This window comes from Pseudomonas sp. DY-1, assembly GCF_003626975.1.
Taxonomy (GTDB): domain Bacteria; phylum Pseudomonadota; class Gammaproteobacteria; order Pseudomonadales; family Pseudomonadaceae; genus Metapseudomonas.
Map to the genome: position 1 here is coordinate 339020 of NZ_CP032616.1, position 223040 is coordinate 562059.

Below are 223040 nucleotides of genomic sequence, written 5' to 3' on the forward strand. Positions count from 1 at the left end.
TGCGTGCGGCCAAGCTGAAGGGCATCGACATTCCCGAAGACCTGGTGCCACTGGCCATTGACGAGTTCCCGGTACTCTTCGTCGCCGCCGCCTGTGCCGAAGGCCGCACCGTGCTGCGTGGCGCGGAAGAGCTGCGCGTGAAGGAATCCGACCGCATCCAGGTCATGGCCGATGGCCTGCTGGCGCTGGGCGTGAAAGCCGAGCCGACTCCGGACGGCATCGTCATCGAAGGCGGCCCCATTGGCGGCGGCGAAGTCTGGAGCCATGGCGACCACCGTATCGCCATGTCCTTCAGCGTGGCTTCGCTGCGCGCCAGCGCGCCGATTCGCATCCATGACTGCGCCAACGTCGCCACCTCCTTCCCGAACTTCCTCGGCCTCGCGGCCCAGTCCGGCATCCGCGTAGCGGAAGAGGGCAAGGCATGAACGCCAACGTGCCCGTGATCGCCATCGACGGACCCAGCGGCTCCGGCAAGGGCACTGTCGCCGGCCTGCTGGCCAAGCGCCTGGGCTGGCGCCTGCTGGACTCCGGCGCGCTGTACCGTCTGCTGGCCTTCGCCGCGCGCAACCATGGCGTCGACCTGACCAACGAGGAATCCCTCAAGGTCCTGGCTGCGCACCTGGATGTGCAGTTCAATGCCAAGGCCGGTGGTGGCCAGAGCATCGTGCTGGAGGGTGAAGACGTCACCGACGTGATCCGCTCCGAGCAGGTCGGCGCTGGCGCCTCCCAGGTCGCCGCGTTGCCCGCCGTGCGCGAAGCCCTGCTGCAACGTCAGCGCGCCTTCCTCGAGGCGCCGGGCCTCGTGGCCGATGGTCGCGACATGGGCACCGTGGTGTTTCCGCAGGCACAGCTGAAGATATTCCTCACCGCCAGCGCCGAGGAGCGTGCCCGTCGCCGCTACCTGCAACTCAAGGGCAAAGGCATGGAGGCCGACCAGGTCGCCTTGCTGAAGGAAATCCAGGACCGCGACGAGCGCGACAGCCAGCGTTCCGTGGCGCCGCTGAAACCGGCCGTGGATGCGATCATCCTCGACTCCACCAGCCTCAGCATCGACGAAGTCCAGAACAAGATTCTCGAAGCCTTCTCCGCCCTCGGCCTGGACGACTGAGTCCCGACCGATACAGAAAAGCCGCAGTCACAGACTGCGGCTTTTTCGTTTGCGCGCCAGGGCGCGCCCTCACGTGTGACGAATGTCCCGGTCCTTGGTCTCGGGCAGGAACAGCGTGCCGAGAATGGCCGTCATCAGCGCGATGACGATGGGGTACCAGAGTCCGAAGTAGATATCCCCTGTGGCCGCCACCATGGCGAACGACACCGTGGGGAGGAATCCGCCGAACCAGCCGTTGCCAATGTGGTAGGGCAGCGACATCGAGGTGTAGCGGATGCGCGCCGGGAACAGCTCTACCAGCCAGGCGGCGATTGGGCCGTAAACCATGGTCACGTAGATCACCAGGATGGTCAGGAGCAGCAGTACCATCGCGTAGTTGGTCTTGGCAGGGTCGGCCTTCTCCGGGTAGCCGGCGTCTTTCAGGGCCGCGCCCATGGTGGCGGTGAAGGCGTCGTTTTGGGCCTTGAAATCGGCTGCTGGCATTCCGGTGCCTTCGAAGCTCGGAAGCACCTTGTCGCCGATGCGGATTTGCGCAACGGCGCCCGGCTCGGCCTTCTCGTTCTGGTAGGGGATGGCTTTCTTCGCCAGCAGGCTCTTGGCGATGTCGCAGGAGCTGGTGAATTTGGCCTTGCCTACCGGATCGAACTGGAAGGAGCACTGGTCGGGATCGGCGACCACGGTGACCGGGTTCTTCGCCTGCGCCGCGAACACGTCGGGGTTACCGTACTGGGTCAGCGCATGGAAGATCGGGAAGTAGGTCAGAGCCGCTATGACGCAACCCGCCATGATGATCTTCTTGCGGCCGATGCGATCCGACAGGCTGCCGAACAGGATGAAGAACGGCGTGCCGATGAGCAGCGATCCGGCGATCAGCAGGTTCGCCGTCTGCGGATCGATCTTCAGCATCTGCAGTAGGAAGAACAGCGCGTAGAACTGCCCTGTGTACCAGACAACGGCCTGCCCGGCGGTGCCGCCGAACAGTGACATGATCACCACCTTCAGGTTGTCCCAGCGAGCGAAGGACTCGGTCAGCGGTGCTTTGCAGGCCTTACCTTCAGCCTTCATCTTCATGAATATCGGCGACTCGCTGAGCTGCAGGCGGATGTACACCGAGATGATCAGCAGCAGGATCGACAGCAGGAACGGAATCCTCCAGCCCCAGGCCTCGAAGGCTTCGGTGCCGAGGATAGTGCGGCATGCGAGGATCACCAGCAGCGACAGGAACAGGCCCAGCGTCGCGGTGGTCTGGATCCAGGACGTGAAGAAGCCGCGCTTGCCCGGCGGCGCATGCTCCGCCACGTAGGTCGCCGCGCCACCGTACTCGCCACCCAGCGCCAGGCCCTGCAGCAGACGCAGCGTGATCAGGATGATCGGCGCCGCCACGCCGATGGTGGCGTAACCGGGCAAGAGGCCCACCACGGCAGTGGAGATGCCCATGATCACAATGGTGATGAGGAAGGTGTATTTGCGCCCGATCATGTCGCCCAATCGGCCAAACACTATGGCGCCGAAGGGGCGCACAGCGAAGCCCGCGGCGAAGGCGAGCAGGGCGAAGATGAAGGCTGTGGTTTCGTTCACGCCAGCGAAGAAGTGCTTCGCGATGATCGCGGCGAGCGAACCGTAGAGGTAGAAGTCGTACCACTCGAACACGGTACCCAGGGACGAGGCGAAGATGACCTTGCGCTCCTCCTTGGTTATCCCGCGGTTGGGCGTGCTGCCCGTGGATGTTTCGCCTATTGTCGCCATGAGTCTTCTCCGTCTTGTTCTTTTTGTAGGCCGGAGTATCCAAAACCGTTACCGCACTCAGGCCTTAGGACTGATGCCATCGGATTACGGATTGCGCAAAGCATGGAAACAGACTGACAACCTCACAGGACATGCGAGGTTCATGAGAAGAATAATCACCATCTCGCAGATATCCACTCGCAACCCTATCGAACTCGGGCACGAAACCGGTGCATCGCCAGAAGGACCTGCGCATTGCCAGCCGAAATACCGAATCCAGCTGGCACAGGGCTCATTGCAGATGACCCTTGAGGTTCGCTCGGTGTTCCCACAATTTTCGGACTTGATGCGACGCTGCGGCAGCGGCTCAGCCCAGGCCGGCGATGGCCAGGGCCAATTGCATGTCGCTCAGTGTGGATTGCGGATGCGTGTGCCGATAATGACGCAGCGCCTGCTCCAGCCGCGTGCCATGGATTCGCCTGCGGAAGCGACGTAAGCCAGGGCGTCGTCACGGGCTGCCTGGCAGGTACGCATGGGATGGCTGGTGGATTCACTGATGGCTACGGAGCCAACGCTGGAGGCAATGGTGAAGTGGTCGAACGAATTGCCTTGCCCGTCCATGGCCCACGCCTGGCCTGCGGCCAGGAGCGTGGTTATCGTCCGCGTGCATGCTCGCTTCAGGTAATGATCCTATACCTGTGCGGTTTGCCGGGAGCCTGATGGAGGCGGCGCCTTATCCTTTAAATCCTTTCGCCACCAGATATACCTCCCGCGATCGCGGCCGCGACGCCTCTGGCTTGCGTATCACCACCTTCTCGAATGAAGTGCGAACGTCCTTCAGGAAAACGTCAGAGCCTTCACCCTGGAAGACCTTGACCACATAGTTTCCATTGAGCTTGAGCACCTGCCGGACCATGTCGAGGGTGAGTTCGACCAGGTACATCGAGGAGGCCTGGTCGGCGGCAGCGACGCCGCTGATATTGGGGGCTATGTCGGAGACGATCAGATCAGGCTGCCTGCCGCCGAGCTTGTCGAGAATCTGCTGGAACACGGCGTCGTCGGTAAAGTCGCCCTGTATGAAATCGACGTTCTCCAGCCCGTCCATCGGCAGAATGTCCGTGGCCAGTACCCGTCCCTTTTCGCCCACCAGACCCCCGGCCACCTGTGACCAGCCGCCGGGGGCGGAGCCAAGATCCATGACCAGCATGCCGGGGCGTATCAGCTTGTCCTTCTCGTTCAGCTCAATCAGCTTGTAGCTGGAGCGGGAGCGCAAACCATCCTTCTGGGCCTGTTTGACGTAGGGATCGTTGACGTGTTCATCCAGCCAGCGACGGCTGCTTTTGGATCGTTTCATTTAAGGGCCAACCACGGAAAATCAATGTGAGGAGCGGACCAATGCATGGGGCAGGGGGAGCTGTTGGTCGCAGAGCGGCGGCAATTATAAGCCGATAAAACTGCGCAGGTTTTATCCGCAGGGCGGGGGTGGGGCAGGGGCGATCAGTGCGGGCGCCTTCCGGAGCTTCATCAGGCCAAGCCTGACAGGGGAGGGTGGCGGCGGGTACAATTCGCCTCCTACTTCACCCCTCTTTTGCTTCCTTTGCCGGATTCACCGGCCAGGATTACCGCCATGATTCGCATCACCGAACTGTCTCTGCCCCTCGATCACTCCGCCGATGAGTTGCGCAAGGCCATCGTCAATCGCCTGAGTATCAGCGACGCCGACCTGCTGAACTTCACCGTATTCAAGCGCAGCTACGATGCCCGCAAGAAAAACAGCGTCATTCTGTTCATCTACATCATCGACCTGGAGGTTCGCGACGAGGCGGCGATTCTGGCGCGCCTGGCGGATGACCACAACGTACGCCCAGCCCCGGACACCCACTACTATCCAGTAGGGCAAGCACCGGCCAGCCTGAGCGAGCGGCCGCTGGTCGTGGGCTTTGGCCCCTGTGGGTTGTTCGCGGCGCTGTTGCTCGCGCAGATGGGGTTCAAACCCATTGTGCTGGAGCGCGGAAAGGACGTGCGACGCCGCACGAAGGATACCTGGGCACTGTGGCGCAAAAAGGTCCTGACCCCGGAATCCAACGTGCAATTCGGCGAGGGCGGCGCCGGCCTTTTCTCGGACGGCAAACTCTACAGCCAGATCAAGGACCCCAAGTTCTACGCCCGCAAGGTGATGTCCGAGTTCGTCCGCGCCGGTGCTCCGGACGAGATCATGTACGTGAGCAAGCCGCATATCGGCACCTTCCGTCTTACCGGCGTGGTATCTGCCATGCGCGAGGAGATCATCGCCCTCGGCGGCGAGGTGCGATTTGAAAGCAAAGTGACCGACCTGCTGATCAACGACGGCCAGCTCGAGGGCGTTGTTTTGGCCAGTGGTGAAACACTCCACAGCCGCCATGTTGTACTGGCGCTAGGTCATAGTTCCCGCGATACCTTCCGTATGTTGCACCGGCAGGGCGTGTTCATGGAGGCCAAGCCCTTCGCCGTGGGTTTCCGCATCGAACACCCGCAAGGCATGATCGACCAGGCCCGCCTGGGGAAATATGCCGGCCATCCGGAGCTCGGCGCCGCCGACTACAAGCTGGTGCATCACGCCAGGAATGGCCGTGCCGTCTACAGCTTCTGCATGTGCCCCGGCGGTACTGTGGTAGCGGCCACTTCCGAGCCGGAACGAGTCGTGACCAATGGTATGAGCCAGTACTCTCGCAACGAACGCAATGCGAATGCCGGCATAGTCGTCGGCATCAATCCGGAGCAGGATTTCCCAGGCGGTCCGCTGGCCGGAGTGGAGTTCCAGGAGCGCCTGGAATCCCGCGCCTATGAATTGGGTGGCAGCGATTACTGTGCGCCCGCGCAATTGGTGGGGGACTTCATTCGCGGAGTGCCGTCGGCCGAGTTTGGCGAGGTGGAGCCTTCCTACAAACCCGGCGTACGGCTGGGCGATCTTGCGCCCTCGCTGCCGGACTATGCGATCGAGGCCATCCGTGAGGCGCTACCAGCATTTGGCAAGCAGATTCGCGGCTTTGATCGCGATGACGCGGTGCTCACCGGTATCGAGACCCGCACCTCATCCCCGGTCCGTATCACCCGCGACAACGAGACATTGCAGAGCCTCAACCTGCGAGGCCTGTATCCGGCCGGTGAAGGCGCCGGTTATGCCGGTGGCATTTTGTCGGCGGGCGTGGATGGCATCAAAGTCGCCGAAGCGGTGGCCAAATCGCTTCTGTCTCAGACCGAAGCGCAGAGCGACTGAGCAACGGATAGATGAAACTCGACGACATCAAGAAACTCCACCAGAAAAAATACCGGGCCGAGTTCGGTTATTTTCTGGTGGAGGGCGAACACCTGTTGCTGGAGTTACAAAAAGCGGCCTTGCAGAACCCGCTGCTACAGCGCAGTCAGCTGTATGTAACTGGCGCCTACGAGCACTGGCAAAGCCCGTTTGAAACCCATGTGATCAACGACCGCCAGATGGCTCAGATCGCCGATACCCAGACACCGCAGGGAATAATTGCGCTGGTGCCAATGCCGGCGAAAGCCGCGCCGGTTTCTGCTCCCAGTCAGAACGAACGCGCCATTTACCTGCATGAAATTCAGGACCCGGGCAATCTCGGCACCATCCTGCGTACGCTGGCGTGGTTCGGTAATTTTCGCTGCCTGCTCAGTCCCGGTAGCGTCGATCCGTACAATCCCAAAGTCGTCCGCTCCAGCATGGGCGCCATTTTTCATGCGCCCATGGAACTGGATGTGGAACTGGACTCCTTGCGTACGCGCTTCGAGCGCATTGCCTGCCTGGATATGAATGGCGACAGCTTGCAATCCGCCAGTTTCAAGACGTTCGATTGTTATCTGTTCGGCAACGAAGCACGTGGCGTGCCCCGCGAGCAACTGATCGCGCTCAACGCCCAGCCTTTTACGATTCCCGGCTGTGGCGCCATCGAATCGCTGAACCTGGCCGCAACGGTCAATATGTGTGCGTACGAGTTGAACAGATAGCGGATCAAGGAACCGTTCTCTCGAAGCGCTTCGTGAAGCAGTGACGAGGGATACAGTTTCCGCAAAAGGACGGGCCCCTTGGGCCCGTTCTTGTTTGTCGTGATTGTGTGATTGGCCGGTCGACTAAATCGACTGCGCCGCTCGCGCATTCACCTCGACCGCCGGCTCCACATCGATCGCCTCCATGCTCAGATGCGCTGTCTCCCGGAGCAGGAACGAGCACACCGCCACCATCGTCAGCCCCATAAGCCGCCACCCCGAACGGGCTGCCCGTTGCAATCAGGATGGCCGTCGCGAGGCTGGACGCCGTGCCACCGCCGAAGGCCGCGCCGATCTGGTAGGCGGCGGACATGCCGGGCCCAGAAGAAGCGCGCCTTCGAGGACGAGATCGATCGCGAACCTGGCGTGACGCCGCTCAAGCAGTGGAAGCTCTAGCTGGCAGGTGCGGCTCGTCGGGGCGCAGGGAGAGTCGCCTGTCGCGCTCTAGGCCCGGAGCTTCATCCGAGGCTGGGTCCAGCCGCGCGGGTTCGCAGTGCGTGGTGAGTGCGGCGTGCAACCTGCATAATCCGCGCATCGCCCGAGCTGGCTGCGGCATGCAGTCAGCGCTTCCCGAACGAGGTTTATCCATGAATGAGCACATCGCGCCGGTGGCGCTGGACTGCGCCTATCGCGTGCTGAATCACGGCCCGACCGTGCTGGTTTCCGCCAGTCATGGCGGCGTCGAGAATGTCATGGCCGCCGCCTGGTCCTGTGCCCTGGACTTCTCGCCGCCGAAGGTGACCGTGGTGCTGGACAAGGCCACCCGCACTCGCTCACTGGTGGAGAGCAGCGGCCTCTTTGCCCTGCAGGTACCCAACCTCAGCCAGCTCGAACTGACCTACAAGGTAGGAACCCGCAGCCTCGACGAGGCACCGGACAAGCTCGCGCAGTGCGACGTGGAGCTGTTCCGCATGGACGGTTTCGATGTGCCGCTGGTAGCCGGCAGCTCCGCCTGGCTGATCTGCAAGCTGATTCCCGAACCCCACAACCAGCAGACCTACGACCTGTTCATCGGCGAGGTGGTGGGCGCCTGGGCCGACACCCGTGTATTCAGGGATGGTCATTGGCAGTTCGAGACGGCCGCGCCCCACTGGCGCAGTCTGCACTACATCGCCGGCGGTCACTTCTATGCCATAGGCGAGGCGGCGGTGGTGAAGGACGTCTGAACGGCCCCTTGTGGGGAGGCGTCAATCACAAGTAAACGGGCGAGCTCGGCGCAAGCTGGCAAATCGTGGCCCGGATGAACATGTAGGAGCGAGCTTGCTCGCGAACAGTCCGAGCACGATCTTTCGCGAGCAAGAACTCGGCGTCCCCCTCGCTCCTGCAGAAAGTAAATTTCGAGTTATCACCGGCAGCGCCGACGACGCATGGCCACGCCCTACCTGGCAAAGAGCTGGCCGATATCCTTGAAGGCCTTGAACTCCAGGGCATTGCCGCACGGGTCGAAGAGAAACATGGTGGCCTGCTCGCCCACCTGACCCTTGAAGCGGATGTAGGGCTCGATGACGAAGCTTGTGCCGAGGGATTCCAGGCGCTCGGCCAAGGCTTCCCACTGTGACCATTCCAGCACCACGCCGAAATGCGGCACGGGCACGTCGTGGCCGTCCACCGCGTTGGTGTGGGCGTGGTGCTGCGAATCGGTCTTCGGATGCTCGTGGATCACCAGTTGGTGACCGAAGAAGTTGAAGTCCACCCATTGGCTGCTGGAGCGGCCTTCTTCAAGGCCGAACACCTCGCCATAGAAGGCACGGGCTGCGGCAAGGTCGTATACGGGAATGGCCAGGTGGAAAGGAGAAAGGCTCATCGAAGGCTCCGGCGGCTCGTCATTGGAGGCTTCAATGTTCGATTCGAATCTGCTGGGGCGAAAGCGAATTGCTCCTTCGCTCAGCCAAAAGGATTCTTATGCTCGCAGCTTGCTCTTGAGATTGTTGGCCATTTCTTCCACGTAACTGTGGGCTGATGGATGGATGACCTTGCGGAACAGCTCGACCTGCGGCAGCGCCTTGTTGGCGTAGCGGCACACCAGCACGATTTCCCGTGTGAAGGCCAGTTCGCCGAGGGGATGCACCCGCGCTGTGGTACCGCCGCGGGACCAGATGCCGGCGAAGGGAATGATGGCCACGCCCAGCCCGGTTTCCACCATGCGTACGATGGCGTCCAGGTCATCCAGTTCCATCACCTGGTTCACCTGCAGCTTGCGGTCCTTGAGGAACCTGCCCACCAGGCGCCCGCCGAACGACTTGCTGTCGTAGCGAATGAAGGGGTGGCGTACGAGCGTCTGGGCGATGCAGTCGACCTGGGTGCCCGGCGGGTGGATCAGTACGAAGGGCTCCTCCAGCACGCTTTCCATGTGCATTTCCTTGGCGAGCGGGAAGGGCGGCTTGATGATCAGTGCCAGGTCCAGGTCGCCGGCCTCGACCTGGCCTACCAGGTCGAGTGAAACGCCGGGAATCAGCCTGGCCTCCATCAGCGGTGCGGCTTCCTTGAGGCGTCTGAGCGTCTCCGGCAGGACGCCGGTCTGCACCGTGCCGATCGCGCCGATGTTCAGCGCACCTCGATAACCCTCCAGGGTTTCCGGCAGGCACATTCGCGCATACAGCTCCAGCATTTCCTCTGCCAGCGGCAGCACTCGCTGCCCATTGGCGTTGAGGCTGACCGACTTGGCTGTGCGATCGAACAGTTGCATGCCGAGCGCATCTTCCAGGCTCTTCATCTGCGCACTGACCGCCGCCTGGGTCAGGCTGACCTGCCGCGCCGCGGCAGAAAAACTGCCAAGCCCGGCCACCGCCACGAATGTCCTGAGTTCTCTGATCACCGCAGGCTACCTACCCTGGAACTGGTGCGGTCATGCTACCGAAGATGCAGGCGTGTGCAGGGTGGAAAGCGTTTTTCTTTCCGCCATTTTCGAGTGGGAGCGACCTCGATCGCGAACGAATTCGCTCCCACGAAGCAGGTGGTGATCGTTGGGCTTCGCTGCGCTCTGACCAACCTACGGAGTGTCATGAGTTTTTTGCGCCAGGCGCTCACGGCAGAAGTCGACGAATAGCTGCGCCGGCTTGGTCAATTGGCCGCGCTTGAGGCGGGCGGCTACCAGGCCGGAGGTGGCGACGGGTTCGGTGATATCGACAGTGACCACCTTCTTGCCGTCGTAGGTGCATTCCGAATGGGGGCGGGTGACCAGCAGGGAGAAGCCGAAGCCCTGGCCGACCATGCCGCGCACCATCTCGATCGACGGCGAGCTGAAGACGATGTTGGGTGTCAGGCCCAGCTCGTGGAACAGGCTGACGAAGTAGGTTCGGCTCGGCTGCACGTCCAGCAGGATCATCGGCTCCAGGCAGAGGTCGCGCAGAGAGACTTGGGCTTGCTTGGCGAAGCGGTGGTTCTCTGGCAGCAGGGCATACGGCTTCTGCGGCGGCATCAGCGGTTCGGTGGCGATGGTGCTGTCCAGATCGTGTTCGTAGAGGAAGGCAAGGTCGAAGGTGCCGGCAGTCAGGCCTTGCACCAGTTCCTGCTGCTCCCCGTCGCGGATGCGGATGTCGACGCCGGGATACTGCTCACGAAACCCGGCGATGAGCTGGGGCAGGTAGAGCGGGGCGACGGTCTCGAAACAGCCGATGTCGATCTGTCCGGCGACGATGTCGTTGTCGGCCAGGGCGTTCTGTTCGAACTCGCGAGCCACACGCAGCAGCTCCTGGGCCTTTTCGTAGAAACGCGTGCCGCTTGGCGTCAGGGACACGCCTTGGGCGTGATGGCGGATGAACAGCTGTACGCCGAAGCTTTCTTCCAGGCCCTTGATGGCGGTGGAGATGGACGGCTGGGCGATGTACAGCTTGCGCGAAGCTTCGGCCACGCTGCCAGCTTCCACGGTCGTCACGAAATACTTGAGTTGTCGCAAGGTATAGGTAGCCACGGGCACCTCTGCTTGTTGGCCGCCTGCGCGCGTGCGGGTGGCTCTTTGTGCTTGTCGTTGTGGGGTGAACATTACCCCAGGCAGCACCTGCGAGGCCGCATGGGCTGCCGAGTTTTTTCATATGACTCGAGCATATTTTTAATAATTTTCCTCTGCCGGAAGCTGGCGCAACATCTGCCTCGACCCGAAAAACAACATGACCGCGAAGACGGTCGATCTGGGAGTGCAGCGTGTTCGATCTCGGCTATTGGCAGCAAAAGGCTGCCCGGCAAGCATTCAACGACAGGGCGCTGATCGGTGGCCGGCAGGTGGCCGCTGCTTCCGGTGCCACCTTCGACTCGATCAACCCGGCCACCAACCAACTGCTGGCCCGTGTCGCCGCCTGTGGCGAGGCCGAGGTGGACCTGGCGGTCAGCACTGCACGCCGCGCCTTCAACGAAGGCGCCTGGGCGCGCATGGCCCCGGCAGAACGCAAGAAGGTGCTGCTGCGTCTCTCCGAGCTGATGCTGAACCACCGTGAAGAACTGGCCCTGCTGGATTCCCTGAACATGGGCAAGCCGGTGATGGACGCCTACAACATCGACGTACCGGGCGCCGCGCACGTGTTTGCCTGGTACGGCGAGGCCCTGGACAAGCTCTACGACCAGGTCGCGCCTACCGCGCCGAATGCCCTGGCCACCATCACCCGCGAAGCGCTGGGCGTGGTCGCCGCCGTGGTGCCCTGGAACTTCCCCCTCGACATGGCTGCCTGGAAGCTGGCCCCGGCCCTGGCCGCCGGTAACAGCGTGGTACTGAAACCCGCCGAGCAGTCGCCGTTCTCCGCCCTGCGCCTGGCTGAGCTGGCGCTGGAGGCCGGACTGCCGGAAGGCGTGCTGAACGTGGTGCCGGGTCTGGGCGAGAGCGCCGGCAAGGCCCTTGGCCTGCACCCGGATGTGGATTGCCTGGTGTTCACCGGCTCCACCCAGGTGGGCAAGTACTTCATGCAGTACTCGGCCCAGTCCAACCTCAAGCAGGTCTGGCTGGAATGCGGCGGCAAGAGCCCGAACCTGATCTTCGAGGATTGCCGCGACCTGGACCTGGCCGCCGAGAAGGCCGCCTTCGGCATCTTCTTCAACCAGGGCGAGGTCTGCTCGGCCAACTCGCGGCTCTACGTGCAACGTTCCATTCGCGACGAGTTCATCGAGCGCCTTTTGGCCAAGGCCCGCGACTGGATGCCCGGCGATCCGCTGGACCCGGCCAGCCGTGCCGGCGCTATCGTCGATGCCGGGCAGACCGCGCGCATCATGGCCTTCATCGAAGGGGCGCAAGGGGAGGGGGCACAACTGCTCGCCGGTGGCCGTCGCCTGACTTTCAACGGCTCCAGCAACTTCGTCGAACCGACCGTCTTCGCCGACGTGCACAGCGACATGCAGCTGGCCCGGGAAGAAGTGTTCGGCCCGGTGCTGGCCGTCAGTACCTTCGATACCGAGGACGAGGCACTGCGCCTGGCCAATGACAGCATCTACGGCCTGGCTGCTTCGGTGTGGAGCGATGACTTGCATCGCGCTCACAGAGTCGCCCGCGCACTCAAGGCGGGAACGGTGTCGGTGAACACGGTGGACGCTCTGGACGTCACCGTACCCTTCGGCGGCGGCAAGCAGTCCGGTTTCGGCCGCGACCTTTCGCTGCATTCCTTCGACAAGTACAGCCAACTGAAGACCACCTGGTTCCAGCTGCGCTGAGGTCGCCCTGACGACCCGGCCGCGTGCTCCTGCGGTGCGCGGCCGTCCACAACAAGAAATCCAATCCCGTGCGTGGTGCACGCATGGGCTCTGGCCTCCTGGCCACGACTGCCTCAGCAACTGACCACAACTTACAAGTAGTGAGGGAGTTTCCATGCTCAAGTCCTTCCCGTGCATCCGTGCCACCCTCGGTTTCGCCCTGCTGGCCACTGCCAGCGTGCCGGCCCTGGCCCAATCCTCCAGCCTTACCGTGATTTCCTTCGGTGGCGCCACCAAGGCCGCTCAGGATGCGGCCTATTTCAAACCCTTCGAACAGAGCGGCGCCGGCAAGGTGGTGGCCGGTGAGTACAACGGCGAGCTGTCCAAGGTGAAGGCCATGGTGGACATCGGCCAGGTCACCTGGGACGTGGTGGAAGTGGAAAGCCCCGAACTGCTGCGCGGTTGCGAAGAGGGCTTGTTCGAACGCATGGACCCGGCCGTGCTCGGCGAATCCGCCAGCTACATGCCCGGCACTGTCAGCGAGTGCGGGGTGGCCAGCTACGTCTGGTCCATGGTGCTGGCCTACAACTCCGACAAGCTGGCCAGTGCACCCAGCTCCTGGGCGGACTTCTGGGACACCCAGCGCTTCCCCGGCAAGCGTGGCCTGCGCAAGGGCGCCAAGTACACCCTGGAAGCGGCGCTGCTGGCCGACGGGGTGAAGCGCGAAGACCTCTACAAGGTGCTGGAAACCCCGGACGGGGTCGCGCGTGCCTTCCGCAAACTGGATGAAATCAAGCCGCACATCCAGTGGTGGGAAGCCGGTGCCCAGCCGCCGCAATGGCTGGTGGCTGGCGATGTGGTGATGTCCGCTGCCTACAACGGCCGCATCGCCGCCGCCCAGAAAGAAGGCTCGAAGCTCGCCATTGTCTGGAACGGCAACCTCTACGACCCGGACCACTGGGCCATCGTACGCGGCAGCCCGAACAAGGCGCTTGCCGAACGCTTCATCGCCTTCGCCAGCCAGGCGCAGACGCAGCAGGTCTTCTCCAGCCAGATCCCCTACGGCCCGGTCCACAAGGACGCCCTGGCCGCCTTGCCCGCCGCCACCCAGGCGCAGTTGCCCACCGCGCCGGCCAACCTGGCCGAGGCGCAATTGGTCAGCGCGGAGTTCTGGGTCAACCACGGCGAGGAGCTGGAGGAGCGCTTCAACGCCTGGGCGGCACGTTGAACATTGCGCCCCGCAGACGCCGGAAGTGCGGCGAGCGGGCGGGGCGTGACTGGCGGGGCCGGACCTTACCGCGCCCTGCACTACCAGCGCTCGTCGGTGGTTACGGCCGGGCGGGCCAATAACAAGTACAAGATCGGGAGAATGTCATGAGTGCAAGTGTGTCCGTTCCTGCCCATGGGCAGGTCGAAGAGGGTGGATTCCGCCGCGTGCTAGGCCTTGGCGCGCTATTGGCGGTGGCCATCGGCCTGGTGGTGTCCCAGGGTGTGATGGTGCTGATGCTGCAGGGCGCCGGTTTCTCCGGGTTGGGCTTCATCGTCCCGCTGGGGCTGGCCTACCTTCTGGCCCTGAGCTACGCGTTTTCCTTCTCAGAGCTGTCGCTGATGATTCCCCGTGCCGGCGGCCTTTCCAGCTACACCGAGGTTGCCCTCGGGCATTTCCCGGCCATCCTGGCGACTTTCTCCGGCTATGTGGTGGTGGCGATGTTCGCCTTGTCGGCCGAACTGCTGCTGCTCGACCTGATCGTCGGCAAGGTCTATCCGGGTGTGTTCCCGCCCTTCAGCGTGGCCTTCGGCGTGCTCGGCCTGTTCACCGTGCTCAACCTGATGGGCATCGACATCTTCGCCAAGCTGCAAACCGCCCTGGCGGTGGTGATGGTGATCGTGTTGCTGGTGCTGGGCCTGGCCGCCGTCGTTGAAGGCGCGCCCACCGAAACCGCCAGCACCGTGCTGCACGGCGACTGGAACCCCATGGGAGCGGGTGTGCTGACCCTTACCGCACTGGCCGTGTGGGGCTTCGTCGGCGCAGAGTTCGTCTGCCCGCTGGTGGAGGAAACCAAGCGTCCAGAGCGCAACATCCCGCGTTCGATGATCATCGGCCTGACCGTCATCTTCATCACCATTGCGCTCTACTGCCTGGGTGCACTGTTCATGGTGCCCACCGAGGCCCTGACCACCGACGCGCTGCCGCATTACCTGTTCGCCACCACGGTGTTCGGCAAGGCGGGTGAAGTGTTCCTGGTGATCGCCGCGGTCACCGCCACCTGCAGCACCCTGAACACCTCGCTGGCGGCCATCCCGCGCATGCTCTATGGCATGGCGCAGAACGGCCAGGCTTTCCCGCAGTTCAAGCTGCTCAGCCCGCGCGCCCGCACGCCTTGGGTGGCAGTACTGTTCGTGGCCGCCATTACCGGCCTGCCGATTCTGGTCATGGGCCAGGATGCCGCCTCCATCAACCTGCTGCTGCTCGCCGCGGCCCTGGCCTGGCTGCTGGCCTACATCATCGTGCACCTGGATGTGATCGCCCTGCGTCGCCGTTACCCGGCTATCGCCCGCCCCTTCAGCACGCCGTTTTACCCGCTGCCGCAGCTGTTCGGCATCGTGGGCATGCTTTACGCCATCTGGTATGCCTCGCCAAGCCCGGACATGACCGGCAAGATTTTCGGCATTGCCGGTGTGGTGCTGGCGCTGGTGTCGCTGATTGCCGTGGTCTGGATCAAGGTCGTGATGCGCAAGGACCTGTTCCGCCCTGAACCGCTGGAGCAGACCCAGTGATACGTCGCGACTGAACGCAGGGTCGGGCGACATGCAGTTCGTCGCCCGGATACCTGTCCGCCTGCCCGGCACCCGGCCGGGCATCGGGCGCCTGGGCGCTCGGCGGGCAGGGCAGCTTTTTCATATAGCGCGAAGACAAATTTAGTATTTTCGCTGCCCATCGGCTTCGGCCAGCATCGGTATCACTGAATACCGGGACGAGGAGACCCTTGACAATGAACGCTCAATTCCAGGCCCAACGCGAAACCCGTGACTACCAGGCAGCAGATGCGGCCCACCACATCCATGCCTTCCTCGACCAGAAGGCGCTGAACGCCGAAGGGCCGCGGGTGATCGTTGGCGGTGAGCGCCTCCACCTCTGGGACAACGACGGCAAGCGTTACCTCGACGGCATGTCCGGCTTGTGGTGCACCAACCTCGGCTACGGCCGCAAGGATCTCACCGCAGCCGCTACCCGCCAGCTGGAGCAGTTGCCGTACTACAACATGTTCTTCCACACCACCCACCCGGCGGTGGTGGAACTGTCCGAGCTGCTCTTCAGCCTGCTGCCGGGCCACTACAGTCACGCCATATACACCAACTCCGGTTCGGAAGCGAACGAGGTGCTGATCCGCACCGTGCGCCGCTACTGGCAGATCCTCGGCAAGCCCGAGAAGAAGATCATGATCGGCCGCTGGAACGGCTACCACGGCTCCACCCTGGGCGCCACGGCCCTGGGCGGGATGAAGTTCATGCACGAAATGGGCGGCATGCTGCCGGACATCGCGCACATCGACGAGCCTTACTACTTCGCCAACGGCGGCGACCTGACGCCGGAAGAGTTCGGCCTGCGTGCCGCGCGTCAGCTGGAGGAGAAAATCCTCGAGCTGGGCGCCGACAAGGTGGCCGCTTTCGTCGCCGAACCCTTCCAGGGTGCGGGTGGCATGATCTTCCCGCCGGAAACCTACTGGCCGGAAATCCAGCGCATCTGCCGCAAGTACGACGTGCTGCTGTGCGCCGATGAAGTGATCGGTGGCTTTGGCCGCACCGGCGAGTGGTTCGCCCACCAGCACTTCGGCTTCGAGCCGGACACCCTGTCCATCGCCAAGGGCCTGACCTCCGGCTACATCCCCATGGGCGGCCTGATCCTCAGCAAACGCATGGCCGAGGTCCTGGTGGAGCAGGGCGGTGTGTTCGCCCACGGCCTGACCTACTCAGGGCATCCGGTGGCGGCGGCGGTGGCCATCGCCAACCTCAAGGCGCTGCGTGATGAAGGCGTGGTCGCCCAGGTGAAGGCTGACACCGGCCCGTACCTGCAACAGTGCCTGCGCGAAGTGTTCGGCAACCACCCGCTGGTGGGGGATATCCAGGGCGCCGGTCTGGTTGCTGCCCTGCAGTTCGCCGAAGACAAGGCCACTCGCAAGCGCTTCGCCAATGAGAACGACATCGCCTGGCGCTGCCGCACCATTGGCTTCGAGGAAGGGCTGATCATCCGCTCCACCCTCGGCCGCATGATTATGGCGCCGGCCCTCGTGGCCACTCGCAGCGAGATCGACGAGCTGGTGAGCAAGACGAAAATCGCGGTGGATCGCACCGCGCAGGAGCTGGGACGTCTCTGACGCCCACTAAGGAGCGCCGGCGACCAGGGCCGGCGGTCCTCTACCACAGCTGCTAGGCAGTGTTACGGCGCTCGGGATTGCTGCCCGCGCGCCGTTTTTTTTGGAGCAGGGCCACTCCGTAGCGGCGAAATCATTTAGGCCGTGGTCATGCGTCACCCGCTCAACCAGTGAAGACCCTGCGAGGTGCGGAAGTCGCCAGGGAGGGTGGGCGTTGCGGGTAGGTTGCGCTGTGCCCACCAGCGATGTCGTGCCGAATCTTTCGCCAGTTCTCTCGTTGCCTTCCTGCGGCCTGCCTGGAGATTCAAATCCCCGTACAAGCCTGACTCGATGCAAAACCGGTTCGATCATCGACCGCCTCATCACCTGCCACCAACCTGGCCGGACCGCTCCAATTCCCCCGCCATCCCCATCCCAGAAGCCCTGCGCGCCCGGGTTGTCGTACCGGTGCCCATTGTTCGCGAACCGCGAACACTCATATCGCTGAAAGCGGCATTGTTGGTGCGCCGAGCCTTTTGTAGCTTGACCTTGCCGTACGAGCCGCGCCGCATTGCGGGGTGGCTTCGGCAGGACATGCTGGGCTGCCTCCCATTGCATGTCGCTGCCGACGGACACAGGCAAACGTATAACAACAAGGTCAATGCCATGCGTGCCCACTCACCTCGCGTCCAATCGATTCCGTATGAAGCCCATCTCCCTGCCGCCTCCCTGCGAGCGCGACACGGGGTTCCATTGCGTGTCCATCTGGCCGCACACCTGCGCGGCGCCTAGCTGATGGCCGGCCCAGGCGGAGTTTCATCGCCCACCGGCTGACGCCGTTTCCACAGCCCGATCCACAGCAGATGCCCCATCGAGCGACCCACGAGGTTGCGCGAGCGGGAGACGTTTGTCCCAAAAACAAGAACTCCAGCAGGAACGTCCAGAATGCGCGTCAACAACAGCCGGGTTACTCCCGTGGCGCTGAGCACGCTGGTGCTCGGTAGCGGTCTCCTCTCCACTTGGTATGCCCAGGCATCGGGCATCCCCTTTGCGGGCAACCGGCCGCAGAGTTTCCAGTTCAGCTCCGACTTTACCGAACCCTACGATTCCTTCGGCCAGTACGTGCAGTGGAACGACGACAGCAAGCGCTTCGACGAGCACGGCGACAAGGTCAAGGGCAGCGGCACCGATACCTATGTCGGCCTCTCCTCGCTGCTGCACTACTGGAAGGTCGATGGGTTGCCGAACAACGGCTTCATCGCCAGCGTCACCGTGCCGGAAGTGGCGGTACGCGGTAATGGCGTACGTGTCAGCGGCCTGGGCGATCCCCTGGTCGGTGGGCTGGTCTGGTACAACCCGACGCCCCTGCGCACCCTGGGCGCCCAGGCCTATGTGCAGTTGCCTGTCGGCGCTGACTCGGTCAGCAGCGACACGTATTCCTTCTGGCCCTCGCTGTTCTACAACGAGTGGTTTGGCAAGGTGAACATCGACCTTCTGGTCGGCGGAATCCTCCGTGGCGATGGCCCCCATGGCACCGAACCGGGCGACACCTTCCACGCCAACCTGCGCCTTGGCTACAACGTGATCGACCGGCCCACGTACCAGGTCACGCCCTTCTTCAGCTATGACCACCAGAAGACCTGGGAATCCGACGACCGCTCCGGACAGGCTATTCCCTACTCGGAATCCGATGAGACCGCCCTGGGCGCCGGCGTGCTGTTCCAGCTCAAGCCCGGCATCCAGAGCCTCTACGCGCAGAAGATGTGGGACCAGGTGTCCCTGCATTACTCCAGGGGCGTAGAGGGCAAGAACACCGCCGTCACCGACGGCCTGTTCCTGCAGCTCTGGCACTACTGGTAACCCGCCCGTACCCATCCCCTCCGTTCACCCCGGCGTCCCCGATGGATCGCCGGGGCCTTCAATCCACCTGGAGAGTCGACCATGAACGACGAACAACAGAAGCTCGCCACGTCGCGACGCAACTTCATCAAGGCCGCTGGTGCCGGTACTGCCGCCATGGCACTGGGTGGCCTGGTGGCCGGCAAGGCCGGTGCCGCCGAACAGCCGTTCGACAGCGAACACGACATCGTGGTCTGTGGCGGGGGAGGCGGCGGCCTGCCCACCGCACTGTTCGCCCGCTGGCTGGGCAATGACGTGGTCATCCTGGAAAAGGCCGCGAGTCCGGGTGGAACCGCCGCCAAGGCCGCGTTCTGGTATTGGGTGCCGAACAACAAGGCCATGCGCGACGCCGGCATGAGCGATCCCAAGCCTGATTTCCTCCGTTACGTGGCGCGTCTGACCCGGCCGCAGTCCTACGACCCCGCGTTGCCCAAGCTGGGCTTGAGTGACTGGGAATACGAAATGTGCGAGGCAATCTACGACAGCGCTTCGCCCGCTGCCGAATTGCTGGCAGAGAAGGATGCGTTGCCGTATCGCCACTGCGCCGACGTGCCGGACTACTGGTGCGAAATTCCCGAGGACAAGGCGCCCAAGGGCCGCGTGCTGGTGCCGCGTGATGCGCGCCCGAGCATGTCCGACGGTGGTCGCGTGGCGATTCGCACGCTGACCGCCGCCGCCCGCCGCGATGGTGTGGCGATTCGCACCGGGCAGCGCGTGGTGAAGGTCATCACCAACGACCAGGGCGCCGCCATTGGCGTGGAAGTGGAGACCGAGGAAGGCACTCGACTGCGGGTGCGTGCCCGCAAGGCCGTGATCTTTGCCAGTGGCGGCTTCACCCACGATCCGGAAATGCGCCGCAACTTCCTCTACGCCCCGGTATACGGCGGTTGCGCCACCCTGACCAACGAAGGTGACTTCATCCGTATCGCCAGTGATCTGGGTGTGCAGCTGCGCAACATGAATTACGCCTGGCACTGCCCGATTCTGCTGGAGAAGGCCGTGGCCAAGGATGGCTCCATGTCCGGCATCTTCACCATGACCGGTGATTCCATGCTGATGGTGAACAAGTACGGCAAGCGCGTGGTGAACGAGAAGACCGTTTACAACGAACTGGTGCCGAGCTTCTTCCAATGGGATGGGAACAAGGCCGAGTACCCCAACCTGGTCATGCTCTCCATCTGGGACCAACGCGCCCAGACCTACTGCGCCAGCGACGAATACGGCTCACCGATCGTGCCGGCAGGGGGCAACGACCGCCACGTGATCAAGGGGGACACCCTGGAAGGGCTGGCTCGCGCCATCAGTGAACGCCTGGAGAAATACCACTCCGAAACCGGTGGGATGAAGCTCTCGGCAGACTTCCTCGACAACCTGAAGGCCAGCATTGCGCGCTTCAACGACCTGGCCAGCAGCGGCAAGGACACCGACTTCCAGCGTGGCGAGCTGGCGGTAGAGCAGCTCTTCAACGGCAGCGTGAAACCGGGCGAGACCCGCAGCAACCCCACGATGCACCCGCTGGCGGGGGAGGGCCCTTACTACGCAGCCCTCATTACCGGCGGCAACCTGGATACCAAGGGCGGCCCCAAGACCAACTCCCACGGCCAGGTGCTGGACAGCGCCAACCAGCCCATCCCCGGGCTCTACGGCGTTGGTAACTGCGTGGCATCGGCATCCGGACGGGCCTACTGGGCAGGCGGCGCGACCCTCGGACCGATCCTGGCCTTCGCCTACCGGGCCGCGAACCAGGCTCACCTCGAACCCCGCAAGGCATGACCGGCCTGATCCATCACTCGCGAGGCAAAGACGATGCGAAACCTTCTTGAAACCGGACTGACCTTGGCCCTTCTGCTCGCCGCAAGTGGTGCGGCGCAGGCCGACGACCAGGCGATCGCCGAAAAACTGGCCACCAATCATTGTGCGGTTTGCCACACCTTCAAGCAGGGTGAACCCCATGGGCAGGGACCGAACCTGTACGGCCTGCTCGGCCGCAAGGCCGCCAGCGCCCCCGGCTTCACCTATTCGGACGGCTTCCGCCAGGCCATGGCGGACAAGACCTGGGACGACCAACTGCTCGACGCCTGGCTGACCGATACCCAGACGGTCGCGCCGGGCAACGCCATGACCTATTTCCAGGACGATCCTGCCAAGCGCGCCCGGATCATCCAGTACGTCCAGTCCCTGCACTGATCCCATTACCCAACCGGAAGAGATTCATGCTCAGCACACAGACCATGACTGACGAGCAGCGCAAATCGGTTGCGCTGGAATACCTGAAGGCTTTCGACAACGGCGGCATCACGTCCACTGGCGGCAGCATCCTCGACCTGTTCGCCGAGGATGCCCAGGTGCTGTTCCCCAAGTGGGGGCTGGCCACCGGCCGCGACCAGATCGGCAAGATGTTCGGTGACCTCGGTAGCCGTCTGAAGTCCATTACCCATGACTACTCGCACTTCAACTGGATCTTCTCCGGCAGCGACCTGGTGGTCTGCGAAGGCACCAGCTACGGCGAGCACGTCGATGGCCCCTGGAGAGCCGGCGTGCCCAGCTGGGGTGCCGGGTACTGGTGCGACGTGTTCGAGATCCGCGACTGGAAGATCCAGCGCTGCTTCATCTATCTCGACCCGGACTACGGCGGCCGCGATGCCGCGCGTTATCCCTGGCTGAACCAGTGACGAAAAGGGTGGGCTTCTTCCTTGAAGCCCGCCCCCTGGAACCACTGACCCCCTTTTGAGGAGCCACCCCATGGGCATCACCGACTGGAAGCATTGGCTGGTCATCATCATCGTCGCCGTACTGCTGTTCGGCACCAAACGCCTCAAGACCCTCGGCCCGGACCTGGGAGAGACCATCAAGGGCTTTCGCCGCGCCATGGCGCCCACAGAAAGGGATGCTTCGTCCATCGACCAGGAATCGGCACAGCCATCAGCGCCAGTGGTTGCAAGTGCTCCAGAGGTTTCAGCGACTACACGAAACCTTTGAAACCTCCCGGAAGGACCGGGTGACGAACGGTGGGAAAGCTCATATTGCGCATGTAATATTATGAGTGTAATTTAAGTTCACCGCTCGATCACGAGCACCTTTCCCGGAGACAGAACCATGAGCGAACAGAAGCACCAAGGCGTTGCCCTGATCACAGGCGCGTCCACTGGCATCGGCGCCACCTATGCCAAGCGCCTGGCCGAACGGGGCCATGACCTGCTGCTGGTCGCCCGTGACCAGGGTCGCCTGGAAGAGCTGGCCGCCAAGCTGCGCGAAACCGCTGGAGTGAAGGTGGAAGTGCTGAAGGCCGACCTGACCGACAGGTCCGACCTGACCCGCGTAGCGCATCGCCTTCGCAGCGATGTCGCCATCAGCGTGCTGGTGAACAACGCCGGCGTGGCCGTCAGTGGCAGCCTGCTGGACACCGACCTCGACCGCTTCGACGCCATGATCCAGCTCAACGTGGTAGCCGTGACCCACCTGGCCGCCGCCGCTGCCGCCAACTTCGTCGCCCAGGGGCGCGGCACCATCATCAACATCGCCTCGGTACTGGCGCTGGCACCGGAAATGTTCAATGGCACCTACAGCGGCACCAAGGCATTCGTGCTCAACCTCAGCCAGTCTCTGAATACGGAAGTCAAAGACAAGGGCGTTCGCGTGCAGGTGGTGCTGCCGGGTGCGACTCGTACCGAGATATGGGAGCGTTCGGGCACCGGTATCGAGAACATCCCGCAGGAAATCCTCATGGACGTGGGCGAAATGGTCGACGCCGCGCTGGCAGGCCTGGAACAGGGCGAGCTGGTAACCATTCCCTCGCTGCCGGACAAGGAGGACTGGGACCGCTTCACTGCAGCCCGCTTCCACATGGCACCGAATCTGTCGCGGTCGAAGGCAGCTGATCGCTACAAGGCCTGATCGGCTCAAGACGGCAAAAGGCCGGGCACATGCCCGGCCTTTTGTTTCGCGAATGAATTCGCTCCTGCATATCAGGCAAATACGAAGTACTTGCGCACCGTTTCCACCACTTCCCAGGTGCCCTTCATGCCCGGCTCGATCACGAATACGTCGCCGGCTTTCAGGTGCTTTGGTTCCTCGCCTTCGGGGGTGATGATGCAGTAGCCGTCCAGGAAGTGGCAGTACTCCCATTTCTCGTAGTTCACCTCGAACTTGCCGGGGGTGCAGATCCAGGTGCCCATGATCTTGCTGCCGTCCTGGGAGAGGTAGGCGTTGAGGTTCACGGTGTGCGGGTCGCCGCCGATACGCTTCCATTTGGTCGCGTCGAGGACGGGGGTAGGGCAGGTTTCGCGCAGAACGGTGATGAAGTCGGACATTTCAGTTCCAAACGATCTGATGAAAGGCCCGTCACCATAGGTCTAACGCCTTATCGGGAGTTGTCTGGATTCGACCTCGAAGTGCCTGTGAACGCGCCGGCAGAACACGCAAAAGGACGCTAACTTGAATCCAGGGGTCGATGTTCCGGCCTCAGGCGGCGGCCCGTGTCGGGTTGCCTTGGCAGTAGCCCGTGGGGCCAGTGCGCTCCATGAGGAGGTGCTCTCATGAACACCCAGTGGTTCAGGCATGACAACGGCGACGCGGAAGGCAGTTTCGACAAGTGGTGGGATACCTACGGCGAGTGGTTCGATTCCCAGGATCAGTTGCTCAGTGGCGAAAGCGGTATCCAACGGCTGCACGCACCGGACGGCCAGGTGCTTTACAGCAAACGCCAGATCAATCACTTCCACCGCGATCTGACCCATCCCTTCGGTGAACCCACCATCCTGCACGAGGCGAAGGCCCTGCAGGCACTGAATCAACTCGGTATCCGCGTACCCCGGGTGGTGTTCAGCGGTGCACGCAAGACGGAAACCGAGTCCCAGGCGCTGCTGGTCACTGAGAGCCTGAACGATTTCATCGGCCTGGATGAGTGGTATGCCCAGCCGGTTTCCACCGGGCTTCGCCAGCAGATGATCCAGCAACTGGCCAATACCGTCGCGCGCATGCACCGAGCTGGCTGGGAGCATGGCCGCCTGTACCCGAAGAACATCTTCGTGAAGGTCACCGGCGAGCAGGAGAAGAAGGTGGAAGTGGCCTTGCTCGGACTGGCCCGAAGCAACCATCGCCTGACTGCCTACAGTGCCGCGAAGCACGACTACGAACTGTTCAAGGAACACCACAAGCCGATGCCGGACGAAGACTGGAAAGCCTTCGCTACGGCTTATCGGGATGTGATGGAAAGCGACTACGTGCCCTAGCGGGCGTGGTTCAGAGGCGGATATCCAGGGCGTGGGGCCCGTGGGCGAGTTGTTCCTGGAGGAAGTCGATGCACAGTTTCACCTTTGCCGAGCCCGAGGCCCGGGCTGCGGTCACCGCCCAGACATCCGCTTTCTGCCAATAGGTCGGTAGCACCTGTACCAGCTTGCCTGCACGTATGCTCGGTGCGGCATCCCATACCGAGGCCATGATCACTCCATGCCCCTCGTGGGCCCATTGGCGCACCACATCGCTGTGGTTGGAGGCCATGGGGCCGGTGACCTTCACGGTTTCCTCTCCATTGGGGCCGGACAGGCGCCACACGCCAAAGCCCAATTCGCGTTCGCGGAACAGCAGGCACTCATGCTGCGCGAGGTCCGCCAGGGTGCGCGGCTGGCCACGTCGCGCCAGGTAGGTGGGGGCGGCGCAGAGCATGCGGTAGCTATCGGCGATCTTGTGGGCGATCAGGTGTGGCTCATGCACCTCGCCCACGCGCAGGTCGATGTCGAAGTTCTCGCCGATCAGGTCAACCCGCCTGTCCAGCAACTCCAGCCAGACTTCCAGGCCTGGATGGCGCTGGCGCAGCAAGGACAGCACCGGCGATACATAGTCCCGCCCCAGACGCAGGCTGGTGGCGATGCGCAACACCCCACGGGGTTCGCCCTTCAGGCCGGACAAGGCCTCCACCATGCCTTCCACGTCCTCGAGGATTTTCTGCGCCCAGGCGAATGCGGCCTCACCGTCAGCGGTGATGTTCACCCGCCGTGTGGTGCGGTTGAACAGCTTGACTCCTAGGGACTCTTCCAGCATCGCGATGCGTTTGCTGACATGGGCAGGAGAGATGCCCAGCTCAGTTGCGCCAGCCACGAAACTGGAGCGCCGTGCCACGGTGCAGAACAGCAACAGGTCGCGGAGGAAGGGATCATTATTCGCTAAAAGCGCATTCTGATTTTTCATGGCGGCTGATTATAGTTCGAATCGTGAATATTAGTCTTTCGATCGACCCTTCCCCACCGGAACAGATCGAACGACATGAACACCTTGCGTATCGCCATTGCCGGCGCCGGCCTGATCGGCCAGCGCCACCTCGAACTCATCCTGGCCAGCCCCACATGCGAACTGGTCGCGCTCGTCGACCCGGCGCCCGCTGCCAGGGATGTCGCCCAGCGTGCCGGCGTGCCGCTGTACCCCTCGCTGGAGGCTTTGTTCGAAACGGAGCGTCCTGACGGCATCATCCTCGCGACCCCCAATCAGTTGCATGTCGAGCAAGCGCTGGTCTGTCTGCAGGCGGGCGTGCCCGCGCTGATCGAGAAGCCCGTGGCCCATACGCTGGAGGAGGGCGAGCGACTACTGGCCGCTTCTGCTGATTCGAAGGTGCCGCTGCTGGTCGGTCATCACCGAGCCCACAGTCCGATCCTCGACCAGGCGCGCGAACTCATCCGCCAGGGCCGCCTTGGCCAACTGGTGGCGGTGATGGGTAGCGCGCTCTTCTACAAGCCGGACGATTACTTCGATGCCGCACCCTGGCGACGCAAGGCCGGCGGCGGACCGGTGCTGATCAACCTGATCCATGAGATCGGCAACCTGCGCTCGTTGTGTGGCGAGATCGTCGCCGTGCAGGCCCTGGCCTCCAGCGCCATCCGTGGTTTTCCGGTGGAAGACACAGTGGCCATCAACCTGCGCTTCGCCAGCGGTGCCCTGGGCAGCTTCCTGCTTTCCGACACCGCGGCGTCGGCGCGTAGCTGGGAGCAGACGTCTCGGGAAAACCGCGACTATCCCAGCTACGATGACGAAGACTGCTACTTGATCGCCGGCACCGTCGGCTCACTGGCGGTGCCTACCATGCGTCTGAAGTGCTATGCGCAGCCGGAAGACCGGTCCTGGTTGAAGCCCTTTACCTGCGAGGTGGCCGAATTGCACCGCGAAGATCCGCTGGCACGGCAACTGGAGCATTTCTGCCAGGTTATTCGCGGCGAGGCGGAGCCCCTGGTGAGTGTGCGTGACGGTTTGCAGAACCTGCGGGTGGTCGAGGCCATCGCCCAGGCGGCGCGAGAGGGCGGGACGGTGATGGTAGCGCCCTAGGGGACCGCTTGCTTGTGGGGGCGATTTCAATCACCAAGGGCGGCGCAGTTGCCCCTTTGGGGGGGGCCGGGTTATCCCTTCGGGCTGCTTGGTGAATGAATTCGCCCCCGACAAGCTCTTCCACTCCCGGTAGGCCTCCTTCATGCACCGGGCACAAGGCCGATACCCCGCCGCCTGCGCCGTCGCTTCATCAAGAAAGAACACCCGCTCCTTCACGTAGCCGCCGCGCGCGATGGTGCGCAGTGCGGTGGGGCAGTCAAGGCGACCGTAGATGCGCGTCCTGCGGTGCCCTCCCAGCGCGCCAGGGGCAGGGCTGGCGTATGGTCGGCCGTCCGCATCCAGCAGGGTCCAGCCGTTCACCTTTCTGCCTCGCGCTCCAGCAAACGGCGCTTGCGCTCCACGCCCCAGCGGTAGCCGGAGAGATTGCCGTCGCTGCGCACCACGCGGTGGCAGGGGATGGCCACCGCCAGGCTATTGGCCGCGCAGGCCTGGGCCACGGCGCGCACGGCGCGGGGCGAGCCGATGCGCACAGCGATATCCGCGTAGCTGGCGGTGCTGCCTGGCGGAATCTCCCGCAGCGCCTGCCAGACCCGCTCCTGGAAGGCCGTGCCGCGTACATCCAGCGGTAGGTCAAGACCCAGTTGCGGAGCCTCGATGAAGCCGATGACCTTGGCCACCAGTTGCTCGAAGTCGCTGTCGCCGCCGATCAGCTGCGCGCGGGGGAATTTGTCCTGCAGGTCGCGCAGCAGGGTATCGGGGTCGTCGCCCAGGAGGATGGCGCAGACGCCGATGTCGCTTTGTGCCACCAGGAAGTGGCCCAGTGAACACTCCCCCAGGGCGAAGCGAATGGCGTTGTTGGCGCCTCCGGCACGGTAGTCGGCCGGCTTCATGCCCAGCACCAGGGTGGAGTCGGCGTAGAAGCGGCTGTTGGAGTTGAAACCGGCGTCGTAGATCACCTCGGTCACCGATGTGTCGGGACCGAGCTGGTCGCGCACCTTGCGCGCACGCCGGGCACGGGCGTAAGCCTTGGGCGTCAGGCCGGTGACTGCCTTGAACACCCGGTGGAAGTGCGAGGCGCTCATGCCCACCGATTCGGCCAGGGCTTCGAGCCCTGGTGCTTCCTCGGCGGTTTCGATCTGCCGGCAGGCGGCCGACACCAGTACCGCATGCTGTGCGGCCAGTTGCGTCATGTCGGCCGCGGCACGGCGGCTGGGTCGGTATCCGGCGGCTTCAGCAGCCTGGGCGCTGTCGAAGAACTCCACGTTCTCCGGGCGCGGAAGTCGCGTGGGGCTGCTGGGACGGCAGTAGATGCCGGTGGTCTTCACCGCGTAAACGAACTGCCGGTCGGCGGCCGGATCGCGGGCCTGCACGGCGGCCCAGCGAGGGTCCTGTTCGATGGCGGTCCTGGCAGAGGGCTTCATGGCGCTATCCGCTTGTGATTCGTTCATGGCAGAGAGTATGCGGGCTGCGTGCCGCCCGCATCCCGGCTCTTGCTATCGAATTCGAGAGCCAGCTCTCAAGGGCGCGAATACACCTTGAACAGCGTTTGGTCCAACTCGCTCGGCGGGCCGAAGTACTTGCTGTAGAGCGGCGTGATGGCACCGGATCGGTAGATCTGGCTCAGCGCCGTATCCACTTGCAGGCGGAAATCCTCGTCGTCCCGGGCCAGCGCCAGGGACACCGGCTCGAACTCGAAACGCCGGTCGAGCACCGTCAGGTTGGTGTTGGCGGTATCCCGCGCCACCAGGCTGCGCAGGATCATTTGGCTGGCGAAGAAGGCGTCCACCTTGCCGTTGGCTACCTGCTCCACGCCCTCGGCGGGGCTGGCCACGGTCTCCAGGTTGACCAGCACTTTAAGCAGGCGCAGCTTCTCCCGCGCCCAGGTCTCCACCAGCGAGCCGCCCTGAACCGCGAAGGTGTGGGCAGACAGACCGCGATTGAGGGTGGCGCGCCAGGTGGGGCCGGTCTGCTCCACTTCGCCATTGAGCACTTTCACCAGCGACAGCGGTGCATCCTTGCGCAGCACGACACCGATCCCGGCGGTGTACACAGGCAGAGAGAAGGCGACCGTCTGGCGGCGCTTCAGGGTTTCCACCATGGGGCTGCAGAGCAGGTCCACGCCGCCGCTTTGCACCACGTCCAGAGCCTTGTCCGGCGCGAGGGGCACGAAGCGTACCTTCATCGCCGCGAGGCCGGGCTGGGTGCGTAATTGGTCGGCCACTTTCTGGCACAGGTCGATGGTGTAGCCAGAGGCCCCTTCTCCCTCGGCGGAGGAGAACGGTGGTTGGTCCGGCAAGTAGCCGAGGGTCAGCGTGCTGCTGGCGCGGATACGGTCGAGCGTCTGGGCCGGGGCCAGCGATGGCAGCAGCAGCGTTAGCAGCAGGGACAGCCAGGAGAGATGCTTGGCGTTCATGCTTTGTCCTCCAGGCCAAGGGCACGCGTGCGCGCGGCGCGCTCTTCAAGGAAACGGTCAGCGATGTAGCCGAACATCAGGTATCCAACTGCGGTAACGATCATGCCGCCGAATACCGCCTCCATGCCTGAGGCGTAGAGCGCATAGAGGCTGTAGGCCATCGCGATGATCAGTACGCCGACGTTGCGATGATGCGGGAAACCCGTTACTCCGGCCTTCTGCATGATCACCAGCAGCGCCGAGAGTGAGGTGATGTAGGGAATGATGTTGGTCACGGCAGCCAGGTTCACCAGTTTGCCGAATTGCTCCGAGGCATTGGGCGAAATGGTCGACACCGCCATGGCGCTTTGCAGGATGGCATTGGCCACCAGCCCGGCAATGGGCGCGCCCAGCAGGGTGACCTTGGCGAACAGCGTCGGGAACATGTGTTGGTCGGCGGTGACCTTGGCCGTCTGTGCCAGGGTGAATTGCCAGCCCAGCAGCGATCCGACGCAGGCCATTACCGCCAGGCCCATGATCACGTCACCCACCAGTGGGTTGAACATCTTCGCGTAGACGAAGGCGAAGGGTGCGCTGGAGTTGGCCAGTTCGGGGTTGGGCACGATGCCCATGATCACCGACGTGGACAGCACGTAGATCACCGCAGCCCCCAGGGTGCCCAGCAGGCAGGCCAGCGGCACGTTGCGCTTGGGGTTCTCCACGGCATCTGAGTTCTGCGCAGCGGATTCCATGCCGAGGAAGGCCCAAAGGGTGAGGGGAATGCTTTGGGTAATGGCGTCGTTGGTGGCGATTCCGTTCGGGTTCCAGGCAGCGCGGAAGATATCGGCGTCGAACCAGAACCAGCCGATCACCGATAGCCCCGCCACCGGGATGATCACGCCCCACACGGTGATCGAGCCGATATGCCCGGTAATCTTCGGCCCGCCGAAGTTGGCCAGGGTGGTCAGCCAGATCAGCCCCACCGCACCGATAAACAACGGGATCGCGCCGCTGCCCAGCCAGGGGAAGAAGGGCGTGAGATAGCCGACGGCGGATATCGCGATGGCCACATTGCCAATGGCCAGTGAGAGGAAATAGAGATAGGAGCAGAGGAAGAAGGCTGACTTGCCGTGGGCTTCTTCGGTATAGGCCGACATCCCGCCCGAGCGGGCACAGAAGATGCCGCACTGGGCGAAGCAGTAGGCGATGGCCATGGAACCCACTGCGGTGATGATCCAGGACAGTAGGGAGATCGCGCCCAACTGCGCCATGCTGGAAGGCAGCATGATGATGCCTGACCCCATCATGTTCACCGCCACCAGGGTGGTAAGCGCGGTCAGGCTCATTTTCTTGCCGGAAGCTGCCATGCTGGAAACCTTTTGAGGGAGATGTCTCCAGAAAGATAGGTGGCGCAGGACGATGCTGCCGCTCGGCCGGGAGTAGAATTCACTTCCCTGCAACGTACCGCCGCGAGCCACTCATGCCCTTGCAACCCGACGACCTGGCCAGCATCACCGCCACGACCCTCGACGACTACAACCGCAATGCCGAAGATTTTCGCGAAGGTACCCGTGATCATGACGTTCGCCAGAACATAGAGGCGCTGCTGCGGCATATCAGGGGCGGCGCGCCGTTCACCATTCTCGATTTCGGCTGCGGTCCCGGCCGCGACTTGCAGGCTTTCACCCGTCTCGGCCATCAGGCAATCGGCCTGGATGGTGCGGAGAGCTTCGTCGCCATGGCCCGCGCCGATTCCGGCTGTGAGGTCTGGCACCAGGATTTTCTCGCCCTGGACCTGCCGGCCGAACGTTTTGACGGCATCTTCGCCAACGCCAGCCTATTCCACGTACCACGCCAGGAACTGCCCCGCGTCCTGCGCCAGCTACATGGCGCGCTGAAACCTGGCGGCGTGCTTTTCAGCTCTAACCCGCGCGGGAAGAACGACGAAGGCTGGAGCGGCAGTCGCTACGGCTCCTGGCACGACTACGACAGCTGGAAAATCCTGCTGGAAGCGGCGGGCTTCGAGGAACTGGAGCACTACTACCGTCCAGCGGGCCTGCCGCGGGAGCAGCAGCCGTGGCTGGCGAGCGTGTGGCGCAAAAGCGTTCGGTAGGGGCTAACACTCGTAGGTTGCGACTGAGCTCCGCGAAGCCCAACGTTCAAGGTCACGTCCGCGCGTTGGGCTTCGTTCCTCTGCCCAACCTACGGCAGGCCTGGGGCCTGCTTGGCGAATGAATTCGCCCCTACAGTGGGCCCTGTCAGGCTTGGATAGAGACTTCATCCCTTGCGCGGCATTTCCTTCGGCAGGTCTTTCCCCGCTTCGGGCACCTTGGGGTGGGTGAGGGCCTGGCGCACCTTTTCGTAGTCGTCGTAGGGCAGGCCGGCGCGGCTGAGCATTTCCAGGGCGAACTGTTTCACCTCGGCGTCGGTGTAGGGGCGTGGCTCGGGTTCGGCCTGGCTGGCACAGCCGGTGATGATCAGTGCCGTTACGGCCAGCGCAAGGATGTGGGCGTGCTTCATGGGGGCGTTCCCGAGCGGTGCTTGTGAGTGCGTGCAGGCTACCAACGGCGGGAGGGGGCGAAAAATCATCCCTGTAGATAATGACTATTGCCTCAAGCGCAAGGATGCCGCGGTTGCGAGACGATAGTGAGCAGGCTAACCTTTGCCATCTCAAATTCATCGGATGATTGGATGTTTGCCATGTCCGCACTCGCCCTCAAGCGCTCCCTGGTGGATATCGCCCTGGAGCAGATTCGCCAACGCATCGACGACGGCACCTGGCCCCTGGGCCAGCGTCTGCCGCCGGAGCCCGAACTCGCCGAGATCATCGGCATCAGCCGCAATACCGTGCGCGAGGCCGTGCGCGTGCTGACCTTTTCCGGCGTGCTGGAAGTGCGTCAGGGCGACGGCACCTATGTGCGCGCCTGCGCCGACCCGCTCAGCACGATGCAGGCGCTGGCCCGCAGTTCGGTGGAGCAGGCGCTGGAGGCGAGGGGAATGATCGAGGTCGAGGCGTCGCGGCTGGCGGCCCTGCGTCGCACAGAAGACGACCTTGCCGCACTGCGCGTGGCCCTGGCCGCGTCCGCCGCACGTTCCGGCTATGAGGATATCGACGACTACATCGTCCATGACCTGGCCTTCCACCAGCGGGTGGTGGATAGCGCCCACAATCCGGTGCTGAGCCAGCTGTATCGCTATTTCTCCCAGGTCATCCGCGTTGGCCTGGAACGCACCATTTCCGATCCCGAGCGTGAGCAGCCGAGTTTCGAGCTGCATCGCGATCTGCTCGACGCCATCGAACGCCAAGACGCGGACGCCGCCGCAGCGGCCAACCGCGCATTGCTGATCTGACCTTGCCCCATTTCTGGAGCTGCCTTGCATGAATGCCCCGAATCCTGTGGATGACCCCAAGCCGGCCTGCTCGCCGGAGGAACTGCTGATCGACGCCGAGGCCGACGACGAACCCCAGCCCCAGGCGCTACGCGGTAGCACCGTGCTGCTTCTGGTCGGGTTGGTGATGGTGGCGCTGAACCTGCGCCCTGCGCTGTCCAGCCTGGCGCCGATGCTCAACATGGTGCGCGAGGCGACGGGACTGTCGGCTACCGGCGCGGGCCTGCTGACCACCTTGCCGGTGCTCTGCCTCGGCCTGTTCGCGCCCCTGGCGCCGATGCTGGCGCGGCGTCTGGGCAGTGAGCGCACGGTGCTACTGATCCTCCTGACGCTGGCCGGCGGCATCGTGCTGCGCAGCCTGTTCCCGGTAGCGGGGCTGTTCGTGGGCAGCCTGGTGGCCGGTGCGAGCATCGGCATCATCGGCGTATTGCTGCCGGGAATCGTCAAGCGTGATTTCCCCCATATCGCCGGCCTGATGACCGGCGTCTACACCATGGCGCTGTGCCTGGGCGCGGCGTTGGCTGCCGGCGCTACGGTGCCGCTGGCTGAGTTGATGGATGATGCCTGGCAGCCGGCCCTGGCCTTCTGGGCGCTGCCGGCGATCATCGCGGCGCTGATCTGGCTGCCCCAGGCTCGCCAGAGCCAGCATGCCCATCGCCAGGCCTACAAGGTGACCGGCCTGTGGCGCGACCCGCTGGCCTGGCAGGTGACCCTCTACATGGGCCTGCAATCTTCCCTGGCCTACATCGTGTTCGGCTGGTTGCCGTCGATTCTGATCGACCGGGGCCTGAGTGCTGTCCAGGCGGGCCTGGTGCTTTCCGGATCGGTGATGGTGCAGCTGATCAGCGCCCTTGGTGCGCCCTGGCTGGCCACTCGTGGCCGCGATCAGCGACTGGCCGTGGTACTGGTGATGGGCCTGACCCTCGTCGGCCTGCTGGGCATGCTCTATGCGCCGCTGTCCGGCATCTGGGGCTGGGCCGTGGTGCTCGGACTGGGGCAGGGCGGCACCTTCAGCATCGCCCTGGCGCTGATCGTGTTGCGTTCGAAAGACGCCCATGTGGCTGCCAACCTTTCCGGCATGGCCCAGGGCGTGGGGTACACCCTGGCGGCCATGGGGCCGTTGATGGTGGGCGTGGTGCATGACCTGACCGAGGGTTGGAGTGCGGTGGGGATCATCTTCGTGGTGATCAGCCTGGCCGCCACCGCGTTTGGCCTGGGGGCCGGGCGCAACCTGCATGTGGCCGCCCGCAGCGAGCATCTCTGAAGGTCGGCCCAAGTGTCTTCCCACAGTTGGTTTCTGGCGCCAAACCTGGCTCTGGCTCAGAGCCGTAGGCTGGTCTGAGGCCACGAAGCCCAACGATCCAGCACGCCACGTTGGGCTTCGCAGGGGCAGCGCGAACCTACAGGGTCATTGCGTGCCAGGCCGCCAGTTGGCGTTGAACTGTTCCGCCATCTTCTGCTGGCGGAAGCGCTCGACGATGAAATCGATGAACACGCGGGTCTTGGCCGGCAGCAGTTTCTGCGCGCTGAAGTAGAGCGACAGGCTGCCAGTGTCCACGTACCAGTCCGGCAGCACGCGCTCCAACGCGCCGCTCTTCAGGTGGGGCAGGGCGTGGACTGTGCTCACCAGGGTCACACCGAGCCCTTGCATGGCCGCATGGCAGGCTGCTTCCGGGTCGGTCATGGCCATGCGCAGCTTCAGCTCGAAGGTCGCCTGGCGATCATCGCGGGTGCGCAACGGCCAGGCACGAACGCGCCCGGTCTGGGGGGAGCGGATGAGGATGCCATCGTGCCGGGCGAGGTCTTCCGGGGAGACGATGGCAGGGCTGCGCGCCAGATACTCCCTGGATGCCAGCAGCACCCGATGTGCCGGTCCCAATTGGCGTGCGATCACTCCGGGCGGCAGTTCGAAGCCACCGCCGATGGCAGCGTCGAAGCCTTCGCCAATCAGGTCTACGGGACGGTTGTCGAAGTGCCAGTCAGGGATGATCGCCGGGTAGCGGGCAAGGAACTCACCGAGGTGCGGCAGGATGTAATCCCGGCCGAACGACACGCCCATGCTCACCTTCAGGGTGCCCGCCGGTTGGCCCTGGCTGCTGGCGAGGTTCGCCACCGCACCCTGGATGCTCGCCAGCCCTCCACTCACCTCCGCGAGGAAGCGCTCGCCGGCCTCGGTCAGTGTCAGGCGGCGTGTGCTGCGCAGGAATAGGCGCACGCCGAGGTTGGACTCCAGTCGTGCCACATTCTTGCCTACCGCGGCGGGTGTCAGGCCCAGGCGCCTTGCGGCTTCGGCAAAGCTGCCGGCCTCGGCGGCGCGCACGAAGCACTCGATGCTGCTGAGGGTTTCCATGGGTTCTCCATATACCACTGGTATCGACTGAATATAGCGATTACTGGCTTATCGGTTGCGAATAAGGGGTGAATACTGGGGCCGTCTTCCACACAAAACCCCAGTATCAGGAGATACCCAATGAGCACTCTGAAAACTCTCGAAGGCAAAGTCGCATTCATCCAGGGCGGTTCCCGCGGTATCGGCGCCGCCATCGCCAGACGCCTGGCCAATGATGGCGCCGCAGTCGCGCTGACCTACGCCGCGTCCGCCAGCAGCGCCCTTGAAGTGGTCCAGGCAATCGAAGCCGCCGGCGGCCGCGCTATCGCGATCAAGGCCGATAGCCGAGACGAAAAGGCCATTCGCGCCGCCATCCGCCACACCGTGGAGACTTTCGGCCGACTCGACATCCTGGTGAACAATGCCGGCGTGCTGGCCGTGGCGCCCATCGAAGAATTCAGCATCGACGACCTCGATCGCACCCTGGACGTCAACGTCCGCAGCGTAGTGATCGCCAGCCAGGAAGCAGCGCGTGTCATGGGTGACGGCGGCCGCATCATCACCATTGGCAGCACCAACGCCGAGCGCATGCCCTTTGCCGGAGGTTCGGTCTACGCACTGAGCAAGGCGGCCGTGGCCGGTTTCACCAAGGGCCTGGCCCGTGACCTGGGGCCGCGCGGCATCACCGTCAACAACGTGCAGCCGGGGCCAGTGGATACCGAGATGAACCCCGATAACGGCGAGTTCGCCACGTCCCTCAAGCAGTTGATGGCCCTGCCGCGCTACGGTCAGGCTGAGGAAATCGCCAGCTTCGTGGCTTACCTCGCAGGCCCTGAAGCCGGCTATATCACCGGTGCGAACCTGATGATCGATGGTGGGTTCTCGGCCTGAGGACGGGCTGACCAGGTTGTAGGAGCGAACTCTGCTCGCGAACGGTCCGTGCAAGGTTTCGCGAGCAGAGCTCGCTCCTACGAAATGCTGGATCACGCTTCATCGCTCCACCAGCGGAGTCCGGCCTGGCACCGATGATGGAAATGAGGAGTGATTTGTACCCTACAAGAGCTGGATCAGCTTCTTGCGTAGCGCCTGGTCCGGCTCCTTCCCCCGTCCGGCCTGGAGGTTGTCCAGCATGTGGCGGGGGTTTCCCGTTCCGGGGATTACGCAGGTCACTGCCGGGTGGCTGAGGCAGAACTTCAGCAAGAGTTGCGACCAGCTCGTGCAGTCGTAGTCGGCGGCCCATTCCGGTAGTGGTTGCTGCAACAGGTTGCGCAGCAGGTTGCCGCCGCCGAAAGGGCGATTGACCAGCACCGCCACGCCGCGCTCCTGCGCCAGCGGCAGGATGCGCGCTTCGGCGTCGCGGTCGTTGAGGGCGTAGTTGACCTGCAGGAAGTCCAGCTTCTCGGCGCGCAGCACCTTTTCCAGTTCGCCGTACGCGCTGGAGGTGTAGTGAGTAACGCCCAGGTAGCGGATTCGGCCTTCCTCCGTCCATTGACGCAGCGTTGTCAGGTGCTCCTCCCAGTCCACCAGGTTGTGTACCTGCATCAGGTCGATGCGCTGGCGCTGTAGCAGGCGCACGGAGTGTTGCATCTGCTTCACGCCGCCCTGGCGCCCCTGGGTCCAGACCTTGGTGGCGACGAACGCATGCTCATGGGCCTTCAGCTCGTTCAGCAAGCCGCCGATCACTTCTTCCGCCTGGCCGTACATGGGCGAGCTGTCGATCACCGAGCCGCCGGCCGCGAAGAGCGCTTCCAGTACCTTGCGGCAGTCGGCCCAGGCTTCGCTGGCATTTCGGGAGATGTCGAATCCCCGGTAGGTGCCGATGCCGATCACCGGCAACTGCTCGCCGCTGGAGGGGATGGCACGGCGGCGCAGGGGCTGCTGGCCCATGTTCGCGCCCAGGCTGAATGGGCTCATGGCCAGTAGCGCGGTGCCGGCGCTGAGGCGTAGGAATTCGGCGCGGGTGATGCCGGTTCTCATGGCTTGGCCTCCTGTGAGGTTGCCGGGGATTCAGTGTGCTCATGTCGCAAGCCGAGACGCCAGCCCAGCGCGGCCCATGCCAGGGCTACACCGGCGCCGACCAGCGCCACCATGGCCGCCGTAAGGCCGATGCCATTGAGCAGCGTGGCGAGCCAGGCGCTCAGGGCGTCGCCTCCGCGATAGACCACGGTGTCGATGAAGTTCTTCGCCCGGTACTTCTGTTGGGCGCCTAGCGGCACGAAGAGCATTTCCCGTCCCGGTCGCACGAAGGCGTATTCGCCCACCCGGCGCAGCACCATCACCGCAGCCAGTACGGCGAACTGCGGCAGCAGCGCGAGGGCGAGGAAACCCAGGGCCACCAGCAGCGGCACCACCGCCAGCAGCGCACCGACGCCGAAGCGCTGGGCAACGCGCCCGGCGATGAACAACTGACAGGCCAGGGATAGGGCTTGCACGGTGAAGTCGATCAGGGCGAAGACGCGTACCTGCTGCTGGCTGTCGGGGAACAGCGCGGCCACCAGGCGGGCCTGTTCGAAGTAGAGGAAGGTGCTGGTGCAGGAGAGCAGCAGGACGAACGCGCAGATCCCAAGCAGATAGGGCGAACCCAGCACCAGGCTGATTCCGGCGAAGGGATTGCCGGGCACCGGGCGTTCCGGGGGTTCGCTTTCCGCACCTGGCCGTCCGGCACCGCCACTGGCGCGCCACGTCATCAGATAGCGGCGCAGGGCCAATGTGGGCAGCAGGAAGATCGCGGCCAGTACCAGCAATCCGGCAGTACCAGCGTCACTTACCAGCAGCCCTCCCAGCAGCGGACCTATCAGGCCGCCCAGGCTGGCGCCGGCGGCAATGGAGGGGAACAGTCGTTTCGATTGCCGACGGTCGAAAACGTCAGCCAGCAGGCTCCAGGCCAGCGACACCACGAACAGGTTGTAGACCGATAGCCAGACGTAGAAAGCTCGCGCCGCCCATAGCGGGTCCGGCGTGCGCCACAGGAGCCAGGCGAAGCCCAGCAGGTTGCTGGCGAAGAACAGGTAGACACAGTCGACGAAGATCCGTCGCGGGACTCGCGCACTGAGCCAACCATAGGCCGGTACCGCCAGCAGCATGGCAATGAAAGTCGCGCTGAACAGCCATTGCAGGTTTTCCACGCCGCCGGCGATTCCCATGGTCTCGCGCACCGGCCGCAGCATGAAGTAGCCGCAAAACAGACACAGCAGCAGGGCGAAGGCGGCCAGGGCCGGAGCCAGTTCACCGGCCCTGGCATGGATGGCGCGGTGGAGCGGGGACATGGCGTTGGTTCGTGTGGGGTGGTCTGGTGGTTTTAGACCATGCTGGAGCGGGGTGCCGGCGTGCGTCACCCCTCTACCTCTGGGAGAGGGGCCGGGGGTGATGGAAGACCCAGGCTGGCAGGGCGCTTGATAGGCAGACCGTCGGCCTGCTTGGCGAATGAATTCGCCCCTACAGGGTTGTTCGCGCCGTCCTACAGCCCGTACTTCTTCACCTTGTCGAACAGCGTGGTCTTGGCCATACCGAGGGCGATGCAGGCCTGGCTGAGGTTGCCGCCGTGGCGTTCCAGGGCGGCGCTGAGCAGGGACTTCTCGAAGGCTTCCACCGCTTCGGCGAAGCGCGGTTCGTTGCCGTCCGGTGTCTGGCCACTTTTCTTGAACACCGGCAATCCGAGGGCGAAGCGTTCGGCGACGTTGCGCAGTTCGCGCACGTTGCCGGGCCAGTCGTGGGCCATCAGCGCGGAGACGGTGGCGTTGTCCAGCTCTGGGGCTGCGCGGTCGAAGCGCAAGGTGGAGAGCTGCAGGAAGTGCTCGAACAGCAGCAGGATGTCTTCGCGGCGATCGCGTAGCGGCGGCAGCTCCAGGGTCACTACGTTGAGCCGATAGTAGAGGTCGCTGCGGAAACGCCCGGCGCGGCCTTCCTCGTCCAGATCGAACTTGGTGGCGGCGATCACGCGGCAGTCCACTGGAACCGATTGGTTGGAACCGAGACGCTCCAGGGTCTGCTCCTGCAGCACACGGAGGAACTTGATCTGCAGGTTGAGCGGCATGCTCTCGATTTCGTCGAGGAACAAGGTGCCCTGGTGGGCATGCTCGATCTTGCCGATACGACGCTTGCCGGCGCCGGTGAATGCGTGGGCCTCGTGGCCGAAGATTTCGCTGTCGAACAGGTTCTCTGGCAGGCCGCCGCAGTTGAGCGCGACGAACTGCTTCGACTGGCGCCGGCTGAAGTCGTGCAGGCAACGGGCAACCAGTTCCTTGCCGGTACCGGTCTCACCTTCGATCAGCACGTTGGCTGAGGTGTCGGCGACATTGGCGATCAGTTCCCGCAGGGCCTGGATGGCCGGCGAGCGACCGATGATGCGCTGCTCCAGAGACTGCCGCCCGGCCAGTTGCCGGCGCAGGCTCGACACTTCGCGGGCCAGCGCGCGTTGCTCCAGGGCGCGGCGCGCGACGTCCACCAGGCGCTCGGGGGAAAAGGGTTTCTCCATGAAGTCGTAGGCGCCGTCGCGCATGGCCTGCACCGCCATGGTGATGTCGCCGTGGCCGGTGATCAGCACCACCGGCAGGCTGCGGTCGCGGGACTTCAGGCGTTCCAGCAACGTCAGGCCATCCATGCCGGGCAGGCGGATATCGCTGATGACGATGCCGGCGAAATCCTCGCCCACCCGGGCCAGGGCTTCTTCGGCGCTGCCGACCCCGATGCTGGGGATGTCTTCCAGGGCCAGCGCCTGCTGGCAACCCATCAGGACGTGGGGGTCGTCTTCGACGATGAGGACGCTGAGGGGTTCTGTCATGGGGCTGGGCTCACGGATTCGTCGGGGCTTTCCAGCAGCGGCAGGCAGAGTTCGAAGGCGGTGCCGCCGCTTTCCGGGTGATGGGCCGCCAGACTCCCGCCAGCGGCCGTGGCCAGGCTGGCGGAGAGGGTCAGGCCAAGGCCCAGGCCGTGTTCGCCGGGCTTGGTGGTGAAGAAGGGCTCGAACAGGTGCACGCGGTTGACCGGGTCGATGCCGGGACCGTTGTCGCGCACCTGCAGACGATAGGTACTGCCATCGGACACGCCGCTTAGCCACAGCTGGCAGTCGGTCTGGCCGGACATGGCGTCCAGCGCGTTGGCGATGAGGTTGACCAGAATCTGCTCCAGTCGGGTCTGGTCGATGGCCAGCAGCACGTCGGCGAAGTCGCGGTGCAGTGTGAGCGGTGTGCGCTCCAGGCGGGTATGCAGGAGGAAGAGGGCGGCATCCACCGCCTTGCCCAGGTGTGCCACGCCGTGGTCGTCGGAGCGCCGGGCGAAGGCGCGCAGGCTGGCGGTGATGCGGCCCATGCGGTCGACCAGTTCGTTGATTGCCGCGAGATTGGTGCTGGCGGTTTCCAGGGCGCCTCGGGCCAGGAAGCGCACGGTATTGCCGGAGAGGGTACGCAGCGCAGCGAGGGGCTGGTTGAGTTCGTGGGCGATGCTGGTGGACATCTGCCCGATCACTGCCAGCTTGCCGGCCTGCACCAGCCCATCCTGGGCCTTGCGCAGGTTGTCTTCGGTCTGCTTGCGTTCGCGGATTTCCGCCAGCAGGCGGCTGTTGCTGGCACGCAGGTCCTGGGTACGTTCGGCGATCTTGCGTTCCAGTTCGTTGTTGGCCGCCAGCAGCGCCTCGCGGGCCGCGAGGCGGGTGGCGATGACCTTGCGTCGTTCGTTCCAGGCAATCAGCAGGAATGCCAGCAGAGCAAAGCCGACGGCGGCGAGCATGCCCTGGATCACCGCTTCGCGGCGCAGGTCGGCTAGCGGGGAGAGCAGGGTGAAATGCCAGGGTGTGTCGTTGAGGGTGCGGGTCTGTGCCAGATAGGCGACTTCGCCTTCCTGTTCGCCCTGGGGGCCACTGGCGGCAAAGCTGATGGCCTCCAGCCCTTCGCCCAAAACCTCGCGAGAGCGCGGCTCCCATTCGTTCAGCGCCCACCAGTAGTACTGCAGGCTACGGGCCAGGCGTTCCTTGTCCTCGGCCGAGAGCGGACGCACGGCCTTCATGCGCAGGGCAGGATCGCTGGACAGGATGATGATGCCGTTCTCGTCGCTGACGAAGGCTTGCAGGCGGGCCTTTTCCCAGCGTTCCTGCAGGGCTTCGAGCTTCACCTTGACCACCGCCACGCCGATGATCCGGCCCTGGTAGCGCAAGCCGTGGGCGAGGTAGTAACCGGCCTCCCCCGTGGTGCTGCCGATGCCATAGAAACGGCCGGGTCGGCCTTGCACCGCTACCTGGAAGTAGGCGCGGAACGAGAGGTCCTCTCCCAGGTAGCTGTCGGAGTCGCGCCAGTTGCTGGTGGCCAGCACGCGGCCGTTGGTGTCCAGCAGGTAGATGGCGCGGGCGCCGCTGCGGCGGTTCAGGCCTTCGAGGTAGTCGTTGACCAGATTGCGTCGGTACGGGGTGGGGTTCAGCAGCAGGTGACTGACGCTGGACTCCAGCTCCAGCAGGCTGGGCAGGTAGGTGTAGCGGTTGATTTCGCTTTCCACGGCACGGGCGTGGAGTTCCAGCTGGCGCTCGCCGTTATCCCGCAGGTGGCGGATGCCCGACACTTCGCTGAGGTGATAGCCGATATAGCCGAAGCCCAGCATGCACAGGAGCAATAGCAGGAACAGCAGCAGATGGCGGAACAGGCGCGGTTTCACGGTCAATGCGGGCGGCACGGCGCGGAGGCTGGCGGTAGGGCATTGCATCATAGACATCCGGGCCGTTCCAGTCGCCGCCACGGACGGGCGCCGAGTGGTGGAGTGGGACCGTAGGAGCCAGCTCGCTGGCGAAGTGCTCGGGGCCATTCGCGAGCAAGCTCGCTCCTACAGGTGCATCAGTGCTGGAGGATCTTCGCGAGGAACTGCTGGGCGCGATCGGAACGGGCGTTGACGTCACCGAAGAACTCGTCCTTGGCACAGTCTTCGACGATCTGTCCGCGATCCATGAAGATCACCCGGTCGGCCACCTTGCGTGCGAAGCCCATCTCGTGGGTCACGCACATCATGGTCATGCCTTCCTGGGCGAGCTCGACCATCACGTCCAGCACTTCGTTGACCATTTCCGGGTCCAGCGCCGATGTGGGTTCGTCGAACAGCATCACCACCGGGTCCATGGCCAGGGCGCGGGCGATGGCGACGCGTTGCTGCTGGCCGCCGGAGAGTTGGCCAGGGTGCTTGTGGGCATGGGCCTTGAGGCCGACGCGGTCGAGCAGCTTGAGGCCTTTCTCCAGGGCCTCGTCCTTGTTGCGGCCGAGCACCTTGGTCTGGGCGATGGTCAGGTTCTCGGTGATGGACAGGTGCGGGAACAGCTCGAAGTGCTGGAACACCATGCCGACGCGGGAGCGCAGCTTGGGCAGGTTGGTGGCCTTGTCGGCGATGGAGGTTCCGTCGACCACGATGTCGCCTTTCTGGAAGGGCTCCAGCGCGTTCACACACTTGATCAGGGTGGATTTGCCCGAGCCCGAGGGGCCGCACACCACCACCACTTCACCTTTCTTCACGTTGGTGCTGCAGTCGGTCAGCACCTGGAAGTCCCCGTACCACTTGTTGACGTTCTTGATGGAAATCATACGGCTAACCTTTTCTGCAGGAGTTTGACCAACTGGGAAGCGATGAAGCTGACGCTGAAGTAGACCAGGCCGGCGAAGATGAGGAACTCGTGCGGTTGGCCGATGATGTCGCCACGGGAACGGGCGGCATTGAGGAAGTCCATCAGGCCCACGGTGTAAACCAGCGAGGTGTCCTGGAACAGGATGATGCTTTGCTGCAGGAGCAGCGGGGTCATCTTGCGGAAGGCCTGGGGCAGGATGATCAGTCGCATGCTCTGGCCATAGGTCATGCCGAGCGCCGAGGCCGCACCCATCTGGCCCTTCGGGATGGCCTGGATGCCGGCGCGGACGATTTCGCAGAAATACGCCGCCTCGAACATCATGAAGGCCACCAGGCACGAGGTGAACGCACCGATGGGCGTGTCTTCACCGGTGATCGCGCGCAGCAGGAAAGGCACTGCGAAGTAGAACCAGGTGATCACCAGCAGCAGTGGGATGGAGCGGAAGTAGTTGACGTAAAGCCCGGCAATCTTCGACAGCAGCGGGTTGTGCGACAGGCGCATGAGGGCCAGGACGGTACCCAGCGCAACGCCACCGACGACGCCAAGCACCATCAGCTTGAGGGTCATCAGCAGGCCGTCGGCGAGGCCCGGCAGCGCAGGGATGATCGCGGAGAAATCCATCATTTACCCCCTACGGAGATCAGGCCGGGCACCGCCACTTTTCGCTCCACCGTGCGCATGATCAGCATCAGGCTCATGTTCAGGGTGAAGTAGATCAGGGTGGCCAGGGTGAAGGCTTCGAACAGGTTCGCGGAGAACTCGGCGGTCTGTTTGGTCTGCGCGAGCAGCTCCATCAGGCCGATCAGCGACGCCACCGAGGAGTTCTTGAAGATGTTGAGGAACTCGCTGGTGAGCGGCGGAATGATGATGCGGAAGGCCTGCGGCAGCAGCACGTAGCGGTAGATCTGCGGCAGGCGGAAGCCCATGGCGCGGGCGGCGCCGAGCTGGCCTTTGGGCAGTGCCTGGATACCGGTGCGCACCTGCTCGCAGACGCGGGCGGCAGTGAACAGGCCGAGGCAGACCACGACGCTGAGGTAGGCCGAGGTGGCCGGGTTTAGGTCCTGCTTGAACCAGATTTCCAGCGGCTCGGGCAGCAGGTCCGGCACCAGGAAGTACCAGAGGAACAGCTGCACCAGCAGCGGCACGTTGCGGAAGGTTTCCACGTAGACGGTGGCGATGCCGGAAACCCAGCGGCTCGGCACGGTGCGCATCACGCCGAGCAACGCGCCCAGCAGCAAGGCGATGATCCAGCCCGCCAGGGCGATGGCGATGGTCCAGCCCAGGCCGGTGACGAACCAGTCCAGGTAGATTTCGCTGCCGATCCCGGTGGACTTGAAGAACACGCCCCAGTCCCAGTTGTAATTCATCAGGGTTGTCCCCTATCAGGTCGATCTGTCTGCGGTTGAAGGCAGTGGAAGGCGGGGATGGCGTTCAGGCGCGCGGCGAGTTTTCCGCCGACTCCAGACAGCCCCCTCTCCCCCGGGGAGAGGGTTGGGGTGAGGGCTGCATGACATTGCACGGAGCCCACCATCCCTCACCCCCGGCCCCTCTCCCGGAGGGAGAGGGGAGCAAGGCGTCAGATTTCTTCAGCCGACTTGTCGGAGGGGTTGGCGACCAGCTTCTTCAGCTCTTCGCTCATGGGGAAGTTCAGGTTCAGGCCCTTCGGCGGGATGGGCTGGGTGAACCACTTGTCGTAGATGCCGTTGATCTCGCCGGAGGCGAAGGTATCGGCGATGGCCTTGTCGACCACTTTCTTGAAGGCTTCGTCGTCCTTGCGAACCATGCAGCCGTAGATTTCGAAGGACTGCGGCTTGCCGGTCACGACCCAGTCATCGGGCTTCTTGGCCTTGGCCATTTCGCCGTAGAGCAGGGCGTCGTCCATCATGAAGGCCACTGCGCGGCCGGATTCGAGCATCAGGAAGGACTCGCCGTGGTCCTTGGCAGAGATGATGTTCATGCCCATCTGCTTTTCGGCGTTCATGGACTTGAGCAGACGCTCGGACGTGGTGCCGGCGGTGGTCACGACGTTCTTGCCTTTAAGGTCTTCGAACTCGTTGATGCTGGCGCTCTTCTTGGACAGCAGGCGGGTGCCCACTTCGAAGATGCCCACGGAGAAACCGACTTGCTTCTGGCGCTCCAGGTTGTTGGTGGTGGAGCCGCACTCGATATCGACGGTGCCGTTCTGCACCAGCGGGATACGGGTCTGGGAGGTCACCAGGTTGTAGCGGACCTTCAGCTCCGGCATGCCCAGTTCCTGCTTGATGGCCTCGACCACTTTCAGTTGGAGGTCATGGGAGTAGCCAATGGGCTTGCCCGGCTCGGTGCCGAGGTAGGAGAAGGGGATGGAAGCGTCACGGTGACCGAGGGTGATGGTGCCGGTCTCCTTGATCTTCTTCAGGGTACCGGTCAGCTCGGCGGCGAAGGCCGGAGCACTGATCAGGGTTGCTGCGATAGCGGTGGCCAGAACCTTTGGGAGCATACGCATGAACGACAGTCCTCGATTTAGTTTGTTCTTATCGGCGCGGTAGGAATTCGCGTCCGTCGGGGATCTGTATTGGCAGAATGCGTGCCAGCTGTATGGTCCTTCGAATTTATAGTTAAGTATTTGAAATAAAAGGATTTTAAGTTAATAGGTGGCTAACGGGATTTTCGCTTTGTCCGGGCTTCCGAATATACGCTCCGAATGTCGTTCGGATATCCGAACGAGTGACTTTGCGGTCACCTCTGGAGGGGGCTGTGCCGGGGCAAAGCAGCCCCCTCTGCCTCTAGGGGGAATCGGCATGCTTTCGGAAGCCCTGCCTCCGTTACCGAGCAACGCCTGAGCGCGAAGCGCCCAGGCTGGGGGGCAGGGCAGGGCAGGGCAGGGCAGGACGGGGATGGGGTGAGGGGCGGTCCAGGGCAGCCCTTCGGCTTGCATCGCGATTGAAATCGCCAAGGGCTGCGCAGCCGCCTCTCAGGTCACTCCACTGCCTTGGATACCTCACTCGCCCTTGGCTTCGGCGCGAACTTCGCGGCCAGGCGCATGGAGGTGGTGACCAGGCGTTGGTAGAGGGTCGGCAGCAATCGCTGCATACCGTCCAGGGCCCAGGCATCGGCACCGATGAGGATGCGTCGGCTGTCGCGCAGTACGCCACGCAGGATCACTTCCGCTGCCTTGTCCGGGCTGGTGCGTAGCAACTGGTCGTTGAACTGCTGGCGAGCGCGGCTGGATTCCTGGCCGGTGACCTTGGCCAGGCTGTCATTCATGCGCGCGGTCTTGGCAATGTTGGTGCGGATGCCGCCGGGGTGCACACAGCTGGCCGATACCCCGCAGCCTTCCATGTCCAGTTCCTGGCGTAGCGATTCGGTGAAGCCGCGCACGGCGAACTTGGTGGCGTTATAGGCGCTCATGCCCGGCTGGGCGAACAGGCCGAACACGCTGGAAACGTTGACCACATGGCCTTCGCCACCGGCCTTGATGTGCGGCAGGAAGGCCTTGGTGCCGTACACCACGCCCCAGAAGTTGATGTTCATGATCCACTCGTATTCCGAGTAATCGCTGCCGTCCACGGTGCCGGCGTGGGCGACACCGGCGTTGTTGAAGATCAGGTTGACGCGACCATGGTCCAGCACCACCTGTTCGGCCCAGGCGTGCACGGCATCGCGGTTGGCGACATCAACGCGTGTCTCGGTGACCTGCACGCCCAGCTTGCGCGCCATGGCGGCGGTGTCCGCCAGGCCTTCGGCGTTCACGTCGGCGAGCGCCAGGTGGCAGCCCTGACGGGCGAGGGCGCAGGCGAGGGCGCGGCCGATGCCGGAACCGGCACCGGTGACAGCGGCGACTTTGTTCTCGAAGGATTTCATGCTGGTACCTCTTGATTAGCCATCAGCAGCGGGCCCTGGGCGGCATGCACCGGCGCGCTGCGGCTGAAATGGTAGGCCGCGGGGTCGAAGTTGCGGGTCAGCAGGCGGTAGCGCCAGGTGAAGCCGGGCCAGACGGTGCAGTTGCGACCGGTGACCGGGTGCAGGTACCAGCTCTTGCAGCCGCCGGCATTCCATACGGTGTTGCCCAGGCTGCCCTGGAGCTTGCCGTTGAACCTGTCCTGCACGTCGCGTTTGACTTCCAGGCTGCGCAGGCGGCGTTCGTCGAGCAGCTTGAGGGCGCCGAGCACGTAATGGATCTGCGATTCGATCATGTAGACCATCGAGTTGTGGCCCAGGCCCGTGTTCGGTCCCATGAGGAAGAACAAGTTCGGGAAGCCGGCGGTGAGAGTGCCCTTGTAGGCCTCGGGACCCTGCGACCAGGTGTCCAGCAGGTCGACACCGTTGCGGCCGAAGACCACGCCGCGGGGCAGGGGATCGCTGGGGGTGAAGCCGGTGCCGAAGATGATGGCGTCGATCTCGCGTTCCGTGCCGTCGGCGGTGACGATGCTGTTCGCGCGGATTTCGCGGATGCCGTCGGTGATCACGTCGACGTTGGGCTGGGTCAGGGCCGGGTAGTAGTCGTTGGAGATCAGCACCCGCTTGCAACCCATGGTGTAGTCCGGAGTGACCTTGGCGCGCAGCACCGGGTTCTTGATCTTGCGCTTGATGTGGCCCTTGGCGACCAGTTCGGCGAGCTTCATCACCTTCGGCGTCAGGGCGAAGCCCACCACGCGGCTTTCGAGGATGGCATAGATGCCGCCGCGCCAGAGTTTCTGCAGTAAGGGGAAGCGCTTGAAGCGGGAGCGCTCACCTTCGCTGATGGCGCGATCGGGCTTGGGCATGATCCAGGGCGCGGTGCGTTGGTAAAGGTCGAGCTGGGCGACCTGCTTCTGGATCTGCGGCACGAACTGGATGCTGGAGGCGCCGGTGCCGACTACCGCCACACGCTTGCCGGCAAGATCGAAGTCATGGTTCCACTGCTGGGAGTGGAAGCTCGTGCCCTTGAACTTCTCCAGACCTTTCAGTGCCGGGATCGCTGGGGTGGACAGGGCGCCCATGCCGGACACCACGAACTGCGCGCTGTAGTGATTGCCGGCGGCGTCCTCGATCTGCCACAGCTCGTCCACGTCGTTCCAGGCCAGACGGGTGATCTCGGTGCCGAGCAGGGTCTTGTCCTGCAGCCGGTACTTTTCCCAGCAGCCTTCCAGGTAGGACTTGATCTCTTCCTGCTTGGCGAACATCCGCGTCCAGTCCGGGTTCGGCTCGAAGGAGAAGGAGTACAGGTGCGATTGCACGTCGCAGCCGCAGCCCGGGTAGTTGTTCACTCGCCAGGTGCCGCCGATGCCGGGCTCTTTTTCGAATACGAGGAAATCGTTCTCGCCTTTCTGCTTCAGGCGGATCGCCATGCCCAGGCCGGAAAATCCGGAACCTATGATGGCGATCTTGCAATGGCGGGCAGAGGGTCGGGGTGACGCAGTCATTGGCTGGGCTCCTGTTCTTATTAATTGCGGCGTATACAGCTGTATACCAAGGTAGACATCTGTATACTCGCCGGCAATCCAACGCCGTCACAACCAACCTTAGGTAGGGCCCGAGATGAATTCCGCCAGCGGTGACGAGCCCCAGTCGCCAGAACGAACGCCCGATGCCCCCGGTAAGCGCCTGCTCATGGAAGCGGCGTTGCGCCTGGGTTCCCAGAGTCGCAGCCTGGGCAACCTGGGGCTTCGCGAGCTGGCGCGGGAGGCCGGGCTGAACCCCAATACCTTCTACCGCCACTTCAAGGATGTGGAGGACCTGGGGCTGGCCATCATCCGCAACATCGCTACCCAGCTGCGCCAGCCGCTGCGTGATCTGCGACGCGAGGCGGCGGCCCGCGCCGTGAAGGGTGATGGCGGACTGCTGCCGAAATTGATGGGTATCGACCTGGGCCGCGGACGGCGCGTCTGTCATGAGACGGTGCACTTGTTCTTCGATTTCGTCGACGAGAATGCCGAGGCGTTCGTCATCGGCGTGCGCGAGCTGCATGGCGCTTCCCCGGTTCTGCGGGAGGCTTTGCGCGAAGTGATGGAAGACTTCGCCGCCGACATGGCCGAAGACGTCCGCGAGTACAAACTGCTGCCGACTATGGTGGCCGAGCCGGTGGTGCGACGAGTGTCGCGGCTGGTCAGCCGCAACCTGTTCCAGATGTCGCTGGACTACATCAGTGAACCGGAGCGTCGCGAGGCGATTCGTGAGGAGGCAGTGGAACAAGTGCTGTTCCTCTTCACTGGTGCCAGTGTGTTGCAGGCGGTAGGCGCGTTGTAGGTGTTTTTCTGGGGTGGCGAGCTCATTCGCGAATGAATGCACCTTTAGGTTGCTTGCTGCCCTGTCCGGGTGGAAAGCCTGGGTCCCGATGAGGGGGTTAGGCTTTCTATTTGCTGGCGCACATCCCTGCCCACGGCCTTCAGACGTCTGTCGGAAGCTCCTCTCCAGCGTCTACCTCTCTCCCTGCACGAAGAAGCTCTTTTTCCAGTGTTCATTCTGAACTGGCCTGATAGCGGTAATACGACGGCTCGCGGCAGTCTCCTGCGTTCTGTATTTACGCAGGGAAGTATCTCCGCATGCTTGACGGACTCCACCCCATCTTCGACCCACGCTGCCACAAGCCCCGCGTTTGCACCTTTGATGCACTGCTTCACGTGCTCGCCTTCCGGGGCAAGACGGCCAGCTTCAGATTCCTCCCACTACCCGCACCGAAGTTCTTAGTTCGCCCGCGCGTGCCACCGGCCCAGTCATTGCGGCCCCGGCACGGGGTGATCAGTAGCTTCAATGACGAAGTGCACACCGTACATCGCCGCTGGTACGCCGAGCTGCTCACCAAGCGCCTGGGCCAGAAAGGAGATGCCCCATGAGACCCGCCAACGCCAGGCACCCCGAAATCGTCGTGCCCATCGCCCTCCAGCGCACCCACGAAGCGGTCTGCAGCGCGCCCTGGTTCGTCTGCGATACCGAGTACCGGCCCTGGCCGGCCAGCTACAAGCCCCTGATCAATGGCGAGGAGGCCTTTCGTGCGGTGCACCAGGCCATCGCCAATGCCGAGCGCTCGGTCGACATCATCTGCTGGGGCTTCCAGCCCTCGATGCACTTCATCCGCGACGGCAGCGACGACCGCTGCATCGGCGTACTGCTGGAAGAGAAGGCCCGGCAAGGCGTGCAGGTGCGCATCCTGGGGTGGGAGATGCCGCTCAATGCAGCCGGGGTGGTGGGTGAAGCCAACTTGCCCGGTAAGGGCGGCCTCGCCGACCGGGCAGGGCAGACCTCCAGCGATGAGCAGTACGCCTACGACCGCCAGTGGTTCAAGCAATACGCGGTCGCCGATAACAAGGCCGCCGGGTTGGCGGATGCCCATATCCCGCTGTTCGTCAGCCGTGACTTCAGCTGGTCCGAACGCGCGGAAATCGCCTATCAGCTCAAGCTCAAGCGCCTTGACCCGGAGCTGGCCAAACGCTCCGCCCTGACCATGCGCCACACGGTGACCCACCACCAGAAGTCCGTGCTGGTCGACTTCGAATTGCCGGAGCGGGCCATCGGTTTCGTCATGGGCCACAACATGCTCGACGAGTACTGGGACACCGACCACCACTCGGCCCTCTGGCGGCCGGATCCCAAACGGCCCGACGCGAAGACCCACGCCCCCAATCGCGGCCCTCGCGGCGCCTTGCCGCGCCAGGACATTTCCTGCCAGATCACCGGCCGGATCCTCAGGGACCTGCACCACAACTTCGCCACCGCCTGGGCCAAGGAAACCGGTGAGGACCTGCTGCATGCGCGCAATGCCAATGAACTGGCCAAGCAGTTACAACCGCGCCCGGAGCACGGCAACACGCTGATGGCCCAGCTCCTGCGCACCCAGGCGCAAGAAACGGAGGCCGTGCGCGACATCCAGGCCGGCTACCTGAAGGCCATCAACAACGCCACCCAGTTCATCTACATCGAGAACCAGTACTTCCGCTGGCCGCCACTGGCCGAGGCGATCAAACAGGCGGCCCAGGACCAGACCCGCGCCGGGCGGGACCCGGGCAAACACGGCGCCCTGCACCTGTTCGTGATCACCAATGTCACGAAGGAGGGCCTCGGCGCCGGCACCGTCAACACCCAGCGCATGCTGGAAAGCCTGGGCCGGGCCGACACCATTCCAGCGGTCACCAAGCTGTTGCGCATCGAGAAGGTCAAACGGGACATGCCGCCCCAACCCAAGCCCAATGGCGCCAATGACCGACACGGGCACCGAGAACTAGCCCAATGGCAAGCCGAGCTCGACCGGCAGGTCAAGGACATCAAGAAAGGTGCCGTAGTCCCTGAAGAGCGCCCCGGCCTGAAAGTGCACGTCTGCTCCCTGGTCGCACCCGACTCGCCGGCCGGCCAACCCTGGGTGCCGGTATACATCCACTCCAAGCTGATGATCGTCAACGACGTACTCACCACCCACGGCTCGGCCAACATCAATACCCGCAGCATGCAGGTGGACAGCGAACTGAACATCCTCCACGAGTGGCACAGCGTGACCCAGGCCATGCGCCGGCGGCTGTGGGATCTGCATACGGATGGAAAGGGGGTGCAGGATGATCCGGGAGATGCCTTCGACGCTTGGCAGGAGCTCATCAACGAGAACAAGGAACGTCAATCGAGCAAATCGACACCCGATACCCCTCTGGTGGAGTTCCTGTATGACAAGGCCATCCTGAGGAACCTCGACTGATGCGTTTCCTGCTCCTGCTCACGACCCTGCTGCTGGCCGCCTGCGGCAGCCATGGACTCAAACTGAAAAAGGACCCCACCGTGGACCCGCTATCCCAGATCAAGGCCGACCTGGCCTTCACCTGCCAGCATGAACGCATCCCCGAACCCTCGGCCGACAGCGACCGGCTGTTCCAGTACGCCCGCTGGCTGCAGAAGAACAACCAGCTCAAGGAAGACCCGGCCGTGGGTGCCGAGGTCGAGCGCCTCTACCGCATCGCCGCTGCGCACCAGCACTACAAGGCCAACATCAACCTGCAAAACGGCAGCATGCGTGGCCACTTCAAGCTGCGCGGCGACGAACACCTGCGCTTGAGCCAGGAACTGATCGAGGCCGGCGTGGCCACCGGCTACTACTTCGTCGGTATCTTTCTGCAACAGGGTGCGGCCGGCCTGCGGGAGGACCCGGCCATGGCCCTACGGTACTACCGCAAGGCCGCCGACGAGGGCAGCGCCCTGGGGCAGGCGCTTGTGGCCGACAAGCTGGCGCCCATCGATATCGCCCCGGACATCGCTCGGCAGATGCGCCGTTGCGCGGCCGAACAGGGACATGGGGAGGCGGCTACAGACCTGGGCGTCAACTTGAAAAACAGAGGGGATTTCCAAGGGGCGCTTGAAGCTTTTCAGCTGGGGGTGGCGGCAGGTTACAGCACCTCGGCTTCTTTCCTGAGTAATGGCTTTCGCGGTCCAAAGCCAGATAATCGGCTGCATTACCTTGCTCAACAGGAAGACCTAGAGCGCGCTGAGCGCTACAACAAGATCCGGCGTGTTCTGGGGAACTACTCCTACGCCCAACCCTCGATCCCCGAAATCAACGACATCGTCCCGCTGCCACCGGCCAAGCTGCCGCCCTGGGACGGCACGCTCAAATGGCTGGAAGCGCGCGAAGCCAACATTCCACCGCCCAAACCCAGCGAGGCGCTGACCCAACAACTGGCCAAGGCCCGGCAACTCGACCCCGCCACCGGTCGGCCGCTGCCGGGGTCACCCCACTTCATCACGGTCGATGCACCCGCGCCGGTCTGCGACAGCGGCCAACCCTGCCTCCACGCCGGCTACTGGCAAGCCGTGGCGCTGACCCAGAATCGTCTGGCCCATCTCCACGACGGCGCCATTCGCCGCTTCGAACAGGGCGAAATCCTGCCCACGCTGCTGGTGCGGCAGAGCCATCGCCGCCTCTGGCCGCTGCCCGACAGGGTCACAGTGGGCGAGGAACTGGTTGAGTGGAGAATGCTCGGTGAAGCCTAGGGCTTGGGTGCTGGCTGTTTTGTTTTTGCTCCTGGCCGCCTGCGGCGGCCATGGACTCAAACTGAAAAAGGATTCCGCCCTGGACCCGGAACCGAGCATTTCCATCAGCCAGTCTTCGTTGATCGCCAGGCCGAGTTGACTAACATCTTGACCAGGTTGGCGTAGCGGTGAAGTCCAACCAGAGCGTCCGGGAGGCGCGACTTTCTGGCCGGCAGTTACTCCCTCCACCCATGTGTACAAGAACATTGCAGGTATCGGTTGGCCATCGGTAGGCGAATCAAGCAACTGCATTGCCCGTAGGAGCTGGCTTGCCAGCGAATGGCCCGTTTCGCTGGCAAGCCAGCTCCTACAAGGCTCTTGGCCTGCTGGTAAATTTCTCGCATCCGCTAACGCAGATATAGCGAATTCATTCGCCCAAGAGATGGGTTATCACAGTCATTCCCCGTCTTCTCCAACCGTCGCGTTCTCTTCCTTGGCCTTGGCCATGCTGTGGTGGAGGAAGGCCTGGGCGATCACTGCGCGGAGCTGGTCGTCGTCCCAGGGTTTGGTGAGGAACTTGTAGATGGCCCCCTGGTTGATGGCGTCGGTAACGGACTTCAGGTCGGTGTAGCCGGACAGCACGATGCGAATGGTGTCGGGATAGAGGTCCTTGACCCGGCTGAGGAACTCGGTGCCGTTCATTTCCGGCATGCGCTGGTCGGAAAGGATGACCTGGATGTCGTGCTTGGCCAGTTGCGCGAAAGCGTCCTGGGCGCGGGTAGCGGTGAGAATCTGGTAGCCGTCGCGGCGCAGTACGCGGGTCAGCGCGCGGAGGATGTTTTCCTCATCGTCCAGCAGCAGCAGGGTCTGGGTGTTGCTGGTGCCGGAGCGCGTGTCCAGGTAGGACGCCGGGCTCTTGTGATGTTCGTGGAGGAACTGGTCGAGCTGCTCGAAGGGCATGGGGCGGGCGAAGTAGTACCCCTGGAACTCGTCACAATGGCTCTTCTTCAGGAAGGCGAACTGGGATTCGCTTTCCACCCCTTCGGCGATCACGCGCAGTCGCAGGTGGTGGGCCATGGAGATGATGCCCTGGGTAATCGCCGCATCGTGCCGGTCGCTAATGATCTCCTGGACGAAGGCACGGTCGATCTTCACCTTGTCGATGGGCAGCCGCTTTAGATAGTTGAGGCTGGAGAAACCGGTGCCGAAGTCGTCGATCGACAGACGCACGCCCAGGGTCTTGAGTGCCTGCAAGGTGGCGATGGCGCGCTCGGCGTTGTCCAGCAGCACGGTTTCGGTGATCTCCAGTTCCAGCAACTCGGCCGGCAATCGCGTTTCTTCGAGGACGCGCCGCACGCTGTCGACGAAGATGTTGCGCTGGAAGTGCACTGCCGAGATGTTCACCGCCACCACCGTGCCGGTCATGCCCCGATCCAGCAGTTCACGGCAGTCGCGACAGGCGGTGGCGAGAACCCATTCGCTCAGGGGGATGATCTGCCCGGTGTCTTCGGCTACCGGTACGAACTGCGCCGGCGAAATGAAGCCAAGCAGCGGGTGCTGCCAGCGCAGCAGGGCTTCGAAGCCGGTGACGCGACCGTTGCGGCCGTCGATCTGCGGCTGGTAGTAGAGCATGAAGGCGTTGGCTTCCAGGGCCTTCTGCAGCTCATTGCGCAGGGTCACCCGTTCGCTGACTTTCTGTTCCAGGTCGGTGGTGTACCACTGGTAGCAGTTGCGTCCCTGTTGCTTGGCCTTGTACATCGCCAGGTCAGCCTGCTGGATCAGCTGCATGGGCTGCTGCATGCCTTTCTCGCTCACGGCGATGCCCAGACTGGCGGTGATGTGTATTTCGCTGCCGGCTATGGGATAGGGGCGGGCGATGCAGTCGATGACCCGCTCGGCCACCTGCAGCACGTCTTCCTCACGGGCCAGGTCCGGCAGGATCAGGATGAACTCGTCGCCGCCCAGGCGCGCCACGGTATCGCCGGGGCGAACCTGCTGGGTCAGCCGCCGCGCCACTTCCACCAGTATCTGGTCGCCGATGCCATGGCCCATGGAGTCGTTGATCGGCTTGAAACCGTCCAGGTCGATGAACATGACCGCCAGCTTGCGCTGGTAGCGCTGGCTGATCTGGCAGCCCTGGCGCAGGCGGTCTTCCAGCAGCGAGCGGTTGGGCAAACCGGTGAGTACGTCGTGGCTGGCGTTGTAGGCCAGCTCGGACTCCACTCGCTTCTGCTCGGAAATGTCGTTCTGTACACCGATGAAGTGCGTGATCTCGCCATGCTCGTTGGGGACCGGGGCGATGTAGAGGTCGTTCCAGAATGGCGTGCCGTCCTTGCGGAAGTTACGCAGCACGACGTGGACCTCACGCTTCTCCGCCAGCGCATGGCGGATCTCGGCTATGCCGGCCTGCTCGTGGTCCGCGCCCTGGAGGAAGCGGCAGTTTCGCCCCATGGCCTCGGCTGCGGTGTAGCCGGTGATGCGCTCGAAGGCCGGGTTGACGTAGACCACCGGCAGGTCGCTGGCGGTGGCATCGCAGATCATCGCGCCGTTGTAGCTGGCCTCGATGCTGCGCTGGAGGATGCGCAGCTGTTTCTCCGACTCCTTGGCGCGGCTGATGTCGCGGAACGCAATGACCCAGCCGCCGAGGGTCTGTGCGTGCAGGAGCGGCGCGCAGTCGTAGGCTATATGGCGCTCGCCGTCCAGGCTGACTTCACCATGGCGACCCGTGGTGGCGGGAGTGCTGTAGAGGTCCAGTGGCAGGTGATCGATCAGGGCCTGGCCAAGCAGGGCCTCGGGGCTCTGGCCGAGCAGTTCGGCGGCAGCCGGGTTGACGAAGTTCAGCCGTCCCTGGCGATCCACCGCGAGCAGTCCCTCGCCGACGCTGTTGGTGATGGCCGAGGTGAAGTCCAGTTGCTCCTGCAGGCGCTGTTCGCCGGAAAGCACCTGTTGCACCAGACGGATGTTTTCCAGCGCCGCCACGGCCATCTGCGCGAACTGCTGGGCAATCGCCAGGTCGTCCTGGTTGAAGTCGCCGTCGTACTTGTCGGAGAGCTGGATCAGGCCTAGATGGCGCCCGCCGTGGTCGATCAGCGGCACCGCCAGCCAGCCCTGCAGCGGTAGCTGGCCGCTGCCCGCGTCGCCTGCCGCATCCAGTTCGGCACGAGTCAGCAGCACCGGCTGGTTGCCGACGCAGGTCCGGGCATAGAGCGCGACACCTTCAGCAGGCAACTGCGGTGTCTGCCAGTCCTGGTACTTGGGTGATAGCGAGAAGGCGCCCGGACCCTGGCCATCGCCGAGGTCGATCAATGACTGATGGGAGCCCACCAGCAGGCGCAGTTGCTCGCAAATGAAGTCCAGCAGGGTGCGGGTGTCGAGAATGCCGCCAATACGCAGTGCAGTGTCGCTGAGACCGTGCAGGAGCAACGCCTTGCGCTCCGACTGGACGAGCGTGTCCTGCAGGGCGCGGGTCATGCGGTTGCGTTCGCCGATGTTCTTGGCGATGCCGAAAACCCCGACTATCTGCCCTTCGACGACGATGGGCAGGTGGGTGATGTCCAGCTCCAGCGAGCCGCCAGCCCGGTCGTGGCAGCGCACTTCGAAGCGCTGCGCCTTGCCCTTGAGGGCGCTGCGGAAATGCTCGCGGACGTGTTCGATTTCGGCGTCGAGCACCAGCCGGGAAAACGATTCGCCGAGCAGGTCTTCGGCGTTGAAGCCGATCAGCTCGCAGCCGGCCTGATTGAGACTGAGGAAGCGACCATTGCGGTCCAGGGAGAACACCGGGTCAGGGTTGAAGATGAACAGGGAACGGTAGCGCTGCTCGCTTTCCAGGAGCCGCAGGCGATCGTTCTGGCGTTCGATGGCGATGGCCGCGAGCTGGCCGGCGGTGCCGATCAATTGCAGGGACTCGTCGTCCGGGGAGCAGGGCTGGTGCAGGTAGACGGCGAATGTGCCGAGTACGTCGCCGTGGTGGGAGATCAGCGGGATCGCCCAGCAGGCGCGCAGGCCGTGGCGCATGGCCTGGTCACGGTGTTCGTGCCAGAGGGGGTCTTCGCTGATGTCTTCGCTGACCACCATCTGCCTGCGGAATACCGCGGTTCCGCAGGCGCCGGCCAGGGGGCCCATGGACTGGCCGTCCAGCGCCTGGTTGAAGGCGTCCGGCAGACTTGGCGCGGCGCCCAGGTGCAGGTGCTTGTGATCGCCGCTAACCAGGAGGACCGAGCACAGGGCTGAGGGGTCGAGGGTTTCGCTCATCAGGCAGATGGCCTTGAGGATCTCCGCTAGCGGCTGGTCGGTGGAGATCATGCTGAGGATGTCGCGCTGGTCCTCGGCATAGGCTTCATGACGCACCAGGTTGGTGATGTCGTGGGCGACGGCGAACAGGGTGCGCTCGCTCTCCGACCAGCCGGCGGACCAGAGGAGGTGGACGACGCTGCCATCCTTGCGCTGGCAGCGGTTGCGCACGGCATCCCATGACTCTCCCTGGATGATGGCTTCGATATCGCCGCGTGTGCGCTCGCGGTCCTCGTTGAGGACGAAGTCGGTGTAGGGGCGGCCGATCATCTCCTCCGGCCGATAACCGAGCACGCTGTGGCTGGAGGGGCTGACCTGGGTGAAGCGCTCGGAAGCGTCGATGGCGCAGAGCACATCCATGGAGTGGTCCATGATCCGCTGGTTCTGCGCCTGCAGGCGAGCCTGGTGCTGCAGGCTCAGTTCCAGTTCGCGGTTGCTTTCGCGAAGGCGCTGGCTGCGTTCGAGGGCGAGCCGGGAGAAGCTCTGGCTGACCATCAGGAGGAAGGTGAAACCCAGGCCGAACAGCATGAACAGCGGTGGTAGATAGACCGAGGCGTAATCGCTGCGCGGCAGGGCCTGGTAGGTGCGCATGCGCCAGCGGCCCTCCGGGCCCAGGTCGGTGAACTGCATGTCCACCGGGAACAGGCTGCGGCCATCTCTGCCCGTGCCGGACTCATAGATGCGCCGCTGGCCTTCGAAGACCTCCAGTACGAATCCATCCAGGTTCCTTCCCAGTTGGCGATCCAGGGTGGCGCTGATGTCCAGGCTGGCCACCAGCAGCGCCTTGGGTTGGCCGTCGATGTGCAGAGGTGTAGCGACCAGCGTGCTGTTGTCGGTGGCGCTGAAGCTCTGCGCCGGGCTCATCTGTGCAGCAGTACCCTGACGCACCTGTTGAAGCCAGTCGCGCAGCTCGGACTGGGCGAGGAAGCGCGCCAGCCAGTCGTCTGCCACGCGGTTGCGTCCTTGCTGCAGGAGTGGCTTGAGATCGGCGTCGAGTACGGCGATCAGGTTGAGGTTGGGGAAGTCCCGCAGGTAGCTGTCCGCTTCCTGTTGCCAGAGTCGCTCCGGCGGCATTCCTTCCAGGGTCTGCCAGCGCTCGGCCATGCGCTGGACGAGCTGCCGGCGCACGGTAACGGTATTTTCGATGGTGGATTGGGCGCGCAGCAGAAGCTGGTGGCTGTGGGCATTGAGGGTGGAAATCTCATTCAGGCTGAGGAGGAACCAGCCGATGCAGGTGGTCAGCGTGCCCAGAATGCCGGTGGCCATGGCACGCCGGTTCAGCAGGCTGCGCTGGTCCTGCGGCAGCGCACAGAGCATCAGCACGGCGGTGCCGAGCAGGGCGATGAAAAGGTGGGTGACGTGCCCGGCTTCCGGCCGGAAGGCGAAGCGAGGCAAGCCGTGGCCGGCGCCCAGCAGCGACAGTTCCGAAAGCAGTGCCAGACCGATCAGTGTGATACCACAGAGCTGGCTGAGCCAGCGGCCACCCTGGCGGGTGACGGCCAGGAGCATTGCCAGGCCGAAGAGGCAGGCGACGATCGCCAGTTCACTGCGAATGCGCCAATACCCACTGATTAGCGAGCGGCCATGGTCACTGCCGCCGGACAGCACGTTGTGTCCGAGGCTGTAAGCGGCCAGGGCGACCAGGGCCAGTCCCGCCAGCCACGAGGCGCGGCGCCAGGCGCGGGTAGCGCTCAGCAGGGCGCTGCCGGCGAAGATGGTGATCATCGCGCTGTCGGGCAGCAGTACCAGTTCGTAGCGCGCCGGATTGGTCATGACCGCGAAGGCGACCATGCTGGTGACGCCCAGCGCGATCAGGGCAAAAGCCAGGCAGTGCAGGTAAGCCTGGTAGCCGAGGTTGCGGTTGTGCTTGGCCATGGGGGCGTGCCGTTCCGGTGGCGGGGGTGGTACTGGCTGACCGGACTCAGTCATCCAGGTCGCAGTCCTCGAGCAGCACGGCGCCATCGGCGTCGCGGCGCACACGAGTCAGCCCCGGGTGCTCGCTTTCCAGGCGCAACAGTTCACGGTGCTGGCGCTCCAGGGTGTCCTGCTGGCCACGAACCTGTTCCAGTAGGCGACGGTTTTCGTCGCGCAGCAGGAAGAGGTCGACGGCGGCCTGCAGGGCGCTTTCGATGTCGTAGTTCTCCCAGGGTTTGGAGAGGAAGCGATAGACCTCGGCACGGTTGATCGCCTGCATCAGCGTGGCGCGGTCGCCATGGGCGCTGAGCAGCATGCGCAGGGCATCGGGCTGTCGCTGACGAGCGAACTGCAGATAGGTCAGGCCGTCCAGTTGCGGCATGTTGAGGTCGCAGATGATGGCGGCGTACTGGTGTTCGGCCAGCGCAGCCAATGCCGTTTCGGGGTTGTCGAAGGGGTGCAGGACCCAGCCCTGCGGTCGCAACAGGCGTTGCAGGGCGCTGAGGATATGGGGTTCGTCGTCCACCAGCTGGATCTTGATCATCGTGGCTGCTCCTTTGCCGTGCTCCCGGCTGCCTCCGGCAGGCGGACGTGAAGGGTATAGCGCGCGCCTTCGCTGGCCTCGAAGGCAATGAGCTTGTCGATCAGGGTGCGGCTGAGCTGTTTGCCTGCATTGAGCAGGAGCATGCCGCTGTCGGCCCGGAGATTTCGGGTCAGGACCATGCCCGGTTCCAGGCGACGGGTGTCGACGGCGAGGATGCCGGGATCAGCCTCAAGCAGGTCCGGCGCATGGCGGGTGCATAGATCGATGAATTGCCGGCAGAGCGCCGGATCGTAGAGGCGTCCTGCGTAACGGGCGAGAAGTTGCAGGGCTTCCGGTCGGGGCACCGGACGCTGCAGTACCAGCCCGCACTGCAGCTCGACGAAGTCCACTGCCAGTTTGAGCAGGCGTGCGCCGTAGGGAATGACTTCGCCGTGCAGTTGATCCGGGAAGCCGGTGCCATTCCAGCGTTCCTGGTGGTGGCGGATAAGCCGCCCAGCGTCGTGGAGCGGCTCCAGTGCCATGAGCAGACTTTCGCCCAGCTGCGGATAGCGGCAGTAGCGCTCCCGCTCCTCGCGGTGCAACAGGTCGCTGGGCCGGTTGAGCAGGTGGTCGTCCCAGGTCAGCTTGCCGAGGTTGTAGAGGGCTGCTGCCATGGCCAGGTCGCGGGTATCCGCCTCCGGCAACTGATGTTCGTTGGCAAAGGCCCGCACCAGGGCGATGACCTGGGCATTACCCTGCTTGTCGCCTGGAAGGCGCTGGGAGAGTAGGGAGGAGAACACTTCTGTGGCGGTCACGTAGCTGTGCCGCAGTTCGTCGTAAGCCAGGTCGAGCATGTCGGCGGTCTGTTGCAGCTCGGCGGTACGGTCGCGGACCCGCTGCTCCAGGCTGGCGTTGAGTTCCTGCAGGCGCTGGTTCTGTTCCAGGGTGAGGCGCTCGAGCCGCTGGTGCTCGCGCTCGGCATGCTGATGGGCGAGGGCCTGGCGCAGGGTGAAACGCAGCTCGTCGTCATTCCAGGGTTTGCCCAGATAGCGGTAGATCTGTCCCTGGTTGATGGCGCGGATGCTGGTGTCCAGATCGGTGGCGCCGGTGAGCATCAGCCGCAGTGTGCCGGGCCAGCGCTGTTGTACTTCGGCAAGCAGGGCGGGGCCATCGAGCCCGGGCATGCGGGCGTCGGAAACCACCAGGTCGACCTCGTTCGCGGCCAGCAGGCCGAGTGCCTCAGTGCCTCCGTTGGCGGTGAGCAGTTCGTAGGGTTCGCCTCGCAGGACACGTCGAAGGGCGCTCAGGATGTGTTCCTCGTCATCCACCAGCAGCAGGGTGGGGCGGTACTGGGCTTCACTCATGCCTGCGTCCCGCCGGGCAGGGGTTGCTTGCGGGGCAACCAGACGCGGAAGCGCGTGCCATGGCCGGGCTGGCTCACCACTTCGATGCGGCCGTTGTGTTTCTGCACGATGTTGTAGGAGAGCGCGAGACCCAGCCCCGTGCCTTTACCCACCGGTTTGGTGGTGAAGAAGGGCTCGTAGATACGATTGAGAATGGCCGGGTCGATGCCCTTGCCGTTGTCTTCTACCTCCAACCAGACCCAATCGCCTTGTTGGCCGCTGCGCAGGCAAATGCGGCCGAAACTCTCGATGGCATGGGCAGCATTGATCAGCAGGTTCATCACCACCTGGTTGATCTGCGATGGGATGCACTCCACCAGCGGCAGCTCGCCGTAATCGCGCACCACTTCGGCCTTGTACTTGAGTTCGTTGTTGACCAGATTGAGGGTACTGTCGAAACCCTTGTGCAGGTCGGCGGCGCGGAACTCCTCTTCTTCGATGTGGGAGAAGTCCTTGAGGGCGGTAATGATTTTCTTGACCCGTTCGATGCCATCCTCGGACTCGTGGATCAGGGCCTCGACGTCGTTGCGGATGTAGTCGTACTCCAGGCTGCGCTTGAGCTGCTGGAGTTCTTCCAGGCTCCCGACGCCGTCTACCGCGTCGACGATGCGCAGCAGGTCGTTGACGTAGCCGGTGAGGGTCTTGAGGTTGGAGAACACGTAGCCGATGGGGTTGTTGATCTCATGGGCCACGCCGGCGGCCAACTGGCCGATTGCTGCGAGCTTTTCCGACTGCAGCAGCTGGGCGTTGGCTTTCTCCAGCTTGTGTACCAGTTGTTCCTGTTCCAGCTGCTTGCTGCCCAGGGCGTTGAGAGCGGCGGCCAATTGCTCGTTGGAACGGGCGAATTCGGTGGTGTCGTAGAGCAATAGCCCCAGGCAGCGTTCACCGCCGCAATCGAAGGGAAACAGCAGGGTGCTCTGCAGGCGCAGGGGGGTCACCTGACCTTCGGGGCTGTAGGGGAGCTGGATCAGGTAGGGATCTTCCCGCCAGTGGGTGTAGGCGTGCAGACCCTGGTCGCGAGCCCTGGCCACCATCTTGCCGAGGCGTGGCGTGTCCGTTTCCGGGAAGACAGCGGTCAGGGGTTGTCGCAGGGCCGGGCCCAGGACTTTTCCGCTGCGCTGGCTGACGAATTCGTTCCAGTGAAGGATGCGCAGCTCCTGGTCGAGGATGATGACGCCCACCTCGATCTGTTCTACCAGGGCTCCGGCAAGGTCCAAAGGGCTGCTTTCCATGATGTCGCCCGCTTTTTTCGCTGTGGAACGGTTGGCAGGGTTGAATTCTGGCGCTTGTCCGACTTTGTTGTACGAAGTGTATGACAGATTTCAGGCGTCTGAATCCTGTCGAAGATTGCGCCTGATGGCGCCTGGGAATCCCTTCAACTGGAATGCAAGGTTAGACCATGGGGCTGGAGCCAAGGGCTGAGGCACAGGTTCGCTACGAATTCGGGTTTCCCGACGGCCGCCTATGGGTGCATGAGGTGGACCTGGCGGGGCAGAGCGAAAGCTCGGATAACGCGCCTGAATGGGCCCGGCTGGGCTTCGGGCAGTGCACCCATTGCCCGCTGAAGGCGACGGAGGTGCGCGATTGCCCCTTCGCGCGGGTGCTGGCGCGGCCGGTGGCGGTGCTGGCGCGTTCACCGTCTTACGAGGAAGTACGGGTGGCCGTGTTCTGGCGGGGCCGGGAAATTCGCCAGCAGACCACCTTGCAACGTGCGCTCGGCTCGCTGCTGGGACTGCTCGGGGCGACCAGCGGTTGCCCGCATACCCGGATGTTAAGGGCGATGGCCTGGTTCCATTGGCCATTCAGCAGCTCGGCGGAAACGCTTTATCGTGCCCTGGGCACCTACCTGCTTGGGCAGCACCTGCGCAGGCAGCGCGGGCTGGAACCGGACTGGGACATGGATGGCTTGCGCGAGCAGTACCGTAACCTGCGGCTGGTCAATCTGGGGATGGCCGGACGCCTGCGCGCTGCCGCGGAGGAGGATTCCAGCCTCAACGGACTGATCCTGCTGGACCTGCTGGCGGCCGACACCCTGTATTCGCTGGACAGCTACGAAGGGGAGCTGGATGGGTTCTTCGCGGAGTTTTTCGAGGACAGTTGAAGCGAGCTCTGTTGTGGGGGCGAATTTGTTCGCCAAGGGCAGCGACGTTGCCCCCTCGAACGCATCAGGGCGGACCTGTGGCCCGCTTGGCGATTGAAATCGCCCCTACAGAAGCACTCCAGCCGAGCGGTCAGCCGTTGAAACCCAGGCGTTCCTTCCAGCGCTTTTCCAGCGCCTTGGTTTCGTGGTCGAGCGGGTGGAATCCGGGGCGGTAGTAATCCAGATAGGGCTTGATCATCTTCGGGAAGTAACCGTTGCGCGGGCCGAGAAGCGTCTTCAGGCCACGGGCCCAGCTGCGCCAGTTGAACAGCTGGCCATCCTTGCGCATCAGGTGGACCTGGAAGGTCATGATCACGCCGAAGAACAGAAGCGTGGTCAGCACCATTGTGCCGGTGCGGATCAGGTAGCCGCCGCCAATTGCGTTGTAGGCGTCGTAGCAGACCGCCTTGTGTTCGTTTTCCTCGATCGCGTGCCACATCCACAGCTTGTACATCTTCGGGTCGTCCATCTGGGTGTTGATGTCTTCCCGGCGCAGCAGTTGCTCGGCCATGGTGGCGGTGAAGTGTTCCAGCGCGCATGTGGCGGCCAGGCGCTGCTTCCTGGTGGTGATGCGAGTGACCCACTCCAGCAGTACCTTGATGCGAAGTTCCAGGCGCTCCAGATCGATGCCGTGCTCGGCGGCGTAGTCGTTGTAGGTCGCGTGCTCCTTGGAGTGCATGGCTTCCTGGCCGATGAAGGCGCTGATGTCCTTCTGCAGCTGGGGGTCACTGACCTGGTCGCGCACGGCGCGGACGCTGTCGACGAAGAATTTTTCGCCGTACGGGAAGAGCGAGGAGAGGTTGTTCATGAAGTGCGTCATGAAGGGATCGCCACTCCACCAGTACTTCTGGGTCGACGCAAAGCTGAAGTCCATGCGGCGGACAGGAAAGTTGGCCTTGGGCAGGGGGGCGCTGGCGCTGGCTGTCATGCGGGAATCCTCTCGGGCTCGGCGAGCCGTCCATTCGTTGTTATCGGCGGGCACGTCAACCGTGCCATCAGTCGATGTAACTATTGAGGATCGAGCGAGGAGGCGCGAGGGGCTGGGCGCCAACTTTCGGCGGGTGATTGCGGCGTGGCGTGGGGTGAGGAGTAACGCCAGCCGGAAGCGATGTAACCCGCAGCGGCTGGCTGTGCTTCGGTTGGGGCCCGCTGGCGCAGGCCCGCAAGTCCGATCAGCGTTCGTCGAGGGCGAAGGCGGTTAGGGCGAAGGTGGGGATGCCGGCGTCGGCGAGGCGTTCGGAGCCTCCCAGCTCGGGCAGGTCGATGATGGCAGCGGCCTCGAACACGCTGGCGCCCATGCGCCGTACCAGGCGGGTGGCGGCCAGCAGGGTACCGCCGGTGGCGATCAGGTCATCGAAAATCAGTACCCTGTCGCCGTCGCACAGGCTGTCGCTATGCACTTCGAGGAAGGCTTCGCCGTATTCGGTCTGGTAGGGCTCGGAAAGCACGTCGGCCGGAAGTTTGCCTTGCTTGCGGAAGAGCACCAGGGGCTTATTGAGTTCGTAGGCGATGATCGAGCCGATCAGGAAACCACGAGCGTCCATCGCACCGATGTGGCTGAAGTCGGCTTCGACGTAGCGCTGGATGAAGCTGTCGGCCACCAGGCGCAGGGCGCGGGGGGACTGGAACAGCGGTGTGATGTCGCGGAACACGACGCCGGGCTTGGGGAAGTCCGCAACAGGGCGGATCAGTGTCTTGATGGAGAAGTCGTCGAAGATCATCGTGGATGCCTGATGGGAAGGGCGGGTGGAACAGGCGGGGCCGTCAGATTGGCGGGCCCGCAACAATCAGCTTTCGATGGTCCCGCCAGCCATGGCGCAGAGTTCGATTGGGTCGAGGATATGCACTTCCTTGCCCTCGGCAGCGATCAGGTTGGCCTGCTGGAATCGGGTGAAGACCCGGGAAACGGTTTCGACCGCCAGCCCCAGGTAGTTGCCGATTTCGTTGCGCGACATGGCCAGGCGGAACTGATTGGCGGAGAAACCACGGGCGCGGAAGCGGGCCGAAAGGTTGACCAGGAAGGTGGCGATGCGCTCATCGGCTGTCTTCTTGGAAAGCAGCAGCATCATCTGTTGGTCGTCGCGGATTTCACGGCTCATCACACGCATCAATTGGCGGCGCAACTGCGGCAACTGGACCGAGAGCTCATCGAGGCGCTCGAAGGGAATTTCGCACACGGAGGTGGTTTCCAGTGCCTGGGCGGAAACCGGGTAAAGCTCGGTATCCATGCCAGAGAGGCCAACCAGTTCGCTGGGCAGGTGGAAACCGGTGATCTGTTCTTCGCCGGTGTCGGTCACGGTGAAGGTCTTGAGCGCACCGGAGCGCACGGCGAAGACTGAACCGAAGGCATCGCCTTGGCGGAAAAGGAGCTCACCTTTCTTCAGGGGACGGCCGCGCTTGACGATTTCGTCCAGCGAATCCATGTCCTCCATGTTGAGCGACAGCGGCAGGCAGAGTGCGGCCAAGCTGCAATCCTTGCAATGGGCCTGGGGGAGGTTGCGCACCTTGATGATCTCGGACATGAGCTATTCCTTGCAGAGCAAACACACATAGCGCGTAAGGTTAACGCAGGGTCCTGGCAACGGCCAGAAAAAGCCTGCCTGACTCTCAGTTCAAGATTGATCGATAACGGCCGATATCTGGGCTGAGTTTCAGGCAAGGAGCGGCCTTATGTTGCGCTTTGATACCAATGGCCCGGTGTATCGGGTAGCTGACGCAGTGCGGCGACAGGTCGCACGTGAGGACGACGCCCCCGTTGACCAGAATGCCGTGCGCCAGGGGATCCGCGTCAGTCTTTCCGATCTGGGCAAGACGCGTGCGGCACAGAAAAACGACGACATCGATCAGAGCAGTCTGCCCGATGGCATCAAGGAGCTGTTGAAGTTGATCCGCGCGCTAAAGGCGCAGATTGCGGAGCGGCAGGCTGAACTGGAGGCAATAGCAGCCGACCAGAGCCTGGACGAGGAAGCCCGTTTGCAGCGCCTGGAAGCGTTGCGCGGCGAACTGGCTTCACTGCAAGGCGCGCTCAGCAGTGCCAACCTCAATCTCGCCAAAGCGATTCGCGAAGCCGGGCTCAGCGATGAGCAATCGCTCGAAGTCGGCAAGCTGCTGAGCGCATGAGTCGGCTCAGATCACCCGTGAGAAACGCTGCTGGTTGTGGTCGGCCAGGTAGTGGTCGAAGAGCATGCACAGGGAACGTACCAGGAGACGACCGGCAGGCAGTACGTCGATTCGGCTGTCAGTGAGGTCGATCAGACGATCCTGGTGCATTTGCTGAAGTTGCGGCCAGATATTGGCGAAATAGCCGCGGAACTCAATATTGAAACGGGTTTCGATGCTGGCGAAATCCAGTTCGAATTCACAGATCAGTTGTTGAATCACCGCCCGTCGGATGCGGTCATCCTCGTCGCACAGCAAACCGCGATTGGTTGCGAGCAGATTCCGCTCCAGTTCGCCCTGGTACTCGTTGAGTTGCACCGCGTTCTGGCAGTAGAGGTCGCCAATCTGGCTGATGGCGGAAACGCCGAGACCAATCAGGTCGCAATGACCGTGGGTGGTATAGCCTTGGAAATTTCGCTGCAGGCGGCCGTCTTCCTGGGCGATGGCCAGTTCATCGTCAGGCAGGGCGAAGTGGTCCATGCCGATGTAACGATACCCGGCGGCGCTCAGTTGCTCGACGCTACGCTGGAGCATTTCCAGCTTCTGTCCGGGGCTGGGAAGGTCTTCACCGCGAATCCGCCGCTGCGGCATGAAGCGATCTGGCAAGTGGGCGTAATTGAACACCGAGAGCCGGTCCGGTTGCAGGGCGATCACTTCGTTCACGGTGCGGGCAAAGCTCTCCGGGGTCTGCTTGGGTAGGCCATAGATCAGGTCCAGATTCAGCGAACGGTACTGCAAGGTGCGCGCGGCTTCGACTATGGCACGGGTCTCATCGAGGCTTTGCAGGCGGTTGACAGCGCGTTGCACTGCTGGCTCGAGGTCCTGTACGCCGAGGCTGACGCGGTTGAACCCCAAGTCGCGGAGAAGGCCCATGGTGGACCAGTCGGCCTCGCGAGGGTCGATCTCGATGCCGTAGTCGCCGGAGTCGTCGTCCAGCAGATTGAAGTGCTTGTGTAGATGGCCCATGAGCCGTCGCAGTTCATCATGACTCAGGAAGGTGGGGGTGCCGCCACCAAAGTGCAGCTGCTCGACTTTCTGTTGCGGATCGAGGTGGCAGGCGATGAGTTCGATTTCCCGCTCCAGGTGCTCCAGGTAGGGCAGGGCGCGGCCGCGGTCCTTGGTGATGACCTTGTTGCAGGCGCAGTAGTAGCAGATGTTCGCGCAGAACGGCACGTGTACGTACAGCGATAGCGGACGGCGGGCTTTGCGGCTATCGCGCAGGGCGTGGAGCAGGTCGAATGACCCCACCTTGTGGTTGAACTGAACGGCGGTGGGGTAGGAGGTGTAGCGGGGGCCTGGAGTGTCGTAGCGGCGGATCAGGTCCGCGTCCCAGCGAATATTGTCGAGCATACGGGAATCCCCGGTTCGGCTGTCTGTGCCAGGGAGTCTATGGGGCCGCCATCAGGGCGACCTTGATTTGCATCAAGCCGTCTAAGGGCTGTGGGTGCCGTGCTGGTGCTCGTTGCTGCCGGCGCTGCTGTCATGGGCTCCGTGTCCCATCAGCCAGGCCTGGTGCGGGCCGGGGAGGGTCCAGAGGCCGAAGAGGATCACCAGCACGCCGCCGGCGACGCGAACCCCACGCTTGCGCAGCAGGGTCGTCACGCGTTCGGCGGCAAGACCGGTGGCGATCAGCACCGGAAGGGTACCGACCCCGAAAGCGAGCATCAGCAAGGTGCTGTCCACAGCAGACCCCTGGCTGGCGGACCAGAGCAGGGTGCTGTAGACAAGGCCGCACGGCAGCCAGCCCCAGAGTCCGCCCAGCAGCAGGGCGCGAGGCAGGCTGGACACCGGCAGCAGCTTGCGCGCCACAGGCTGGATATGGCGCCAGAGCCCTTGCCCCAAGGCCTCGATGCGGGTCAGGCCGCTCCACCAACCGGCCAGGTAGAGCCCCATGCAGATCAGCAGCAGCGCGGCCACGACTCGCAGGGCCATGGCTGCCGGACTGCTGGCGACGGCCCAGCCGGCCAAGCCGATGAGCAAACCGGCAAAGGCGTAGCTGAGGATGCGCCCAAGGTTGTAGGCCAGCAGCAGGCGCAGTCGGCGGGCGCGCTGTTCAGGAGGAATGGCCAGTGTCAGCGCGCCCATCAGGCCGCCGCACATGCCGAGGCAATGGCCGCCGCCGAGCAGACCGAGTATGAGCGCGGAAAGCAGCAGGGGAGCGAGTTCAGCCACGGGGATTGTCCTGCTCGTCCTCTTTGTCTTTCTCGCTGCCCTCGGCTTCGGCAACGCCGGCCTTGTGCTTGGGGTCCTCGTCATCGAAGAGGATGCTGTGGGCCGGGCCGTCGAGGTCGTCGTACTGGCCACTGTCCACGGCCCAGAAGAACAGCCAGATGGCGAAACCGACCAGGCCGATGGCGACCGGGATCAGTATGTAAAGCGCTGGCATCAGGGGCTCCGATTGAAGATTCGTGGGTCAGGTGCGGGCCAGGCGCAGGGCGTTGACCACCACCAGCAGCGAGCTGACCGACATGCCGAAGGCAGCCCAGAGAGGGGTGATCCAGCCGAGGGCGGCGAAGGGCAGCACCAGACCATTGTACAAGGTCGCCCAGGCCAGGTTTTCAATGATGATGCGGCGTGTCCGCCGAGCCAGGGTGAACGCCTGGACAAGACTGTCTAGTCGGTTGGAAAGCAGCACGGCATCCGCGCTGGTCTTGGCCAGGTCGGTAGCGCTGCCCATGGCGACGCTGATATCCGCTCCAGCCAGGACCGGTACGTCGTTGACTCCGTCACCCAGCATCAGCACCTTGTGGCCGTGTTCATGGAGTTGGCGCAGCACTTCAAGCTTGGCATCCGGAGTCAGGCCGCCACGGGCATCTTCGATGCCCAGCTGGCGAGCGATGCCGTGCACCATGGGTGAACTGTCGCCGGACAGCAGCAGGAGTTTCCAGCCACGTTCGCGGCAGGCATCCAGCAGGGCAGGGGCGTCTTCCCGCAGACGATCGTCAAGGACGAACCAGGCCAGCGGCCCCTGTTCATCACCCAGCAATAGCCACTGCCCCTGGTTGCCGGGAATGTCGGGTGCCGCCGTGCGGCTGAGCTCAGCGACGAAACCGGGCTGACCGATGCGCAGTTGTCTATCGCCGACACGACCTTCCAGCCCGCGACCGGGCACGCTTTCTACTTGAGCGGCTGCTTGCGGAGCACGGCCGAAAGCACGGGCAATGGGGTGTTCTGAACGGTTCTCGAGGGCCGCGGCCAGACTCAGGCAGGCATCGCGATCCAGGTCTCCCAGAGGGTGGATGGCGCTCAGGGTCAGGCGGCCTTCGGTCAGGGTGCCGGTCTTGTCGAATATCACCGTGTCGATCTGGTTCAGCCCCTCCAGCACGTGGCCACGGGTCAGAAGCAGGCCGAGCTTGTGCAGGCTGCCTGTCGCGGTAGTCAGAGCGGTCGGGGTGGCCAGGGCCAAGGCGCAGGGGCAGGTGGCTACCAGCAGGGAAAGCACAACCCAGAAGGCGCGATCCGGATCGATCTCCCACCATACGATACCGACAATAGCGGCAGCTGCGAGCACGATCAGCAGGAACCACTGGGCAACCTTGTCGGCTACTTCGGCCAGGCGCGGCTTGTCCGCCTGGGCGCGTTCCAGCAGACGGACTATGGCTGAGAGACGGGTATCGTCGCCCAGCGCTTGGACTTCGATGGTGAGCGGACCTTCGACGTTCAGGGTGCCGGCGGTTACCGCATCGCCTTCGCCGCGTGGATGGGGCAGGTATTCACCAGTTAGCAGGGACTCGTCGACGCTCGACTGACCGGACAGGATCTGGCCATCGGCTGGCAGCAGGGCGCCCGGGGGGACCAGCACGCGATCACCGGTCTTCAGTTCGCTGAGCAGGATGCGCTCGCTATGTCCTGTCTCGTCCAGACGCAGGCAGGAGGCTGGCAACAGGTTGACCAGTTGCGCGGTGGCCGCAGCGGTGCGCTCCCGAGCGCGGCGCTCCAGGTAGCGGCCTGCCAGCAGGAACAGGGCGAACATTCCCACGGCATCGAAGTACAACTCTCCGATGCCGGTCACCGTGGACCAGATGCCCGCAACGTAGGCACCGCCGATGGCCAGTGAGACGGAAACGTCCATGGTCAGGTGGCGAGTGCGCAGATCGCGCAGGGCTCCGCGGAAGAACTGGCCGCAGCAATAGAAGACGATTGGCGTGGTCAGGAACAGGCTGACCCAGCGCAGGATGGTATCCAGCTCGGGTGAGAGGTCGATATTGAATTCCGGCCAGGTCGCCATAGCGGCCATCATCACCTGCATCCAGAGCAGGCCGGCGACACCGAGCTGGCGCATGGCGCGCCGGTTCTCGCTGGCGAGGTGTACGGCGGCTTCGTCGGCCTTGTAGGGGTGACCGGCGTAACCGATCTTGCGCAGCTCTTTCAGCAACTGGCTCAGTGGCAGTTGGCTGTCGGACCAACGCACTTGCAGGCGATGGTTGGACAGGTTGAGGTTGGCCTCGGCAACACCCGGTAGAGCCTTCAGGTGTTTTTCGATCAACCAGCCACAGGCGGCGCAACTGATACCTTCGATCAACAGGCAGGTCTCGCTCAGTTCGCCCTGGTGCTGCACGAAGGGCTGTTGCACTTCGGCACGGTCGTAGAGGGCCAGCTCGTCAGGTAGCTCGCGGGGCAGGGCGTCGGGATTGGGGGCAGTGTCGCTGCGGTGGTGGTAGTAGTTCTCCAGGCCGCCGGCGACGATGGCTTCGGCCACGGCCTGGCATCCCGGGCAACACATGGCCCGCGTCTCTCCCAGCACGCGGGCCTCGAAACGGCTGCCGGCCGGAACCGGCAAACCACAGTGGTAGCAGGGAAGCGGTGCGCTCATGCGCTTATTCGCCGAGGCGGATAACGCTGCCCTTGTCGAGGGTTTCTTCCTCGAACAGACGCCAGTCCTGGCCCTGCTCCTGGCCGATCAGTTCGACGAAGCGACGGCCGTTGACCGGATCCTGAAGATGGCCGCGGTATTGGCCGTCGGCCTGGGGCTGTAGCACGACGCGGCGATCTTTCTCCGGCTGGGTAGGGGAGAGCAGGCTCAGTACCAGTTGTTGCGGACGGCTTTCGCCCACGAGTTGCAGCGCGACTTCGCCGCTGCCTTCGTCGATTTTCAGGCTGGCTTGCATGCCAAGCTGCGTGGCCAGGTTCTCACGCTCCAGCGAGGTGTTGATACCCTTGCCGACTTCGTAATAGTTGTCAGCGACCAGGCTCGGCGGGTTACGTGTGGCAATCACCAGCATGGTGGTGCCTAGGACCACCGATGTGCCGAGGATGGCGAGGATGAACCACGGCCAAGGCTGTTTGTACCAGGGGCTGGGAGTGTCGGACTGCATGGGTCTTCCGTTTGCTAGCGGACGCTTGGGCCGATGAAGCGGCTGTCTGCGTCGGTCTTGATACTGGGGTCATCCGCGCTGTGGACGCGGAAGAGGATCTTGTTGGTGCTGGACGGCAGCTGGTCGGGCTCGATGGACAGTTCCACCGGTACCGAGAGCACTTCGCCGGCGTCGGCGCGGACTTCGCGCTTGCCTTCGTAAACCAGTCCATCGAGGCCTTCGGCATCAATGACGAAGGTCTGATCGACCTGTGCCTTGTTCATGATCTTCAGGGTGTAGACGTTCTCGATGCGCCCCTGCTCGTTCTCGCGGAACAACACGCGGTCCTTGATTACGTCCAGTTCAACCAGGGAGCGGATGGCTACGGCGTAGGCAAAAAGGCCGATCATGGCAACGAGGGCGATAGCGTAACCGATCAGACGTGGGCGCATCAGATGGGTTTTCTGGCCATTCAGGTTGTGCTCAGTCGTGTAGCTGATCAGCCCTTTCGGGTAGTTCATCTTTTCCATGATGCTGTCACAGGCGTCGATGCAGGCGGCACAGCCGATGCACTCGATCTGCAGTCCATCACGGATGTCGATACCAGTGGGGCAGACCTGAACGCACATGGTGCAGTCGATGCAGTCACCCAGGCCCTGGGCCTTGTAGTCGAGGCCCTTCTTGCGTGGGCCACGAGACTCGCCACGGCGCGGATCGTAGGAAACGATCAGGGTGTCCTTGTCGAACATCACGCTCTGGAAGCGTGCGTAGGGGCACATGTAGATGCACACCTGTTCGCGCAGCCAGCCAGCGTTGCCGTAGGTGGCGAAGGTGAAGAACGCGATCCAGAAGTAGGCCCAGCCGCTGGCAGAGCCGGTGAAGAAGTCGATAACCAGGTCGCGGATGGGGGTGAAGTAGCCGACGAAGGTCAAGCCGGTGGCGAAGCCGATCAGCAACCAGAGGCCGTGCTTGGCTGACTTGCGCAGAAGCTTCTGGCCGCTCATGGAGGCCTTGTCGAGCCTCATGCGCTGGTTACGGTCACCCTCGGTGACTTTCTCGCACCACATGAAGATCCACGTCCAGACACTCTGGGGGCAGGTGTAGCCGCACCAGACGCGTCCAGCGAAGACGGTAATGAAGAACAGGCCGAAGGCACAGATGATCAACAGCCAGGAGAGAAGGACGAAGTCCTGTGGCCAGAAAGTGGCGCCGAAGATGTAGAACTTGCGCTCTGGCAGGTTCCACCAGACAGCCTGGCGGTCGTTCCAGCTGAGCCAGACGGTACCGAAGTAGAGCAGGAAGAGGAAGGCTCCGCCGGTCATCCGAAGGTTGCGGAACAGGCCAGTGAAGGCTCGGGTGTAGATCTTTTCGCGGCTGGCGTACAGGTCGGTGGTTTCACCGCCCTTGGCCGGGGGAGGGGTGACGTTCTTGACGGGAATCTGTTCGCTCATCGTTCTCATACCACGGCGGTTGTCGGCGCCCTGACCAGTACATGGCCGGTCGGAGTCTTTCTGCCCGCTATATATGGTACGCCTGATAGCGGCCTGCCATGTGCGACAGTGCGTCGCGCATGGCAGGCGAGGGTATTACTTGGTTTCAGCTTCTGCAGCAGGTTTCTGCGACAGGCTGTACACGTAGGCAGCCAGCAGGTGCACCTTGTCGTTACCGAGGATTTGCTCCTGGGCCGGCATGGTGCCTTGGCGACCATAGCGGATGGTCTGTTGCAGCTGGGCGTAGCTGCTGCCGTAGATGAAGGCGCTCGGGTGGGTCAGGTTCGGAGCGCCCATCGCCGGGGTGCCTTTGCCTTCCGGACCGTGGCAGGCCACACAGTTGGCAGCGTAGATGGCTTTACCGGCTTCCGGATCAGCCTTCACGTCCTTCGGCAGATCGCGACCGTGCAGGGTCACGCGCAGGAAGGCAGCAACGTCGCGTACGCCCTGGTCGCCGACGACTTCACCCCAGGCTGGCATCACGCCGTGGCGGCCACCCATGATGGTGGTCTTGATGGTGGCGGCTTCGCCACCCCAGCGCCAGTCTTGGTCGGTGAGGTTCGGGAAACCGTAGGCGCCCTTGGCGTCGGAGCCATGGCACACGGAGCAGTAGGACGCGAACATGCGGCCGCCCATTTTCAGGGCTTTCGGGTCCTGGGCCACTTCCTCGATCGGCATGGCAGCGTACTTGGCGAAGATCGGACCGTATTCCTTATCGGCCTTGTCCATCTCCTTTTCCCACTGGTGAACGCCAGTCCAGCCGGTCTGGCCGTTGGCGAAAGGCTTGCCGTCGGTTACTTCGTTGTAACCGGGGAAGATGCCTTTCCAGTTGCCCATGCCCGGGTACATGATCAGGTAGCCGACGGCGAAGATCAGGGTGCCGACGAACAGCATGAACCACCACTTGGGCAGCGGGTTGTCATATTCCTCGATGCCGTCGAAAGCATGGCCGACGGTTTCTTCGGTGCTTTCCTGGCGCTGGCCACGACGGGTGGCGAAGATCAGCCAGGTCAGCGCTACCAGCGTGGCGCTGGTGAGCAGGGTTACATACCAACTCCAGAACGAAGTCATTCTTTGTTACTCCTAGAATCTTGCTCGTCGCGCTCGGAGGATTTGGGCGGCTCATCCGCGAAGGGCAGGTTGGCAGCTTCGTCGAAGCTGCTTTTGCGCTTGCTGCTGTAGGCCCAGAGCACGACGCCGATGAAGGCGACGAAGACAACGAAGGTACCTATGCCGCGGAGAGTCCCGATATCCATCTTGCGTTACCGTTTGTTCTTGATAGAGGTGCCCAGGCCTTGCAGGAACGCGACCAGCGCGTCCATCTCGGTCTTGCCTTTGACTGCCGCCTTGGCGCCGGCGATGTCTTCGTCGGTGTAGGGCACGCCCAGCTTGCGCAGAGCTTCCATCTTGTCAGCGGTGTGCTTGCCGTCGAGCTTGTTCTCAACCAGCCAGGGGTAGGCGGGCATCTTCGATTCCGGCACTACGTTGCGCGGGTTGTACAGGTGCGCACGTTGCCAGTCATCGGAGTAGCGGCCGCCAACGCGTGCCAGGTCCGGGCCGGTACGCTTGGAGCCCCACAGGAAGGGGTGATCCCAGACGCTTTCGCCAGCGACGGAGTAGTGGCCGTACCGCTCGGTTTCGGCACGGAACGGACGGACCATCTGCGAGTGGCAGCCAACGCAACCTTCGCGGATGTAGATGTCACGGCCTTCAAGTTCCAGCGCTGTGCGCGGCTTCATGCCTTCCACAGGAGTGTTGGTGACGTCCTGGAAGAACAGCGGCACGATCTGCACGAGGCCGCCAATGCTCACGGCAATGACCATGAACAGGGCCAGCAGGCCGATGTTCTTCTCAACTAATTCGTGTTGCTTCATTAGTGAGCTCCTTGCGGGATCTGCGCAGCGGCGTCGTATTCAGCCGGCTTCGCAGCACGTACGGTGCGATAGGTGTTGTAGGCCATCAGCAGCATGCCGGCTACGAAGAAGGCGCCGCCGATCATGCGCACCAGGTAACCCGGGTGGCTGGCTTCCAGCGCTTCGACGAAGGAGTAGGTGAGGGTGCCGTCTTCGTTGACCGCACGCCACATCAGACCCTGGGTGATGCCGTTGACCCACATGGAGGCGATGTACAGAACGGTACCGATGGTAGCCAGCCAGAAGTGGGCGTTGATCAGGCCAACACTGTGCATCTGCTCGCGGGCGAACACCTTCGGAATCAGGTGGTACAGCGAACCGATGGAGATCATCGCTACCCAGCCGAGGGCGCCGGCGTGTACGTGGCCGATGGTCCAGTCGGTGTAGTGGGAAAGGGCGTTGACGGTCTTGATGGCCATCATCGGGCCTTCGAAGGTGGACATGCCGTAGAAGGCCAGGGATACCACCAGGAAGCGCAGGATGGGGTCGGAACGCAGCTTATGCCAGGCGCCGGACAGGCTCATCATGCCGTTGATCATGCCACCCCAGCTCGGGGCCAGCAGGATCAGGGACATGGCCATGCCCAGGGACTGGGCCCAGTCCGGCAGGGCGGTGTAGTGCAGGTGGTGCGGACCAGCCCAGATGTACAGGGTGATCAGCGCCCAGAAGTGCACGATGGACAGGCGGTAGGAGTAGATCGGACGCTCCGCCTGCTTCGGTACGAAGTAATACATCATCCCCAGGAAGCCGGTGGTGAGGAAGAAGCCCACGGCGTTATGGCCGTACCACCACTGGATCATGGCGTCGGTCGCGCCGGCGTACATGGAGTACGACTTGAAGGCGTAGACCGGCATTTCCATGCTGTTGACGATGTGCAGCATGGCGGTAACCAGGATGAAAGCGCCGAAGAACCAGTTGCCCACGTAGATGTGCTTGGTCTTGCGCTTGATGATGGTTCCGAAGAAGACGACGCAGTAGGTGATCCAGACGATACCCAGGAGGATGTCGATCGGCCACTCCAGTTCAGCGTATTCCTTGGAGGAGGTGTAACCCAGCGGCAGGGTGATGACTGCCAGCACAATCACGGCTTGCCAGCCCCAGAAGGTGAAGGCGGCCAGACTATCGGATACCAGACGGGTCTGGCAGGTGCGCTGCACCACATAGTAGGAAGTGGCGAAGAGTGCGCATCCGCCGAAGGCGAAGATCACCGCGTTGGTATGCAGGGGACGCAGGCGGCCGAACGAAGTCCAGGGAAGGTTCAGGTTGAGTTCCGGCCACACGAGTTGTGCGGCGATGAACACGCCTAGACCCATCCCTATGACCCCCCAGATCACCGTCATAATGGCGAACTGGCGGACCACCTTATAGTTATAAGCAGTCTGACTGATTGCTGTGCTCATGCTAGGGGTTCCACGGTTAATGGAGTTTTTTGGGGACAAAAAATCGGCGGCAAGTATGGAGAAAGAGGGTAGCCATTGCAACGACACAAGCCGACACAATCCGGGCTGAGAGGCCCACTGGACAAGGATTTGCGGCTGTGCTGGCGACTCTTTTCGACTTGCCGTCGACGCCAGGGGTGTTGCGTGGCTGGAGGGATCGCCTTGGAGTTGTGACAAGTAGCGACTGAAAAGCAGCTTAGTCGATGTCAAATGGGCGAGGGTGCTACTGGTCGGAGAGGTGCGACACTGGGTCGCACTATATAAAGGAAGGGGTGGACACTTCCCTGTGTCCCAGGTACCCGGCTCAGGGTGCCTTTTTGCGCGGCATGCAGTTCGGCCTTGCGGCCTGGCTGCCAGGTTGGAGCGGCGCTTCCTTGCACCACCCCAGCTTTCCTATTACTTGATCGCTAACTCTTGGTCCTTTCGGGACAGGCTGTAGATGTAAGCAGCGAGTACATGGACCTTGTCCTGGCCCAGGTACTCTTGCTGTGCGGGCATCTGGCCATTGCGGCCGTGGCGAATGGTCTGTTGCAGTTGGGCGAGGCTCGAGCCGTAGATCCAGCCGGCCGGGTGAGTCAGGTCAGGCGCCCCCATGGCTTCAGTGCCCTTGCCTTCGGCGCCATGACAGGCAACGCAGGTACTCGCGAAGAGTGCCTTGCCGGCTTCCGGGTCAGCCTTGGTGCCTTCCGGCAGATTCAAGCCTGCCAAGTCCTGTCGCACATAGGCAGCGACGTTCTTCACGCCTTCGTCACCCAGCACTTCGCCCCAGGCCGGCATGGCAGCGATGCGACCATGGAGAATGGTCGTTTTGATGGTTTCCGCTTCGCCTCCCCAGCGCCAGTTGTTGTCGGCGAGGTTCGGGAAACCCATGGCGCCTTTGGCATCCGAGCCATGGCAGATCGAGCAATAGGTGGCGAACAGGCGTCCGCCCATCTTCATCGCCTGCGGGTCCTGGGCTACTTCTTCGATGGACATGGCCGAGTAGCGGGCGAAGATCGGTCCGTACTGTTGTTCGGCCTTGTTCACTTCGCGCTGCCATTGGCCCTCCTGGGTCCAGCCTTCGGCGTAACCGGGGAACAGGCCTTTCCAGTTCCCCAGGCCCGGGTACATGACCAGGTAGCCGACGGCGAAGATCAGGGTGCCGACGAACAGCAGGAACCACCACTTGGGTAGAGGGTTGTCATATTCCTCGATGCCGTCGAAGGCGTGTCCCATGGTCTTATCGGTGGTGCCCTTGGACTCGCCCCTGCGGGTGGCGAAGATCAGCCAGAGCAGTGCCAGCAAGGTGAATATGGTGAGCAGGGAGATGTACCAGCTCCAGAAAGTGGTCATGCGCGATTGCTCCTAGAATCGTTCCGGTCATCGTCGGCGAAGGGCAGATTGGCAGCCTCGTCGAAGCTGGCCTTGCGTTTCCCGCTGTAGGCCCAGCAGATCACTCCGAGGGTGGCGATCAGCACCAGCAGGGTGCCAAGGCCACGCAGGGTTCCGATGTCCATGGACTTACCTCTTGCTTTTCAGGCTGGTCCCCAGTACCTGCAGGTAGGCGACCAGGGCGTCCATTTCGGTCTTGCCCTTGACCGCAGCCTGGGCGCCCGCGACGTCTTCGTCGCTGTAGGGCACGCCGAGGGTCTGCATGGCGCGGACCTTGGCGGCCGTGTCTTTGCCGTCCAGGGTGTTCTCCACGAGCCAAGGGTAGGCGGGCATCTTCGATTCCGGCACTACGTTGCGCGGGTTGTACAGGTGGGCACGGTGCCAGTCGTCCGAGTAGCGGGCACCAACACGGGCCAGGTCCGGGCCGGTACGCTTGGAGCCCCACAGGAAGGGGTGATCCCAGACACTTTCGCCTGCAACGGAGTAGTGGCCGTACCGCTCGGTTTCGGCACGGAACGGACGGATCATCTGCGAGTGGCAGCCAACGCAGCCTTCGCGGATGTAGATGTCACGGCCTTCCAGTTGCAGGGCGGTGTAGGGCTTCATGCCTTCCACTGGTGTGTTGGTCACGTCCTGGAAGAACAGCGGCACGATCTGCACCAGGCCGCCGATGCTGACCGCCAGGATCATGAACAGCGCCAGGAGACCGACGTTCTTTTCGAGTTTCTCGTGCTGTTTCATCAATGGGCTCCTTGCGGGATCTGCGCAGCAGCGTCGTATTCGGCGGGCTCGGAGGCCTTCACGGTGCGCCAGGTGTTCCAGGCCATGAGGAACATGCCGCTAAAGAAGATGGCGCCGCCGATCACTCGTACCACGAAGCCGGGGTGGCTGGCTTCCAGCGCTTCGACGAAGGAGTAGGTGAGGGTGCCGTCTTCGTTGACCGCGCGCCACATCAAGCCCTGGGTGATGCCGTTCACCCACATGGAGGCGATGTACAGAACGGTACCGATGGTGGCCAACCAGAAATGGGCGTTGATCAGGCCGGTGCTGTACATCTGCTCGCGACCGAACACCTTCGGAATCAGGTGGTACAGCGAGCCGATGGACACCATTGCGACCCAGCCGAGGGCGCCGGCGTGTACGTGGCCGATGGTCCAGTCGGTGTAGTGGGACAGCGCGTTGACGGTCTTGATGGCCATCATCGGGCCTTCGAAGGTGGACATGCCGTAGAAGGCCAGGGATACCACCAGGAAGCGCAGGATGGGGTCGGAACGCAGCTTATGCCAGGCCCCGGAGAGGGTCATCATGCCGTTGATCATGCCGCCCCAGCTCGGGGCCAGCAGCACCAGGGACATCACCATGCCAAGGGACTGGGCCCAGTCCGGCAGGGCGGTGTAGTGCAGGTGGTGCGGACCAGCCCAGATGTAAACCGCGATCAGTGCCCAGAAGTGCACGATGGACAGGCGGTAGGAGTACACCGGGCGCTCGGCTTGCTTGGGCACGAAGTAATACATCATCCCCAGGAAGCCAGCGGTGAGGAAGAAGCCCACGGCGTTGTGGCCGTACCACCACTGGATCATGGCGTCGGTGGCTCCCGAGTAAAGCGAGTAGGACTTGGTCAGGGTGACCGGGATTTCGAGGTTGTTCACCAGGTGGAGGATGGCGACGGTGAGGATGAAGCCACCGAAGAACCAGTTGCCCACGTAGATGTGTTTGGTCTTGCGCTTCACCACGGTCCCGAAGAAGACGATGGCGTAGCTGACCCAGACAATGGTGATCAGAATGTCGATCGGCCATTCCAGCTCGGCGTATTCTTTCGAGCTGGTCCAGCCCATCGGCAGGCTGATCGCGGCCAGCACGATCACCAGTTGCCAGCCCCAGAAGGTGAAAGCGGCAAGCTTGTCGGAAATCAGGCGGGTCTGGCTGGTACGCTGAACGGCGTAGTAGCTGGTGGCGAATAGAGCGCATCCGCCAAATGCGAAGATCACTGCGTTGGTGTGCAGTGGGCGCAATCGGCCGAAGCTCGTCCAGGGAAGGTTGAAGTTTAGTTCCGGCCAGGCCAATTGTGCGGCAATGAGAACGCCGAGCCCCATCCCGACTATTCCCCAAACCACCGTCATGATGGCGAATTGGCGGACCACCTTGTAGTTATAGGCGGTACTGCTTGCTGTGCTCATTTTATGGGCTTCCGTCCACGGTTTTTGGATTGCGCGGCAAGCATGGTGAAAGCCCATTTGGAGGCTATTGATCTGGATCAATCGCCCATATTCGACGGAGAAGTCTGAATGCTTTTGTGGAACAGGCCTGAAGGCCCGGCTTCGCACACCTTGATCCTGGCCCATGGCGCCGGGGCCCCCATGGATAGCCCGTTCATGGATGACATGGCGCAAAGGCTTGCCGCGCGCGGTGTTGCAGTGGCCCGCTTCGAGTTTCCCTACATGGCCGCACGACGCGAAGATGGCCGTCGCCGACCACCGAATCCCCAGCCCCAGCTACTGAACTGCTGGCGGGAGGTTCACGCCCTCGTGCGACAGCAAGTCACAGGGCCCCTGGCCATAGGCGGCAAGTCCATGGGAGGGCGGATGGCCAGCCTGCTGGCCGATGAGCTGGGCGCTCCCGCGCTGGTCTGCCTGGGATATCCATTCCATGCCGTAGGCAAGGCGGACAAACCCCGTGTGGCCCATCTGGCTGACCTGAAAACTTCGACGCTGATCCTCCAGGGTGAGCGTGACCCCATGGGCGATCGTCTGACAGTGGCGGGGTACGGCCTGTCGGATGCCATTGGCATGCACTGGCTGGCAGCAGCGGACCACGACTTGAAGCCCCTCAAGGCGTCGGGCCTGACCCATGAGCAGCACCTGGACACGGCTGCAGATGCGGTCGCGGCCTTCCTGTCCGGGGTGTGCAAGCCCTGAAATGAAGAGGGGCGCCATCTGGCGCCCTTCCTGGTTGCTTCAACGATTGAACCTGTCCACCAGGGAGTACTGACCCTGTGCCGTGTGGGTGAGTTCCTCGCTGAGCAACGCCGTGCGTTGAGCCTCTCCAGAGGTTTGGTCGGCCAGTTGGGCGATGCTGCTGATGCTCTGGTTGATCTGCTCGGCCACTGCGCTCTGTTCTTCCGTTGCTGCAGCGATCTGGTCAGCCATGTCCGCGATGTTTGCCACCGCCTCGCTGATGCCCACCAGCGCCTGGTCGGCCTGGAGCACGCGCTCAACGCCTTCGTCTGCCTGGCGACGACCGTTTTCCATGGTATGCACGGCCTCCTCGGCGGTCTTCTGCAGTTGGGCGATCAATTGATGGATCTGCCCCGTGGATTCCGCAGTGCGCTGGGCCAGTTGGCGTACCTCGTCGGCGACGACTGCAAAGCCGCGGCCCATTTCACCTGCCCGCGCGGCCTCGATTGCGGCGTTCAGTGCCAGCAGGTTGGTTTGGTCGGCGATGCCTTTGATCACATCCACGACACCACCGATCTCGTTGCTGTCCTGGGCCAGGCGCGTGACGGTTTCGCCGGTCTCGCCCACAGATTGTGAGAGGCGCTGGATGGCCTCGCGGGTTTCAGCGGCGATGTTGCGGCCCTGGCTGGTCAGGCGGTTGGCCTCCTGGGTGGCATCGGCGGTGCGCTGCACATTGTTGGCCACTTCCTGGGTGGTGGCGGCCATCTGGTTCACCGCGGTGGCCACCTGTTCGGTTTCCACGCGTTGGCGCTCCAGCCCTTCGGAGCTGTTGTGGGCCAGGGTGTCGGCCTCTCGAGCCTGCTGGGTCAGGTGTTCCGCGGTGTCCTGTAGACGCGTCAGGCAGGTCTTAAGGCGTGCTTCCTGGCTGAGCATGGCCATTTCCAGGCGCGCCTGGACGCCTCGGCTGTCGGTATACATCTGAGCGATCAGCGGGTCCGAGGTGGTTTGCTCGGCCAGGTGCAACAGGCGCTTGATTCCGCGGTTCTGCCAGGCGAGTCCAGTCAGGCCCAGCGGTACAGAAAGCAGTGCGGCGAGGAGGAAGCCCCAGTGGGAGTTCAGCCAGGCGCCGATCAGGAAACCGACCTGGCTGATGAGGATGAAGGGCAGCCAGTCCTGGAGTACTGGCAACCACTTGTCACGGCTGGGGATGGCCGCCTTGCCGGTGTTCAGGCGCTGGTAGAGGGCTTCGGCGCGACGCACTTGTTCAGCTGTGGGTCTGATCCGTACGGACTCGTAGCCAGTGACTTGGTTGCCTTCGAATATGGGTGTGACGTAAGCATTCACCCAGTAGTGGTCGCCATTCTTGCAGCGATTCTTCACGACTCCCATCCATGGGCGACCCTTCTTCAGGGTGGTCCACATATGGGCGAACACGGCGGGCGGTACGTCAGGGTGACGCACCAGGTTGTGTGGGGAGCGAAGCAGTTCGTCGCGGCTGTATCCGCTGATCTCGACGAACGCCTCGTTGACATAGGTGATGACGCCCTTGCTGTCCGTAGTGGAAATCAGGCGCTGTTCGACTGGGAAACTGCGTTCCCGCTGGGTGATGGGCTGATTGTTTCTCATGGTTTCCTTCCGCAAGGCTTACAGCTTCTATCGGCATCTGCGCCCTAAGGTTGAGCCTTTTATTTTGGGCGCCAGTCTACCCGGATTGCGGATCCGACTGCCCGATTGCCTTGCGGGAGCGGTTCGATTACCCCGCTCGCCCAGGCACTGGGGCAGGGGCCAAGGCCCCGGAGAGCAAGGTGCTCAGCTTCCGGGGCTTTGTGCAGACGCGTTGGGCGTGTCAGCCGGCGAGCATCTGTCGCAGCACGTAGTGAAGGATGCCGCCGGCCTTGAAGTACTCCACTTCATTCAGGGTATCGATGCGGCAGAGCAGTTCGGTTCGGTCCTTCGAACCGTCCTCGCGGGTGACTTCCAGGATGAGGTCCATGTGCGGGCGCAGGCTGGCGCTATCCAGGCCACTGATGGCCAGGGTTTCCTTGCCGGTAAGGTTGAGCGTCTTGCGATCCTGGCCGTTCTTGAATTGCAGCGGCAGCACGCCCATGCCCACGAGGTTGGAGCGGTGGATGCGCTCGAAACTCTCGGCGATGACTGCCTTGATCCCCAGTAGGTTGGTGCCCTTGGCGGCCCAGTCGCGGGAGGAGCCGGTGCCGTATTCCTTGCCGGCGACTATCACCAGCGGCGTGCCTTCGGACTGGTAGCGCATGGCGGCGTCGTAGATGGCCAACTTCTCGCCACTGGGCACGTGCAGGGTGTTGCCGCCTTCCTCGCCGCCGAGCATCTCGTTGCGGATGCGGATATTGGCGAAGGTCCCGCGCATCATCACTTCATGATTTCCGCGCCGTGAACCGTAGGAGTTGAAGTCCGCCGGAGCCACACCATGCTCGCGCAGGTAACGCCCGGCCGGACTGTCGGCCTTGATATTGCCGGCGGGCGAGATGTGGTCGGTGGTCACCGAGTCGCCCAGCAGGGCGAGGATGCGTGCCTGGCGAACGTCCTCCACCTTCGGCGGTGCGCCGGTAATATCAGCGAAGAAGGGTGGGTGCTGTATGTAGGTTGAGTCGGCCTGCCAGGCATAGGTGTCGGACTCCGGTACCGCTATCGATTGCCACTTCTCGTCGCCGGTGAAGACTGCGGCGTACTCCTTGCGGAACATCGCGGTATCCACCTTCTGGATAGCTGCGGCGATTTCCTGCTGGCTCGGCCAGATGTCCTTGAGGTAGACCGGTTGACCATCCCCGCCCACGCCAAGGGGCTGGCTGGCGAGGTCCAGGCGCACGCTGCCGGCCAGAGCGTAGGCAACCACGAGGGGCGGAGAGGCGAGCCAGTTGGCTTTTACCAAGGGGTGCACCCGGCCCTCGAAGTTGCGGTTGCCGGACAGCACCGAGGCGACGGTGAGGTCCGCTTGCTGGATGGCTTGCTCGATGGGCTCCAGCAGGGGGCCGGAGTTGCCGATGCAGGTGGTGCAGCCGTAACCCACCAGGTTGAAGCCGAGCTGGTCCAGGTAGGGCGTGAGGCCGGCAGCACGAAAATACTCGGTCACCACCTTGGAGCCGGGTGCAAGTGAGGATTTGACCCAGGGCTTTCGGCTCAGGCCCTTTTCCACCGCCTTTTTCGCGACCAGACCGGCGGCCATCATCACGCTGGGGTTGGAGGTGTTGGTGCAGGAGGTGATGGCGGCGATGACCACGGCGCCGTCTTCCAGGTCGAATCGCTCGCCGTCATCCAGCGTCACGCTGACGCTTCCAGCGACTGTGGTGCCGGCCGGCTTGAGCTGTAGGTCCAGCAATTCGCTGAACGCCGCGGGCACATTGGGTAGAGGCACGCGGTCCTGCGGGCGTCGGGGACCGGCCAGGCTGGCCTCGACGCTGCCGAGATCCAGCGACAGCGAATCGGTGAATACCGGTTGATGGCCCGGTTCCCGCCACAGACCCTGGACCTTGCTGTAGGCCTCCACCAATTGCACGGTTTCCTCCGGCCGGCCGGACAGGCGGAGGTAACCCAGGGTGATGTCGTCCACCGGGAAGAAGCCGCAGGTGGCGCCGTACTCCGGGGCCATGTTGGCGATGGTGGCGCGATCGGCCAGGGGGAGGTCGGCCAGGCCGTCACCATGGAATTCGACGAATTTTCCCACGACGCCTTTCTTGCGGAGCATCTGCGTGACGGTGAGCACCAGGTCGGTTGCGGTAATGCCTTCACGCAGCTTGCCGGTGAGTTTGAATCCGATCACCTCGGGAATCAGCATCGACACCGGCTGGCCGAGCATGGCTGCCTCCGCTTCGATGCCACCAACCCCCCAGCCGAGCACGCCCAGGCCGTTGATCATGGTGGTGTGGGAGTCGGTGCCGACCAGAGTGTCCGGGAAGGCATAGGTGAGCCCGTCTTCTTCACGGGTCCAGACCGTGCGGGCAAGGTATTCGAGGTTGACCTGATGGCAGATGCCAGTGCCCGGAGGCACCACGCTGAAGTTGTCGAAGGCTCGCTGACCCCAGCGGAGGAAGGCATAGCGTTCGCCGTTGCGCTGCATCTCGATCTCGACGTTCTGCTCGAAGGCCATCTGGGAGGCGAAGCGGTCCACCATCACCGAGTGGTCGATCACCAGATCCACCGGCGAAAGCGGGTTGATCCGCTGTGGGTCGCCACCTGCTGCGGCCACGGCGGCGCGCATGGCGGCGAGGTCGACAACTGCGGGAACCCCGGTGAAGTCCTGCATCAGCACGCGCGCGGGGCGGTACTGGATTTCGCGATCCGAGCTGCGCGGACCCAGCCAGTCCGCCATTGCCTTGAGATCGGCGGCACTGACCGTTTCGTCGTCCTCCCAGCGCAAAAGGTTTTCCAGCAGCACCTTCATCGACATGGGCAGTCTGTCGATCGCGCCTAGGCGCTTGGCTGCCTCGGGCAGGCTGAAGTAGTGGTAGGTCTTGCCGGCGATTTCCAGGCTGCGGCGGCAGTTCAGGCTATCCAGGGAAGGCATCGGGATTACTCCTTGAGGCCCACACGGCATGGGCCGGCTGCTCGTACGGAAGCTAAAACCCTAGCTCTGCTTGGCGGGTCTTGCCATTTCAGCCGACCGTCAGGTGGAAATAGGGTTCCCCTGTGGCTGTATCCGGCTGTAGGAAATTACTTCCTGGGCTGTGTGAAAACGGATGGTGCGCAACTATAGTGCGCGCCCAGGAGGAAACCCGATGAACACCTTGCTGTTGCACTGCCGCCCCGGTTTCGAGGGCGAGGTCTGCGCCGAAATGACCGATCACGCCGCCCGCCTCGATGTGGCCGGTTACTCCCGGGCCAAGCCGCAGAGCGCCTGCGCCGAATTCGTCTGCAGCGAGCCCGGTGGCGCCGAACGGCTGATGCGCAAAGTGCGCTTCAGTCAGTTGATCTTCCCGCGTCAGTGGGCGCGTGGTGAGTACGTCGACCTACCGGAAACCGACCGCATCGGCGTGCTGCTGGAGGCGCTGGCCGCTTACCCGGTGTGCGGCAGTCTCTGGCTGGAGGTGCTGGACACCAACGACGGCAAGGAGCTGTCGACTTTCTGCCGCAAGTTCGAGAAACCCTTGCGTGCCGCACTGACCAAGGCCGGCAAACTCAAGGACGATCCGCAGCTGCCACGACTGCTGCTGACTTTCCGCAGCGGCCGTCAGGCTTTCGTCGGCCTGGCCGAGTCGAACAACTCGGCGCTCTGGCCGATGGGTATCCCGCGCCTGAAATTTCCCAGAGAGGCCCCGAGCCGCTCCACCCTCAAGCTGGAGGAAGCCTGGCACCAGTTCATCCCGCGTAACCAGTGGGATGCACGCCTGGCGCCGGGAATGACGGCCGTCGACCTGGGCGCCGCGCCGGGTGGCTGGACCTGGCAACTGGTGCAGCGGGAAATCAAGGTCACCGCCGTCGACAACGGTCCTATGGCGGAAAGCCTTATGTACTCCGGCTTCGTCGAGCATCAACGCGCCGATGGTTTCACCTTCAAGCCGCGCCGGCCGGTTAACTGGATGGTGTGTGACATCGTTGAAAAACCCGCCCGCACCGCCGCGATGATCGAGACCTGGCTCGGCGAGGGCTGGTGCCAGGAGGCCGTGGTCAACCTCAAGCTGCCGATGAAGCAGCGCTATGCCGAAGTGCAGAAGTTGCTGGCGCGTATCGAGGCGGGCATGAAGGGCAGGGGCCTGAAGGTGTCCATCGACTGCAAGCAGCTCTATCACGACCGCGAGGAAGTGACGTGCCATCTGCGCAGGCTGTAGGGCCAGTTCCAGATTCGGGCGTCCTCTTGTAGGGGGGAGTGAATTCACCCCTACAGTTCCATCCGCTCCACCCAGTAACTCTGCTTGTGCCCTCGCGCCTGATACTCCGCCATCAGCTGTTCGGCTTCATCGCGGCGCAGCCCGGCACGCAAAACGAATACGTTGCCGTTTTCATCCAGCCGCTTGACGCACCAGTTGCGTTCAGGGGATTCAGGCATGGCGAGCTCCCGCAAAGCTCCATGCTGCACCGCCTTTCACTGGCTGGCGAGCGGTGCATCCAGGGGTAATAGCGGCGGCAGGCTGACGAGGCCTTTTAACGTCGTCACGCGCAGACTCCAGGAACTGTTGAACAGGTACTGGCCGCTGAAACCACTGACCTGCAGGCCCAGTTCATCGCCGGGCTGGAGCAGGGCGCTGGAGGCAGCGAGGTCCACCTGGCGAGCATTGATCGGAGTGCTCTGTTCGCTGAGTGCTTCTAGCTTTCCGCCGACACGTCTTACCGCCAGCGAAGCGAACAGCAGTGGCGCATCGGCTTTGCGATCCAACTCCAGGTGCACGCTGCCCACCAATCCGCTGGCTACGTCGACTTTGCGCAGGGGAATGAAGCTGGATGGTCTGAGCCAGCCGCTGGTCAGCGGTCGGATTCGAGTTTCCGGCAGGGGCTGCGGCGCTCCAGCCTGGGGAAGCTGATTCAGCGCCAGTCCATGGTCAAGGTCGAGACTGAGACAGAGATTCGGCACGCTGTCAGCGGCCCCTGGCCGCCCACGCAGCTTGTCCTCGTACCAGGCGACCACCGCCTGATAGAGGTTGATGGCGCGATCGCCACAATGCAGGACCGGCTCGTTGTTGAACGGCGGCAGGCCGCTCCAGCGCTGAAGCGGGGGTGGCAGGATGTGCCCACCCTGCATCCCCAGCAGGCGCACATCGGCCTCACCTTTGTGCAGGCATTCGCGGATGGCCAGGCCCTGGTCGAGCGGGAAAAGCGTGTCCCGCATTCCCTGAATCAGCAGCGCGTCGGCATGGGGGCGCTGGCCGCGCTGGCAATAGCTCGCGAGGCTGTGTGCCTTGAGCTCGGCCTGTACCTGGGGCGTCATCTCACCGCTTGCGCTTCTCAAGTAAGGGGCCTGGGTGAACTTGCCCAGGTCGTAGCCAGTGGCAAGGCCGAGGCCTAGCAATACGCCGGTCCAACCCACTTTCATGTGTCCGCCTGGTGCCAGGGCCTCGGACAAGTCGTACCAGGTGGCGATGGGGACGATGGCGTTGATGCGCGGATCTTCCGCCGAGGCCAGCAATTGCACGGCGCCGCCATAGCTTTCGCCCAGCATGCCGACACGTGGGTCACCAGGGCCGTCCATGCTCAGGCGCGGCAGATGGCTGACGGCCCAGTCGATGACGGCAAGTGCATCCTGTACCTCGTAGCGCGGGTCCATCATCTGGATGTTGCCGTCACTGCCGCCCCAGCCGCGCTGGTCGTAGCTGATCACCCAGAAACCCGCGCGCCAGGCCTTGAGCGCGGCACGTCCGGACATCATCTGCTGACCATAAAAACCCTCCGGCCCGGTCACCCTCCATCCACCCCAGCCGTGGGTGTGCACCACCAACGGGGCCTGTTCACCCGGTTTGAGGGCGGGTTGAAATACGGTGGCGGAAAGCCGCGTGCCGTCGCGGGCGGTGATGACGGTCTCGAAGTGCGTGGCGGGCAGCTCGCGGTCGGCAAGGGCGCTGAAGTCGGGGAGCTGTTCGCGGGCGGCGCAGCCGCCGAGTAGGAGGAGGGCGAGTAGCAGGTTGGCGAGGCGCATCGGAGGACCGCTGGCAGGAATTATCGCCTCAGCTTGCCCGAGTGGCCGGTGTGGAGGAGCCTATCCAAGGTTGTGCAACGCTGTGGCCGGACGTCGCAGCAAGGGCCTCAAGGCTGGGCGGGAAACCGGCTTTGCGCCACAATAGCCGCCAGTTTTCGGAGTGCCCCATGTCCCAACAGCCTGATGCCATTCTTGATGCCACCGGCCTGAACTGCCCAGAGCCAGTGATGATGCTGCACAACAAAGTGCGCGATCTGCCGGCTGGCGGCCTGCTCAAGGTCATCGCCACCGACCCGTCCACGCGCCGTGACATCCCGAAGTTCTGCGTCTTCCTCGGTCATGAGCTGCTGGACCAGTCGGAAGAAGCCGGTACCTACTTCTACTGGATTCGCAAGAAGTCCGACTGATGTCTTTCTACTTCGCCTACGGTTCGAACATGAATCTGGCGCGCATGCGCAGTCGTGGCCTCGCATTCAGCGAAGCTCTCGCCGGGCGCCTGGAGGGCTATGCCCTGTGCTTCAACAAGCGCGACCATGACCGTCCCGGTCGTTCCTACGCCAACATTCGCTACCAGCGGGGCGGGGTGGTAGAGGGTGTGCTCTACCGTCTGGAGCACGAGGATGAGATCTGGAAGATGGACCCCTTCGAGGGCACGCCGATCTTCTATAGTCGCGAACGCATGCCAGTGGTCACCGCCGGGGGCGTGCAGCCTGCCTGGGTCTATGTGGCCAATCCGTCGATGCGCGAGGACGGTCTGTGGCCGACCCGCAGCTACCTGGAGCACCTGCTTGCCGGCCGCGAATTCCTGACCCCTGCATACTGGGAAGACCTGGCCGCCGTCCCGGCTCATCCAGACGAGTGAAAGTTCCGCTGCAAGGAAAAGGGCCGCTTGAAGCGGCCCTTTATCATCTGCTGCGAATCCTCGCGCGCGCACTGCGCGCCAGTCGCAGGCTGAGCAGCAGAGCCGCGCAGGTCAGACCTACGACCAGGCCCTGCCAGAGCCCTTTGGGGCCGCTGGGCTGGCCCAGCCAGTTGGATAGCCCGAGCGCATAGCCCACGGGTAGGCCGATTCCCCAGTAGGCGAACAGCGTGATGATCATGGTCGCGCGGGTGTCCTGATAGCCGCGCAGGGCGCCGGCCGCGGCAACCTGGATGGCATCGGAGAACTGGAACAGCGCCGAGTAGACGATCAGCATTGCGGCCACGGCGATCACCTGCGGGTCGGGGGAGTACATCTTCGCGATCAGCTCACGGCACAGCAGCATCAAGCTGGCCGAGATACAGGCGTAGGCCAGCGCAGTACCGATGCCAATACCTGCCGCGAAGCGTGCCGCCCGCGGATCGCCACGGCCCAGGGCCTGGCCGACGCGCACGGTGACGGCCATCGCCAGCGCATAAGGGATCATGAAGATCAGCGCACTGAAATTCAGAGCGATCTGGTGACCGGCGACCACGGTGGCGCCCAGTCCTCCGATCAGAAGGGCGATCACGGCGAAGATGCTCGACTCGGCGAAGACGGCGATGCCGATGGGAACGCCCACCGATAGCAGGCGTTTGATCAGCGACAGTTGCGGCTTGTCGAAGCGCTCGAACAGCTTGCTCGGTTTGTACGTCGGGGCGCGGGTCACCCAGGTCAGCATGCCCAGCAGCATGAACCACATCACCATGCCGCTGGCCCAGCCGCAGCCGACCCCGCCCAGTGCGGGCATGCCGAAATGGCCATAGATCAGGATGTAGTTCAGCGGAATGTTCAGCAGCAGTCCGCAGATGCCCAGCACCATGCTTGGACGAGTGCGGCCAAGGCCATCGCTGAAGCAGCGCAGTACGTAGTAGAGCGCCACGGCGGGGAAGCCGAAGGCGATACCGTGCAGGTAGCCCATGGCAGGATCGATCAGTTCCTGGTCCACGCCCATCAGCTCGAGCACCGGGCGCGCATTGACCAGCAACAGGGCGCCGCTGAGACCCACTGCCAAGGCCAGCCAGAGGCCCTGGCGCACCAGTGGGCCGATCTCTTCCTGCTTGCCGGCGCCAAAACGCTCGGCAACCTTGGCGGTGGTGGCAAGGAGGATGCCGGTCATCAGGAGGAAGACCGGGATCCAGATGGAGTTGCCGAGTGCCACGGCGGCGAGGTCGCGAGGGCTGACGCGACCGGCCATGACGGCATCGACGAAGCCCATGGCGGTGTTAGAGAGCTGGGCGATCATGATTGGCGCCGCCAGCTTGAGCAGCGCGCGCAGTTCCGTGCTGGCGCGGCTGAAACGGGTTTCTGCGTTGTTCACTGAGAGTTCCATATCGATAAGGCGTCCTCCGGGCGTGCCGGTGGTGTCCATGCTGAGAGTGGCTGAAAGGGATCTGGACATTGCCTGGTCGCGACGGGCTCGCGACGGTTCACTATCCCAGCCTTTGCAGGAGAGGCTGCCGGCGGAACGGGACGTGGAGGCTGAGGGGGCCTTAGTCTACGCCCTGACGCAACGGTCAGAAAAGAGGGACAGCGGATTGCCGTTTGGGCGTAGGACTGGGTGATTGCGTAGAATAGCGGTCTCTCTGCAGGAGCCTGCCATGCGAATTGTTGCCGACGAAAACATCCCCCTGGTCGACGCCTTCTTCGGCGCCCTGGGTGAAATCCGCCGCCTGCCGGGTCGCGCCATCGATGCGGCCGCCCTTGCCGACACCGATCTTCTGCTGGTGCGCTCGGTGACCCGCGTCGATCGCGCGCTCCTGGCCGGCAGTCCGGTGCGATTCGTCGGCACCTGCACCATCGGTACCGACCATCTCGACCTTGAGTATTTCGCTGAAGCGGGCATCGCCTGGTCCAGCGCGCCCGGCTGCAATGCCCGCGGCGTGGTCGACTATGTGCTGGGCAGTTTGCTGCTACTGGCCGAGGACGAAGGCGTTCGACTCGCCTCGCGTACCTTTGGCGTCGTGGGGGCCGGCCAGGTGGGTGGGCGCCTGGTGGAGGTATTGCGCGGCCTCGGTTGGCGGGTGCTGGTTTGCGATCCGCCTCGCCAGACGGCTGAGAGCGGCGACTTCGTCGATCTGGAGACCATCCTCCGCGAGTGCGATGCGATCAGCCTGCACACACCGCTGGACAATGGTGGTGATCACCCGACCCATCATTTACTGGACGCTGAGCGGCTGGAGCGTCTGCGGCCAGGCGCGTGGCTGGTCAATGCCAGCCGGGGTGCGGTGGTCGACAACCGCGCATTGCGTGGCCTGCTGGGGCGTCGCCAGGATCTGCGGGCGGTCCTGGACGTCTGGGAAGGCGAGCCTCTGGCTGATATGGAACTGGCACACCTGTGTCGTATCGCCACGCCCCACATTGCCGGCTACAGCCTCGACGGCAAGCTGCGTGGTACCGCGCAGATCTATCAGGCGTGGTGCCGCTTCAGCGGCCAGGCGGAAAGTGTGCGACTGGACGAGCTGCTGCCGACGCCCTGGCTGGGGGAGCTGACCCTGGACGCCAGCAGCGACCTCGACTGGGCCCTGGCGACCCTGTGCCGGGCCGTGTACGACCCGCGCCGCGACGACGCGGACTTCCGACGTAGCCTCGTAGGTGACGAGCACCAGCGCCGAGCCGCCTTCGATGCGCTGCGCAAGCACTATCCGGTGCGACGGGAAATCGACGGGTTACGGGTACGTTTGACGGGAGAAGCGCCGCGGTTGGCGGAAATCGTCCGGGCGCTGGGGGCCGAGCTGGTTTAGATGACGGGCCCGGGATTGCCCCGGGCCCAGGCGCTTCAGGCCTGTCTCCGCTCGGATGCCAGCTGCTTGTGAAGCTCCTGGCAGGCACGCTGGATCATGATTTCGGTAATCGGAATCTCACGGCCTTCGGCGTCGATTATCGCGCCGCCGACGGGACGACGCGGTTGCAGCGGGATCACGCGGCTATCGGAAGTGCTGTCGTGCAAGCTCATGGCCTGTCTCCTCATTCAGGTGTTGCGCGCAGTCTAGGTAGAGCATATGAACGCGCGGTGACAGTCGGCGCGAAGGGTGCGCCGGAAAAACGAAAGACCAGAAAACACTAGCAGCGAATATGCCAACTGCGAGCGTCCTGGTCCTGGTGGATGGACCCCCTGCGTGGGGCGAGAGTTCAGTACGAGGTAAGCATGTCCCTGTTCCACATGGGTCTGATCATCAACCCGCTGGCCGGCCTGGGTGGCCCAGCGGCGCTCAAGGGTAGCGACGGGGTCGCCGCCGAAGCCCTGGCCAGAGGCGCCGAGCCCCGGGCGGCGGCGCGTACGCGTCTCGCGCTGGAGTGCCTGTTGCCGCTTGTCGGGCGCATTCAGTTCATTACGTTCCCCGGCCCGATGGGCGCCGACCTGCTGGCCGAGATGGGCTTTTCCCACCGCGTGCTTGGGCATCTAGATGGCCCGATGACTTGCGCCGATGACACGCGCCACGCCGTCGAGGCCCTGCAGGCGGCCGGCGTGGCCGTGATTCTTTTCGCGGGCGGTGACGGTACCGCGCGTGATGTCAGCGCGGCGGTTCGTGACGATCAACCTGTGCTGGGCATTCCCGCTGGGGTGAAGATCCACTCCGGCGTCTATGCCATCAGCCCGCGTGCCGCCGGGGAATTGGCGCGGCGATTGGTGGAAGGTGGCCTCGTTCGTCTGGCCAGTGGCGAGGTGCGTGACCTGGACGAGACAGCGCTGCGCGACGGCAAGGTGGCGGCGCGCTGGTACGGCGAATTGATGGTGCCGGTGGAAGGGCACTACATGCAGCACGTCAAGCAAGGCGGCATGGAGTCGGAAGAGCTGGTGCTGGTGGAGCTCGCCGACTGGCTGAATGACAGCTGGGAAGAGGGCGTGCGCTACGTGTTCGGGCCGGGCTCGACGCTCCATGGCCTGGCCGACAACCTGGGCCTGGAGACGACTCTGCTGGGCGTCGATGTGATCGAGAGCGGCGTGGTAATCGCCCGTGACGTGACCGAAGCGCAACTGTTCGAATTGGTGGACGGGCATCCCACGCGGCTGCTGGTCACCGCCATCGGCGGCCAGGGCCATATCATCGGCCGCGGCAACCAGCAGATCAGCCCGAGGGTTCTGCGTGCCATTGGCCTTGAGCACCTCCGGGTAGTAGCCACCAAGCGCAAGCTCGGCACCTTGGAAGGCCGCCCATTGCTTGTGGACAGCGGCGATCCAGCACTGGACGACGCTTTCCCAGATGTGGTTCGTGTCTGGGCCGGTTACAAGGAAGAATTGCTCTACCCACTCGGTTGGGGCGACGAGGGCTGACGCCGCTCACCGGTTTCCCGGGGGATCGGATACTATCGACGACACTTTCCCGTAGATGCAGGAGCATCGCGATGGATGCCGAGCAGTACCCGCCCTACGTTCGATCCGGTGAGCGCGTCGTGCTTTTCGACGGGGTCTGCAAGCTCTGCAATGGCTGGGCGAAGTTCCTGATTCGCTATGACCGCGCGCGCGTGTTCAAGCTCGCCTCGGTGCAATCTGCGGAAGGGCAGGCGATTCTCCGCTGGTTCGGCCTGCCTACTGACAGCTATGCAACCATGCTCTATGTCGAAGGCCGCGAGCTGTTCGTCCGCTCCGAGGCCATCGCAAGGATCATCCGCCAGTTGCCGGCGCCCTGGCCGCTGCTGGGGGTATTCCGCATCCTGCCCCTGGGCTTGCGGGACTGGTGTTATGACCGTATTGCCCTGAATCGCTACCGTCTTTTCGGCCGACACGACGTCTGCCTGCTACCGTCGCCCGACCACGAGGGGCGCTTCCTGAATGCCGATCGTTGATCTGCGGCGCTTTGCAATGCTGGCCCGTTGTGGGCTGGCGTTCCTGTTTCTCTACCACGGCCTGGTGCCGAAGCTGCTCTGGCTTAGCACTGACGAGAGATTGATGATCGCCGCTCATGGCCTGACCCACGTCGAGCGTGTGGCGACCCTGGCTGGGCTGGCCGAAATCATCCTTGCGCTGCTCCTGCTGGGTGTGCGCCAGTCGCGTTGGCCCCTCGTACTCGCGGCGTTCCTGCTGGCAGGGCTGTTGCTGGACGTAGCGTTGTTCACTCCAGGCCTGCTGATCCAGGCCTTCAACCCGCTTTCTACCAATCTGGTCGCGTTGTGCCTCTGCCTGGTGGGTTGGTGGGCGGAAGCGCCCGCACGCAGCGAACATTCCCTTGAACAACCCGACTGAGCCCCCGATGACATCCCTCCTTTCCGCTAGGCAGCGTAATGCGTTGCGCATGGCTGGGCGCTTCGTTGCGCCCTATCGCTGGCGGGTGATCGGCGCCTTGCTGGCGCTGCTGTTCACCGCCGGGATCACCCTGTCCATGGGGCAAGGCATTCGCCTCCTGGTCGACCAGGGACTGGCCACGCAGTCCGAGGCGTCGTTGCGACATTCGATCATGCTGTTCTTCGGCCTTGTGCTGGCTCTGGCACTGGGTACCTTCACTCGCTTCTACCTGGTTTCCTGGGTCGGTGAGCGTTTCGTCGCAGACATCCGCAAGCGCGTGTTCGACCATCTGATCCAGCTGCACCCCGGTTTCTACGAGAGCAATCGCGCGTCGGAAATCCAGTCACGGCTGACGGCGGACACCACCTTGTTGCAATCGGTGATCGGCTCCTCCCTGTCCATGGCATTACGCAACGGGATCATGCTGGTCGGGGGCATCGGCCTGTTGTTCGTCACCAACCCCAAGCTCACCGGCATCGTGCTGCTGGCGCTGCCGCTGGTGCTGGCGCCGATCCTCATCTTCGGTCGGCGCGTGCGGAAATTGTCGCGTCAGAGCCAGGACCGAATCGCCGACGTCGGCAGCTACGTGGGCGAGACCCTTGGACAGATCAAGACGGTGCAGGCGTACAACCACCAGGCTCAGGACCGCCAGCGATTCGCCGGCACCGTGGAAGGCGCCTTCGATACCGCGCGCCGCCGGATTACCCAGCGCGCCTGGCTGATCACCCTGGTGATCCTGCTGGTGCTGGGGGCCGTGGGTGTGATGCTCTGGGTGGGAGGCACGGATGTGATCGCCGGGCGCATCTCTCCCGGTGACTTGGCGGCTTTCGTGTTCTACAGCCTGATTGTGGGAGCCGCTTTCGGTGCCATCAGCGAGGTGATCGGTGAGCTGCAGAGTGCCGCGGGTGCAGCAGAACGTATCGCCGAACTGCTGCAGGCGCGCAATGCCATTCATGCACCGCTTGAGGGGCGGATGACGCTGCCAGAGCGGGTCAGTGGGCAAATCGAGCTGGAGGAGGTGCGCTTTGCCTATCCGGGGCGACCTGATGTGAACGCCCTGGACGGCGTCAGCCTGGCGGTTCGCCCTGGAGAAACCCTGGCTTTGGTGGGACCGTCCGGTGCAGGCAAGTCGACCGTGTTCGAGCTGCTGTTGCGCTTCTTCGATCCCCAGGCCGGCAGCATCCGTGTGGAGGGCGTCGAGTTGCGTGAGCTTGACCCTGCCGATTTGCGTCGCTGCTTCGCCCTGGTGTCCCAGGGTCCGGCCCTGTTCTACGGCAGTGTCGAAGACAACATCCGCTATGGTCGCCCCGAGGCCAGCGATGCCGAGGTCGAGGCCGCTGCCCGTGCCGCCCACGCGCACGAATTCATCGCCCGCCTGCCGCAGGGTTACCAGACCCATCTGGGGGAGGGCGGTATCGGTCTCTCAGGTGGACAGCGCCAGCGCCTGGCAATTGCCCGTGCGCTGCTGGTGGATGCCCCCATCCTGCTGTTGGACGAGGCCACCAGCGCCCTGGATGCGGAGAGCGAACACCTGATCCAGCAAGCGTTGCCGGCGCTGTTGAGCGGGCGGACCACCCTGGTGATCGCACACCGCCTGGCTACGGTACAGAATGCCGATCGCATCGCGGTGATGGAGCGGGGCAAGGTGGTGGCAATTGGTCGTCACGCGCAACTTGTGGCCGGTAGCCCGCTCTATGCACGGCTGGCTGAGCTGCAGTTTGGTATCCAGACGGAGAATGAGGTCGAGTAGCGGTACCGCGAGTCCAAAAAAAGGGATGCCAATGGCATCCCTTTTTTCATTCAGGAAAGCTTCAGACGACCGGTTTGGTCTCGTCCTTGGCTTCTTCCTTCTCTTCTTCGGTCTTGGTCTCGGCTTGCGCCGGAACTTCGGCCTCAGTCACTACCGCGACCTGCTCAGGTTGTTCGACCGGGGCCTCAACGGCTTGCTCGACGGTGTCTTCAACCTTCTGCTCGGCAGCGACCACTTCTTCTTCTACGCCAGCGACAGCGTGAACAACAGCGGAAACCGGTTCGGCAGCAGCAGTAGCTTCGACAACCTTGGCGGCAGCCTCTTCGGCTTCCTTGGCCAGGCGCTCGGCTTCGCGCTGACGACGGCGCACTTCGCGCGGATCGTTGGGCGCACGGCCAGTGCTGGCCGGAGCCGGGGCAGGTGCTTCAGTCTGCGCTGCAACTGCCGGAGCTTCTTCGATCACGGCTGGCGCTTCGACCACGGCTTCAGCAGGAGCTGCTTCGAACGTGGTCGCTTCGACGATGGCCGGAGCTTCTTCTACCACCGGGGCCTGCTCGACAACCGGAGCAGCTTCTTCGACCTGGGCGACCACGGCTTCTGTAGCTTCGGCTTCAACGGCCGGTGTTTCTACCTGTACCGGTGCATCGGTAGCGGCTTCGGCGGCCACTTCAGCGGAAACCAATTCAGCGGCAACTACACCGGTCGCGACGACGGCAGCAGCCTGGACGACTTCACCGTCATCCTGACCTTCCACCAGCTCTTCGCCGTTGGCTTCACGCTGACGCTCGCGGCGGTTGCTGCGGCGGCGCTGGCCACGGGAGCGGCGACGAGGACGCTCGTCATCGGAGCCTTCCTGATCGTCGTCCTGCAGCAGCTCCTCGTTGTTCAGCAGTTCCTCGTCGACCGCTTCGGTCTGGGCCAGTTCAGCGCGCGGCTGGCGCTCTTCGCGAGGTTGGCGTTCTTCACGCGGTTGGCGCTCTTCACGGGCGGGACGCTCGGCGCGTTCGCCACGCTCGCGGCGACCTTCCTGGCCTTCACGCGGTTCACGCGGCTCACGGGCTTCGCGCGGCTGACGCTCCTCGCGGGGCTCACGAGGCTGGCGCTCTTCGCGAGGCTGGCGCTCTTCACGCGGTTGACGCTCTTCGCGGGGCTCACGGGCCTGACGCTCTTCGCGAGGCTGACGCTCCTCGCGCGGTTGGCGTTCTTCACGCGGCTGGCGCTCTTCGCGGGCAGGGCGCTCGCGGCGGGTTTCCTGGCCTTCACGAGCTTCGCGGGGCTGGCGTTCTTCGCGTGGCTTGCGGTCTTCCTCGCGGCGGCTTTCACGACCCTCACGACCTTCGCGGCCCTCACGGCCATCGCGGCGACGGTTCTGCTGACGGCCGTTGCGACGCTCTTCACTGCGCGGCTGGCGTTCGGTGGTCGGCTTCTCGGCTTCGACCTTGGGCTCTTCCTTGCCAGCGAACAGGCCTACCAGGGACTTCACCAGACCCTTGAACAGGCTGGGCTCCGGAGTGGGTGCCGGCTGGGCTTGCGGAGCGGCTGCAATCGGTGCCGGTACGGGGCGCTCGGGGGAAACGGTCTTCACCGCTGCTTCCTGGCGAACCAGGGTGCGGGTGGAGCTGACCGGTTGGGCTTCTTCCACCTCAGCCGGGGTCATTTCGTAGCTGGACTGGTTGTTCAGCACTTCCGGACTGTCGTCGCGCAGGCGCTGGACTTCGAAGTGTGGGGTTTCCAGGTGGTCGTTCGGCAGGATGACGATGCGTGAACGGCTGCGCAGCTCGATCTTGGTGATGCTGTTGCGCTTCTCGTTGAGCAGGAAGGCGGCAACCGGAATCGGCACTTGGGCGCGGACCTCGGCAGTACGGTCCTTGAGAGCCTCTTCCTCGATCAGACGCAGGATGGCCAACGACAGGGATTCGACGTCACGGATGATGCCTTGGCCGTCGCAACGGGGGCAGACGATGCCGCTGGTCTCGCCCAGGGACGGACGCAGACGTTGACGGGACATTTCCAGCAGGCCGAAGCGCGAGATGCGACCGATCTGCACGCGTGCGCGGTCGGCTTCCAGGGCCTCGCGGACCTTCTCTTCCACGGCGCGCTGGTTCTTGGCCGGCGTCATGTCGATGAAGTCGATGACGATCAGACCGCCGATGTCACGCAGGCGCAACTGACGGGCGATTTCCTCGGCCGCTTCCAGGTTGGTCTGCAGGGCGGTTTCTTCGATGTCGCCACCCTTGGTGGCACGGGCCGAGTTGATGTCGATGGACACCAGGGCCTCGGTCGGATCGATGACGATGGAGCCGCCAGACGGCAGCTTCACTTCGCGCTGGAAGGCGGTTTCGATCTGGCTTTCGATCTGGAAACGATTGAACAGCGGAACGCTGTCCTGATAGAGCTTGATCTTGCTCTGGTACTGCGGCATCACCTGGCGGATGAAGCTGAGGGCTTCCTCGTGTGCTTCGACGCTGTCGACCAGCACTTCGCCGATGTCCTGGCGCAGGTAGTCGCGGATAGCGCGGATGATGACGTTGCTTTCCTGATAGATCAGGAAGGGGGCGCCACGCTCGCCAGAAGCTTCCTTGATGGCGCTCCAGAGTTGCAGCAGATAATCCAGGTCCCACTGCAGCTCTTCGCTGGAGCGGCCCAGACCCGCGGTGCGAACGATCAGGCCCATGTCGGCTGGAGCGTTGAGGCCGTTCAGCGCTTCACGCAGTTCATTGCGCTCTTCGCCTTCGATGCGGCGGGAGATGCCACCGGCGCGGGGGTTGTTCGGCATCAGCACCAGGTAACGCCCAGCAAGGCTGATGAAGGTGGTCAGGGCTGCGCCCTTGTTGCCGCGCTCTTCTTTCTCGACCTGGACGATGACTTCCTGGCCTTCGCTGAGCACTTCCTTGATGTTGATGCGGCCTTCGGGGGACTTCTTGAAGTACTCGCGGGAAATTTCTTTCAGGGGCAGGAAGCCGTGGCGCTCGGCGCCGAAGTCGACGAAAGCGGCTTCAAGGCTGGGCTCGATACGAGTGATTCGGCCTTTGTAGATGTTGGCCTTCTTCTGCTCGCGGGCACCCGATTCAATGTCCAGGTCGTACAGGCGTTGGCCGTCGACCAGAGCAACACGCAACTCTTCGGGCTGAGTCGCGTTAATCAGCATTCTTTTCATGTGGTACCAATGGGTTTCCGGGCTACCGGAAACGGCGATTGGCGCACACGACTCTCGCGGTCGGTGTCAGGTGCGTGTCAGGAGCGGCGGGCCACTCCAGTGTCCAGCGAACTCCAGTCAATGGGACCGGAATCGCGACTACGTCTCCTGCTTGCTGTGTCGTGACAGAAGCACTTGTTCAGGAGGAGGAATCAACGGTCGGAAGCGGACGAAATGAAGCGTCTTGAAACTACGCAGTCCGACGGTTATGCATCTCCACCCTACACTTATCCCTTGAAAATCGGGTGCCGCTCGCTGAATCCGTAGCGGGTTGCATTTACCGTGATCTCCCATAGGAAAGGGGTGATCACGCGTCATGGCTCAAGGCTTGATTTCTGAAAATTCGCAGTCATTGCAGCGAATTTTCTGTCGGACGGCCTTACGTCCTGAAAAGGTTGCAACGGTTAGGGTGGCAGTTTTGGCGAACACCCTGAAACCAGGCCGCTTTTGGCGGCGTTCGCGACTATAGCAGTAATCATTAAGTGCTTCAAATCCATAAAAAATTGTTATGATGCGCAAATGAACACTCCTGCCTCTCCAACCTCCGGCGTCCAGCTGCTTGAGGTTGCGCCGGAATATGCCGGCCAACGCATTGACAATTTCCTACGCACTCAGTTGAAGGGTGCGCCCAAGACGTTGATTTATCGCATCCTTCGCAAGGGCGAAGTCCGCGTGAACAAGGGACGGATCAAGCCGGAGTACAAGCTCCAGGCGGGCGACATCGTCCGCGTTCCGCCTTTGCGTCTGTCCGAGCCGGATGAGCCGGCCCCAGTGGCCCAAAGTCTGCTGGAGCGGCTGGAGAGTGCGATCGTCTACGAAGACAAGGCGCTGATCGTGCTGAACAAGCCGGCTGGCATTGCAGTGCATGGAGGAAGTGGTCTCAGCTTCGGCGTGATCGAAGCCTTCCGTCAGTTGCGCCCAGAAACCAAGGATCTGGAGCTGGTGCATCGCCTTGATCGCGATACCTCCGGACTTCTGATGATCGCCAAGAAGCGCAGCATGCTACGCCACCTTCACGAGGCATTGCGTGGCGACGGTGTCGATAAGCGTTACCTGGCGCTGGTACGCGGAAGCTGGCCAACCTCGAAGAAGAAGGTCAGTGCGCCGTTGCTGAAGAATAATCTGCGTTCCGGCGAGCGCATGGTCGAGGTGAATCCGGAGGGCAAGGACGCGCTTACCGAGTTTCGCGTCGTGCGCCGTTTCGGGGAGTTCGCCACTCTGGTGGAAGCCAGTCCGATTACCGGGCGTACTCACCAGATTCGAGTGCACGCCAAGCACGCTGGCCATTCCATCGCCGGTGATCCGAAGTACGGCGATGAGGATTTCACGCGTGAAATTCGCGAACTGGGCGGCAAGCGCCTGTTCCTGCACGCGCACTCCCTGGCTATAAGCCTCCCTGATGGGGGCGAGCTTAAGCTGGAGGCTCCGGTCGATGAGATGTGGCAGAAAACCCTGGAGCGTCTAGGTGTCTGATTACCAGTTGCTGATCTTCGACTGGGACGGCACGTTGGTTGATTCCATCGCCCGCATTGTCGAATCCATGCGCGTGGCGGCAGACGTTTCCGGGCTGTCGTGGCGAGATGATGTCGCTATCAAGGGCATCATCGGTCTCGGTTTGCCGGAAGCGATCGCTACGCTCTATCCGGAGCTTGATGATCCACGGTGCATAGATGCATTCCGGCAGCGTTATAGCGAACACTACAGCGTGCTGGAGTGCCAGCCTTCACCTCTGTTCGATGGGGTGGCGGAGGCGCTGGAGGTGTTCCGTGAGCAGGGCTATCGTCTGGCGGTGGCTACCGGTAAGAGTCGTCGTGGCTTGGAGCATGTGCTGGCCGGGCGTGGCTGGTTGGATTACTTCGATATCACCCGCTGCGCTGACGAAACTGCGAGCAAGCCTGATCCGCGCATGTTGCATGAAATCCTTGCGCATTGTGGGGTGGCTGCTGGGCAGGCGGTGATGGTGGGGGATTCTCCCTTCGATCTGCGTATGGCTCATCGGGCCGGGATGGATTCCGTGGCGGTGGGTTACGGTGCCCAGCCGCTTGTTGAGTTGCTCAAGGAATCGCCCACGCTGGCGATCGAGCGTTTTGAAGAGCTGCGTCACTGGCTGGAAGGTGACCTGAGCCGGCAATTCCGAGAGGTGGAGCTTTATGTCTGACGAATGGAAAGAACCCGCTGCCGACAAGGCTGAACAGAAGAGCTGGCAGTTGCTGGAGAAGGCTGTACTGGCGGGTATCCAGGAGCAGCGTCGTGCCCGGCGTTGGGGTATTTTCTTCAAGTCGCTGACCTTTGTTTATCTGTTTATTGCCCTTGCGCTGTTCTCGCCGGCATTCGATCTGCAGAAGAGCGCTGCGCGCGGCCAGGAGCACACGGCGCTGGTAGAGGTCCGTGGAATGATCGCTGATGAAGAGGTGGCGAGCGCTGACAATATCGTGACCGCGCTGCGTGCGGCTTTCGAAGACCCGAAGACCAAGGGGGTCGTGCTGCGGATCAACAGTCCGGGTGGCAGTCCGGTGCAATCCGGTTACGTCTATGACGAGATTCGTCGGCTGCGTGCGGAACACAAGGGCATCAAGGTGTATGCCGTGATCACCGACCTTGGTGCGTCCGGTGCCTACTACATCGCCAGTGCGGCGGACGAAATCTATGCCGACAAGGCTAGCCTGGTTGGCTCCATCGGCGTCACTGCGGCGAGCTTTGGCTTTGTCGACGCCATGGGCAAGCTGGGTGTTGAGCGTCGCGTCTATACGTCCGGCGAGCACAAGGCGTTCCTGGATCCGTTCCAGCCACAGAAACCTGAGGAAACCCAGTTTTGGCAGGGCGTGCTGGATACCACTCACCAGCAGTTCATCGAAAGCGTGAAGAAGGGGCGTGGTGATCGGCTGAAGGTCGATGGCAATCCCGAGCTCTTCAGTGGATTGGTTTGGTCGGGTGAGCAGGCGCTGGCGCTTGGGCTGGTGGATAAGCTCGGCAATACCAGTTTCGTGGCGCGCGAGGTGATTGGGGCGAAGGAGGTTGTTGACTACACCGTGCAGGAGTCGCCTTTCGATCGCTTCTCGAAAAAGTTCGGTGCTAGTGTCGCCGAGCGACTGGCACTTTGGATGGGGTTCCAGGGGCCGAGCTTGCGTTGAAGCTTATAGCGCCCCAAAGGAAAGCCCGGCCAGAAGCCGGGCTTTCTTCCTTCTATATGGGAGTCAGGGAATCTGTACGCCTTCGGCGAGCAGCATGTCCACGAGTCGAATCAGAGGCAGTCCGACGAGGCTGGTGGCGTCCGGGCCTTCAGTCGCACGGAACAGGCTGACGCCAAGTCCTTCTGCCTTGAAGCTGCCGGCGCAGTCATAGGGTTGTTCGGCTTCCAGGTAGCGGCCGATGCGTGCAGCGTCCAGCTCGCGGAAATGCACGGTGAAGGGCACGCAGTCCACGTGGAAGTGGCCGGTAGCGCTGTTCATCAGGGCCAGGCCGGTCAGGAAGCTGACGCTGGTGCCGCTGGCTGCCAGCAGTTGGTCGCGAGCGCGTTCAAAATTGTGAGGCTTGCCGAGTATCTGGTCGCCTAGCACTGCGACCTGGTCGGAGCCGATGATCAGATGGTTGGGGTTCTGGCTGGCAAGAGCCTTGGTCTTTTCAAGTGCCAGTCGGCGTACGAGCTGTTCGGCGGATTCGTCGGTCTTGCGGCTTTCGTCGATGGCGGGTGCGCCCCAGGTAAAAGGCAGGCGCAGGCGTTCGAGTAGTTCGCGTCTATAAGGTGAGCTGGATGCAAGCACCAGGGGCAGCATGGCGATCTCCGGTCGTAGAGGCGGGAAATTCTATAGAGGCCCGTCGCACGTGGACAATGCGGAATTTCTTTTGACAGGGCAGGGGCTCGTCCCTAGAATGTCGCGCCTATGTTGAATGGGCCGATTCCACCTCATGTAGATCCGCGAAAGCTTGCGGACCGCGAAGTCACTCTTGAGGGTGACATTGCGCTCGCCAGTCTGGAGCGACTCTGCGATCCCCTAGCGGACAACGCGGGCAGCATCCATGCGAGCCTCGCGTTCGCTCGTGAAGAGCGTCGCGCTGTCGTTATCCATAGCCGGATTGACGTCGAGGTCAAGATGGTTTGCCAGCGTTGTCTAGAGCTGGTCACCCTGAACATCCATAGCGAGTGTGATTACGCCGTGGTGAGGGAGGGGGCGGACAGTCAGTCGCTGCCGAAGGGCTATGACGTGCTGGAAGTGGGTGAGGATCCATTGGATCTGATGACTCTGGTCGAGGATGAGCTGTTGCTCGCCCTGCCCATAGTTCCGGCCCATGACCCTGAAGATTGCCAGCAGCCGGCGGGCGCCAACGAGCCCGAGCCGAGCAAGGACGAGGTTCCGCGGTCCAACCCGTTCAGCGTACTGGCGCAGTTAAAGCGTGACCCAAACGTTTAGGAGTTAATTGATTATGGCTGTTCAGCAGAACAAAAAATCCCGCTCGGCACGCGACATGCGTCGTTCCCACGACGCCCTCGAAGCCAACGCCCTGTCCGTAGAGAAGAGCACTGGTGAAGTTCACCTGCGCCACCACGTTTCCCCGGACGGTTTCTACCGTGGTCGCAAAGTGATCGACAAGGGCGCTGCCGAGTAATCCTTGGCCGCCTCGATCATCGCGATTGATGCAATGGGCGGGGACTACGGTCCCCGCTGCATTGTTCCAGCCAGCGTCGCCTGTCTGGCTGAATTCCCCTCGCTTCACTTGGTTCTCGTCGGCCAAGCCCCCCTTCTACAAGAGCTCGTTGCCCGCATTCCTGCGGCCGATCGCCTGCGCCTGCAAATCGAGCATGCCAGTGAAGTGATCGCCATGGATGAGCGCCCTGCACAAGCCTTGCGCGGCAAGCCTGACTCTTCGATGCGTGTGGCCCTCGATCTTGTGCGCAATGGTCGGGCTCAGGCCTGCGTCAGTGCAGGCAATACCGGTGCTCTGATGGCGTTGTCGCGCTACGTGCTGAAGACTTTGCCTGGAATCGATCGGCCGGCCATGGTTAGCGCCATTCCTACGGCGCGGGGCCACTGCCATCTGCTCGACCTGGGTGCCAATGTCGACTGCAGCGCCGAGCATCTCTATCAATTCGCCGTGATGGGTGCGGTTGCAGCTGAGGCCCTCGGTACTCCTCGTCCGCGTGTCGCGCTACTGAATGTCGGCACCGAGGACATCAAGGGCAACCAGCAAGTGAAGCTGGCGGCGAACCTGCTGCAGCAAGCCGAAGGCCTCAACTACATCGGATACATCGAGGGCGATGGTCTCTATCGTGGTGAAGCTGACGTGGTGGTTTGTGACGGCTTCGTCGGCAACATTCTGCTCAAGTCCAGCGAGGGTTTGGCCTCGATGATTTCCACTCGGATGGAAGCATTGTTCAGCGAGAGCCTCGGTTCGCGCATGGTGGGCGCGCTGGCCCTGCCATTGCTGCGTCGCCTTCGTACCGATCTGACCCCTGCGCGCCATAATGGAGCAAGCTTCCTGGGGCTGCAGGGTATCGTTATCAAGAGTCACGGTTCGGCTGGCTCGGAAGGCTTTCAGAGCGCCATTCGTCGCGCGATGATCGAGGTCCGCGAGAATCTGCCGCAGCGCCTCCACGGCCGACTGGAACATCTGTTGCTGTAGGATGTGACCGCTACCGGCAGCCTGTCATCCAAATGTCAGTTTCGTGCGCTTGGCTATGCCAGGCGTCAATCTCCCTATACCGCCAGATAAGGGACCTCAATCAATGTCCGCATCCCTCGCTTTCGTATTTCCCGGTCAGGGCTCCCAGTCTCTGGGCATGCTGGCCGAGCAGGGGGGCCAGCAGAAGCTGGTCCTGGATACCTTCGCCGAAGCCTCCGAGGCGCTCGGTTATGACCTCTGGGCGTTGACCCAGCAAGGTCCGGAAGAGCAGCTCAATCAGACCGACAAGACTCAGCCGGCCATTCTCACTGCGTCCATCGCCCTATGGCGTCTGTGGCTGTCTGAGGGTGGTGCGCGCCCAGCGTACGTCGCCGGCCACAGCCTCGGTGAATACTCCGCGCTCGTGGCTGCCGGCAGCCTGGGCTTCGCCGATGCGGTGAAACTTGTGGAGCGTCGTGGTCAGCTGATGCAGCAGGCCGTTCCGGCAGGGCAGGGCGGCATGGCCGCCATCCTGGGTCTGGAAGATGCCGACGTGCTGGCCGCATGTGTGGAAGCTGCCCAGGGCGAAGTGGTCAGTGCAGTGAACTTCAATGCGCCCGGCCAGGTGGTGATCGCCGGTGCCGCTGCCGCTGTCGAGCGCGCCATCGAGGCCTGCAAGGCTCGTGGAGCCAAGCGCGCCATGGCTCTGCCGGTTAGCGTGCCTTCTCATTGCGCACTGATGAAGCCGGCTGCCGAGCGCTTTGCCGAGTCCGTCGACGCGCTGGCCTGGCAGGCTCCGCAAATTCCGCTGGTGCAGAACGTCAGTGCCGCCGTGGTGGCTGATCTCGGCGAACTCAAGCGTGACCTGTTGGCCCAGCTCTACAGCCCGGTTCGTTGGGTCGAGTCGATGGTCAGCCTGTCCGAGCGCGGCGTTACCGATCTGATCGAATGCGGTCCGGGCAAAGTGCTGTCAGGCCTGAACAAGCGCTGTGTGAAGGGTGTCAACACCCACAATCTGGATACCCCTGATGCTTTCGCAGCCGCCCGTGCTGCGCTGGCCTGAACAAGGAGAAGACCTATGAGTCTGCAAGGTAAGGTGGCATTGGTCACCGGTGCGAGCCGCGGCATTGGCCAGGCTATCGCCCTCGAACTGGGCCGTCAGGGCGCCGTGGTGATCGGCACTGCGACTTCCTCTTCCGGTGCCGAGCGTATCGCCGAATTCCTCAAGGACAACGGAATCGAAGGTGCCGGTCTGGTTCTGGACGTCAGCAATGATGAGTCGGTCGCCAGTACCCTGGAGCACATCCAGCAGCACCTGGGGCAGCCGCTGATCCTGGTGAACAACGCCGGCATCACCCGTGACAACCTGATGCTGCGTATGAAAGACGACGAGTGGTTCGACGTCATCAACACCAACCTCAACAGCCTGTATCGCCTGTCCAAGGCCGTCCTGCGTGGCATGACCAAGGCTCGCTGGGGGCGCATCATCAACATTGGCTCGGTGGTAGGCGCCATGGGCAATGCCGGCCAGACCAACTACGCAGCCGCCAAGGCTGGCCTGGAAGGTTTCAGTCGCGCCCTGGCGCGTGAAGTCGGTTCCCGTGCGATCACCGTCAATGCGGTAGCTCCTGGTTTCATCGACACGGACATGACCCGTGAGTTGCCGGAAGCCCAGCGCGATGCGCTGCTGACCCAGATCCCGTTGGGTCGCCTGGGCCAGGCCGAAGAGATCGCCAAGGTGGTGGGATTCCTCGCTTCCGACGGCGCTGCCTATGTCACCGGTGCTACCGTTCCGGTCAATGGCGGTATGTACATGAGCTGAATGTGACGAATCCCTTCAGGAAGATGTCATATGGGCTGTCTAGAATTCGCTATATAAGTGCAGTCGGGTTATAGACATTTCGTTGCGGCGATCCTGAAGGGGTTCAGGCGTTCTGCTTGAAATGCGGAAAACCCTTTCTATACACTGCAGCCCCAGCTGCACGGATTTTTCCATAGGAGTGAAAACAAGGTATGAGCACCATCGAAGAACGCGTCAAGAAAATCGTCGCCGAGCAACTGGGCGTCAAAGAAGACGAAGTCACCAACAGCGCTTCCTTCGTTGAAGACCTGGGCGCCGATTCCCTTGACACCGTTGAGCTGGTGATGGCTCTGGAAGAGGAATTCGAGACCGAGATCCCGGACGAGCAAGCCGAGAAGATCACCACCGTTCAGGAAGCCATCGACTACATCAACGCCCACGCGCAGTAATGTAGTCGTCGGTTCCCCGACGCGGAAAAGCCGCACGACCCGATTGGGCGTGCGGCTTTTCTTTAAGCCGATTGTTGAAAATCTGCGGTTTGCGCGTTGCTTGCCGGGCTTTTCAACAGTCTGTTTATCCGAATCAACCGCCGTGTAGAGATTGAAGAAGGAGATCGCTGTGTCGCGTAGACGCGTCGTGGTCACTGGCCTTGGCATGCTGTCGCCGCTGGGTACCGATGTATCGAGCACCTGGCAGGGAATTCTGGCTGGCCGCAGTGGCATTGGCCTTATCGAACATATGGATCTGTCCGCCTATTCCACTCGCTTCGGTGGTTCGGTCAAGGGGTTCAATGTCGAGGAGTACCTGTCGGCCAAAGAGGCGCGCAAGCTCGACCTGTTCATCCAGTACGGTCTTGCCGCGAGCTTCCAGGCCGTGCGTGACTCCGGTCTCGAAGTTACCGATGCCAATCGTGAGCGTATTGGCGTGGCCATGGGCTCCGGGATTGGCGGCCTGACGAACATCGAGAACAACTGCAAATCCCTGCATGAGCAAGGACCGCGCCGTATCTCGCCGTTCTTCGTGCCGGGTTCGATCATCAACATGGTGTCCGGTTTCCTGTCGATCCACCTGGGTATCCAGGGGCCGAACTACGCCATTGCCACCGCCTGTACGACTGGCACCCACTGCATCGGCATGGCCGCACGTAACATCGCCTATGGCGAGGCGGACGTGATGGTCGCAGGTGGTTCTGAAATGGCTGCCTGTGGCCTGGGTCTGGGTGGTTTCGGCGCAGCTCGCGCGCTGTCGACTCGCAACGACGACCCGACCCGTGCCAGCCGTCCCTGGGACAAAGGGCGCGACGGTTTCGTGCTTTCCGACGGCGCCGGTGCGCTAGTGCTTGAAGAGTTGGAGCATGCGAAGGCCCGTGGCGCGACTATCTACGCCGAGCTGATCGGCTTCGGGATGAGTGGCGACGCTTATCACATGACTTCGCCGCCGGAAGATGGCGCCGGTGCTGCACGTTGCATGAGCAACGCCCTGCGCGATGCTGGCTTGAATGCCGATCAGGTGCAGTACGTGAACGCCCACGGTACCTCGACTCCGGCCGGTGACGTGGCCGAAGCCATGGCGCTCAAGTCGGTGTTCGGTGAGCATGCCTACAAGCTGGCAGTCAGTTCCACCAAGTCCATGACTGGCCATTTGCTGGGTGCGGCCGGTGCCGTGGAAGCGATCTTCAGTATCCTCGCTTTGCGCGATCAGGTGGCGCCGCCGACTATCAACCTGGACGAGCCGGACGAAGGTTGCGACCTCGACTTCGTGCCACACGAAGCGCGGTCCATGCCCATCGATGTCGTTCTCTCCAACTCCTTCGGCTTTGGTGGCACCAACGGTTCCCTGGTGTTCCGCCGGTTCGCGGGCTGATGCCGAATTGGGTTGACGGCCACCCAGCCGAATCGCTGTCCATCAAGGATCGCGGTCTGGCCTACGGCGATGGGCTTTTCGAGACCATCGCCGTGCGTGGCGGTCGCCCTCCGCTTCTCGAGTACCACATGGCGCGGCTCGCTGACGGCTGCCGACGCCTGCGTATTCCTCTTGACCTGCAGTTGATGCGCACGGAGTTGATGACCTTCTCGGCCGGGTTGGGCGAAGGCGTCGCCAAACTGATAGTCACTCGTGGCGAGGGTTTGCGTGGCTATGCTCCGCCGCCTGTAGCCTTGCCCCGGCGGATTCTGCAGAGTGCTGCCTTTCCGGCTTACCCTGCGGGCAATGCGGAGCAGGGGGTCCGGCTCTTTCCCTGCGCCACTCGTCTTGCCGAGCAGCCTCTGCTGGCTGGCCTCAAGCACCTCAACCGGCTGGAGCAGGTCTTGGCCCGTGCCGAGTGGCAGGATGCTCAGCACGCCGAAGGCTTGATGCGCGACCTGTCTGGTCGTGTGATCGAAGGTGTGTTCAGTAACCTTTTCATGGTGCGTAAAGGCGCGCTCGTCACCGCTGATCTCTCTCGTTGTGGGGTCGCGGGTGTCATGCGAGCTGCACTACTGGACAGCGCCAAGGCCGAAGGCCTCCAGGCCGAAGTGCGGGATGTTGACTACGACGAGTTTCTCCAAGCGGATGAGGTTTTCCTCTGCAACAGCCTTTTCGGTATCTGGCCGGTGCGTTCTGTAACAGCGCATCACTGGCCGGTCGGGCCGCTGACCCGTAAACTTCAGGCCATCGCCCGCGATCTACTGGATATCTGATACGTGATACGCAAATTCCTGCTGATGCTGGAAGCAGGCCTGCTCCTTGCTGGTCTGCTGGTAGCCTTTGCCGGCTGGCAGCAGCGCGTCACCCTCGAGCAACCCCTGAACATCTCCGCCGAGCGGATGCTGGAAGTACCAACTGGAGCCACGCCCGGTGGCCTGCTCAACCGGCTGGAAGCGGAAGGGGTTCTTAACAATGCGTTCTGGCTACGCCAATACTGGCGCTTCAATCTAGCCAACGAGTCCCTGCACAGTGGCGAGTATCGACTGACGCCGGGAATGCGCGCCGCCGACCTGCTGGCACTGTGGCAACAAGGTGATGTGGTGCAGTACAGCCTGACGCTGGTGGAAGGCTGGAACTTCCGTCAGGTCCGTGCGGCCTTGGCCAAACAGGCCAAGCTGGAGCAAACGCTGGTCGATGTCAGTGACGCTGAAGTTATGGCTCGACTCGGGCGCCCCGGCGAGTACCCGGAAGGCCGCTTTTTCCCTGATACCTATCGTTACGTGCGCGGCACGCGCGACATCGACCTGCTGAAACAGGCGCGGGATCGTCTCGACCAGGTGCTCGCCGAGGAGTGGAGCAAGCGGGCGGACCGATTGCCCTATAACGACCCCTACCAGGCGCTGATCATGGCGTCCCTGGTGGAGAAGGAAACCGGCGTTCCCACTGAGCGCGGGCAGATTGCCGGCGTGTTCGTGCGCCGCCTGAACAGCGGCATGCTGCTGCAGACCGACCCGACTGTCATCTATGGCCTGGGCGAGCGCTACAACGGCAACCTGACCCGCGACCACCTGCGCGAGGCGACGCCTTACAACACCTATGTCATCAGCGGTCTGCCGCCAACCCCCATTGCTCTCGCCGGGCGTGAAGCCATTCATGCCGCGCTGCATCCCGCGGCAGGAAAGAGCCTCTATTTCGTCGCCCGAGGCGATGGTAGCCATGTATTCTCCGAGACCCTGGGCGAGCACAACCAGGCCGTGCGTGACTTCCAAATGAAGCGCCGCAGCGACTACCGCTCCAGCCCGACCCCGCAATGAATAAGGACACCCAGTGAGCGGTCTGTTCATCACATTGGAAGGCCCGGAAGGCGCCGGAAAAAGCACCAATCGCGAGTATCTTGCAGAGCGCCTGCGCAGCCATGGCGTTGAGGTCGTACTGACTCGTGAGCCAGGTGGTACGCCGCTTGCTGAGCGTATCCGCGAACTCTTGCTGACCCCCAGCGAAGAAGCCATGGGCGTCGACACCGAACTGCTGCTGGTGTTCGCGGCTCGTGCCCAGCATCTGGAAGGTGTGATCAAGCCGGCTCTGGCGCGTGGTGCGGTGGTGCTCTGCGACCGTTTCACCGATGCTACCTATGCCTATCAGGGCGGTGGTCGTGGCCTGTCCAGTGAGCGTATCGCCTTGCTGGAAAACTTCGTCCAGGGTGACCTGCGTCCGGACCTGACTCTGGTTTTCGACCTGCCGGTGGAAATCGGCTTGAGCAGGGCTGCCGCCCGTGGCCGCCTGGATCGTTTCGAGCAGGAACAGCGCAGCTTCTTCGAAGCCGTTCGGCAAACCTACCTGCAGCGCGCTCAGGCCGCTGCGGAGCGGTACAAGGTAGTCGACGCGTCGCTGTCGCTGGCGGAAGTCCAGGCCAACCTCGATAAGTTGCTTCCCGATTTGCTGGTGCGCTGCAATGGCTGACGCCTATCCCTGGCAAACAGCGATCTGGCAGCAGTTGGCAGGCCGTCCGCGTCATGCCCACGCCTATCTGCTGCATGGACCATCCGGTATTGGCAAGCGCGCCCTAGCCGAGCGCCTGATGGCGCGCCTCCTGTGCCAGAGCCCTGCCGGGCTCGACGCATGCGGCCAATGCAAGGCTTGCATGCTGCTGGCGGCCAGTACACATCCTGACGCGTTCGTACTCGAACCGGAGGAAGCGGACAAGGCGATCCGCGTTGACCAGGTTCGCGAGCTGGTGGGATTCGTTGTCCAGACCGCGCAGCTAGGTGGGCGCAAGGTGGTGCTGGTGGAGCCGGCCGAGTCGATGAACCTCAACGCCTCCAATGCACTGCTCAAAAGCCTGGAGGAACCCTCCGGCGATACCGTTCTACTGTTGATCAGCCACCAGCCCAGCCGATTGCTGCCGACCATCAAGAGCCGATGCGTACAGCAGGCCTGCCCATTGCCCAGTGAGGCGCAGAGCCTGGCTTGGCTGGATTCGGCATTGCCTGATGCGCCACCGGAGGAATTGAGGGAGCTGCTGGTGCTTGCCGGTGGCTCTCCGCTTTCGGCGCTACGTCTGGAAGGGCAAGGTGTACGTTCCCAGCGTGCCGAAGTTGTGGATGGGGTGAAGAAGCTGCTCAAGCACCAGGTGGGTGCCAGCCAATTGGCAGAAGGCTGGAACGCTGTGCCTTTACCGCTGTTGTTCGACTGGTTTTGCGATTGGGCGCAACTGATGCTGCGCTACCAGCTCACTCGTGACGAAGCGGGGCTTGGGCTCAACGATATGCGCAAGGTGGTTCAGTACCTGGCGGACAAGGCCCCACAACAGAAGGTCTTGGCGATGCAGGACTGGCTGCTGCAACAACGTCAGAAAGTCCTCAACAAGGCCAACCTCAACCGTGTCTTGCTTCTCGAAGCTCTTCTGGTCCAGTGGGCAAGCCTACCCGGGCCGGGCTAGAATCGGTGGCTGAACCAGCTTGTCAGGAAAACCGTATGAGCCTGCCGCCGAACCTGGGCCCGCGTAACGGGATTCTGTCCTTGACCATCAAGGACAAGTCCGTGCTGTATGCCGCCTACATGCCATTCATCAAGAACGGTGGCCTGTTCATTCCGACCAACAAGACCTACAAGCTCGGCGATGAAGTATTCATGCTGCTCAACCTGATGGATGAGCAGGAGAAGATTCCAGTCGCTGGCAAAGTGGTCTGGATCACTCCCAAGGGCGCCCAGGGCAACCGCGCAGCGGGCATTGGCGTCCAGTTCAATGATGGCGACAGTGGCGCGCGCAACAAGATCGAGACCTATCTCGCTGGCGCCCTCAAGTCCGACCGTCCCACCCATACGATGTAACCGGCCGCCGGGCCCGGGCTGAAAGCGACAGGCTTGAAGCTTGGCGCCTGCGCCTGGAGCCTGACCATGCTGATCGACTCCCATTGCCATCTGGACCGCCTCGATCTGGGCGCTCACGGTGGATCCCTTGACGCCGCTCTCGACGCCGCCCGTGCCCGTGGTGTCTCTCAGTTCCTCTGCATCGGGGTGAGTGCCGACAACGCCGCCGCCGTGAAGTCCGTGGCCGAGCGCTACGATGACGTGCATTGCTCGGTTGGTGTTCACCCTCTTGATTTGCAGCCCGGCGACTCCCCGGCGCTGGAGTGGTTGCTGGGCGAGCTGGAGCACCCGCGGGTCGTGGCTATCGGCGAGACAGGCCTGGATTATCACTACGAACCCGACGCCGCCGAGCTTCAGCAGCAAGCTTTCCGTCTGCATCTGGAGGCCGCGAAAGTCACCGGCAAACCAGTGATTGTGCACACTCGCGAAGCTCGCGCCGATACCCTTGCGCTATTGCGTGAGGCAGCGCTGCCGCAGGCTGGCGTGTTGCATTGCTTTACCGAAGATTGGGACATGGCGCGTGCCGCACTGGATCTCGGCTTCTACATTTCTCTGTCTGGTATCGTCACCTTCCGCAATGCCAGCGCTTTGCGAGAAGTTGCGCTTCAGGTCCCGGCGGATCGCTTGCTGGTGGAAACTGATTCGCCTTATCTCGCGCCCGTGCCATACCGTGGCAAGCCCAATCTGCCGGAATACGTACGTGAGGTGGCGGAGTTTCTGGCTGACTTGCGCGGGGTTCCATTCGATACATTCGCAGAGCAGACCAGCGAAAACTATCTGCGTCTGTTCCCTCTCGCACGGCGTGGTTGAAAGGCTTCTGGAAGACGGTCGGAAAAAGTCGCGCACAAAAAAAACCCGGGTTCTGGGGGATGAATCCGGGTCAAGACCATTAGGAGTAAAACAAAGGAACGCGATCCACGGTTCCTCGACTGGCTGGGCACTTGGGGGGAGATGCCGCACGCCAGTAAGAGAAGTATCGGTCAATATCCCCATGCGTCCAGACAGCACGGTGGCGTTTCTTAAACCTATTTGGAATACACCGGGACCGGCTGAGTCCTCATGCGTCTGCCATCTGGCGTAAGAGCGCAAGCGTCTCGTCTATTACACGAGGTTCGGTGTAAAAGTGCGGCGAGAAACGGATTCCACCTCCACGCTGGGCGCAGACCACCTGCTCGGCGCGGAGCCGTTCGAACAGCCTCTGGTTGTCCCAGCCGTCCAGGCGGAAACTGAGGATGCCTGCGCGGCGCATTGGGTTCAGTGGGCTCAACAGCTGCGTGCCGGGGATATTCGCCAATCCGTCCTGCAACCATTGCACGCGCTCGGCAATCGCCACAGCAACCTGCTCCATGCCTACCTCTTCCAGCAACGACAGACTCGCTTCCAGCGCCATCGCGCCGAGCATGTTGGGACTACCACACTCGAAACGTCGCGCGGTGCGGGACGGCTCCCAGTCGACGCGCTCGTAGTCACCGGGATGCTCAAGCATGTGCCAGCCGTACTCATGGAGCTTCAGTTGTTCACGTAGATCGCTACGGCAATAGAAAACCCCGAGTCCTTCAGGTCCGAGCATCCACTTGTGACCGTCGGCCATGGCGAAGGCGCAATCAATGGCCTGGACGTCGAAGGGCAGGGCACCCAACTGCTGGATGGCGTCGACGCAGAAAAGTACGCCATGCCGGCGGCATTCATGGCCGAGTCGGTGCAGATTCAGGCGGAGTCCGCTGGCGTATTGCACGGCGCTTATCGAGAGCAGCCTGGTGCGCGGGCCGCATGCGGCGAGCAGCGCGCCTTCTGGATCGGCTCCTTCCAGCGACACCTGGACGGTTTCCACGCCGTAGCGTTTCAGGGCTTCCCAGACAACGCGGTTGGAAGGGAACTCCTGATCACTGATGACGACCTGATCACCCGCTGCCCAGTCCAGACCAAAGGCAACGAAAGACAGCGCTTCCGATGTATTCTTGACCAGTGCAAGATCAGCCGTGGTCGGTGAGTTCAATAGTCTGACCAGGCGTTCTCGGAGGCGACGCTCCACGGTGAGCCAGTCCGGATAATCCCTTGCACCGAGTCGCCAGTTCTCTTCGGCAAAGCTCTGGACCGCACGAGTCGCGCGTTTGGGCCAGGGCGCAACCGCAGCATGGTTGAGATAGCGGAGCCCATCGGCGTGGGCAAACTCATCTTGCAATAAGCTCATAGTCGGATGATCCGTGCATTTTTACGCCAGATAGGCATAATACGCGGCTTGATTTTTGACCCCACAGTCCCTTTATGCAGAAAGAACCCCGTAAAGTCCGTGAGTTCCGCCGCCGCGAGCAGGAAATTCTCGACACCGCCCTCAAGCTCTTCCTGGAAGAGGGCGAAGACAGCGTTACCGTCGAGATGATCGCTGACGCAGTGGGTATCGGCAAAGGCACCATCTACAAGCACTTCAAGTCCAAGGCAGAAATCTATCTGCGCTTGATGCTCGACTACGAGCGAGACCTGAATGCGTTGTTCCATTCGGCAGACGTGGATCGCGACAAGGAAGCGCTGTCGCGCGCCTACTTCGAGTTCCGCATGCGCGACCCGCAGCGCTATCGCTTGTTCGACCGCCTTGAAGAAAAGGTGGTGAAGAACAGCCAGGTGCCGGAGATGGTCGAGCAGTTGCACAAGATCCGCGCGTCCAACTTCGAGCGCCTGACTCTGCTGATCAAGGGCCGCATCGCCGAAGGTAAACTGGAAGACGTACCGCCGTACTTCCACTATTGCGCCGCTTGGGCCTTGGTGCATGGCGCCGTCGCGCTCTACCACTCGCCGTTCTGGAGCAATGTCCTGGAGGATCAGGAAGGCTTTTTCCAGTTCCTGATGGACATCGGCGTACGCATGGGCAACAAGCGCAAGCGCGAAAGCGAGTCGCCCGCCGGCTGACGCATTCAGAGCGCCTATAACGCGGTCCCGGATATGTGCCGGGCCAACCGCAGGGATATACTCCGGTGTACCAAATGCCGGAGCGTCCCATGATCGTCGACCGCCAAGGCAGGCGTTTCCGCAATCTGCGAATCAGCCTGACCGCCGCCTGTAATTACGCCTGTACCTATTGCGTGCCGGACGGCAAGAGGCTGGTAGCCGCTCAGGATGAGCTATCGGCCGAGGCTATGGTGCGCGGCGTGGCTTATCTCATCGAGGCGGCTGGCATCGAGCGTCTGCGTATCACAGGCGGCGAGCCGCTTGTCAGTCCCAAGCTCGATCCTTTCCTCCGCGCAGTCAGCAAACTCGGTCTTGAAGACATAAGCCTGACCAGCAACGGCCAACTGTTGTCCCGCAAGCTACCCCTGCTGCTCGATTGCGGGATACGCCGTCTGAACATCTCCCTCGATACCCTCGACGCTGGCGCGTTTCGTGAAATCGCCCGTGGCGGCGACCTGACCACAGTTCTCCGTGGGCTCGACGAGGCGAAGGCGGCGGGTCTGAAGATCAAGATCAACATGGTCCCCCTGCGTGGCAAGAACCTTGATCAGGTATTGCCGCTGTTGGACTATTGCCTGGAGCGGGGCTTCGAGCTTCGATTCATCGAGCTGATGCGCATGGGCCACCTGGCCCGCGACCCCAACGGTTTCCATCAGCAGTTCGTCGGCCTGGAAGAGCTGCTGGCATTGATCCGAACTTCCCACGAGTTCGTTCAGGCCAGCGCGCCGTTGGATGCCACTGCCCTGCGTTATCGGGTGCCGGGCGAGGGCCATTTCGGTGTGATCGCCAACGAGAGCGTACCCTTCTGCCGGACTTGCTCGCGTCTGCGTCTGTCCTCTACTGGTTGGCTGCACGGCTGCCTGTCGTCGAGCAATCGTCATTACGTCGGCGATCTGCTGGAGAAGCCTCGTCACGAAGCGCTGCCTGCTTTGCAGCGGTTGCTGGTCAAGGCGCTGGCCGACAAGCAGGACCTTGCGTTCTCTGGTGGCGTCACGGTGATGAAGATCATTGGCGGTTGATGGCGCGGAAGCTGCATTGGTTCTCCATCTGTCGGTTTTACGTCGCCGGCACCTGGAGGACACACGATGCGTAGCATGATTCTGTTGCTGGCGATTCTCGGCCTGGCGGGCTGCATGAAGGTCAGTGACATGGCGGAAGGCACCCGCGAACAGTTGAGTGATGCCGGATTTCTGGACCACAGCGAAACCCGTCGCGCCAGTCCCTGGCGCCTGCAGGCGGACTCCTTCATCTACATCGCCCAGGGCTACTTCGTCCCTCCCGGTTCCGCCTATCCGCGACCCAATGTGGTCGCTGAAGAGGCCTTCAACGGTTTCGTCGAGTATTTCCCCATGGTGCGTCGTGCCAAAGGCCCTGCCGGTCTGGAAGAGGCTATGGGCCAGGCGCGTGCCGTAGGGGCGCATTATTTGCTGTACGCGCGATTCGCCAGAGCCGACGATCGCATCGGTACCGTCGAAGAGTGGGAAGACGAGGAAGCGCTGGATCGGCTCGGCCGCGACCGAGGCGTGATCCAACTGATGCTGATCGAGACCAATACACGCTATCTGGTGGATACTGCCCGAATCCGCAATCGTGGCGGTTTTCTGACGTTTTACGACGAGAAACCCGAAGACCTGATCGGGGCACCGCTGGAGGAGTATGCTCGCAGCCTGATCGGTCTCAGTCGTTGAGGAGTTTGAAATGAACGATCCCGGCAAAGCCGGTGACTTGCTGGCGCAGATACCCCTGGGCGACAAACCGGGCGGTGCGCCCGTTCATCTGTGGAACCCGCCGTTTTGCGGTGATATCGACATGCGCATCGCTCGCGATGGCACCTGGTACTACCTGGGCACGCCCATCGGACGCAAGCCTATGGTAAAGCTGTTCTCCAGCGTGATCCGCAGGGATGGCGAGGGCTACTTCCTGGTCACTCCGGTAGAGAAGGTTGGCATTAAGGTCGATGACGCACCTTTTGTTGCGGTCGAGTTGAGGGTAGAGGGGGCGGGGCAAGAGCAAAAGCTGCGCTTCGTCACCAACGTTGACGACGAGGTAGTAGCCGGTGCTGTCCATCCGCTACGCGTCGAGCTCGACCCGCAAACCCAAGAACCGTCTCCCTATGTCCTTGTACGGACAAACCTGGAAGCGCTGATCCATCGCAACGTCTTCTACGAGTTGGTGGATCTGGCCGTGCCGCGCGAGATCGATGGCATCACTTGGCTGGGCGTCTGGAGTGGTGGGGAATTCTTCTCCATCGGGCCATTGCCGGATTAGGCGGAAGACGGAAATGAAAAAGGCTCCCTAAGGAGCCTTTTTCGTGCCTGCTTACATGTTGGGGTAGTTCGGGCCGCCGGTACCTTCCGGTGCAACCCAGGTGATGTTCTGGGCCGGGTCCTTGATATCGCAGGTTTTGCAGTGGACGCAGTTCTGGGCGTTGATCTGGAAGCGCTTGGCGCCGTCGTCCTGAGTCACGACTTCGTACACGCCGGCCGGGCAGTAGCGCTGCGCCGGTTCGTCGTACAGCGGAAGGTTCTTGGCGATCGGGATGCTCGCGTCGGCCAGCTTAAGGTGGCAGGGTTGTTCCTCTTCGTGGTTGGTGTTGGAGAGGAATACCGAGCTGAGCTTGTCGAAGCTGATTTTGCCGTCCGGCTTCGGATACTCGATGCGCTTGGACTCTGCGGCCGGCTTCAGGCAGGCGTAGTCGGGCTTGTTGTCGCGCAGGGTGACTGGGATCTTGCCGCCGAACCAGTTCTGGTCGATGTAGTTGAAGGCACCGCCCGCCAGTGCGCCGAACTTGTGGATCGCAGCACCGAAGTTACGGCTGCGGAACAGCTCGTCATACAGCCAGCTGGACTTGAAGCTATCGACGTAGCCGGTGAGCTCGTCACCACCTTCCTTGCCGGCGGCCAGTGCAGCAGCAACGGCCTCGGCGGCCAACATGCCCGATTTCATAGCGGTATGGCTGCCCTTGATCTTGGCGAAGTTCAGGGTGCCGAGGTCGCAGCCGATCAGGGCGCCGCCCGGGAAGACCATCTTCGGCAGCGAGTTCAAGCCACCTTTGCAAATGGCACGGGCGCCATAGGCAACGCGCTTGCCGCCTTCCAGGTACTGCTTGATGACCGGGTGATGCTTGTAGCGCTGGAACTCGTCGAACGGCGAGAGGAAGGGGTTGCTGTAGGACAGGTCGATGATCAGACCCACTACGACCTGGTTGTTTTCCAGGTGATAGAGGAAGGAACCGCCCGGGTTCTCGTCATTCAGCGGCCAGCCAGCGGTGTGAACTACCAGGCCGGGCTGGTGCTTGGCCGGGTCGATGTCCCAGATTTCCTTGATGCCGATACCGTAGTGCTGGGCGTCGGCTTCGGAGTCCAGGTTGTACTTCTTGATCAATTGCTTGCCGATGTGGCCACGGCAGCCTTCGGCGAACAAGGTGTACTTCGCGCGCAGTTCCATGCCAGGGGTGTAGTAACCCTCTTTCGGATGCCCTTCGCGGTCCACGCCGAGATCGCCGGTGATGATGCCGCGAACGACACCGTTCTCGTCGATCAACGCTTCCTGGGCGGCAAAGCCCGGGTAGATCTCCACGCCCAGGCCTTCAGCCTGTTGGGCCAGCCAACGGCAGAGATTGCCCAGGGAAATGATATAGTTGCCCTCGTTGTGCATGGTCTTGGGCACGAAGAGGCCGGGAACCTTGATCGCGGACTCGGCATCCTTGAGCATATAGATGTCGTCCCGGGCTACCGGGGTGTTCAGCGGAGCGCCCAGGTCTTTCCAGTCAGGGAAGAGTTCGTTCAGGGCTCGCGGTTCGAATACGGCGCCAGAGAGGATGTGGGCGCCGACTTCGGAACCCTTCTCGACCACGCATACGCTGATCTCTTGACCAGCTTCCGCGGCCTTCTGCTTCAGTCGGCACGCGGCGGACAGGCCAGCGGGGCCGGCGCCGACGATGACGACGTCGAATTCCATGTATTCGCGTTCCACAGTCAATCTCCTCAAGGCTCTTCGATATTTTGTGTTGGAGGGCTAGGCTCGATCCCTGACCTGAGCCGGCGCATTATATCCAGCACCTAAGGCTGGTCCAATACAAACGTTTGTTTGAATTTTGTGAAGCCCTGATAGGATAAGGCTCTGCGCCTTATGACGGGGCATTTTGCTGTATTGACCCGAATAGGCGATCCGGTCAAGATACGGGCGGTTTTGCGCTCGCTGTCTGGGCTGACGTCGGTTCCGGCCGACCTGCATCACTGGCCAGGCTCGTCTTGGCGACATTCTTATTAACCGGAGAGTAACGAGGAATCCATGAAGGTTCTTGTAGCTGTCAAACGAGTGGTCGACTACAACGTCAAGGTCCGCGTCAAGGCGGACAACTCCGGCGTCGACCTCGCCAACGTGAAGATGTCGATGAACCCCTTCTGCGAAATTGCCGTAGAAGAAGCCGTCCGTCTGAAAGAAAAAGGCGTAGCGAGTGAAATCGTCGTCGTCACCATCGGCCCGAACACCGCTCAAGAGCAGCTGCGTACTGCCCTGGCCCTGGGCGCTGACCGCGCCATCCTGGTCGAGTCCGCCGACGAGCTGAACTCCCTGGCAGTCGCCAAGCTGCTGAAGGCCGTGGTCGAGAAAGAGCAGCCGCAGCTGGTCATCCTCGGCAAGCAGGCCATCGACAGCGACAACAACCAGACCGGCCAGATGCTCGGCGCCCTGACTGGCTATGCCCAGGGCACCTTCGCTTCCAAGGTCGAGCTGGCGGGCGACAAGGTCAACGTCACCCGTGAGATCGACGGCGGTCTGCAGACCGTTGCGCTGAACCTGCCGGCGATCGTCACCACCGACCTGCGCCTGAACGAGCCGCGCTACGCGTCGCTGCCGAACATCATGAAAGCCAAGAAGAAGCCGCTGGACGTGGTTACCCCGGATGCCCTGGGTGTTTCCACTGCCTCCACCGTGAAGACCCTGAAGGTTGAAGCCCCGGCCGCCCGCCAGGCGGGTATCAAGGTCAAGTCCGTGGCTGAACTGGTCGAGAAACTGAAGAACGAAGCGAAGGTGATCTGAGATGGCAATCCTGGTAATCGCTGAACACAACAACAGCGCGCTGGCCGCCGCCACCCTCAACACCGTGACCGCCGCTCAGAAGATCGGTGGTGATATCCACGTTCTGGTCGCTGGCCAGGGCGTCGGTGCTGCTGCAGAAGCTGCCGCCAAGGTTGCTGGCGTATCCAAGGTGCTGGTCGCCGACAACGCCGCCTACGCTCACCAGCTGCCGGAGAACGTCGCTCCGCTGATCGCCGAGTTGGGCAAGGGCTACAGCCACGTGCTGGCACCCGCCACTACCAACGGCAAGAACTACCTGCCGCGCGTGGCGGCTCTGCTGGACGTCGACCAGATCTCCGAGATCATCGCCGTTGAAAGCGCCGACACCTTCAAGCGTCCGATCTACGCCGGCAACGCCATCGCCACCGTGCAATCCAGCGCGGCCGTGAAAGTGATCACCGTGCGTACCACCGGTTTCGACGCCGCTGCCGCTGAAGGCGGTTCCGTTGCCGTTGAAGCCGTGGGCACTGTTTCCGACGCCGGCAAGTCCGCCTTCGTCGGTGAAGAGCTGGCCAAGTCCGATCGTCCGGAACTGACCGCTGCCAAGATCGTCGTTTCCGGCGGCCGTGGCATGCAGAACGGCGACAACTTCAAGCACCTGTATGCCCTGGCCGACAAGCTGGGCGCTGCCGTGGGTGCCTCCCGTGCCGCCGTCGACGCCGGTTTCGTACCGAACGACATGCAGGTCGGCCAGACCGGCAAGATCGTCGCGCCGCAGCTGTACATCGCCGTCGGCATCTCCGGTGCCATCCAGCACCTGGCGGGCATGAAGGACTCCAAGGTCATCGTCGCGATCAACAAGGACGAAGAAGCCCCGATCTTCCAGGTGGCTGACTACGGCCTGGTGGCGGACCTGTTCGAAGCCGTACCGGAACTGGAAAAGCTGCTGTAATAGCGCTTCCCGGCCTGCCGTACAAAAAACCCGCTCTTCGGAGCGGGTTTTTTATTGCCGTTTAACGGCGGCTGGCGTCGAGGAAGGCCTGGTAGTGCCGGGCAGTTTCTTCCGGGCGCTCGAGCATGGGAGCGTGTCCGCAGTCCCGCATGATTACCACTGTTGGTTTTTTCAGCAGTGGTTTCATTACCTCGATGCTGGATACATCCAGCACGCGGTCGCGATCTCCCCAGAGCAGCAGGGTAGGGGCCTCGATTCGCGACAGCTCAGGCTCCAGTGGGATATAGCGCTCCCGGAGCTGGCGGAAGACTTCGTTGTAGTGCGCCTCGTTAGCCATGGATTGTTCGGCGAGGTAGGTCTTCACTGACTCGGGAAGGGGCGGCGGCTCGACGAAGACGAAATCCAGCAAGTGCTGGAAGTCATCGGCATTGCGCACTATCAGGGGATTGGACTGGCCGCCTTCGATCAGGCGAAACAGTTCGCTCTTGTTCGGGGCCGTGATCCCGCCATTGTCGAACAACCCCAGGCTGCGCACCTGCTGCGGGTAGCGTGCTGCGAAGATCCCGGCGATATGGCCGCCCATGGAGTTGCCTACCAGGTGCACTTTGCCCAACTCCAGTACCTTGATGAAGGACTCCAGGCGCTCGGCCTGGGTGCCGACATCGTAGCTGCCGGCAGGACGGTCGCTGTCACCGAAGCCAGGCAGGTCAAGCGCGATGACGTGGTAGCGCTCGGTAAAATGGCGGGCGAAGCGCAGCCAGTTGTCCTTGCTGGCGCCGAACCCGTGGATCATCACGATGGTTTCGCCCTTGGTCGGGCCGCCCTCGTAGTAATGGATGCTAAGATCGCCCAGCGCGATCTGGCGCTCCGACAAACCGGCAAGTTGGCGCTCAACGAGGCGCACGCTGGCGGTGAGCGCCATGGGAGAGAAGTAGAGGGTTGTCGCCGCAGCCGCTAGCAAGATGATGACTGCGATGATGAGTTTCTTCATGGCCTGCCCTTATTGCGAATAGTTCTTTAAGCCGCCTGTACGCTAGCATGAAGCTCGCTCCAGGCGATGCAGCACAAGTCGGTGCCAATCGAATGTCCAGCCCAGGAAACTTCAGATGCCAAGATTGCAGCTCTCGTCCTTGCTCCTCGTGCTGTGCCTGTTGCCCGGAGTCGGGCAGGCCGCCGGGAAATGCGAGCGTCTGGTGGCCACCGGCAATCCCGAGTATCCCCCCTATCTGTGGCGCGATCCCGAGAACCCCAAGCAACTCATAGGCGCCAATGCCGACCTGCTCAAGCAGATCGCCAAGGAACTCGGGCTCAAGGTGGAAATCCTCTACACCGGCCCCTGGTCCCGTGCCCAGGATGAAGTCCGTACCGGTCGCGTCGACCTGATCGCAGGGGCCTTCCTCACCCTGCCGCGCCTGGAAACCATGGACTACGTTCATCCGGCCTTCCTGGAAACCCAAAGCGTCGTCTGGGTGAAGCGCGAGCGCGCGTTCCCCTACAGCGGTTGGGAAGACCTGCGCAGCCACATCGGCGGCACGCTGGTGAAGAACAGCTTTGGCGAGGCCTTCGACCGCTTCGCCAAGGAGAATCTCAAGCTCGAAGAGGTTCCCAGCCTGACCCAGGCCTACCAGAAGCTGCTGCTGGAGCGCACCGACTACGTGCTCTATGAGCGATACCCCGGCCTGGTGCTGGCCGACACCCTGGGCATGGCCGACGATCTGGCCGCGCTGGAACCTCCGATTTCCAGTGAAGGTCTGTACCTGACGCTGTCCCACAACTCGGCCTGCAACGACCCCTGGCTGCGCGGACAGCTCGCGAAAAAAATGACAGAATTGGTTGCCGCCGGAGTGCCGGAAACCCTGCTGCAGCGCAACCTGGAACGCTGGAAGGCACTGCAGATGATGCAACCCGCCGGCACTCCCGAATGATTAGGAATCCTCTAGTGAGCAAGACACCCCTGTTTGCCGCCGGCCTGGTTGTGCTGGCCCTGGCCGGCTGTGCCAGCGATCCGGCGCCCATCGAACAGATGCGCCTTACCGAGAAGGCCGTGGAGCAGGCCAAGGCCGTCGGCGCCACCGAACAGATCGAGGAAATGAAGCTTGCCCAGGACAAACTCGCCCTGGCCGAGAAGAACATGGGTGAGCAGGACTACAAGCGTGCGCGCGTCCTGGCCGAAGAGGCGGAACTGGATGCACGCCTTGCGGAAGCCAAGGTGCTCACCAAGAAGAGCCAGGACCAATTGGCCGAGCTGACCGCGCGGATCAATCGCCTGCGCAAGCAGCTGGGAGACGTGCAGTGATGCGGAATCATGCATTGACCGCCGGCCTGATGCTTGGCCTTGGACTGCTCGGTGGTTGCGCCAACCAGCAGCAGACCGAACAGAGCCTCGAGCAGGCTCGCCAGATGTTCCAGAAGGTAAAGGAGGACCAGAACGTCCTCAGCGCCGCGCCGAAGGATGTGATCCGCGCTGGCGAATCCCTGGCTCGTGCCGAGCGCCTGTCCAGCTATTGGGGCAATGACCGGGACGTAGTCCACTACGCGTACCTCAGCCAGCGCTACAGCGAGATCGCCAGCCAGCACAGCGAACAGAGCCAGAACCAGGCGCGTGCCGCCAAGTTGCAGATGGAGCGCGAGCGCCTGCAACTGGCTCTGCGTGAAGCCAAGCTCCTCAGTGTCCAGCAGCAGGGCAAGTGGCTTGAAGAGCAGATGATCGCGCTGGCCGCCACTGAGACCGATCGTGGCCTGGTGATGACCCTGGGTGATGTGCTGTTCGATACCGGTCACGCTGATCTCAAGGCTTCGGCCAATCGCACGGTGCTGAAACTGGTGCAGTTCCTCCAGTTGAACCCACGCCGTGTCGTACGTATCGAGGGCTACACCGACAGCAGCGGCAACAAGGCAGACAACCTCAGGCTCTCCACCGATCGTGCCCAGGCGGTGGCGGATGCCCTGGTCGACCTCGGCATCGATGCCAAGCGCATCCAGGTCCAGGGTTATGGCGAAGCCTTCCCTGTAGCCGAAAACGCTTCCAACCGCGGCAGGGCGCAGAACCGTCGAGTGGAGATCGTCTTCTCCAATGAAAAGGGCGAGCTCGGCTCGGCACGCTGAAGCCGCTCTGCCACAAGGCCCCGGTTGCCGTTCGGCACCGGGGCTTTTTCATGCCTGGAAAAATTCACTGTATCGCACACAATTTCCCGATCTGTACCGGTGCAGTTGTTAAGTGTTCAGATAGTGTTTCGGTCCAGTGATACAGGTGCTGCCGTCATGACCAATCTGTTGCTCTACCAACGCATCGCCCAGCAACTGGCCGATGATATTCGCCGAGGCGTCTACCAGCCGGGCGAACGCGTGCCTTCGGTGCGCAAGCTCAGTTCCCAGCTCAGTGTCAGCCACGCCACCGTGCTGCAGGCTTACGCAAGCCTGGAGGACCAGGGACTGATTCGCGCTCGTCCGCAATCCGGCTTCTATGTGCACCAGACCCCGGCCCTGACCGCGTCCACCCCGGATATCGCTCGTGTCGAACGCCCGGGCCTCGTCACCCGCGCCAGCATCATTCAACAGGTTCTAGCCGAGTCCCGCCGCGAGGGCGTCTTCCCCTTGGGCGCAGCCGTTCCCCATGTCGATTACCTGCCGGTACGCACCCTCCACCAGCAGCTCGCCAAGGTCACACGCTTCCATAGCCCGCGCGCCTTCAGCTACATGTTCAGCCCCGGCTTCGAGCCGCTGCGTCGCCAGGTGGCGATCCGCATGCGCGACGCCGGCGTAGTGGTTGACCCCAGCGAAGTGGTGATTACCCACGGTTGTGTGGACGCGCTGCAGATGAGCTTGCGGGTGCTGACCCGTCCGGGTGACCTGATTGCCACGGAGTCGCCGACCTATTACGGCCTGCTGCAACTGGCCGACCTGCTCGGCCTGAAGGTCATCGAGATCCCGAGCGACCCGACCACCGGCATCAGTCTGGAGGCCCTGCAGCTGGCAGCCAACCAATGGCCGATCAAGGCGCTGGTTCTGACTGCGCGCCTGAGCAACCCGCTGGGCGGCACCATTCCCGAGGAGCGACAGAAGCAACTGCTGCGCCTGTCCTCGGACTTTGACATCCAGATCATCGAAGACGATATCTATGGCGAACTGATGTTCGATCAGGGGCCTTCCAAAGCGATCAAGGCGTATGACCTGGACGACCGGGTGATCTACTGCTCCAGCTTTTCCAAGACGCTGTCGCCTGGTGTGCGCATCGGCTGGATGGTCGCCGGCAAGTACCAGGCGGAAATCCAGCGCCTGCAGACTTTCAGTACCCACTCGGCGTGCAGCGTCACGCAGATGGGGGTGGCGGCCTACCTCGAGAATGGCGGCTACGACCGGCACCTGCGCTACATCCGACAGGAGTACCGGAAGAACCTCACTGCCTTCCAGCTCGCGGTCCAGCAGTACTTCCCAGAAGGCACCCAGATCACCCGCCCCAATGGAGGCTTCATCCTCTGGATCAGCTTGCCGGCCAAGGTGAACACCAAGGACCTGCACATGCGTGCCTTGCAGCAGGGCATCAGCATCGCGCCGGGGCTGATCTTCAGTAACACGGAACAGTTCAACCACTGTGTACGGTTGAACTGCGGCATCCCGTGGAACCGCGAGGCTGAGCGGGCCATGATGACGCTCGGCATGCTGGCCAAGCAGCTGTGCCAGGAAGTGGGGCTGTAACTTTCAGCCAGGGGCCGCCTGTGGTCCTTGGCGAATGATTTTTTCCTGCATTAACCCGTCTGGCGTAAGGCATCCGTCTACTGGTGCGAGTGGCTCATTCGTTCCCAGGAGGCATCCATGTCCAGCCATCAGTTCCTTGCGCACCAACCTTTGGCCGCTGGCTTCACCGCGGGCCTGCTGCTCGCCCTGGCCGCCTGCAGCGCCCAGGATGCCTCGGCTCCGCCCGCCAGCAAGGCCTCGGTGCCGCCTGCGGTATTGAACCAGCCCGAGCCGGAGATGCACCGGGAGGCCATCGCCAGTGCGCCGGAAACGCTCGCCAAGCGCGCCGATTACGCTGCCGAAGCACGACAGATGCCAATGATCGCGCCCGCCCCAATGCAAGATGCCTTGCTGCCGGGCTACCGCGATGTGCCCCGGGAGCAGTACCAGCATCTGGCTGACAACCCGGTGCATTCGGTGGCCAACGAGCCCGTCTCAACCTTCAGCATCGACGTGGACACGGGCAGTTACGCCAATGTGCGACGCTTCCTCAGCGGCGGCCAATTGCCGCCGGCCGACGCGGTGCGGCTGGAGGAGATGGTGAATTATTTCCCCTACAGCTACCCAATGCCCGAGGGCGATGTGCCGTTCGGCATCGGCATCGAACTGGCGCAGACTCCGTGGAACCCACAGACGCGTTTGTTGCGAGTGGCAATCAAGGCATCCGATAGCAAGGTCGCACAGCTGCCGCCGGCCAATCTGGTGTTTCTCGTGGATGTCTCCGGTTCCATGGATCGCCGCGAGGGCCTGCCCATGGTGCAAGGCACCCTGAAACTGCTGGTGGACCAGTTGCGACCCCAGGACCGGGTTTCCCTGGTCACTTATGCGGGGGAGGCACGGGTGGTGCTTGGCTCCACGCCTGGCAGCGAGAAGGCGAAGATCCGGACCGCCATCGATCAGCTCAGCGCCGGCGGTTCCACGGCGGGCGAGTCGGGTATCCAGCTGGCTTATGCAGAAGCGCAGAAGGGCCTGATCCCGAATGGCATCAACCGTATCCTCCTGGCCACCGATGGTGACTTCAATGTTGGCATCAGCGACTTCGAAAGCCTCAAGCAGCTGGCTGCGCAGAAGCGCAAGGGCGGGGTATCCCTGACCACGCTGGGTTTCGGCATGGACAACTACAACGAACGGCTGATGGAGCAGTTGGCCGATGCCGGTGACGGCAACTACGCCTATATCGACAACCTGCGCGAGGCACGCAAGGTACTGGTGGACCAGCTTGATTCGACCCTTTCGGTAGTGGCCCGCGACGTGAAGCTGCAACTGGAGTTCAATCCGGCCGAAGTCAGCGAGTACCGCCTGCTGGGTTACGAGAACCGCGCGCTCAAGCGTGAAGACTTCAGCAACGACAAGGTGGATGCCGGCGAGATCGGTGCCGGACACACCATCACCGCGCTCTACGAGATCGTCCCCGCGGGTGCCAAGGGCTGGCTGGAGCCGCTGCGCTACCAGTCGACCGCCAAGACCCAAGGCAATCCTGGCGAACTTGCCTGGTTGCGTGTGCGCTACAAGGCGCCGGGTACGGAGCAGAGCCGCTTGTTGGAACGTCCCATCGCTGCCGCCAATGTGGCCAGCCCCGGCGAGGCCAGCGAGGACCTGCGCTTTGCTGCTGCGGTAGCTGCCTTCGCCCAGCTGCTCAAAGGGGGGCAATACACCGGGGATTTCAGTCTGTCCGACAGCGCCAGCCTGGCTCGCGCGGCCCGTGGCGACGATCGCTTCGGCTTGCGTAGTGAGTTCGTACAACTGGTGGAACTGGCGCAAAGCCTGCAAACTCCCGCTCCATCCCACGCGCGGAAGGAATGACGTGAACGCGATCCTCACGGATGACGACGCCGCTTTGCTGCGGCGTTACCGCAACGGCGATGCCGAGGCCTTTGGCGTGCTCTACGCGCGGTATCGCCTTGGCCTCTACCGTTTTCTCTGTGGCCTGTGTGGTGATGGCGCGCTGGCCGAGGAAATCTTCCAGGAAACCTGGCTGAACCTGATTCGCAGCGACTCCTCGCCGCTCGGCCAGGCCAGTTTCAAGACCTGGCTCTACCAGATCGCTCGCAATCGCCTGATCGACCATTGGCGCAAGTACGGCCGCTTGCAGGGCCGGGAAGAAACCTTCGATGAGACGCTCCACGGTGAGGCACTGCCGGGCAGCAGCCCGGATCCCGAACGGGAGCTTTCCCTGAGCCGGGACCAGCAACGCCTGCGCGCGGCCCTGGACGAATTGCCGGGTGAGCAGCGCGAGGTGTTTCTGTTGCGTGCCCATGGCGACCTGGAAGTGACCGAGATCGCAGAACTCACGAGTACACCCGCGGAAACGGTGAAAAGCCGTCTGCGCTATGCGCTGCAGAAGTTGCGTCGGCTGTTGGCCGACCCGGCCGCTGCGGAGGAGGTATCCGCATGAACCAAGACCCGCACAAGCCGGACGCCATGGAACGGGAACTGCTCGAACATTACCGTCGCCACTGTCACGACGAGCCCTCGGTGCTACTGGACCAGCGTATCCTCGCCGCGGCTGCGGCGCAGGCAGCGCAGAACAGGGCTGAAAAAGTGCCTTCCTGGGGAAAGCACCTGCATGCCTGGCTGTTCGGTTCTGGCGGTCGGCAGCGCTGGGCGGTCGCTGTGGCCGGCTTCGCCACTTTGGGCATCGGGCTCAGCCTGACCTTGCGCACCCAGCAGGAGGCCGAGCAGCGTTTCGATGCTCCGCCCGCCAGCCCCATGCAGTACTCCGCTCCGGCGCCGGCCGCTGCACCCATGTCCAAGGCCGCACCGGCCACCCTGGCCAGCCCTCCTGCCCAGACTGAGAAAAAAGCTTCGGCCATGGCCGACAGCAGCGCCGAAGTCGAGGCACGCCAGCAAGAACCGATGCAATTGGAAGAGGCCGCACCCAAGGCCGAAATGGCCAGGGCCGCACCGCCAGTCGAGCCGCGAGCCAGCTTGCAACGCGTGCTGGAACTCAACAGGGCAGGCAAGCGCGAGGAAGCACGCAAGCTGATGAGTGAATTGCAGACCCGCTACCCCGAGCGGGATATCGCCGCCGAGCTGCGGAAACTGGAGCGTGACCGCTGACAGCGGTCGCGCCGGACTTGCCACGCTGCTGGCTAAGGTGGAGCATGGCGCCATCACTGCCCCCGCTAGAACTTCCATGCGTTCGATTCATCTGCTTTGTGCCGGCCTGGCACTGACTTTGTTGGCGGCATGCGACAGGGATGCCCCCTCGCAGCCCAAGTCGCCTCCCGCACCGCCACCCATCTCCGCCAGCCCGGAGCCGGCGCGCTCGGCTTCCGAACCGGCTGCACCCGTGGAGCCCCCGCCCGTGCCGGAGTCCAAGCCGGTACCACCGCCACCGGTGCCAACGCCCAAGCCGGTGCCGTCGCCTCCTGCTCCGGTCAAGCCGAAGGAACCGCCGGTGGCCGCTTCGACCGAGGCGCCATTGCCCAAGGCCAAGCTCGACCTCACCTTGCCGAAGGGGCTGGTCGATCAGCTGCAGCCGAGCGAAGCCACTGCCGATCTGCCGGACCAACCCCTGCTACCGCAGATGTTCGTGGAGAAACCTGCACCGGAGAGCCCGTTTCAGCTCAATGGCAAGTTGATTACCAACGAACGGGAAGACGACTACTGGCGCTCCGTTGAGGGCGCCGAATTGCAGTTCGAGTTCAAGCGATAGGCCGTCGCAGTCGTAGGTCGGCGCCAGCCTGTGGGAGCGAATTCATTCGCGCATGATTTCGCCCGCACAGTTTCAGGAAGCCTCAGAAACGGTATTCGCCGCGCTGTATTGCCTGATACAGCGCCCCATCCAGGGGGCGAAAGTCCGGATCGCCCGGCAGGCGGGCGAAGAGGGGCTCGCGCACTGATTCCGGGTCATAGGCTTGCTGCTTCAGCTCGGTCTTCTTGTACTTGAAGGTCCCAGTGGTCTCCACCTCTCCCAGCAGGCGCACGAAGAGTGGCGAGGCGTAGGCCGGCAGTTCTCGATCCAGATGATCGGCAAGGGCCTGGCGATCCAGTTGTGTGCCACTGCTCAGGCGCAGGGCTGCCATGCCGCAACGGCCATTAGTGCCGGGAATTTCCACGCCGTAGACCACCGCGTCCTCCACGCCGGGAAAGGCGCCCAAGGCGTTCTCGACCTCGGTGGTGGAAACGTTCTCGCCTTTCCAGCGGAAGGTGTCGCCAAGGCGGTCGACGAACTGTGCATGCTTGCAGCCGATACCACGCATCAGGTCGCCGGTGTTGAACCAGGCATCGCCCTTCTTGAACACGTCACGCAAGATCACCGCCTCGCTCTTGGCCGGATCGGTGTAGCCGTCGAAGGGCCACTTGGGGCTGATCTCGCTGATCAGCAGACCCGGCTCACCCTGCGCCACTTCCTGAAGGAAGCCACGCGGGTCCCGTAGCGGACGGTCATTTTCCAGGTCATAGCGGACGATGGCGAAAGTTGCGGGGGAGAACCCCACCGTATTGTCGAAGTTGAATACGTTGGTGAAGCCAATGTTGCCTTCGCTGGAGGCGTAGAACTCCATCACGCGCTCGATACCGAAGCGCGACTTGAACTCACCCCAGATCGATGGGCGCAGGCCGTTACCAATCATGCAGGTCAGGCTGTTGCTCCGCTCCTCGGGGCAGGGCGGCTGGTTCAGAAGGTAGCGGCAGAGCTCGCCGATATAGCCGAAGCAGGTGGCCTGATAGCGCGCGACATCCTTCCAGAAATTGCTGGCGGAGAACTTGCGACGCAAGGCGATGGCGGCACCACCGGCCAGCACCGAGGCCCAGCTCACGGTGACTGCATTGTTGTGATAGCAGGGCAGGGTCAGATAGAAGACGTCGGTCTCGCTAAGGCCAAGACCCGAGTGGCCGAAGCCGCCATAGGCCTTGATCCACTTGCCATGACTGAGGATCGAAGCCTTGGGCAGCCCTGTGGTGCCTGAGGTGTAGATATAGAAACACGCGTCCTTGAGGCGCACCTGCCCGGTGTCCGCCGGGTTGTCCCCGGGCTGGCCCAGGGCGAGGCGCATCAGGTTCCGCCAGCCGGCGGGAGCGTCGCCGGGCTCGAGCAGGCTATCGGCATCGGCCACCCAATAGCAGCGACGGGAGTCTTCCAGTTCATTGCGAACTTCATCGAAGGCACCGCGTAGCTCTTCGCCCACCACGAAATGCCGAGCTTTCACCAGGTTGAGGCTATGGCTGAGCACCTTGCCGCGCTGTGTGGTGTTCACCAGAGCGGCGATCGCCCCGAGCTTTGCCAGCGCGCCGAGTACCGCCAGCACTTCGATACGGTTCTCCAGCATCACAGCCACCACGCTGCCATGGGCAACGCCTTCGGCCTTCAGGGCATGGGCCAGACGGTTACTCCAGGCATTGAGCTGGGTGTAGTTGAGCTGGCGTTGTTCGTCGACCACTGCAGGGCGATCGGGATACAGGCGCGCGGCTCGCTCCAGCGCCCATCCGAGGGAGAGCGCTTTCTCGCGGTTGCGAATGCCGGTGTAATAAAGCCCCAGCAGCATGCGCGGCAGGCGTGGCAGGTTAGTCGGCAGGCGGGCGATGAATCTCAATGGGGAAATCAGTTCGACCTGGCTCATGGTTCTCGCGTGTTGTCGTTGTTGTACGCAGTCGTCTTCCTGACTCTAGAACGGGTCGCCGAACCCCACCATGACCCTCGCGCGGCGATGTGGGGGCAGATGGGCAAATAGTGGCGGTGGCGCAAGGCTGTTGTAGGGGCGAATTCATTCGCCAAGGGCAGCATCGCTGCCCCATTCGATCTTTCAGGGCAGACCTTCGGCCTGCTTGGCGAATGAATTCACCGCTACAGGTTTTGGACCTCAATCCAGGAACAGATCCGGCACCAGCGAGCCCCCTTGCGGGTCGTAGCGGTACTGTTCGAAGTCGGTCTGGCCTTGCTCGCGCAGGATTTCTTCGTCGATCAACAGGCGGCCGGTGATGCTGCGACCCTGGCTTGCCAGGATGGCGTAGGCGGCATCAGCCATGATCGCCGGCGTGCGCGCGCGCTTGAAGGCGTCGCGGCTGCCCAGTTCGAACTCGATGGCGGCGGTAGCGATCATGGTTTGCGGCCAGAGTGAGTTGACGCTGATGCCATAGCGCTTGAACTCCTCGTTCATGCCCAGGGTCAGCATGCTCATTCCGTACTTGGTGACGGTGTAGGGCCCGTGCTGGGCGAACCATTTGGCTGCCAGGTTGAGCGGCGGCGACAGGCTGAGAATATGGCCATTGGCGCTTTGCTTCAGATAGGGCAGAGCGGCTTGGCTGCAGACCATCACTGCGCGAGTGTTGATCTGGTACATCAGGTCGAAACGTTTGGGCTCCAGGCGCTCCACGCCCACCAGCTTGATGGCGCCGGCATTGTTGACCAGTGCGTCGATGCCGCCGAAGTGTTCGGCGGCCCTGGCCATGGCCTCGCGTACGGCGTTCTCGTCGCGCACGTCCAGTTGCAGCGCCAGGGCCTTGCCGCCGGCAGCTTCCACTTCCTCGGCCACGCTGAAGATGGTTCCAGCCAGCTTCGGATGGGGCTCGGCGCTTTTGGCGGCGATGACGATATTGGCGCCATCGGCGGCGGCGCGCAGGGCGATTTCACGGCCAATGCCGCGACTGGCGCCGGTGATGAACAGGGTCTTGCCGGAAAGAGACATCTGGACCTCCTGGTTCTTGTTGTTGTCCGGGGCCGCGCTGCGGCCATTGGCGAATGAATTCGCCCCTACAGGGCGAATCGTGCCGCAATCCTTCGCAAGCAGAGCTCGCTCCTACGAAACGTACCTCGTCAGAGGCTTTCCTCTACCTCCACCAGCAACTGGCGGCTTTTCACCTGGTCGCCTTGGCTGACCTGAACGCGGCGGATCACACCGTCAACGCCGGCCTTGAGCGGGTGCTCCATCTTCATGGCTTCCAGTACCACCAGTAGCTGGCCCTTGGAGACGCGGCAGCCTTCGGCCACCAGCACCTCGACAATGGCACCGTCCATGGGCGCCTTCACTACGCCGGATCCGGCACCGGCTTGGCCGCCGGCGGGCTCGTGGGTGACGTCTTGCAGTCCCAGATTGCCGTTCTGGCCATACAGCCAGAGCTGTGCGGCCTGCTGGTGGTAGGCGATGCGGCGACGAATTCCGTCCAGCTCCACGATCGCCCAGCGGCCATCGGCGCTCACCAGGCGAGCGGCGATCTCCGCGTCATTCACCCTTGCCAGCAGGCGTGGTTGCCGGCCGGCCTCCTGCACAGCCAGCTCCACGGCGTGCTTCTGCTCTCCTTGACGCAGCACCAGGCACCAAGGGGCACTGCCGGCGCTGCGCCAGCCGGCGAGACTGCCCTGGTGGGCGGAGCGCGTGGCCGAGGCCTGGTAGAGCAGGGTGGCTGCGACGGCCAGCTCCATCGGCGAAGCCGATTGCGGGCAGAGGCTGGAATCGTCGCCGAAAGCGTCTCCAATAAAGGCGGTGGTGGCTTCCCCGCTGGCGAACCGAGGGTGACGCAGCAGGTTGGCGAGGAAGCGCTGGTTGCCCTTCACGCCGAGCAGCACGCAGTCCTCCACCGCGCGTGCGAGCTTGCGCCGGGCTTCGTCGCGAGTGGCACCCCAGGCGATTACCTTGGCCAGCATGGGATCGTAGAACGGCGACACGGCTTGGCCTTCCACCAGACCGTGGTCGATGCGGATACCCTCCAGTTCGGCTGGCTCCCAGCGCAGCACGTCGCCGGTTTGGGGCAGGAAACCGGCAGCCGGGTCCTCGGCATAGAGGCGTACCTCCATGGCGTGGCCGTTGAGGTGGATATCTTCCTGTTTCAACGGCAGCGGTTGGCCTTCGGCAACGCGAATCTGCCAGGCCACCAGGTCCTGGCCCGTAATCAGTTCGGTCACCGGGTGTTCCACTTGAAGGCGGGTGTTCATCTCCAGGAAGTAGAAGTCGCCACGGGTATCCAGCAGGAACTCCACTGTACCGGCACCGACATAGTTAACCGTGCGTGCTGCCTGTATCGCCGCTTCGCCCATGGCACGGCGCAGTTCGGCGGTCATGACCGGGCAGGGCGCTTCCTCGATGACTTTCTGATGACGACGCTGCACCGAGCAATCACGCTCGCCTAGATAGACCAGGTTGCCGTGCTGATCGCCGAACACCTGGATTTCCACGTGACGCGGTTTCAGTACGGCCTTTTCCAGGATCAGTTCGGCGCTGCCGAAGGCATTCAGCGCCTCGGAGCGAGCGGTGCGCAGTTGTGCCGCGAGTTCGTCCGGGCCGTTCGCCAGACGCATGCCACGGCCGCCGCCACCGGCGCTGGCCTTGATCATCAGTGGGTAGCCGATGCGCTCGGCTTCGCGGGCCAGCGTGACGTCGTCCTGTTCGGCACCTTCGTAACCGGGGATGCAAGGCACGCCGGCCTCCAGCATGGCCAGCTTGGAGAGGCGCTTGCTGCCCATCAGGTGGATAGCTTCCACGGTCGGGCCGATGAAGGTGATGCCGGCAGCCTCGCAGGCCCGGGCGAAGTCAGCATTCTCGGAAAGGAAGCCGTAGCCGGGGTGAACGGCGTCGGCACCGGTCTTTTGCGCGGCGCCGATGATGGCCGGGATCGACAGGTAGGACTGGCCCACCGGCGCCGGACCGATGCACACCGCTTCGTCAGCCAGCTGCACATGGCGGGCGTCGACATCGGCTTCGCTGTAGACGGCGACAGTGCGATAGCCGAGGGCCTGGGCGGTACGCATCACCCGGCAGGCGATCTCGCCTCGGTTGGCGATCAGGATCTTGTTGAGGCTGGGCATATTCTCTGGCTCCTCGGTTTCGATTCCCCTCTTCCCCTGGGAGAGAGGCCAGGGGGGAGGGGGCTACCTGCGCGCGGCGTGGTTCCCCTCACCCCAACCCTCTCCCTGAGGGAGGGGGAGTAAAGGCTCACTGCGCCCAAGTGGGCTTGCGCTTCTGCACGAAGGCCATCGTGCCCTCGGTGCCTTCGGCGCCGGTCACGGCGGCGGCGAACTGCTCGGCGGCGCTATCCAGCAAGGGGCCAAGGGGTTCGTTTTCCGTGGCTAGTAGTAGTGCCTTGGTTCGGGCGTTGGCGCCTGGCGCACAGCGGCGGACCTGCTCCAGGCTCTCGGCCAGGCGCTGCTCGAGGGCTTCGGTGTCGGCTTCGGCGAAGTGGACCAGGCCCAGGCGCAGGGCTTCTCGACCGTCGAAGCGCGCGGCGGTCAGGGCCAGACGGCGCGCCTGGGTGAGTCCGATGCGCTTGACCACGAAGGGTGCGATCTGCGCCGGCAGAATGCCCAGGCTCGTTTCCGGGAGACCGAATTGGGCGCCGGCAAGGGCAATGGCGATATCCGAGACGCAAGCCAGGCCGAAGCCGCCGCCGAGCACCGCGCCTTCCAGCACGGTGATCAGTGCCTGGGGCTGTGCCTGGGCTTCTTCCAGTAGGCTGCCGAAGGCGCGGTTCAGGTCGCGATAGGCATCGCTACCGGCCGCACGGGCGCTGGCCATGTCCTTGATATCGCCACCGGCGCAGAAGTGCCCACCGGCGCCGCGCAGCACCACGGCGCGCACGCTGGCGTCGCTGTGCACGGCAGCCAGCACCGCGTGCAGTTCTTCAACCATGGCCAGGCTCATGGCGTTGCGACTGTCCGGGCGGTTGAGGGTGACGTGAAGTACGCCTCCAGCCTGTTCCAGCAGCAGGGCTTCGCAGTTCGGCAGGGTCATGACGTCAGCCCTTCTTCTTGCCCGGCAGGATGCCCATCAGCTTGCAGATGATGCCGAGCATGATTTCGTCCGCACCGCCGCCGATGGAAACCAGACGGGTGTCGCGGTAGGCGCGGGAAACATGGTTGTCCCACATGAAGCCCATGCCGCCCCAGTACTGCAGGCAGGCGTCGGTGACTTCGCGGCCGAGGCGGCCGGCCTTGAGTTTGGCCATGGAGGCCAGGCGCGTGACGTCCTTGCCGCTGACGTAGAGTTCGACGGCCTGGTAGACCAGCGCGCGCAGGGCTTCGATCTCGGTCATCAGCTCGGCCAGGCGGAAATGGATCACCTGGTTGTCGATCAGTGGATTGCCGAAGGTCTTGCGTTCCTTGCAGTAGTCGATGGTGACGTCCACGCAGTGCTCCAGGCCCTTGATCATGTTCGCGGCGCCGAACATGCGTTCTTCCTGGAACTGCAGCATCTGCATCATGAAGCCGGCGCCTTCGTGACCGATGCGGTAGCGCTGCGGCACGCGGACGTTGTCGAAGAACACCTGGGCGGTTTCCGAACTGCGCATGCCGAGCTTGTCGAGGTGGGCGCTGAGGGTGATGCCGGGGGTGTTCATCGGCACCATGATCAGCGACTTGTTGACGTGCGGCTTGTCGTCCGAGGTGTTGGCCAGCAGGCAGATGAAGTCAGCGCTGGGGGAGTTGGTGATCCACATTTTGCTGCCGTTGATCACGTAGTCGCTGCCGTCCTTGCGGGCGGTGGTCTTCATCCCGGCGACGTCGGAGCCGGCGCCCACTTCCGAAACGCCGATGCAGCCGACCATCTCGCCGGCGATGGCCGGGCGCAGGAACTCCTCGCGCAGTTCATCGGAGCCGAAACGCGCGAGGGCCGGGGTGCACATGTCGGTCTGCACTCCGATGGACATGGGAATGCCGCCGCAATGAATGGTGCCGAACTCTTCGGCGGCGACGATGGAATAGCTGTAGTCCAGGCCCATGCCGCCGAACTTCTCCGGCTTGGAGATGCCCAGCAGGCCCAGCTCCCCGGCTTTCTTGAAGATGTCGTGGATCGGGAAGCGACCTTCCTTTTCCCACTGGTCGACATAGGGGTTGATCTCCCTGTCGACGAAATTACGCACCGTGCGGCGAAGTTCTTCGTGTTCCTGGGTAAAGATCATTCTTCTTGTTCTCCTTGTAGGGTGCGCCCTGCGCACCGAGATCCGGGATGGTGCGCAAGGCGCACCCTACCTTCAAAACCGGGCCACGCCGAAGCTGTTGGCCTTGAGCGGGCGGGCGTCGGCCTCCGCGCAGATATCCAGCAGATAGCCCAGCAGTCGGCGGCTGTCACGGGGGTCGATCAGACCGTCATCCCAAAGGTTGGCGGTGCCGTAGAGGGCGGTGGACTGGCTGTCGAGCTTCTGTGCGGTCACCTGTTCGAGCATGTCGAGCATCTTCGGGTCGGGCTCCTTGCCCTCCTTGGCGTGCTTTTCCTCGGTGACGATGCGCAGCACCTTGCCGGCCTGGGCACCGCCCATTACCGCCGTACGGCTGTTGGGCCACGCGAAGATGAAGCGTGGGTCGAGGCCGCGGCCACACATCGCGTAGTTGCCCGCGCCGTAGGAACCGCCCACCACCAGGGTGAGTTTCGGCACGCGGGCGTTGGCCACGGCCTGGATCATCTTCGAGCCATGCTTGATCACGCCCAGTTGTTCGGACTCGGTGCCGACCATGAAACCGGTGGTGTTGTGCAGGAACAGCAGAGGCACATTGGCCTGCTCGCAGAGCTGGATGAACTGTGCCGCCTTGGCCGCGCCCCGGGGCGTAATGGGGCCGTTGTTGCCGATCAGCCCGCAGGGGCGACCTTCGATGCGCAGGTGGCCGCAGACGGTCTGGCTGTCGAATTCATTCTTGAAGTCCAGGAACTCCGAGCCGTCGGCAATGCGGGCGATGATCTCGCGCACGTCGTAGGGTTTCTTCGGATCGGCCGGGACCACGCCCAGTAATTCCTCGGTGCTGTACAGCGGCTCGCGCCAATCGGTATTGGCACGGGCTGGCAGTTGGGCATTCCAGGGCAGCATGGCGAGGATGTCGCGGGCAAGGCGCAGGCCATCGGCGTCGTTCTCGGCCAGGTATTCGGCGGTACCGGCTACCTGGGCGTGCATTTCGGCACCGCCCAGTTCTTCGTCGGTCGCCACTTCACCGGTGGCGGCCTTCAGCAGCGGCGGGCCGGCGAGGAACATCTTGGCCTTGCCGCGCACCACGATGACGTAGTCCGACAGCCCAGGCTGATAAGCGCCGCCGGCAGTACTTGAGCCATGCACTACGGTCACCTGGGGGATGCCCATGGCGGAAATCCGTGCCTGGTTGGCGAAGCCTCTGGCGCCTTCGACGAAGATTTCCGCAGCGTAGTTGAGGTTGGCGCCACCGCTTTCTGTAAGGGCCACCAGCGGCAGCTTGTTCTCCATGGCGATCTGCTGCAGGCGCAGTGTCTTCTTGAGCCCCGTAGGGGAGATGGTGCCGCCCTTGATGGCGCTGTTGCTGGCACTGATCAGGCAACGGATGCCGGAGATGTAGCCGATGCCGGCGATGATGCCGCCACCGGCCTGTGTGCCGTCCTTGTCGTCGTGCAATTTGTAGCCGGCCAGGGAGCAGAGTTCGAGGAAGGGGCTGCCCGGGTCCAGCAACAGGTTCAGGCGCTCGCGGGGCAGCAACTGGCCGCGTTTCTCGAACTTCGGTTTGGACTCGGCTGCCTTGTCCAGCACCTTCTGCTCGACGTCACGGAAGCTGGCGATCGCGTCGAGCATGGCGTCGCGGTTTCTGGCGAAGTCTTCGCTCTGGGCATCGAGTTCGGATTGGATGACCGTCATCGTGTCACTCCTGGTCCTTCAGCACGTCAGGCAGGTAAGCGCGGTGGAAGCCGTTGTAGCCCTTGCTCTGGCCCGGCTTGGCCTTGGCCAGGGGGAAGGCGCGGCTGCCCTGACTGGCGGCACCGTCGATACGAATGGTGTTGCCACTGATGAAGGCGGCGCCGGGGGAGAGCAGGAAGACAATAGCGGCGGCGACTTCCGACTCGCTGCCGATGCGCTTGAGTGGCACGTGTTCGCGAAGGGTCGGGATGATGGCCTTGAAGGCGCCTTCATAAGTGTCCATGCCGCTGGACGCGATCCAGCCGGGAGCCACGGCGTTGACCCGCACACCCGCATGACCCCACTCAACGGCGGCGGTCTTGGTGAAGTTCTCCATGCCGGCGCGGGCGGCGCCGGAGTGGCCCATGCCAGGCATGCCGCCCCACATGTCGGCGAGCATGTTGACGATGCTCCCGCCGGTCTTGCTCAGCGACTGGTTGAACACCTCGCGGGCCACCAGGAAGCCGCCTACCAGATTGGTGCGTACAACGGTCTCGAAACCTTTCTGGTTGATCGAGGCGAGCGGGGCGGGGTATTGGCCACCGGCATTGTTGACCAGGTGATGGATGGCGCCGTGTTCGGCCAGCACGGCTGCCACCATGGCTTTCACTGCGTCTTCGTCGCGGATATCGCAGGCCTGCCAACTGGCGACACCGCCATCTTCGATGATCTCCCCCGCGGTCTTTTCCAGTTTCTCCGGCTTGCGACCGACAAGAACGACATGTGCGCCCAGGGCCGCCAGCTCATGGGCGGTGCAACGGCCGATGCCACTGCCGCCGCCAGTGACCATGATGGTCTGGCCGCTGAACAGGCCAGGCTTGAATATCGAGTCGTATGCCATGGATTGCATCCTCAGAGGCTGTCGGCCAGGGCCTTGGGCACCGGCACCGGGAATTCCAGGAGTTGCTGGGCGAAGGCTTTGCCTTGCGGGTCGATGCGCAGGCTGGCGACACCGCCGCCGCCGAGGGCGTTTTCCAGCAGGAAGTTGAGGCTGTGGCTGCCCGGCAGGTACCAGCGAGACACGCGCCCGAACTGGGGATCGAGGACATGTCCCATCCAGTCGACCACGGCTTCCGGGGTCAGGGCTTCGGCGATCCAGGGCAGGAACTCCGCCTTGCGTGCCATGACGCCGATATTGCTGTGGTTGCCTTTGTCGCCGGAGCGCGCAACCGCCAGCTTGACCAGCGGAACGCTGGCACTGGCCTGGCCATCGGCGCTGGGCATCGGCAAGTCTTCGGCCAGGGTTGCCGGGTCGAAGTTGCCTACCTGCGGTAGGGCGCATTCGCTGCATTGGCCATCCAGCTCCACTTCCAGACGGCAAGCGGATTTGTCTACCAGAAAGGAGAACAGGCGGATCACCGGATAGACCGTGGGCCGGCCCCCGACTATGCCGGTGAGGCCCGGCGCCATGCCGGTGGCGGCCTGCGCGATCTCGCGGGAGAACAGCACCAGGGCGTCCTTGCGGTTGTGGCTGACGGCGATCTTGATCACCACTTCGCGGCTGTCCTGGCGCTGGCCGTGGGGGCCATAGGTCGCCTCGCTGCCGAGCAGTTCGATGTTCACGTCGCGGTAGGGCCCCCAGCCGCGCCCGGCGAATATCTCTTCGGTCTTGGCGATGATCGCGCGGCTGACCCGCTCGGCTTTCTTGACTGCGTCGATGCCGGCCAGCAGGCAACTGGCGGTGCAGCGGAAACCATCGGGGTAGGTGGCGCTGACCTTGTACTGCGGCGTCGGGGCCAGCCCACGAGCGCCTAGTACGCGTACGCGGTTCGGGCCGGCTTGGTCGAGGGTGACGCGCGTGAAGTCGCAAACCACGTCGGGGAGCAGGTAGGCGCGCGGGTCGCCGATCTCGTAGAGCATCTGCTCGCCGACCGAGAAAGGCGTGACCAGGCCGCCGGAACCGTCCGGCTTGGTCACGCAGAAACTGCCATCGGCCTCCACTTCGATGATGGGGAAGCCGATGTGTTCATAGTCCGGCACCGACTCCCAGTCGGTGAAGTTGCCGCCAGTGCACTGGGCTCCGCACTCGATCAGATGACCGGCAAGGGCGGCCTGGGCGAGCTTGTCGTGATCCTCCCAGGACCAGCCGAACTCGTGGACCAGCGCTGCGCTTACCACCGCGCTGTCCACTACTCGGCCGGTGATGACGATGTCGGCACCCTGATCCAGCGCGGCCACTATCCCCGGTGCACCGAGGTAGGCGTTGACCGAAACGCACATGGGGGGCAGCGGGGCGTTCGTGAACATCTCGCGGATGCCGGACTTGGCCAGTTCACCCAGCCGTGGCTGCAGGTTGTCGCCATGCAGGACAGCGATCTTCATCGTTACGCCAGCCTTTTCGCAGGCGGCGGCCAGGGCGCTGGCGCAGGCCGCCGGGTTCACCCCGCCAGCATTGCTGATCACGCGCACCTTCTTCTCGGCGATCGCCGGCAGCAGGGGGGCCAGGACCTCGACGAAGTCGGTGGCGAAACCGGCGTCCGGGTCCTTCAGGCGAGCTCCGGCCATGATCGACATGGTGATTTCGGCCAGGTAATCGAAGACCAGATAGTCCAGCGTGGCGCCATGTACCAATTGGGCGGCGGCGGTGGAGGTGTCGCCCCAGAATGCAGAGGCGCAGCCGATGCGTACGGTTCTTGTCATTGGAGTATTCCGCAGCACTGTTGGGTGATGGATTGAACACTACCAAGCAAGCGCTTGGTTGAAAAGTGCCTGGCTAGCTCTTTTTCACCCGAGCGCTTGCTTGGGCGCATCAGCCAGCATAGATTTCATCAATCAAGACAGAGACTTGCGAACCATTCTTAAGTTGGAGTGGCTGACCGCAGCGGGGAAACCAATGAGCCTTGACGACGAAAAAGCCCAGGCGGTGATGCAGGAACTGGTTGCCAGTGGCCAGATCACCGACCCCGAAAGTGCCCGTGGCAAGCTGCTGCAGACCGCTGCCCACCTGTTCCGTAGCAAAGGTTACGAGCGCACTACCGTGCGTGACCTGGCCGGCGCGGTAGGTATCCAGTCCGGCAGCATCTTCCATCACTTCAAGAGCAAGGATGAGATCCTGCGTTCGGTGATGGAGGAGACCGTCCTTTACAACACTGCGCTGATGCGAGCTTCGCTGGCGGAAGCCGGAGATTTGCGCGAGCGGGTACTGGCGTTGATCCGCTGCGAACTGCAATCCATCATGGGTGGCACTGGCGAAGCCATGGCGGTGCTGGTGTACGAGTGGCGCTCGCTTTCGGAGGAAGGGCAGCAGTACATCCTCCAGTTGCGCGAAGCCTATGAGCAACTCTGGTTGGGCGTCCTGGGCGAAGCGAGAACCGAGGGATACTTCACCGCCGATCCGTTCATCCTGCGGCGTTTCCTCACCGGCGCCTTGAGCTGGACCACCACCTGGTTCCGCCCGGAGGGCCCGATGAGTCTCGATCAGCTCGCGGAGCAGGCGCTATCCCTGGTGATCAAGGACGCCTGAAGGTAAATGTGAGATTTGTCACGTCCTGCTCGGGGAAGAGTGGGTAGTTGCAACGTTAATCACGTACTCTGCGGCGCAGTGCCGTAACTGCAGGGAGCAGCGGTAGAGATGGAAGTTTGCAGGGGGTTGTCCCTGAAGGCGTTGTGGGTTTCCGTAGTCCTGCTGATTTCAGCGCCTGCAGTGGCGTCGCAGACCGTGCAGGTCGCCGGCGCGCATTTCCCACCCTATGTGGTCAAGCCGGAGTCGGCCGAAGCCAGCGGCCTGCTTCTGGACATGCTCGCTGCACTCAACGAACTGCAGACGGACTATCGCTTCGTCGTGCGGCCGACCTCCATTCCTCGGCGCTTCCGCGACTTCCAGGAAGGGCGGATCGACCTCGCGGTATTCGAGAATCCGGACTGGGGGTGGCAGGGTATTCCCGGCGCGCGGATCGACATGGGCCTGGAAGATGCAGAAATATTCGTCGCCAAGGCTCAGCAGGGGCGCAGCCAGCATTACTTCGCCAAGCTGGCCGGCAAGCGACTCGCGCTCTACAACGGCTATCACTACGGCTTTGCCGGCTTCAATCCCGATCCTGAGTTCCTCCAGCGCGAGTTCGACGCGAAGCTCACCTATTCCCACGACAGCAACCTGCGCATGCTGCTGCGGGATCGGGCGGATATCGCCTTGGTGACACGTTCCTACTTCAATGCCTACCTGGAGCAGAACCCGAGCCTGGCCGGCAGCTTCCTGGCCAGCGAACGGCTGGACCAGAGTTACCACCACTACGCCGTGTTGCGGCCAGGAGCCCCCATCAGTGCCGCGCAGTTTTCCGCGCTGCTTAACAGGCTACACAGTGGCGGCCAGTTGCAGCAGATATTCGGGCGTTATGGGGTGGTGGTCAGGCCAGTCGCAACGGGTAACTCAGTAGCAACAGATGGCAGAGATTGACCCCCAGGTGCAGGGCGATGGCTACCGAGAGCCGTCCGCTGTAGTGGAACGCAAGGCCGTAGCCCAGGCCGGCGAGTCCTGCGACTAGCGCGAACAGTGGGCTGAAGGGCAGGTGGACGGCGCCGAAGATCGCCGCTGTGAGCAGCACGCCCTTGCGCCCACCCAGCCAGGAAACCAGCGCTGGTTGGAGCAGGCCACGAAACACCAGCTCTTCCGCCAGCACCGTGGCCAGCAGGTTCACCGCCAACCACTCCCAGATCATCTCCGGCCATTTCGGCTGCCAACCCACGAGACCGATTGCGAGTGCCAACCCCGGCACCAGCAGCAGGGTTGCCAATGCAGCGAACCATGCCCGCTGCGGCGCCAGTGCGGGTGGCGCCGGGCGGCCCAACCAGCACGCCAGCAAGGTCATGCCCACCAGCAGCTTGTCCCAGGACAAACGCAGGGCATATGGCGGAGCATCGGGGCTCAATTGCTGTGGAGCAGCAAGGACAAGTGGGCTGAAGCCCGGCAGCAGATGGGCGGCCAGGGCGACGGAGAAAAGCAAGGTTACCGGCAGCCAGACTCGGGGCGGTAGCAGGCGTTCGGCGAGGACCCAACCGGAGAATGCGACGCCCGCCAGCAGTGCCACGACTTGCACGCCACCCAGGCCCTGGCCGATGGCGAGGACGACAAGCGGGAACAGCAGTTGCAGGTGAAGCGGCATGCCGCTTCCCTGTGGCAATGCCTCGGTCTGTTCTTCAGGGGCGGGCACGGGGTCAGCGGTCCTTGGCGTCCTTTGCATCCATTTCGGCATTGCGCTCGCGGATGCGCTTGAGTTGCTCTTCTGTCAGCGGCAGTTTCTTTGCCGTATCGCGCAACACCATCAGGCTACCGACTATGGAGCCGATGGCCAGGACCAGTATCAGCCAGGCATACCAAGGCATGATCATCTCCCGTGGAAAGGGTGGTTACTCTATTCGATTGTGCTCGCCTTTCCACGTTCCCGAGAATCATTCATTTCGATAGCCGGCTGTGAAGGAGCTGCTGTTACCTCAGCGCGCTGCATTCGCTGGGCCGTACTGCCGGCTCCTCCATCAGGCGGGCGCGAAGCGTGTCGTAAGCCCAGTTGAAGATCAGGGTGTAGGGCAGGAAGAACAGCAGCAGCCCGATATCCAGCACAAAGGCCTCCAGCAGTCCGATCGAAAGCCACCAGGCCGCCAGCGGCACCAGCACCAGGATCAACCCCAGCTCGAACAGCACGGCGTGGGCTATCCGTACCGGCATGGTGCGCTGGAACCCCAGGCGTTGCTGAGCCCGGTCGAACAGGCTGTTGAAGAGCATGTTCCAGAGCATCGCCACGGTGGAGAACATAAGGGTCAGTGCACCCATGTGCGCCAGTGACTTGCCCAGTACCAGGGAGAGCACGGGGGCGGTCAGCAGGACGGCCAGGCCTTCGAAGGCGAGGGCATGGAAAACCCGCTCCTTGACGGTTTTGTTCAGGGCTACATTGGTTTGGGTCATGGCGCTCTCCAGGCTTGGAGTGAATGTCTGGTCTGTATTCTCATCGGTCTATGGGATAGGGTTAAGTGAGATGCCATCGGGAAAACCGATATGAATTACTCGCCTGAATCTTTGGAAGCCTTTGTCCATGCCGTCGCCCTGGGTTCGTTCAGTGCAGCCGCGCGCAAGCTGGGCAAGAGCCAGTCAACCGTCAGCGAGGCTATCGCCCGATTGGAGATCGACCTGGGCCTGGAGCTCTTCGATCGCAGCAGTCGTCAACCCCAGCTGACCGATGCCGGCCGTGTCCTGCTGGATCGAGTCGAGGAAATCCTCGCTGCTTCGGATCGTCTGCAGCATGCAGCGGCGCAGCTGGCCGGTGGATTGGAGCCCCGGGTAAGCCTGGCCTTGTCGGATGCGTATCAGTCCGGGCAGTACGAAGAGCGTCTGGCCGAGATGGATCAGCGTTACCCCGACCTCGAGTTCGAGTGCCTGATTGCCGAGCACAATGACGTAATCGAGTTGGTCGCGCAGGGGCGCGCAACCTTGGGTCTGCTGGCTTCTCAGGGGACCTACCCGCCGGAGTTGGGGGCGGCAACCGTTGCCGAGCGTGCCGACTTCGGTCTTTTCGTGGCCCAGGAGCATCCGCTGGCGCAAATGAGTGATGTGCAGGAGAGCGACCTGGCGGGGTGGCGCTTGCTGCGCCTGAATACGCTGGGCAATGCGCTGGCGCTGGACGACGGTCTGCCAAACAGTGGTGGTCGTTGCTGGTCCGCGCCGAGCTATCTGCTGCTGCTGGAAATGGCCAGTAACGGCTTCGGCTGGGCCGAGCTGCCGCGCTGGCTGGTGAGCGGTTACGCCAACGGCCGCCTTAAAGAACTGCAGGTGCCCGGATGGCCGCGCAGTCAGGCCGTGGATGTGGTCTGGTCCCGCCAGCGGCGCCTGGGCCCGGCGGCAAGCTGGCTGTTGGGGCGCCTGCTGGACCGTCCGGCCGCCCGATGAGCCCCTTCTGTTAGCCTTGGGCCCGGCATTCAAGGAGGATACATGCAGATTTCCGTCACCCTACAAGCGGGTCTCTGGGGCTGGCTGGCCGCCAGTAGCCTGCTCATCGGCGCGGCCGTCGGTTTCCTGGTGAAGCTGCCGCAGAAGGTCGTCGCCTCGATCATGGCCTACGGCAGTGGTGTGTTGGTCGCCGCCCTGTGCTTCGGGCAGATCCCCGAAGCCGAGCGCATCGGCGGTCTCTGGCCGACCCTGGCCGGGCTGCTGGCCGGCGGTGTGGTCTTCGTCCTGGCGAGCCAATACATCGATCACCTGGAACGGCACCATCGCCGCAAGAGCGGCAACGGCGGCGGCAGCATGGTCGCCTTGCTCATCGCCGTTGGCGCATTCCTCGATGGCATCCCCGAATCCCTGGGGCTCGGGTTGGGGTTGCTGGATGGTGGGGACGTAAGCCTGCTAATGCTGGTGGCGATCTTCCTCGCCAACCTGCCCGAAGGCCTGGCCAGTGCGGCCGGGCTACGCGAGGAGAAACGCAGCGGCTGGCTGGTGTTCGGGCTCTGGGGTGCGATAGCACTGCTGTCCGGGCTGGCGGCCATGGCTGGGCCGGGATTGTTCGCCGACCTCCCTCCTCATTGGCTGGCTGTCGCCCTGGGCTTTTCGGCGGGGGCGGTGCTTTGCATGCTGGTGGATACCCTGATCCCCGAGGCGTTCGAGAGTACCCACGCCTGGACCGGGCTGGTCACCCTGGCTGGCTTCATGACGGCATTCGCACTCGACCACATCGTGTGAAGCAGCGACGCGCGCCGGCTTCCGCTACAATGCGCGCCGTTTCCGATTCGTATGAGATTTTCCCCATGTCCGCCTGTCAGACGCCGATCATTGTCGCCCTCGACTTTCCTACCCGCGAAGCCGCGCTTCGGCTGGCCGACCAGCTGGATCCCAACCTGTGTCGGGTCAAGGTGGGCAAGGAGCTGTTCACCAGCTGCGCCGCGGAAATCGTCTCGACGCTGCGCGACCGGGGTTTCGAGGTCTTCCTTGACCTGAAATTCCACGACATCCCCAACACCACCGCCATGGCGGTGAAGGCCGCTGCCGAAATGGGTGTTTGGATGGTCAATGTGCATTGCTCTGGCGGCCTGCGCATGATGGCGGCCTGCCGCGAGACACTGGACAAGTTCAATGGGCCCAAGCCGTTGCTGATCGGCGTGACCGTGCTGACCAGCATGGAGCGCGAGGATCTCGCCGGCATCGGCCTCGACATCGAGCCGAAGGAGCAGGTCCTGCGTCTGGCGGGCCTGGCAGACAAGGCTGGCATGGATGGCCTGGTGTGCTCGGCCCAGGAAGCCACCGATCTCAAGGCCGCCTATCCGCGCCTGCAACTGGTCACTCCGGGCATCCGTCCCGCTGGCAGTGCGCAGGACGACCAGCGCCGCATCCTCACTCCGCGCCAGGCCCTGGATGCCGGCTCCGACTACCTGGTGATCGGCCGTCCGATCAGCCAGGCAGCCGACCCGGCCAAGGCCCTGGCCGCAGTCGTCGCCGAACTGGCCTGATGCCGACTCAGGTGCGCTGCCCGGGCAGCGCACCTTTCGCGCCATTCAGCGAACCTTCAGCACCAGCTTCCCGAAGTTCTCCCCGCTGAACAGTTTGCCCAGGGTTTCCGGGAAACTTTCCAGTCCCGTCACCACGTCTTCCTTGCTTTTCAAATCGCCACTGGCCAGCCAGCCGGCGATGTCCTTGACCGCCTCGCCGAAGCGCGGCGCGTAATCGAACACCACCATGCCTTCCATGCGTGCGCGGTTGACCAGCAGCGCCAGGTAGTTGGCCGGCCCTTTCACCGCTTCCTTGTTGTTGTACTGGCTGATGGCGCCGCAGATGACGATGCGCGCCTTGCGGTTGATGCGGGTGAGCACGGCATCGAGGATGTCGCCGCCGACATTGTCGAAGTAGACGTCAACGCCCTTCGGGCATTCACGCTTGAGCGCGGCGTGGAGGTTCTCGGCCTTGTAGTCGATTGCACCGTCGAAACCCAGTTCTTCCACCAGGTAGCGGCACTTGTCGGCACCGCCGGCGATACCCACCACACGGCAACCCTTGATCCGTGCAATTTGGCCGGCAACGCTGCCTACCGCGCCAGCGGCCCCGGAGATGACCACGGTTTCCCCTGGCTGGGGCTGGCCTACGTCGAGCAGCGCGAAGTAGGCGGTCATGCCAGTCATGCCCAGGGCTGACAAGTAGAGCGGCAACGGCGCCTGGTTGGGGTCCACCTTCTGGAAGTCGCGTGGCTCGCCGAGGAAGTAGTCCTGCACGCCGACCACGCCGCAAACGTGTTCGCCCACCTGGTAGTCCGGGTGTGAAGAGGCCATCACCTTGCCAATGCCCAGGGCGCGCATGACCTCACCTATCGCCACTGGCGCGATGTAGGAACGGGCGTCGTTCATCCAGCCGCGCATGGCCGGGTCCAGGGACAGGTAGAGGTTCTCCACCAGCACCTGCCCGGCAGAGGGTTCGTCGGCCGGGGTTTCCACATAGGAGAACGTCTCGCGAGTGGCTGGTCCGACCGGGCGCTGGGCAAGGAGGAACTGGCGATTGAGGAGAGGCATGGCAGGAGCTCCAGATGAGGGAAAGCCTTGGTGATAGTCCCGTGGCGCGGTCGCGGCAAGTCCGCTGGCCGGGCGGAATGTACAGGCATGGATGTCCGTGATCTTGAATGGGTGCTTTCATCATCAATCTGGATGGTTCGCCCACCAGAGCCCTGATGATGCTGACGCCCTGTGCCGGTCACTGATTAGACTTCGCCACAGTTTCCATTCCCGTCGAGGATGCACAGATGAGCATGAAGTTCTCCGGCCAGGTTGCCCTGGTGACCGGCGCCGCCAACGGTATCGGCCGCGCGACTGCCCTGGCGTTCGCCGCTGAAGGCTTGAAGGTAGTGGTTTCCGACGTGGACACCGTCGGTGGAGAAGGCACCGTGGAGCTGATTCGCACCGCCGGTGGCGATGCAAGCTTCATTCGTTGCGACGTGACCCGCGAAGCCGAGGTTCAGGCGCTGATGGAGGGCACGGTCGCTGCTTACGGCCGCCTCGACTACGCCTTCAACAATGCCGGCATCGAGATCGAGAAGGGTAAGCTGGCCGAGGGCAGCGAGGCCGAGTTCGACGCCATCATGGGCGTCAACGTGAAAGGTGTGTGGCTGTGCATGAAGCATCAGATACCGCTTTTGCTGGCCCAGGGTGGCGGCGCCATCGTCAACACCGCCTCTGTGGCGGGGCTCGGCGCCGCGCCGAAGATGAGCATCTATGCCGCTTCCAAGCACGCGGTGATCGGCCTGACCAAGTCGGCCGCCGTCGAGTATGCGAAGAAGAAAGTACGAGTGAATGCCGTATGCCCGGCAGTGATCGACACCGATATGTTCCGCCGCGCCTACGAGGCCGATCCGAAGAAGGCCGAGTTCGTCGCGACCATGCACCCGGTGGGACGCATCGGCAAGGTGGAGGAAATCGCTGCTGCCGTGCTTTACCTCTGCTGCGACGCGGCAGGCTTCACCACCGGTCATGCCTTGGCCGTGGATGGTGGCGCCACTGCGATCTGATTGCCTAACCCCTCGTGCGAATTCATTCGCGATTGAAATCGCTCCCACAACAAAGAGAAAGGCGCCAATTGGCGCCTTTCTTCATTTTTGCTTGCCACTGTCCCAGTTGAGGATCAGCAAGGTCAGTACCCCGGCGATCAGTCCCCAGAAGGCGGAGCCGATCGACAGCAGCGTCATGCCGGAGGCGGTGACCATGAAGGTGATCAGCGCCGCCTCGCGTTCCTTGGGCTCGTGCATTGCAGCGGTCAGGCCATTGCTGATGGAACCGAACAGCGCCAGGGCTGCGATGGACAGCACCAGTTCCTTGGGCAGTGCGGCGAACAGCGCCGCCAGGGTCGCGCCGAAGGTTCCGGCGATGCCATAGAAAATCCCGCACCAGACTGCGGCGGTATAGCGCTTGTTGCGGTCTTCGTGGGCATGAGGTCCGGTGCAGATGGCTGCGCTGATGGCCGCCAGGTTGATGCCGTGGGAGCCGAAGGGCGCCAGCAGCAGGGACGCAATGCCAGTGACCGAGATAAGCGGCGAGGCAGGTACCTGGTAGCCGTCAGCACGCAGCACGGCGATGCCGGGGATGTTCTGCGATGCCATGGCCACCACGAACAGCGGGATGCCGATACTGATCACCGCCGTGACGGAAAACTTTGGCGTCGTCCATACCGGTTCGGCCAGGGCGAACTCGAAGCCGCTGAAATCCAGCAGGCCAAGAACCGCCGCCATCACACAGCCCACCAATAGCGCCACCAGCACGGCATAGCGCGGCTGCAGGCGCTTGAATACCAGGTAGCTGAAGAACATTGCCAGCACCAGGGCTGTGCGGTGTTGGGCGGCGATGAAGATCTCGCTGCCAATCTTGAACAGGATGCCCGCCAATAGCGCCGCTGCCAGCGACCCCGGCAGGCGACGCATCAGTCTTTCGAATCCGCCAGTCAGGCCAACCAGGGCGAGGAGGGCGGCGCAGACGATGAAGGCCCCGATTGCTTCTCCATAGCTCACGCCCGGCAGGCTGGTAATCAGCAGGGCCGCACCCGGGGTGGACCAGGCGACGACGATGGGCGTGCGATAGCGCAATGAGAGCCCGATGGTTGTCAGGGCCATGCCAATGGACAGCGCCCAGATCCATGACGAAATCTGCGCGCTGCTGAGCCCTGCAGCCTGTCCCGCCTGGAACATCAGCACCAGAGAGCTGGTGTAGCCGGTGAGCATGGCGATGAAGCCCGCCACGACGGCCGAGGGCGAGGAATCGGCCAGGGGACGAAGACGCGTCGGATTGGCCGGGGTTTCTGAAGTTGAGGTCATCAGATCGTTCCGTGGACGTCGACCAATATGGGGTAGAGCGAGGCCACCAGCAGCAGGGCCATGCCGATGTTGAACAGGCGCAGTATGCGTGGTTCGGCAAGCCAGCGGCGCAGCAGGCTACCCGCTACGGTCCAGAGTCCGACGCTGGGGCAGTTGATCAGGGCGAAGAGGGCTGCAATCAGCACCACGTTGACCACGAAATTGTCCTGCGGGGTGTAGGTGGTGATGGCGCCAATCGCCATGACCCAGGCCTTGGGGTTGACCCACTGGAAGGCCGCCGCCTGCAGGAAAGTGAAGGGTTTGGGTCGATTCTCGACGTTTCCTTCGTCCGGGGCACCGGAGCCAGCGATCTTCCAGGCCAGGTAGAGCAGGTAGGCGGCGCCGATGTAGCGCAGCGCGGTGTAGAGCACGGGAACCTGCTGGAAAATCTGGGATAGACCCAGGCCTACGCACATCACCAGCACCATGAAACCGACGCTGATGCCAAGCATGTGCGGCAGGCTACGGCGTACCCCGAAGTTCACCCCGGAAGCGAGCAGCATCATGTTGTTGGGGCCGGGCGTCACCGAGGTGACGAAGGCGAAGAGAATGAAGGCGAAGATCAGTTCCAGGCTCATGGCGGTCACCTTGTCGTTGTGTCCGCAGACTAAAGCCAGTTGCCTTGCAACGTCCCGATACAGCAGTGCGCGGGTTGAGCAATACAGTCAGTTGGCACCCCCGGTATCTGCGGCTACTGTGATGTTTTTTGCCGCTTGGAGTGCCACACATGGAGGAGAACCCCTACGCCGCCCCTCGCGTGGAACTGGTGGAGGACGCGGGGCCCCGCCAGATGAACGGCTGGACGCCTGGGCATTTGAGACTCTTGGGCTGGCTGAGCCTGGCCTGTGCCGTGTGTACCCTGATCCTCACGGGTGTCGCCGTAGCTGCTGGCGCCACCGAAGACCCGCTTATGACGCGCCTGTCCGACTGGATCGGCGTGGCGTTGACCCTTTTGGGGTGTTACCTGCTGATCCGCCTGAAGCTGTTCGCCGAGGCGCGCTTTTCCGCCGATGGGCTGGCACCGCCAGTCTGGGCAGTGATCATCGGTAGCCTGGCGATCGAAGGACTGGATTTTCTAATGGGTGATGCCAGCACCGAACCCGGCTGGCCCATGCTGTTCTACTTCGGTGCGGTCGCCGTGCTCGGCGCCTTGACGGGTTGGCTCGGTGTGCGCCTGCTCAAGGTGCAGAATGCATATCCGGCATTCCGGGTGATGGGCTGGCTGGATCTAGTGGGCGGCATCATGATGGCCACCATCGTGCTGATGCTGCTGGGGCTGCTGCCACTCATTGCCGGCAATCTGGCGATGATGCTGGTGTTCTTCCGGGGCGCGCGGGAGCTGGAACCCTCCAGCTAGTCCTCGGCGGCTTCAGTCTGCCGTGCGGTGCAGAGCGCCTGGTTGACTTCAAGCCAGCCTCGCACCGCCTCCTCCCCGGCCTCGCCAAAGGCGCGTTGCAGTAGTCGCGCCTGTTCCCGGCGCAGGGCCTGTTCCAGCCTGGCGCCCTCGGCAGTGAAACCCAGCAGGCGCTTACGCTTGTCATCGTCGGCAGCCACGCTCTCAACCAGCTTCATCTCGATCAGCTGTCGCAGCGGCGTGTTCAACGCCTGCTTGGTTACGCCCAGATAACCCAGCAGTTCCTTGACGCTCAGACCAGGGTACTTGGCAATGAAGAACAGGATGCGGTGGTGCACCCGCGACAGGCCTCGGCGGGCGAGGATTTCGTCCGGCTTGCTGGTGAAGGCCTGATAGCCAAAGAAAAAGGCTTCCATGGCGGCTTGCTGAATGCTGGGATTTTTCAGGTCAAGCATATTGACGTATCTGTCGCGGTCGTCGTAGTTTCGGTCAAGCAGTTTGACTTAATTTCCTCGCTTCCGCACCCGGTGACAATCCATGGCATTCTCCGAACGCATCGCCCGCCTGAAAAGCTCCCTGATCCGCGAAATCCTTGCCGCCGCCCAGCGTCCGGAAGTGATGTCCTTCGCCGGAGGCCTGCCGGCCGAGCCGATGCTTCCGAAAGTGGACTGGAGCGAAATGCCAGCCAGCATGGGCCAGTACGGCATGAGCGAGGGCGAGCCGGCGCTGCGTGAGGCCATTGCCGCTGAAGCGCGCGCCCTTGGCGTGCCCTGTGAGGCGAGCCAGGTATTGATTGTCAGCGGCTCGCAGCAGACCTTGGACCTGGCGTCCAAGCTATTCATCGATCCGGGCACCGAAGTGCTGTTAGAGGCCCCGACCTATCTGGCGGCTCTGCAGGCCTTCCAGCTGTTCGGTGCCGATTGCATCGCCGTGCCGCAGGAAGCCGATGGCCCGGAGATCGCCGCGTTGCGCCAGCGCCTGGAGCAGCACAAGCCGTCCTTCGCCTACCTGATCCCGACTTTCCAGAATCCGTCCGGTACCCGCTACAGCGAGGCCAAGCGTGATGCGGTCGCTGCGCTGTTGGACGAGTTCGGAGTGACGCTGATCGAAGACGAGCCCTATCGCGAGCTGGTGTTCGACGAAGGCAGCGCCACGCCCATCGTCAGCCGCCTGAAAAAGGCCAGCTGGATCTACACTGGTACCGTTTCCAAGACCCTGCTGCCGGGCCTGCGAGTGGGCTTCCTGATTGCCACCCCGGACCTCTTCCCGCACCTGCTGCGCCTGAAACAGTCCGCGGATCTGCACACCAACCGCATCGGTCAGTGGCAGGCGCTGCAATGGCTCGGCACCGAGCAGTATCGCCAGCATCTGGCCGAGCTGCGTGACTTCTACCGCGTGCGCCGCGACTCCATGCAGGTTGCACTGGAGGAACACTTCGGCGAGCTGGCCACCTGGGAAATTCCCCAGGGCGGGCTGTTCTTCTGGCTGACCCTGAAACAGCCGCTGGATACTCGCATGCTGCTCAAGCCGGCGCTGGAGCAGAACGTTGCCTTCATGCCGGGCGAACCGTTCTTCATCGACCCGGACAAACATCCGGGCCACTTGCGACTGAACTTCAGCCATGTGGCACCCGAGCGCCTGAGCGAAGGTCTGAAACGACTTGCTGGCGTCATCCGTCAGGCCCAGGCCGCGGAAGCTGCCTGACCACAGAGGAGTAGAGCGATGTACAAGGTTTACGGCGACTACAAATCGGGCAACTGCTACAAGGTCAAGCTGATCCTGAATCTGCTCGGCCTGCCGTATCAATGGGTGCCGGTGGATATCCTCAAGGGCGAGACCGAGAGCCTTGAGTTCCTCGAGAAGAACCCCAACGGCAAGATCCCGGTCCTGGAACTGGAGGACGGCACCACGCTCTGGGAATCCAACGCCATCCTGAATTTCCTCGCTGAAGGCAGCGACTTGCTGCCCGCGGAGCCGCGCCTGCGCACCCAGGTGCTGCAGTGGCAGTTCTTCGAGCAGTACAGCCATGAGCCCTACGTCGCGGTAGCGCGCTTCATCCAACTATATAAAGGCATGCCGGAAGACCGCCTGGAGGAATACAAGGTCTGCCAAGTGCGCGGACAGAAGGCGCTGAAGGTGATGGAGAAACAGTTGCAGCGCACGCCGTACCTGGTGGGGGATCGCTATTCCATCGCCGATATCGCTCTCTATGCCTACACCCATGTGGCCCATGAAGGCGGATTCGATCTGTCCGGCTACCCGGCGATCCTCGCGTGGCTGGATCGTGTGGCCAGCCATCCGCGGCATGTGGGAATGTTCGACTGAGATTTCCCAGTTACGAGAGAAGCCGGCGCAAGCCGGCTTTTTCGTGATGGCGGGCTCTCCGGGCCTGTACTAAGTTGGTCGCTTCAGCCTGGCCACAGGCTTTCTTCGGAGTGTCGACCATGAAATACCGGGGCAGCTGCCATTGCGGGAAGATCGCCTTCGAAGTCGAGGGGACCCTGGAACAGGTCATGGAGTGCAACTGTTCACTGTGCAGCCGACGCGGCTACCTGCTCTGGTTCGTCCCGCGCGAACAGTTCAAGCTTTCCACCCCGGAGTCCGGCCTCTCCACCTATCGCTTCAATCGCATGCATATCGCCCACCACTTCTGTGCCAACTGCGGCTGCGCGCCCTTTGGCGAAGCGACCGATCCCAGGGGCAAGGCCATGGCCGCAGTGAACGTGCGTTGCCTGGAGGATGTGCCTCTGGATGGGCTCAAAATACTGAAGGTGGATGGGAAGACCTTCTAGACAGTCCGACCTTGTGCCGGAAACAGAAACGAAAAAGCCGGCAGAAGCCGGCTTTTTCGTGGGTGCAAAACTCAGTTGTTGATCAGACTGAGGAACTCGCTGCGGGTGGCGGCGTTCTCGCGGAACTCGCCGAGCATCACCGAGGTGACCATGGAGGAGTTCTGCTTCTCCACGCCGCGCATCATCATGCACATGTGTTGGGCTTCGATGACCACGGCCACGCCCAGGGCGCCAGTGACCTGTTGTACCGCTTCGGCGATCTGGCGGCTGAGGTTTTCCTGGATCTGCAGGCGGCGGGCGAACATGTCGACGATTCGCGCGACCTTGGACAGGCCTAGCACTTTGCCGCTGGGGATGTAGGCCACATGGGCCTTGCCGATGAACGGCAGCAGGTGGTGCTCGCAGAGCGAGTACAGCTCGATGTTCTTCACCAGCACCATTTCGCTGTTGTCGGAGCTGAACAGAGCGCCGTTGGTGACTTCCTCCAGCGTCTGCTGGTAGCCGCGGCAGAGGTACTGCATCGCCTTGGCGGCGCGCTTCGGGGTATCGAGCAGGCCTTCACGGGAGACGTCCTCGCCGAGCTGGCCGAGGATCGCGGTGTAATGCTGTTCCAGGGACATGGAAATTCCTGTGGGGATTTACGCAAAGGCGCAGGGTAGGGCGCGAAGGGGCGGCTGGCAAGGGCGCCATGCGCCAGCGCGAGTCATTTTTCAGGCGCGGGCAGACGGCTGGCCCAGTGCTCCGCCCAATCCGCCAGGGGCAGGCAACGTCGCACCAGTTCCTCTCCGTCCTCTGTCAGGCTGTAGCCAGCCTCGCCATTTTCCACCAGCAGCGCCTGGCGCAACTCGCCGAGCCGAGTGTTCAGCACCGAAGGCGACAGGCTTTCGCAGCGAGCTTGCAAGTCGCGGAAAGTCGCAGGTCCTTGGTGCAGTTCCCAGAGAATGCGCAGGCTCCAGCGCCGCCCCAGGAGATCGAGCAGCGCCATGATTGGTCGCCCGCTGGCGGAGCCGCGGACGGGATGACCGGGAAAGGGTGTGGTCATGAGTGATCCTCTTGCTTCTAATTCAGTAGCGGTCTGCAATGTTGGGTGCTACGTTTTCGATAGCGTAACAGCCCAACAGGAGCATCGCCATGAACGAACCCCGTATCCAGCCGGCCCAACCACCCTATGACACCGCCATCCAGGCCGCCTTCGACCGGGTGATGCCGCCCGGAGTACCACCATTGCTGCTGTTTCGCTGTGTCGCCCGCAATCCTCGCGTGTTACAGCGGATGATGGCTGGTGGGCTGCTGGATCGCGGCAGCATCGGCCTGCGTGAGCGGGAACTGCTGATCCTGCGCAGCACCGCCCGATGTGGCGCCGAGTACGAGTGGGGTGTGCATGTGGCGGCATTCAACGCCAAGGCCGGATTCAGCCAGGCGCAGCTGGACGATACCTGCCAGGTAACGGTGGAGCCGAGCCTATGGGAGGGATCGGAGCTGGCGCTGCTGGCCCTCGCCGATGCCCTGCACGAGTGCGCGGATATCGACGATGGCTTGTGGCGGCGGCTACGCGAGTATTTCAGCGAGGAACAGCTGATTGAGTGCGTGATGCTGGCGGGGTTCTATCACGCTGTTTCCTTCCTGGCGAAGGGATTGCGCGTGGAGTTGGAGGCGCATGCACCGAGGTTTCCATCTGATCGTTCGCAGGGTTGAATCCGCTACGGGGCTTCAACCCTGCAGGCCGAAGGCTACTCGTCGCGGCCTTCAAGCATGGTGCGGCGCAGCATCACATAGACGGCGCCGGTGCCACCATGTTTCGGCAGGCAAGAGGTAAAGCCCAGTACCTGCGGGTGTTGGCGCAGCCAGGTGTTGACGTGGCTCTTGATCAGCGGCCGCTTGCCGTCCAGGCGTGCTGCCTTGCCATGGGTCACGCGCACGCAGCGCACCTCGAAGCGGGTGGCCTCGGCAATGAAGTCCCATAGCGTCTCGCGGGCCTTTTCCACGGTCATGCCATGCAGGTCGAGGCTGCCGTCGAAGCCGATCTGGCCCTGCTTGAGTTTGCGCATCTGGCCTTCCTGTACACCATCGCGGGCCCAGTGCAGTTCGTCTTCGGCACCGACATCGATGACGAACTGATCGGACAGGCCGTCGACCTTGACGTTGGCCACACTGATGGTCGCATTTTGCCGGCGGTTGGCCAGCTGCTTCAGATCGGCGCGCACCTTGCCGGTATCGGCGCGATCATTCTGGATGCGCTTCACACCGCGCATCTGCTCGGCGAACAAGGAGCTTTCGTTGTTCCAGGAGTCGTTTTTTTGGGTGTCGTCTTGCATTCAGGCCTCCGCGAAGGGCGGCTAGTTTACCCAAATGACTCGCTCGAGGCTTAGTCGCGTTTCTTCATCAGGTGGGGCGACATGCTGAGGCCGGCGCGACGCCGCGAACGCCGCCGGCAGAGGCGCCAGGCAAGTACGCCGATCCAGAGGAAGAGCAGGCCGAAGAGCAGCAGCACGATGGCCGCGCCCGTGCTTTCGTTGAGGGGGCCGAGGGCAGGAGCGCGGCCAAGGAGGGTAGCGGTGCCGGCCATTGCCAGCATCACGCCGAAGCCGGCGAAGAGCGCGGACAGGGCCGCGGCAAAACGCCAGCGCCAGCTGCCTGGACCGCGTGGGCGGAGGCGGCGGGCATCGAAACCATCGGATAACTTCATCCGGACGTCCTCTTGCTTGATCGGGGTATGACCGGCGCCAGCTGGCGGTGGTTCCGGTCGACCCCGTCGCGGATGTCGCGGGATGTGATGACGCTTCCTTAGATAAGCGCCTTGGCCTGCGGCACCACGCTGGCGAAGTTGTCGGCGAGTGCGATCACCTCGACACGGTGCATGTCTTCCGCGCTGATGACGCCGCCATCGACGGTCGGCAGGTCGCGGGTTGCGCAGGCGGCGCTCACCAGCGTGCAGCGATAACCATAGTCCTTCGCGGCGCGGACCGTGGTGCTGATGCTGGAATGGGTCATGAAACCGCAGACGATCAGGTCAAGGTGGCCGATTGCCTGCAGGCGATCATGCAGGTCGGTGCCGGCGAAGGCATTGGGCAGGCGCTTCTCGACGACGATCTCGCCAGGCAGGGGCGCGACCTCGGGCAGATGCTCGCCGCGCTCGCCGCGGGGATCGAAGATGCCGCCAGGTACACCAAGGTGCTTCACATGGACAATGGCGCTGCCCATAGTGCGGGCGGTGGCGAGGAGGCTGGCGATTTCGCTGAGGGCGGCATCCAGGCCGGGCAGGGCGAGAACGCCACTGCGGTACTCTTCCTGAGCGTCGATGATCACCAGGGTGGCATTGTTCAGGTTGGCGGGCGGATAGCCGCGGCCACTGAGCTGGAACATGGATTTCGGGGCGGACATGCGAATCTCCAGGTACGACATGGCCACTATTGTCCGCCCTGCGGCGCAATAAGTGAACCATGGACCAAGGTCCAGTTGCCCCGCCAGCGCATGATGACCAGCCGCTGCGTGGCGTGCAGGTGGGAATCGGACCTTGGTTCGGGGCTTCCGTTCGTCGGTTGCCGCGGGCTGCCCCGGGGCGGCAGGGGTGGTAGAATCTGCGCCCCGTTTCCTGAGGTAGTTGCCGTGTCTGAATCCCGCCTGCGCACCCTGCGTGACTACATCCGCTGGGCTGTCAGCCGTTTCCATGCTGAGAACCTGTTCTTCGGTCACGGCACCGACAACGCCTGGGATGAGGCTCGTCAACTCGTACTTGGCGCTCTGCACCTACCTTACGAGATTTCCGACAGCTACCTGGACTGCCGCCTGGAAGACGACGAATGCGCGCGCCTGCGTGAACTGCTGCGTCGGCGTATCGAAGAGCGCGTGCCGGTGGCCTACCTGCTCGGTGAAGCCTGGTTCTGTGGCATGCCCTTCGTGGTCGACGAGCGAGTTCTGGTACCGCGTTCCCCCATCGCTGAACTGATCCAGCAGCATTTCGCTCCCTGGTTGCCCCAGGATCCGGCACGTGTGCTCGATCTCTGCACCGGCTCGGGTTGCATCGGCATAGCCTGCGCCCATGCCTTCCCCGCGGCCGAGGTGGTGCTGGGCGATCTTTCTTTCGACGCGCTGGAAGTGGCCAACCTGAACATCGAGCGCCACAGCCTGGAAGACAGGGTCTACACCGTGCAGGGCGATGGCTTCGACGGGCTGCCGGGGCAGCGCTTCGACCTGATCGTTTCCAATCCGCCTTACGTTGATGCCGAGGACTTCGCCGACATGCCGGCCGAATATCAGCATGAGCCCGAACTGGGCCTGGCTTGCGGCAACGACGGCCTGGACCTGGTGCGGCGCATGCTGGCCGAAGCCGCCGATCACCTGACCGAGAAAGGCCTGCTTATCGTGGAAGTGGGTAACAGCCAGGTGCACGTCGAAGAGCTGTATCCGGAGGTGGATTTCCTCTGGCTGGACTTCGAGCACGGTGGTCACGGGGTATTCATGCTCAGCGCCAACCAGTGCCGGGAGCACCAGGCGCTATTCCGTGCGCGCTTGAATCCCTGACTCTGGGGGTCAGTGGGTGGTGATCCAGATCAGCAGGCCGGCCTGGAACACGGCAAAGACCACCAGGCATGCGATGGTAAAACGCAGTCCGCCGTCTTCTCGCTTGTAGACGGCGATGCGCTCTTCCAGTTTGCGAATCTCCACTTCCTGCCGATGCAGGTTCTGGTCGGCTTGTTCGAGCATGGCAGCGGCTTCCTGCAGCCCCACCAGCTGGACTTTCTCGCGGTGCCAGTCACCGTGCAGCTCACTGACCCGCCCGGCGCCGTAGCTCGCTTTCAGTTGCAAGTTGTCCTGGTACTCGATCCCGAAGCCTTGGGCCTTGAGCACGTGGTCGCGGCGCAAGCGGGCTTCGTTGTCCAGGGCGTCCTTGGCCGGCAGGGCGCCACCTTCGACTCGATAGTGCGCCCAGTGTTGCTTGGCCCAGGCAATGCCTTGGGCCAGGAGAAAGCGCCCCAGGCCACGGTTCTGCGGCTCCAGGTTCAAACCGTTGTCCGGTCCGAAACGAACCTCCTTGCTGCGGTGATCCACCCAGACTTCCAGAAGATTCTGCTCCTTGCGCACTTTCTGCCCGGGAAGCCCGACGCTCAGGCGCAGCACGCTCTGTTCCTTGCTGTGGCGTTCCACGCGCCCGAGTTCGACGAATCGCAGCGGGCGTGACCCGGTGTGTCGGTCGATGGGCAGGGGCGCGAGACGCAGCAGGTCGAAGTGTTCGGCCGCCAGCTCGGACCACGGATGGGGCTGGGGTTCGGCTTCTTCAGCGCTCTGCTGTTCGGCTGTGCTTTCGGTCATCGGGAGGTACCTTGTAAGGGCCGGTGACGATGAATCTGGTACGTGGGTACATATTCTGTGCGCAACTGCCCTTGCCAGGCGAGATTTCCTACAGAACCTTCCGCCTTATCGACTGATCTTCGAGTTTCTGGAGTCGAACTGCTCCTGAATGAATGCGAGGATGCGTTCGCCCAGCTCTCGCGCCAGGGGCAGGTTCGGGTTGCCGTAGGACGCCAGTTGCTGATCCATCTCCATGGGGACTATGCGCAGCATGTGGTTCATGCCCTCGATGATGGCTAGCTCGGCGTCAGGTCGTGCGGCCTTGAGCTGCTCAGCGTCGTTCACGCTGACCTGGATGTCGTGGCTGCCCTGCAGGATCAGCGCCGGCATCCGCAGTCGACCGAAGGCCTCGGACGGGTCCTGGCGGAACAGGGAAATCAGGTAGGGCTGCACGCTGGGGCGGAACAGTACCTCCAGCGACTGCGGCACCTCGGCCACTTGCTGGCCAGCGCGCAAGCTGGCCAGCAGGGCTTCGCTCTGATGCAGTAGGGGCGGCGGCAGACGGCTTTGCAGCTGGTCGCGCAGCAACTGGTCGATGGGGCGGGCGCTGCCAGCAATGCTGACAAGCGCGTCGGCGCCTGCACCCTCCGCTGCGAGACTGGCAATCAGTGCGCCTTCGCTGTGGCCGATGAGGATGAGTTGCGAGAAGTGCGGGTTCCGCTTCAGGCGCTGGCCCCAAGCCGCCGCATCCTGGGCGTAGAGCTCGATGCTGAGCTGGCGTTCATCGATGCCGGCATCCTGGCTGCCGGCGATGCCACGCTTGTCGTAGCGCACGCTGGCAATGCCATTGCGTGCCAGCAATTGAGCGAGTTTCTTCAGGCTGTCGTTGCGTCCGCCGAGCGGATTGTTGCCGTCGCGATCCGTGGGGCCGGAGCCGGCGATGATTAACGCCACCGGCACGGGGCGATCGATCTTCGGGCGAAGCAGGGTGCCGCGCAGTATGCCGCTACCGGTGTCCAGTTCGATGGGGCGTTGCAGCACGCTCTGGGGCGCGGCCTGGGCCAGGCTGGCGAGGAGGGGGAGGAGAAGCAGTAAGAATCGCAGCATTTAGGCGGAGTCGGTTGTCGATTTGGCGGGTTGGACGCGATTGGCGGCGCAAGGTTCGAGGGGTGAACTGGCCGGACGCCGCGGGTATACTGCTCGACCTTCGATCGAGGCCCATTTCTGCGGAGCACTGTGCATGTCCGGCAACACCTACGGCAAGCTGTTCACCGTCACCACCGCTGGCGAAAGCCATGGTCCGGCGCTGGTCGCCATAGTCGACGGCTGCCCGCCGGGGCTGGAACTGTCCCTCGAGGACCTGCAACGTGACCTCGACCGCCGCAAGCCGGGTACCAGCCGCCATACCACCCAGCGCCAGGAAGCCGACGAGGTGGAAATCCTCTCCGGCGTGTTCGAAGGCAAGACCACCGGTTGCGCTATTGGCCTGCTGATCCGCAATACCGATCAGAAGTCCAAGGACTATTCGGCGATCAAGGACCTGTTCCGCCCGGCCCATGCCGACTACACCTACCACCACAAATATGGCATCCGCGACTACCGTGGCGGCGGCCGCTCCTCGGCACGGGAAACCGCCATGCGCGTCGCCGCTGGTGCCATCGCCAAGAAGTTCCTGGCCACCCAGGGCATCACCGTGCGCGGCTACATGAGTCAGCTCGGCCCGGTCGAGATTCCCTTCAAGACCTGGGACTCGGTGGAGCAGAACGCCTTCTTCAGTCCTGACCCGGACAAGGTGCCTGAGCTGGAGGCCTACATGGACCAGCTGCGCCGCGACCAGGATTCCGTGGGAGCGAAGATCACCGTGGTCGCCGAGGGCGTGCCGCCGGGGTTGGGCGAGCCGATCTTCGACCGCCTGGACGCTGAACTGGCCCATGCGCTGATGAGCATCAACGCGGTGAAAGGCGTGGAAATCGGTGCCGGTTTCGACAGCGTGTCGCAGCGCGGCACCGAGCACCGCGACGAGCTGACCCCGGAAGGTTTCCTCAGCAACAATGCCGGCGGCATCCTCGGCGGTATTTCCTCCGGCCAGCCGATCGTCGCCAACCTGGCGCTCAAGCCGACGTCCAGCATCACGACCCCCGGCCGCTCGATCGACATCCATGGCAATCCGGTGGACGTGATCACCAAGGGCCGTCATGACCCTTGCGTGGGCATTCGTGCCACTCCGATCGCCGAAGCCATGATGGCCATCGTGCTAATGGACCACCTGCTGCGCCATCGCGCGCAGAACGCCGACGTGCGGGTGGAAACCCCGGTGCTCGGCCAGCTGTGACGGGCGGCGCGAACGCGCTGCCCTATTGGCGGCTGTCCAGCTTCTATCTCTTCTATTTTTCCCTGCTGGGCGCCACGGCGCCCTTCCTCGGCCTGTACTTCGCGCACCTGGGTTTTTCCAGTGAGCGCATCGGCGAGCTGCTGGCCATCCCCATGCTGATGCGCTGCGTGGCGCCCAATCTCTGGGGCTGGCTGGGCGACCGCAGTGGCCGACGCCTGGACATCGTGCGCTTCGGCGCGTTCTGCACGCTGGTGACCTTCTCGCTGATCTTCGTCAGTCACAGCTATGCCTGGCTGGCATTGATCATGGCTCTGCACGCCTTCTTCTGGCACGCAGTGCTGCCGCAGTTCGAGGTTATTACCCTGGCGCACCTCCGGGAGCAGGCTGCGCGTTACAGCCAGGTGCGGTTGTGGGGCTCCATCGGCTTCATTCTCACGGTGATCGGCCTGGGGGCGTTGTTCGAGCTGTTCAGCCTGGACCTGTATCCCTGGGCGCTGGTTGTCATCATGGGTGGAATCGTCCTCAGCAGCTTTTGGGTACCCAATGCGGTCCCCCAGGCGCGGCCAGATGCGCCGGGGCAGGGCGGTTTCCTCGCCCAGCTGCGTCAGCCGGGCGTATTGGCCTTCTATTCCTGCGTGGGGCTGATGCAGCTGTCCCACGGCCCCTATTACAGCTTCCAGACGATCTATCTGGAGTCGCTCGGCTACTCGCGCAGCCTGATCGGTCAGCTCTGGGCCCTGGGGGTCGTGGCTGAGGTACTGCTTTTCATGGTGATGGCGCGGATCCTGGCGCGTTACTCCGTGCGTGTGGTGCTACTGGCCAGTGTCCTGATCGCCGCCCTGCGCTGGTTGCTGATCGGCAACTTCGCCGACCAACTGCCGGTGCTGCTGTTCGCCCAGCTGTTGCATGCCGCCACTTTCGGCAGCTTTCATGCAGCCGCCATCCATTTCGTGCAACGTCGTTTCGGTCCGCGCCAGCAGGGCCAGAGCCAGGCGCTCTACGCTGCACTTGCCGGTACTGGCGGAGCGCTGGGGGCGCTTTACTCGGGCTACAGCTGGAGCAGCCTGGGGCCAGTCTGGACATACGCCATCGCCAGTCTCGCGGCGCTTGCCGCAGCCGTTATCATTGCCACCCAATTGCAAGAGGAGCGGGCATGAATCGCCAACAACTCGCCCAGGAAATCATCGACGCCGGCCGCTTCCTTTACGGTCGTGGATGGTCACCGGCCACCAGCAGCAACTACTCGGCAAGACTGTCCGCCACCGAGGCGCTGTTGACCGTCTCTGGCAAGCACAAGGGCGAGCTCGGCCCGGATGATGTGCTGGCCACCGATATGGATGGCAAAAGCCTGGAGCCGGGCAAGAAGCCGTCGGCGGAAACCCTGCTGCACACCCAGCTCTACCGCTGGAAGCCGGAAATCGGTGCGGTGCTGCACACACACTCGGTGAATGCCACCGTACTGTCGCGTCTGACCCTGGCTGATTCGCTGGTATTCGCCGACTACGAGCTGCAGAAGGCCTTCAGTGGCATCAGCACCCATGAGTCCCAGGTGCTGGTGCCGATCTTCGACAACGACCAGGACATCGCTCGCCTGGCCACCAAGGTGCAACCGTGGCTGGACGAGCACCCGGACTGCGTCGGTTATCTGATCCGTGGTCACGGCCTCTATACTTGGGGGTCGCGCATGAGCGACGCCCTGCGCCAGATCGAAGCATTCGAATTCCTCTTCGAGTGCGAGCTGAAGACGCTCTCGATCACCCGGCGCTGAAGCTTCCTTCACACGAAGATGCCTGACTGACAACGGTGCCGACCGACCCGCCAGAGAGCCGGGAGGACGCCCGCAAGGAGTACCCAGATGAGCAGCCTGACCGTTTACCACGAATCCAGCCCCGACCTGCCGAACAAGGTCCTGACCCACCTGGATGACATCGCCTCCACTCTCGCGTCCGTCGGTGTGCGCTTCGAGCGCTGGGAGGCGTCCGCCCCCATCGCCCCGGGTGCCAGCCAGGAGGAGGTGATCGCGGCCTATCGCCCGCAGATCGACCGGTTGATGCAAGAGCAGGGCTACGTGACTGTCGACGTCGTCAGCTTGACCCGCGACCACCCGCAGAAAGACGAACTGCGTGCCAAGTTCCTCGACGAGCATCGCCATGGCGAAGACGAAGTGCGTTTCTTCGTCGCCGGACGCGGCCTGTTCACCCTGCACATCGACGACTATGTCTATGCCGTGCTCTGCGAGAAGAATGACCTGATCTCCGTGCCAGCGGGCACTCGCCACTGGTTCGACATGGGCGAGCATCCGCATTTCGTCGCTATCCGCCTGTTCAACAACCCGGAAGGCTGGGTCGCCAAGTTCACCGGCGATGAGATCGCCAAGCGCTTCCCGCAGCTGGAAGACTGATCCCGGCCTCTGTAGGAACGAACTTGCTCGCGACGCTTTGTGATTTCGCCAGCAAGTTGGTTCCTACGACGGCAACATCCGATTCACCTGGAGTCCCCATGTCCATCAAGGCCATTCTCACTGATATCGAAGGTACTACCAGCGCGGTGAGCTTCGTTTATGACGTGCTGTTTCCCTTCGCTGCCAGCCATCTGCCGGAATTCGTCCTGACCCATGCCGATGAACCGGCGGTGGCGCAGCAGGTCGAGGCCGTACGCCTGGAAAGCGGTGAAGCCGGGGCCAGCCTGGGGCGAGTCGTGGAAATTCTCCTCGGCTGGATTGCCGAGGATCGCAAAGTCACGCCGCTCAAGGCGCTACAGGGCATGGTCTGGGAGCAGGGTTATCGCGCCGGCCAGCTCAAGGGACATGTCTACCCGGATGCGGTGGAAGCGCTGGCCCGCTGGAAACAGCAAGGCTATGCGCTTTACGTCTATTCCTCCGGTTCCATCCAGGCCCAGAAACTGATTTTCGGCTGCTCCGAAGCGGGTGACCTGACCCCTCATTTCTCCGGCTACTTCGATACGACCTCCGGACCCAAGCGCGAGGCAGCGTCCTATGAGCGCATCGCTGAGTCCATCGGGCTGCCTGGCGAGGAGATCCTCTTCCTCTCCGATGTGGTTCAGGAATTGGATGCCGCGCGCGAGGCCGGTATGCAGACCATCGGCCTGGCGCGCGACGGCGGTGTGCTGGAGGGACACGAAACCGTGGCGAGTTTCGCGGTGATCGATCTGGCGCGTTTCTGACACTGACTGAAATCGTCTGACAGAGCGCGAGGAAGGCTTCTGCCGGCCGATCTATCCTTGGGGGGACTGCATCCACCTGGGAGCGTCCCCCCATGGGTTCCTGCCTTTGCATCGTTACGGCTAGCCCCGTCCCGGGCCTGTACAGGGCAACCCGCGGCCGGACGTTGCAACCGGCGGCCCGGCAATGACCCGCCTACTCGTCCTGATGATGATTGCGCTGCTGGCATTGCCGGCGGCAGCCGACCAGAAGTCGGCCTGGCAGGCGCTCCGCGAGGGCAAGGCCTTTCTCCTGCTGCGCCACACGACCGCCCCCGGTACCGGTGACCCGGAAGGCTTTCGGCTGGGGGATTGCAGTACCCAGCGCAACCTCAGTGACAAGGGGCGCCAGGAAGCGCGGCGCTGGGGCAAGCTCCTGGTGCGTCGTAAGGTCGAGCAACCGCGCCTCTATACCAGCACCTGGTGCCGTGCCCAGGACACCGCGCAGGAGATGGGGTTGGGGGCCGTCGAGACCCTGCCGGCACTGGATTCCTTCTTCAGTGACCCGGACAGCCAGGCCGCGCAAACGGTGGAGATGCGCAAGGCCATCGAAAAGGTGCCCAAGGACCGGCCGGTGGTGATGGTCAGTCATCAGGTGAACATCAAGGCACTGACCGGGGTTGAGCCGAAGAGCGGGGAAGGGCTGATCATCGAGCTGCCGCTGGCCGATCCGCCCAAGGTATTGGCGCGTGTCCGCCAGCCCTGAGATCGGACCGAAACCCAGTCTCTGGGCTAGATCAGCAGCAATTGGTCCTGTTCAGGCTGCAGCTTCACACCTTCAAGCTTCAGTAGCAGCGCCTTGCGCGGCAGGCCGCCGGCGTACCCGGTCAGGCTGCCGTCGCGGCCGATTACCCGATGGCAGGGAATGATGATGGAAATGGGGTTGGCGCCGTTGGCCGTACCTACAGCCCGCACTGCTTTGGGATTGCCGATGCGTTCCGCCAGCTCGCTGTAGCAGGTGGTGTGACCGTAGGGAATCTGCAGGAGCGCCTGCCAGACCCGCTGCTGGAAAGGCGTACCCCGTGGCGCGAGAAGCAGGTCGAAGCGCTTCAGGCGGCCGCCGAAGTAGCGGTCGAGTTGACGGCAAGGGTCATCCAGCCGTCGGCCGGCAGCTTCCCAGCGTTCGTCCGGGTAGCCGCGTCCCTCGTTGTCCATGTAGAGCATCTGCAGGCCGGACTCGTCGCCCGCCAGCAGCAGTGGGCCGGTGGGGCTTTCGTGGTAGCGGAAGTACATTTTCATTGCTCCTCGGCGTAGCTCTGCCAGAGATAGACGGCTGCGTAGGCCCGCCAGGGGCGCCACTGTTCAGCGCGTCTGGCCAGTTCCTTCGCGCTGATGCCGCCAGGGCCCCAGAGCGGCGACTTGAGCAGGCCCAGGTCGGCGGTGGGGAAGGCGTCTGGCTGGCCAAAGGCGCGCAGGGCGATGTACTCGGCCGTCCAGCGACCGATGCCGGGCAGGGCGCAAAGGCGTTCGACCAGGGCTTCGACGCCGGCGGCCAGGCTCAGTTCCAGGCTGCCGTCGGCCACCGCAAAGGCGAAGCGGCGCAATGTGTCGACGCGTTTGCCGGGCATGCCGATGCCGGGCAGCGGATCGTCGGCGATGGCTTGTGCAGAAGGGAAGAGCCGCTGCGGCCCGTCGAGTTCGGCATCCGCCAACGGCTCGCCAAGACGCTCCACCAGGCGTCCGGCAATGGTCACCGCTGCCTTCACGGTGACTTGCTGGCCGATGATGGTGCGCACGCCCTGCTCGAATGGGTCGAAGGCGACAGGCAGGCGCAGGCCCGGATAACGAGCCAGCAGTCCCTGTAGCAGAGGATCGCGGCCCAGGTGATGAGCGATGGCCGCCGGATCGCTGTCCAGGTCGAACATCTGGCGGATGCGCGGCGCCACTTGGGGGGCAAGGTCTCGGGCCGATGGGCTCAGCTCCAGTTCCAGGGCGCCGGGCAGCGGGCGCAAGCGAAACCAGCCGCTGCGCTCGCCCAGTCGGAAGCTGCGGCAGTAACTGTCGGCGGTCAGATGCTCGATACCAGGCAGCCGCCGCAGGGCGAAATGTTGCTGGAACTGCTTCCAGCTCCAGGGCTCGAAATAGTCAAGGCGCATGGACTTGGTGGGCTCGTGGGAATCGGAAAAGGGAGCGTTAGCGGTCATGGTGCGACGATATTCTCTTGGCGCTGCGCCGTCTCTGCAAAACTGACTTTCAAATTCCCCAGTCGCGGTTCGACCTGACATCGAAGCCACAGTAGAATGCGCGCCTTTTCATGGGGCGGTGGCACCGTCCGCTAATACAGCCAGCAGGGGAAACAACCCATGAGCGATTATCAGGAAACTCTCTACGACGGTTACGGCCAGCGCTTCCGCATGGACAAGCTGCTGCACGAAGTGCGCACCGAGCACCAGCACCTGGTGATCTTCGAGAACTCGCGCATGGGTCGTGTCATGGCCCTCGACGGTGTGATCCAGACCACCGAGGCGGATGAGTTCATCTATCACGAGATGCTCACCCACGTGCCTATCCTCGCCCATGGCGCGGTGAAGAGCGTCCTGATCATCGGTGGCGGCGACGGCGGCATGTTGCGCGAAGTGAGCAAGCATCGCGACATCGAGCGCATCACCATGGTCGAGATCGACGGCACCGTGGTCGAAATGTGCAAGGAGTTCCTGCCGAATCATTCCAAAGGCGCCTATGAAGATCCGCGCCTGAACCTGGTGATCGACGACGGCATGCGCTTCGTCGCCACCACTCAGGAGAAGTTCGACGTCATCATCTCTGACTCCACCGATCCCATCGGTCCGGGCGAGGTGCTGTTCTCCGAGAACTTCTACCAGGCCTGCCGCCGCTGCCTGAACGACGGCGGCGTGCTGGTCACCCAGAATGGCACCCCCTTCATGCAGCTCAGTGAGGTGCAGACCACTGCGAGCCGCATGGACAGTCTCTTCGCCGACTGGCACTTCTACCAGGCGGCCGTGCCGACCTACATCGGCGGCGCCATGACCTTCGCCTGGGGGGCTACCGACGCCGAACTGCGCAAGCTCCCGGTGGAAACCCTGCGCCAGCGTTACGCCGGCAGCGGTATCGTGACCCGTTACTACAACCCGGAAATTCATGTTGGCGCGTTCGCCCTGCCACAGTACGTCCTGCACGCGGTGAACAAGCCGAGCAACGACTGAGGTTGTCGGGGTAAATGAAGAAGGGGCCAGAAGGCCCCTTTTTTCGTGGATGAACAATGGGAGAGCGGGATTCTCTCACTCTGGTTCTCTTCCGGAGTTCCGGAAAAGAAAAAGCCCGGCGTGTGGCCGGGCTTATTCCTTGAAGCGATGAATCAGATCTCCGTCGGTCGCACGTGGCCGAAGAGTTCCTGGGAAAACCGTACGCGTTCGTCCGGGGTTTCCTGGATGCCCTTGGCTTTAAGCTCTTCGAGGCGTGCCTCGACGGCGTGTGCGCGATGGGTCAGGCCGCAGTCGTTGGCGATCTGGATGTTAAGGCCGGGACGAGCGTTGAGCTCGAGGATCAACGGCCCCTTGTCTTGGTCCAGCACCATGTCGACACCGATGTAGCCCAGGCCGCACAGCTCGTAGCAACCAGCCGCCAGTTTCATGAAGCCGTCCCAGTTGGGCAGCTGCACGCCATCAACCGCGTTGGTGGTGTCCGGGTGCTTGGCGATCTTGTTGTTCAGCCAGGTGCCGCGCAGGGTGACCCCGGTAGCCAGATCCACGCCAACGCCGATGGCGCCCTGGTGGAGGTTGGCCTTGCCGTTTGACTGCCGGGTCGGCAAGCGCAGCATGGCCATTACCGGGTAACCCATCAGCACGATGATGCGGATGTCCGGCACGCCTTCGTAGCTGATGCTCTTGAAGATCTGGTCAGGCGTCACACGGTACTCGATCAGCGCGCGGTCACGGTGCCCGCCGAGGGAGTAGAGACCGGTAAGAATCGAGGAGATCTGATGCTCGATTTCCTCGTGGCTGATGATCTTGCCAGAGACCGTCTTGTAGCGGCCTTCGAAGCGGTCGGCGATTACCAGGATGCCATCGCCGCCGGCGCCCTGCGCCGGCTTGATCACGAAGTCGTTGCGCTCGCCGATGATCTCGTTGAGCTTCTCGATTTCCTTCTCGGTGGAGATGACGCCGTACATCTCGGGTACGTGAATCCCCGCTTCGATGGCGCGCTGCTTGGTGATGATCTTGTCGTCGACGATCGGGTACAGGTGCCGTTTGTTGTACTTCAGCACGTAGTCCGCGTTTCGCCGATTGATACCCATGATGCCTTTGGCTTCTAGGGCTTTCCACGTCTTGATCAGGCCGAACATGGCTCAGTCCTTCAGGAAGGCTTTGAAGCGGAAGAGTTCGGTCAGGCGGTAGCCGCGGTAGCGACCCATCGCCAGCATGAAGCCCACCATGATCAGCAGCACTGCCGGGAAGGTGAAGATGAAGTAGGTCAGCTCCGGCACGGTCATCAGCAGGTGCGCCAGGGTGGCCGCTACCAGGGTGCCAATGGCCACTTTGAAGGCATGGCCGCCGCCGCGCTCTTCCCAGGTGATGGACAGGCGTTCGATGGTCATGGTCAGGATCACCATCGGGAACAGGGCGACGGACAGGCCGCGTTCCAGGCCGAGCTTGTGGCTCAGCAGGCTGATGACCGCGATCAGCACCACCACGAATGTCAGCACCACCGATAGTCGCGGCAGCATCTGCAGCTTCAGGTGTTCAAGATAGGAACGTAGCGACAGGCCAAGCGCCGTTATGATGGTGAAGAGCACGATTCCGAAGCCCAGCTGGGTTTCGCGGAAGGCGAGGGCGATCAGCACCGGGGTGAAGGTACCCAGGGTCTGCAGGCCGCCGAGGTTGCGCAGGATCAGGATCACCAGCACGCCAATCGGGATCATGATCATGATCTGGTAGGTCTGCTGGGTCTGCAGCGGCAGGCCGTAGAGCGAGTACTCGAGGAAATCGGCGTCGGTGTTCTCGTCGGTCAGCTTGGCCAGGCGGATGGCGTTCATCTCGCTGTTGTTCATGCTGAAGGTCACCTGGACCTTCTTGCCACCATCGACAGTGATCAGATTGTCATCACCGGTCCACCAGATCAGGCGGTCGCTGGGCAGGCCCTGCTCGCCGGTGTCCGGGTTGAAGTACAGCCAGTTCTCGCCGTTGAAGCTGCGCAGCCAGAGCTCGGGGCTCTGTGCTTGTTCGCTCATCAGGCGGATGGTGTGGACGCGCTCCATCGGCACATGAGCAATAGACAGCAGCAGCTCGATGGCCTTGGCCTTGTTCGGGGTGCCGGTGTCGCCGGCCAGCAGCAGCTTGACGTTGTCATCGTTCAGGTTGTTGACCCGCTTGATGGTCTCGCTGATGAAGGTCTCGACGTCAGCCGAGTGCTGGCGGATGGGAGCCAGCAGGGCTTCGGCGGCGATCTTCTCGGGACCTTCCACCGGAATGCTGTCGCGGAAGATCGGCCCCTTGTCCTTGGGCTTCTCGCCGCTATAGCGCTTGGTCAGTACCAGGCGGTAATAAAGGGTCTGGTTGCCACTGGCGCGACGCGCCGACCAGGTCACCTTTCGGTTGCCGTCAGCGCGATTGATGCTCACCCCATAGTTGTTGGAGATGAAGCTCTCGTTGAGGCTGACGTAGTCACGGTTCAGCGGCGGAACGAACATCTGGACCTTCACCGGATCGCGCGGGTTTGCCTGGAACTCGACCTTGGCGTCGATGTTCCAGAGATCGTCGGTCGCATCCTCGGTGATCGGAATGCCCTGGATGAATATCTGGTAGGCCGTTATCAGAACGCCCAGGCTCACCAACAGGGTGATCAGGACTTTCAGATGCAGGGTAAGAGAGCGCATGTGGGTTACTCGTCAGAGTTTGCGTCGGTGGCACAACCGGGTTTGCCGGCAGCGTATTTAAGGCTCGGGTCGACCAGTGCATCGAAGCGCTTGAGCGCCTCGGAACCGATCAGAAGCGGGTATTGGAAAGCACTACGGTCGGTGAGGTTCACTTCGATCTGCCGCAGGGCCTTGCCCATGCACACCTCCAGTTCGATGACCGGGCGTGCGGTGTAGGTCTTGCCTTCGTCGGGATTGAAGTCCCCGGCACGGCGCTTGATCTTGCTGATTCGGGCCAGGGGGCGCTCGATCGGATGTTCGTGGGCATCATCGATGGCCAGGTAGAAGCGCACCCAGGTCTCGCCGTCCTTCTTGAAGCGCTTGATATCCCGCGCACTGAGGGACGCGGTCTTGGCACCGGTATCGAGCTTGGCGGCGACCTCCAGGTCGAGATCCTTCAGCTTGGCGTATTCATTGAGGCCGTAAACGGTCTTCTCGTTGGCGAAGCCAAGTCCGGGGAGGGCGAGCAGGCAGGCAAACGGGGCGAAGGGCTTGAGTGTCATAAGTCCTTTGAGCGTAACGCGGTCATCGGTCCAGGAGCCCGGCCCACGGCCATCTTGGCGGCGGCGCCTGGTCTGGGAGTCTAGCAGGCAAGTCATTGGCGCCCAGACTGGCGCTGGCGGCGCGCATTCTAACACGCGGATTTTCCGGCGCGACAGACGCTTATGGCTTCGGGCGCACGAGCGTGATGCAGTACCCGGTTTTTCAGCTATTAGATGGATTGTCGACAATTGGTCGGTGATTGTTTGACATGGTGGGGTTGATGGCAGTAGTTTTGCTCAACCAAACAACAATGTGTCGACAATCATGCTGGACACCCCTGAAGCCCCCGTTACTGAACAGCTGGACTCGGAAACCCTCTCCGAGAGCGTCTTCCGGCGCATCCAGACAGCCATCGTGCGTGGCGAGATCGCTCCGGGCAGCAAGATCTCCGAACCCGAGTTGGCGCGGACCTACGGAATCAGCCGTGGGCCGCTGCGCGAGGCGATCCATCGCCTGGAGGGTCAGCGCCTTCTGGTGCGCGTGCCCCACGTCGGTGCGCGAGTGGTGTCCCTCGGTCACGCCGAGCTGATCGAGCTGTACGAGATTCGCGAGTCCCTCGAAGGCATGGCCTGCCGCCTGGCCGCAGAGCGCATGAGCCAGGCCGAGATCGACGAGCTGCGCCGGGTGCTGGATACCCACGAGCGTGACGAGGCCTTCCAGGCCGGACGCGGCTACTACCAGCAGGAAGGCGACTTCGACTTCCACTACCGGATCATCCAGGGCAGCGGCAACCAGACCCTGACCAAGATGCTCTGCGGCGAGCTTTATCAGCTCGTGCGCATGTACCGCCTACAGTTTTCTTCCGTGCCGAACCGGCCACGCCAGGCCTTCAACGAGCACCACCGCATTCTCGATGCCATCGCCGATCGTGACGGCGAGCTGGCCGAGCTGCTGATGCGCCGTCACATCGGTGCCTCAAAGCGCAACATCGAGCGCCACTACAAGGAAGCGCTCGCCAACCCGTCCAAAACACGAGGTGAGTCATGAGTCAGAAAACCGCCGGCCAGCGCTTCCGCGACGCCATTGCCGAGGAACATCCGCTGCAGGTCATCGGCGCCATCAACGCCAACCATGCGCTGCTTGCCAAGCGTGCCGGCTTCAAGGCCATCTACCTGTCTGGCGGCGGCGTCGCTGCCGGTTCGCTGGGTCTGCCGGACCTGGGCATCAACACCCTGGATGACGTGCTCACCGATGTACGCCGCATCACCGACGTCTGCGACCTGCCGCTGCTCGTGGATATCGACACCGGCTTCGGTCCCAGCGCGTTCAACATCGAGCGCACCATCAAGAACCTGATCAAGGCTGGCGCGGCTGCCGCTCACATCGAAGACCAGGTTGGCGCCAAGCGCTGCGGTCACCGTCCGGGCAAGGAAATCGTTTCAACCGAAGAGATGGCCGATCGTGTCAAGGCCGCTGCTGATGCCAAGACCGACCCGAACTTCTTCCTTATTGCCCGTACTGACGCCATTCAGGCCGAGGGCGTGGATGCCGCCATCGAGCGCTGCCTGCGCTATGTGGAAGCGGGTGCCGACGCCATCTTCGCCGAAGCGGCCTACGATTTGCCGACCTACAAGCGCTTCGTCGATGCGTTGGGCGTGCCGGTGCTGGCCAACATCACCGAGTTTGGCGCAACCCCGCTGTTCTCGCGCGACGAGCTGGCTTCGGTCGGCGTCGCCATCCAGCTCTACCCGCTGTCGGCTTTCCGTGCGGCCAACAAGGCAGCCGAAGCTGTCTACACCGCGATTCGTCGCGACGGCCATCAGAAAGAAGTCATCGACCTGATGCAGACTCGTGCCGAGCTGTATGACCGCATCGGCTACCACGCCTTCGAGCAGAAGCTCGATGCGCTGTTTGCTGCCAAGAAGTAACCGGAAGTGGGGCGCCCCGGTTGGCGGGGCGGCCTGCGGAATAACAAGACTCAAGCAACCGGATTGAAATGAGGAGAATCACGCGATGAGCGCTTCCGAAACCACTACTGCCTTCAAACCGAAGAAGTCCGTGGCCCTGAGTGGCACCGCCGCTGGCAACACTGCCCTGTGCACCGTTGGCCGTACCGGTAATGACCTGCACTACCGTGGCTACGACATTCTCGATTTCGCCAACGCCTGTGAGTTCGAGGAAATCGCTCACCTGCTGGTTCACGGCAAGCTGCCGAACGTTGCTGAGCTGGCCGGCTACAAGGCCAAGTTGAAAGCTCTCCGCGGCCTGCCGGCCGGTGTCAAGGCTGCCCTTGAGCAGTTGCCGCCGTCCGCCCATCCGATGGATGTGATGCGTACCGCCGTCTCCGTGCTGGGTTGCCTGTCCCCGGAGAAGGACGATCACAACCATCCGGGCGCTCGTGACATCGCTGACAAGCTGATGGCCTGCCTGGGCTCCGCGCTGCTCTACTGGTATCACTTCAGCCACAACGGCAAGCGCATCGACGTCGAGACCGATGACGACTCCATCGGCGGTCACTTCCTGCACCTGCTGCATGGCGAGAAGCCGCGCGCCTCCTGGGTCCGTGCGATGCACACCTCGCTGATTCTCTACGCCGAGCACGAGTTCAACGCCTCCACTTTCACTTCTCGCGTGATCGCCGGCACCGGCTCCGACATGTTCTCCTGCATCACCGGCGCCATCGGTGCGCTGCGTGGGCCGAAGCATGGCGGTGCCAACGAGGTGGCCTTCGAGATCCAGAAACGCTACGACAACCCGGATGAGGCGGAAGCCGACATCCGCGCCCGCGTCGAGAAGAAGGAAGTGGTGATCGGTTTCGGCCACCCTGTCTACACCGTGTCCGATCCGCGCAACAAGGTGATCAAGGAAGTGGCTCGCGAGCTCTCCGCCGAGCAGAGCAACACCAAGATGTTCGACATCGCCGAGCGTCTGGAATCGACCATGTGGGAAATCAAGAAGATGTTCCCCAACCTCGACTGGTTCAGCGCCGTCAGCTACCACATGATGGGCGTGCCCACCGCCATGTTCACTCCGCTGTTCGTCATCGCCCGTACCTCGGGCTGGTCGTCCCACGTCATCGAGCAGCGCATCGACGGCAAGATCATCCGCCCGAGCGCCAACTATGTCGGCCCGGAAGACCTGAAGTTCGTGCCCCTCAAGGACCGTAAGTGATGAACAGCCAATACCGTAAGAGCCTGCCCGGTACGGCGCTCGACTACTTCGACACCCGCGAGGCGGTGGATGCCATCGCCCCCGGTGCCTACGCCACGCTGCCATACACCTCCCGCGTGTTGGCCGAGCAGTTGGTGCGCCGCTGCGATCCGGCCATGCTGACCGATTCGCTCAAGCAGCTGATCGAACGCAAGCGTGACCTCGACTTCCCCTGGTACCCGGCCCGCGTGGTCTGCCATGACATCCTCGGGCAGACCGCCCTGGTGGATCTGGCCGGCCTGCGCGATGCGATTGCCGAGCAGGGAGGTGATCCGTCCAAGGTCAACCCGGTAGTGCCGACCCAACTGATCGTCGATCACTCGCTGGCCGTGGAGTTCGGCGGTTCCGATCCGGACGCCTTCGAGAAGAATCGTGCCGTCGAAGAGCGCCGCAACGAGGACCGTTTCCACTTCATCGAGTGGACCAAGACCGCGTTCAAGAACGTCGACGTGATCCCGGCCGGCAACGGCATCATGCACCAGATCAACCTGGAGAAGATGAGCCCGGTGATCCAGGCGCGAGGTGGCGTTGCCTTCCCGGACACCTGCGTTGGCACTGACAGCCACACCCCGCATGTGGACGCTCTTGGTGTGATCGCCGTCGGCGTCGGCGGCCTGGAAGCGGAAACCGTGATGCTCGGCCGAGCGTCTATGATGCGCCTGCCCGACATCGTCGGCGTCAAGCTGACCGGCAAGCGCCAGCCCGGCATCACTGCCACCGATATCGTCCTGGCTCTGACCGAGTTCCTGCGCAAGGAGAAGGTGGTGGGCGCCTATGTCGAGTTCTTCGGCGAGGGTGCTGACAGCCTGTCCATCGGTGATCGCGCCACCATCTCCAACATGTGCCCGGAGTACGGCGCCACTGCGGCGATGTTCTACATCGACCAGCAGACTATCGACTACCTCAAGCTGACCGGTCGCGAGCCGGAGCAGGTGGAGCTGGTGGAGAACTACGCCCGGACCACGGGTCTGTGGGCCGACGCACTGGTCACCGCCGAGTATGAGCGCGTGCTGCAGTTCGACCTGTCCAGCGTGGTGCGCAACATGGCGGGTCCTTCCAACCCCCATCGTCGCCTGCCGACTTCCGCGCTCGCCGAGCGCGGCATCGCCGACGAAGCGAAGCTGGAGGCCGGCAAGGCTGAGGAAGCCGATGGCCTGATGCCGGATGGCGCGGTGATCATCGCTGCCATTACCAGTTGCACCAATACCTCCAACCCGCGCAACGTCGTGGCCGCCGGCCTGCTGGCGAAGAAGGCCAACGACCTCGGGCTGGTGAGCAAGCCTTGGGTGAAGACGTCCTTCGCGCCGGGCTCGAAGGTCGCCAAGCTGTACCTGGAGGAATCCGGTCTACTGCCGGAACTGGAGAAGCTCGGCTTCGGCATCGTCGCCTACGCCTGCACTACCTGCAACGGCATGTCCGGTGCGCTGGATCCGGTGATCCAGCAGGAAATCATCGACCGTGACCTTTATGCCACGGCCGTGCTGTCCGGCAACCGTAACTTCGACGGACGTATCCACCCCTATGCCAAGCAGGCTTTCCTGGCTTCGCCGCCGCTGGTGGTGGCCTACGCGATCGCCGGCACCGTGCGTTTCGACATCGAACAGGATGTGCTGGGCCATGACCAGGCTGGCAACCCTGTCACCCTGAAGGACCTGTGGCCGAGCGACGAAGAGATCGACGCCATCGTCGCTGCCTCGGTGAAGCCCGAGCAGTTCAAGCAGATCTACATCCCGATGTTCGACCTCGGCACCGTGAAGGAAGCCGAAAGTCCGTTGTACGACTGGCGTCCGATGAGTACCTACATCCGCCGTCCGCCGTACTGGGAAGGCGCTCTGGCCGGTGAACGCACCCTTAAGGGCATGCGCCCCTTGGCTGTACTGCCGGACAACATCACCACTGACCACCTGTCGCCGTCCAACGCCATCCTCGCCAACTCGGCGGCTGGCGAGTACCTGGCGAAAATGGGTCTGCCGGAAGAGGACTTCAACTCCTACGCCACTCACCGTGGCGATCACCTCACCGCGCAACGCGCCACCTTCGCCAACCCGCAGCTGGTGAACGAAATGGCCGTGGTGGATGGTGAGGTGAAGAAGGGCTCCCTGGCCCGCGTTGAACCGGAAGGCAAGGTCATGCGCATGTGGGAAGCCATCGAGACCTACATGGATCGCAAGCAGCCGCTGATCATCATTGCCGGCGCCGACTACGGCCAGGGCTCTTCCCGTGACTGGGCAGCCAAGGGCGTGCGCCTGGCGGGTGTCGAGGCGATCGTGGCCGAAGGCTTCGAGCGTATCCACCGCACCAACCTGATCGGCATGGGCGTGCTGCCGCTGGAGTTCAAGCCGGGTGCCACCCGCAAGACCCTCGGCATCGACGGCACCGAGACCTTTGACGTGATCGGTGAGCGCAAGCCGCGTGCCGACCTGACCCTGGTCATCCGCCGTACCAATGGCGAATCCATCAAGGTCCCTGTGACTTGTCGCCTGGATACCGCCGAAGAGGTGTCGATCTACGAGGCTGGTGGTGTACTGCAGCGCTTCGCCCAGGACTTCCTTGAGTCCTCGTCGCAGAAAGCTGTCGGCTAGCCCATCTGTAGGCGCGAGCTTGCTCGCGAATGGCTCCCAGTGCGGGGGGTTATTCGCGGGCTAGCCCGCTCCTACCGTACCTACAGGACATGAGAATGGCCCACGTACCTCAAGTGAAAATCCCCGCCACCTACATTCGCGGTGGCACCAGCAAGGGTGTGTTCTTCCGCCTGCAGGACCTGCCCGAGCGCTGCCAGGTGCCGGGCGCGGCGCGCGATGCGCTGTTCATGCGCGTCATCGGCAGCCCTGATCCTTACTCCGCTCATATCGACGGGATGGGTGGGGCCACCTCCAGCACCAGCAAGTGTGTGATCCTGTCGAAGAGCAGCCAGCCGGATCACGACGTGGACTATCTCTACGGGCAGGTCTCCATCGACAAGGCCTTCGTCGACTGGAGCGGCAACTGCGGCAACCTCTCTACCGCCGCCGGAGCCTTTGCGCTGCATGCAGGGCTGGTGGATCCGGCGCGGATACCTGACAACGGCACCTGCGTGGTGCGCATCTGGCAGGCCAATATCCAGAAAACCATCATTGCCCATGTTCCGGTCACCAATGGCCAAATCCAGGAAACCGGCGACTTCGAGCTCGACGGTGTGACCTTCCCCGCGGCGGAAATCGTGCTGGAATTCCTCGATCCGTCCGACGACGGCGAGGAGGGTGGTTCCATGTTCCCGACCGGAAACCTGGTGGACGACCTGGAGGTGCCGGGTATCGGTACCCTCAAGGCGACCATGATCACTGCGGGTATCCCTACGGTGTTCGTCAATGCCGAGGCCATCGGCTACAGCGGCACGGAGTTGCGCGAAGACATCAACGGTAATCCTGAGGCACTGGCTCGGTTCGAGGCGATCCGGATTGCCGGGGCTTTGCGCATGGGGCTGATCAAGAGTGCGGAGGAGGCTGCGACCCGGCAGCACACGCCGAAGATCGCCTTTGTTGCACCGCCCAGGGATTACCTGTCTTCCAGTCGCAAGGAAGTGAAGGCTGGCGACGTCGACCTGCTGGTGCGCGCACTGTCCATGGGCAAGCTGCATCACGCCATGATGGGTACCGCAGCGGTAGCTATCGGGACCGCTGCTGCGATCCCCGGTACCCTGGTGAACCTCGCGGCTGGTGGCGGCAAGCGCAATGCGGTGCGTTTCGGGCATCCGTCGGGCACTCTGCGAGTTGGTGCCGAGGCCTGCCAGGTAGATGGCCAGTGGCAAGTCACCAAGGCTATCATGAGTCGTAGCGCCCGCGTGCTAATGGAAGGATGGGTACGAGTACCTGGCGATTCCTTCTAAAGCGGCAGTCGTGAAAAAGCCCGCCGAAGCGGGCTTTTCTTCCGGGATCGGCTTACTTGAGGCGTCGTTCGACACCTTTCTCCACCAGGATCTTGGCGGAAATCTCTTCTACCGAGAAATGCGTGGAGTTGATGAAGGTGATGTTCTCGCGGCGGAAGAGATTCTCCACCTCGCGCACCTCGAACTCGCACTGGGCGAAGCTGGCATAGCGGCTGTTCGGCTTGCGCTCGTTGCGGATGGCGGTAAGGCGGTCGGGGTCGATGGTCAGGCCGAAAAGCTTGTCCTTGTACTTCTTCAGGGCGGCAGGGAGCTGCAGTCGCTCCATGTCCTCTTCGGTAAGCGGATAATTTGCGGCACGAATTCCGTATTGCATTGCCATATAAAGGCAGGTCGGCGTCTTGCCGCAGCGGGATACCCCGACGAGGATCAGGTCGGCCTTGTCGTAGTAATGAGTGCGGGCGCCATCGTCATTGTCCAGGGCGAAGTTCACAGCTTCGATCCGCTCCATATAATTGGAGTGGTGACCGATGGAGTGGGATTTGCCGACCGAGTAGGACGAATGTGATGTAAGTTCCTGTTCCAGCGGCGAAAGGAAGGTCGAGAAGATGTCGATCATGAAGCCGTTGGAAGTGGCCAGGATGTCGCGGATTTCCTGGTTTACGATAGTGTCGAAGATGATCGGACGGGCACCGTCTACATCCGCAGCCTTGTTGATTTGCTGTACCATGGCGCGCGCTTTTTCAACGCTGTCGATATAGGGCCGCGTGATCTTGTTGAAGGTGATGGTTTCGAACTGCGCCAGGAGGCTCTGGCCAAGGGTTTCCGCAGTGATACCGGTACCGTCGGAGATGAAGAAAGCGGTTCGTTTCATTTGCGCCAAAGGCCTTAAGTCGGGAACGATTCTTGGCTATGATAGGCCGCGTTTTTCGCCAGGCCCGAGCCGGTCGGCATTGTGACGTATTTTTCTGGACCAGCGCCAGAACGCTGCGGAGCTGTTCCGCATGAGCTTTTCCAACAAATAGTGGAGAGATCACCTTGGTAGAGTACGTAGTTTCCCTCGATAAGCTCGGCGTTCACGATGTTGAGCATGTGGGGGGCAAGAACGCATCCCTGGGCGAGATGATCAGCAATCTGGCTGGTGCCGGTGTTTCCGTTCCCGGTGGTTTCGCCACTACTGCCCAGGCCTACCGTGACTTCCTCGAGCAGAGCGGCCTGAACGATCGCATCCATGCGGCCCTCGACGCCCTGGACGTGGATGACGTCAACGCCCTCGCCAAGACCGGTGCGCAGATTCGCCAGTGGGTAATGGATGCCGAGTTCCCGACCCGCCTGGATGCGGAAATCCGCACCGCCTTCGCCGCCATGGCTGGCGACAATCACAACATGGCCGTGGCCGTGCGTTCCTCCGCCACCGCCGAGGACCTGCCCGACGCATCCTTTGCCGGCCAGCAGGAAACCTTCCTGAACATCCGTGGCGTGGACAACGTGATCCGTGCCGCCAAGGAGGTGTTCGCCTCCCTGTTCAACGATCGTGCCATCGCCTACCGCGTGCACCAGGGCTTCGACCACAAGCTGGTCGCCCTGTCCGCTGGCGTGCAGCGCATGGTCCGCTCGGAAACCGGCACTGCCGGCGTGATGTTCACCCTGGATACCGAATCCGGCTTCCGTGACGTGGTGTTCATCACCTCCGCCTACGGCCTCGGCGAGACCGTGGTACAGGGTGCCGTCAACCCTGACGAGTTCTACGTGCACAAAGCGACCCTGGAAGCTGGTCGTCCGGCCATCCTGCGCCGCAACCTGGGCAGCAAAGCGATCAAGATGGTCTATGGCGAGGAAGCCAAGGCTGGCAAGTCGGTGAAGACCGTGGACGTGGACCGCGCTGACCGCGCTCGCTTCTCCCTGTCCGACGCCGAAGTGACCGAACTGGCCAAACAGGCTCTGATCATCGAGAAACACTACGGCCGCCCGATGGACATCGAGTGGGCCAAAGACGGTGACGACGGCAAGCTGTACATCGTTCAGGCCCGTCCGGAAACCGTGAAGAGCCGCTCCAGCGCCACCGTAATGGAGCGCTACCTGCTCAAGGAAAAGGGCAAGGTCCTGGTGGAAGGTCGTGCCATCGGCCAGCGCATTGGCGCCGGCCAGGTCCGCGTGATCCACGACGTATCCGAGATGGACAAGGTTCAGCCGGGCGACGTACTCGTCTCCGACATGACCGACCCGGACTGGGAGCCCGTGATGAAGCGCGCCAGCGCTATCGTCACCAACCGTGGCGGTCGTACCTGTCACGCGGCGATCATCGCCCGCGAGCTCGGCATTCCGGCTGTAGTGGGTTGTGGCAATGCCACTCAGGTGCTTCAGGATGGCCAGGGCGTAACCGTTTCCTGCGCCGAGGGTGACACCGGCTTCATCTTCGAAGGCCAGCTGGGCTTCGATATTCGCACCAACTCCGTCGATGCCATGCCCGACCTGCCGTTCAAGATCATGATGAACGTCGGCAACCCGGATCGCGCCTTCGACTTCGCCCAGTTGCCCAACGAGGGTGTAGGTCTGGCACGTCTGGAATTCATCATCAACCGCATGATCGGCGTGCATCCAAAGGCGCTGCTGAACTTCGCCAGCCTGCCGGCGGAGATCAAGGAAAGCGTCGAGAAGCGCATCGCCGGTTACAACGATCCGGTCGGCTTCTACGTCGAGAAGCTCGTTGAAGGCATCAGCACCCTGGCCGCTGCCTTCTGGCCGAAAAAAGTCATCGTGCGCCTGTCGGACTTCAAGTCCAACGAATACGCCAACCTGATCGGCGGCAAGCTGTACGAGCCGGAAGAAGAGAACCCGATGCTGGGCTTCCGCGGTGCTTCCCGCTACATCAGCGAGTCCTTCCGTGACTGCTTCGAACTGGAATGCCGTGCGCTGAAGAAAGTGCGCAACGAGATGGGTCTGACCAACGTCGAGATCATGGTGCCCTTCGTGCGCACCCTGGGTGAGGGGAGCCAGGTGGTCGAGTTGCTGGCCAGCAATGGCCTGAAGCGCGGCGAGAATGGCCTGAAGGTCATCATGATGTGCGAGCTGCCATCCAACGCACTGCTGGCCGATGAGTTCCTGGAATTCTTCGATGGCTTCTCCATCGGCTCCAACGACCTGACTCAGCTGACCCTGGGCCTGGACCGTGACTCCGGCATCGTCGCTCATCTGTTCGACGAGCGTAATCCGGCGGTCAAGAAGCTGCTGGCCAATGCTATTGCCGCCTGCAACAAGGCTGGCAAGTACATCGGCATCTGCGGCCAGGGCCCCTCCGACCACCCGGACTTGGCCAAGTGGCTGATGGAGCAGGGTATCGAGAGCGTGTCTCTGAACCCTGACTCTGTACTGGATACCTGGTTCTTCCTGGCGGAAGGCCAGGCCTGATCCCTCGTAAGTCGAAACGAAAAGGGCGGGTTCGAAACCCGCCCTTTTTTGTGCAAGCAGCAATCATGCAAAGCAGTAGCGAACTCTTTCCCGTTGCGCTGATGAGCGCAGAACTCCGTGGCGACCTGACTGAAGATGTCTATCGCCTGAAGCCCGGCAACAGCCCCGACCCCAGCGTCGAATTGGTGCTGACGCGCCTTGGCCTCCTGGGGCAGGAGGATGTCCGGGGTGTGCCGGTCATACTGGTCCACGGCAGTTTTTCCAATCGCCGGTTCTGGTATTCGCCCAAGTGCCTGGGTCTTGGGCCATATCTAGTCCGTGCCGGCTTCGATGTGTGGATCGCCGAGATGCGCGGCCACGGCCTGTCGCCGCGCAACCAACAGTACCGACGTAACCGAGTGGCCGATTACGCGCGCTTTGATCTGCCCGCCATTGCCGCTTTCGTTCGCGAGCAATGTGGTCAGGTGCCGCACTGGATAGGCCATTCCCTGGGCGGCACGACCCTTGCCGCTGCCCTTGGTGGACACTATCTGGGCGAAGAGGACGTGGCGTCCGCCGCACTGTTCGGTAGTCAGGTCAGCCGCGTCTACTGGCCGCTGAAGATGCCGCCGGTGGAGTGGGGTGGTCGGTTGCTGCTCAAGCGCTTCGAAGTGCTGTCGGGCTCGCGTCTGAAGCGAGGTCCGGAAGACGAGCCTATCGGCCTTGCTCTGGAAAGCATGCGCTGGCACGGCCTGTTCGGCCGATTCGGGGACGACGAGCGGGATTGGTGGGCCGGGTTATCGGATGTGCGCATCCCTGTGTTGGGGGTGGCGGCCGCGGGTGACCAGCAGGACCCAGTCTGGGCGTGCCGCAAGCTGTTGGAGCAGGTGCCTCGGGAGTACCGCCATTTCCTGCGACTGGCCAAGGACGAAGGATTCAGCGACGACTTCGGTCACATCGAGATGCTGGTGAGCAAGGCTGCCGAGCGTGAGGTCTGGCCGCTGGTTGCCCATTGGTTGGAACGCCTGTCTTTGCCCGTGACAACGCCGACCGCTGAGGTCACGGCGCTCTAGTCCGCTGCCTGCCCGCAGTTTCCGGTTTCGGGTGTCGGGAGGCTGTGCTAAAGATGGCGGGAATCGCGGAGTGGCGGAGGCTCCATATTCGTGGCGCTGGAGTGGTTGATCAATCTGCAGGATGGTTATTGAGGCACGTTTCAGGTGTGCAGGCGGTCATAGTTGCTGAGCGTCGTTGATCAGCACTCGATCCTCGTGGAAAATCGCTGCCCGCGTCAGGGCGAGCCGCTGCATTCGGCCACTTTTCGCGGTGGCGCGCTGCGTTGTTCCAGGTATGGCGGCCTCTTCGACCTGGCCAGTGGTCGTCCAGTCAATGCGCCTTGCCCTCCGTTGTAGCGCGTGACGCCGACCTTTGACGGCGACCGCATCGGTCTCGATCTGTAACTGTTATCAAGGAGATTTCCATGCAATACGTTACCCCTGATCTGTGCGATGCCTATCCGGACCTGGTCCAGGTCGTCGAGCCAATGTTCAGTAACTTTGGCGGGCGCGATTCCTTCGGCGGCGAAATCGTCACCATCAAGTGCTTCGAGGACAACTCCCTGGTCAAGGAGCAGGTCGACCTGCCGGGTAAGGGCAAGGTGCTGGTGGTTGACGGCGGTGGCTCCCTACGTCGCGCTCTTTTGGGCGACATGCTTGCCGAGAAGGCCGCGAAGAACGGTTGGGAAGGCATCGTTGTCTACGGTTGCATCCGTGACGTCGACGTGATCGCTCAGACCGACCTGGGTGTCCAGGCCCTGGCCAGCCATCCGATGAAGACCGACAAGCGCGGCATCGGAGACCTGAATGTGGCGGTCACCTTTGGTGGTGTCACCTTCCGCCCGGGCGAGTATGTGTACGCGGACAATAACGGCATCATCATTTCGCCCAAGCCCCTGGAAATGCCGGCCTGATCGAGAGGGCCCGGCGGAAGCCGGGCTTTTTCTTCCAAGGAGACTGAATGTTCGAGGAGCAGAACGCCCAGTGGGGGCTAGTACATGCCTTTGTGCTGGACGGGAAGGGAGGCGCCGAGCCGATTTCACGGGAGGTGCTGGCAGAACTGAAACTGGCGCCCGCGCAAAGTCTCTGGTTGCACTGGGACCGTAGCCACCCCTTGGCGCGGCGTTGGCTGCGGGAGCAGAGCGGGCTATCCGAATTCGCCTGCGACCTGCTGCTGGAAGAAAGCACTCGGCCGCGCATGCTGGCCCTACCTGATGACGAGTTGCTGCTGTTCCTTCGTGGCGTGAACCTAAATCCAGGAGCCGTCCCCGAGGACATGGTGTCGGTGCGTATCTTTGCTGCGGCGCAGCGCATTGTCTCGCTACGCCTGCGACCCCTGCATGCCACGGATGAGCTTATCGAGCAGTGGGCAAAGGGTACTGGCCCGAGGGTGGCATCCGAGGTGCTGCTCTATCTGGCCGAGCATCTGACCGTGAAGATCGACTCGCTGGTGGCGGAGTTGTCCGAGACCATCGATGAGCAGGAAGAGCAGCTCGACAATAACGAACGCTTCCGCCCCGATCATGACCTGATGATGCAAATTCGTCGTCGCGCCGCCGGCCTCAAGCGATTTCTGTCTCCCCAGCGCGATATCTATGGCCAGTTGGTGCGCAGCAGGATGCCCTGGTTCGTCGATGACGACAGTGACTACTGGAACGAGTTGAACAACAGGCTGACTCGCTATCTGGAAGAGTTGGAGCTGATTCGCGAGCGCATCGGCCTGGTGCTGGAAAGCGAGAGTCGCCGCCAGGGAGAACGGACCAGTCGGACCATGTACCTGCTTGGCATTACCACCGGTTTTTTCCTGCCGCTGAGCTTCATCACCGGCTTGCTGGGAATGAATGTAAGGGGAATTCCCGGAGACGAGACGTCTTATGGCTTCATCATTGCCTGCGTATTCATTCTCGGCATAGCAGGGTTCCAGATTTGGTTGTTTCGTCGTTTGCGCTGGCTTTGATGTGACCTGAGCCGACCCGGGCACGTCTAGCCGACATATCCACGCGAGGTGCGCATGCACGATCCGTTTGAAGAATCCCTGCGGGACCTGCTCAAGGCGTCTCCGCAGCCCGATCATGATGATGACGCTACCCTGGGCCGCGTGCTCAAGACTGCCAATCGTCAGGTGGGGGCGGGGGACCTGTTCAGCCTCATGGGTCACTGGCTCGACGCCATGATGATCGCCCTCAACAATGGTTCGCCCCACTTGGCGCCTGTTTCGCGCCGCAACGCTTCTGTCCGTTCTGAAGATAAGGCTGATTGAACATGGAATTCGACCCCTGGACTCAAGGTCTCGTTAACGCCATGACCTCGGTATGGACGCCGGTAGCGGGCTTCATCCCGCGCCTGTTCGGCGCGCTGGTCGTGGTTCTGCTGGGCTTCGTGGTGGCCAAGCTGCTGGATACCCTTCTGTCCAAACTGCTGGCCAAGTTGGGTCTGGATCGCCTGATGGGGGGCACCGGTCTGACCAAGATGCTGGCCCGTGCCGGGATTCAGGTGCCGGTTTCCACCTTGATTGGCAAGATCGTCTACTGGTTCGTACTGCTGATCTTCCTGGTATCCGCGGCCGAATCCCTGGGGCTGGACCGCGTTTCAGCGACCCTCGATGTGCTGGCTCTCTATTTGCCCAAGGTGCTGGGCGCGGCGCTCGTGCTGCTCGCAGGGGTGCTGCTGGCGCAACTGGTCAGCGGGCTGGTGCGTGGCGCGGCTGAGGGCGTTGGCCTGGAGTACGCCCATGGTCTGGGCAGACTTGCCCAGGGCCTGGTCATCATCATCAGCATCTCCGTGGCCATTGGCCAACTGGAGGTCAAGACCGAACTGCTGAACAACGTTATCGCGATCGTGCTGATCTCCATCGGCCTGGCAGCAGCGCTGGCACTGGGTCTTGGCAGTCGCGAGATCGCCGGGCAGATCCTTGCAGGAATCTATGTGAGGGAGCTTTATCAGGTTGGGCAACAAGTGAAGGTTGGCGATGTCGAAGGGCAGATCGAGGAGATCGGCACGGTGAAGACCCTGCTGCTCACCGAGGAAGGTGAGCTGGTATCGGTGTCTAACCGTACTTTGCTCGATCAACGGGTAACCAGCCGCTAACACGACGGCATTTCCCTGCTAATGTATGCCGCCAGACAAGGTGCGTGGTTCTCTGCGCCCCGGCGGCTTTTGACCTGACTGTCGGCCCGACCCGTTTTGAACAAGCCCCAATCGCTTTCTTTGCGCTATGACCCACGCGAGCTCTCCGATGAAGAGCTGGTGGAGCGTGCGCATGTCGAGCTGTTCCATGTCACCCGCGCCTATGAAGAACTGATGCGGCGTTATCAGCGCACGTTGTTCAACGTCTGTGCCCGATATTTAGGGAACGACCGTGATGCGGACGATGTCTGCCAGGAAGTGATGCTCAAGGTGCTCTATGGTTTGAAGAACTTCGAAGGCAAGTCGAAGTTCAAGACATGGCTATATAGCATCACGTACAACGAGTGCATTACTCAGTATCGGAAAGAGCGTCGAAAACGACGTTTGCTAGATGCACTGAGTCTGGATCCCCTTGAAGAAGCCTCGGATGAGAAGTCGCCCAAGGTCGAGGAGAGAGGGGGGCTCGAGCGATGGCTGGTACATGTCAATCCCATCGACAGGGAGATTCTTGTGCTACGTTTTGTCGCAGAGCTGGAGTTCCAAGAGATCGCAGACATTATGCATATGGGCTTGAGTGCGACAAAAATGCGCTACAAGCGTGCGCTGGATCGCCTTCGCGAAAAATTTTCCGGACTCTCTGAAACTTAGTTCGGGAAAAATTATCTCTTATGGGCCGGCGTGTTCTGCTAGACTTGCCGCCCAAGTTGTCTGGAGATTGTTCGACAACTTACTGACCACCAAGATGGGGATTTACGGATGAAACTGAAAAACACCTTAGGCGTAGCCGTTGGCTCTCTTGTTGCCGCCTTTTCGCTGAACGCGCTGGCTCAGGGCCAAGGCGCAGTTGAGGTGGAAGCTTTCGGTAAGCGTTACTTCACCGACAGTTCTCGCGATCTCGAGAACGGCAACCTGTACGGCGGCTCGGTAGGCTACTACCTGACCGACGACGTCTCCCTGGCTCTGTCGTACGGCGAATACCACGACATGACCTCCGAAGACGCTTTCGGTACCGACGGCCACAAAGATATCAAGGGCAACCTGGCTTCCCTCGATGCCATCTACCACTTCGGCACCCCGGGTGTTGGCCTGCGTCCGTACGTTTCTGCCGGCTTCGCCCATCAGAACATCAGCAACATCCCGCCGCGTACCGGTCGTGACCACAGCACCTTCGCCAACGTTGGTACCGGTCTGAAGTACTACTTCACCGAGAACTTCTTCGCCAAGGCTAGCCTGGACGGCATGTACAACCTGGACGCCCAGGAATCCGAGTGGATGGCTGGCGTAGGTGTTGGCGTGAACTTCGGCGGTTCCACCAAGCAAGCCGAGCCGGCTCCGGCCCCGGTTGCTGAAGTGTGCGCTGACAGCGACAACGACGGCGTGTGCGACAACGTCGACAAGTGCCCGGACACCCCGGCCAACGTCACCGTTGACGCTGATGGCTGCCCGGCTGTTGCCGAAGTCGTACGTGTTGAGCTGGACGTGAAGTTCGACTTCGACAAGTCCAAGGTGAAAGAAGAAAGCTACGGCGACATCAAGAACCTGGCTGACTTCATGAACCAGTACCCGGCTACCACCACCACCGTTGAAGGCCACACCGACTCCGTCGGTACCGACGCCTACAACCAGAAGCTGTCCGAGCGTCGTGCTAACGCCGTTCGTGAAGTGCTGGTTGACCAGTACGGTGTAGGTAGCGAGCGAGTCAACGCTGTTGGCTACGGCGAAACCCGCCCGGTTGCTGACAACGCCACTGCTGACGGCCGCGCTGTTAACCGCCGCGTAGAAGCCGAAGTAGAAGCCCAGGCCAAGTAATTGGTTTGAGCGGTAAGAAAAACCCGGCTCAGGCCGGGTTTTTCTTTGCCCGGAGAAAAGTGCCGGAAGAAGTCGGCAATTTCGAGCGCCGCCGTTTGGTGCCAGGCACAGCCTGCTTTCTGTACGCGCGAATTCATTCGCGAAGGGCCGCTAGCGGCCCGTGATCCCGTATCGCGAGTTCGCTCCTGCGTCCACGCCCATAAAAAAGCCCGACATCGCCGGGCAAGCACTACTTCGCAGGAGCGAAGAGAGATTCAGGCGCTTTGCGCCAGAGGGAGGGCTGCCTGTGTTGCTGCGACTTCCCCGATGACCAGGATCGCCGGACTTTTGAGTTCAAAGGCTTTGGCGTCCTCCTGCATGTGCGCGAGTGTGCTGCGGCATTCACGTTGCCAGGGGAGTGAGGCGTTTTCGATCATCGCCACGGGCATTGCGCCGGGCATGCCGCCCTCCAGCAGCCCTTGATGGATATCCCCCAACTTGGCCACCCCCATATAGACCACCAGGGTGGTACCTGACTGCGCCAGGGCTTTCCAGTTGAGGGTGCTGTCGTCCTGGGTATGGGCGGTGACCAGGGTCACGCCGCGGCTGATTCCGCGCAGGGTCAGGGGAATGCCGCAGTTGGTGGCGCCAGCCAGCCCGGCGGTGATGCCATTGACCAGTTCGCTTTCAACGCCACGCTCAGCCAGCCAGTCGGCCTCTTCGCCACCGCGACCGAAAATGCACGGGTCGCCACCTTTCAGTCGTACCACGCATTTGCCCTGGCGCGCATAACGCAGCATCAGACGATGGATGAACTCCTGTGGGGTCGAGCGGCAGCCGCCGCGTTTGCCGACTCGGACTACCTGGGCTCGCGGGCTGTGCTCCAGCACGGCCGGATTGACCAGGTCGTCGATCATTACCACTTCAGCCTGATTCAATGCCTTTACCGCTTTCAGGGTGAGGAGTTCCGGGTCGCCGGGGCCCGCGCCTACCAGCCAGACTTTGCCGTTCATTGGGGTTCTCCAGTGCGCTAGACGCGCCGCAAATGATTCAGGTCCACGCCAGCACTTCGTCGGAAGCCAGCTCTATCTGCCACTCATGCAAGGGGCACGCGCCGGGCATGCCGTGTGTCTGCCCTGGGTGTGGTATATCGCCGGCGCTGAACATCTCGATACCGGCAACCTTGAGCCGAGTACCGGTGTGGGAACCCGGGTAGCGAGCGAAGCCGAGCATGGCCAGGTGATTGGCGCACACCTTGGCTTGCTCCATCAGTGGAGCAACCAACCCGTAGGAGATGCCCCGGTGGTTCGCGCACTCGCCAATGGCATAAATGCGTGGGTCGTAGGTCTGCAGGGTGTCGTCGACCAGGATGCCGTGATTGCAGGGCAGGCCGGCCCGTTCGGCCAGCTCGGTGTTGGGCGTGATTCCGGCGGCCATTACCACCAGGTCGGCGGTTATGATCTCGCCGCCGGCCAGCTGTACTGCGCAGACGCGGCCGTCACCGTTGTCGATCAGCTCTTCGGTATTGGTGCCCAGGCGGAAACGGATGCCACGGGCCTGCAGGGCGCGTAGTAGCTTGTCGCCGGAAGGCTGGTCGAGCTGTTTTTCCAGCAGCCAATCCGGCAGGTGCACGACGGTAACGTCCATGCCGCGTTGCTTGAGGCCATTGGCTGCTTCCAGGCCAAGCAGGCCGCCACCGATCACCACGGCGTGGCTATGGGTGCGGGTTGTTTCGATCATCGCTCGAGCGCCGGCGATATCGCGGTAGCCAATTACACCCTGCAGGCGATTGCCGGGTATGGACAGGCGACTCGGCGTCGAACCGGTGGCGATGACAAGACGGTCGTAGTCGGCGCGGGTGCCATCTTCGGCAATCACCTGGCGTCGCTGGCGATCGATCTTCACTACCTTGCGATTCAGTAGTAGCTCGATGTCATTCTCAACGTACCAGTTCAGGTCGTTGAGGATGATGTTCTCGAAGGACTGCTCGCCGGCCAGTACCGGGGATAGCAGAGTGCGGTTGTAGTTCGGGTGGGGTTCGGCGCCGAACACGGTGATCCGGTAGTGCTCAGGTGCCAGTCTCAGCAGTTCTTCGAGAGTACGCACTCCGGCCATGCCGTTTCCGATCACCACCAGCTTGGATGTCTTCATGCCAGGACACTCCTGCACAAACGTCGAGCAAACAAAAAAGGCGTCCCGCTGTTGCCAGCAGGACGCCTTTGTCCAAGTCCCGTTCTATCGGGAAAGTGCCGTCTCGTCGTTGAGGCGGGCGCTTTTTGTAGATTGTCGTAATGGACATTGCAGCCCTCGTGCCAACCCCGGAAGTACCGTATTCCGGGGGGGAGAGCGATGACCTGGTGGTCGCTGCGCCCTGGCTTGGGGCATTTTGCTCCAGTCTGGTGCGCTACCCGTGCAGGAACAGGACCAGTAGCACCAGGTTCGCCAGCAGGGACGAAAGCGCTATACCGCGCCAGACTTTCAACGGTTCGCGCTCCAGTAGCGGTCGGGGCTTGGCCGTCAGCGCACGGCGTTCGCCTTGCTCCAGGGCCAGTAGCCACTCTTCCATTGTTTCGTAGCGGGTAGCGGGGTCTGCGGCCACCGCTCGCGCCAGGCATTCATCGAGCCAGGCGGGCAGGTCGGGCCGGTAGCGGCTGGCCGGCGTGGGTGTGCCAAAGCGTGGATGCTGAAATGCTTCGATCTCCCCATGGGGGTAATGGCCGGTCAGCAGGTGGTACAGGGTGACCCCTGCCGCGTAGAGATCCTGCTTCGGAGAAGGGGCCGCACCGGTGAACGCTTCCGGCGCGATGTAGCTGGGCGTCCCAGGCAGGCTGTGGGCCTCGTCCTGGGACAGGCCAGGACAAAAGACCAGGCCGAAATCCAGCAAGCGCAGTTCGCCGTCATCCCCCCAAAGCAGATTCTCCGGCTTGATATCGCGATGCAGGATGTTGCGTCGGTGTAATTGGCCAAGAGCCTTGAGCAGCCGCGGGGCGATATCCAGCCATTCCGGCAGTGGCATGGGGCCGCCGAGGCGCAGGTGCTCGGCCAGGGTCTGCCCGGCATACTCGCGCTGCACGTAGTACAGATGCTGGCGCTGGGGCAGCGGATGGGCTTCTGGAAAATGGCGCCCCGCGACGCGGCGCAGGAACCACTCTTCCAGCATCAGGGCCGGCCCGGCGGTTGGCTCGTCGTGTCGGCTGGTGGGCAAGGTCTTGAGTAGCCAGCGACGGTCCTGGCTGTCCCGAACCCGATAGACAATGGACTGGCGCGATTCTGCTATCAGGCGTTCCACCTGCCAGCCCTCGAAGACCTGACCTTCCTGCAGGCGCGGTGGCAGCGGCCAGTGATCGAGCTGCGCCAGGGTATCTGCCAGACCCGTCTGGGGCAGGTTGTCGACGCGGATCAGCAGCGCGCTGGCGTTGTCCTGGCCGCCCGCCAGGTGCGAAGCACTGACCAGAGCCTGGGCGGCGGCAGGGAGGTCCTGTTCGTCTTGCAAGATGCGCTGGATGCCGTGGTCGCCGAGCACTGCCCAGACGCCATCGCTGACCAGCACGAATCCCTCGCGCTCCGACAGCTCGCCGTCCAGGTAGTCCACCACCAGGTGCTGGTCCAGGCCGAGGGCGCGTTTGAGCACATGCTGCATGCCGGGTTGTTCCCAGACGTGGTCTTCGCTGAGTCGCGTCAATTGCTGGCCGTCCCAGCGGTAGACGCGGCAGTCGCCGACATGGGCCAGGGTGAAGCGGCGTCCTCGCAGCACCATGGCGGTCAGGGTGGTGAGCAGCGGCTGGCCGCCTCCATTGGCCTGGAGCCAGCGGTTCTGGGCCACCAGCAGCCGGTCCAGGGATTGAGCCACTGCCCAGGTTTCCGGCGTCGAGTAATAGTCCAGCGCCAGGGCCTGCAAGGTGGCGCGCGCGGCGAGACCGCCGTCGGCGCACTGGCTGACGCCGTCGGCGAGGGCGAAGAGATAGCCCTTGCTGGCCGCGAGGGCCGGCGCCGGAGTGACTACCCGGACGGCGTCCTGGTTTTCCGTGCGCGGACCAGTGGAGCTGGCTTCGCCAAAGCTGAGTTGCAGGGTCATCGACGGTCCGTCCTGTATGGCGAAAGGAGCGCGAGGCGCTCCTTGGTCGGATCAGTTCCGGCACCGCAAGGGTGCCGGATCGGGCTCGAGGTCAGACGCGGGCCGCGGTGACGGCAGCGGAGCCCCAGGTGGTGCGCCAGCGTTGCTTCACACCATAGAGGCCGAACCATGCCACTACGCCCAGGCTGGCGAACAGCCACAGGCCCAGCTGGTAGTCGCCGGTATGCTGTTTGATGGCGCCAAGGCCAGCAGTCAGGCAAAAGCCGCCAATTCCGCCTGCCATACCGATCAGGCCGGTCATTACGCCGATTTCCTTGTGGAAGCGTTGCGGTACCAGTTGGAAGACTGCCCCGTTGCCGGCACCGAGGCTCAGCATGGCAACCACGAACAGGGATAGGGCGGCGCTGGAACTGGAGATGTGGAAGCCCACTGCAGCGATGCACACCGAGGCCACGGTATAGACCACCAGCAGCGTGCGGATGCCGCCGATGCGGTCGGCAAAGGCACCCCCCAGCGGGCGCATCAGGCTGCCGGCGAAGACGCAGGCGGCGGTGTAGTAGCCGGCGGTAATCGGGGCCAGGCCGTATTGGTCATGGAAGTAGCCGGGCAGGGTGCTGGCCAGGCCGAGGAAGCCGCCGAAGGTCACGCTGTAGAACAGCATGAACCACCAGCTGTCGCGGTCACCCAGGGCCTTGAGGTAATCACCCAGTGCCTTGGGCGCGGGGCGGTTGGGGGCGTTGCGCGCCGCCACGAAGAAGATTGCCAGGGTCAGCACCAGCGGGATCAGCGCCAGTCCGAAGACGTTGTTCCAGCCATAAAGGGCCGCGAGGCCGGGGGCAAAGAGGGCGGCCAGAACGGTACCCGAGTTGCCGGCGCCGGCAATTCCCATGGCCTTGCCCTGGTGCTGCGGCGGATACCACTGGGAGGCGAGCGGCAGGGCCACGGCGAAAGAGGCGCCGGCGAAGCCCAGGAAGAGGCCGAGGAGCAGCGCCTGTTCATAGGTGTGAATGCCCATCTGCCAGGCGATGAACAACGAAGCGATCACCACTACCTGTCCGACCAGCCCGGCGGCTTTCGGAGAAGTGCGGTCGGCCAGCATGCCCATCAGGAAGCGCAGCACCGCGCCGGCCAGGATGGGCGTGGCCACCATCATCGCGCGCTGCTGGGTGGTGAGCTGGAGATCGGCAGCGATCTGCACACCCAGCGGACCAAGGACGTACCAGACCATGAAACTCAGGTCGAAGTAGAGGAAGGCGGAGAACAGGGTGGGCGTGTGGCCGGCTTTCCAGAAACTCGTTGTCATCGAACACCTCATCTGCAGTTAGGGGCCGGGAGGCGCGCACCATGATCGTGGGCATGGCGGTTGAACCTCTCGGTTAAACGTCGCGCTTGTGGCGCGCCGTCCTGCGGCCGGGGCCGCAGCGGGATTGAGTGAGCTGCAAGTGAACGTCCGGATCTCGGCCCGTTCACTGCCCCATCGCTGGGGCCGGAACGAAAAAGGCGCCGCACCACTACCCGCATTGCTGCGGAGTGACGCGACGCCTTTGTCGTGTAGTAGGGCAACCGCCTTTGGCTACCTCTGCCTGTAATAGAGCAAGAGCCGGGCCAATCCCGGGAAGTGCCGCCCTAGCGTGCTTTTCCGACCCCTTACCGGTTTGTGCGCTGATTCAAAACGGGGCGATGTGGTCGTGGGTGCACCGAGTTGAAGCTGAATGGTTCAGTCGAGCCAGTTCACCTTCGGGAAGGTACTGCGGAAGTTCTCTGGCATGGGAACCACGCGGGATTCCCGATAGTTGAAGAATACGAAGCCGGACTTGGCCATGGCCACCTGCTTGCCGTCAGCCGGCCGGGTGATGCGGAAGGTGATATCGCCGCCGTACCGGTTGAAGTCCATGACGCCGACTTCGAACAGCAGTTGATCGCGGGCGTGTGCCTCGGCCCGGTAGGTGGTCGCAAGGTCGGTGACGATGATCCCGATGCCATCCTCGGCGGTTTCGTTGATGCCGAACTCGAACAGGAAGCGCGCCCGGGCCTCGGAAATCATCGAGATCATCGAGTCGTTTCCCAGGTGGTTCGCGCCGTTGATGTCGGTGACGCGTACGGTCAGATGGGTGGAGTAGCAGTACTGATCTTCGGGGAAGTTCAGGGACAGTCGAGCCATTGGAACCTCAAGCGTAGAAGCGGCGAGGGGGCGATTCTACGCCCGTGCGATCGGATGTACCGTCATTCCCCGGTTGAATCTCAGCGATGCAGCCCGTTCAACCAGTAGAAGGTCACACGACCACCTTCGTTGGTCGCGCCGTAATTATCCTGGATGTAGGCACCAGCCTTGAAATAGAGCTGTTGATTGCTCCAGTAGCCGCTGAGCTGGCGGTACAGGTTGCCGTCATCGCCCTTGCTGGTGACGACGATGCCCAGCCTGCCGGTGGGGGTGAGGCGCAGGTCGTAGCCGAAGCGTTCGCCGAGGTCGACGTTTTCCGCCAGTACGATGTTCTCCACCTCCGCGTCGCCCGGCCGCTTGCGCAGCAGTGCTTCGATCCGGCCGTTGCCGCGCAGGTAGTGGTACTGGATCTTCAGAAGCGGATCATTCTGGCTGCCGGGCTCGTCTTTGCTATGAATCTGGCCGATGACAATCTTGTTCTGGCTCGGTACCTGATCCACTGAAAGCACGGCACTCAGGTAGTTGTCTGCGCTGGCCTGGTACCAATAGCTCAGGGTTCCGTCGGCCTGGGTTTCGCGCAGCTCTGTACGTGGATAGCTGGCGTCCTCGGTGCGGGAGCCGTTCACTGGCACCCAGAAACTGATGCTGCCGTCGGAGTTGCGCCGGAAGTACTGGCTTTCGTAACCGTTATTGAGGCGGTCGGTGGTAATGAGGGTATTGGAGCTGGTGGCTGGGACCGTGAGGTTCCAGGTGCTGAGGTCGATCACTGGATGTCCTTACTGCGGATTACCTAGGGGCAGCAGTTCGTACATGCGGAAGGTAGAAAAGTTCCGGATCGGGTCAACAAGGGAGGGGATTTGGACTTTAGTGCCTGTTCGTGATGAGTCGGCGAGAGGAATTGCTCGAGGTGCTCGAAGTGCTGATTGGAAGTTTAGGGTGAAGTTTATCCGAGTGTTATCTGTTAAAACTCTTGTTTGAAACTGGGCATCCTTGCCCAGCCATCTCTTACAGCGAGGCGAGTGCGGGTTTCACTCCGGAAGGAGCGAGGTTCTCATCTCTGTTGCTTGCCCACTTCACCAGCAGCGTCATCGCGACGAAGCCAAGGCAGATGAACAGCGGGTAAGCGAACATGATTTCGCCAAGGGAGTATTTCCAGCTGAGCGGACGAGCGATGCCCAGCATGGCTCCGTAGAACCAGGAGACTCCGGAGACGACGCCCGAGAACACCGCGAGGGTGCGGGCGTTGGTTTCCATCTTGACCAGCGTGCCGGCCTTCTTGATGGCAGGCAATACAGCGCTGTGCAGCAGGAAACCGTTTACGGTCAGCAAAGTTACGACCAGGATCTTGGCCTGGAGTTTGGGGTTGAGGAAGTACACCGCGCCTTTGACAGAGTAGTCCAGCAGTACGATACCTATCCCTGTTACCCAGAGTGCCGCAAGTGCAAGCAGTACAGTTTTCTTCAGAGTATCAAGATGGGTTTTGTCGCTATGGGCCGCGTTGTCTTCGCCGGTGATCATCTGCTTGATCATGGCGTAATCGCTGGTCAGGACCAGGCCGATTGCCACGCAGCAGGCGATCAGGTGGGCATAAACAACACCCATGCGCATTAATTCCATGGTTGCTTCCTGTTTGAACAGGGAGGTAATTAGATGATACAGCTCCATGGTTGACCTCTTGTTTTACAAAGTAAGTTGGTGTGCTGATGCAGTAAGGGCACCGATATATTGTTTAAATTACTCGTTAGCCTCTAAGGACTTTTGAGTGGTTGGTCAGGTTGTTAATGCATCTCTAGTTTTATTCATGTCTTCATAGGCATTCCTCCTTTTTTGAGACAGAGAATCCTCCTGCACGTGAACTTGTGCATTTGGAATCGCTCCGGACTCAAGGGGAAAAAGACATGCGCGCCGATGACCGACCATGGTTCAAAAGTGGCGCGATGCACTTAGGCTTTCATCAGAGTGGTAGAACCCTGATTTTGTTCAAAAAGCGATCTGAAAGCCGACGAGCGGTTGTACTTGGGGAGGTGTGCCAAGCGCTTGAAAAGGCGAGGAAACCTTGCCGGGTGGGCGTTTGGGGAAAGTTCAGAGGAGGGAGCGTCCCCTGTGACCAGGGGACGCTTTCGTGCGTCAGGCCTTGCTGGCCTTCCGGGACTTGGGCGGAGTCGAGGGTTCAAGGTGTCCGTCGGCGCGGAACATGCCCTTGATGCCGCGAACGGCCTGGCGGATCCGGTCCTGGTTCTCGATCAGGGCAAAGCGCACATGGTCATCGCCGTAGTCGCCGAAGCCCAGGCCCGGGGATACGCAGACCTTGGCGTCCGCCAGGAGCTTCTTGGAGAACTCCAGCGACCCCATGGAGGCATAAGGCTCGGGAATCTTGGCCCAGACGTACATCGAGGCTTTCGGGTTCTCCACCATCCAGCCGATCTCGTGCAGGCCTTTCACCAATACGTTACGGCGCTGACGGTACTGCTCGGCGATATCGCGCACGCACTGCTGATCACCTTCCAGGGCGGCGATGGCGGCCACCTGCAGTGGGGTGAAGGTGCCGTAGTCGTGATAGCTCTTGATCCGCGCCAGGGCACTGACCAGTTCCGGGTTGCCGACCATGAAGCCGATCCGCCAGCCCGCCATGTTGTAGCTCTTGGACAGTGTGAAGAACTCGACCGCGATGTCCTTGGCGCCAGGCACCTGCATGATCGAAGGTGCCTTCCAGCCGTCATAGACGATGTCGGCATAGGCCAGGTCATGCACCACCAGGACGTCATACTGCTTGGCCAGGGCCACCACGCGTTCGAAGAAGTCCAGCTCCACGCATTGGGCGGTGGGGTTGGAGGGGAAGCCGATGATCATCATCTTCGGCTTCGGAATGCTCTCGCGAATCGCCCGTTCCAGCTCGGCGAAGAAGTCCACGCCGGGCACCAGGGGAACCGAGCGCACCTGGGCGCCGGCGATCACGGCACCGTAAATGTGGATCGGATAGCTGGGGTTGGGCACCAGTACCGTGTCGCCATGGTCAAGGGTGGCGAGCATCAGGTGCGCCAGGCCTTCCTTGGAGCCGATGGTGACGATGGCTTCGGATTCGGGATCGATCTCCACGTCGTAGCGGTCCTTGTACCAGCGCGAGATGGCTCGGCGCAGGCGGGGAATGCCGCGGGAAGTGGAGTATCCGTGGGTGTCTTCACGCTGGGCGACCTGCACGAGCTTTTCCACGATGTGCGGCGGGGTGGCGCCGTCGGGGTTGCCCATGGAGAGGTCGATGATGTCTTCGCCGCGACGGCGTGCAGCCATCTTGAGTTCGGCGGTGATGTTGAAGACGTAGGGGGGGAGACGATCGATGCGCGCAAAACGGCGCGGTGAACGCTGGTCAGCCATGCTTTCCTCGGATACGTAAGCGCCCGGAACCGTCCGAGCGACGTCGGCCACTGCGGTGGCCTGGCGGCGAAGATAAGGGCTTCGCAGGGCGGTTGTCGAGGGGAGTTTCGTGTAGGTAGCCGCACCTCCGGGAATCTGGAGTGCGGCTGAGTGAGTCGTCAGCGGGAAATGCCCTTCAGGCCTGCGAGAAGGGTAGCCAAGTGCTCGATGTCGTCATCGGTGGTGCGCCAGGACGAGATGCTGAGGCGGAAGGCCGGACGGCCCTGCCAGAGCGTGGGGCCGAACCAGACTTCGCCCGAAGCCTGGGCCGCGCTGCGGATGGCGATCGTTTCTTCGTCGCTGTCGGCGCGCACGAGCACTTGGTTCAGTGCCACGCGATTGAGTACCTGATAGCCGGCCGCACGCAGGCGCTCGGCAAGGTTTTCGGCCTGGCGCATGTGGCGATCGATCATGCTGGCCAGGCCATCGCGACCGAGGGAGGCGAGGGCGGCCCAGACGGGCACACCGCGGGCGCGGCGGGAGAACTCCAGGGTCAGGTTCTTCTGCGCATCTCGCGAGGCACTGGCATAGGCAGCATCACTGTTCATGGCGATGCTCAGCGCGTCGGCGTCACGGCAGATGGCCATGGCTCCGTCGTAGGGTGTGTTCAGCCACTTGTGGCCGTCGCAGGTCCAGCTGTCGGCATGCTCCACGCCGTTGGCCAGTTGGGCATGGGACGAAGCGCGGACCCAGAGGCCGAAAGCGCCATCGACATGCACCCAGGCGCCGGCGGCGCGGGCGCGGGGAATCAGTTCGGCGAAAGGATCGAACTCGCCCGTATTGACCTCGCCGGCCTGCAGGCAGAGGACAGTCATGTCATCCAGTGGCGCCAAGCGCCCCGGATCGATGCGGCCGAACTCGTCGGTGGGTGCCACCAGTAGACGGTTCATGCCGAACCCCAATATGCGCAGGGCTTTCTTCACGGTGATGTGCACATTGGCGGAGACCACCACGCGTACCTCCGGTGCCCCCATCAGGCCGTCGCCGTCGAAGTCCCAGCCCTTGCGCTGCAGAAGTGCGCGACGGGCCGCGGACAAGCAGGCGAGGGTGCAGGCGGTGGCGCTGGTGCCAAAGCCGACCGCACTGCTGGTAGGCAGGCCAAGACTTTCCAGGACCCAGCGTGCGGCCACTTTTTCGATGCGATCGGCGGCCGGCGAGTTGTCGAAGGAGGACGCGCACTGATCCCAGGCCAGCGCCAGGCGCTCGGCGGCCGCCGCGGCTGGCAGGGTTGCGCCGATGACGAAGCCGAAGTAGCGACCGCCATTGGACGCGGTGGTGGCGGGGGAGCCCAGTTCATCGAGCTGGTGCAGCACCTCGGCGGCCGGGCGACCCCGCTCCGGCAATGGTCCGTCGAAGGCTGCCAGCGCCTGGATGGCTTCCGGGGAAGGGAAGACTCGGCGCCCGGGTATGCCATCCACGTAGGCGAGGGCGCGGCGGTCGGCGTCTTCGAGAATCTGGCGTTCATTGTCCATGGCGGTCTCGCTGGCAGGAGGGGGCTCCTTACCTTAGCGGGATCGCGCGAAAGCCAGCAGATACACCTGACGGCATACAGTTGTGTTGGGTTCGGACTTCAATGACCCAGCATGTCGTGCATCGCAATGATCTGTTCGGCTACCTGGATCAGCTTCTGCTGCCGGCTCATGGCCTGGCGGCGCATCAGGGTGTAAGCCTCTTCCTCGTTGCAGTTCTTCATTTTCATCAGCAGCCCCTTCGCCAGTTCGATGCGCTTGCGCTCGGCCAGTTGCTGGTCACGGGCGTTGAGCTGGGCGCGCAGGGCCTGGTCGCTTTCGAAGCGCGCCATGGCGACATCGAGGATGGGCTGCAGGCGGTCGACCTGGATGCCTTCGACGATGTACGCGCTGACGCCGGCCTGAATGGCCTGGCGCATGACCTTCGGGTCGTGCTCGTCGGTGAACATGACGATGGGGCGGGGCTGGTCGCGACTGACCAGTACCACCTGTTCCATCACGTCGCGGCCTGGGGACTCGGTGTCGATGAGGACCACGTCCGGGCGGATGGCCTCGACTCGCCCTGGCAGGTCGATGGTCAGACCGGATTCGTCGATGACGTCGAAGCCGGCTTCGATCAGGGCGGCCTTGAGTCGGCCGACTTTCTTCGCAGTGTCGTTGATCAGCAGAATACGCAGCATGGCGGCGGTCTTCCCTAACGGCTACAGGCGATGGCGCGGGAGTTGCCGGCCAGGGAGTGGATCGGGAAACTGCGGGCGTAGCCGGCGGGGTCGCTGCCGTCCCAGGTGCGACCGTCAATCAGGGTGGCGCTGCGCATGAGGTCTGGAAGCGGGACGTCGAGGGCTTCGGCCGCCTCGCGATAAATGTCCAGACGCTGTACGCGTCGGGCAACGGCCAGGTAGTCCGGGTCGTCCCGCAGAAGGCCCCAGCGACGGAACTGGGTCATGAACCAGATGCCGTCGGAGAGGTAGGGCATGTTCACCTTGCCTTCTGCGTGGAAACGCAGCGGGTGCTCGTCCTCCCAGACATTGCCGAGGCCATCCTGGTAATGGCCAAGGAAGCGCGGCTCGATGGCAGACAGGGGGACGTCCACGTAGTCGCTGCCACTGATCAACTGAGCGGTGCTGCGGCGGTTTTCCAGGCTGGCATCGATGAAGCGGCTGGCTTCCAGCACGGCCATGGTCAGCGCGCGTGCAGTGTTGGGGTACTGCTCGGCAAATTCGCGAGTTACGCCAAGCACCTTCTCTGGGTGGTCAGGCCAGATCATCTGGCTGGTAGCGAGAGTGAACCCCTGGCCCTGGTCTACGGCCAATGCACCCCAGGGGCCGCCTGCGCAGAAGCCATCGATTCGGGCGGCCTTGAGGTGGGCGACCATCTGCGAAGGCGGCACGACAACTGTGTCGACGTCGCGTAACGGGTGGATGCCCTGGGCGGCGAGCCAGTAGTTCAACCACATGGCGTGGGTGCCGGTGGGAAACGTCTGGGCGAAGGTCAGGCGCGCTCCGCTCTGGTGCACGTGATGGGTCAGTGCCTCGGAATTGGTCACACCGATGCGCTTGAGTGGTTCAGACAGGTTGATCGCCTGCCCGTTCTGGCAGAGCCCCATGAGAATGGCCATTTCCGCGCTAGGACCACCAATGCCGAGTTCGATCCCATAGATCTGCCCATAAAGGGCTTGCGCTGCATCCAGCTCACCGGACAGCAGCTTGTCACGCAGGGTTGCCCAGGACGACTGGCGCTGCAGTTCGAGAGTCAGCCCGTAGGGCTGGGCGAACCCCTGGGTGGCCGCGACTATCAGGGATGCCGAGTCGGTCAGGGGCATGAAGCCAAGGCTGAGCATGCACTTCTCCGGTGCATCGCTGCCTGCGACCCAGGCCAGGTTGTCCGTACGCGTGGTGTTCTGCTTATCCGTCATTGTGGTGGCCACCTATCAGCAAAATGGCGCCGATCCGGAGCAGCCGGGGCCGGCCGGAATCGACGCCATTGTCAGCAGCTCGCTCCGTCGTTGGAGCAGGCTTCGTTGAAGCTGCTGAAGCAAGCGATATGCCAGCGGCAATAAAAACTAGCCCCGCGAGAGCGGGGCCAGGGTTGGAGGTTGGAGGTTGGAGCTAGCTTAACGTTCGATGATCTGCTTCACCTGGCTCTGCGGAATCTGCTGGGTTCGACCTTCGTGGTCCTCGAATTCGAGCATGCCGGTGTCTTCATCCAGTTCAGGCTTCTCATCGGTGGCGATGAGCTGGCCGTCGGTTGTGGCGATCAGGTATTCGCTGGAGCAGCCTGCCAAGCCAAGGGCGCAGATGAGTATCAAGGACCAGGTTTTCATGGCGGCATCCAAGTCGTGGGGGCTGATACTTGGAACATAGCTGCTGGCAGGGAGGCTGCAAGTTGGCCTGACGGCGAACGGCCTTGCAGCCTCCGGAAAAGAAAAAACCCCGCACGGGGCGGGGCTTTCTCATTGCCGAGCTACCGATGGGGCCTTAGGCCTGGACCACCGGAATCTTGGCGTTTGCAGCGGCTTCCTTGTACTCGGCGATCTGGTCGAAGGACAGGTAGCGGTAGATATCGGCAGCCATGCTGTCGATGTTCTTCGCGTATTCCATGTACTCCTCGACGGTCGGCAGTTTGCCCAGGATCGAGGCAACGGCCGCCAGCTCGGCGGAGGCCAGGTAGACGTTGGTGGCGTCGCCCAGGCGGTTCGGGAAGTTACGGGTGGAGGTGGAGACTACGGTGGCGCCAGTCTGTACGCGAGCCTGGTTGCCCATGCACAGGGAGCAGCCCGGCATTTCCATGCGTGCGCCGGCCTTGCCGTAGATGCCGTAGTAGCCTTCCTCGGTCAACTGGTGCTGGTCCATCTTGGTCGGCGGAGCCAGCCACAGACGGGTCGGGATGCCGCCCTTGACCTTGTCGAGCAGCTTACCGGCAGCGCGGAAGTGGCCGATGTTGGTCATGCAGGAACCGATGAACACTTCGTCGATCTTGTCGCCAGCCACGGTGGACAGCAGGCGGGCATCGTCCGGGTCGTTCGGCGCGCAGAGCACAGGCTCCTTGACGTCGGCCAGGTCGATTTCGATTACGGCGGCGTATTCGGCGTCCTTGTCGGCTTCCAGCAGTTGCGGGTTGGCCAGCCAGGCTTCCATCGCCTTCGCGCGGCGCTCCAGGGTACGGGCGTCGCCGTAGCCTTCACCGATCATCCAGCGCAGCAGGGTGATGTTGGACTTCAGGTACTCGGCGATCGCATCTTCCGGCAGCTTGATGGTGCAACCGGCGGCGGAACGTTCGGCGGAAGCGTCGGACAGCTCGAAAGCTTGCTCGACGGTCAGGTCGTTCAGACCTTCGATTTCGAGGATGCGGCCGGAGAAGATGTTCTTCTTGCCTTTCTTCTCGACGGTCAGCAGACCAGCCTGGATGGCGTAGTAGGGGATGGCATGCACCAGGTCACGCAGGGTGATACCGGGCTGCATCTTGCCTTTGAAACGCACCAGAACGGATTCCGGCATGTCCAGCGGCATGACGCCGGTGGCGGCGGCGAAGGCCACCAGGCCGGAACCGGCCGGGAAGGAGATGCCGATCGGGAAGCGGGTGTGGGAATCGCCACCGGTGCCAACGGTGTCAGGCAGCAGCATGCGGTTCAGCCAGCTGTGGATGATGCCGTCGCCCGGACGCAGGGACACGCCGCCGCGGGTCTTGATGAAGTCCGGCAGAGTGTGGTGGGTGTTGACGTCGATGGGCTTCGGATACGCGGCGGTGTGGCAGAACGACTGCATTACCAGGTCGGCGGAGAAGCCGAGGCAGGCGAGGTCTTTCAGCTCGTCGCGGGTCATCGGGCCAGTGGTGTCCTGGGAGCCGACGGTGGTCATCTTCGGCTCGCAGTAGGTGCCCGGACGGACGCCTTTGCCTTCCGGCAGACCGCAGGCACGGCCAACCATCTTCTGGGCCAGGGTGAAGCCCTTGCCGCTGTCGGCGGGGGACTCCGGCTTCTTGAACAGGTCGGACGCACCCAGGCCCAGCTCGGCACGGGCCTTCTCGGTCAGGCCGCGGCCGATGATCAGCGGAATACGGCCGCCGGCGCGAACTTCGTCCAGCAGGACCGGGGTCTTCAGTTCGAAGGTGGTGACTACTTCGCCGCTGTCGTGGCGAACGACCTTGCCTTCATAGGGGTAGACGTCGATCACGTCGCCCATGGCCAGGTTGGTGCAGTCGAATTCGATCGGCAGGGCGCCGGCGTCTTCCATGGTGTTGTAGAAGATCGGGGCGATCTTGGTGCCGAAGCAGAAGCCGCCAGCGCGCTTGTTCGGAACGAACGGAATGTCGTCGCCGAAGAACCACAGTACCGAGTTGGTGGCGGACTTACGGGAGGAGCCGGTACCGACCACGTCACCGACGTAGGCAACCGGGAAACCCTTGGCCTTGACGGCTTCGATCTGGTTCAGCGGACCAACGGAGCCCGGCTGGATCGGCTCGATGCCGTCACGAGCCATTTTCAGCATGGCCAGGGCATGCAGCGGGATGTCGGGGCGGGACCAGGCGTCCGGAGCGGGCGACAGGTCGTCGGTGTTGGTTTCGCCAGGCACCTTGAACACGGTCAGGGTGACTTTCTCGGCGACGGCCGGCTTGGCCTGGAACCACTCACCTTCGGCCCAGGACTTCAGCACGGCCTGGGCGTTGGCGTTGCCTTTCTTGGCGCGCTCGGCGACGTCGTGGAAGGCGTCGAACATCAGCAGGGTGTGCTTCAGTTGCTCGGCGGCGACGGCGGACAGTTCGGCATCGTCCAGCAGTTCGACCAGGGTGGCGATGTTATAGCCGCCCTGCATGGTGCCCAGCAGCTCAGTGGCGCGGGCCTTGCTGATCAGCGGAGAAGTGGCTTCGCCCTTGGCGATAGCGGAGAGGAAACCTGCTTTGACGTAGGCGGCTTCATCCACACCCGGCGGAACACGGTTGGTGATCAGGTCGAGGAGGAAAGCCTCTTCGCCAGCCGGGGGATTTTTCAGCAGCTCGACCAGGCCTGCAGTTTGTTCGGCGTTCAGCGGCTGGGGCACGACCCCTTGGGCGGCACGCTCTTCTACGTGTTTGCGATAGGCTTCAAGCACAGTTTTACCCTCATCAGTGGCCCTGGAGTAGTCCAGGGCGCTCATCCAGGAATCCGCCGAACGCATGCACCGCACAGCTTTTTGGGCTGTCTGGCCAAGGTTTCGGCGGCCTCCATCGAGAAGCTGTTTTCAAAGTTTTACGCCGGAAGGAAGGCCTGATGAGGGCTGGCGGCGGACATCCCGGGCGGGATGCCCGGCGCCATTATTTCCTGCCGGATCGACTGTGCTCGTGACGCTTTGAAAACAGCTTCCAACGGATATCGGCGCCTAAAATGGCGGGCTGATTCTAATGGAAAGGCGCGGCAAAGTTAAGACGAAATCCCTATTTACCCGCGCGTGACCCTGATTAGACAAAGGGCTAAGATGGCCGGCCCGTGTCACCTGCCGAATCCGCCTCCACCATGTCCAACCAGCGCATCAAGACGCCTTGCGTCGGCCTCTGTTCAACCGTCTATGGCGATCATGTGTGCCGCGGCTGCAAGCGTTTCCATCATGAGGTGGTGAACTGGAACCTCTACAACGAGGAAGAGAAGCGCGCGGTCTGGCGGCGCCTGGAGATCCTGCTAGTGCAGGTGATGGCGGCCAAGTTGGAGGTGTTCGACCCGGAACGCCTGCGGCACCAACTGGAGCAGCGCCAGGTGCGTTTCGTACCCGAGCAGTCCCCTTACTGCTGGGCGTACCAACTGATCGCGCGAGCCTCGCGGATGATCAACCGCCTCGACGCCTACGGCATCTCGTTGCTTCCTGAGTTTCGCGACTGGGCATTGCCAGAGTTGCGGGAAGCCATTGATCGGGAATTTTTCCTGCTGTCCGAGGCGCACTACGAGCGCTATATCGCTCCACGTTTCCTGCAAGAGGGCTTCGAGAGTCGTGTCTGAAGAAAAAGCCGCCATCAGGCGGCTTTTTCTAGTGGCTCGAATCAGCGCTGTGCGACCAGTTCCTCCAGGTGGGCGATGATCGCGTCGGGTTTGAGGACCAGGACATCGCTTTCCAGGGTATCCAGCACGACTTCGGCAGTATTGCCGATCAGTGCACCGGACAAGCCGGAGCGAGCGACAGTACCTATCACAGTGACCACGGCTTCGAGCTTGTGGGCGACGTGGGGAATCAATACGTCTGCCGGACCTTCCTCGATGTGCAACCGCTCATCGCTGACGTCGTATTCAGCCTGGAATGCACGGCATTCGTCGCGGTAACGCGCCTCGATGGTTTCCTTGAGCTGGAAGGTGGGGTCTGCTGCCGAGAGCATGGGTGACGGGTGGGCGCTGATCACATGTAAGGTGCCGTGCGCCAGGCTGGCGATGTCGTAGCCGTGACTGACGATGGTGGCGTGCAGGGTGCGGTGCTCGCCGTCGCTGTTGCCCACGTCCACTGCAGCCAGGATGTTGCCGCCGGTCCAGGGCTTGTCAGTCTTTACCATCAATACCGGCCCCGGGCAGAAGCGCAGGAGCTTCCAGTCGTCCGGTGTGAGCAGGGCCTTTTTCAGCGGGTTGTCCGGCACGTGCTGCTTGATGACCAGGCCGCAGCCTTCCGCCTGCTGCGCAGCGATGATGGTGTGGTGCTGGTTGTCCAGCCAGCTTTGCTGTGTGCTGGCGCTATAGCCTTCAGCCTTGAGCGATTCGGCGAGGTCGCTGAGATAGTCGGCATGGTCGCCCTTGCGGTCGCAGATCAGCAGGTGCAGGTGCGACTGAGTCACTCCGGCGATCAGTTTTGCCCGTTTCAGGGCAAGGCCCTCCGGCCGGTCCGGCTCCAATACCACCAGAATGCTGCGAATGGCTTGCATGGTCCTATCTCCCTGTCGATGGCATATAGCCAAAACAAATGTAGTCCCGATTCCGCTTTGGCGTTCTTGACATATATCAAACGGCCCAGGCTGGTCGTCGCTTCCGGCATTCGTATAATGCTCCGCCTTCGAGAGCCCGGCCAGCGTGGCCCCAGCACGATGAGAACCGCTTGTGAACCCGCCTGAGATCCATGACTTCCTTGGTTGCCGCACCCCCGATGCCTGGGTGGCGGCCGCACTGGCCGATCAGGAAACCCTGCTGATCGACCATAAGAACAACGAGTTCAAGGCAGCGTCCACGGCCATGGCGCTGATGGCCAAGTACGCCACCCGGTTGGATTTGATCAATTTCATGTCTCGCCTGGCCCGTGAGGAGCTGGTGCACCACGAGCAGGTGCTGCGCATCATGAAGCGCCGCAAGATCGACCTGAAGCCCGTGTCGGCGTCGCGCTACGCGTCCGGCCTGCGCAAGCTCGTGCGCGCGCATGAGCCGCAGAAACTGGTGGATACGCTAGTGGTGGGGGCTTACATCGAAGCGCGCTCGTGCGAGCGTTTCGAGGCGCTGGTGCCGCATCTTGATGAAGAGCTGTCGAAGTTCTATGGCGGATTGCTGAAAAGTGAGTCTCGCCACTATCAGGGCTACCTCAAGCTGGCCTATCTATACGGCGAGGCGCGGGATGTGGATCACTGCATCGAGAAGGTGCGAGTGGCCGAGCAAGAGCTGATCGAGTCGCCCGACGAGGAGTTTCGTTTCCATAGCGGCGTACCGGTCTGAAGCGGCAACGCAAGAGCGCCCTCGAGGGGCGCTTTTTTATTGGACGCGGGGGTCAGTCCAGGCTAAACGGGGTCTGCCGGAAACCGCTCTCATCCACCTGAAGGGCCCAGCCTTGCCGGTCCCAGTCGCCGAGGACGATGCGCCGAGCGGGGTGGCCATCCAGTTCCAGGTCGTGAGTGGCGGGGCGATGCGTATGGCCGTGAATCAGGATCCTTGCGTCGAATTGGCGAAGCATGCGTGGAACTTCTTCTGCGGTGACGTCGGTGATTTCCACGGCTTTCTGCCGCGTCTGCATGCGGCTTTCCTTGCGCAGCTTGCGTGCCAGCTTGTAGCGCGTCGCCAAGGGCAGGTTGCGCAGGATGAACAGGCTAACGGGGTTGCGCAGCCACTTGCGCAGGCGCATGTAGGCCTCATCCTGGGTGCACAGGCTGTCGCCGTGCATCAGCAGCACCGGCTCGCCATTCATCTGCACCAGGCTCGGGTCCTTCAGCAGGGTGCAGCCGGCTTCGCGGCAGAAGGCGCTGCCGATCATGAAGTCGCGGTTGCCGTGCATGAGGAAGATGCGTGTTCCACTGTCGGCGAGTTTGCGCAGGGCCTGGGCGATGGAGCGCTGAAAGGGCGTCATCGCATCGTCACCGATCCAGGCTTCGAAGAAGTCGCCGAGGATGTAGAGGGCTTCGGCTTGCGGTGCGCGGGTCTGCAGAAAATGAAGAAACGCCCGGGTGATGTCCGGGCGTTCCTCTTCGAGATGCAGATCGGAGATCAGCAATATCACTCGGCGATCTCGGCCTTCTCGATGATCACGTCATCGACCGGGACGTCCTGGTGGCCAGCCTTCATGGTGGTGGCCACGCCCTTGATCTTGTTCACCACGTCCATGCCTTCCACGACTTCACCGAACACGGCGTAGCCCCAGCCTTGCACGGTCGGCGCGCTGTGGTTGAGGAAGGTGTTGTCGGCAACGTTGATGAAGAACTGGGCGGAGGCCGAGTGAGGCTCCATGGTGCGGGCCATGGCAATGGTGCCGACCTTGTTGGACAGGCCATTGTTGGCCTCGTTCTTGATCGGGGCGCGGGTGGACTTCTGCTTCATGCCCGGCTCGAAGCCGCCGCCCTGGATCATGAAGTTGCCGATTACGCGGTGGAAGACGGTGCCGTCGTAGTGGCCGGACTTCACGTACTCCTTGAAGTTGGCCACGGTTTCCGGGGCTTTGTCTTCGAAGAGTTGCAGGGTGATGACGCCGTGGTTGGTGTGCAGCTTGATCATTTGGCTATTCGCTCTATCGAGAAATCCAAGGCCTGTCAGGGGATTGACAGCTTCGGCTATGATAAGCGCTTTGATTTGGCCGGCCTACCCTGAGCCGCGCACCAGCTAGATGTAAGGACCCCATGAGCAAGCCAGAGACTCCCGCCGCTTCCAACTTCCTGCGCCAGATCGTCCAGGCGGACCTGGATGCCGGCAAGCACACCAAGATCGTCACCCGCTTCCCGCCGGAGCCCAACGGCTACCTGCATATTGGTCATGCCAAGTCGATCTGCCTGAACTTCGGCCTGGCCAAGGAATTCGGTGGTGACTGCCATCTGCGCTTCGACGACACCAACCCCGCGAAGGAAGACCAGGAGTACATCGACGCCATCGAAAGCGATGTGAAGTGGCTGGGCTTCCAATGGGCCGGCGAGGAGCGTTACGCGTCCAACTATTTCGACCAGTTGCATGACTGGGCTGTCGATCTGATCAAGGCCGGCAAGGCCTTTGTCTGCGACCTGTCGCCGGAAGAAATGCGCGAGTACCGCGGCAGTCTGACCGAAGCCGGTAGGAACAGCCCGTTCCGCGACCGCTCAGTGGACGAAAACCTGGACCTGTTCGCTCGCATGAAGGCCGGCGAATTCCCGGACGGCACCCGTTCGCTGCGCGCAAAGATCGATATGACTTCGCCGAACATGAATCTGCGTGATCCGATCCTCTATCGCATCCGTCATGCCCATCACCACCAGACCGGTGACAAGTGGTGCATTTACCCGAGCTATGACTTCACTCATGGCCAGTCGGACGCCATCGAGGGCATCACTCACTCCATCTGCACCCTGGAGTTCGAGGATCACCGCCCGCTCTACGAATGGTTCCTGGAGAACCTGTCGGTCCCGGCCCAGCCGCGCCAGTACGAGTTCTCGCGTCTGAACCTGAACTACACCATTACCAGCAAGCGCAAGCTGAAACAGTTGGTGGATGAAGGTCATGTAAACGGCTGGGACGACCCGCGCATGTCGACCCTGTCCGGATATCGTCGCCGGGGCTATACCCCAGAATCGATCCGCAATTTCTGCGAAATGATCGGCGTGAACCGTGCCAGCGGTGTGGTCGATATCGGCATGCTGGAATTCAGCATTCGCGACCATCTGGATGCCACTGCGCCGCGTGCCATGTGCGTGCTGAAGCCTCTGAAAGTGGTCATTACCAACTATCCGGAAGGCCAGGCCGAAAGCCTCGAACTGCCGCGCCATCCAAAGGAAGACATGGGCGTACGCGTCCTGCCGTTCGGCCGCGAGCTGTACATCGATGCTGGAGACTTCGAAGAAGTCCCGCCGGCCGGCTACAAGCGCCTGATCCCGGGCGGTGAAGTACGTCTGCGTGGCAGCTACGTGATCCGTGCTGACGAGGCCGTCAAGGACTCCGATGGCAACATCGTCGAGCTGCGCTGTTCCTACGACCCGGAGACCCTGGGCAAGAACCCCGAGGGGCGCAAGGTCAAGGGCGTCATCCATTGGGTGCCGGCCGAAGGCAGCGTCGAGTGCGAAGTGCGCCTGTATGACCGTCTGTTCCGTTCGGCGAACCCGGAGAAGTCGGAAGAAGGTGGCAGTTTCCTCGACAACATCAATCCAGATTCCCTGCGGGTACTCAGTGGTTGCCGTGCCGAGCCTTCCCTGGCTAATGCGCAGCCGGAGGATCGCTTCCAGTTCGAGCGCGAAGGCTACTTCGTTGCCGACCTGAAAGAGACTCGGCCCGGTAAGCCGGTGTTCAACCGCACCGTGACCCTGCGCGATTCCTGGGGGCAATGATGGCGCTGTCGATCTACAACACCCTCAGCAAGGCCAAGGAGCCATTGCAGCCGCTGGTCGGCAACCAGGTGCGCATGTATGTCTGCGGCATGACCGTCTATGACTTCTGCCACATTGGCCATGCCCGTGTGATGGTCGCATTCGACGTGGTTGCGCGCTGGTTGCGCCATCGTGGCTACGATCTCACCTACGTACGCAACATCACCGACATCGACGACAAGATCATCCGTCGCGCCAACGAGAATGGCGAGCCGTTCGAGGCTCTGGTGGATCGCATGATTGCGGCGATGCATGAGGATGAGGCGCGTCTCTCTGTGCTGCGTCCGGATATTGAGCCGCGCGCCACTGGCCACATCGCCGGTATGCACGAGATGATCCAGACCCTCATCGACAAGGGTTTCGCTTACGCGCCAGGCAACGGCGACGTGTACTACCGCGTCGGCAAGTTCGAAGGCTACGGGAAGTTGTCACGGCGCAAGATCGATGAGCTGAAGATCGGTGCGCGTATCGAAGTGGACGAAATCAAGGAAGACCCGCTGGACTTCGTGCTCTGGAAAGGCGCCAAGCCGGGTGAGCCGAGCTGGGCGTCGCCTTGGGGGGCGGGTCGTCCGGGGTGGCACATCGAGTGCTCGGTAATGTCCACTTGCTGTCTTGGCGAGACATTCGACATCCATGGTGGTGGTCCGGACCTCGTGTTCCCGCACCATGAGAACGAGATTGCGCAGAGCGAAGCGGCCACCGGCAAGCTTTACGCCAAGTCCTGGATGCATGCCGGCGCGGTACGTGTCGATGGCGAGAAGATGTCCAAGTCGCTGGGCAACTTCTTCACCATTCGCGAGGTGCTGGAGAAATATCACCCTGAGGTGGTTCGCTATCTGCTGGTGTCTAGCCACTACCGTAGTCCGATCAATTATTCCGAAGAGAGCCTCAAGGAAGCGAAGGGCGCTCTGGAGCGCTTCTATCACGCCCTCAAGGGGTTGCCTGATGTCGCGCCGGCAGGCGGTGAAGCTTTCGTCGAGCGCTTCGCGGCAGCCATGGATGATGACTTCAATAGTCCGGAAGCCTGCGCGGTGCTCTTCGAGATGGTGCGTGAGGTCAATCGACTGCGCGATGGCGACCTTCAGGCTGCTGCTGCCCTGGCGGCGCGGCTCAAGGAATTGGCCGGCCTGCTCGGTGTGCTTCAGCTGGAGCCGGATGCCTTCTTGCGCGCAGGTGCTGAAGGCAAAGTGGATGCAGCTGAGGTCGAGGCGCTGATTCAGGCGCGGTTGCAGGCGCGTTCCGACAAGAATTGGGCTGAGTCCGACCGTATCCGCGACCAACTGACCGCCATGGGGGTCGTGCTGGAAGATGGCAAGGGTGGCACTACCTGGCGCTTGGCTGACTAGTTTGATTGCCCAATAAAAAAGGCCGCACTTAGCGGCCTTTCTTATTTCTGTTTGCGCCTCAGGCGTGGAGCGTTTCAGCGGCGTAGAGGGTGTTTTCCAGCAGGCATGCACGAGTCATGGGGCCGACGCCGCCGGGAACCGGAGTGATCCAGCTGGCGCGCTGTTCAGCTACGTCATATTCCACGTCGCCAACCAGCTTGCCGTCGTCCTGGCGGTTGATGCCGACATCGATGACGATGGCGCCGGGCTTGATCCACTCGCCCTTGACCAGGCCCGGCTTGCCAGCGGCCACTATCACCAGGTCCGCATTGCCCACGTGTCCGGCCAGATCCTTGGTGAAACGATGGGTGACGGTCACGGTGCAGCCGGCCAGCAGCAGTTCCAGAGCCATGGGGCGGCCAACGATGTTGGAGGCGCCCACGACAACCGCGTTCATGCCATAGAGGTTTGCGCCGGTGCTCTCCAGCAGGGTCATGATGCCCTTCGGGGTGCAGGGGCGGAGCAGGGGGATGCGCTGCGCGAGGCGGCCGACGTTATAAGGGTGGAAACCATCTACATCCTTGTCGGGATGGATGCGCTCAAGCAGCTGCGAAGCATCCAGGTGCTCCGGCAGCGGCAGCTGGACCAGGATGCCGTCAATGGCCGGGTCTTCATTGAGGCGGTCGATCAGCGCCAGGAGTTCGGCCTGGCTGGTGCTGGCGGGAAGGTCATGCGCTTCGGAGAGAAAGCCGACTTCCTCGCAGTCCTTGCGCTTATGTGCGACGTAGACCTGGGAGGCGGGATCGCTGCCGACCAGGATCACGGCGAGACCGGGAACGCGAAGTCCCTGCTGGCGACGCTCGGCGACACGTTGGGCTATCTGCTGGCGGAGGCGGGCGGCGATCGTTTTGCCGTCGATCAGTTGTGCGGTCATGACGCTAGATTAACCATCGGGAAGGGCTAAAAAGGGCGCGTATTCTCGCATGGAGGGGCGGGCGGGCAAAGGCGGCTGGTCAGCATTTTCCCGTAAGCTCTTTATCTTTCTGATTTTTTTCAATTTTCCTGTTGACGAGGTGTGGGGCTGGCTATAACATGCGCCCCGCTTGTCGAGCACAGCCTGTCGCTGGGTGAGATGGCAAGGGTGGATCCAGGTGATTCAGCTCAAGCCAAAGCTTTATAGTCTGCTCGCAGATTTAAGCGCCCGTAGCTCAGCTGGATAGAGCATCCGCCTTCTAAGCGGATGGTCGCAGGTTCGAGTCCTGCCGGGCGTGCCACTTGGCACATTTGGCACAAGCAATGCGTAATATGGTGGGCGTAGCTCAGTTGGTAGAGCACAGGATTGTGGCTCCTGGTGTCGTGGGTTCGATTCCCATCGTCCACCCCATATTCGAGAGAACGCCAGGCCGCGCGCCTGGCGTTTTCGTTTCAAGCGTTGCCTCTAGCGGACGTGGTGGAATTGGTAGACACACTGGATTTAGGTTCCAGCGCCGCAAGGCGTGAGAGTTCGAGTCTCTCCGTCCGCACCATGATGTTCGAGTCGTGCTGAATGGCGGATGATCCGCTGGTTCTTGACGATTCTGGTTGTTGAACGGGTTGGTCCCAGTGGACCTCCGTTGCCGATGAAAATCGGTGAATAGGTAATATGGTGGGCGTAGCTCAGTTGGTAGAGCACAGGATTGTGGCTCCTGGTGTCGTGGGTTCGATTCCCATCGTCCACCCCATATTCATGTAGGCGCCAGGCTCAATGCCTGGCGTTTTCATTTCCGGGCCGTGCGGTGCGTCCCGTCGCGGCAGGGAGTTCGAGTCGTTGCCTGTCAGCGAAGCATCCTGATTTCTGTTTCTTCTATCCCTTCCTTTTGCCGGCTGTTTCTGCTGGGTGACTTCTGTAAATCGACCCACTAGAATGCATGCCCTTGATTCTGGGGCCGGAACGGCCGGCTAATGTCTGTGCAACGAGGAATATCCATGCAAGTTTCTGTAGAAAGCACCTCCGCTCTTGAGCGCCGCATGACCATCGGCGTGCCGGCCGAGCGCGTCGAGGACGAAGTGACCAAGCGCCTGCAGCAGACTGCCCGCCGCGCCAAAGTTGCCGGTTTCCGCCCGGGCAAGGTGCCGATGAGCGTCATTCGCCAGCGCTTCGAAGATTCCGCTCGTCAGGAAGTTCTGGGCGATTTGATCCAGTCCTCCTTCTATGAAGCTGTGGTTGAGCAGAAGCTGAACCCGGCTGGCGCTCCGGCCGTCGAGCCGAAAGTGTTCGAGAAGGGCAAGGACCTGGAATACATCGCTACCTTCGAAGTATTCCCCGAATTCCAGGTTGCCGGCTTCGAAGGTATCGCCATCGAGCGCCTGCAGGCTGAAGTTGGCGACTCTGACGTCGACAACATGCTGGACGTGCTGCGCAAGCAGAACACCCGTTTCGAGGCTGTTGAGCGCGCTGCCGAGAATGGCGACCAGCTGAACATCGACTTCGTTGGCAAGATCGATGGCGAAGCCTTCGCTGGCGGTACTGCCAAGGGCACCCCGCTGGTGCTGGGTTCCGGCCGCATGATCCCGGGCTTCGAAGAGGCTCTGGTTGGCGTCAAGGCTGGCGAAGAGCGCGTGATCAACCCGACTTTCCCGGCTGATTACCAGAACCTGGACCTGGCCGGTAAGACCGCCGAGTTCACCGTGACCGTCAACAGCGTTTCCGCTCCCCAGCTGCCGGAGCTGAACGACGAGTTCTTCTCCCTGTTCGGCATCAAGGAAGGCGGCCTGGAAGGCTTCCGCACCGAAGTTCGCAAGAACATGGAGCGTGAACTGCGTCAGGCCACCAAGTCCAAGGTGAAGAACCAGGTAATGGACGGCCTGCTGGCTGCCAACCCGGTTGAGGTTCCGAAGGCCCTGATCGGTAACGAAGTCAACCGTCTGCGCGTGCAGGCTGTTCAGCAGTTCGGTGGCAATATCAACCCTGAGCAACTGCCGGCTGAGCTGTTCGAAGAGCAAGCCAAACGTCGTGTCGTGCTGGGTCTGATCGTCGCTGAAGTGGTCAAGCAGTTCGAGCTGAAGCCTGACGAAGCCCGCGTGCGTGAGCTGATCGAAGAGATGGCTTCCGCTTACCAGGAGCCGGAACAAGTCGTGGCCTGGTACTACAAGAACGACCAGCAGCTGAACGAAGTCCGTTCTGTTGTGCTGGAAGAACAAGTTGTAGATACTGTCCTGCAGAAGGCCAACGTTACCGATAAAGCGGTTTCCTACGAAGAGGCAGTCAAGCCGGCAGAAGCTCCGCAAGCCGACTGATTGTTCCGCCTCCTTCGAGTACACCATAAGCCAGCCTCCGAGCTGGCTTATGCGTCTTTAAGACATGACTATTCAATTAGGGAGTGATCGCAGGACATGTCCCGCAATTCTTTTATGCAGCAAATGCCTGACATCCAAGCCGCTGGCGGCTTGGTGCCGATGGTGATCGAGCAGTCCGCCCGTGGTGAGCGCGCCTACGACATCTACTCGCGCCTGTTGAAGGAGCGCGTAATTTTCCTGGTGGGCCCGGTCGAGGACTACATGGCCAATTTGGTGGTGGCGCAGCTTCTGTTCCTCGAGGCTGAGAACCCCGACAAGGACATCCAACTCTACATTAACTCTCCGGGTGGTTCGGTTACCGCCGGCATGTCGATCTACGACACCATGCAATTCATCAAACCCGACGTTTCGACCCTTTGCATTGGTCAGGCGTGCAGCATGGGTGCGCTGTTGCTGGCTGGTGGTGCTGCAGGCAAGCGTTACTGCCTGCCGCATTCTCGGATGATGATTCACCAGCCGCTGGGCGGCTTCCAGGGCCAGGCGTCGGATATCGAGATTCACGCCCGTGAAATCCTGACCATCCGCGAGCGCCTGAACAAGATCCTGGCTGACCACTGTGGCCAGCCTATCGACGTGATTGCCCGCGATACCGACCGCGACAACTTCATGAGCGGCGACGAAGCAGTCAAATACGGCCTGATAGATCAGGTGCTCAACAAGCGCCAGATCGCGGGTTAAGCCCATCCGCAGGACCGCGGCCGGAGAATATCCGGCCGTTTCGCGGGGTTGAAAATGCCCGCATTTGCCTTCATCTTGTGTTTCACGCCTACCCGATTGGATCGATCGAATGACTGACACCCGCAACGGCGAGGACAACGGCAAGCTGCTTTATTGCTCCTTCTGCGGCAAAAGCCAGCACGAAGTGCGCAAACTGATTGCCGGTCCCTCCGTATTTATCTGCGACGAGTGCGTCGACCTGTGCAATGACATCATCCGTGAGGAGGTGCAGGAAGCCCAGGCCGAGAGCAGTGCGCACAAGCTGCCCGCGCCAAAGGAAATCCGCAACATCCTCGACCAGTATGTGATTGGCCAGGAACGTGCGAAGAAAGTGCTCGCGGTAGCGGTGTACAACCACTACAAGCGTCTGAACCAGCGTGACAAGAAAGATGATGTCGAGCTGGGCAAGAGCAACATCCTGCTGATCGGCCCGACCGGTTCGGGTAAGACCCTGCTGGCCGAAACACTGGCTCGTTTGCTGAATGTTCCCTTCACCATCGCCGATGCGACCACCCTCACTGAGGCTGGCTACGTTGGCGAGGACGTCGAGAACATCATCCAGAAGTTGCTGCAGAAGTGTGACTACGACGTCGAGAAGGCCCAGATGGGGATCGTCTACATCGACGAAATCGACAAGATTTCCCGTAAGTCCGATAACCCGTCGATTACCCGCGATGTTTCGGGTGAAGGCGTGCAGCAGGCGTTACTGAAGCTGATCGAGGGCACCGTTGCCTCAGTTCCTCCGCAGGGTGGACGCAAGCATCCGCAGCAGGAGTTCCTGCAGGTCGACACCCGCAACATCCTGTTTATCTGTGGTGGTGCGTTTGCCGGGCTGGAGAAAGTAATCCAGAACCGTTCCACTAGAGGTGGCATCGGCTTCAACGCAGAGGTTCGAAGCAAGGACCTGGGCAAGAAGGTGGGTGAGGCTCTCCGCGAAGTCGAGCCGGAAGATCTGGTGAAATTCGGCCTGATCCCCGAGTTCGTCGGCCGTCTGCCAGTCATCGCTACTCTCGACGAGCTGGACGAAGCTGCGCTGATGCAGATTCTCACCGAGCCGAAGAATGCGCTGACCAAGCAGTACACCAAACTGTTCGAAATGGAAGGTGTAGACCTCGAGTTCCGTCCCGATGCTCTCAAGGCCGTTGCCCATCGTGCGCTCGAGCGCAAGACTGGTGCTCGTGGCCTGCGTTCCATCCTCGAAGGAATTCTGCTCGACACCATGTATGAGATTCCCTCTCAAACAGATGTAAGCAAGGTAGTCATCGACGAAAGTGTCATCGAAGGATCGTCCAAGCCTCTGTTGATCTACGAGAACAACGAGCAGCCTGCTAAGGCGGCGCCTGACGCTTGATGAAACAAAGGGGCCTGCGGGCCCCTTTGTATTTCCTGCCTCAAAGCTTGTTTTTTCCCGGGCCTAACCCCATCTTAGGGCCAAGGGTTTTCCCATCTGTTTACGGCCTTAGGGCCGCCGTAGAGCTGATACCATGAATACGACTGCTGAATTACCTCTCCTGCCATTGCGCGATGTCGTCGTCTATCCGCACATGGTCATCCCGCTTTTCGTAGGGCGTGAGAAATCCATCGAAGCACTCGAGGCTGCGATGACGGGGGACAAGCAGATTCTCCTGGTTGCCCAGAAGAACCCCGCCGATGACGATCCGGGCGAAGACGCCCTGTATCGCATGGGCACCGTCGCCACTGTGCTCCAGTTGCTGAAACTGCCGGACGGTACCGTGAAGGTGCTGGTTGAGGGCGAGCAGCGTGGCTCGATCGAACGTTTCATCGAAGTGGATGGGCATTGCCGCGCCGAAGTCAGTCTGGTCGATGAAGTCGATGCGGGCGAACGCGAATCCGAAGTATTCATCCGCAGCTTGCTCAGCCAGTTCGAACAGTATGTGCAGCTGGGCAAGAAAGTGCCTTCCGAGGTGCTCTCCTCGCTGAACAGCATCGACGAGCCGGGCCGTCTGGTGGACACCATGGCTGCTCATATGGCGCTCAAGATTGAGCAGAAGCAGGAAATTCTCGAGCTGACTGATCTATCCGAGCGCGTTGAGCATGTGCTGGCGTTGCTGGATGCCGAAATAGACTTGTTGCAGGTCGAGAAGCGCATTCGTGGTCGCGTCAAGAAGCAGATGGAGCGCAGCCAGCGTGAGTACTACCTGAATGAGCAGATGAAGGCCATTCAGAAGGAGCTGGGCGACATCGATGAAGGTCACAACGAAGTCGAAGAGCTGAAGAAGCGCATCGACAACGCCGGCCTGACCAAGGAGGCAATGGCCAAGGCCAATGCCGAGCTGAACAAGCTGAAGCAGATGTCGCCGATGTCTGCTGAAGCGACTGTAGTGCGCTCCTACATCGATTGGCTGGTCAATGTGCCGTGGAAGGCCGAGAGCAAGGTTCGCCTGGACTTGGCCAAGGCCGAAGACATCCTCGATGCCGACCATTACGGTCTGGATGAGGTCAAGGAGCGTATCCTTGAATACCTCGCCGTGCAGAAGCGCGTGAAGAAGGTAAAAGGCCCCGTACTTTGCCTGGTTGGCCCGCCCGGCGTGGGCAAGACCTCACTGGCCGAGTCCATTGCCCGTGCCACCAATCGCAAGTTCGTACGCATGGCCTTGGGTGGTGTGCGCGACGAGGCTGAAATCCGTGGCCACCGCCGCACATATATTGGTTCCATGCCGGGTCGCCTGATCCAGAAGATGACCAAGGTTGGCGTGCGCAACCCCCTGTTCCTGCTCGACGAAATCGACAAGATGGGCAGCGACATGCGCGGTGATCCTGCGTCTGCACTGCTGGAAGTGCTCGATCCTGAGCAGAATCACAACTTCAACGACCATTACCTGGAAGTCGATTACGACCTCTCGGACGTGATGTTCCTCTGCACCGCCAACTCCATGAACATTCCGGCCCCGTTGCTGGACCGTATGGAAGTGATTCGGTTGCCGGGTTACACGGAAGACGAAAAGGTAAACATCGCGGTCAAGTACCTCGCACCCAAGCAGACCAAAGCCAACGGTCTGAAGAAGGGCGAGCTGGAATTCGACGAGGCAGCCATCCGCGACATCATTCGCTACTACACCCGCGAAGCCGGTGTGCGTAGCCTTGAGCGCCAGATTGCCAAGGTTTGCCGCAAGGCCGTGAAGGAGCATGCCCGTGAGAAGCGCTTCGCTGTACAGGTCACGGCTGAATCCCTCGAGCATTTCCTGGGCGTGCGCAAATATCGCTACGGGCTGGCCGAGCAGCAGGATCAGATCGGTCAGGTGACTGGTCTGGCCTGGACCCAAGTTGGTGGTGAGTTGCTGACCATCGAGGCCGCGGTCGTTCCCGGCAAGGGCCAGTTGACCAAGACCGGTTCGCTGGGTGACGTGATGGCAGAGTCCATTACGGCTGCGCTTACCGTGGTTCGCAGTCGTGCGAAGAGCCTTGGTATTCCCGCCGACTTCCATGAAAAACGCGACATTCACATTCATATGCCTGAAGGGGCCACTCCGAAGGATGGCCCGAGCGCCGGCATCGGAATGTGCACGGCCCTCGTTTCAGCCATGACGCAGATTCCGGTTCGTGCCGATGTAGCCATGACCGGGGAAATCACCTTGCGTGGCCAGGTGCTCGCGATTGGTGGTTTGAAAGAGAAGTTACTGGCTGCGCATCGTGGTGGAATCAAGACCGTGATCATTCCCGAAGAGAATGTGCGCGATCTCAAAGAAATTCCCGAAAATATCAAGCAAGACTTGGCGATTAAACCGGTTAAATGGATTGACGAGGTCCTGCAAATTGCGCTGCAATACGCCCCGGAGCCCTTGCCCGATGCGGCTCCGGAGATGGTTGCAAAGGATGACAAGCGCGAGACTGATTCCAAGGAGCGAATCAGCACGCATTAGCCGGGGGGCTTTCTTGACACATTTTTCGAGCCCTTGTTATAAAGCGGCTCTTATGTGTTAGCAGGCCATCCAGCACCCGCTTTGCTTACACCAAACAACTAAGAAACAACTCAACAGAAATAAGGGGACTTAAGAGTGAACAAGTCGGAACTGATTGATGCTATCGCCGCATCTGCTGACATCCCGAAAGCTGTAGCTGGCCGCGCGCTGGACGCAGTTATCGAATCCGTTACTGGCGCTCTGAAGGCTGGTGACTCCGTGGTGCTGGTTGGCTTCGGTACTTTCGCTGTTAAAGAGCGTGCCGCTCGTACTGGCCGTAACCCGCAGACTGGCAAGCCGATCAAGATCGCTGCTGCCAAGATCCCTGGCTTCAAAGCCGGCAAAGCTCTGAAAGACGCCGTCAACTAAGCGTCTTTTGGGCTCTGCCCGACCGGGTCGGGTTCAACCTGACCCGATAGCGGAGCGGTGGAAGCGGAGAGTTTCTTCCTACCACCAGAGAGGTCGAATCTCAGACTCCGCAAGCTACGAGAAGGCGCATCCTTGGATGCGCCTTTCTCATATTCGGATACTCTACCCGCGTTACTCGGCTGCGACTTAATGCGGCCGTTTCTGGGGGACCCATGCTGCAGAACATACGGGACAATTCACAGGGGTGGATTGCCAAAACCATTATTGGCGTAATCATCGCACTGCTGGCGCTGACCGGCTTCGACGCCATTTTCAATGCCACCAGCAATCGCCAGAACGCGGCTGAGGTCAACGGTGACGAAATCACTCTGGACCAGTTGAGCGAAGCTGTGAACATGCAGCGCCGCCAGTTGCAGCAGCAACTGGGCAAGGACTTCGATGCTTCCCTGCTGGACGAAAAGCTGCTGCGCGAAGCCGCGCTGAAGGGCCTGATTGAGCGCAAGCTCCTGCTGCAAGCAGCCGGTGATGCCGATTTCGCTTTCTCGCAAGGCGCCCTTGACCAGCTCATCCTGCAGACGCCGGAGTTCCAGGTGGACGGCAAGTTCAATGCCGACCGCTTCGATCAGGTCATCCGCCAGATGAACTACAACCGCCTGCAGTTCCGTCAGATGCTTGAGCAGGAAATGCTCATCGGCCAACTGCGTGCGGGCTTGGCTGGTAGTGGCTTCGTGACTGATGCGGAAGTTGAAGCCTTCGCTCGCCTGGAGAAGCAGACCCGCGATTTCGCGACCCTGACGCTCAAGGCTGATCCGGCTGCCGTCAGCGTTTCCGATGAAGATCTGAAAACTTATTACGACGCCCATGTCGACCAGTTCAAGAGCGCCGAGCAGGTTGTGATCGAGTATGTCGAGCTGAAAAAGGCTGCCTTCTTCGACCAGGTCGAAGCCAAGGAAGAAGACCTCAAGGCTCAGTACCAGAAAGAGATCAGCAACCTGGCTGAGCAGCGTCAGGCCGCCCACATCCTGGTGGAGGTCAACGACAAGCTCAACGAGGAACAGGCCAAGGCGAAGATCGAGCAGGTCAAGCAGCGCCTGGACAAGGGCGAGGACTTCGCCGCGCTGGCCAAGGAATTCTCCGATGACTCCGGCTCTGCTGCCAATGGCGGTGACCTTGGCTTCGCAGCTCCTGGCGTATATGAGCCTGCCTTCGAGGAATCGCTGTATGCGCTGAAGCAGGGTGAAGTGTCCGCCCCCGTGCGTACCCAGTACGGCTGGCACCTGATCAAGCTGCTGGGCGTACAAGCACCTGAAGTCCCGAGCTTCGAGAGCCTCAAGCCGAAGCTGGAGCACGACATCAAGGCCCAGCAAGTTGAGCAGCGTTTCGTCGAAGTGAGCAAGGAGCTTGAAGACGCCGCGTTCGAGGCTTCCGACCTGGCCCAGCCGGCCCAGGAACTGAAGCTGGAAGTCAAGACCAGCGCACCCTTCGGTCGTGAAGGTGGCGAAGGCCTGACGGCCAACCGCCAGGTCCTCCAGGCTGCATTCAGTCCGGAAGTGCTGGAAGACGGTGCCAACAGCTCGGCGATCGAGCTGGACCCGGATACCGTGATCGTCCTGCGCGTCAAGGAGCACAAGAAGCCTGAGCAGCTTGGCCTGGATAAGGTCGGTGACAGCATTCGTCAGCATCTGATGGGCCAGAAGGCAGGCGAAGCCGCCAAGGCTAAGGGTGATGCGCTGATTGCCAGTCTGCGCGAAGGCAAGACCCCGGTTGAGCAAGCTCAGGAAGGCCAATCCTGGAACGTGGTAGAAGCCGCTACCCGCAGCCAGGAGGGAGTCGAGCCTTTGCTGTTGCAGACCCTGTTCCGCATGCCGAAGCCGGCCGCTGCAGACAGGCCTGAGTTCACTGGTGTGAAGCTGAACAATGGCGACTACGTTGTAATTCGCCTGAACGGCGTCAATGTGCCGGAGGAGAAACTCTCCGAGCAGGAAAAGGCGATGTACAGCCGATTCCTTGCTTCGCGCAGTGGCCAGCAGGATTTCGCTGCCTACCGCCGCCAGGTCGAAGAGAAAGCGAAGATCGAGCGTTTCTGATCGATTCGCTGAAGAAGAAGGCCGCTTATGCGGCCTTTTTCTTTTATGCGCCCAGCTTAATAACCGAACCGAACCGATTCGCGAGCAGGGCTCGCTCCTACAGGGTGGACGCGTCGGTGACGGCCACAAAAAAGCCCGCACGAGTGCGGGCTTTTTTTGGGGGCGACTATCAGTCTTCGATATTGCCCATGGCGGTGGTGTTGAAACCACCGTCGACGTACATGATTTCGCCGCTGATGCCCGAGGCCAGATCGGAGCACAGGAAGGCGCCGGCGTTGCCGACTTCTTCGATGGTCACGTTACGGCGCAGGGGGGTCTGCTTCTCGTTGGCGGCGAGCATCTTGCGGAAGCTCTTGATGCCGGAAGCGGCCAGGGTGCGGATCGGGCCGGCGGAGATCGCGTTGACGCGAGTGCCTTCCGGGCCGAGGCTGCCGGCCAGGTAGCGAACGCCTGCTTCCAGGCTGGCCTTGGCCATGCCCATGACGTTGTAGTTCGGCATGGTGCGCTCGGCACCCAGGTAGGACAGGGTCAGCAGGCTGCCGTTGCGGCCTTTCATCAGTTCGCGACCGGCCTTGGCCAGGGCGACGAAGCTGTAGGCACTGATGTCGTGGGCGATGCGGAAACCTTCACGAGTGGTGACTTCGGTAAAGTCGCCGTCCAGCTGGTCGCCAGGGGCGAAGCCAACGGAGTGCACGATGCAATCCAGGCCATCCCACTTCTTGGCGAGGGCCTCGAAGACCGCGACGATTTCTTCGTCCTTGGCCACGTCGCAGGGGAAGCACAGCTCGGCGCTGGAGCCCCAGCCCTCGGCGAACTCTTCCACGCGGCCTTTCAGTTTCTCGTTCTGATAGGTGAAGGCGAGCTCGGCGCCTTCGCGATGCATGGCTGCAGCGATGCCCGATGCGATGGACAGTTTGCTGGCTACGCCAACGATCAGTACGCGCTTACCGGCGAGAAAACCCATGTGCTTTCATCCTCTTCTGGTTAATGGGCAGTTTCCGGAGCCAGGAATGCGGCTTCCAGCAACTGCTTCGTATAGCTGTGCTGTGGGGCAGCGAAGATGGCATCGGCCGGACCCTGTTCGACCACCTGCCCGTGCTTGATCACCATCAGGTGGTGACTCAGGGCCCTGACCACCGCCAGATCATGGCTGATGAACAGGTAGGTCAGGTTGTACTTGGTCTGTAGCCTGCGCAGCAACTCCACTACCTGGCGCTGAACCGTCCGGTCGAGCGCCGAGGTGGGCTCGTCCAGCAGGATCAGTGCCGGTTTCAGCACCAATGCCCGGGCAATGGCAATCCGCTGCCGCTGCCCGCCGGAAAACTCGTGGGGGTAGCGGTGCCGGGTTTCCGGATCCAACCCTACCTCCAGGAGCGCATCGATGATGGCTTGTTCCTGTTCCGCTTCGGTGCCGATACGGTGGATTCGCAGACCCTCTCCGACAATCTGCCCCACGCACATGCGTGGGCTAAGACTGCCGAAGGGGTCCTGGAAGACCACCTGCATCTCGCGCCGGAACGGCCGCACATCCTTTTGCGACAGGCCTTCCAGGGACTGGCCCTGGAAGCGGATGCCGCCCCGGCTGCCAAGCAGCCGGAGAATCGCCAGGCCCAGCGTGGACTTTCCAGAGCCACTTTCGCCCACGATGCCCAGGGTTTGGCCCTGCGGCAGGCTGAAGTTGACGCCGTCCACGGCCTTTACATGATCCACGGTGCGCCGCAGCAACCCCTTCTTGATGGGGAACCACACGCGCAGGTCATCGACCTCCAACAGTGGCGCGCCCTCGGGGTTCTCTGCCGGCCGGCCCGAAGGCTCGGCGCCGAGCAGTTCCTTGGTGTAGGGATGCTGCGGTGCATGGAACAGCTCATCACACGACGCTTGTTCGACGATGCAACCGCGCTGCATGACACATACGCGATGTGCAATTCGCCGAACCAGGTTCAGATCATGGCTGATCAGCAGCAGCGCCATGCCCAGGCGGGCCTGCAATTCCTTGAGCAGTTCGAGAATCTTCAGCTGGACGGTGACATCCAGCGCGGTAGTGGGTTCGTCGGCGATCAGCAGTTCCGGCTCGTTGGCCAGGGCCATCGCGATCATCACCCGCTGCCGCTGGCCGCCAGACAGCTCGTGGGGGAAAGCCTTGAGGCGCTTGTGCGGTTCGGGTATGCCGACCAGCTCCAGCAGCTCCAGGGTCCGCTTCGTGGCGGCCTTGCCTGTCAGGCCCTTGTGCAGGGCGAGCACTTCGTTGATCTGCTTCTCGATGTTGTGCAGCGGGTT

General features: G+C 62.6%; 210 protein-coding genes, 4 tRNA genes and 3 pseudogenes (2 of these 217 running past the window's edge). 112 read left to right on the top strand and 105 right to left on the bottom strand.

Features of this window, described 5'->3' with window-relative positions; all coding sequences use genetic code 11:
* Both D6Z43_RS01835 and cmk read left to right on the top strand, forming a co-directional pair.
* Nucleotides 1–425 carry the 3' end of a bifunctional prephenate dehydrogenase/3-phosphoshikimate 1-carboxyvinyltransferase gene (locus D6Z43_RS01835; RefSeq protein WP_120650018.1) on the top strand. 1807 nt of this gene lie to the left of the window's left edge, so 425 of the gene's 2232 nt are visible here — the last part of the coding sequence; its start codon lies beyond the left edge, outside the window; the stop codon is at nucleotides 423–425.
* A complete protein-coding gene (cmk, locus tag D6Z43_RS01840) occupies nucleotides 422–1108 on the top strand; it encodes a (d)CMP kinase (RefSeq protein ID WP_120650019.1) in 687 nt (228 codons plus the stop codon). The genes D6Z43_RS01835 and cmk overlap by 4 nt, the downstream gene beginning before the upstream one ends.
* A 69-nt stretch (nucleotides 1109–1177) precedes the next feature.
* Here cmk and D6Z43_RS01845 read toward each other — a convergent pair whose 3' ends face one another.
* The 3 genes from D6Z43_RS01845 to rlmE form a co-directional block, all read right to left on the bottom strand.
* Nucleotides 1178–2854 carry an MFS transporter gene (locus tag D6Z43_RS01845; protein ID WP_120650020.1) on the bottom strand — a complete coding sequence of 559 codons (1677 nt, stop codon included), beginning with the start codon at nucleotides 2852–2854 and terminating at the stop codon, nucleotides 1178–1180.
* Nucleotides 2855–3200: 346 nt separating this feature from the next.
* A complete protein-coding gene (locus D6Z43_RS28195; RefSeq protein WP_305955726.1) occupies nucleotides 3201–3308 on the bottom strand; it encodes a DUF2388 domain-containing protein in 108 nt (35 codons plus the stop codon).
* Between the two features lie 258 nt (nucleotides 3309–3566).
* On the bottom strand, nucleotides 3567–4187 hold the full coding sequence (gene rlmE / locus D6Z43_RS01855; protein WP_120650021.1) for a 23S rRNA (uridine(2552)-2'-O)-methyltransferase RlmE: 621 nt from the start codon (nucleotides 4185–4187) through the stop codon (nucleotides 3567–3569).
* A gap of 273 nt (nucleotides 4188–4460) precedes the next feature.
* On the opposite strand from rlmE, the gene D6Z43_RS01860 reads away from it, so the two are divergent.
* Complete coding sequence (locus tag D6Z43_RS01860; RefSeq protein WP_120650022.1) at nucleotides 4461–6089, top strand: NAD(P)/FAD-dependent oxidoreductase; 1629 nt, start codon at nucleotides 4461–4463, stop codon at nucleotides 6087–6089.
* Between the two features lie 11 nt (nucleotides 6090–6100).
* A complete protein-coding gene (locus D6Z43_RS01865; RefSeq protein WP_120650023.1) occupies nucleotides 6101–6832 on the top strand; it encodes an RNA methyltransferase in 732 nt (243 codons plus the stop codon).
* A 123-nt stretch (nucleotides 6833–6955) separates the two neighbouring features.
* Here the strand turns inward: D6Z43_RS01865 and D6Z43_RS28630 are convergent.
* Nucleotides 6956–7187, bottom strand: a pseudogene (locus D6Z43_RS28630) (MFS transporter); the annotation flags it as partial.
* Between the two features lie 271 nt (nucleotides 7188–7458).
* Between D6Z43_RS28630 and D6Z43_RS01875 the strand changes: the two are divergent.
* Nucleotides 7459–8037: a flavin reductase family protein gene (locus D6Z43_RS01875; protein WP_120650024.1), complete on the top strand. Its 579-nt coding sequence runs from the start codon at nucleotides 7459–7461 to the stop codon at nucleotides 8035–8037.
* Between the two features lie 212 nt (nucleotides 8038–8249).
* Here D6Z43_RS01875 and D6Z43_RS01880 read toward each other — a convergent pair whose 3' ends face one another.
* From D6Z43_RS01880 to D6Z43_RS01890, 3 genes are all read right to left on the bottom strand, one after another.
* Nucleotides 8250–8675, bottom strand: coding sequence for a VOC family protein (locus tag D6Z43_RS01880; protein WP_120650025.1), 426 nt, complete (start codon nucleotides 8673–8675; stop codon nucleotides 8250–8252).
* Nucleotides 8676–8771: 96 nt separating this feature from the next.
* On the bottom strand, nucleotides 8772–9686 hold the full coding sequence (locus tag D6Z43_RS01885; protein WP_120650026.1) for a LysR family transcriptional regulator: 915 nt from the start codon (nucleotides 9684–9686) through the stop codon (nucleotides 8772–8774).
* A 174-nt stretch (nucleotides 9687–9860) separates the two neighbouring features.
* Complete coding sequence (locus tag D6Z43_RS01890) at nucleotides 9861–10781, bottom strand: LysR family transcriptional regulator (protein ID WP_120650027.1); 921 nt, start codon at nucleotides 10779–10781, stop codon at nucleotides 9861–9863.
* A 230-nt stretch (nucleotides 10782–11011) separates the two neighbouring features.
* Here D6Z43_RS01890 and D6Z43_RS01895 point away from each other — a divergent pair, with 230 nt between their 5' ends.
* From D6Z43_RS01895 to D6Z43_RS01940, 10 genes are all read left to right on the top strand, one after another.
* The gene (locus D6Z43_RS01895) at nucleotides 11012–12502 is read left to right on the top strand and encodes an aldehyde dehydrogenase (protein WP_120650028.1); all 1491 of its coding nucleotides are present in this window, start codon (nucleotides 11012–11014) and stop codon (nucleotides 12500–12502) included.
* 154 nt (nucleotides 12503–12656) lie between these two features.
* Nucleotides 12657–13709, top strand: coding sequence for an ABC transporter substrate-binding protein (locus tag D6Z43_RS01900; protein WP_120650029.1), 1053 nt, complete (start codon nucleotides 12657–12659; stop codon nucleotides 13707–13709).
* 146 nt (nucleotides 13710–13855) lie between these two features.
* A complete protein-coding gene (locus D6Z43_RS01905; protein WP_120650030.1) occupies nucleotides 13856–15259 on the top strand; it encodes an APC family permease in 1404 nt (467 codons plus the stop codon).
* 215 nt (nucleotides 15260–15474) lie between these two features.
* Complete coding sequence (locus D6Z43_RS01910; RefSeq protein WP_120650031.1) at nucleotides 15475–16857, top strand: aspartate aminotransferase family protein; 1383 nt, start codon at nucleotides 15475–15477, stop codon at nucleotides 16855–16857.
* A gap of 921 nt (nucleotides 16858–17778) precedes the next feature.
* Nucleotides 17779–18693, top strand: coding sequence for a transporter (locus D6Z43_RS01915; protein WP_120650032.1), 915 nt, complete (start codon nucleotides 17779–17781; stop codon nucleotides 18691–18693).
* Nucleotides 18694–18774: 81 nt separating this feature from the next.
* Nucleotides 18775–20505: an FAD-dependent oxidoreductase gene (locus tag D6Z43_RS01920; RefSeq protein WP_120650033.1), complete on the top strand. Its 1731-nt coding sequence runs from the start codon at nucleotides 18775–18777 to the stop codon at nucleotides 20503–20505.
* A gap of 33 nt (nucleotides 20506–20538) precedes the next feature.
* A complete protein-coding gene (locus D6Z43_RS01925; protein WP_120650034.1) occupies nucleotides 20539–20919 on the top strand; it encodes a cytochrome c family protein in 381 nt (126 codons plus the stop codon).
* Nucleotides 20920–20945: 26 nt separating this feature from the next.
* The gene (locus D6Z43_RS01930; RefSeq protein WP_120650035.1) at nucleotides 20946–21404 is read left to right on the top strand and encodes a nuclear transport factor 2 family protein; all 459 of its coding nucleotides are present in this window, start codon (nucleotides 20946–20948) and stop codon (nucleotides 21402–21404) included.
* Between the two features lie 70 nt (nucleotides 21405–21474).
* The gene (gene tatA, locus D6Z43_RS01935) at nucleotides 21475–21711 is read left to right on the top strand and encodes a twin-arginine translocase TatA/TatE family subunit (protein WP_120650036.1); all 237 of its coding nucleotides are present in this window, start codon (nucleotides 21475–21477) and stop codon (nucleotides 21709–21711) included.
* A 117-nt stretch (nucleotides 21712–21828) separates the two neighbouring features.
* Nucleotides 21829–22626 carry an SDR family oxidoreductase gene (locus tag D6Z43_RS01940; RefSeq protein ID WP_120650037.1) on the top strand — a complete coding sequence of 266 codons (798 nt, stop codon included), beginning with the start codon at nucleotides 21829–21831 and terminating at the stop codon, nucleotides 22624–22626.
* A 71-nt stretch (nucleotides 22627–22697) separates the two neighbouring features.
* Here the strand turns inward: D6Z43_RS01940 and D6Z43_RS01945 are convergent, their stop codons facing one another.
* The gene (locus D6Z43_RS01945; RefSeq protein ID WP_077523605.1) at nucleotides 22698–23042 is read right to left on the bottom strand and encodes a cupin domain-containing protein; all 345 of its coding nucleotides are present in this window, start codon (nucleotides 23040–23042) and stop codon (nucleotides 22698–22700) included.
* Between the two features lie 225 nt (nucleotides 23043–23267).
* Between D6Z43_RS01945 and D6Z43_RS01950 the strand changes: the two genes are divergently transcribed.
* Nucleotides 23268–23963, top strand: a complete 696-nt coding sequence (locus D6Z43_RS01950) for a lipopolysaccharide kinase InaA family protein (protein ID WP_120650038.1) — start codon at nucleotides 23268–23270, stop codon at nucleotides 23961–23963.
* 10 nt (nucleotides 23964–23973) lie between these two features.
* Here the strand turns inward: D6Z43_RS01950 and D6Z43_RS01955 are convergent, their stop codons facing one another.
* The gene (locus D6Z43_RS01955; protein ID WP_120650039.1) at nucleotides 23974–24918 is read right to left on the bottom strand and encodes a LysR family transcriptional regulator; all 945 of its coding nucleotides are present in this window, start codon (nucleotides 24916–24918) and stop codon (nucleotides 23974–23976) included.
* A gap of 75 nt (nucleotides 24919–24993) precedes the next feature.
* Here D6Z43_RS01955 and D6Z43_RS01960 point away from each other — a divergent pair, with 75 nt between their 5' ends.
* Nucleotides 24994–26043: a Gfo/Idh/MocA family protein gene (locus tag D6Z43_RS01960; RefSeq protein ID WP_120650040.1), complete on the top strand. Its 1050-nt coding sequence runs from the start codon at nucleotides 24994–24996 to the stop codon at nucleotides 26041–26043.
* Between the two features lie 30 nt (nucleotides 26044–26073).
* On the opposite strand, the gene D6Z43_RS01965 is transcribed toward D6Z43_RS01960, so the two are convergent.
* The 4 genes from D6Z43_RS01965 to potE form a co-directional block, all read right to left on the bottom strand.
* Nucleotides 26074–26403 (bottom strand): Ada metal-binding domain-containing protein, encoded by a 330-nt coding sequence (locus D6Z43_RS01965; RefSeq protein ID WP_120650041.1) that lies wholly within the window; start codon nucleotides 26401–26403, stop codon nucleotides 26074–26076.
* On the bottom strand, nucleotides 26400–27464 hold the full coding sequence (ada, locus tag D6Z43_RS01970) for a bifunctional DNA-binding transcriptional regulator/O6-methylguanine-DNA methyltransferase Ada (protein ID WP_120650042.1): 1065 nt from the start codon (nucleotides 27462–27464) through the stop codon (nucleotides 26400–26402). The genes D6Z43_RS01965 and ada overlap by 4 nt, the downstream gene beginning before the upstream one ends.
* Before the next feature lie 95 nt (nucleotides 27465–27559).
* The gene (locus D6Z43_RS01975; RefSeq protein WP_120650043.1) at nucleotides 27560–28456 is read right to left on the bottom strand and encodes an amino acid ABC transporter substrate-binding protein; all 897 of its coding nucleotides are present in this window, start codon (nucleotides 28454–28456) and stop codon (nucleotides 27560–27562) included.
* A complete protein-coding gene (gene potE, locus D6Z43_RS01980; protein ID WP_120650044.1) occupies nucleotides 28453–29802 on the bottom strand; it encodes a putrescine-ornithine antiporter in 1350 nt (449 codons plus the stop codon). The genes D6Z43_RS01975 and potE overlap by 4 nt, the downstream gene beginning before the upstream one ends.
* Nucleotides 29803–29915: 113 nt before the next feature.
* Here potE and D6Z43_RS01985 point away from each other — a divergent pair, with 113 nt between their 5' ends.
* On the top strand, nucleotides 29916–30548 hold the full coding sequence (locus tag D6Z43_RS01985; protein ID WP_120650045.1) for a bifunctional 2-polyprenyl-6-hydroxyphenol methylase/3-demethylubiquinol 3-O-methyltransferase UbiG: 633 nt from the start codon (nucleotides 29916–29918) through the stop codon (nucleotides 30546–30548).
* Between the two features lie 164 nt (nucleotides 30549–30712).
* Here D6Z43_RS01985 and D6Z43_RS01990 read toward each other — a convergent pair whose 3' ends face one another.
* A complete protein-coding gene (locus D6Z43_RS01990; RefSeq protein WP_120650046.1) occupies nucleotides 30713–30955 on the bottom strand; it encodes a hypothetical protein in 243 nt (80 codons plus the stop codon).
* A gap of 180 nt (nucleotides 30956–31135) precedes the next feature.
* Between D6Z43_RS01990 and D6Z43_RS01995 the strand changes: the two genes are divergently transcribed.
* Nucleotides 31136–31786, top strand: coding sequence for a FadR/GntR family transcriptional regulator (locus tag D6Z43_RS01995; protein ID WP_120650047.1), 651 nt, complete (start codon nucleotides 31136–31138; stop codon nucleotides 31784–31786).
* 28 nt (nucleotides 31787–31814) lie between these two features.
* Nucleotides 31815–33089, top strand: coding sequence for an MFS transporter (locus D6Z43_RS02000; RefSeq protein WP_120650048.1), 1275 nt, complete (start codon nucleotides 31815–31817; stop codon nucleotides 33087–33089).
* A gap of 144 nt (nucleotides 33090–33233) precedes the next feature.
* On the opposite strand, the gene D6Z43_RS02005 is transcribed toward D6Z43_RS02000, so the two are convergent.
* Nucleotides 33234–34175: a LysR family transcriptional regulator gene (locus D6Z43_RS02005; RefSeq protein ID WP_120650049.1), complete on the bottom strand. Its 942-nt coding sequence runs from the start codon at nucleotides 34173–34175 to the stop codon at nucleotides 33234–33236.
* 120 nt (nucleotides 34176–34295) lie between these two features.
* Here D6Z43_RS02005 and D6Z43_RS02010 point away from each other — a divergent pair, with 120 nt between their 5' ends.
* On the top strand, nucleotides 34296–35045 hold the full coding sequence (locus tag D6Z43_RS02010) for a 3-oxoacyl-ACP reductase family protein (protein ID WP_120650050.1): 750 nt from the start codon (nucleotides 34296–34298) through the stop codon (nucleotides 35043–35045).
* A gap of 162 nt (nucleotides 35046–35207) precedes the next feature.
* Here the strand turns inward: D6Z43_RS02010 and D6Z43_RS02015 are convergent, their stop codons facing one another.
* The 10 genes from D6Z43_RS02015 to D6Z43_RS02060 all read right to left on the bottom strand — a co-directional run bounded on the left by D6Z43_RS02015 (nucleotide 35208) and on the right by D6Z43_RS02060 (nucleotide 47129).
* Nucleotides 35208–36131: an aldo/keto reductase gene (locus tag D6Z43_RS02015; RefSeq protein WP_120650051.1), complete on the bottom strand. Its 924-nt coding sequence runs from the start codon at nucleotides 36129–36131 to the stop codon at nucleotides 35208–35210.
* Nucleotides 36128–37420, bottom strand: a complete 1293-nt coding sequence (locus tag D6Z43_RS02020; protein WP_120650052.1) for an NTP/NDP exchange transporter — start codon at nucleotides 37418–37420, stop codon at nucleotides 36128–36130. Before D6Z43_RS02020 ends, D6Z43_RS02015 begins: the two co-directional genes overlap by 4 nt.
* A 191-nt stretch (nucleotides 37421–37611) precedes the next feature.
* Nucleotides 37612–38934 (bottom strand): sigma-54 dependent transcriptional regulator, encoded by a 1323-nt coding sequence (locus D6Z43_RS02025; protein ID WP_120650053.1) that lies wholly within the window; start codon nucleotides 38932–38934, stop codon nucleotides 37612–37614.
* Nucleotides 38931–40841 carry a sensor histidine kinase gene (locus D6Z43_RS02030; RefSeq protein WP_120655161.1) on the bottom strand — a complete coding sequence of 637 codons (1911 nt, stop codon included), beginning with the start codon at nucleotides 40839–40841 and terminating at the stop codon, nucleotides 38931–38933. The genes D6Z43_RS02025 and D6Z43_RS02030 overlap by 4 nt, the downstream gene beginning before the upstream one ends.
* Nucleotides 40842–40969: 128 nt before the next feature.
* Nucleotides 40970–41704 carry an amino acid ABC transporter ATP-binding protein gene (locus tag D6Z43_RS02035; protein ID WP_120650054.1) on the bottom strand — a complete coding sequence of 245 codons (735 nt, stop codon included), beginning with the start codon at nucleotides 41702–41704 and terminating at the stop codon, nucleotides 40970–40972.
* On the bottom strand, nucleotides 41701–42369 hold the full coding sequence (locus D6Z43_RS02040; RefSeq protein ID WP_162945791.1) for an amino acid ABC transporter permease: 669 nt from the start codon (nucleotides 42367–42369) through the stop codon (nucleotides 41701–41703). The genes D6Z43_RS02035 and D6Z43_RS02040 overlap by 4 nt, the downstream gene beginning before the upstream one ends.
* Nucleotides 42366–43112 (bottom strand): amino acid ABC transporter permease, encoded by a 747-nt coding sequence (locus D6Z43_RS02045; protein WP_120650056.1) that lies wholly within the window; start codon nucleotides 43110–43112, stop codon nucleotides 42366–42368. The genes D6Z43_RS02040 and D6Z43_RS02045 overlap by 4 nt, the downstream gene beginning before the upstream one ends.
* A gap of 209 nt (nucleotides 43113–43321) precedes the next feature.
* Nucleotides 43322–44230 carry a glutamate/aspartate ABC transporter substrate-binding protein gene (locus D6Z43_RS02050; RefSeq protein WP_120650057.1) on the bottom strand — a complete coding sequence of 303 codons (909 nt, stop codon included), beginning with the start codon at nucleotides 44228–44230 and terminating at the stop codon, nucleotides 43322–43324.
* A 473-nt stretch (nucleotides 44231–44703) separates the two neighbouring features.
* Nucleotides 44704–45588 carry an SDR family oxidoreductase gene (locus D6Z43_RS02055; protein WP_120650058.1) on the bottom strand — a complete coding sequence of 295 codons (885 nt, stop codon included), beginning with the start codon at nucleotides 45586–45588 and terminating at the stop codon, nucleotides 44704–44706.
* Entirely contained in the window at nucleotides 45585–47129 is a 1545-nt protein-coding gene (locus D6Z43_RS02060) for an NAD(P)/FAD-dependent oxidoreductase (protein WP_120650059.1), read from the bottom strand. The genes D6Z43_RS02055 and D6Z43_RS02060 overlap by 4 nt, the downstream gene beginning before the upstream one ends.
* Before the next feature lie 115 nt (nucleotides 47130–47244).
* Here D6Z43_RS02060 and D6Z43_RS02065 point away from each other — a divergent pair, with 115 nt between their 5' ends.
* The 4 genes from D6Z43_RS02065 to D6Z43_RS02080 all read left to right on the top strand — a co-directional run bounded on the left by D6Z43_RS02065 (nucleotide 47245) and on the right by D6Z43_RS02080 (nucleotide 51672).
* Nucleotides 47245–47952, top strand: coding sequence for a TetR family transcriptional regulator (locus tag D6Z43_RS02065; protein ID WP_120650060.1), 708 nt, complete (start codon nucleotides 47245–47247; stop codon nucleotides 47950–47952).
* Between the two features lie 296 nt (nucleotides 47953–48248).
* Entirely contained in the window at nucleotides 48249–48539 is a 291-nt protein-coding gene (locus D6Z43_RS02070; protein ID WP_120650061.1) for a hypothetical protein, read from the top strand.
* A complete protein-coding gene (locus D6Z43_RS02075) occupies nucleotides 48536–50386 on the top strand; it encodes a phosphatidylserine/phosphatidylglycerophosphate/cardiolipin synthase family protein (protein ID WP_120650062.1) in 1851 nt (616 codons plus the stop codon). The genes D6Z43_RS02070 and D6Z43_RS02075 overlap by 4 nt, the downstream gene beginning before the upstream one ends.
* Nucleotides 50386–51672, top strand: a complete 1287-nt coding sequence (locus D6Z43_RS02080; protein WP_120650063.1) for a sel1 repeat family protein — start codon at nucleotides 50386–50388, stop codon at nucleotides 51670–51672. The genes D6Z43_RS02075 and D6Z43_RS02080 overlap by 1 nt, the downstream gene beginning before the upstream one ends.
* A 435-nt stretch (nucleotides 51673–52107) precedes the next feature.
* Here D6Z43_RS02080 and D6Z43_RS28520 read toward each other — a convergent pair whose 3' ends face one another.
* From D6Z43_RS28520 to D6Z43_RS02100, 4 genes are read right to left on the bottom strand one after another with little or no spacing between them, the layout of a single operon-like run.
* Complete coding sequence (locus D6Z43_RS28520) at nucleotides 52108–57816, bottom strand: EAL domain-containing protein (RefSeq protein WP_120650064.1); 5709 nt, start codon at nucleotides 57814–57816, stop codon at nucleotides 52108–52110.
* Between the two features lie 46 nt (nucleotides 57817–57862).
* Nucleotides 57863–58399, bottom strand: coding sequence for a response regulator (locus D6Z43_RS02090; RefSeq protein WP_120650065.1), 537 nt, complete (start codon nucleotides 58397–58399; stop codon nucleotides 57863–57865).
* Entirely contained in the window at nucleotides 58396–59742 is a 1347-nt protein-coding gene (locus tag D6Z43_RS02095; protein ID WP_120650066.1) for an HD domain-containing phosphohydrolase, read from the bottom strand. The genes D6Z43_RS02090 and D6Z43_RS02095 overlap by 4 nt, the downstream gene beginning before the upstream one ends.
* Nucleotides 59739–61013: an ATP-binding protein gene (locus D6Z43_RS02100; protein ID WP_120650067.1), complete on the bottom strand. Its 1275-nt coding sequence runs from the start codon at nucleotides 61011–61013 to the stop codon at nucleotides 59739–59741. Before D6Z43_RS02100 ends, D6Z43_RS02095 begins: the two co-directional genes overlap by 4 nt.
* A gap of 167 nt (nucleotides 61014–61180) precedes the next feature.
* On the opposite strand from D6Z43_RS02100, the gene D6Z43_RS02105 reads away from it, so the two are divergent.
* Entirely contained in the window at nucleotides 61181–61882 is a 702-nt protein-coding gene (locus D6Z43_RS02105; protein ID WP_120650068.1) for a hypothetical protein, read from the top strand.
* 130 nt (nucleotides 61883–62012) lie between these two features.
* Here D6Z43_RS02105 and D6Z43_RS02110 read toward each other — a convergent pair whose 3' ends face one another.
* The 3 genes from D6Z43_RS02110 to fnr form a co-directional block, all read right to left on the bottom strand.
* Nucleotides 62013–62849, bottom strand: coding sequence for a metal-dependent hydrolase (locus D6Z43_RS02110; protein ID WP_120650069.1), 837 nt, complete (start codon nucleotides 62847–62849; stop codon nucleotides 62013–62015).
* 244 nt (nucleotides 62850–63093) lie between these two features.
* A complete protein-coding gene (locus tag D6Z43_RS02115; protein WP_120650070.1) occupies nucleotides 63094–63642 on the bottom strand; it encodes an adenine phosphoribosyltransferase in 549 nt (182 codons plus the stop codon).
* A gap of 66 nt (nucleotides 63643–63708) precedes the next feature.
* The gene (gene fnr / locus D6Z43_RS02120; protein ID WP_120650071.1) at nucleotides 63709–64443 is read right to left on the bottom strand and encodes a fumarate/nitrate reduction transcriptional regulator Fnr; all 735 of its coding nucleotides are present in this window, start codon (nucleotides 64441–64443) and stop codon (nucleotides 63709–63711) included.
* A gap of 148 nt (nucleotides 64444–64591) precedes the next feature.
* Between fnr and D6Z43_RS02125 the strand changes: the two genes are divergently transcribed.
* Nucleotides 64592–65041, top strand: coding sequence for a hypothetical protein (locus D6Z43_RS02125; protein ID WP_256660934.1), 450 nt, complete (start codon nucleotides 64592–64594; stop codon nucleotides 65039–65041).
* 6 nt (nucleotides 65042–65047) lie between these two features.
* Here D6Z43_RS02125 and hemN read toward each other — a convergent pair whose 3' ends face one another.
* From hemN to ccoN (D6Z43_RS02195), 14 genes are all read right to left on the bottom strand, one after another.
* The gene (hemN, locus tag D6Z43_RS02130; protein WP_120650072.1) at nucleotides 65048–66430 is read right to left on the bottom strand and encodes an oxygen-independent coproporphyrinogen III oxidase; all 1383 of its coding nucleotides are present in this window, start codon (nucleotides 66428–66430) and stop codon (nucleotides 65048–65050) included.
* A gap of 81 nt (nucleotides 66431–66511) precedes the next feature.
* The gene (locus D6Z43_RS02135; protein WP_120650073.1) at nucleotides 66512–67252 is read right to left on the bottom strand and encodes a sulfite exporter TauE/SafE family protein; all 741 of its coding nucleotides are present in this window, start codon (nucleotides 67250–67252) and stop codon (nucleotides 66512–66514) included.
* Nucleotides 67245–67466 (bottom strand): cbb3-type cytochrome oxidase assembly protein CcoS, encoded by a 222-nt coding sequence (ccoS, locus tag D6Z43_RS02140; protein ID WP_120650074.1) that lies wholly within the window; start codon nucleotides 67464–67466, stop codon nucleotides 67245–67247. The genes D6Z43_RS02135 and ccoS overlap by 8 nt, the downstream gene beginning before the upstream one ends.
* Before the next feature lie 27 nt (nucleotides 67467–67493).
* A complete protein-coding gene (locus D6Z43_RS02145; RefSeq protein ID WP_120650075.1) occupies nucleotides 67494–69893 on the bottom strand; it encodes a heavy metal translocating P-type ATPase in 2400 nt (799 codons plus the stop codon).
* Nucleotides 69894–69897: 4 nt separating this feature from the next.
* Nucleotides 69898–70395: a FixH family protein gene (locus D6Z43_RS02150; RefSeq protein WP_120650076.1), complete on the bottom strand. Its 498-nt coding sequence runs from the start codon at nucleotides 70393–70395 to the stop codon at nucleotides 69898–69900.
* Between the two features lie 14 nt (nucleotides 70396–70409).
* Complete coding sequence (ccoG, locus tag D6Z43_RS02155) at nucleotides 70410–71825, bottom strand: cytochrome c oxidase accessory protein CcoG (protein ID WP_120650077.1); 1416 nt, start codon at nucleotides 71823–71825, stop codon at nucleotides 70410–70412.
* Between the two features lie 135 nt (nucleotides 71826–71960).
* Nucleotides 71961–72935, bottom strand: a complete 975-nt coding sequence (gene ccoP / locus D6Z43_RS02160; protein WP_120650078.1) for a cytochrome-c oxidase, cbb3-type subunit III — start codon at nucleotides 72933–72935, stop codon at nucleotides 71961–71963.
* Complete coding sequence (locus D6Z43_RS02165; RefSeq protein ID WP_120650079.1) at nucleotides 72932–73120, bottom strand: cbb3-type cytochrome c oxidase subunit 3; 189 nt, start codon at nucleotides 73118–73120, stop codon at nucleotides 72932–72934. Before D6Z43_RS02165 ends, ccoP (D6Z43_RS02160) begins: the two co-directional genes overlap by 4 nt.
* A gap of 6 nt (nucleotides 73121–73126) precedes the next feature.
* The gene (gene ccoO / locus D6Z43_RS02170) at nucleotides 73127–73738 is read right to left on the bottom strand and encodes a cytochrome-c oxidase, cbb3-type subunit II (RefSeq protein WP_120650080.1); all 612 of its coding nucleotides are present in this window, start codon (nucleotides 73736–73738) and stop codon (nucleotides 73127–73129) included.
* The gene (gene ccoN, locus D6Z43_RS02175) at nucleotides 73738–75177 is read right to left on the bottom strand and encodes a cytochrome-c oxidase, cbb3-type subunit I (protein WP_120650081.1); all 1440 of its coding nucleotides are present in this window, start codon (nucleotides 75175–75177) and stop codon (nucleotides 73738–73740) included. Before ccoN (D6Z43_RS02175) ends, ccoO (D6Z43_RS02170) begins: the two co-directional genes overlap by 1 nt.
* Before the next feature lie 435 nt (nucleotides 75178–75612).
* Nucleotides 75613–76548, bottom strand: a complete 936-nt coding sequence (ccoP, locus tag D6Z43_RS02180; RefSeq protein WP_120650082.1) for a cytochrome-c oxidase, cbb3-type subunit III — start codon at nucleotides 76546–76548, stop codon at nucleotides 75613–75615.
* The gene (locus D6Z43_RS02185) at nucleotides 76545–76712 is read right to left on the bottom strand and encodes a cbb3-type cytochrome c oxidase subunit 3 (protein WP_120650083.1); all 168 of its coding nucleotides are present in this window, start codon (nucleotides 76710–76712) and stop codon (nucleotides 76545–76547) included. The genes ccoP (D6Z43_RS02180) and D6Z43_RS02185 overlap by 4 nt, the downstream gene beginning before the upstream one ends.
* A 4-nt stretch (nucleotides 76713–76716) precedes the next feature.
* A complete protein-coding gene (ccoO, locus tag D6Z43_RS02190) occupies nucleotides 76717–77328 on the bottom strand; it encodes a cytochrome-c oxidase, cbb3-type subunit II (RefSeq protein WP_120650084.1) in 612 nt (203 codons plus the stop codon).
* Entirely contained in the window at nucleotides 77328–78764 is a 1437-nt protein-coding gene (gene ccoN, locus D6Z43_RS02195; protein WP_120650085.1) for a cytochrome-c oxidase, cbb3-type subunit I, read from the bottom strand. The genes ccoO (D6Z43_RS02190) and ccoN (D6Z43_RS02195) overlap by 1 nt, the downstream gene beginning before the upstream one ends.
* Nucleotides 78765–78872: 108 nt before the next feature.
* Between ccoN (D6Z43_RS02195) and D6Z43_RS02200 the strand changes: the two genes are divergently transcribed.
* Entirely contained in the window at nucleotides 78873–79502 is a 630-nt protein-coding gene (locus D6Z43_RS02200; protein ID WP_120650086.1) for an alpha/beta family hydrolase, read from the top strand.
* 39 nt (nucleotides 79503–79541) lie between these two features.
* On the opposite strand, the gene D6Z43_RS02205 is transcribed toward D6Z43_RS02200, so the two are convergent.
* On the bottom strand, nucleotides 79542–81107 hold the full coding sequence (locus D6Z43_RS02205; RefSeq protein ID WP_120650087.1) for a PAS domain-containing methyl-accepting chemotaxis protein: 1566 nt from the start codon (nucleotides 81105–81107) through the stop codon (nucleotides 79542–79544).
* A 220-nt stretch (nucleotides 81108–81327) separates the two neighbouring features.
* Nucleotides 81328–84018, bottom strand: coding sequence for an aconitate hydratase AcnA (gene acnA / locus D6Z43_RS02210; protein WP_120650088.1), 2691 nt, complete (start codon nucleotides 84016–84018; stop codon nucleotides 81328–81330).
* A gap of 211 nt (nucleotides 84019–84229) precedes the next feature.
* Between acnA and rlmM the strand changes: the two genes are divergently transcribed.
* Entirely contained in the window at nucleotides 84230–85279 is a 1050-nt protein-coding gene (gene rlmM / locus D6Z43_RS02215; RefSeq protein ID WP_120650089.1) for a 23S rRNA (cytidine(2498)-2'-O)-methyltransferase RlmM, read from the top strand.
* A gap of 50 nt (nucleotides 85280–85329) precedes the next feature.
* Here rlmM and D6Z43_RS27760 read toward each other — a convergent pair whose 3' ends face one another.
* Nucleotides 85330–85497: a hypothetical protein gene (locus D6Z43_RS27760; RefSeq protein WP_162945792.1), complete on the bottom strand. Its 168-nt coding sequence runs from the start codon at nucleotides 85495–85497 to the stop codon at nucleotides 85330–85332.
* A gap of 36 nt (nucleotides 85498–85533) precedes the next feature.
* Nucleotides 85534–87078, bottom strand: coding sequence for an alpha/beta hydrolase (locus tag D6Z43_RS02220; protein ID WP_120650090.1), 1545 nt, complete (start codon nucleotides 87076–87078; stop codon nucleotides 85534–85536).
* 167 nt (nucleotides 87079–87245) lie between these two features.
* Between D6Z43_RS02220 and tusA the strand changes: the two genes are divergently transcribed.
* Together tusA and D6Z43_RS02230 are read left to right on the top strand one after the other, a co-directional pair.
* Nucleotides 87246–87485, top strand: coding sequence for a sulfurtransferase TusA (tusA, locus tag D6Z43_RS02225; protein WP_077526325.1), 240 nt, complete (start codon nucleotides 87246–87248; stop codon nucleotides 87483–87485).
* The gene (locus D6Z43_RS02230; protein WP_120650091.1) at nucleotides 87485–87940 is read left to right on the top strand and encodes a gamma-glutamylcyclotransferase family protein; all 456 of its coding nucleotides are present in this window, start codon (nucleotides 87485–87487) and stop codon (nucleotides 87938–87940) included. The genes tusA and D6Z43_RS02230 overlap by 1 nt, the downstream gene beginning before the upstream one ends.
* A 43-nt stretch (nucleotides 87941–87983) precedes the next feature.
* Here the strand turns inward: D6Z43_RS02230 and D6Z43_RS02235 are convergent, their stop codons facing one another.
* A complete protein-coding gene (locus D6Z43_RS02235) occupies nucleotides 87984–89369 on the bottom strand; it encodes an MATE family efflux transporter (protein WP_120650092.1) in 1386 nt (461 codons plus the stop codon).
* A 268-nt stretch (nucleotides 89370–89637) separates the two neighbouring features.
* Here D6Z43_RS02235 and pdxB point away from each other — a divergent pair, with 268 nt between their 5' ends.
* On the top strand, nucleotides 89638–90780 hold the full coding sequence (gene pdxB, locus D6Z43_RS02240; RefSeq protein ID WP_120650093.1) for a 4-phosphoerythronate dehydrogenase PdxB: 1143 nt from the start codon (nucleotides 89638–89640) through the stop codon (nucleotides 90778–90780).
* 35 nt (nucleotides 90781–90815) lie between these two features.
* Here pdxB and D6Z43_RS27765 read toward each other — a convergent pair whose 3' ends face one another.
* A complete protein-coding gene (locus D6Z43_RS27765) occupies nucleotides 90816–90992 on the bottom strand; it encodes a PA1571 family protein (RefSeq protein WP_162945793.1) in 177 nt (58 codons plus the stop codon).
* Nucleotides 90993–91184: 192 nt separating this feature from the next.
* On the opposite strand from D6Z43_RS27765, the gene D6Z43_RS02245 reads away from it, so the two are divergent.
* From D6Z43_RS02245 to D6Z43_RS02260, 4 genes are all read left to right on the top strand, one after another.
* Nucleotides 91185–92312, top strand: coding sequence for an ATP-NAD kinase family protein (locus D6Z43_RS02245; protein WP_120650094.1), 1128 nt, complete (start codon nucleotides 91185–91187; stop codon nucleotides 92310–92312).
* 71 nt (nucleotides 92313–92383) lie between these two features.
* Nucleotides 92384–92824: a thiol-disulfide oxidoreductase DCC family protein gene (locus D6Z43_RS02250; protein ID WP_120650095.1), complete on the top strand. Its 441-nt coding sequence runs from the start codon at nucleotides 92384–92386 to the stop codon at nucleotides 92822–92824.
* Complete coding sequence (locus tag D6Z43_RS02255) at nucleotides 92811–93221, top strand: DoxX-like family protein (RefSeq protein WP_120650096.1); 411 nt, start codon at nucleotides 92811–92813, stop codon at nucleotides 93219–93221. Before D6Z43_RS02250 ends, D6Z43_RS02255 begins: the two co-directional genes overlap by 14 nt.
* A gap of 7 nt (nucleotides 93222–93228) precedes the next feature.
* Nucleotides 93229–95010 (top strand): ABC transporter transmembrane domain-containing protein, encoded by a 1782-nt coding sequence (locus tag D6Z43_RS02260; RefSeq protein ID WP_120650097.1) that lies wholly within the window; start codon nucleotides 93229–93231, stop codon nucleotides 95008–95010.
* A gap of 61 nt (nucleotides 95011–95071) precedes the next feature.
* Here the strand turns inward: D6Z43_RS02260 and rne are convergent, their stop codons facing one another.
* Nucleotides 95072–98167 carry a ribonuclease E gene (gene rne / locus D6Z43_RS02265; protein ID WP_218569232.1) on the bottom strand — a complete coding sequence of 1032 codons (3096 nt, stop codon included), beginning with the start codon at nucleotides 98165–98167 and terminating at the stop codon, nucleotides 95072–95074.
* Between the two features lie 558 nt (nucleotides 98168–98725).
* On the opposite strand from rne, the gene rluC reads away from it, so the two are divergent.
* The 3 genes from rluC to sppA are packed head-to-tail and all read left to right on the top strand — an operon-like array spanning nucleotide 98726 to nucleotide 101337.
* Nucleotides 98726–99679 (top strand): 23S rRNA pseudouridine(955/2504/2580) synthase RluC, encoded by a 954-nt coding sequence (gene rluC / locus D6Z43_RS02270; RefSeq protein WP_120650099.1) that lies wholly within the window; start codon nucleotides 98726–98728, stop codon nucleotides 99677–99679.
* A complete protein-coding gene (locus D6Z43_RS02275; protein WP_120650100.1) occupies nucleotides 99672–100364 on the top strand; it encodes an HAD-IA family hydrolase in 693 nt (230 codons plus the stop codon). Before rluC ends, D6Z43_RS02275 begins: the two co-directional genes overlap by 8 nt.
* Nucleotides 100357–101337 (top strand): signal peptide peptidase SppA, encoded by a 981-nt coding sequence (sppA, locus tag D6Z43_RS02280; protein ID WP_120650101.1) that lies wholly within the window; start codon nucleotides 100357–100359, stop codon nucleotides 101335–101337. Before D6Z43_RS02275 ends, sppA begins: the two co-directional genes overlap by 8 nt.
* Before the next feature lie 63 nt (nucleotides 101338–101400).
* On the opposite strand, the gene D6Z43_RS02285 is transcribed toward sppA, so the two are convergent.
* A complete protein-coding gene (locus D6Z43_RS02285; RefSeq protein WP_120650102.1) occupies nucleotides 101401–101979 on the bottom strand; it encodes a nucleoside triphosphate pyrophosphatase in 579 nt (192 codons plus the stop codon).
* A gap of 108 nt (nucleotides 101980–102087) precedes the next feature.
* Here D6Z43_RS02285 and D6Z43_RS02290 point away from each other — a divergent pair, with 108 nt between their 5' ends.
* The 13 genes from D6Z43_RS02290 (at nucleotide 102088) to D6Z43_RS02350 (ending at nucleotide 112190) form a co-directional block, all read left to right on the top strand.
* Nucleotides 102088–102615, top strand: coding sequence for a YceD family protein (locus tag D6Z43_RS02290; protein ID WP_120650103.1), 528 nt, complete (start codon nucleotides 102088–102090; stop codon nucleotides 102613–102615).
* A 13-nt stretch (nucleotides 102616–102628) separates the two neighbouring features.
* Nucleotides 102629–102811 carry a 50S ribosomal protein L32 gene (gene rpmF / locus D6Z43_RS02295; protein WP_044870244.1) on the top strand — a complete coding sequence of 61 codons (183 nt, stop codon included), beginning with the start codon at nucleotides 102629–102631 and terminating at the stop codon, nucleotides 102809–102811.
* A 3-nt stretch (nucleotides 102812–102814) separates the two neighbouring features.
* Nucleotides 102815–103825: a phosphate acyltransferase PlsX gene (gene plsX, locus D6Z43_RS02300; protein WP_120650104.1), complete on the top strand. Its 1011-nt coding sequence runs from the start codon at nucleotides 102815–102817 to the stop codon at nucleotides 103823–103825.
* Nucleotides 103826–103928: 103 nt separating this feature from the next.
* Nucleotides 103929–104867, top strand: a complete 939-nt coding sequence (gene fabD, locus D6Z43_RS02305) for an ACP S-malonyltransferase (protein ID WP_120650105.1) — start codon at nucleotides 103929–103931, stop codon at nucleotides 104865–104867.
* Nucleotides 104868–104882: 15 nt separating this feature from the next.
* Complete coding sequence (gene fabG, locus D6Z43_RS02310) at nucleotides 104883–105626, top strand: 3-oxoacyl-ACP reductase FabG (protein ID WP_120650106.1); 744 nt, start codon at nucleotides 104883–104885, stop codon at nucleotides 105624–105626.
* 191 nt (nucleotides 105627–105817) lie between these two features.
* The gene (gene acpP / locus D6Z43_RS02315) at nucleotides 105818–106054 is read left to right on the top strand and encodes an acyl carrier protein (RefSeq protein WP_016493661.1); all 237 of its coding nucleotides are present in this window, start codon (nucleotides 105818–105820) and stop codon (nucleotides 106052–106054) included.
* A 169-nt stretch (nucleotides 106055–106223) separates the two neighbouring features.
* Entirely contained in the window at nucleotides 106224–107468 is a 1245-nt protein-coding gene (gene fabF, locus D6Z43_RS02320; RefSeq protein ID WP_120650107.1) for a beta-ketoacyl-ACP synthase II, read from the top strand.
* Nucleotides 107468–108283 carry an aminodeoxychorismate lyase gene (pabC, locus tag D6Z43_RS02325; RefSeq protein WP_120650109.1) on the top strand — a complete coding sequence of 272 codons (816 nt, stop codon included), beginning with the start codon at nucleotides 107468–107470 and terminating at the stop codon, nucleotides 108281–108283. Before fabF ends, pabC begins: the two co-directional genes overlap by 1 nt.
* Before the next feature lie 3 nt (nucleotides 108284–108286).
* The gene (gene mltG, locus D6Z43_RS02330) at nucleotides 108287–109324 is read left to right on the top strand and encodes an endolytic transglycosylase MltG (protein WP_174235566.1); all 1038 of its coding nucleotides are present in this window, start codon (nucleotides 108287–108289) and stop codon (nucleotides 109322–109324) included.
* Between the two features lie 13 nt (nucleotides 109325–109337).
* Entirely contained in the window at nucleotides 109338–109970 is a 633-nt protein-coding gene (gene tmk, locus D6Z43_RS02335) for a dTMP kinase (RefSeq protein ID WP_120650111.1), read from the top strand.
* Nucleotides 109963–110949, top strand: a complete 987-nt coding sequence (locus D6Z43_RS02340; protein WP_120650113.1) for a DNA polymerase III subunit delta' — start codon at nucleotides 109963–109965, stop codon at nucleotides 110947–110949. Before tmk ends, D6Z43_RS02340 begins: the two co-directional genes overlap by 8 nt.
* 35 nt (nucleotides 110950–110984) lie before the next feature.
* A complete protein-coding gene (locus D6Z43_RS02345; RefSeq protein ID WP_028627861.1) occupies nucleotides 110985–111341 on the top strand; it encodes a PilZ domain-containing protein in 357 nt (118 codons plus the stop codon).
* A gap of 66 nt (nucleotides 111342–111407) precedes the next feature.
* Entirely contained in the window at nucleotides 111408–112190 is a 783-nt protein-coding gene (locus tag D6Z43_RS02350) for a TatD family hydrolase (protein WP_120650115.1), read from the top strand.
* A 247-nt stretch (nucleotides 112191–112437) separates the two neighbouring features.
* Here D6Z43_RS02350 and D6Z43_RS02355 read toward each other — a convergent pair whose 3' ends face one another.
* Nucleotides 112438–113571: an aminotransferase class V-fold PLP-dependent enzyme gene (locus D6Z43_RS02355; RefSeq protein ID WP_120650116.1), complete on the bottom strand. Its 1134-nt coding sequence runs from the start codon at nucleotides 113569–113571 to the stop codon at nucleotides 112438–112440.
* A gap of 74 nt (nucleotides 113572–113645) precedes the next feature.
* Here D6Z43_RS02355 and D6Z43_RS02360 point away from each other — a divergent pair, with 74 nt between their 5' ends.
* From D6Z43_RS02360 to D6Z43_RS02375, 4 genes are all read left to right on the top strand, one after another.
* On the top strand, nucleotides 113646–114284 hold the full coding sequence (locus D6Z43_RS02360) for a TetR/AcrR family transcriptional regulator (protein WP_004422328.1): 639 nt from the start codon (nucleotides 113646–113648) through the stop codon (nucleotides 114282–114284).
* 89 nt (nucleotides 114285–114373) lie between these two features.
* The gene (locus tag D6Z43_RS02365; RefSeq protein ID WP_120650118.1) at nucleotides 114374–115342 is read left to right on the top strand and encodes a GTP 3',8-cyclase MoaA; all 969 of its coding nucleotides are present in this window, start codon (nucleotides 114374–114376) and stop codon (nucleotides 115340–115342) included.
* 66 nt (nucleotides 115343–115408) lie between these two features.
* Nucleotides 115409–116011: a DUF4823 domain-containing protein gene (locus tag D6Z43_RS02370; RefSeq protein WP_120650120.1), complete on the top strand. Its 603-nt coding sequence runs from the start codon at nucleotides 115409–115411 to the stop codon at nucleotides 116009–116011.
* A 10-nt stretch (nucleotides 116012–116021) separates the two neighbouring features.
* Nucleotides 116022–116591, top strand: coding sequence for a DUF1285 domain-containing protein (locus D6Z43_RS02375; RefSeq protein ID WP_120650122.1), 570 nt, complete (start codon nucleotides 116022–116024; stop codon nucleotides 116589–116591).
* A 51-nt stretch (nucleotides 116592–116642) separates the two neighbouring features.
* On the opposite strand, the gene D6Z43_RS02380 is transcribed toward D6Z43_RS02375, so the two are convergent.
* Nucleotides 116643–118298 carry an electron transfer flavoprotein-ubiquinone oxidoreductase gene (locus D6Z43_RS02380; RefSeq protein ID WP_120650123.1) on the bottom strand — a complete coding sequence of 552 codons (1656 nt, stop codon included), beginning with the start codon at nucleotides 118296–118298 and terminating at the stop codon, nucleotides 116643–116645.
* Nucleotides 118299–118616: 318 nt separating this feature from the next.
* On the opposite strand from D6Z43_RS02380, the gene D6Z43_RS02385 reads away from it, so the two are divergent.
* Together D6Z43_RS02385 and D6Z43_RS02390 are read left to right on the top strand one after the other, a co-directional pair.
* The gene (locus D6Z43_RS02385) at nucleotides 118617–119366 is read left to right on the top strand and encodes an electron transfer flavoprotein subunit beta/FixA family protein (RefSeq protein WP_120650125.1); all 750 of its coding nucleotides are present in this window, start codon (nucleotides 118617–118619) and stop codon (nucleotides 119364–119366) included.
* Nucleotide 119367: 1 nt separating this feature from the next.
* The gene (locus D6Z43_RS02390) at nucleotides 119368–120297 is read left to right on the top strand and encodes an electron transfer flavoprotein subunit alpha/FixB family protein (RefSeq protein ID WP_120650127.1); all 930 of its coding nucleotides are present in this window, start codon (nucleotides 119368–119370) and stop codon (nucleotides 120295–120297) included.
* A gap of 61 nt (nucleotides 120298–120358) precedes the next feature.
* On the opposite strand, the gene D6Z43_RS02395 is transcribed toward D6Z43_RS02390, so the two are convergent.
* Nucleotides 120359–121288 carry an alpha/beta fold hydrolase gene (locus tag D6Z43_RS02395; protein WP_120650128.1) on the bottom strand — a complete coding sequence of 310 codons (930 nt, stop codon included), beginning with the start codon at nucleotides 121286–121288 and terminating at the stop codon, nucleotides 120359–120361.
* 115 nt (nucleotides 121289–121403) lie between these two features.
* Here D6Z43_RS02395 and D6Z43_RS02400 point away from each other — a divergent pair, with 115 nt between their 5' ends.
* From D6Z43_RS02400 to D6Z43_RS02435, 8 genes are all read left to right on the top strand, one after another.
* Nucleotides 121404–122222 carry an ABC transporter substrate-binding protein gene (locus D6Z43_RS02400; protein WP_120650130.1) on the top strand — a complete coding sequence of 273 codons (819 nt, stop codon included), beginning with the start codon at nucleotides 121404–121406 and terminating at the stop codon, nucleotides 122220–122222.
* Nucleotides 122223–122236: 14 nt separating this feature from the next.
* Nucleotides 122237–122593 carry a DUF4398 domain-containing protein gene (locus D6Z43_RS02405; RefSeq protein WP_077526125.1) on the top strand — a complete coding sequence of 119 codons (357 nt, stop codon included), beginning with the start codon at nucleotides 122237–122239 and terminating at the stop codon, nucleotides 122591–122593.
* Nucleotides 122593–123402, top strand: coding sequence for an OmpA family protein (locus D6Z43_RS02410; protein WP_120650132.1), 810 nt, complete (start codon nucleotides 122593–122595; stop codon nucleotides 123400–123402). The genes D6Z43_RS02405 and D6Z43_RS02410 overlap by 1 nt, the downstream gene beginning before the upstream one ends.
* 156 nt (nucleotides 123403–123558) lie before the next feature.
* A complete protein-coding gene (locus D6Z43_RS02415) occupies nucleotides 123559–124992 on the top strand; it encodes a PLP-dependent aminotransferase family protein (protein ID WP_120650134.1) in 1434 nt (477 codons plus the stop codon).
* A 117-nt stretch (nucleotides 124993–125109) separates the two neighbouring features.
* Nucleotides 125110–126834, top strand: a complete 1725-nt coding sequence (locus D6Z43_RS02420; protein ID WP_120650136.1) for a VWA domain-containing protein — start codon at nucleotides 125110–125112, stop codon at nucleotides 126832–126834.
* Nucleotide 126835: 1 nt separating this feature from the next.
* Complete coding sequence (locus D6Z43_RS02425) at nucleotides 126836–127426, top strand: RNA polymerase sigma factor (protein WP_120650138.1); 591 nt, start codon at nucleotides 126836–126838, stop codon at nucleotides 127424–127426.
* Nucleotides 127423–128091, top strand: a complete 669-nt coding sequence (locus tag D6Z43_RS02430) for a hypothetical protein (protein ID WP_120650140.1) — start codon at nucleotides 127423–127425, stop codon at nucleotides 128089–128091. Before D6Z43_RS02425 ends, D6Z43_RS02430 begins: the two co-directional genes overlap by 4 nt.
* On the top strand, nucleotides 128081–128689 hold the full coding sequence (locus D6Z43_RS02435; protein WP_178083596.1) for a hypothetical protein: 609 nt from the start codon (nucleotides 128081–128083) through the stop codon (nucleotides 128687–128689). Before D6Z43_RS02430 ends, D6Z43_RS02435 begins: the two co-directional genes overlap by 11 nt.
* A gap of 82 nt (nucleotides 128690–128771) precedes the next feature.
* Here D6Z43_RS02435 and D6Z43_RS02440 read toward each other — a convergent pair whose 3' ends face one another.
* The 8 genes from D6Z43_RS02440 to D6Z43_RS02475 all read right to left on the bottom strand — a co-directional run bounded on the left by D6Z43_RS02440 (nucleotide 128772) and on the right by D6Z43_RS02475 (nucleotide 140229).
* The gene (locus D6Z43_RS02440; protein ID WP_120650142.1) at nucleotides 128772–130595 is read right to left on the bottom strand and encodes a long-chain-acyl-CoA synthetase; all 1824 of its coding nucleotides are present in this window, start codon (nucleotides 130593–130595) and stop codon (nucleotides 128772–128774) included.
* 240 nt (nucleotides 130596–130835) lie between these two features.
* Entirely contained in the window at nucleotides 130836–131660 is an 825-nt protein-coding gene (locus D6Z43_RS02445; RefSeq protein WP_120650144.1) for an NAD(P)-dependent oxidoreductase, read from the bottom strand.
* Between the two features lie 128 nt (nucleotides 131661–131788).
* Nucleotides 131789–133774, bottom strand: a complete 1986-nt coding sequence (atuF, locus tag D6Z43_RS02450; protein ID WP_120650146.1) for a geranyl-CoA carboxylase subunit apha — start codon at nucleotides 133772–133774, stop codon at nucleotides 131789–131791.
* Nucleotides 133775–133901: 127 nt separating this feature from the next.
* A complete protein-coding gene (gene atuE / locus D6Z43_RS02455; RefSeq protein ID WP_120650148.1) occupies nucleotides 133902–134696 on the bottom strand; it encodes an isohexenylglutaconyl-CoA hydratase in 795 nt (264 codons plus the stop codon).
* A 4-nt stretch (nucleotides 134697–134700) separates the two neighbouring features.
* Entirely contained in the window at nucleotides 134701–135861 is a 1161-nt protein-coding gene (gene atuD / locus D6Z43_RS02460; protein ID WP_120650150.1) for a citronellyl-CoA dehydrogenase, read from the bottom strand.
* A 72-nt stretch (nucleotides 135862–135933) separates the two neighbouring features.
* On the bottom strand, nucleotides 135934–137550 hold the full coding sequence (atuC, locus tag D6Z43_RS02465) for a geranyl-CoA carboxylase subunit beta (RefSeq protein ID WP_120650152.1): 1617 nt from the start codon (nucleotides 137548–137550) through the stop codon (nucleotides 135934–135936).
* A 4-nt stretch (nucleotides 137551–137554) separates the two neighbouring features.
* Nucleotides 137555–138430, bottom strand: coding sequence for an SDR family oxidoreductase (locus D6Z43_RS02470; RefSeq protein ID WP_120650154.1), 876 nt, complete (start codon nucleotides 138428–138430; stop codon nucleotides 137555–137557).
* Between the two features lie 11 nt (nucleotides 138431–138441).
* Complete coding sequence (locus tag D6Z43_RS02475) at nucleotides 138442–140229, bottom strand: acyclic terpene utilization AtuA family protein (protein ID WP_120650156.1); 1788 nt, start codon at nucleotides 140227–140229, stop codon at nucleotides 138442–138444.
* Between the two features lie 193 nt (nucleotides 140230–140422).
* Here D6Z43_RS02475 and D6Z43_RS02480 point away from each other — a divergent pair, with 193 nt between their 5' ends.
* Both D6Z43_RS02480 and D6Z43_RS02485 read left to right on the top strand, forming a co-directional pair.
* Nucleotides 140423–141052, top strand: coding sequence for a TetR/AcrR family transcriptional regulator (locus D6Z43_RS02480; protein WP_218569233.1), 630 nt, complete (start codon nucleotides 140423–140425; stop codon nucleotides 141050–141052).
* A 108-nt stretch (nucleotides 141053–141160) separates the two neighbouring features.
* Nucleotides 141161–141982 (top strand): ABC transporter substrate-binding protein, encoded by an 822-nt coding sequence (locus D6Z43_RS02485; RefSeq protein ID WP_120650158.1) that lies wholly within the window; start codon nucleotides 141161–141163, stop codon nucleotides 141980–141982.
* Here the strand turns inward: D6Z43_RS02485 and D6Z43_RS02490 are convergent.
* The 3 genes from D6Z43_RS02490 to D6Z43_RS02500 all read right to left on the bottom strand — a co-directional run bounded on the left by D6Z43_RS02490 (nucleotide 141933) and on the right by D6Z43_RS02500 (nucleotide 143485).
* Entirely contained in the window at nucleotides 141933–142688 is a 756-nt protein-coding gene (locus tag D6Z43_RS02490) for a CPBP family intramembrane glutamic endopeptidase (RefSeq protein ID WP_120650160.1), read from the bottom strand. The two genes, D6Z43_RS02485 and D6Z43_RS02490, sit on opposite strands and share 50 nt — an antisense overlap.
* Nucleotides 142689–142740: 52 nt before the next feature.
* A complete protein-coding gene (locus D6Z43_RS02495; protein WP_120655166.1) occupies nucleotides 142741–142908 on the bottom strand; it encodes a DUF2897 family protein in 168 nt (55 codons plus the stop codon).
* Between the two features lie 103 nt (nucleotides 142909–143011).
* Nucleotides 143012–143485 (bottom strand): multidrug/biocide efflux PACE transporter, encoded by a 474-nt coding sequence (locus D6Z43_RS02500; RefSeq protein ID WP_120650161.1) that lies wholly within the window; start codon nucleotides 143483–143485, stop codon nucleotides 143012–143014.
* 90 nt (nucleotides 143486–143575) lie between these two features.
* Between D6Z43_RS02500 and D6Z43_RS02505 the strand changes: the two genes are divergently transcribed.
* The 3 genes from D6Z43_RS02505 to pyrF all read left to right on the top strand — a co-directional run bounded on the left by D6Z43_RS02505 (nucleotide 143576) and on the right by pyrF (nucleotide 146013).
* Nucleotides 143576–144463 (top strand): LysR family transcriptional regulator, encoded by an 888-nt coding sequence (locus tag D6Z43_RS02505; RefSeq protein ID WP_120650163.1) that lies wholly within the window; start codon nucleotides 143576–143578, stop codon nucleotides 144461–144463.
* Nucleotides 144464–144505: 42 nt separating this feature from the next.
* Nucleotides 144506–145249, top strand: a complete 744-nt coding sequence (locus tag D6Z43_RS02510; protein ID WP_120650165.1) for a ZIP family metal transporter — start codon at nucleotides 144506–144508, stop codon at nucleotides 145247–145249.
* Nucleotides 145250–145314: 65 nt separating this feature from the next.
* The gene (gene pyrF, locus D6Z43_RS02515; RefSeq protein WP_120650167.1) at nucleotides 145315–146013 is read left to right on the top strand and encodes an orotidine-5'-phosphate decarboxylase; all 699 of its coding nucleotides are present in this window, start codon (nucleotides 145315–145317) and stop codon (nucleotides 146011–146013) included.
* A 45-nt stretch (nucleotides 146014–146058) separates the two neighbouring features.
* Here the strand turns inward: pyrF and D6Z43_RS02520 are convergent, their stop codons facing one another.
* Nucleotides 146059–147063, bottom strand: a complete 1005-nt coding sequence (locus D6Z43_RS02520) for an NADP-dependent oxidoreductase (RefSeq protein ID WP_120650168.1) — start codon at nucleotides 147061–147063, stop codon at nucleotides 146059–146061.
* A gap of 227 nt (nucleotides 147064–147290) precedes the next feature.
* On the opposite strand from D6Z43_RS02520, the gene D6Z43_RS02525 reads away from it, so the two are divergent.
* A complete protein-coding gene (locus tag D6Z43_RS02525) occupies nucleotides 147291–148052 on the top strand; it encodes an SDR family oxidoreductase (protein ID WP_120650170.1) in 762 nt (253 codons plus the stop codon).
* Between the two features lie 81 nt (nucleotides 148053–148133).
* Here the strand turns inward: D6Z43_RS02525 and D6Z43_RS02530 are convergent, their stop codons facing one another.
* Both D6Z43_RS02530 and D6Z43_RS02535 read right to left on the bottom strand, forming a co-directional pair.
* The gene (locus tag D6Z43_RS02530) at nucleotides 148134–149348 is read right to left on the bottom strand and encodes a benzoate/H(+) symporter BenE family transporter (RefSeq protein ID WP_120650172.1); all 1215 of its coding nucleotides are present in this window, start codon (nucleotides 149346–149348) and stop codon (nucleotides 148134–148136) included.
* Entirely contained in the window at nucleotides 149348–149965 is a 618-nt protein-coding gene (locus tag D6Z43_RS02535) for a LysE family translocator (RefSeq protein WP_120650174.1), read from the bottom strand. Before D6Z43_RS02535 ends, D6Z43_RS02530 begins: the two co-directional genes overlap by 1 nt.
* Nucleotides 149966–150114: 149 nt before the next feature.
* Here D6Z43_RS02535 and D6Z43_RS02540 point away from each other — a divergent pair, with 149 nt between their 5' ends.
* A complete protein-coding gene (locus D6Z43_RS02540) occupies nucleotides 150115–150744 on the top strand; it encodes a hypothetical protein (protein ID WP_120650176.1) in 630 nt (209 codons plus the stop codon).
* On the opposite strand, the gene D6Z43_RS02545 is transcribed toward D6Z43_RS02540, so the two are convergent.
* Complete coding sequence (locus D6Z43_RS02545; protein WP_107504110.1) at nucleotides 150741–151196, bottom strand: MarR family winged helix-turn-helix transcriptional regulator; 456 nt, start codon at nucleotides 151194–151196, stop codon at nucleotides 150741–150743. The two genes, D6Z43_RS02540 and D6Z43_RS02545, sit on opposite strands and share 4 nt — an antisense overlap.
* Before the next feature lie 82 nt (nucleotides 151197–151278).
* Between D6Z43_RS02545 and D6Z43_RS02550 the strand changes: the two genes are divergently transcribed.
* From D6Z43_RS02550 to D6Z43_RS02560, 3 genes are all read left to right on the top strand, one after another.
* The gene (locus tag D6Z43_RS02550) at nucleotides 151279–152445 is read left to right on the top strand and encodes a PLP-dependent aminotransferase family protein (RefSeq protein WP_120650178.1); all 1167 of its coding nucleotides are present in this window, start codon (nucleotides 151279–151281) and stop codon (nucleotides 152443–152445) included.
* Between the two features lie 18 nt (nucleotides 152446–152463).
* Entirely contained in the window at nucleotides 152464–153066 is a 603-nt protein-coding gene (locus D6Z43_RS02555; RefSeq protein ID WP_120650180.1) for a glutathione S-transferase family protein, read from the top strand.
* A gap of 119 nt (nucleotides 153067–153185) precedes the next feature.
* The gene (locus D6Z43_RS02560) at nucleotides 153186–153533 is read left to right on the top strand and encodes a GFA family protein (protein WP_120650182.1); all 348 of its coding nucleotides are present in this window, start codon (nucleotides 153186–153188) and stop codon (nucleotides 153531–153533) included.
* 71 nt (nucleotides 153534–153604) lie between these two features.
* Here the strand turns inward: D6Z43_RS02560 and folE are convergent, their stop codons facing one another.
* Nucleotides 153605–154153 carry a GTP cyclohydrolase I FolE gene (folE, locus tag D6Z43_RS02565; RefSeq protein WP_120650184.1) on the bottom strand — a complete coding sequence of 183 codons (549 nt, stop codon included), beginning with the start codon at nucleotides 154151–154153 and terminating at the stop codon, nucleotides 153605–153607.
* 83 nt (nucleotides 154154–154236) lie between these two features.
* A complete protein-coding gene (locus D6Z43_RS02570; RefSeq protein WP_120650186.1) occupies nucleotides 154237–154575 on the bottom strand; it encodes a helix-turn-helix domain-containing protein in 339 nt (112 codons plus the stop codon).
* Nucleotides 154576–154664: 89 nt separating this feature from the next.
* Here D6Z43_RS02570 and D6Z43_RS02575 point away from each other — a divergent pair, with 89 nt between their 5' ends.
* Complete coding sequence (locus tag D6Z43_RS02575) at nucleotides 154665–155228, top strand: carboxymuconolactone decarboxylase family protein (protein WP_120650188.1); 564 nt, start codon at nucleotides 154665–154667, stop codon at nucleotides 155226–155228.
* Nucleotides 155229–155263: 35 nt separating this feature from the next.
* Here D6Z43_RS02575 and D6Z43_RS02580 read toward each other — a convergent pair whose 3' ends face one another.
* The 3 genes from D6Z43_RS02580 to D6Z43_RS02590 form a co-directional block, all read right to left on the bottom strand.
* On the bottom strand, nucleotides 155264–155848 hold the full coding sequence (locus D6Z43_RS02580; protein WP_120650190.1) for a Smr/MutS family protein: 585 nt from the start codon (nucleotides 155846–155848) through the stop codon (nucleotides 155264–155266).
* 50 nt (nucleotides 155849–155898) lie between these two features.
* Nucleotides 155899–156219, bottom strand: coding sequence for a hypothetical protein (locus tag D6Z43_RS02585; RefSeq protein ID WP_120650191.1), 321 nt, complete (start codon nucleotides 156217–156219; stop codon nucleotides 155899–155901).
* A 98-nt stretch (nucleotides 156220–156317) separates the two neighbouring features.
* Entirely contained in the window at nucleotides 156318–156914 is a 597-nt protein-coding gene (locus D6Z43_RS02590) for a cysteine hydrolase family protein (protein ID WP_120650193.1), read from the bottom strand.
* A 225-nt stretch (nucleotides 156915–157139) separates the two neighbouring features.
* Here D6Z43_RS02590 and prmB point away from each other — a divergent pair, with 225 nt between their 5' ends.
* Nucleotides 157140–158054: a 50S ribosomal protein L3 N(5)-glutamine methyltransferase gene (gene prmB, locus D6Z43_RS02595; protein WP_120650195.1), complete on the top strand. Its 915-nt coding sequence runs from the start codon at nucleotides 157140–157142 to the stop codon at nucleotides 158052–158054.
* 9 nt (nucleotides 158055–158063) lie between these two features.
* On the opposite strand, the gene D6Z43_RS02600 is transcribed toward prmB, so the two are convergent.
* Nucleotides 158064–158843 (bottom strand): hypothetical protein, encoded by a 780-nt coding sequence (locus tag D6Z43_RS02600; RefSeq protein ID WP_120650197.1) that lies wholly within the window; start codon nucleotides 158841–158843, stop codon nucleotides 158064–158066.
* 105 nt (nucleotides 158844–158948) lie between these two features.
* Nucleotides 158949–159929 carry an alpha/beta hydrolase gene (locus tag D6Z43_RS02605; RefSeq protein ID WP_120650198.1) on the bottom strand — a complete coding sequence of 327 codons (981 nt, stop codon included), beginning with the start codon at nucleotides 159927–159929 and terminating at the stop codon, nucleotides 158949–158951.
* A gap of 133 nt (nucleotides 159930–160062) precedes the next feature.
* On the opposite strand from D6Z43_RS02605, the gene aroC reads away from it, so the two are divergent.
* From aroC to D6Z43_RS02635, 6 genes are all read left to right on the top strand, one after another.
* The gene (gene aroC / locus D6Z43_RS02610) at nucleotides 160063–161154 is read left to right on the top strand and encodes a chorismate synthase (RefSeq protein WP_120650200.1); all 1092 of its coding nucleotides are present in this window, start codon (nucleotides 160063–160065) and stop codon (nucleotides 161152–161154) included.
* Nucleotides 161151–162311 (top strand): MFS transporter, encoded by a 1161-nt coding sequence (locus D6Z43_RS02615; protein WP_120650202.1) that lies wholly within the window; start codon nucleotides 161151–161153, stop codon nucleotides 162309–162311. Before aroC ends, D6Z43_RS02615 begins: the two co-directional genes overlap by 4 nt.
* Complete coding sequence (locus tag D6Z43_RS02620; protein WP_120650204.1) at nucleotides 162308–162922, top strand: methylthioribulose 1-phosphate dehydratase; 615 nt, start codon at nucleotides 162308–162310, stop codon at nucleotides 162920–162922. The genes D6Z43_RS02615 and D6Z43_RS02620 overlap by 4 nt, the downstream gene beginning before the upstream one ends.
* A gap of 87 nt (nucleotides 162923–163009) precedes the next feature.
* Entirely contained in the window at nucleotides 163010–163555 is a 546-nt protein-coding gene (locus D6Z43_RS02625; protein ID WP_028627809.1) for an acireductone dioxygenase, read from the top strand.
* Between the two features lie 98 nt (nucleotides 163556–163653).
* Complete coding sequence (gene mtnC, locus D6Z43_RS02630) at nucleotides 163654–164337, top strand: acireductone synthase (protein WP_120650206.1); 684 nt, start codon at nucleotides 163654–163656, stop codon at nucleotides 164335–164337.
* 184 nt (nucleotides 164338–164521) lie between these two features.
* Nucleotides 164522–165079 (top strand): histidine phosphatase family protein, encoded by a 558-nt coding sequence (locus D6Z43_RS02635; protein ID WP_120650208.1) that lies wholly within the window; start codon nucleotides 164522–164524, stop codon nucleotides 165077–165079.
* Between the two features lie 26 nt (nucleotides 165080–165105).
* On the opposite strand, the gene D6Z43_RS02640 is transcribed toward D6Z43_RS02635, so the two are convergent.
* Nucleotides 165106–165606: a methylated-DNA--[protein]-cysteine S-methyltransferase gene (locus D6Z43_RS02640; RefSeq protein ID WP_120650210.1), complete on the bottom strand. Its 501-nt coding sequence runs from the start codon at nucleotides 165604–165606 to the stop codon at nucleotides 165106–165108.
* A 2-nt stretch (nucleotides 165607–165608) separates the two neighbouring features.
* Complete coding sequence (locus tag D6Z43_RS02645) at nucleotides 165609–166469, bottom strand: DNA-3-methyladenine glycosylase (protein WP_120655167.1); 861 nt, start codon at nucleotides 166467–166469, stop codon at nucleotides 165609–165611.
* 207 nt (nucleotides 166470–166676) lie between these two features.
* Here D6Z43_RS02645 and speE point away from each other — a divergent pair, with 207 nt between their 5' ends.
* The gene (gene speE / locus D6Z43_RS02650; RefSeq protein WP_120650212.1) at nucleotides 166677–167537 is read left to right on the top strand and encodes a polyamine aminopropyltransferase; all 861 of its coding nucleotides are present in this window, start codon (nucleotides 166677–166679) and stop codon (nucleotides 167535–167537) included.
* Nucleotides 167538–167689: 152 nt separating this feature from the next.
* On the opposite strand, the gene D6Z43_RS02655 is transcribed toward speE, so the two are convergent.
* Genes D6Z43_RS02655 through D6Z43_RS02665 form a run of 3 tightly spaced genes read right to left on the bottom strand, consistent with a single transcriptional unit; the run spans nucleotide 167690 to nucleotide 170748 of the window.
* Nucleotides 167690–168676 (bottom strand): alpha-L-glutamate ligase-like protein, encoded by a 987-nt coding sequence (locus D6Z43_RS02655; protein WP_120650214.1) that lies wholly within the window; start codon nucleotides 168674–168676, stop codon nucleotides 167690–167692.
* A 3-nt stretch (nucleotides 168677–168679) separates the two neighbouring features.
* Entirely contained in the window at nucleotides 168680–170206 is a 1527-nt protein-coding gene (locus D6Z43_RS02660; protein WP_120650216.1) for an inactive transglutaminase family protein, read from the bottom strand.
* A 5-nt stretch (nucleotides 170207–170211) separates the two neighbouring features.
* Nucleotides 170212–170748 carry an ATP-dependent zinc protease gene (locus tag D6Z43_RS02665; RefSeq protein ID WP_120650217.1) on the bottom strand — a complete coding sequence of 179 codons (537 nt, stop codon included), beginning with the start codon at nucleotides 170746–170748 and terminating at the stop codon, nucleotides 170212–170214.
* Between the two features lie 304 nt (nucleotides 170749–171052).
* Here D6Z43_RS02665 and D6Z43_RS02670 point away from each other — a divergent pair, with 304 nt between their 5' ends.
* The 5 genes from D6Z43_RS02670 to prpF all read left to right on the top strand — a co-directional run bounded on the left by D6Z43_RS02670 (nucleotide 171053) and on the right by prpF (nucleotide 177803).
* Nucleotides 171053–171775, top strand: a complete 723-nt coding sequence (locus tag D6Z43_RS02670) for a GntR family transcriptional regulator (RefSeq protein WP_120650219.1) — start codon at nucleotides 171053–171055, stop codon at nucleotides 171773–171775.
* Nucleotides 171772–172656 (top strand): methylisocitrate lyase, encoded by an 885-nt coding sequence (gene prpB / locus D6Z43_RS02675; RefSeq protein WP_120650221.1) that lies wholly within the window; start codon nucleotides 171772–171774, stop codon nucleotides 172654–172656. The genes D6Z43_RS02670 and prpB overlap by 4 nt, the downstream gene beginning before the upstream one ends.
* An 85-nt stretch (nucleotides 172657–172741) precedes the next feature.
* Nucleotides 172742–173899 carry a 2-methylcitrate synthase gene (gene prpC / locus D6Z43_RS02680; RefSeq protein ID WP_120650222.1) on the top strand — a complete coding sequence of 386 codons (1158 nt, stop codon included), beginning with the start codon at nucleotides 172742–172744 and terminating at the stop codon, nucleotides 173897–173899.
* A complete protein-coding gene (gene acnD, locus D6Z43_RS02685; protein WP_120650224.1) occupies nucleotides 173899–176520 on the top strand; it encodes a Fe/S-dependent 2-methylisocitrate dehydratase AcnD in 2622 nt (873 codons plus the stop codon). The genes prpC and acnD overlap by 1 nt, the downstream gene beginning before the upstream one ends.
* 95 nt (nucleotides 176521–176615) lie before the next feature.
* Complete coding sequence (gene prpF / locus D6Z43_RS02690; protein ID WP_120650226.1) at nucleotides 176616–177803, top strand: 2-methylaconitate cis-trans isomerase PrpF; 1188 nt, start codon at nucleotides 176616–176618, stop codon at nucleotides 177801–177803.
* A gap of 52 nt (nucleotides 177804–177855) precedes the next feature.
* Here prpF and D6Z43_RS02695 read toward each other — a convergent pair whose 3' ends face one another.
* Together D6Z43_RS02695 and D6Z43_RS28635 are read right to left on the bottom strand one after the other, a co-directional pair.
* Nucleotides 177856–178674, bottom strand: a complete 819-nt coding sequence (locus D6Z43_RS02695) for a pyruvate, water dikinase regulatory protein (RefSeq protein WP_120650228.1) — start codon at nucleotides 178672–178674, stop codon at nucleotides 177856–177858.
* A 36-nt stretch (nucleotides 178675–178710) separates the two neighbouring features.
* Nucleotides 178711–178892 (bottom strand): annotated as a pseudogene (locus D6Z43_RS28635) (hypothetical protein).
* On the opposite strand from D6Z43_RS28635, the gene ppsA reads away from it, so the two are divergent.
* The 8 genes from ppsA (at nucleotide 178839) to D6Z43_RS02740 (ending at nucleotide 187174) form a co-directional block, all read left to right on the top strand.
* The gene (gene ppsA, locus D6Z43_RS02700; RefSeq protein WP_120650230.1) at nucleotides 178839–181208 is read left to right on the top strand and encodes a phosphoenolpyruvate synthase; all 2370 of its coding nucleotides are present in this window, start codon (nucleotides 178839–178841) and stop codon (nucleotides 181206–181208) included. The pseudogene D6Z43_RS28635 and the gene ppsA overlap by 54 nt on opposite strands.
* A 65-nt stretch (nucleotides 181209–181273) precedes the next feature.
* Nucleotides 181274–182260, top strand: a complete 987-nt coding sequence (locus D6Z43_RS02705; protein WP_120650231.1) for an alpha/beta fold hydrolase — start codon at nucleotides 181274–181276, stop codon at nucleotides 182258–182260.
* A 404-nt stretch (nucleotides 182261–182664) separates the two neighbouring features.
* Entirely contained in the window at nucleotides 182665–183153 is a 489-nt protein-coding gene (rraA, locus tag D6Z43_RS02715; RefSeq protein WP_120650233.1) for a ribonuclease E activity regulator RraA, read from the top strand.
* A 47-nt stretch (nucleotides 183154–183200) separates the two neighbouring features.
* A complete protein-coding gene (locus D6Z43_RS02720; RefSeq protein ID WP_120650235.1) occupies nucleotides 183201–184196 on the top strand; it encodes a zinc transporter ZntB in 996 nt (331 codons plus the stop codon).
* Between the two features lie 48 nt (nucleotides 184197–184244).
* Nucleotides 184245–184499 carry a CrfX protein gene (locus D6Z43_RS02725; protein ID WP_174235567.1) on the top strand — a complete coding sequence of 85 codons (255 nt, stop codon included), beginning with the start codon at nucleotides 184245–184247 and terminating at the stop codon, nucleotides 184497–184499.
* 2 nt (nucleotides 184500–184501) lie between these two features.
* Complete coding sequence (locus tag D6Z43_RS02730; protein WP_120650239.1) at nucleotides 184502–185326, top strand: mechanosensitive ion channel domain-containing protein; 825 nt, start codon at nucleotides 184502–184504, stop codon at nucleotides 185324–185326.
* Between the two features lie 96 nt (nucleotides 185327–185422).
* Complete coding sequence (sigX, locus tag D6Z43_RS02735; RefSeq protein ID WP_120650241.1) at nucleotides 185423–186013, top strand: RNA polymerase sigma factor SigX; 591 nt, start codon at nucleotides 185423–185425, stop codon at nucleotides 186011–186013.
* 108 nt (nucleotides 186014–186121) lie between these two features.
* Nucleotides 186122–187174, top strand: a complete 1053-nt coding sequence (locus D6Z43_RS02740; RefSeq protein ID WP_120650243.1) for an OmpA family protein — start codon at nucleotides 186122–186124, stop codon at nucleotides 187172–187174.
* 254 nt (nucleotides 187175–187428) lie between these two features.
* Here D6Z43_RS02740 and cobA read toward each other — a convergent pair whose 3' ends face one another.
* The 13 genes and pseudogenes from cobA to acnB all read right to left on the bottom strand — a co-directional run bounded on the left by cobA (nucleotide 187429) and on the right by acnB (nucleotide 203356).
* The gene (gene cobA / locus D6Z43_RS02745; protein ID WP_120650249.1) at nucleotides 187429–188166 is read right to left on the bottom strand and encodes a uroporphyrinogen-III C-methyltransferase; all 738 of its coding nucleotides are present in this window, start codon (nucleotides 188164–188166) and stop codon (nucleotides 187429–187431) included.
* Nucleotides 188167–188302: 136 nt separating this feature from the next.
* A pseudogene (locus D6Z43_RS02750) lies at nucleotides 188303–189304 on the bottom strand (NAD(P)/FAD-dependent oxidoreductase); the annotation flags it as partial.
* Nucleotides 189305–189557: 253 nt separating this feature from the next.
* Nucleotides 189558–191228, bottom strand: coding sequence for a bifunctional protein-serine/threonine kinase/phosphatase (locus tag D6Z43_RS02755; protein ID WP_120650253.1), 1671 nt, complete (start codon nucleotides 191226–191228; stop codon nucleotides 189558–189560).
* A 91-nt stretch (nucleotides 191229–191319) separates the two neighbouring features.
* Nucleotides 191320–192531, bottom strand: coding sequence for a nitrate/nitrite transporter (locus tag D6Z43_RS02760; protein WP_120650255.1), 1212 nt, complete (start codon nucleotides 192529–192531; stop codon nucleotides 191320–191322).
* A gap of 414 nt (nucleotides 192532–192945) precedes the next feature.
* Nucleotides 192946–193389 (bottom strand): thioesterase family protein, encoded by a 444-nt coding sequence (locus D6Z43_RS02765; RefSeq protein ID WP_120650257.1) that lies wholly within the window; start codon nucleotides 193387–193389, stop codon nucleotides 192946–192948.
* 80 nt (nucleotides 193390–193469) lie between these two features.
* On the bottom strand, nucleotides 193470–194156 hold the full coding sequence (locus tag D6Z43_RS02770) for a polysaccharide lyase family 7 protein (RefSeq protein ID WP_120650259.1): 687 nt from the start codon (nucleotides 194154–194156) through the stop codon (nucleotides 193470–193472).
* Between the two features lie 238 nt (nucleotides 194157–194394).
* On the bottom strand, nucleotides 194395–195054 hold the full coding sequence (locus tag D6Z43_RS02775) for a hypothetical protein (RefSeq protein ID WP_120650260.1): 660 nt from the start codon (nucleotides 195052–195054) through the stop codon (nucleotides 194395–194397).
* A gap of 462 nt (nucleotides 195055–195516) precedes the next feature.
* Nucleotides 195517–196761, bottom strand: coding sequence for an alanine transaminase (alaC, locus tag D6Z43_RS02780; RefSeq protein WP_120650262.1), 1245 nt, complete (start codon nucleotides 196759–196761; stop codon nucleotides 195517–195519).
* A 158-nt stretch (nucleotides 196762–196919) separates the two neighbouring features.
* Complete coding sequence (locus D6Z43_RS02785; RefSeq protein WP_120650264.1) at nucleotides 196920–198272, bottom strand: pyridoxal-dependent decarboxylase; 1353 nt, start codon at nucleotides 198270–198272, stop codon at nucleotides 196920–196922.
* 98 nt (nucleotides 198273–198370) lie between these two features.
* Nucleotides 198371–198949 (bottom strand): ANTAR domain-containing response regulator, encoded by a 579-nt coding sequence (locus D6Z43_RS02790; protein ID WP_120650266.1) that lies wholly within the window; start codon nucleotides 198947–198949, stop codon nucleotides 198371–198373.
* Nucleotides 198950–198963: 14 nt separating this feature from the next.
* On the bottom strand, nucleotides 198964–200184 hold the full coding sequence (locus D6Z43_RS02795) for a CmpA/NrtA family ABC transporter substrate-binding protein (RefSeq protein ID WP_120650268.1): 1221 nt from the start codon (nucleotides 200182–200184) through the stop codon (nucleotides 198964–198966).
* A gap of 198 nt (nucleotides 200185–200382) precedes the next feature.
* The gene (locus D6Z43_RS02800) at nucleotides 200383–200592 is read right to left on the bottom strand and encodes a YgdI/YgdR family lipoprotein (protein ID WP_120650270.1); all 210 of its coding nucleotides are present in this window, start codon (nucleotides 200590–200592) and stop codon (nucleotides 200383–200385) included.
* A gap of 154 nt (nucleotides 200593–200746) precedes the next feature.
* Entirely contained in the window at nucleotides 200747–203356 is a 2610-nt protein-coding gene (gene acnB, locus D6Z43_RS02805; protein WP_120655168.1) for a bifunctional aconitate hydratase 2/2-methylisocitrate dehydratase, read from the bottom strand.
* Between the two features lie 401 nt (nucleotides 203357–203757).
* Between acnB and D6Z43_RS02810 the strand changes: the two genes are divergently transcribed.
* Nucleotides 203758–204234, top strand: a complete 477-nt coding sequence (locus tag D6Z43_RS02810; RefSeq protein ID WP_120655169.1) for a DUF1289 domain-containing protein — start codon at nucleotides 203758–203760, stop codon at nucleotides 204232–204234.
* Nucleotides 204235–204275: 41 nt separating this feature from the next.
* Here the strand turns inward: D6Z43_RS02810 and D6Z43_RS02815 are convergent, their stop codons facing one another.
* Entirely contained in the window at nucleotides 204276–205139 is an 864-nt protein-coding gene (locus D6Z43_RS02815) for a universal stress protein (RefSeq protein WP_120650272.1), read from the bottom strand.
* Between the two features lie 172 nt (nucleotides 205140–205311).
* On the opposite strand from D6Z43_RS02815, the gene D6Z43_RS02820 reads away from it, so the two are divergent.
* Nucleotides 205312–205914: a tRNA-(ms[2]io[6]A)-hydroxylase gene (locus D6Z43_RS02820; protein ID WP_120650274.1), complete on the top strand. Its 603-nt coding sequence runs from the start codon at nucleotides 205312–205314 to the stop codon at nucleotides 205912–205914.
* 52 nt (nucleotides 205915–205966) lie between these two features.
* Here the strand turns inward: D6Z43_RS02820 and lpxH are convergent, their stop codons facing one another.
* Both lpxH and D6Z43_RS02830 read right to left on the bottom strand, forming a co-directional pair.
* Nucleotides 205967–206689, bottom strand: coding sequence for a UDP-2,3-diacylglucosamine diphosphatase (gene lpxH / locus D6Z43_RS02825; RefSeq protein WP_120650276.1), 723 nt, complete (start codon nucleotides 206687–206689; stop codon nucleotides 205967–205969).
* A complete protein-coding gene (locus tag D6Z43_RS02830) occupies nucleotides 206686–207180 on the bottom strand; it encodes a peptidylprolyl isomerase (RefSeq protein WP_120650278.1) in 495 nt (164 codons plus the stop codon). Before D6Z43_RS02830 ends, lpxH begins: the two co-directional genes overlap by 4 nt.
* 122 nt (nucleotides 207181–207302) lie before the next feature.
* Between D6Z43_RS02830 and D6Z43_RS02835 the strand changes: the two genes are divergently transcribed.
* Nucleotides 207303–208970 carry a glutamine--tRNA ligase/YqeY domain fusion protein gene (locus tag D6Z43_RS02835; protein ID WP_120650279.1) on the top strand — a complete coding sequence of 556 codons (1668 nt, stop codon included), beginning with the start codon at nucleotides 207303–207305 and terminating at the stop codon, nucleotides 208968–208970.
* Complete coding sequence (gene cysS, locus D6Z43_RS02840) at nucleotides 208970–210355, top strand: cysteine--tRNA ligase (RefSeq protein WP_120650281.1); 1386 nt, start codon at nucleotides 208970–208972, stop codon at nucleotides 210353–210355. The genes D6Z43_RS02835 and cysS overlap by 1 nt, the downstream gene beginning before the upstream one ends.
* Nucleotides 210356–210413: 58 nt before the next feature.
* Here the strand turns inward: cysS and folD are convergent, their stop codons facing one another.
* Nucleotides 210414–211268: a bifunctional methylenetetrahydrofolate dehydrogenase/methenyltetrahydrofolate cyclohydrolase FolD gene (gene folD / locus D6Z43_RS02845; protein ID WP_120650283.1), complete on the bottom strand. Its 855-nt coding sequence runs from the start codon at nucleotides 211266–211268 to the stop codon at nucleotides 210414–210416.
* 263 nt (nucleotides 211269–211531) lie between these two features.
* Here folD and D6Z43_RS02850 point away from each other — a divergent pair.
* The 10 genes from D6Z43_RS02850 to D6Z43_RS02895 all read left to right on the top strand — a co-directional run bounded on the left by D6Z43_RS02850 (nucleotide 211532) and on the right by D6Z43_RS02895 (nucleotide 220763).
* Nucleotides 211532–211608: transfer RNA gene (locus D6Z43_RS02850), tRNA-Arg, on the top strand.
* Between the two features lie 34 nt (nucleotides 211609–211642).
* Nucleotides 211643–211718 (top strand) — tRNA-His (locus D6Z43_RS02855).
* 57 nt (nucleotides 211719–211775) lie between these two features.
* Nucleotides 211776–211860: transfer RNA gene (locus tag D6Z43_RS02860), tRNA-Leu, on the top strand.
* Between the two features lie 119 nt (nucleotides 211861–211979).
* Nucleotides 211980–212055, top strand: a tRNA-His gene (locus D6Z43_RS02865).
* A gap of 244 nt (nucleotides 212056–212299) precedes the next feature.
* Nucleotides 212300–213610 carry a trigger factor gene (gene tig, locus D6Z43_RS02870; protein ID WP_120650284.1) on the top strand — a complete coding sequence of 437 codons (1311 nt, stop codon included), beginning with the start codon at nucleotides 212300–212302 and terminating at the stop codon, nucleotides 213608–213610.
* Between the two features lie 96 nt (nucleotides 213611–213706).
* The gene (clpP, locus tag D6Z43_RS02875) at nucleotides 213707–214348 is read left to right on the top strand and encodes an ATP-dependent Clp endopeptidase proteolytic subunit ClpP (RefSeq protein WP_077523795.1); all 642 of its coding nucleotides are present in this window, start codon (nucleotides 213707–213709) and stop codon (nucleotides 214346–214348) included.
* 109 nt (nucleotides 214349–214457) lie between these two features.
* Nucleotides 214458–215738: an ATP-dependent Clp protease ATP-binding subunit ClpX gene (gene clpX, locus D6Z43_RS02880; RefSeq protein ID WP_077523794.1), complete on the top strand. Its 1281-nt coding sequence runs from the start codon at nucleotides 214458–214460 to the stop codon at nucleotides 215736–215738.
* Between the two features lie 133 nt (nucleotides 215739–215871).
* Entirely contained in the window at nucleotides 215872–218268 is a 2397-nt protein-coding gene (lon, locus tag D6Z43_RS02885; protein WP_120650286.1) for an endopeptidase La, read from the top strand.
* A gap of 135 nt (nucleotides 218269–218403) precedes the next feature.
* Nucleotides 218404–218676, top strand: a complete 273-nt coding sequence (gene hupB / locus D6Z43_RS02890) for a nucleoid-associated protein HU-beta (protein WP_003087931.1) — start codon at nucleotides 218404–218406, stop codon at nucleotides 218674–218676.
* A gap of 212 nt (nucleotides 218677–218888) precedes the next feature.
* Nucleotides 218889–220763 carry a SurA N-terminal domain-containing protein gene (locus D6Z43_RS02895; protein ID WP_120650287.1) on the top strand — a complete coding sequence of 625 codons (1875 nt, stop codon included), beginning with the start codon at nucleotides 218889–218891 and terminating at the stop codon, nucleotides 220761–220763.
* A gap of 169 nt (nucleotides 220764–220932) precedes the next feature.
* On the opposite strand, the gene fabI is transcribed toward D6Z43_RS02895, so the two are convergent.
* Together fabI and D6Z43_RS02905 are read right to left on the bottom strand one after the other, a co-directional pair.
* The gene (fabI, locus tag D6Z43_RS02900) at nucleotides 220933–221727 is read right to left on the bottom strand and encodes an enoyl-ACP reductase FabI (protein ID WP_120650290.1); all 795 of its coding nucleotides are present in this window, start codon (nucleotides 221725–221727) and stop codon (nucleotides 220933–220935) included.
* 20 nt (nucleotides 221728–221747) lie between these two features.
* Nucleotides 221748–223040, bottom strand: partial view of an ABC transporter ATP-binding protein gene (locus D6Z43_RS02905; protein ID WP_120650292.1) — the 3' portion only. The gene runs 315 nt beyond the window's last position; 1293 of the gene's 1608 nt are visible here — the last part of the coding sequence; its start codon lies off the right edge, out of view — the gene reads right to left on this strand; it ends in the stop codon at nucleotides 221748–221750.

Excerpts from the sequence above, each read along its gene's own strand:
- cmk (WP_120650019.1), top strand. The coding sequence starts at position 422 with ATGAACGCCAACGTGCCCGTGATCGCCATCGACGGACCCAGCGGCTCC.
- D6Z43_RS01845 (WP_120650020.1), bottom strand. The coding sequence starts at position 2,854 with ATGGCGACAATAGGCGAAACATCCACGGGCAGCACGCCCAACCGCGGG.
- rlmE (WP_120650021.1), bottom strand. The coding sequence starts at position 4,187 with ATGAAACGATCCAAAAGCAGCCGTCGCTGGCTGGATGAACACGTCAAC.
- D6Z43_RS01860 (WP_120650022.1), top strand. The coding sequence starts at position 4,461 with ATGATTCGCATCACCGAACTGTCTCTGCCCCTCGATCACTCCGCCGAT.
- D6Z43_RS01865 (WP_120650023.1), top strand. The coding sequence starts at position 6,101 with ATGAAACTCGACGACATCAAGAAACTCCACCAGAAAAAATACCGGGCC.
- D6Z43_RS01875 (WP_120650024.1), top strand. The coding sequence starts at position 7,459 with ATGAATGAGCACATCGCGCCGGTGGCGCTGGACTGCGCCTATCGCGTG.
- D6Z43_RS01880 (WP_120650025.1), bottom strand. The coding sequence starts at position 8,675 with ATGAGCCTTTCTCCTTTCCACCTGGCCATTCCCGTATACGACCTTGCC.
- D6Z43_RS01900 (WP_120650029.1), top strand. The coding sequence starts at position 12,657 with ATGCTCAAGTCCTTCCCGTGCATCCGTGCCACCCTCGGTTTCGCCCTG.
- D6Z43_RS01905 (WP_120650030.1), top strand. The coding sequence starts at position 13,856 with ATGAGTGCAAGTGTGTCCGTTCCTGCCCATGGGCAGGTCGAAGAGGGT.
- D6Z43_RS01910 (WP_120650031.1), top strand. The coding sequence starts at position 15,475 with ATGAACGCTCAATTCCAGGCCCAACGCGAAACCCGTGACTACCAGGCA.
- D6Z43_RS01915 (WP_120650032.1), top strand. The coding sequence starts at position 17,779 with ATGCGCGTCAACAACAGCCGGGTTACTCCCGTGGCGCTGAGCACGCTG.
- D6Z43_RS01920 (WP_120650033.1), top strand. The coding sequence starts at position 18,775 with ATGAACGACGAACAACAGAAGCTCGCCACGTCGCGACGCAACTTCATC.
- D6Z43_RS01925 (WP_120650034.1), top strand. The coding sequence starts at position 20,539 with ATGCGAAACCTTCTTGAAACCGGACTGACCTTGGCCCTTCTGCTCGCC.
- D6Z43_RS01930 (WP_120650035.1), top strand. The coding sequence starts at position 20,946 with ATGCTCAGCACACAGACCATGACTGACGAGCAGCGCAAATCGGTTGCG.
- tatA (WP_120650036.1), top strand. The coding sequence starts at position 21,475 with ATGGGCATCACCGACTGGAAGCATTGGCTGGTCATCATCATCGTCGCC.
- D6Z43_RS01940 (WP_120650037.1), top strand. The coding sequence starts at position 21,829 with ATGAGCGAACAGAAGCACCAAGGCGTTGCCCTGATCACAGGCGCGTCC.
- D6Z43_RS01945 (WP_077523605.1), bottom strand. The coding sequence starts at position 23,042 with ATGTCCGACTTCATCACCGTTCTGCGCGAAACCTGCCCTACCCCCGTC.
- D6Z43_RS01950 (WP_120650038.1), top strand. The coding sequence starts at position 23,268 with ATGAACACCCAGTGGTTCAGGCATGACAACGGCGACGCGGAAGGCAGT.
- D6Z43_RS01955 (WP_120650039.1), bottom strand. The coding sequence starts at position 24,918 with ATGAAAAATCAGAATGCGCTTTTAGCGAATAATGATCCCTTCCTCCGC.
- D6Z43_RS01960 (WP_120650040.1), top strand. The coding sequence starts at position 24,994 with ATGAACACCTTGCGTATCGCCATTGCCGGCGCCGGCCTGATCGGCCAG.
- ada (WP_120650042.1), bottom strand. The coding sequence starts at position 27,464 with ATGAAGCCCTCTGCCAGGACCGCCATCGAACAGGACCCTCGCTGGGCC.
- D6Z43_RS01975 (WP_120650043.1), bottom strand. The coding sequence starts at position 28,456 with ATGAACGCCAAGCATCTCTCCTGGCTGTCCCTGCTGCTAACGCTGCTG.
- potE (WP_120650044.1), bottom strand. The coding sequence starts at position 29,802 with ATGGCAGCTTCCGGCAAGAAAATGAGCCTGACCGCGCTTACCACCCTG.
- D6Z43_RS01985 (WP_120650045.1), top strand. The coding sequence starts at position 29,916 with ATGCCCTTGCAACCCGACGACCTGGCCAGCATCACCGCCACGACCCTC.
- D6Z43_RS01990 (WP_120650046.1), bottom strand. The coding sequence starts at position 30,955 with ATGAAGCACGCCCACATCCTTGCGCTGGCCGTAACGGCACTGATCATC.
- D6Z43_RS01995 (WP_120650047.1), top strand. The coding sequence starts at position 31,136 with ATGTCCGCACTCGCCCTCAAGCGCTCCCTGGTGGATATCGCCCTGGAG.
- D6Z43_RS02000 (WP_120650048.1), top strand. The coding sequence starts at position 31,815 with ATGAATGCCCCGAATCCTGTGGATGACCCCAAGCCGGCCTGCTCGCCG.
- D6Z43_RS02005 (WP_120650049.1), bottom strand. The coding sequence starts at position 34,175 with ATGGAAACCCTCAGCAGCATCGAGTGCTTCGTGCGCGCCGCCGAGGCC.
- D6Z43_RS02010 (WP_120650050.1), top strand. The coding sequence starts at position 34,296 with ATGAGCACTCTGAAAACTCTCGAAGGCAAAGTCGCATTCATCCAGGGC.
- D6Z43_RS02015 (WP_120650051.1), bottom strand. The coding sequence starts at position 36,131 with ATGAGAACCGGCATCACCCGCGCCGAATTCCTACGCCTCAGCGCCGGC.
- D6Z43_RS02020 (WP_120650052.1), bottom strand. The coding sequence starts at position 37,420 with ATGTCCCCGCTCCACCGCGCCATCCATGCCAGGGCCGGTGAACTGGCT.
- D6Z43_RS02025 (WP_120650053.1), bottom strand. The coding sequence starts at position 38,934 with ATGACAGAACCCCTCAGCGTCCTCATCGTCGAAGACGACCCCCACGTC.
- D6Z43_RS02030 (WP_120655161.1), bottom strand. The coding sequence starts at position 40,841 with ATGCAATGCCCTACCGCCAGCCTCCGCGCCGTGCCGCCCGCATTGACC.
- D6Z43_RS02035 (WP_120650054.1), bottom strand. The coding sequence starts at position 41,704 with ATGATTTCCATCAAGAACGTCAACAAGTGGTACGGGGACTTCCAGGTG.
- D6Z43_RS02040 (WP_162945791.1), bottom strand. The coding sequence starts at position 42,369 with ATGATGGATTTCTCCGCGATCATCCCTGCGCTGCCGGGCCTCGCCGAC.
- D6Z43_RS02045 (WP_120650056.1), bottom strand. The coding sequence starts at position 43,112 with ATGAATTACAACTGGGACTGGGGCGTGTTCTTCAAGTCCACCGGGATC.
- D6Z43_RS02050 (WP_120650057.1), bottom strand. The coding sequence starts at position 44,230 with ATGCGTATGCTCCCAAAGGTTCTGGCCACCGCTATCGCAGCAACCCTG.
- D6Z43_RS02055 (WP_120650058.1), bottom strand. The coding sequence starts at position 45,588 with ATGAAATCCTTCGAGAACAAAGTCGCCGCTGTCACCGGTGCCGGTTCC.
- D6Z43_RS02060 (WP_120650059.1), bottom strand. The coding sequence starts at position 47,129 with ATGACTGCGTCACCCCGACCCTCTGCCCGCCATTGCAAGATCGCCATC.
- D6Z43_RS02065 (WP_120650060.1), top strand. The coding sequence starts at position 47,245 with ATGAATTCCGCCAGCGGTGACGAGCCCCAGTCGCCAGAACGAACGCCC.
- D6Z43_RS02070 (WP_120650061.1), top strand. The coding sequence starts at position 48,249 with ATGCTTGACGGACTCCACCCCATCTTCGACCCACGCTGCCACAAGCCC.
- D6Z43_RS02075 (WP_120650062.1), top strand. The coding sequence starts at position 48,536 with ATGAGACCCGCCAACGCCAGGCACCCCGAAATCGTCGTGCCCATCGCC.
- D6Z43_RS02080 (WP_120650063.1), top strand. The coding sequence starts at position 50,386 with ATGCGTTTCCTGCTCCTGCTCACGACCCTGCTGCTGGCCGCCTGCGGC.
- D6Z43_RS28520 (WP_120650064.1), bottom strand. The coding sequence starts at position 57,816 with ATGGCCAAGCACAACCGCAACCTCGGCTACCAGGCTTACCTGCACTGC.
- D6Z43_RS02090 (WP_120650065.1), bottom strand. The coding sequence starts at position 58,399 with ATGATCAAGATCCAGCTGGTGGACGACGAACCCCATATCCTCAGCGCC.
- D6Z43_RS02095 (WP_120650066.1), bottom strand. The coding sequence starts at position 59,742 with ATGAGTGAAGCCCAGTACCGCCCCACCCTGCTGCTGGTGGATGACGAG.
- D6Z43_RS02100 (WP_120650067.1), bottom strand. The coding sequence starts at position 61,013 with ATGGAAAGCAGCCCTTTGGACCTTGCCGGAGCCCTGGTAGAACAGATC.
- D6Z43_RS02105 (WP_120650068.1), top strand. The coding sequence starts at position 61,181 with ATGGGGCTGGAGCCAAGGGCTGAGGCACAGGTTCGCTACGAATTCGGG.
- D6Z43_RS02110 (WP_120650069.1), bottom strand. The coding sequence starts at position 62,849 with ATGACAGCCAGCGCCAGCGCCCCCCTGCCCAAGGCCAACTTTCCTGTC.
- D6Z43_RS02115 (WP_120650070.1), bottom strand. The coding sequence starts at position 63,642 with ATGATCTTCGACGACTTCTCCATCAAGACACTGATCCGCCCTGTTGCG.
- fnr (WP_120650071.1), bottom strand. The coding sequence starts at position 64,443 with ATGTCCGAGATCATCAAGGTGCGCAACCTCCCCCAGGCCCATTGCAAG.
- D6Z43_RS02125 (WP_256660934.1), top strand. The coding sequence starts at position 64,592 with ATGTTGCGCTTTGATACCAATGGCCCGGTGTATCGGGTAGCTGACGCA.
- hemN (WP_120650072.1), bottom strand. The coding sequence starts at position 66,430 with ATGCTCGACAATATTCGCTGGGACGCGGACCTGATCCGCCGCTACGAC.
- ccoS (WP_120650074.1), bottom strand. The coding sequence starts at position 67,466 with ATGCCAGCGCTTTACATACTGATCCCGGTCGCCATCGGCCTGGTCGGT.
- D6Z43_RS02145 (WP_120650075.1), bottom strand. The coding sequence starts at position 69,893 with ATGAGCGCACCGCTTCCCTGCTACCACTGTGGTTTGCCGGTTCCGGCC.
- D6Z43_RS02150 (WP_120650076.1), bottom strand. The coding sequence starts at position 70,395 with ATGCAGTCCGACACTCCCAGCCCCTGGTACAAACAGCCTTGGCCGTGG.
- ccoG (WP_120650077.1), bottom strand. The coding sequence starts at position 71,825 with ATGAGCGAACAGATTCCCGTCAAGAACGTCACCCCTCCCCCGGCCAAG.
- ccoP (WP_120650078.1), bottom strand. The coding sequence starts at position 72,935 with ATGACTTCGTTCTGGAGTTGGTATGTAACCCTGCTCACCAGCGCCACG.
- D6Z43_RS02165 (WP_120650079.1), bottom strand. The coding sequence starts at position 73,120 with ATGGATATCGGGACTCTCCGCGGCATAGGTACCTTCGTTGTCTTCGTC.
- ccoO (WP_120650080.1), bottom strand. The coding sequence starts at position 73,738 with ATGAAGCAACACGAATTAGTTGAGAAGAACATCGGCCTGCTGGCCCTG.
- ccoN (WP_120650081.1), bottom strand. The coding sequence starts at position 75,177 with ATGAGCACAGCAATCAGTCAGACTGCTTATAACTATAAGGTGGTCCGC.
- ccoP (WP_120650082.1), bottom strand. The coding sequence starts at position 76,548 with ATGACCACTTTCTGGAGCTGGTACATCTCCCTGCTCACCATATTCACC.
- D6Z43_RS02185 (WP_120650083.1), bottom strand. The coding sequence starts at position 76,712 with ATGGACATCGGAACCCTGCGTGGCCTTGGCACCCTGCTGGTGCTGATC.
- ccoO (WP_120650084.1), bottom strand. The coding sequence starts at position 77,328 with ATGAAACAGCACGAGAAACTCGAAAAGAACGTCGGTCTCCTGGCGCTG.
- ccoN (WP_120650085.1), bottom strand. The coding sequence starts at position 78,764 with ATGAGCACAGCAAGCAGTACCGCCTATAACTACAAGGTGGTCCGCCAA.
- D6Z43_RS02200 (WP_120650086.1), top strand. The coding sequence starts at position 78,873 with ATGCTTTTGTGGAACAGGCCTGAAGGCCCGGCTTCGCACACCTTGATC.
- D6Z43_RS02205 (WP_120650087.1), bottom strand. The coding sequence starts at position 81,107 with ATGAGAAACAATCAGCCCATCACCCAGCGGGAACGCAGTTTCCCAGTC.
- acnA (WP_120650088.1), bottom strand. The coding sequence starts at position 84,018 with ATGCCTTCCCTGGATAGCCTGAACTGCCGCCGCAGCCTGGAAATCGCC.
- rlmM (WP_120650089.1), top strand. The coding sequence starts at position 84,230 with ATGAACACCTTGCTGTTGCACTGCCGCCCCGGTTTCGAGGGCGAGGTC.
- D6Z43_RS27760 (WP_162945792.1), bottom strand. The coding sequence starts at position 85,497 with ATGCCTGAATCCCCTGAACGCAACTGGTGCGTCAAGCGGCTGGATGAA.
- D6Z43_RS02220 (WP_120650090.1), bottom strand. The coding sequence starts at position 87,078 with ATGCGCCTCGCCAACCTGCTACTCGCCCTCCTCCTACTCGGCGGCTGC.
- tusA (WP_077526325.1), top strand. The coding sequence starts at position 87,246 with ATGTCCCAACAGCCTGATGCCATTCTTGATGCCACCGGCCTGAACTGC.
- D6Z43_RS02230 (WP_120650091.1), top strand. The coding sequence starts at position 87,485 with ATGTCTTTCTACTTCGCCTACGGTTCGAACATGAATCTGGCGCGCATG.
- D6Z43_RS02235 (WP_120650092.1), bottom strand. The coding sequence starts at position 89,369 with ATGGAACTCTCAGTGAACAACGCAGAAACCCGTTTCAGCCGCGCCAGC.
- pdxB (WP_120650093.1), top strand. The coding sequence starts at position 89,638 with ATGCGAATTGTTGCCGACGAAAACATCCCCCTGGTCGACGCCTTCTTC.
- D6Z43_RS27765 (WP_162945793.1), bottom strand. The coding sequence starts at position 90,992 with ATGAGCTTGCACGACAGCACTTCCGATAGCCGCGTGATCCCGCTGCAA.
- D6Z43_RS02245 (WP_120650094.1), top strand. The coding sequence starts at position 91,185 with ATGTCCCTGTTCCACATGGGTCTGATCATCAACCCGCTGGCCGGCCTG.
- D6Z43_RS02250 (WP_120650095.1), top strand. The coding sequence starts at position 92,384 with ATGGATGCCGAGCAGTACCCGCCCTACGTTCGATCCGGTGAGCGCGTC.
- D6Z43_RS02255 (WP_120650096.1), top strand. The coding sequence starts at position 92,811 with ATGCCGATCGTTGATCTGCGGCGCTTTGCAATGCTGGCCCGTTGTGGG.
- D6Z43_RS02260 (WP_120650097.1), top strand. The coding sequence starts at position 93,229 with ATGACATCCCTCCTTTCCGCTAGGCAGCGTAATGCGTTGCGCATGGCT.
- rne (WP_218569232.1), bottom strand. The coding sequence starts at position 98,167 with ATGAAAAGAATGCTGATTAACGCGACTCAGCCCGAAGAGTTGCGTGTT.
- rluC (WP_120650099.1), top strand. The coding sequence starts at position 98,726 with ATGAACACTCCTGCCTCTCCAACCTCCGGCGTCCAGCTGCTTGAGGTT.
- sppA (WP_120650101.1), top strand. The coding sequence starts at position 100,357 with ATGTCTGACGAATGGAAAGAACCCGCTGCCGACAAGGCTGAACAGAAG.
- D6Z43_RS02285 (WP_120650102.1), bottom strand. The coding sequence starts at position 101,979 with ATGCTGCCCCTGGTGCTTGCATCCAGCTCACCTTATAGACGCGAACTA.
- D6Z43_RS02290 (WP_120650103.1), top strand. The coding sequence starts at position 102,088 with ATGTTGAATGGGCCGATTCCACCTCATGTAGATCCGCGAAAGCTTGCG.
- rpmF (WP_044870244.1), top strand. The coding sequence starts at position 102,629 with ATGGCTGTTCAGCAGAACAAAAAATCCCGCTCGGCACGCGACATGCGT.
- fabD (WP_120650105.1), top strand. The coding sequence starts at position 103,929 with ATGTCCGCATCCCTCGCTTTCGTATTTCCCGGTCAGGGCTCCCAGTCT.
- fabG (WP_120650106.1), top strand. The coding sequence starts at position 104,883 with ATGAGTCTGCAAGGTAAGGTGGCATTGGTCACCGGTGCGAGCCGCGGC.
- acpP (WP_016493661.1), top strand. The coding sequence starts at position 105,818 with ATGAGCACCATCGAAGAACGCGTCAAGAAAATCGTCGCCGAGCAACTG.
- pabC (WP_120650109.1), top strand. The coding sequence starts at position 107,468 with ATGCCGAATTGGGTTGACGGCCACCCAGCCGAATCGCTGTCCATCAAG.
- D6Z43_RS02340 (WP_120650113.1), top strand. The coding sequence starts at position 109,963 with ATGGCTGACGCCTATCCCTGGCAAACAGCGATCTGGCAGCAGTTGGCA.
- D6Z43_RS02345 (WP_028627861.1), top strand. The coding sequence starts at position 110,985 with ATGAGCCTGCCGCCGAACCTGGGCCCGCGTAACGGGATTCTGTCCTTG.
- D6Z43_RS02350 (WP_120650115.1), top strand. The coding sequence starts at position 111,408 with ATGCTGATCGACTCCCATTGCCATCTGGACCGCCTCGATCTGGGCGCT.
- D6Z43_RS02355 (WP_120650116.1), bottom strand. The coding sequence starts at position 113,571 with ATGAGCTTATTGCAAGATGAGTTTGCCCACGCCGATGGGCTCCGCTAT.
- D6Z43_RS02360 (WP_004422328.1), top strand. The coding sequence starts at position 113,646 with ATGCAGAAAGAACCCCGTAAAGTCCGTGAGTTCCGCCGCCGCGAGCAG.
- D6Z43_RS02365 (WP_120650118.1), top strand. The coding sequence starts at position 114,374 with ATGATCGTCGACCGCCAAGGCAGGCGTTTCCGCAATCTGCGAATCAGC.
- D6Z43_RS02370 (WP_120650120.1), top strand. The coding sequence starts at position 115,409 with ATGCGTAGCATGATTCTGTTGCTGGCGATTCTCGGCCTGGCGGGCTGC.
- D6Z43_RS02375 (WP_120650122.1), top strand. The coding sequence starts at position 116,022 with ATGAACGATCCCGGCAAAGCCGGTGACTTGCTGGCGCAGATACCCCTG.
- D6Z43_RS02385 (WP_120650125.1), top strand. The coding sequence starts at position 118,617 with ATGAAGGTTCTTGTAGCTGTCAAACGAGTGGTCGACTACAACGTCAAG.
- D6Z43_RS02390 (WP_120650127.1), top strand. The coding sequence starts at position 119,368 with ATGGCAATCCTGGTAATCGCTGAACACAACAACAGCGCGCTGGCCGCC.
- D6Z43_RS02395 (WP_120650128.1), bottom strand. The coding sequence starts at position 121,288 with ATGAAGAAACTCATCATCGCAGTCATCATCTTGCTAGCGGCTGCGGCG.
- D6Z43_RS02400 (WP_120650130.1), top strand. The coding sequence starts at position 121,404 with ATGCCAAGATTGCAGCTCTCGTCCTTGCTCCTCGTGCTGTGCCTGTTG.
- D6Z43_RS02410 (WP_120650132.1), top strand. The coding sequence starts at position 122,593 with ATGCGGAATCATGCATTGACCGCCGGCCTGATGCTTGGCCTTGGACTG.
- D6Z43_RS02415 (WP_120650134.1), top strand. The coding sequence starts at position 123,559 with ATGACCAATCTGTTGCTCTACCAACGCATCGCCCAGCAACTGGCCGAT.
- D6Z43_RS02420 (WP_120650136.1), top strand. The coding sequence starts at position 125,110 with ATGTCCAGCCATCAGTTCCTTGCGCACCAACCTTTGGCCGCTGGCTTC.
- D6Z43_RS02430 (WP_120650140.1), top strand. The coding sequence starts at position 127,423 with ATGAACCAAGACCCGCACAAGCCGGACGCCATGGAACGGGAACTGCTC.
- D6Z43_RS02440 (WP_120650142.1), bottom strand. The coding sequence starts at position 130,595 with ATGAGCCAGGTCGAACTGATTTCCCCATTGAGATTCATCGCCCGCCTG.
- D6Z43_RS02445 (WP_120650144.1), bottom strand. The coding sequence starts at position 131,660 with ATGTCTCTTTCCGGCAAGACCCTGTTCATCACCGGCGCCAGTCGCGGC.
- atuF (WP_120650146.1), bottom strand. The coding sequence starts at position 133,774 with ATGCCCAGCCTCAACAAGATCCTGATCGCCAACCGAGGCGAGATCGCC.
- atuE (WP_120650148.1), bottom strand. The coding sequence starts at position 134,696 with ATGACCCTGCCGAACTGCGAAGCCCTGCTGCTGGAACAGGCTGGAGGC.
- atuD (WP_120650150.1), bottom strand. The coding sequence starts at position 135,861 with ATGATCTTTACCCAGGAACACGAAGAACTTCGCCGCACGGTGCGTAAT.
- atuC (WP_120650152.1), bottom strand. The coding sequence starts at position 137,550 with ATGACGGTCATCCAATCCGAACTCGATGCCCAGAGCGAAGACTTCGCC.
- D6Z43_RS02470 (WP_120650154.1), bottom strand. The coding sequence starts at position 138,430 with ATGGCATACGACTCGATATTCAAGCCTGGCCTGTTCAGCGGCCAGACC.
- D6Z43_RS02475 (WP_120650156.1), bottom strand. The coding sequence starts at position 140,229 with ATGACAAGAACCGTACGCATCGGCTGCGCCTCTGCATTCTGGGGCGAC.
- D6Z43_RS02480 (WP_218569233.1), top strand. The coding sequence starts at position 140,423 with ATGAGCCTTGACGACGAAAAAGCCCAGGCGGTGATGCAGGAACTGGTT.
- D6Z43_RS02485 (WP_120650158.1), top strand. The coding sequence starts at position 141,161 with ATGGAAGTTTGCAGGGGGTTGTCCCTGAAGGCGTTGTGGGTTTCCGTA.
- D6Z43_RS02490 (WP_120650160.1), bottom strand. The coding sequence starts at position 142,688 with ATGCCGCTTCACCTGCAACTGCTGTTCCCGCTTGTCGTCCTCGCCATC.
- D6Z43_RS02495 (WP_120655166.1), bottom strand. The coding sequence starts at position 142,908 with ATGCCTTGGTATGCCTGGCTGATACTGGTCCTGGCCATCGGCTCCATA.
- D6Z43_RS02500 (WP_120650161.1), bottom strand. The coding sequence starts at position 143,485 with ATGACCCAAACCAATGTAGCCCTGAACAAAACCGTCAAGGAGCGGGTT.
- D6Z43_RS02505 (WP_120650163.1), top strand. The coding sequence starts at position 143,576 with ATGAATTACTCGCCTGAATCTTTGGAAGCCTTTGTCCATGCCGTCGCC.
- D6Z43_RS02510 (WP_120650165.1), top strand. The coding sequence starts at position 144,506 with ATGCAGATTTCCGTCACCCTACAAGCGGGTCTCTGGGGCTGGCTGGCC.
- pyrF (WP_120650167.1), top strand. The coding sequence starts at position 145,315 with ATGTCCGCCTGTCAGACGCCGATCATTGTCGCCCTCGACTTTCCTACC.
- D6Z43_RS02520 (WP_120650168.1), bottom strand. The coding sequence starts at position 147,063 with ATGCCTCTCCTCAATCGCCAGTTCCTCCTTGCCCAGCGCCCGGTCGGA.
- D6Z43_RS02525 (WP_120650170.1), top strand. The coding sequence starts at position 147,291 with ATGAGCATGAAGTTCTCCGGCCAGGTTGCCCTGGTGACCGGCGCCGCC.
- D6Z43_RS02530 (WP_120650172.1), bottom strand. The coding sequence starts at position 149,348 with ATGACCTCAACTTCAGAAACCCCGGCCAATCCGACGCGTCTTCGTCCC.
- D6Z43_RS02535 (WP_120650174.1), bottom strand. The coding sequence starts at position 149,965 with ATGAGCCTGGAACTGATCTTCGCCTTCATTCTCTTCGCCTTCGTCACC.
- D6Z43_RS02540 (WP_120650176.1), top strand. The coding sequence starts at position 150,115 with ATGGAGGAGAACCCCTACGCCGCCCCTCGCGTGGAACTGGTGGAGGAC.
- D6Z43_RS02545 (WP_107504110.1), bottom strand. The coding sequence starts at position 151,196 with ATGCTTGACCTGAAAAATCCCAGCATTCAGCAAGCCGCCATGGAAGCC.
- D6Z43_RS02550 (WP_120650178.1), top strand. The coding sequence starts at position 151,279 with ATGGCATTCTCCGAACGCATCGCCCGCCTGAAAAGCTCCCTGATCCGC.
- D6Z43_RS02555 (WP_120650180.1), top strand. The coding sequence starts at position 152,464 with ATGTACAAGGTTTACGGCGACTACAAATCGGGCAACTGCTACAAGGTC.
- D6Z43_RS02560 (WP_120650182.1), top strand. The coding sequence starts at position 153,186 with ATGAAATACCGGGGCAGCTGCCATTGCGGGAAGATCGCCTTCGAAGTC.
- folE (WP_120650184.1), bottom strand. The coding sequence starts at position 154,153 with ATGTCCCTGGAACAGCATTACACCGCGATCCTCGGCCAGCTCGGCGAG.
- D6Z43_RS02570 (WP_120650186.1), bottom strand. The coding sequence starts at position 154,575 with ATGACCACACCCTTTCCCGGTCATCCCGTCCGCGGCTCCGCCAGCGGG.
- D6Z43_RS02575 (WP_120650188.1), top strand. The coding sequence starts at position 154,665 with ATGAACGAACCCCGTATCCAGCCGGCCCAACCACCCTATGACACCGCC.
- D6Z43_RS02580 (WP_120650190.1), bottom strand. The coding sequence starts at position 155,848 with ATGCAAGACGACACCCAAAAAAACGACTCCTGGAACAACGAAAGCTCC.
- D6Z43_RS02585 (WP_120650191.1), bottom strand. The coding sequence starts at position 156,219 with ATGAAGTTATCCGATGGTTTCGATGCCCGCCGCCTCCGCCCACGCGGT.
- D6Z43_RS02590 (WP_120650193.1), bottom strand. The coding sequence starts at position 156,914 with ATGTCCGCCCCGAAATCCATGTTCCAGCTCAGTGGCCGCGGCTATCCG.
- D6Z43_RS02600 (WP_120650197.1), bottom strand. The coding sequence starts at position 158,843 with ATGACCGAAAGCACAGCCGAACAGCAGAGCGCTGAAGAAGCCGAACCC.
- D6Z43_RS02605 (WP_120650198.1), bottom strand. The coding sequence starts at position 159,929 with ATGCTGCGATTCTTACTGCTTCTCCTCCCCCTCCTCGCCAGCCTGGCC.
- aroC (WP_120650200.1), top strand. The coding sequence starts at position 160,063 with ATGTCCGGCAACACCTACGGCAAGCTGTTCACCGTCACCACCGCTGGC.
- D6Z43_RS02620 (WP_120650204.1), top strand. The coding sequence starts at position 162,308 with ATGAATCGCCAACAACTCGCCCAGGAAATCATCGACGCCGGCCGCTTC.
- D6Z43_RS02625 (WP_028627809.1), top strand. The coding sequence starts at position 163,010 with ATGAGCAGCCTGACCGTTTACCACGAATCCAGCCCCGACCTGCCGAAC.
- mtnC (WP_120650206.1), top strand. The coding sequence starts at position 163,654 with ATGTCCATCAAGGCCATTCTCACTGATATCGAAGGTACTACCAGCGCG.
- D6Z43_RS02635 (WP_120650208.1), top strand. The coding sequence starts at position 164,522 with ATGACCCGCCTACTCGTCCTGATGATGATTGCGCTGCTGGCATTGCCG.
- D6Z43_RS02640 (WP_120650210.1), bottom strand. The coding sequence starts at position 165,606 with ATGTACTTCCGCTACCACGAAAGCCCCACCGGCCCACTGCTGCTGGCG.
- D6Z43_RS02645 (WP_120655167.1), bottom strand. The coding sequence starts at position 166,469 with ATGCGCCTTGACTATTTCGAGCCCTGGAGCTGGAAGCAGTTCCAGCAA.
- speE (WP_120650212.1), top strand. The coding sequence starts at position 166,677 with ATGAGCGATTATCAGGAAACTCTCTACGACGGTTACGGCCAGCGCTTC.
- D6Z43_RS02655 (WP_120650214.1), bottom strand. The coding sequence starts at position 168,676 with ATGTTCGGCCTGATCAAGACGTGGAAAGCCCTAGAAGCCAAAGGCATC.
- D6Z43_RS02660 (WP_120650216.1), bottom strand. The coding sequence starts at position 170,206 with ATGCGCTCTCTTACCCTGCATCTGAAAGTCCTGATCACCCTGTTGGTG.
- D6Z43_RS02665 (WP_120650217.1), bottom strand. The coding sequence starts at position 170,748 with ATGACACTCAAGCCCTTCGCCCCGTTTGCCTGCCTGCTCGCCCTCCCC.
- D6Z43_RS02670 (WP_120650219.1), top strand. The coding sequence starts at position 171,053 with ATGCTGGACACCCCTGAAGCCCCCGTTACTGAACAGCTGGACTCGGAA.
- prpB (WP_120650221.1), top strand. The coding sequence starts at position 171,772 with ATGAGTCAGAAAACCGCCGGCCAGCGCTTCCGCGACGCCATTGCCGAG.
- prpC (WP_120650222.1), top strand. The coding sequence starts at position 172,742 with ATGAGCGCTTCCGAAACCACTACTGCCTTCAAACCGAAGAAGTCCGTG.
- acnD (WP_120650224.1), top strand. The coding sequence starts at position 173,899 with ATGAACAGCCAATACCGTAAGAGCCTGCCCGGTACGGCGCTCGACTAC.
- prpF (WP_120650226.1), top strand. The coding sequence starts at position 176,616 with ATGGCCCACGTACCTCAAGTGAAAATCCCCGCCACCTACATTCGCGGT.
- D6Z43_RS02695 (WP_120650228.1), bottom strand. The coding sequence starts at position 178,674 with ATGAAACGAACCGCTTTCTTCATCTCCGACGGTACCGGTATCACTGCG.
- D6Z43_RS02705 (WP_120650231.1), top strand. The coding sequence starts at position 181,274 with ATGCAAAGCAGTAGCGAACTCTTTCCCGTTGCGCTGATGAGCGCAGAA.
- rraA (WP_120650233.1), top strand. The coding sequence starts at position 182,665 with ATGCAATACGTTACCCCTGATCTGTGCGATGCCTATCCGGACCTGGTC.
- D6Z43_RS02720 (WP_120650235.1), top strand. The coding sequence starts at position 183,201 with ATGTTCGAGGAGCAGAACGCCCAGTGGGGGCTAGTACATGCCTTTGTG.
- D6Z43_RS02730 (WP_120650239.1), top strand. The coding sequence starts at position 184,502 with ATGGAATTCGACCCCTGGACTCAAGGTCTCGTTAACGCCATGACCTCG.
- D6Z43_RS02740 (WP_120650243.1), top strand. The coding sequence starts at position 186,122 with ATGAAACTGAAAAACACCTTAGGCGTAGCCGTTGGCTCTCTTGTTGCC.
- cobA (WP_120650249.1), bottom strand. The coding sequence starts at position 188,166 with ATGAACGGCAAAGTCTGGCTGGTAGGCGCGGGCCCCGGCGACCCGGAA.
- D6Z43_RS02755 (WP_120650253.1), bottom strand. The coding sequence starts at position 191,228 with ATGACCCTGCAACTCAGCTTTGGCGAAGCCAGCTCCACTGGTCCGCGC.
- D6Z43_RS02760 (WP_120650255.1), bottom strand. The coding sequence starts at position 192,531 with ATGACAACGAGTTTCTGGAAAGCCGGCCACACGCCCACCCTGTTCTCC.
- D6Z43_RS02765 (WP_120650257.1), bottom strand. The coding sequence starts at position 193,389 with ATGGCTCGACTGTCCCTGAACTTCCCCGAAGATCAGTACTGCTACTCC.
- D6Z43_RS02775 (WP_120650260.1), bottom strand. The coding sequence starts at position 195,054 with ATGGAGCTGTATCATCTAATTACCTCCCTGTTCAAACAGGAAGCAACC.
- alaC (WP_120650262.1), bottom strand. The coding sequence starts at position 196,761 with ATGGCTGACCAGCGTTCACCGCGCCGTTTTGCGCGCATCGATCGTCTC.
- D6Z43_RS02785 (WP_120650264.1), bottom strand. The coding sequence starts at position 198,272 with ATGGACAATGAACGCCAGATTCTCGAAGACGCCGACCGCCGCGCCCTC.
- D6Z43_RS02790 (WP_120650266.1), bottom strand. The coding sequence starts at position 198,949 with ATGCTGCGTATTCTGCTGATCAACGACACTGCGAAGAAAGTCGGCCGA.
- D6Z43_RS02795 (WP_120650268.1), bottom strand. The coding sequence starts at position 200,184 with ATGACGGATAAGCAGAACACCACGCGTACGGACAACCTGGCCTGGGTC.
- D6Z43_RS02800 (WP_120650270.1), bottom strand. The coding sequence starts at position 200,592 with ATGAAAACCTGGTCCTTGATACTCATCTGCGCCCTTGGCTTGGCAGGC.
- D6Z43_RS02810 (WP_120655169.1), top strand. The coding sequence starts at position 203,758 with ATGTCCAACCAGCGCATCAAGACGCCTTGCGTCGGCCTCTGTTCAACC.
- D6Z43_RS02815 (WP_120650272.1), bottom strand. The coding sequence starts at position 205,139 with ATGCAAGCCATTCGCAGCATTCTGGTGGTATTGGAGCCGGACCGGCCG.
- D6Z43_RS02830 (WP_120650278.1), bottom strand. The coding sequence starts at position 207,180 with ATGATCAAGCTGCACACCAACCACGGCGTCATCACCCTGCAACTCTTC.
- D6Z43_RS02835 (WP_120650279.1), top strand. The coding sequence starts at position 207,303 with ATGAGCAAGCCAGAGACTCCCGCCGCTTCCAACTTCCTGCGCCAGATC.
- cysS (WP_120650281.1), top strand. The coding sequence starts at position 208,970 with ATGGCGCTGTCGATCTACAACACCCTCAGCAAGGCCAAGGAGCCATTG.
- folD (WP_120650283.1), bottom strand. The coding sequence starts at position 211,268 with ATGACCGCACAACTGATCGACGGCAAAACGATCGCCGCCCGCCTCCGC.
- tig (WP_120650284.1), top strand. The coding sequence starts at position 212,300 with ATGCAAGTTTCTGTAGAAAGCACCTCCGCTCTTGAGCGCCGCATGACC.
- clpP (WP_077523795.1), top strand. The coding sequence starts at position 213,707 with ATGTCCCGCAATTCTTTTATGCAGCAAATGCCTGACATCCAAGCCGCT.
- clpX (WP_077523794.1), top strand. The coding sequence starts at position 214,458 with ATGACTGACACCCGCAACGGCGAGGACAACGGCAAGCTGCTTTATTGC.
- lon (WP_120650286.1), top strand. The coding sequence starts at position 215,872 with ATGAATACGACTGCTGAATTACCTCTCCTGCCATTGCGCGATGTCGTC.
- D6Z43_RS02895 (WP_120650287.1), top strand. The coding sequence starts at position 218,889 with ATGCTGCAGAACATACGGGACAATTCACAGGGGTGGATTGCCAAAACC.
- fabI (WP_120650290.1), bottom strand. The coding sequence starts at position 221,727 with ATGGGTTTTCTCGCCGGTAAGCGCGTACTGATCGTTGGCGTAGCCAGC.